Below are 229921 nucleotides of genomic sequence, written 5' to 3' on the forward strand. Positions count from 1 at the left end.
GCGTCTGGATCTCGCGCAGGAAGTCCTCGGCCGCGAACCGGCCCTCGCCCAGCTTCTCCGGCAGCGTGTTCGACGTCGCCGCGATGTGCACGCCGACGTCCATCAGCTCCTGCAGCAACCGCGTGACCAGGGTGGTGTCGCCCGGGTCGTCGAGCTCGAACTCGTCGATGGCCAGGAGCCGGTGCTCCGACAGCCGCCGCACGGCCTCGGCGAACCCCAGCGCCCCGACCAGGTGGGTCAGCTCGACGAACGTCCCGTACGCCTTGGGCGACGGCGCCGCGTGCCACGCCGAGGCCAGCAGGTGGGTCTTGCCGACGCCGAAGCCGCCGTCGAGGTAGAGCCCGCCGGCCGGTTCCGGCGCGCCGCCGCCGAAGAGCTTGAAGCGCTTCTTCTCCTTGCGCGCCCCCACTTTCGCGGCGAACGCCGAGCACGCCTCGACCGCGGCGGCCTGGCTGGGCTCGTCGGGGTTCGGGAGGTAGGTGCCGAACCGGACGGCGTCGAAGCGCGGCGGCGGCACCAGCGCGCCGATCAGCTCGTCGGCGGACAGCTCGGGACGACGTCCGGTGAGGTGCGCGGGCATGGTCGCAGAGCCTATCCGCCGCTGTCCCCCGTCCGGGGAGCCGTGTGCCCCGGTGGAGACGTGCTTCACGCCCGTGCTGGGATTGTCCGGTGCGGAGCGTGTGGCCCCTCTCCTCGGGCGAGCTGACCGGGGAAGACCTCGAAGAGATCTACGCCTGTCCGGCGACCCTCGACCGGCCGTGGGTGCAGGTCAACTTCGTCGCGTCCGCCGACGGCGCCGTCGAGGTGGACACCACGTCGGCCGGGCTGTCCCACGCCGCCGACCGGCGGATCTTCCTGCTCGGCCGCGACCTCGCCGACGTCGTGCTGGTCGGTGCCGGGACCGCCCGCGCGGAGGACTACCGCGGGGTCGTCGCGGGCCCGAAGCGCCTGGCCCGCCGCCGCCGCCTCGGCTTCACGGGTGTGCCGCCGATCGCGGTGGTGACCCGGAGCGCGGACCTCGACCCCGCGTCCCGGCTGTTCACCGAGACCGTCGTGCCCCCGATCGTCGTCACGACGGAGACGGCGGAGACCGGGCCGCTCGAAGCCGCCGGCGCAACGGTTCTGCGCGCGGGCACCGCCGACGTCGACCTGCCGCGCGCGCTCGACCTGCTGGCCGGGCTGGGGCTGCGCCGGATCGCGTGCGAAGGCGGCCCGCGGCTGTTCGCGCAGCTCATCGAGGCCGACCGCGTCGACCAGCTGTGCCTGACCGTCGCGCCGCTGCTCGTGGCCGGGACGGCGGACCGGATCGCCACCGGTCCCGCGGCCGTCCCCCGGCGGCTGGAGCTGGCGTCGATCCTGGTCGAGGACGGCTTCACGTTCCTGCGCTACCGCCGGGCCGCCGGGTGAGCGCCGACACCGACCTGGCCACCCGGGCCGCGGCCGGGGACGAAGCCGCGTTCGGCGCGCTCGTGCGGGAGCACACGCCCCGGATGTACCGGGTCGCGCTGCGCATCACCGGCAGCCCCGCCGAAGCCGAGGACGTCGTGCAGGAGTCGTGGCTCGCCGCGTGGCGCGCGCTCGGCACGTTCCGGCACGAGTCCGCGGTGTCGACCTGGCTCTACCGGGTGGTCACCAACAGCGCGCTCGCTCTGCTGCGCCGCCGCAAGCCCACGATCTCGCTGGACGAGCCGGCCGGCCAGTCCACTGTGGACACGGCCCGGCTCGCCGTCCCCGGTCCCGAGGGCAGGGTCGTGCGCGCGGAAGAGGTCGACGCGGTGCTGCGGGCGATCGGCAGGCTCGAGGTGTCGCAGCGGGTGCCGCTCGTGCTGCGCGAACTGGAGGGGCTGAGCTACGAAGAGGTCGCGGAAGTGCTCGACGTGAACGTCGGCGCCTTGCGCTCCCGGCTGCACCGGGCCAGGGTGGCGCTGCTCGCCGAGTTGAGGGAGCGGTGATGGCCGAGCAGACCGACCCCGAGCACGACCCGCGCTGGGACGCCGTGCGCGCCGCCGCCCGGCGCCGCGTGCCGACCCCGCCCGGCCTGGTCGAACGCGTGCTGCGGGCGGTAGCGCGCGGCCGCCGGACGGCCGTCGACGTACCCGGGGACGACGGCGGGCTCCGGATCACCGAACAGGCCGTCGTCCGGCTGGCCGGGACCATCGCGGCCGGCCGGGCCCCCGGCGGCGTGCGCGTCGCGGCCGTCGCCCTCGAGGACGACGTCGTGCAGGTGCTGGTGTCGGTGCGCTTCGGCGTCGTCGCCGACGGAGCCGCCGAGGCGCTGCGGCGGGAGCTCACCGCAGAGCTGTCCCGGCAGCTGGGCGTCACGACCGCGGTGAACGTGCACGTCGTGGACGTCCACGCGGACTGAGCATTCCCCCGTTCGGGGGACCTTGCGTGAGGGATCCGCGCTCCCGGGCATCGTAGGGACGAGAGACCGCCGCGAGAGGAGCCAGCACGCATGCACCCGGAACGGACCGAGAGCCCCGGCACGGTGACGCCGCTGAACGAGGAGGGCGCCGCCGGCCGCACCACGATCTCGTCGCTGGTCGTGCAGAAGGTGGCGGGACTCGCCGCCCGTGAGGTCGCCGGCGTGCACGCACTCGGCGGCGGCGGGGTGTCCCGCGCGATCGGCGCGCTGCGCGAGCGGATCCCCGGTTCCGGCACGGTGACCACGACGGGCGTGTCGGTCGAGGTCGGCGAGAAGCAGACCGCGATCGACCTCGACGTCGTCGTCGAGTACGGCGCCCGGATCACCGACGTCGCCCGCGCGGTGCGGCGCAACGTGATCACCGCGGTCGAGCAGATCACCGGGCTCGAGGTGATCGAGGTGAACATCGCGGTCAACGACATCCACCTGCCGGGCGACGAAGAGCCCGAGTCCACGCGGGTGGAGTGACCGCCCGCGGACCCTCGGACCCGGAAGGCCGCGCAGCCTTCCGGGCGTTCGTGCGCACCCACCACCCGGACGTTGGCGGCGACCCGGCCGAGTTCGCGGCGGGGCTCGCCCGCTTCCGCGAATCCGCGCCGGACGCCCGCTTCGACGCACCGGTCAGCTTCGTCCGCCGCCGCCGGGGTTTCGCGGCGCTGTTCACCCGCTTCCGCCGCCGCCCGCCCCGGGTGCGGTGACCGCCCCGCCGGGGCAAGCTTCTCGCATCGCCCGTCCAAGGAGGACATGTGAACGCAACGCAGACCGGGCTCCTGGCCGGGCTGGTCCTCGGCCTCGCCGCGACCCAGGGATTCACCGCGTTCCTGGTGACACTGGCCGTCGGGATCATCGGCCTGGTCGCCGGCCGGGTCCTCGACGGCGAACTCGACCTCGGCGAACTGTTCGGCAAGGGCCGCGACAAGTGAACCGCGCCCTCGACGTGCCGCGCGAGCTCGCCGAACCGGCCGAGCGCGGCACCCTCACCATCGGCCACGCGGTGGTGCGCAAGGTCGCCCAGCACGCCGCCGACCAGGTGCCGGGCACCGCGCGCGACGGCAAAAAGGGCGCGAAGGCCAAGGTCGGCGGCCTCGACAACGACGTCGACCTCGCGCTGGACCTCGCCCTGCGCTACCCGGGCGCGGTCCGCGCGGTCGTCGGCGACGTGCGCGAGAAAGTCACCGAAGAGGTCGAGCTGCTCACCGGCTACCACGTGCGGACGCTCGCCGTGACGGTCTCCGCGCTGCTGCCCGAAGCCGCGCCGAGGGTGCGGTAGCCGTGCGCCCGTTCGTCCGCGTCCTGGCGACGCTGCTCGGCCTGGCCTTCGCCGCCGCCGGCGCGCTGCTCGCCCTCGAAGTCGGCTGGCACTGGTGGCGCCCGGATTCGGCGCCGCTGCTGGTGCCGTGGCCGCGCTGGCAGGCCCAGCTCGCGGCGCTGGGCTGGGACGCCTACGCGGTCCGCGTCGGCGCCGGCGTGGTCGCCGCCGCGGGCCTGGTGCTCGTCGTCTGTGCGATGGCGGCCGGCAGCCGCGCGGTGCGGCTGACCGACCCGGCCGACGGGGTGAGCGTCTCGACGTCGCCGCGTTCGCTGGCCCGGCTGGTCGGGCTGACCGTGCGCGCGCAGGACAACGTCGCCGGCGCGTCGGTCACCGCGAGCGCGCGGCGGATCCGCGTCCGGGCGAAGAGCGTCCTGGAAGCCGAGGGCGAACTGCGGCCGCGGCTGCTCGAAACCGTCGCCGCCCTGCTCGACGACGTCCCGCTGGCGCGGCGGCCGAAGGTGACCGTCGTCGTCGACTCGCCGAAGGACCGCCGATGAGCAAGTCCATCGCCGCGAAGGCACTTTCCCGGTCCTACACGGGCGAACGCGTGCTGACGTTCCTCGTCGGGCTGCTCGCCCTGCTCGGCGGCGCGCTCGCGCTCGTCGTCGGCTTCGGGGTGCTCGGCGAGTACCGCGGCCGCCGTCCGCTGCTCGACCCGATGGCCGTCGAGTGGCTCGGGAGCCACGCGACCCCCGCGCGGATCGGCGCGATCGTGCTCGGCGTGCTGCTGTTCGTGCTCGGCCTGCGCTGGGCACTGCGCTCGCTGCGCCCGGAACCGCGGCCGGACCTGGACCTCGACCGCACCGAAGGCGCCGAGCTGGTGGTCACCGCGGCCGCGATCGCCGACGCCGTCCAGGCCGACGCGGAACGGCTCGGCGGCGTCAGCCGCGCCCGGGTCCGCGCCGTCGGCTCGCGCACCGCCCCGGCGTTGCGGATCACGCTGTGGCTGCACGAAGGCACCGACCTCAAGGGGGTCTGGGCGGACTTGGACACCCAGGTGCTGGCGCGGGCCCGCGACTCGCTCGGCCTCGACGTCCTGCCCACCGCCGTCCGGCTGGAGCTCGACACGGCCCCGGCGAAACGCGTGCGCTGAGCCGGGCTTTTCCGCAGAATGCGCAGCATGCCCCTACCGCTGCAGCCGCCGCTGAAGCCGATGCTCGCCAAGCCGTCGAAGGCCATCCCGGACTCCGGCGGCCTGCTGTTCGAGCCCAAGTGGGACGGCTTCCGCTGCCTCGTCTTCCGCGACGGCGACGAGCTGTACCTGCAGTCCCGCGCGGAAAAGCCGCTCAACCGGTACTTCCCCGAAGCGGTGGCCCGGCTGCTGGAGGTGCTGCCGCCGCGGGTCGTGCTGGACGGCGAGCTCGTCGTCGCGCGCAACGGGCGGCTCGACTTCGACGCCCTCACCGAGCGGATCCACCCGGCCGAAAGCCGCATCACGCTGCTGGCGGCCGAGCAGCCCGCCGAGTTCGTCGCCTTCGACGTCCTCGCCCTCGGCGACGACCTGCTGCTCGACGAGCCGACGTCGGTGCGGCGCGACCGGCTCGTGGAGCTGGCCGGCGAGAAGTTCCCGCTCACCCCGGCCACCACCGACCCGGCCACCGCGCGGCACTGGTTCGAGCTCTTCGAGGGCGCCGGCCTCGACGGCGTCATCGGCAAGCCCTTGGACGAGCCGTACACACCCGGCAAGCGCGTGATGCTCAAGTACAAGCACGTGCGCACCGCGGACTGCGTCTTGGCCGGGCTGCGCTGGCACGTCGACGGCGGCCCCGGCGAACTGGTCGGCTCGTTCCTGCTCGGCCTGCACGACGAGCACGGCGTGCTGCACCACGTCGGCACGGTCGGGTCGTTCCCGATGCCGCGCCGCCGCGAACTGGCCGAGGAGCTCGCGCCGCTGGTCACCGACGGCGAGGACCACCCGTGGGGCGGGCTCGCGAAGGGCGAGGGCCAGCGCATCCCGGGCGGGATCACGCGCTGGCGCGCCACCGAGCACGAGTGGGTGCCGCTGCGGCCCGAGCGCGTGGTCGAGGTCGCCTACGAGAACACCGAAGGCGGGATGCCGTCGCGGTTCCGGCACAACGCGCGGTTCAAGCGCTGGCGTCCGGACCGCGAAGCCGCGTCGTGCGACTACAGCCAGCTGGACGAGCCGGCCCGCTACGACCTCGACGCCGTGTTCCGCGGCCAGGTCGTGCGGACCCGCTAACCCTCGTCCCACACCGGCCGTGCGAAGCTCGGCTGGCCCCTGCCCTTGATCGTGCTCGACGTGAGGATCCCGCCCGTGCGCCGCCGCCGTTCCCGTGTCCTGGTCGCGCTGCTCGCCCTGGCCTCCGCCGCGGGGTGCGCCGCCGGGCCGTCGGTGCGCCCGGCGCTGGTCGAGAACGACGGGAAGACCACCGGCAGCACGCCGTCCGCGACGCCGCCGGTGCCGCTGCCGCCGCTGGCCGAACCGCAGTCGCCGACGCTGAAGTGGGCCGACTGCGACGACGACACCCGGCAGCGGATCGGCACCCCCGCCGTCCCGGACAGCCTGCACTTCACCTGCGCGCGCGTGACCGCCCCGCTGGACGCCCCCGGCGAGCCCCGCCGGTCGCTGGTGCGGCTGCTGGCGCTGAAGGTGGGCAGCGGGCCGGTGCCGCTGGTGGTGGTCAACGACGTCGACGGCGAGCCGGGCACGGTGTACGCGGCCCGGCTGGCGGCGACGCTGCCACCGGCGTTCCTGGAGAAGTTCTCGCTGGTGGGCGTGGACCGCCGCGGCACCGGGATGTCCGGCGCCGCCCAGTGCGTGCCGCCGGACATCCGCCACGACCTGATCGACGCGGACCCGGCCCAGGGCGGCCTGCAGGACGTCCTGGACGCGGCCCGCAAGGCCGGCCAGCAGTGCGCGATCGAGCTGGACGACTCCCAGACGGCGCTGGACAGCTGGCGCTCGGCGGGCGACCTCGACGAGGTCCGCAAGCAGCTGGGCATGGAGCGGCTGAACGCCCTCGGCCGCGGCGACGGCTCGAAGGTGCTGGCCGAGTACGCGGTCCGCTTCCCGGCCCAGGTCGGCCGCGTCGTCCTCGACGGCGTCCCCGACCCGGGCGCGGACACCGCGGCGGTCCTCGACGCGGTCGCCGCCGGCGCGCAGTCCACCTTGGACGCCTTCGGCACGGATTGCGCTTCGCGCGGTTGCGCTTTGGGTGACCCGAAGGCGGCGCTGGCCGCGTTGACCGACCAGCTGCGCGCGAACACGCCGTCGACCGACGAGGGCGTCCCGTTCGGCCCGGGCGTGGCGATGTACGCGGTGTATTCGGGGCTGTCGCAGCGTTCGCGCTGGCCGGAGCTGGCGGACGCGGTGGTGGCCGCGCGCGGCGGGAACATCGGCCCCCTGGCGGCGTTCGCGGCCCCGGTCCTGCACGACTCGCGCGCCCAGCCGTCGCGGATCGACGCGACGATCGCGACCCGCTGCAACGACAGCCAGTCCCGCCTGTCGGCCGACCAGCTCGACCAGGTGGTGGCCGGCATGCGAGCGAAGTACCCGCAGTTCGGCGCGGTGATCGCCCAGCAGCTGGCGTGGTGCGGCCCGTGGCCGGTGCGCACGGAGCCCCTGCCGGCCCCGGGCGCCCCGGGCGCCCCGCCGATCCTGGTCGCAGCCACGGCGGCCGACCCGGCAACGCCGGGAGTGGGCAGCACCCGCGCGGCGGACCAGATGCCCTCGGCGGTGACGATCACGTGGCAGGGCGCGGGCCACGGCGCGGTGGGCGCTTCGCCGTGCGTGACGGACGCGGCGCGGGCGTTCCTGGTGGACGGCAAGATCCCGGCGAACGGCACCCTCTGCCCCGCCTGACCCGCTGCTCGCCTCCGGGGGCCACTTCCGGGTTCCGGCGAAGGCGGGGTGGTCCGGTACCCCAGGCCGGTCCCGCGCCGCTCACGGTGCCGTGGTCCCGGCATCGCGGGGTCGGCGCGGCATCGCGGCTGCCGGGGTGACGTGAATGACTCATTCCTGTCGTCTGACGACAGGAATGAGTCATTCACGTCGTCCGGCGGCAGGCAGGACGGGCGGGTCAGGTCTCGCGGAGGGCGGCGTTGAGGCGGGCCGCCTCGCGGGTCAGGTGTTCGACCTCCGCCAGGTTCGTCGCCTTCCGGGCCGCCTCCGCGTACAGCTGCGCCGCCCTCGCCAAGTCGCCCTCGCGCTCGTGGAGGTACGCCGCCACCGCCGCGTACCTCGGGAGTCCCGCGTCCAGCTCCGCCAGTGCCGCCAGCCCGGCGCGCGGGCCGTCGGCCTCGCCCACCGCCACCGCGCGGTTGAGGCGGACGACCGGGCTCTTCGTCAGCGCGGCGAGCTCGTCGTACCACTCCACGATCTGCACCCAGTCGGTCTCGGCCGCCGCCGGGGCGTCCGCGTGCAGGGCCGCGATCGCCGCCTGGGCCTGGAACTCGCCCAGCTGATCCCGCGCCAGGGCGGTCTGCAGGATCGACACGCCTTCGGCGATCAGCTTCGTGTCCCACGTGGACCGGTCCTGCGCGGCCAGCGGGATCAGCTCGCCGTCCGGGCCGGTGCGGCCGGCTCGCCGGGCGTGGTGCAGCAGCATCAAGGCGAGCAGTCCCGCCACCTCCGGGTGATCGATCGCCGCCGCCAGGCGGCGGGTGAGGCGGATCGCCTCCGCCGCCAGGTCGACGTCGCCCGAGTAGCCCTCGTTGAACACCAGGTACAGCACGCGCAGCACCGTCGCGACGTCGCCGGGCTCGTCGAACCGCACGCCCGAGACCGTCTTCTTGGCCCGGCTGATGCGCTGGCCCATCGTCGCCTCGGGCACCAGGTACGCCTGCGCGATCTGGCGCGTGGTCAGCCCGCCCACCGCACGCAGGGTCAGCGCGACCGCGGACGACGGCGTCAGCGACGGGTGCGCGCACAGGAAGTACAGCTGCAGCGTGTCGTCGACCGCCGTCGCCGGGCCGGGGGCCACCTCGGCTTCGACGACGTCCTCACGACGGCGGCGGGCGGTGTCGGCCCTGGTCGCGTCCAGGAACTTGCGCCAGGCCACCGTGACCAGCCAGCCCTGCGGGTCGCGGGGCGGGTCGTCCGGCCAGGTGCGGAGTGCCTCGATCAGCGCGTCCTGGACGGCGTCCTCGGCCGCCGCGAAACCGGCGCCGCGGCGGACGAGGACCCCCAGGACGGCCGGGGTGAGGCTGCGGAGCAGGACCTCGTCCACCGTCACTCCGTGATGGTGGGCGGCACGGCGAGGAACGGGCGCAGCTCGAGCCACTCCTGGATCGGCTTCCCGCCCGGGCCGGGCGCGGCCGACAGCTCGCCGGCCAGCTCGAGCGCGCGCTCGTAGCTGTCGACGTCGATCACGACCCAGCCGGCGATGAGGTCCTTGGTCTCGGCGAACGGCCCGTCGGTGACCGGCGGGCGGCCCTCGCCGTCGTAGCGGACGAACGTGCCCTCCGGGGCGAGTGCCTGGGCGTCGGCGAGCTCGCCGGTCTCCTCGAGCTTCGCGTTGAAGTCCAGCATGTACTTGACGTGCGCGGTGATCTCGGCCGGCTGCCACTGGTCCATCGGGACGTCGCAGCCCGGGGCCGCCGGCGCGCCGCGGTAGTGCTTGAGCAGCAGGTACTTGGCCATCGTGGTGCTCCCTCGGTGGTGGGCGACCGGCGTTCCCGGTCGCGCTCACCCCGGGGACGAAGCCAAGTGCCGAGCTTCGACATCGCCGCCAGAAAATCTTACTGGCGGTACGACTCCACCTCGGAGACCGGGCGCGGCGTGGCCTCGTCCGGGTTCTCGTGGAACTCGGTCTTCGCGCGCCGCTGCCGGAGCAGGTCCCAGCACTGGTCGAGCTGCTGCTCGACCGCGGTGAGGCGCTCCTTGTCGCCGCCGCTCAGCCCCACGCCGACCGAGCGCGACCGGAGCTCGTGCTCCTCCGCGATCAGCTCGTCGATCCGGCCCAGGATTTCGCCGTCGGCCATCAGTGGTCCTCCTCTTCCGGGATGCTCAGGGGAGACGCTACCCCGGCCCCGGGAATTCCCGCCGCGGCCGGTTCGTTGACCTGGGCATGAGCACCGTTGAGCTGACCGCCGAGAACTTCGACCAGACGGTAACCGACAACGAATTCGTCCTGATCGACTTCTGGGCGAGCTGGTGCGGGCCGTGCCGCCAGTTCGCGCCGGTCTACGAGAAGGCCTCCGAGAAGCACGACGACATCGTGTTCGCGAGCGTCGACACCGAAGCGCAGCAGCAGCTCGCCGCCGCCTTCGACGTCCGCTCCATCCCGACGCTGGCCATCATCCGGGACAAGACCCTGATCTACGCCCAGCCCGGCGCGCTCCCCGAGCCCGCGCTGGAAGAGCTCATCAAGCAGGCCCGCGACGTCGACATGGACGAGGTCAAGCGCAAGGCCGCCGAAGCCGACGCCGAACAGGCCTGACCACCACCACATGACGGAGGCCGCCCCGCGGGGCGGCCTCCGTCATGTTCAGGACTTCGTCGCGAGCCCGCGCAGGAAGAACGCGAGGTTCGCCGGACGCTCGGCCAGGCGGCGCATGAAGTAGCCGTACCACTCGTCGCCGTAGGGCACGTAGACGCGCATGCGCGCGCCCGAAGCCGCGATCCGCGCCTGCTCCTCCGGCCGGATGCCGTAGAGCATCTGGAACTCGTGGTCGTCGGCCGTCCGGCCGTTCTCCTCGGCCAGCGCGGCGGCGATCTCGATCATCCGCGGGTCGTGCGAAGCCACCATCGGGTAGCCCTGCCCCGCCATCAGGACGCGCAGGCAGCGGACGTAGGACTTGTCCACCTCGGACTTCTCCTGGAACGCCACCGACTCCGGCTCGGCGTACGCGCCTTTGCACAGCCGCACGCGCGACCCCGGACCCGACAACGAACGGCAGTCCGCCTCGGTCCGGTGCAGGTAGGCCTGCAGCACCGCGCCGACCCACGGGAACTCGCCGCGCAGCTCGCGCAGGATGCCGAGCGTCGAGTCCGTGGTGGTGTGGTCCTCCATGTCCAGCGTCACGGTGGCGCCGACCGCCTCGGCCGCCGCGCAGATCTTCCGCGCGTTCTCCAAGGCGACGTCCTCGCCGTTCGACGGCAGGAATTGGCCCACCGCGGACAGCTTCACGGAGACGTCCGCCCCGGAAGCCAGGCCTTCCGCGGCGAGCGCGGTCAGCACGGCTTCGTAGGCCGCCACGGTCGACGCCGCCTGCGTGGCGTCGGTGGTGTCCTCGCCGAGGTGGTCGAGGGTGATCCGCCTGCCGTCGGCGGCCAGTTCCCTGGCCACGCGGACGGCGTGGGCGGTCTCGGACCCGGCGACGAACCGGCGCACCACGGATCGCGTGGCGGGCACGGCTTCGACGAGCCGCCGGATGCCCTTCGAGCGGGCGGCGGCGAGCAGCGGGGCACGCAGCATGACGAACTCCTCAGCCCTGGTGCGGGTAGCGGACGGTGGTCGGCGGGACGAACGTCTCCTTGATCGAGCGCGGGCTGGTCCAGCGCTGGAGGTTGAAGATCGACCCGGCTTTGTCGTTGGTGCCCGAGGCCCGCGCGCCGCCGAACGGCTGCTGGCCGACGACGGCACCGGTCGGCTTGTCGTTGACGTAGAAGTTGCCGGCGGCGAACCGCAGCGCCTCGGACGCCTTCGCCACGGCCGCGCGGTCGTCGGCGATGATCGCGCCGGTCAGCGCGTACGCGGCGGTCTCGTCGACGAGCTTCAGCACCGCGTCGAAGTCGCCGTCTTCGTAGACGTGGATCGACAGGATCGGCCCGAAGTACTCGGTCGAGAAGATCTCGTGCTTCGGGTTGTCCGACACGAGGATCGTGGGCTGCACGAAGTAGCCGACGCTGTCGTCGGCGGTGCCGCCGGTCAGCACCTCGACCGACGCGTCGTCCTTGACGCGGTCGAACAGCGCCGTGTGCTTGGCGAACGCGCGTGCGTCGATGACCGCGCCGCCGAAGTGCGACAGGTCGGTGACGTCGCCGTAGGTCAGCGCCTCGGTCTCCGCGACCAGGCCGTCCTTCACCCGGTTCCAGACACTGCGAGGGATGTACGCGCGCGAAGCGGCGGAGCACTTCTGGCCCTGGTACTCGAAGGCGCCGCGGACGAGCGCGGTGCGCAGGACGTCGACGTCGGCCGACGGGTGCGCGACGATGAAGTCCTTGCCGCCGGTCTCGCCGACCAGCCGCGGGTACGAGCGGTAGCCCGCGATGTTCGCGCCGACCGTGCCCCACAGGTGCTGGAACGTCGCGGTCGAGCCGGTGAAGTGGATGCCGGCCAGGTCGCGGTGGGTCAGGGCGACCTCGGAGACGGCCTTGCCGTCGCCGGGCAGCAGGTTGATGACGCCCGGCGGCATGCCGGCCTCTTCGAGCAGCCGCATGGTCAGGTGCGCGGCGAAGGACTGCGTCGGCGACGGCTTCCACAGCACCGTGTTGCCCATCAGCGCGGGCGCGGTCGGCAGGTTGCCGGCGATCGCGGTGAAGTTGAACGGCGTGATCGCGTAGACGAAGCCCTCCAGGGGGCGGTGCTCCATCCGGTTCCACACGCCCGGCGAGCTGACCGGCTGCTCGGTGAGCACGCGGCGGCCGAACTCGACGTTGAAGCGCCAGAAGTCGGCGAGCTCGCAGGCGGAGTCGATCTCGGCCTGGGTCGCGGTCTTGGACTGGCCGAGCATGGTGGCGGCGTTGAGCGTGGCGCGCCACTTGCCGGTGAGCAGGTCGGCGGCGCGCAGCAGGATCGCGGCGCGGTCGTCGTAGGACAGCGCGCGCCACTCCGGCGCGGCCTTCGCGGCCGCGGCGATGGCGTCGGTGGTGTCCTGCTGCGTCGCGCTGTGGATGGTGCCCAGCACGTGCTGGTGGTGGTGCGGCTGGACGACGTCGATCTTCTCGCCGCCGCCGGGGCGCTGCTCGCCACCGACGGTGACCGTGAGGTCGACGGGTTCCGCCTGGCCCAGCCGCTTGAGCGCACCCTCGAGTTCGGCGCGCTCAGCGCTGCCCGGCGCGTACGTCAGCACCGGCTCGTTCTTCGGGGCGGGGGTCTGGGTCACGGCGTCCACGGCGGCTCCTCTGCTGCTCCGGCTAGATGCCCCGAACGGTAACTCCGGACACTCCCCGACGGCTTGTCCGACCGGCTAAAATCGCCCGTATGATCTTGGCCGATCGGATAACTGCGCGGTGACCTCGCTGAGGCATGTGCTGGCGACGCTCGGCGAGCCGCTCGTCGAGGTCGTCGTGGCGCCGCACGGCCTGGGCGTGCCGGTCTCCGACGTCGTGATCCTCGACCCCGAAGACCCCTTGGAAGCCTCGCCGGGCGACCTGGTGCTGGTGATCGGCGCACGCGGCCGGGCGGCGGCGCCGGCGATCCGCGCGGCCGGGCGCGGCGGCGCGGCGGCGGTGGCGGTCAAGGGCGCGACGGGCGCGGACGTCGCCGCCGACGCGGGCGTCGCGTTGCTGACCGTCGGCGCCGAGGCCCGGTGGGAGCAGGTCGAGTCGCTGGCCCGCGGGGTCGTCGAGGCGGCCCGCGCGGGCGGCGAGGCGGCCAGCGGCGAGGTGCTCGGCGACCTGTTCGCCCTGGCCCAGACCATCGCGACGCTGACCGGCGGCCTGGTCAGCATCGAGGACACCGCGAACCGCGTGCTCGCCTATTCGCGGGCGGGTGACGAGGTCGACGAGCTGCGTCGGCTGTCGATCCTCGGCCGCGAAGGCCCGGAACGCTACTTGGCGATGCTCCGCGAATGGGGTGTCTACCAGCGGTTGCGTGCCGGTGAGGGGATCGTGCGCATCGACGAGCGCCCCGAGCTGGGCATCCGGCGGCGGATCGCGGCGGGCATCCACGCGGGCAAGCAGCCGCTCGGCACGATCTGGGTCCAGGAAGGCGCCCAGCCGCTCACCGAACGCGCCGAGACCGCGCTGCTCGGTGCGAGCCGGACCCTCGCCCCGCAGCTCATCCGGGCCCGCACGCTGCCCAGCCCCGAACTGCGGCTGCGCGAGGACCTCCTGGCCAGCCTGCTGGAAGGCCGGCTCGACGCGGAATCCGTGGCGGACGACATCGGCGCCGACCCCTCGCGCCCGGCCCAGGTGCTCGCGTTTTCGCTGGAACGCTCGGACAACCGGCAGCTGCGGCGCGCCGAGCTGGTGCACCTGATCGCCGTGCACACGGCGGCCTACCGGCGCAGCGCGCTGGTGAGCGTGATCGGCGGCCGCGTCTACGCGCTGCTGCCGGACCTGCCCGAGCACTCCGACGCGGCGGTGCTGGCCCTGGCGCGCGAGATCGCCGCCACCGCCCGGCGGCACCTCGACGTCCCGGTGCGGGTGGCGCTCGGCGGCGTCGTGCCGCGCCTGTCCGACGCGGCCGCGTCCCGGGGCGACGCCGACCGCGTCCTGGCGGCGATGGCCCGCGGGCGCTGGGCCGCCGACGTCGCCTCGCTGGCCGACGTCCGCGCCGAGGTGCTGCTGTCGGAGGTGCTGGCGTACCTCGGCGGGCAGCCGCGCATCCGCGACCCGCGCCTGACCGCGCTCACCGAGCACGACGCGGAGCACGGCGGCATCCTCGTCCCGGCCGTCCTGGCCTGGCTGGACGCGTTCGGCGACGTCCGGGCGGCGGCCCGGGTGCTGAACATCCACCCGAACACCGTGCGCTACCGCGTCCGCCGCGCGACCGAGGTGTCCGGCGTGGACTTCGACGACCCGGCCCAGCGCATCCTGACTCAGCTGCAGCTGCGGCTCTGACCCTGCTAGCTTCGCCGCCGTGGATCTCTTCTCGCGCACGTGGGCGGCGTTGCGCGCCGCGGTCGCTTCCCTGTCCGACGACGACTTCGCGAAGCCGTCCGGCTGCCGGGGCTGGCTGGTCCGGGACCTGGTCTGCCACCTGGTGATCGACGCGCAGGACGTGCTGATCACGCTGGTCACGCCGTCCTCGGCGGCACTTACGCACGACGCCGTCACCTACTGGGCTCTGTCGGACGCGCTGCCTTCGGGCGACGACCCGCTGGACGCGCTGATCGTCCGGCTGGCGGCGGCGTACGAAGACCCGGCGCTGCTCAAGTTCCACCTCGACGACGTCGGCGCGGCGGCCGGGCGCGCGGCGGACCTGGCGGACCCGGGCACGCGCGTGTCGACGCAGGACATGGTGCTGACGGCGGGCGACTACCTCTCGGCGTACGTGCTGGAGTGGACGCTGCACCACCTGGACCTGGTGACCCGCCTGCCCTCGGTGCCCGGGCCGCCGCCGGAGGGGCTCGCGGAAACGCGGTCGATGCTGGAGAAGATCGCCGGGACGGCGTTCCCGGCGTCGTTCTCGAACACCGACGTCTTGCTGGTGGCGACCGGGCGGCGGGCGCCCACGGAGGCCGAGCACGAGGCCTTGGGCGAGCTGGCCGCGCGGCTGCCGTTCGTGCTCGGGTGAGGCAGGGCGCCCTGCCTCACCCGGCTCAGATCACGCTCGCACCAGGCTGAACCGGCGGCGTTCCCCGTCGATGGCTTCGATGCGGACGCTCACCCGGCTACCCGGCTCGGGGGCCGCGTCGGTCACGAGAAGACCATGGTGGCCGTGGACGTCGACGAACGCGCCGAACGGGACCACCCGGGCCACGACGCCGTCGAGCACCCCGCCCTCGGCGTGGGCCGCGACGAGCTCTTTCCAGTCGGACATGCGATTTCACCTCCTTCCCGCGCACGTTCCGATCTCGGAAGACGTGCGGGAGGCGGCGGGCCACGGGCCCGCCCGGAGGTCAGGGTTCAGCCGGGAACCCCGTCTGCTCACGGCTCGAGGCCGACCCGGCAGTCACACCGGAAAGCGTATCGCCGTCGCGCGGAAATGCACCAGCCGTAATTCTCCGACGCGTTGTCCGGCTATCGGGAAATCAGCTCACACAAGCGCGGGAAGATCGGCCAAGCGGGCGAGAGAATCGAGCCGGGCGGATTGGTCGTAGGTGGCCGTGGTCACCAAAACCTCGTCGGCGCCGGCGGCCGCGATCACTGCGCCGAGGCGGTCCGCGACTTCGGTGGGCGTGCCGGAAATCTGGCTGTCCAGGGTCTCTTCGAGCCGGCGGCGCTCGCGGTCGGTCATCGGCAGCGCCAGGACCTCCGCCGGCGGCGACAGCGGCGGGAAGACGCCGTGGGAGCGCGAATACACCGTCGCCCAGGCCTCCGACACGAGCAGGCGGCGCGCGTCCGCCGCCGTGTCCGCCACGGCGATCGCCGACGACACCACGACGTACGGCTCACTCGCCCAGGCACCCGGCCGGAAGCCGTCGCGGTAGCGCGTCACGGCTTCGGCGAGCGCGCGTTCACCGCGGACGGGCGCGATCACCAGCGGCAGCCCGAACTCGGCGGCGAGGTCCGCGCCGGACCCGGTGGCCAGCAGGAACGGCGGCACGCGCAGGCCCTCGGCGGGGTAGGCGTGCGCGCCGGGGTGCTCACCGGCGAAGAAGCCGAGCAGCTCCCGCACCTGCGCGCCGAAGTCGTCCGCCGCTTCCTTGCCCTGGCCGAGCGCCTCGCGGACGCCGGCGGTGAAGCCGACCGACCGGCCCAGCCCCATGTCGATCCGCCCCGGGTACAGCGCTTCCAGCACGCCGAACTGCTCGGCTACAACCAGCGGCCGATGGTTCGGCAGCATGACGCCGCCGGTCCCGACGCGGATCCGGCCGGTCGCCCCGGCGACGGCGGCGGCGAGCACGGTCGGCGCGGACCCGGCGACCCCGGGCACGCCGTGGTGCTCGGACACCCAGAACCGGTGGTACCCCAGCCGTTCGACGCCGGCTGCGAAGGCGACGGTGTCCCGCAGCGCCCGCGCGGTGCCGCCGTCGCGCCGCACGGGCGAGCGATCGAGCACGGAGAACTTCACCCGAAGTGCAACGCTCGGCCGTGAACGGGATTCCCGTCAGGGGCGCCAGCGCTCGCTGTAGTCCGCGTGGTCGGCGTAGGGCAGGGCCAGCAGGCGCAGCGTGAGGCACCAGTTGGAGCCGGCCTCGTCGGCGGGCACGTGGCAGGTCTCACACCAGTATTCGCTGCCGTAGAGCGGAAAACCGGGGACCTTCTCCGACACCGTGGTGCGGTGGGCGAGCAGGATCCGCCGGGTCGCTTCGATCTCGTTGATCATCTGGTTGACCGCGTCGAGGTCGAGATCGCTCAGCCCGCGGATCTTCTGCTCCACGGCGACCTTGGTCTCGCCGCGGTTCATCGCGTCGCCGGACTTCGCCTTGTTGACGGCCTGCATGATCAACGCCTGCCGTGCGCCCACGCGCGCGGCGAGGAATGCGATCAGGTCGTCCACGAGGGCCTCCCTCCTCGAACCCGCCCCCCGGCCCTGCCCGGGGAGTCATCGATTCGGGACCGCACGTTACGCCAGCGGGGCCGGTGATCGTGATCTCGAAGAAGGCCGTGCACCATTTGTGACCCGAAAGGCGACAGCGGGCGCCCGCGTGATCACGCGGAGTCCCGCCGGGTATTTCACGCGGCTCGATTAAAGCTTTGACGACCGGTTGTGGCGTTCGTCGCAGCGGGATCAGTCCGAGCGGGCTTTGCTCGGCTGGACCCGCTTCGGCTCCCCCGGCATCTTCGGGTAGTCCGGCGGGTACGGCATGTCCCCCAGCCCTTCGTCCCGCAGGTCCCGCTCGTACCACTCCAGTACCGTCTCCAGGCCGAACGCCTCCGCGTCCATGCCCGCGTGCAGGTCGCCGTGCTCGGTGAGGAACGCCGGGATCGTCAGGACGTCGAAGTCGTCCGCGTCGACCTCGCCCAGCAGGTCCCAGGTCAGCGGGGTCGAGACCGTCGCGCGCGGGGTGCCGCGGACCGACCAGGCCGAGGCCACTGTGCGGTCGCGGGCCGCCTGGTTGTAGTCGAGGAACACGCGGCCGCCGCGCTCCTCCTTCCACCAGGCGATCGTCGCCTTCTCCGGGATGCGGCGCTCGACCTCGCGCCCGAGGGCGATCACGGCGTGACGGACCTCGACGAAGTCCCACTCCGGGCGGATCCGGACGAGGACGTGCACGCCGCGGCCGCCGGACGTCTTCGGGTAGCCGGTCAGTCCCGCGTCCGCCAGCACCTCGCGGACCACCCGCGCGACCTTGACGGCGTCGGCGAAACCGGCCCGGTCCGGCGGGTCGACGTCGATGCGCAGCTCGTCCGGGTGATCGACGTCGGCGCGGCGGACCGGCCACGGGTGGAAGTCGAACGTCCCCAGGTTGGCCGCCCAGGCGAACACCGCGGGCTCGGTCGGGCACACCTCGGCGGCCTTGCGCCCGGACGGGAAGGTGATCTCGGCGGTCTCGACCCACGCCGGCGCGCCTTTCGGCACGCGCTTGGCGTAGAACCACTCGCCCTCGACGCCGTCGACGTAGCGCTTCAGCGTGGTCGGCCGCTCGCCGATCGCGCGCAGCAGCGGCTCCCCGACGGTGATGTAGTGCTCGACGACCTGGCGCTTCGTGATGCCGCGCTGGGGGAAGTACACCTTGTCCGGGCTCGAGACCCGGACCGTCCGCCCGCCCACCTCGTACTCGACCGGATCTCCGTGCTTCGGCATGCGGCCACGCTAGCGGGGATCGCGCTCCCCGGCCCCCTGCGAAACGCCCCGCCCGGCACCCGGCGACGGCGGGGCGGTGGCGCGGTGGCGCGACGGCCGGTCGCCGATGGTCGCGAATGACTCATTCGGGACGTCGGAGGCCGCGAATGAGTCATTCGCGGCACCCGGCGACCCGCAAGCCGGGCGCCCCCCAGCCAAGCGACCCGCCAGCCGGGCGGGCCGCCAGCCGGGCGACCCGCCAGCCGAGCGGGCCGCCAGCCGGGCGACCCACCAGCCGGACGACCCACCAGCCGGACGACCCGCCAGCCGGACGACCCGCCAGCCGAGCGGGCCGCCAGCCGAGCGGGCCGCCAGCCGAGCGGGCCGGTGGGCGAGCGGGCCGGTGGCGAGCGGCCGGGCTCGGGCGAACCGGGCCCAGCCGCTCCCGGTCCGAGCGCCCCGGCCCGACGTCCTGAATGAGTCATTCAGGACCTCCGGTGCCCTGAATGACTCATTCAGGACACTCGGCGGACCGGGCGGCGAGCAAACGGGCGGCGAACGGCCGGACCGGGCCGAACCGGGTCCGGCCGCCCGAATCCAGGCCAGGTTGGTCCGGCCGCACCAAGCCCAAACCCACCGCCGCACGACATGAATGACTCATTCCTGTCGTCGGACGACAGGAATGAGTCATTCACTACGTGCGGACCGGGCCCCGAAGCCACGCCGGTAAACTCGGCCCGGTGTCCGGCCGCACCAAGCTGATCTGCGCGCTCGCCGTGCTCGCCGTCTTCGCGGGGGCCGCGGTGCTGCTGCCGATCCCCGGGCCGGCCGAGCTGCGGGCCTGGGCGGCCACCACCGGCGCCGCCACGCCGCTCGTGCTGCTCGTGGCCTACTCGCTGCTCACCGTGGCGCCGATCCCGCGGACCGTGTTCAACCTCGCCGCCGGGCTGCTCGTGGGCACCGCGGCCGGGATCGCGATCGGGCTGGTCGCCACCACCATCGCGGCCGCGCTGTCGTTCGGGCTGGCGCGGCTGCTCGGCCGTGACCTCGTCACCCGCCACCTGCACCGATCCGCCGTGCGAACCGTCAACGACCGGCTCTCCGACGGCGGTGTCCTCGCCATCACCTCGCTGCGGCTGATCCCGGTCGTCCCGTTCGCGCCGTTCAGCTACCTCTGCGGTGTGTCGTCCGTGCGGCCGCTGCCCTACCTGGCCGGTACGCTGCTGGGGAGCGTGCCCGGCACCGTCGCCGTGGTCGTCCTCGGCGACGCCCTGACCGGCGGCACGCCGCCGGCGCTACTCGTCTGTTACGGCGTGTTCGCGCTGGCCGGGGCGATCGGCCTCATCCGGGTCTTCCGGAAACGGGCCCCGGTGCCCGAACCCGAGCCCGCCGGACCGGCTGGCTGACGCGAAGAGCACCGGGCCGACCGCTACACTCGATCGGGTGCGCGAAGCGGAAACGCGCTGAGCAGGGTCACCACCACCGGGAATTTCGTCAGGAGCAGTCGCCATCGACACCGGTCAGCTGATCGCGGGGCACTACCGCCTCGTCGAGCACATTGGTAGCGGTGCCATGGGTGTCGTGTGGCGCGCCACCGACGTGCGCCTCGAGCGCACCGTCGCGATCAAGCAGATCCTCCCCCAGCCGGGCGTCTCCGAGACCGAGCGCGACAACATGCGCCAGCGCGCGATGCGCGAGGCCAAGAACGCCGCCCGGTTCCAGCACCCGAACGCGATCGTGGTGTTCGACATCGCCGAGCACAACGGCGACCCGTGCCTGGTGATGGAGTACCTCAACGGGCCCAGCCTCTCCACGATCCTGGCCGAGGAGGGCACGCTGCCGCTCGGCCGCATCGCCCGGATCGGCGAGCAGGTCGCGTCCGCGCTGGTCGCCGCGCACCGCGCCGGGATCGTGCACCGCGACGTCAAGCCCGGCAACATCCTGATCGACGAGACCGGCACCGCGAAGATCACCGACTTCGGCATCTCGCGCGCGGCCGGCGACATGACGCTCACCGCGACCGGCCTGATCGGCGGCACGCCCGCCTACCTGGCGCCCGAGCTGGCGCGCGGCGCCGACCCGGTCCCCAGCTCCGACGTCTTCGCCCTCGGCGCGACCCTCTACCAGGCGATCGAGGGCACCACGCCGTACGGCAACACCACCAACCAGCTCGCGCTGCTCTACGCGGCCGCGAACGGCCAGATCAACCCGCCGGTCCAGGCGGGCGCGGCCACCGCGCTGCTGATGAGCCTGCTGCGCAGCGAGCCGGGCGAACGGCCGTCGATGGCCGAGGCCCGCGAGCGGCTGGCCGCGCTGGCCCGGACCGAGCCCGGCGGCATGAGCGCGTCGCCGCCGCTGCTGTCGGGTGGCGGGGGCCGCAAGCCCGCCGCGCCCGCCGAGAGCGGCGACCGCCCGCCGTGGCAGCGGACCGACCAGCCCGCGCCGTCGTCGCCGCCGGTCGGCACGCCGATGCCCGCGGGCAAGGCGCCGTCGAGCCCGCCGCGCCCGACCGCGGCGTTCATGCCGATGCGGTCGCCGGCCGCGCCGCCGAACACCCCGCCCAGACCGATGCCCGCGGCCGCGCCGACGGCCAGGGCACCGCAGTACTCGTCGAGCCCCGCGAAACCGGACAACAAGCGCAAGTACGCCCTGTTCGCCGGGGCGGGCGCCGCGGTCGTCGTGGCCGCGGTGGTCCTGTTCCTCGTGCTGAACTCCGGCAGTGGCGGCTCCGGCGGCGACCAGACCGCCCAGTCGCCCGGCGCGCAGCCGACCACCGGCCAGAGCACGCAGAAGAGCGGCCAGAGCAGCGCGTCGAACGCGCCGGCCGGCCTCGGCAAGACCGTGCCCGAAGGCAAGATCACCGACTTCACGGGCGCCGGCAAGGCGCTCACCGGTTTCTACGACAACCCCGCGGGCGGCTGGTCGAAGCTGACCCCGGCCGCGCAGCAGGTCTACGGCAGCGAGCAGGCGTTCGCCGACTACTGGGCGAACAACAAGGTGAACACCTACGCGAGCGCCCGCGCCGACAGCGGCGGCTCGAACTCCGACGGTTCGATCACGATGAACCTGACGGTCAACGGCACGCGCAACGGCTACCGCATCGTCATGAGCGGCGGCCAGCTGCTGATCGACGCCGACACCCGCCTGGGCCCGCAGAGCTCCTCCGGCTACTGAGACTTAACGCGCCGCTGGTGGGCTGACGGGCGCCGATGGCTTACCGTGGTGGTATGGCCGAGAACGGAGCTTCGCTGCCGGGCCAGAATCCTCGCTTCCACGAGGACCTGGTCGGCCTGGACCCCTACGACCCCGAGGCGCGCGCGTTCGCCGAGCACCTCGACCGGATGGAACGCTCCGGTCCCAACTTCACCATCGAGGCGGCGCTGGACGGCGTGGCCGACTTCGCGGACTCCAGCAACCGCCTCGGCGGGCTGCGGTACTGGGTGTCGGCCCTGATCGTGGTGCTCATCGTGCTCGGCGTGATCGTGACCGCATGGGACATCGTGGTGCACGCCCTCGCGTGGCTCGCGGCGTAACGTGGATCGGGTGAAAGGTATGAAACCCGTTGTCGGCGCGACCCCTCGCGTCGTGAAGTCCGAGCAGGAATGGCGGCAGCAGCTCAACCCCGAGGAGTACGCCGTCCTCCGCCAGGCGGGGACCGAACGGCCGTTCACCGGCGAGTACACCGACACGAAGACGACCGGCGTGTACGAGTGCCGCGCGTGCGGTGCCGAGCTGTTCCGCAGCGACACGAAGTTCGAGAGCCACTGCGGCTGGCCGTCCTTCTTCGACCCGGCGGACTCCGACGCGGTACTGCTGCGTGAAGACCGCGCCATGGGCATGAAGCGGATCGAGGTGCTCTGCGGCTCCTGCCACAGCCACCTCGGGCACGTCTTCGAGGGCGAGGGCTACCCGACCCCGACCGACCAGCGCTACTGCATCAACTCGATTTCGCTGAAGCTGGTCCCCGAGGCGTAAAGCCGCTGTCCTAAATCCTCCTTAAGCGAGCAACCCACCGCCCTTCCTCGGACGTAGTCTCCGCACACGGACGAGGGAGGGCGGACTCATGACCGACACCTGGGGTATTCCCGGACCGGTGTTCGCAGGCCTGTACCTGGCCCTGCTGCTCCTCACGGCGCTGGTCGCCGTGGTGCGCACGGTGCTGCTGGCGCGGGGGCACGCCGGCGGGGCGCCGGAGCGGCCGGAAGAACTCGCACTGCTGACCGGCGGGCGGCTGCGCGCCGGCGAACTCGTCGTCGCGCGCTTGCTGGAGCAGCAGGTCATCCGGCTCGACGGCACCGGCCGGGTCTCGCGCGTCAAGGGCTCGGCGTCCGACGCGCTGGGCCGCGCGGCGCTGCTGAAGGTCGGCAAGCACGGCTCCTCGATCGACCGGGTGCGCGCGACCGTCGCCGAGCACGCGGCGATGGCGGAGCTGGAAACCGGGCTGGTCGGCCGGGGCCTGCTCGCCGACCCGCGGAAGGTGCGCGCGACCCGGGTGGCCACCGCGGTGGCGTACTGGGCGCTGGTGGTCTTCGGCGTGGTCCGGCTGATCGCCGGGGCGAGCACCGGGCACCCGGTGGGCTACCTGCTCGGCCTGCTCGCGCTGGGCGTCGTCCTGGCGATCGTCACGACGGTCAAGGCCCGGAACGTGCCGCCGGTCAAGGCCACCACGGCCGGCCGGGCGGCCGCGGAAGAAGCGCGCCGAGCCGGGACGCTCACCGCGGGACCGGCCGGCGCGGTCGCCGCGGGCGGGTTCGGCGACCACCCCGACAAGGACGTCCGGCTGGCCGTCAGCCGCGCCACGCAGCAGTCGACGGCCCGCGCCTACCGCCGTCCGCGCACCCGGTGGGCGAGCGCCGGGGGCGGCGCGGCCGTCGGGTACTACGGCGGCAGCTCGTGCGGCGGCGGGGGTGGCAGCTCCTGCGGTGGTGGCGGGGGCGGTTGCGGTGGTGGTGGCGGGGGCTGCGGCGGTTGAAACGCCGACGCGAGCCCGCGCGTCTCACAGCTACGGTAACCGCGACTCACTGAGGGGAGACGGGCGATGGACGACCCGTGGGGCATTTCCGGACCGGATTTCGTGGTCCTCTACATCGCGCTGCTGGGCGCGGTCCTGCTGATCAGGCGCGTGGTGTCCGGCGTCGCGAGCAGGCGCGCGCAGCGCGTGGACGACGGGCGGCCCGTCGCGCCGCCGACCGTCTACCAGCTGGCGTTCCTGGCCGGCGGCCCCGACCGGGCCGTCGACGCGGCGATCGCGGCGCTGGTGGACCGCGGGCAGCTGCGCGTCAACAGCTACAAGCAGGTCAGCCAGGCCGGGGCCCGGCCGTCGGAGCCGCTGGAGCAGGCGGTCTACGACGTGGCGCAGCTGAAGACGACGGCGGCGATCCGGGCGCGGGTCCGCGGCTCCGCGGTCATGCGGGCGCTGGAGACCGGCCTCGACCAGCAGGGCTTGCTGGCCTCGGCCGCGGCGGAGCGGCAGGCGCGGACGTTCGGGCTGTTCCTGCAGCTCGCCGTGCTGGCGCTCGGCCTGGTGCGGCTGGTCAACGGCCTCTCGCTCGGCCGCCCGGTCGGGGTGCTGGTGTTCCTGGTCCTCCTGGCGGCGGTGCTGGCGATCGTGGCCGCGGTCCGCCGGTCGAAGACGGGCGCCCGGCGGCCGTCGGCGGCGGGGCACCGGGTGCTCGGCCAGGCGCGCGCGGCGGCGTCCGGGCCGGTGCCGGCGGGCATGCTGGCGGGCGGCGCGCTGCTCGGCGGCGCCGCGGCGGCGGTCGCGCTGGGCGGCTGGGCGATGTACCCGGACGAGGAACTCAGCGCGGCGCTGACCCCGCCCATGGGTTCCGGTGGCGGCGGCTCTTCGGGCTCGTCGTGCAGCAGCGGCTCGTCCTGCTCGAGCTCGTCGTCGTGCAGCAGCGGGTCCTCGTGCGGTTCGTCGTGCGGCGGAGGGGGCTGCGGTGGGTGAGCTCGGCATCGGGATCGGCTGGCGGCACGAACTGGACCTGTCCATCGCCCGGCTCCCGGGCGTCGACTGGGTGGAGGTCGTCGCGGAGAACCTGCACGCCGACCACCTCCCGGAGACACTGGTGGCGCTGCGGCGGCGGGGCCTGCCGGTGCTGCCGCACGCCGTCTCGCTGTCGCTGGGCGGGGCCGAGCCCCTCGACACCGGCCGCGTCCAGCACCTGGCGGAGATCGCGCGAGCGGTGGACGCGCCGCTGGTCAGCGACCACGTGTGCTTCGTGCGCGCGGGCGGGCTCGACTCGGGGCACCTGATGCCGCTCCCCCGCACCCGAGAGGCGCTCGACGTCCTGGTGGCGAACGTCCGGCTGGCCCAGTCCATTGTGGACGTGCCGTTCGCGCTGGAGAACATCGCCGCGGTGCTGGACTGGCCGGACAACGAGCTGACGGAGGAGCAGTTCCTCACCGAGCTGACCGACCGGACCGGCTGCCGGCTGATCATCGACGTCGCGAACCTGTACGCCAACGCCCGCAACATCGGCACGGACCCGGTGGCCTTCCTGGACGGGATCCCGTGGGAGCGCCTGGCGTACGTCCACATGGCGGGCGGGGTGGAGCGCGACGGCGTCTACCACGACACGCACGCGCACCCGGTGCTGCCGGAGGTGCTCTCGCTGTTGACGGAACTGCGGAAGCGGACGGACCCGCCGGGCGTGCTGCTGGAGCGCGACGACGACTACCCGAGCGACGAGGAGCTGGCGTCCGAGCTGGCGTCGTTGCGGGCGGCGGTGACGGTGTGAGCCGGGAGGAGCTGGCTGAGCGGCAGGCGGAGTTGCTGCGGGCGTTGCTGGCTTCGGGCCCGGCGCCTTCCGGCTTCGACCCCGCGCGGTTGCGGGTCGAGGCTTCCGTGCTGCGGCGGAAGCACGGGCGGGTGCTGGCTGTGCAGCGGCCTGAGCTGGCTGAGGCGTTGGGTGAGCGGTACGGGGCGCTGTTCGCGGAGTTCGCGGCCGGGCGGCCGAAGCTCGCCGTGGAGCGGTCGGGGGCTTACGCGGACGAGTTCGTGACGTGGCTGATCGCGGGTGGGCACCTGCCGAAGCCCCGGCGAGGCTTGCGGGACCGGCTCCGGCGCCGCTGATCCACAACGCGGCCGGGCTGTGGACAACCTGGCGGAGCGGAGCTTTTCGTCGGGGGGCGCCGGTAGACTGGCAGCGGGGCCTGCCCCCAGGGACGGGCGGGGCCCTGAGTCAGGGCGTCCAGGTCGGTTTGTCGACTCCCGGCAGTCGCGTGCCGAAGTCCCAGTGTGGCTCCGCGCCCGGCAAGCCGCCCGCCATGCGGACCCGCGTCAGGCGGCCGTAGCCGCTGTCCGCGTCCTCCATCAGGTCGCTGTAGTCGACCTCGACGGCCGAAGGATCCTTGCGGCCCAGCGAATCCAGCCAGCGGCCGGTGCCCGCCAGCGACAGCCGCGCGCGCCACGTGCCGCCGTCGGTCAGCTGCCGGTGGACCGCCGTCATGATCGCCGCCGCCGCCAGCCAGCCCGTGGCGTGGTCCAAGGCCTGGACCGGCAGCGGGGAAGGCTCCTCCGCGTCGAAAGCCATGCCGTTCGACATCTGGACCAGGCTGTCGAAGCCGCGCCGGCGGGCCCACGGGCCTTCCCAGCCGTACGCGCTCAGGTCCGCCACCACCAGGCCCGGCCGCAGCTCGGCCAGCTCCGCGGGGCCGAAGCCGATCTTCTCCAGCGCGCCCGGGCGGAACGACTGGACCAGCACGTCCGCCCGGCTGATCAGCTTCTTCAGCCGCGCGCGGCCGCCCTCGGTGTCCAGTGCCACGAACGTCGAGCGCTTGCCCTGCCCGGTGTCGCGCACCAGTGCCTCGACGCGCGGCAGGTGCGCCGCCCCGACGTGCAGGACGTCGGCGCCGTGCGCGGCCAGGACGCGCCCGGCCACCGGCCCCGCGAGCACGTGCGTCAGCTCCAGCACCCGGACGCCGCCCATCGGACGGTCCGAATAGAACAACGTCCGTTTCGGCGCCGCGGCCACCGGTTCCAGTGAAACCAGCGGCAGCGAAGCCACCGCCGAACCCTGCGGGTGCGCTGCCCAGTCCTCCGGCGAGCGCAGCTCGGCGGCCGCTCCCCCGGCGGACACCACCGCGTGCTCGATCTCGCGCGCGGGCCGCCCGGCGACCGCCTTCGCGACCGCGGCGCGGGTGCCGGGCACGCCCAGTCCCCAGCACACCGCCGCTTCGTGGCGCGGGTAGTTGCAGTGCAGGCGGATCCAGCCGTCGGCCGCGCGGTAGTTGCCCGACAGCGGGGCCCAGACCGACTCCGCGCCGGCGCCGTCGACCCGCAGCAGCTGCTCGCTGTGGAACGCCGCCGCCGCGTGCCGCGTGTCCGCGGTGACGACGCCGGGCTCGATGCCGCGTTCCTTCAGCAGTTCGCCGGCCGCGAGCGTGGCCGCGGCCACCGAAGCCGTGGCGGCCGCCGCGACCCGGTACGGCCCGGGCAGCACGTCTTCGGCGCCGGTCAGTTCGAAGGGCCCCGGGGCCGTGTCGGTGAGGGCACGCCAGACGCCCTCGACTGCCTCGCGCACTACGGCAGGGCCGCGACGAGCTCGGCGGGTGGCACGCGCGTGCCGGTGTAGAACGGGATTTCCTCCCGCACGTGCAGCCGCGCTTCGGTGCCGCGCAGGTGCCGCATCAGGTCGACGATCCGGTGCAGCTCGTCGGCCTCGAAGGCGAGGATCCACTCGTAGTCGCCCAGCGCGAACGACGCGACGGTGTTGGCGCGCACGTCCGGGTAGTCGCGGGCTTCCTTGCCGTGGTCGGCCAGCATCTTGCGCCGGTCGGCGTCCGGGAGCAGGTACCACTCGTAGGAGCGGACGAACGGGTACACGCAGATGTACTTGCGCGCCTCTTCCCCGGCCAGGAACGCGGGGATGTGGCTCTTGTTGAACTCGGCGGGCCGGTGCAGCGCGGTCTGGCTCCAGACCGGCGTCGACGCGCGCCCGAGCGGCGTCCGGCGGAAGCCGGAGTACGCGGCCTGGACCTGCTCGATCTCCTCGGCGTGCCACCAGACCATGTAGTCGGCGTCGGCGCGCAGCGCGGACAGGTCGTAGACACCCCGGACCGTGACGCCCTTCGCCTCCAGGCCGTCGAGGTACTCGGCGGTCTCGCGGCCGGCGGTCCCGCGGTCCTCGCCCAGCCTGCCGGGCTCGATCCGGAAGACCGACCAGGTCGTGTAGCGGATGGTGTCGTTGAGCTCGTTGTAGTTGACCCGCGCCATGCGTCCATCCTGTCACCGCGCGGGGAACGTCGCCGCCACGGGTCGGGTGAGCGCACTCACTCCGCGAGGTGGGCCGCGATCCGCTGCGCGGCCGCCTCCGCCGTCGCCACGCACGCCGGCAGCCCGACGCCGTGCAGCGTCGCCCCGGCGACGGCCAGCCCCGGGACCGCCGCGATCGCCTTCTCGATCCGCTCGACCCGCTCGAGGTGCCCGGCGCCGTACTGCGGCAGCCCGCCGCCCCACCGCGTCACCAGCGTCTCGATCGGCGCGGCCGTCACGCCGGTCAGGCGCGCGAGGTCGTCACGGACCACGCGGACCAGCTCGACGTCGTCGGCCTGCAGTGCGCCCAGCTCGCCGAAGCGCCCGACCGAGCCGCGGACCAGCACCGGGCCGGTGCCGAAGTGACTCCACTTCCGCGAGGAGAACGTGAACGCCTTCGACGCGTACGGCTTGCCCGCGGCGTCGCGCTCGCCGTGGCCGATCAGGATCCCCGACGCGTCCGGCAGCGGGGTGCCGGGCGGCAGCGCCAGCGCGACCACGGCCATCGACGCCAGCTCGACCTCGCCGAACGCCGCCGAAGCCGCGGGGACGAGGTCGGTCAGCAGGCGGCGGGCCGAGGGCGCGGGCACCGCGAGGACGACCGCGTCGGCCTCCACGGTGTTGTCCGCGGGCGCGTGCGCGGTCGGCGCGGCGCCGATGCGCAGCCGCCAGCCCGCGCCGTGCCGTTCGATGTCGCAGACCGGCAGCCCGGTCCGCAGCTCGGCGCCGGCGGCCTCGGTGAGCCGGTCGATCACCGTGCCCAGCCCGCCCGGGACGGTGCCGAACACCGGCGCGGTGGACGGGTTCGCGGGCAGCTGCGCGGCCGCCGCGGCGGTCAGCGACCCCGCGCCCGCGGCCAGCGCGGAGGCCAGGCCCGGCATGGTCGCGCGCAGGCCGAGACCGTCCGCCCCGCCCGCGTAGACGCCGCCGAGCAGCGGGTCGACCAGGCGGTCGACCAGTTCGTCGCCGAAGCGCTCGCGCAGCAGCGGGCCCAGCGGCAGGTCGCCGCTCGGCAGCCGCAGCTCCGGCAGGGAGACCTCGGCCTCGACGGCTCGCCGTCCGGCTTCCGAAAGCACGCCGGCCACGGACTCCGCGGACGCCGGGACGCCCATCAGCGTGCCGGGCGGCATGCCCGTCACGCTGCCGCCGGCGTGGATCTTCGCGCGAGCCTTCGTCGGGTGGACGACGTCGAGGCCGAGTTCGCGGACCAGCGCGAGCATCTCGGGACGGCGGACGAGGAACGCTTCGGCGCCGACGTCGTAGGGGACGCCGGCGAGCTCGGCCGTGCGCAGCTTCCCGCCCGGCGTCTTCGTCTTCTCGAACACGACGATCTCGGCGTCCGCGCCGAGCAGCCGTCGCAGCCGGTACGCCGCCGTCAGCCCGGAGACGCCACCGCCGACGACCGCGACGCGCTTCACAGCTCGTGCACCAGCCCGACGACGCGGGTCAGCACTTCCGGGTCGACGCCCGGCAGCACGCCGTGGCCCAGGTTGAAGATGTGGCCGTCGGCCGCCTTGCCCTCTTCGACGATCCGGCGGACCTCGGCTTCGAGGACCGGCCAGGACGCGTGCAGCAGCGCCGGGTCGAGGTTGCCCTGCACGACCGCGTGGCCACCGAGACGGCGCACGGCCTCGTCGAGGGGGATGCGCCAGTCGACGCCGACGACGTCCGCGCCCGCGTCGCGCATGGCGGGCAGGAGCTCGCCGGTGCCGACGCCGAAGTGGATCCGCGGCACGCCGTACGCGGCGACGCCGTCGAGGACCTTCGCCGAGTGCGGCAGGACGAACTCGCGGTAGTCCCGCTCGGACAGCGCGCCCGCCCAGGAGTCGAACAGCTGGACCGCGTCGACGCCCGCGTCGAGCTGGGCGCGCAGGAACGTCAGCGCGATGTCGGCCAGGCGGCCGGCCAGCTCGTGCCAGACGTCCGGCGACGAGTGCATGAGCGCCTTGGTGTGCTCGTGGTTGCGGCTCGGGCCGCCCTCGATGAGGTAGCTGGCCAGCGTGAACGGCGCGCCGGCGAACCCGATCAGCGGGGTGCCGCCGAGCCGCTCGACGAGCAGCCGGACGCCGTCGGCGACCTTCTCCACGTGCTCGGGCTCCAGCTCGGGCAGCGCCTTCACGGCGGCGAGGTCGCGGATCGGGGACGCGACCACCGGGCCGGTGCCGGGCACGATGTCGATGTCGACGCCGGCGGCCTTCAGCGGCACCACGATGTCGCTGAAGAGGATCGCGGCGTCGACGCCGTGGCGGCGGACCGGCTGCAGCGTGATCTCGGCGAGCATTTCGGGGTCGAAGCAGGCGTCGAGCATCGGCACGCCCTCGCGCAGCGCGCGGTATTCGGGCAGCGAACGACCGGCCTGGCGCATGAACCAGACGGGCGTGCGGGCCGGGCGTTCGCCGCGCGCGGCGGCCAGGAACGGGGCTTCGGGCAGCTCGCGGCGGCCGGACGTGGCGGCCTGCTGCGGCAAGGGCGTGGTCGGAGACATCGCGGTCAATCGTGCCACGAGGCCCGTGGAGCCTTTCCCTCGGCGCGCCTGCGCCCGCAACGGGGCGTGCCCGCCCTAAAGTCGAAGCGTGACCGCGATGACGCCAGTGCCCGAGCTCTTCCGCGAAGCAGTCGCGGCGCTGCAGTCCGTCCGGCCCCGCCGGGAGGTGCTGCTGGAGCCGATGCGGGCCCCGCAGCGGCTCGCGCCGTGGTCGTACGCGGTCAGCTGCGAAGTGGCCGGTCCCGCCGACGTGCTGGCCTCGGGCCGGCTGGTCCTGCTGCACGACCCAGAGGGCCAGGAAGGCTGGGACGGCGTCCTGCGGCTGGTCATGTACGTGCGCGCGGAGCTGGACCGCGAACTGGCGACCGACCCGTTCCTGCCGGCGGTCGGCTGGTCGTGGCTGACCGACGCGCTGGAGGTGTCCGGCGCGAGCTGGACGGCGCTGGGCGGCACGGTGACGGAGACGTCGTCGGCCCGCTTCGGCGACATCTCCGGCCCGGCGCGCACGGACGATCTGGAGCTGCGGGCGTCGTGGACCCCGACCGACGCCGGGCTGCTGCCGCACGGGCAGGCGTTCTGCCAGGTGATGGCGAGCGTGGTCGGCCTGCCGCCGGTCGGCGTGACGCTCTTCGGCCAGCGCCAGAGCTCCTGACCCGCGCGGGCTGTCCTGAAGGGGACGTTGCTCTTATCTGACGTCATGAAGGGGACGTTCCTGGCGTGTGATGCCAGGAACGTCCCCTTCATGGCTCCTGACCCGCGGCGTTCGGGCGCGGTGGTCTCGACGAAGCCCGGGCCGGCGCGGCTGCTCGTCGCCCGGCGGGACCTGCCGGAGGTCTTGAATGAGTCATTCAAGACGCCGGAGGTCCTGAATGACTCATTCAAGACGTTCGACGGCAGCCGCCGGGGCTGGAGCGGGCAGCGCCAGAGCTCCTGACCCGCGGCGTTCGGGCGATCGTCGGCAACGAAACGGCAACGGCGCCCCGCCGCGCGCCGTCTCCCGGCGCACCCCTTGTACGGATGTGAGCAAAATTCACGTCCACTGAACGGCGTTCACGCCTCCGCGGCCCCCAGAAGGGTCACCGGACGCCCCGATCGGTGCCGACGATCAAGGACCCCTCGGCGCCACCCCGACGTCTCTGAGGGCGTTTCACGTCTCCTCGTTCGTGACTCCCCGCGGTCACGCACCGCAACAAGATCAACTCGGCCGTCCCGGGTCCGCCGGACCCCGGTGATCGACACGGACAGTCACGGTTCCCGGCGTCGGCAAGCCCCGCCGAAGCCGCTTCGCGAAGTTGATCATGCCCCGGCCGGGGCCACATTCCGGGCCCTGCCCGCACCCATCCGGACCCCCGTCACTAGGCGCACCGGCAGCTGCACGCCCCATCTGCACGACCATTTGGACGTCGGCAACTTCTTTGCATCGTGTTCGCTGGGCTATCCGTTAACAACCGGCCGTGTACTAGCCCGATCGTGTTACTCCGAACCCACTGAGTGACTGTTCGTTTGAGATAGATACCCATTCGATCCCCCCGCAACGGCCTCAAGGCGGCTACAGTGCCTTCGACGACACCACTTTCGGTCTAAAGCTGGCGCGGCTGAACGGCCGAAGGTCCCGGTGCCGGTCGGGGGGCACGACCGACTCCAGGGAGGTAGTGACGTGGCTACCGTCGGCATTTCTCAGGCCGTCCGATCCACGCCAGCCGGCGCGTTGCCGGCGAGCATGGTTCCGCACCCGCGGGAAGAGCTCTTTTCGGTATTGGTGGTCGACGACCACCCGCTGTTGAGGGAGGCAATCGCAGCAAGACTCGCACAGATGGGTGCGGGGACCGTCCACGAAGCCGCCACGGTGGCCGAGGCGAGGGCGCGAGCACAGGCCACTGGGCCTTGTGACCTGGCGATCCTCGATCTCGGACTGCCGGACGGCAGCGGCATCGAGCTGGTTACGGAACTCCGTAGCCACGGCTGGCCGCGCGTGGTCGTACTCGCATCCTCGGACGATCCGTACGCGGTCCGCTCGGCCTTCCAGGCCGGGGCCCAGGCGTACCTGCTGAAGTCCGCGTCACCGGTCGTCGTGACCGATGGCGTGCGGCGTGTGCTCGAGGGCGGCGTCTACGCCGACCCGAGCGTGGCTCCGGTGCTGGCCACCGGGACCCGCGTCGCGGGCACCGACAACACCCCGCGCGAGCTGTCCGCTCGCGAGGTGGAGGTGCTTCAGCTGGTCGCCGACGGGCAGTCCAACAAGGAGATCGGCGAGGAGCTTTCGCTCTCCGCCCTCACCGTCAAGTCCCACCTGTCCCGGATCGGGCGCAAGCTCGGCACGGGCGACCGGGCCCAGATGGTGGCGCTGGCCATGCGAGCCGGCGTGATCCGCTGACGCAAGCGAACAGCCCTGCGGGGCGGGCAGACCAGGCGCGGTATGCCCGTCCCGTAGGGTCGTCAACCATGGGAAGCGCAGAGGCCGAGGACACCGGGATGGAGATCGAGTCCACGGGCGGCCCTGTGCTGCTACGCGAACCCGCCGAGGGCACGCCCCCGGTGATCACCGAACCGTCCGCGCTGGCCGAGGCCTGCGCGCGACTCGCCGCGGGCACCGGCGCGGTCGCCGTCGACACCGAACGCGCGTCCGGCTACCGGTACTGGCCCAAGGCCTACCTCGTGCAGCTGCGCCGCGAGGGTTCCGGCACGGTGCTGATCGACCCGATCGCACTGGCCGACGACCTCCAGCCGCTGCGCGACGTCCTCAACGACCTGGAGTGGGTGCTGCACGCGGCCTCCCAGGACCTCCCCTGCCTCGCCGAGCTGGACCTGCACCCGGCGGCGCTGTTCGACACCGAGCTGGCCGGGCGGCTGGCGGGCTACGAACGCGTCGCGCTCGGGACGCTGGTCGAGCTGCTGCTCGGCTACACCCTCGAGAAGGGGCACAGCGCGGCGGACTGGTCGAAGCGGCCGCTGCCGGTCGACTGGCTCAACTACGCGGCTCTCGACGTCGAGCTGCTCATCCAGCTGCGCGAAAAGCTGGAGGCGGAGCTGGGCGCCCAGGGCAAGCTGGAGTGGGCTCGGCAGGAGTTCGAGAACGTCCGGACGGCGCCGCCGCCACCGCCGCGGGCCGAGCCGTGGCGCCGGACGTCCGGGGTCCACAAGATCCGCAACCCCCGGGGTCTCGCGGCGGTCCGCGAGCTGTGGCAGGCGCGTGACGAGCTCGCCCGCAAGCGCGACCGCGCGCCGAGCCGGATCCTGCCGGACACCGCGATCATCAACGCGGTGACGGCCGACCCGAAGACGGTCGAGGACCTCCAGGCGCTCCCGGTCTTCAGCGGCCGGGTCCAGCGCAAGTACACGGCGAGCTGGCTGCGCCACCTCCAGGCGGCCCGCGCGCTCCCGGCGTCGGAACTGCCGTCACCGTCCCAGCCGACGGACGGCCCGCCCCCGGTCAACCGCTGGGCGGACAAGGACCCGGACGCGGCGGCCAGGCTCTCGGCCGCCCGCGCGGCGCTGACGGCGATCGCGGAGGACCGCCGGCTCCCGGTGGAGAACCTGCTGCTGCCGGACCTGGTGCGCCGCACCTGCTGGCGCCCGCCGGCGGAGACGGACGAGGACTCGGTGGCGGAGGTCCTGCGGGCGGGCGGCGCCCGGCCGTGGCAGGTGGAGCTGACGGCGTCGGCGCTGAGCAAGGCCCTGCAGGCAACGGCTTCCTGACGCCGGCCCGAAGCGCCCCAATGTGGCCTTCGGTGCGTTGAATCAGCACTGCGGCGCGAAGCGCCTCCGTTGAGGGTGGCGGTGGGGGCATGGGAGGCGCAACCAATGTGGCCTTGGGGCGCTTGTCAGCCGGTCAGCGCTGCCAGCAGGGTGTGGGCCTCCGCCCGCAGGTCGTCTGACGGCTCCCCCACCCCCACCAGCCGCACCACGCCGTCCGCTCCTTCGCGGACGTGGGCCTCGACGTCCAGCTCCGGGTCGTCCCGCCGGACCACCGCGATGCTCTCCACCAGCCCGAACACCAGGTCCGTCCGGATCGCCACCGACTCCGGAGCCACCCCGGCGGCCGCCACCAAACGACCGTACGACGCCTTCAGGTCCGCGCGCTCCGCGCGGAAGCGGGCCAGGTTCGCCGAGCCCACCTCCGGCAGCAGGTACAACGCGCCGAGGTTGTGCCGCGCTCCGCCCAGCAGGCCGATGTCCGCGTACGCCAGTGCCCACAGGCGCACCGCCGCCGGGCCCGGGGCGGCCACCAGGCGGGCCGCCAGGTCCAGGGACGGGCGGACCGTCTCGGCGAGCAGGGCCGCGAGGATGTCTTCCTTCGCCGGGAAGTGGTAATAGAGCGACGCCTGCCGCAGGCCCGCGCGCTCCGCTATCGCGCGGGTCGTCGTCGCCGCGTAGCCGGCTCCAGTGAACAGCTCTCCTGCCGCGTCGAGCACCGCCTGGCGCGCGTCCGGCCGGTTCGCCGCCGCGCCACTCGCCCTCGGCCTGCCGACTCCCGCGCCTTTGACCACGGGCTGATCTTGCCAGGTCCGGCGCCCGGACACCCGTGGTTACCCCCGCATGTCGCTGTTGACGCCCGGACCGCGCCGCCGTTAACGCGCACCTAACGCGCCGGAGATCGAGCAGACCCGGCCGGGGCTTAATTTCTGTCAAACGATCGAAACGAGGAGATCGCATGCCACCCGACGAGCTCGCCTCCTTCGGCTACCGCCAGGAACTCCGCCGGTCGCTCGGCGGGTTTTCCGCCTTCGCCGCCGGTTTCTCGTTCGTCTCCATCCTCACCACCGTCTTCCAGCTCTTCGGGTTCGGCTACACCTTCGGCGGCCCGCTCTTCTTCTGGACGTGGCCGGTGGTCCTCGGCGGCCAGCTGCTCGTGGCGCTCACCTTCGCCGAACTCGCCGCGCGCTTCCCGCTCGCCGGATCCGTGTACCAGTGGGCGAAACAGCTCTCGAAGGGGTTCCTCGGCTGGCTCGCCGGCTGGATGATGCTGCTCGGCTGCGTCGTCGCCCTCGCCGCCGCGGCGATCGCGCTGCAGGTGGTGCTGCCGTCGGTGTGGGACGGCTTCCAGCTCGTCGGCGGCGACCCGTCGGTGACGTCGCCGTCGGGGGCGGCCAACGCCGTCGTCCTCGGCGCGCTCCTGCTCGTCTTCACCACGCTCGTCAACGCCGGCGGCGTCCGGCTGATGGCCCGGATCAACGACGTCGGCGTCGCGGCCGAACTCCTCGGCGTCGTCGTCCTCGTCCTCGGGCTGGGCCTGTTCGCCGTCCGCGGCCCGCAGGTGGTCGCGCACGACGCCCCCGGCACGAGCGCCGGGCTCGGCGGCGTGCTCGCTTCGGCGCTCATGGCCGCGTACGTGCTCTACGGCTTCGACACCGCCGCGTCGGTCGCCGAGGAGACGAAGGACGCGCGAAGGGCGGCACCGCGCGCGGTGCTGCGAGCCGTGCTCGTGTCCGGGATCGGCGGGCTCGCCGTGGTCCTCACGGCGCTGATGGCCGCGCCGAGCCTCACCGACGGGCAGCTCGCCGGCCACGGCCTGCCGTACGTGATCACCGCCGTCTTCGGCGACACCCTCGGCCGCGTCTTCCTCGCCGACGTCGCCATCGCCGTCGTCGTCTGCACCCTGACCATCCAGACCGGCACCGTCCGGCTGATCTTCGCGATGGCCCGCGACGGCGCGCTGCCCGGCTCGGCCCGACTTTCGTCGGTGAATCCGCGCACGGGCACGCCGGTCGCGCCCGCGCTCGTCTCGGGTGTCCTGGCGATCGCGCTCCTGCTGCTCAACGTCGGCAACCCGACGCTCTTCAGCACGATCACCGGGACGTCGGTGGTGGTCGTCTACCTGGCGTACCTGCTGGTCACCGGACCCTTGCTGGTGGCAAGGCTGCGCGGGCGGTTCCCCGCCGAACCCGGCCGGTTCTCGCTGGGCCGCTGGGGTGTCCCGCTGAACGGCGCGGCCGTGCTCTACGGCGTCGCCATGGTCGTGAACATCGGCTGGCCGCGCGCGGAGATCTACGACGTCGCCGGTTCGGGCGCCCCCTGGATGCTGCTGTTCCCGATAGAGTTCGTCGGCGGCGCACTGGTGATCGGCTGGCTCTGCTGGCTGCGGCTGCGCCCCGCTCCCGCCCTCGAACCCGCGATCTGAGAGGACGTCCATGAGCACCACCGCCACCACCTACGGCGCCCGGGACCACGCCCGGGCCCAGGCCGGCACCGTGGTCGAAACGATGCCGTCGATCCCGGCGAGCACCTGGGCGGCACCGCCGCCCGGTGTCGCCGCCGAGGCGCTGACCTGGGCCGAGACCGTCGCCGGGGGCGGGTACACGCACAAGGTGCTGGCCCGGGGCACGCGGCTGCGGCTGACCGACGTCGAGGGCGACGCCTGCGCGCACGTGCTGCTGTTCAACGCCGACGGGCCGTGGGAGCGGCTGAACGTCGCGGACACGGTGAAGGTGCAGTGGAACGCCTATCTCGGCGAGAAGGTGGCGCTGCTGTCCGACCAGGCCCGCGTGCTCGCCACGATCGTCGCGGATTCGAGCGGCCGCCACGACGCCCTGTGCGGAACGTCCACTGTGGACGGCAACACCGAGCGCTACGGCGACGGCGCCCCGCAGGGCCCCTCCCCCGCCGGCCTGCCGCTGTTCACCTTGGCCGCGGCGAAGAACGGGCTCGGCCCGCGTGATCTGCCGCCCAGCCTGTCGTTCTTCCAGGGCGTGCGGGTCCAGCCGGAAGGCGCCCTGGAGTTCACCGGCTCCGCGGGCGCCGGGAAGTCGCTCGACCTGCGGATCGAAATCCCGTCGATCGTGCTGATCGCCAACGTGCCGCACCCGGTCGACCCGCGCCCGGACTACACCGTGACGAACCTGGAAGTGCTCGCCTGGCGCGACGAGCCGTCCACCCCGGACAGTCCGGAATGGACGCACAGCCCGGAAGCGCAGCGCGCGTTCGAGAACACCGCCGACTACCTGACCGCACGGGGGATCGCATGAGTACGGCGTACCAGTCCCAGCTGGAGCTGACGTTCGACGTCGCCGCGCGGGCCCCGTTCTCGACCGTGCTGAAGCGCGGCAGCGAGCTGGCGATCATCGACCTCGGCGGCAACCAGGCCGTCGACTTCCTCTGCTACGACGCGAACGACACCGCGAAGCGCTACAGCGCCGCCGCGACGATCGCCGCGCAACGCACCATCTTCCTCACCACCGGCAGTGTCCTGCGCACCCAGGAGGGCGCGCCGCTGCTGACCGTCGTCGCCGACACCTGCGGGCGCCACGACACGCTCGGCGGCGCGTGCAGCAAGGAATCCAACAGCCTCCGCTACGGCCAGCACACCCGGTTCCAGCACGCCTGCGTCGAGAACTTCCTCAGCGAGGGCGCGAAGTGGGGGCTGGGCAAGCGCGATCTGGTCAGCAACGTCAACTGGTACATGAACGTTCCAGTCGAAGCGGACGGCACACTCGGGATCGTCGACGGCATTTCCGCGCCGGGCCTGGAAGTCCGGCTGCGCGCGGAGACCGACGTGCTCGTCCTCGTGTCGAACTGCCCGCAGATCAACAACCCCTGCAACGGGTTCGACCCGACGCCGGTGCGCATGGTCGTCACCGCCCCCGGGAGCGACGAGTGAGGCTGCTCGTCGCCAACCGCGGCGAGATCGCGGTCCGGATCCTGCGCAGCGCCGGGGAACTCGGCCTCGAAACCGTCGCGGTGTACTCCGACGCCGACCGCCTGGCGCCGCACGTGCGGCTGGCCGACCGGGCCGTGCGGCTGGGCCCGGCACCCGCGGCCGAGAGCTACCTGCGGGCCGGCGCGATCGTCCAGGCCGCGCTCGACACCAGCTGCGACGCGATCCACCCCGGCTACGGCTTCCTGTCCGAGGACGCGGCGTTCGCGCGAGCCTGCGAAGACGCCGGGATCGCGTTCGCCGGGCCGTCGCCGGAGCACCTGGAGGTGTTCGGCAGCAAGCACACCGCGCGCGAGGCGGCGATCGCGGCGGGCGTGCCGCTGCTGGCCGGCACCGGCCTGCTGTCCGATGTGGACGAAGCGCTCGCGCGGGCGGCGGACATCGGCTACCCGGTGATGCTCAAGGCGACCGGCGGCGGGGGCGGCATCGGCATGCGCGCCTGCGCGTCGCCGGACGAGCTGCGGGCCGCCTGGGACACCGTGCGCAGCGTCGCGGCGAAGAGCTTCGCCAGCTCCGGCGTCTTCCTGGAACGGCTGGTGACCCGCGCGCGGCACGTCGAGGTCCAGGTGTTCGGCGACGGCTTCGGCGAGGTCATGGCGCTCGGCACGCGGGACTGCTCGCTGCAGCGGCGCAACCAGAAGGTCGTCGAGGAGTGCCCGGCGCCGGATCTGCCCGACGCGGTCCGGAAGCAGCTCGTCGAGTCGGCCGTCGCGCTCTGCTCGTCGGTCCGGTACCGCTCGGCGGGCACGGTCGAGTACGTCTACGACCCCGGCCGCGGCGAAGCGGCGTTCCTCGAGGTCAACACGCGGCTGCAGGTCGAGCACCCGGTCACCGAGGCGGTGTACGGCGTCGACCTGGTCGCCTGGATGCTGCGGCTCGCCCAGGGCGACCGCGCGATGTTCCGCGCGACCCCGGTCGCGCGCGGCCACGCCGTCGAAGCCCGGGTGTACGCCGAAGACCCGAACGCCGGGCACCGGCCCAGCTCCGGCCTCGTCACGCGGGCGGAGTTCCCGGCCGGCACCCGGGTGGACACCTGGGTCGGCCCGGGCACCACCGTGACCACGCACTACGACCCGTTGCTGGCCAAGGTGATCTGCACCGGCACCGACCGCGCGGACGCGCTGGCGCACCTGCGGGACGCGCTCGCCGCGACCCGCGTCGACGGGGTCCGGACCAACCTCGGGCAGCTGCGGGCGGCGGCCGCCGACGCGGCCTTCGGCGCGGCCGCCCACGACACGTCCACTTTGGACGGTGTCGAGGACCCCGAGCCGCAGATCGACGTCGTGCGCGGCGGCACGATGACCACCGTGCAGGACTGGCCGGGCCGCACCGGGTTCTGGCACGTCGGGGTGCCGCCGAGCGGCCCGATGGACGACCTTTCGCTGCGGCTGGGCAACCTCGCCCTCGGCAACCCCGAGGGCGCGCCCGGCCTGGAGTGCACCGTGGACGGCGTCACGCTGCGGTTCTCCCACGCCACCAAGGTGTGCCTGACCGGCGCGCCGACGACGATCTTCGTCGACGGCGCCGAGGTGCCCTTGTGGACACCCGTCGAAGTCCCCGCCGGCGCCACCCTGGACGTCCGCGCGTGCTCGGCCGGGTTGCGCAGCTACGTGCTCGTGCGCGGCGGCATCGACGTCCCGGCGTTCCTCGGCAGCGCGGCGACGTTCACGCTGGGCAAGTTCGGCGGGCACGGCGGCCGCGCGCTGGCCGCGGGCGACGTCCTGCGTCCGGGCCCGGAACCCGCGGACCCCGTGGTGGGCCCGGTCGCCGACCGGCCGGACTTCAGCACCCACTGGACGATCGGCGCGCTCGAAGGACCGCACGCCGCACCGGAGTTCTTCACCCCGGACGACGTCGACACCTTCTACGCCACCGACTGGCAGGTGCACTTCAACTCCGCGCGCACCGGCGTCCGCCTGGTCGGGCCGCGGCCGGAGTGGGCGCGCCCGGACGGCGGCGAGGCGGGCCTGCACCCGTCGAACATCCACGACACGCCGTACGCGATCGGCGCCGTCGACTACACCGGCGACCTGCCGATCCTGCTCGGCCCGGACGGCCCCAGTCTCGGCGGGTTCGTCTGCCCGGCGACGGTCGCCACCGGCGAGCGGTGGAAGCTCGGGCAGCTGCGGCCGGGCGACACCGTGCGGTTCGTGCCGATCGGCACCGACCACGCGGCGGCGCTGCGCACCCGGCCCGCGACGGCGATCGAGCCGAGCCGCCCCGCGCGCGACGACGGCGGAGTCCTCTCGCGACTGTCCGCTTCGGACGGCGAGCCGCCGGTCACCTACCGCCGCAGCGGCGACGACAACTTGCTCGTCGAGTACGGCGAAATGAAGCTCGACCTGGCGTTGCGGATGCGGGTGCACGCACTCGCGGAACGGCTCGCGGCCGAAGGCGTGCCGGGGATCGTGGACCTGACCCCGGGCATCCGGTCGCTGCAGGTGCACGTCGATCCGGACGCGCTGCCGGTCGGCAAGGCGCTCGGCCTGGTGCGCGAGCTGGAACGCGACCTGCCGCCGACGCACGACCTCGTGGTGCCCAGCCGCCACGTCCGGCTGCCGCTTTCGTGGGACGACCCGGCGACGCGCGAGGCGATCGAGCGGTACATGACCGGCGTGCGCGACGACGCACCGTGGTGCCCGTGGAACATCGAGTTCATCCGGCGCGTCAACGGCTTGTCTACTGTGGACGACGTCTACCGGACGGTGTTCGACGCCGAGTACCTCGTGCTCGGGCTCGGCGACGTCTACCTCGGCGCGCCGGTCGCGACCCCGCTCGACCCACGCCACCGCCTGGTCACGACGAAGTACAACCCGGCGCGGACGTGGACGGCGGAGAACTCCGTCGGCATCGGCGGGGCGTACCTCTGCATCTACGGTATGGAAGGACCGGGCGGCTACCAGTTCGTCGGCCGGACCACGCAGGTGTGGAACAGCTGGCACGGCGGGGACCAGCCGTGGAACCTGCGGTTCTTCGACCGGATCTCCTGGTACCCGGTGTCGGCCGAGGAGCTCCTGGAGCTGCGCGCGCAGAGCTCTTCCGGGCAGCTGGCCCTCGACACGACCGAAGGCACCTTCGCGCTCGCCGACTACGAGAAGTTCCTGGCGGACAACGCCGGCAGCATCGCGGAGTTCCGGGCGACGCAGGCGGCCGCGTTCGAGGCGGAACGGCGGGCGTGGGCCGCAGCGGGCGAGTTCGACCCGAAACCGGAGCCGGTCACCCGGCCCCCGGCCCGGGTCGAGGCACCCCCGGGCGGGCACGTCGTGGAGGCACCGTTCGCGGCGACCGTGTGGCGGGTCGACGTCACGGCGGGCGAGCGCGTCGAGGACGCGCAGTCGCTGGTGACGCTGGAAGCGATGAAGACGGAGGCGCGGATCCCCGCGCCGGCGAGCGGCGAGGTGGTCGAAGTGCTCGTGTCCCCCGGCGACCAGGTGGCGCCCGGCACGCCGCTGGTGGTGCTCGGATGAGCCCCGTCGAGCGCGTACGAGCCGCGTACCGCCGGATCGAGCAGGTGGACCGGCCGGAGATCTGGATCGACCTCCGGCCCGAAGAAGAGGTGGTCGCCGAGGCGGCGGCGCTGGCGGACCGCGGTCTCCCGCTGGCCGGCAAGCTCGTCGCGGTCAAGGGCAACATCGACGTCGCGGGGCTGCCGACGACGGCGGGCTGCCCTGCTTACGCGTACAAACCGGAGGCCGACGCCCCCATGGTCGCGCGGCTGCGGGCGGCCGGGGCGCTGGTGCTCGGCACGACCAACCTGGACCAGTTCGCGACCGGGCTGGTCGGCACGCGCAGCCCGTACGGCGCGGTGCGCAACGCCGTCGACCCGGCATACGTCTCGGGCGGGTCGAGTTCGGGCTCGGCGGTCGCGGTCGCGCTCGGCATCGCCGATCTGGCGCTGGGCACCGACACCGCGGGCTCGGGCCGGGTACCGGCGGCGTTCAACGGGATCGTCGGGCTCAAGCCGACCCCGGGCCTGCTGCCGACCGAAGGCGTCGTGCCCGCGTGCGCGAGCATCGACTGCGTCTCGCTGTTCGCGCGGACGGTCGAAGAGGCGTCGTTCGCGCTGACCTGCCTGGCCGAGCCGGCCCAGGTCCACTCGGGACGGTTCCGCATCGGCGTGCCCGCGTACCTGGGCCCCCTCGCCGAGGGCTGGGCGGAAGCCTTCGCGGCCACCGTCGACGAGTACGCCGCGGCGGGCGCCGAAGTGACCACTGTGGACACTTCGGTGTTCCTCGAAGCGGCGGAACTGCTGTACGGCGGCGCGTTCGTGGCCGAGCGGTACACCGCGGTCGGCGAGTTCCTGGACGCGCACCCGGAGGCCGTCGACCCGGTGGTGCACGGCATCATCACCGCGGCCCGCGACCTCCCCGCGCACCGGCTGTTCGCGGACCAGGCGAAGCTGGCCGGGCTGCGGGCCAGTGCACTGGCCGCGCTGGCCGGCGTCGACGCGCTGCTGTTCCCGACGACGACCGAGCACCCCACGATCGCCGCGGTGGCCGCGGACCCGGTCGCGGTCAACGCGCGCCTGGGCCGGTTCACCAACTCCACCAACCTGTTCGGCCTGCCGGCACTGGCGGTCCCGGCCGGGACCGTGGCCGGGCGCCCGTTCGGCGTGATGCTGATCGGCGCCCCGCACGACGACCTGAAACTGGCGACCCTGGCGAGCCTGCGCGGCGAGCGGGTGCCGATCGTGGTGGTCGGCGCCCACCTGCGCGGCCAGCCGCTGAACCACGAACTGACTTCCCGCGGCGGGCGGTTCGTGGCCGCGGTTTCCACGTCGGAGTCGTACCGGCTGTACGCGCTGGACACGGTGCCGCCCAAGCCGGGCCTGGTCCGGGTCGCGGCCGGCGGCGTCGCGATCGCGGCGGAGGTGTGGGACCTGCCGGTGCGCGGGTTCGGCGAGTTCGTCTCGCGGATTCCCGCTCCGCTGGCGATCGGGAAGGTGGAGCTGGCCGACGGCACGCGGGCCCCCGGCTTCGTTTGCGAACCGGCGGCGATCGAGGGCACGGCGGACATTTCGGCGAAAGGTGGCTGGCTGGCCCACCTGGGCGGGTAACGATCAGCTGCCCGGCGCGGTAACGAGCCTTCAGCGACCGCACCGGGCCTGCCGATGTACCCGGTAACGACCTCCGGAGGCGGCCATGACCACGGCAACCCGATCCCCGCAGAGCACCCTCGTCCACTCCTACCTCTTCCTGCGGCGAGCGATCGGGCTCATCGGCCTGGCGCTGCCGTTCGTGCTCATCTTCGGCAAGCAGCTCGTCCAGGGTGGCGACCTCATCGGGTCGCTCAGCGGCTACTACTACAGCGACGTCCGCGACGTCTTCGTCGGCGCGATGTGCGCCGCCGGGGTGTTCCTGTTCGCCTACTACGGCCACGACTTCATCGACAACGTCGCCAGCACGGTGGCCGGGCTCGGCGCCATCGGGCTCGCGCTCTTCCCGACCACGCCGGACCACGACGTGTCGGGCTGGGACCGGACCGCGGGCGTGCTGCACCTGGTGTTCGCCGCGGTGTTCTTCCTCTCCCTCGCCTACTTCTGCCTGCGCCTGTTCCCCCACGACGGCGAGCAGCCGGCCGGCGTCGGCGTCGTCTACCGCGTCTGCGGCGTGGTGATCCTCGCGTCCCTGGTGCTCATCGTGGTGACGAGCCGGCTGCGGCTGGTGCCGGAGTGGCACCCGGCGCTGTGGCTGGAGAGCGCGGCGGTGTGGGCGTTCGGCGTCGCATGGCTCGTCAAGGGCGGGACGCTGACGCCCAAGAGTGTGCCGTAGCCCACTCGACCGGGCCACAGCACTGGTTACCGACGGGTAACAAGGGCTATCGTGCGGCTATCACCGTCTACCTCCAATGGAGCATTCGTGGCCGCACCAGCAACGCCGCTCGCGCCGAACGCGCGGGGCGTGCGCACCGTCGCCTTCGTCGAGGGGGTACGGACCCCCTTCGGCAAGGCCGGCGACAAGGGCATCTACGCCGGGACCCGGGCCGACGACCTCGTCGTCAACGCCATCCGCGAGCTGCTGCGGCGGCACCCCGAACTGCCGCCCGAGCGCGTCGACGAGGTGGCCATCGCCGCCACCACCCAGATCGGCGACCAGGGCCTGACCATCGGCCGCACCGCCGCGCTGCTGGCCGGGCTGCCGAAGTCGGTGCCCGGCTTCGCCATCGACCGCATGTGCGCCGGCGCGATGACCGCCGTCACCACCGCCGCGTCCGGGATCGGCTTCGGGGCCTACGACATCGCCATCGCCGGCGGCGTCGAGCACATGGGACGGCACCCGATGGGCGAGGGCGTCGACCCGAACCCGCGGATCATCGCCGACAAGCTCGTCGACCCGACCGCGCTCGTCATGGGCCAGACCGCCGAGAACCTGCACGACCGCTTCCCCGCGATCACCAAGCAGCGCACCGACGCCTACGCCGCGCGCAGCCAGGAGCGTTACGCCGAAGCCGTCAAGACCGGCAAGATCGGGCCCGAGCTGGTGCCCGTCGCCACCCGTTCGAAGGAGCTGGGCTGGGGTCTCGCCACCGAGGACGAGCCGCCCCGCCCGGGCACCACGCTGGAAACCCTCGCGAACCTGAAGACGCCGTTCCGCCCCCACGGCCGGATCACCGCGGGCAACGCGGCCGGCCTCAACGACGGCGCCACGGCGTCGCTCCTCGCCGACGAGGAAACGGCCCGCGAGCTGGGCCTGCCGGTCGCGATGCGGCTGGTCGGCTACTCCTTCGCCGGCGTCGAGCCGGAGGTCATGGGCATCGGCCCGGTGCCCGCCACCGAGAAGCTGTTCAAGCGCACCGGCCTGTCCATCGACGACATCGGCCTGTTCGAGATCAACGAAGCCTTCGCCGTGCAGGTGCTGGCCTTCCTCGACCACTTCGGCATCGACGACGAAGACCCGCGCGTGAACCAGTGGGGCGGCGCGATCGCGTGCGGCCACCCGCTGGCTTCCTCCGGTGTCCGGCTCATGACGCAGCTGGCGCGCCAGTTCGCGGAACGGCCCGACGTCCGGTACGGCATGACGACGATGTGCATCGGCATCGGCATGGGCGGCACCGTGATCTGGGAGAACCCGGCCTTCGAGGGGGCGAAGTAAATGACTTTCACCGCTGAAGAAGCGAAGGCCGCTTTCCCGGACGAGGTCGTCACGCACGCCGTGACGCGCCTGGTGAAGGTGCCCGGGCTCGAGAAGCCCGTCGCGCTGATCACGCTCGACAACGGCCACGACCACACCCGGCCCAACACGTTCGGCCCGCAGGGTCTCGTATCCCTGAACACCGCGCTGGACCAGGCTTTCGAGGCGGAGCCCGCCGCGATCGCCGTCACCGGCAAGCCGTTCATCTTCGCCGTCGGCGCGGACCTCTCGGGGGTCGAATCCGTGAGCGACCCGAAGCTGGCGCGCGAGATCGCCCAGACCGGGCACGACGTGTTCCGCCGCCTGACCGAAACCGAGATCCCGACGTTCGGGTTCATCAACGGCGCGGTCATGGGCGGCGGGCTCGAGCTGGCGCTGTCCTGCCACTACCGGACGCTGTCGGAGAACACCGCCGCCATCGCGTTCCCCGAGGTCTTCCTCGGCCTGTTCCCGGGCTGGGGCGGCACGCAGCTGCTGCCGAACCTGATCGGCGCGGACGCCGCCGTCACGGTGATCATCGAGAACGCCCTGGCGCAGAACAAGATGCTCACCGTCAAGCAGACGGCCGAGCTCGGCATCGTCGACGCGGTCTTCGGCTCGGCCGACTACCTCGAGCAGTCGCTGCTGTGGCTGGCCCGCGTCGTCAACGGCGAGATCACCCCGGAGCGCCGCGAGATCGACCGCGGTTCCGGCTGGGACGCCGCCATCGCCCGTGCGAAGTCCATTGTGGACGGCCGGACGCACGGCGCGTCGCCGGGCGCGACCAAGGCCGTCGAGCTGCTGGAGCTGGCCCGCGAGAACGACCTCGACCGCGGCTACGCGGCCGAAACCGACGGCCTCGCCGAGCTGCTCATGTCCGACGTCCTGCGGGCGGGGCTGTACTCGTTCAACCTGGTCAACAAGCGCGCCAAGCGCCCGGCGGGCGCGCCGGACAAGAACCTGGCCCGCAAGGTGAACAAGGTCGGCATCGTCGGCGCCGGCCTGATGGCCAGCCAGCTCGCGCTGCTGTTCGTGCGCCGTCTCAAGGTGCCGGTCGTGCTGACCGACGTCGACCAGGCCCGCGTCGACAAGGGCGTCGGGTACGTCCACGACGAGATCGACAAGCTCCTGGCCAAGAAGCGCGTCTCCCCGGACGGCGCCAACCGCCTCAAGGCGCTGGTCTCGGGCTCGCTCGACAAGGCCGCCTTCTCCGACGCCGACTTCGTCATCGAAGCCGTCTTCGAGGAGCTGGGCGTCAAGCAGCAGGTGTTCGCCGAGCTGGAGCAGCACGTCAAGCCCGAGGCGATCCTCGCGACGAACACCTCGTCGCTGTCGATCACCGCGATGGCGTCGAAGCTGCAGCACCCCGAGCGCGTCGTCGGCTTCCACTTCTTCAACCCGGTCGCCGTGCTGCCGCTGCTGGAGATCGTCCGCGGCGAGCAGACCGACGACGCGTCCCTGGCGACGGCGTTCTCGGTCGGCAAGCAGCTCAAGAAGTCCAGCGTGCTGGTGAAGGACGCTTCGGCGTTCGTCGTCAACCGGCTCCTGCTGCGTTTCCTCGGCGAGGTGCTGGTCACCGTCGACGAGGGCACGCCGTTCGAGGTCGCCGACTCCGCGCTCGAGCCGCTGGGCCTGCCGATGACGCCGCTGACGCTGATGCAGCTCGTCGGCCCGGCCATCGCGCTGCACGTCGGCGAGACGCTGCACGAGGCCTTCCCGGACCGGTTCACCGTGTCCGACAACCTCGCGAAGTTCGTCAAGGCGGGCAACAAGGGCGTCTGGGTCTGGGACGACCAGGGCACCCAGTCGGCCGACCCCGAGGTCGTTTCGCTGTGGACGCAGGGAGATTCTCCGTCCACTTCGGAGCAGGTGCGCGAGCGGGCGCTGTCGGCCATCGCGGAGGAGATCCGGATCATGCTCGACGAGGGCGTGGTCGCGGAGGCGCAGGACATCGACCTGTGCCTGATCCTGGGTGCGGGCTGGCCGTTCTGGAACGGCGGCATCACGCCGTACCTGGACCGCTCCGGCGTCTCCGAGCGCGTGAACGGCAAGCCGTTCCTCGCCCCGGGCGTGGCTTCGGTCCCGGCTTCCTAGTATTCGCCCTCACGAGGGCACTTCGGCGGCGGCGCGGTGAGTTTCAGCTGCGCCGCCGTCGCGTCGGAATCGATGACCGTCACGCGCTCGGCGGTCCGGAAGCGCGCGTGCAGCTCCTGCGCCCAGGCCTTCAGATCGGTGCCGGGCACGGCAAGCAGGGAAACCGACGGCGGGTCCACGAACAGCCGCCGCGCCTTCGGGTCGTCGCGGAGCGCGCGGACGGCCGGCTGCAGCTCGGCGTCGGAGGAGAAGACCACGACCACGGCCGCACACAGGGTGTGACCGGCCAGCGGCGCGGGGTTGGTGTCGACCGGCAGGTCGGGCGGCCGCTTCAGCTCCGCGACGCCGAACGCCAGCCCCGCCCCGGTGACCAGGGCCAGCGCGATCACCGGCACCAGCACACGGCCCAGCGGCTTTTCCTCCACACCCGAGATCACAGCACACGCCGGCCGCCGGAACACCGCCCGTTCACCCCGGCGGCGGGTCGTGGAGTCGTTCGAGCCGCAGTGGGTACACGAGCAAATCGCCTTCCGGAACGTGCCTCATCGGGCAGGCGAACTCGCTCGAGGACTTGTGGATGGACGCGGATCGGATTTTCGTGGACGGGTGGTGAACGGGAGAGTGCTGCTCGTACGGACGGTCATGGCCGGGTTGCGGTGGCTGCTGGGCCTGCCCGCGCCCGTGTTGCGGGTGCTCGCGGGCCGTCCGGTGGTGGTGGCCGGGCGGCGGCCGGTGCTCTCGGCCCAGGTGCTGATGCGGGTGTCGCGGTTCGCGCCGTTCGACGCGCCGCACCGCAACGGCAGCCTTTCGCGGGCCCGGGCCGAGCTGAACCTGGCGGGCGCGCTCGCCGGCGCGGGCATCTGCCCGGGCGTCCGGACGCGCGACTCGACGTGGCCGGGGCCCGGCGGGCCGCTGCCGCTGCGGTACTACGAACCGGCGGGGGTCCCGGCGCCCTCCCCGGCCCTCGTGTACTTCCACGGCGGCGGGTTCGTGCTCGGCAGCCTGGACACCCACGAAGGCGCGTGCCGGCTGCTGGCCGAGGAGGCCGGGGTCCGGGTGGTGTCGATCGGCTACCGGCTGGCGCCGGAACACCCGTTCCCGGCGGCGGCTTCCGACGCGGTGACGGCGTTCGCGTTCGTCCACGAACACGCGCCGGAGTTCGGCATCGACCCGGCGCGGCTCGCGGTGGGCGGCGACAGCAGCGGCGCCAACCTGGCGGCGGTGGTGGCCCACGCGGCCGCCCGCGGCGAGCTGCCCCGCCCGGCGTTCAGCCTCCTGCTCACCCCGGCGACGGACGCGCTCGGCGAGTCGCCGTCCCACCAGCAGTTCGGCTGGGGTTTCCGCCTCGACCGCGACGAATGGGCCTGGTACCGCGCGCAATACCTGCGCGACCCGGCTTCCTACACCGATCCCCGCGCCTCGGTCGCGTACGACGAGACCGTCGAGGGCCTCCCGCCGACGTACGTGGCGACGTGCGGCTTCGACCTGCTGCGCGACGAAGGCGAGACCTACGCGGCCAGGCTCGCTTCCGCGGGTGTCCCGCTGGTCCACCGCCGCCACGAAGGCCAGCTGCACGGCTTCGCGAACCGCGTCGGCATCGACCCGGACGCCCGCGCGGCCATGCTCCACGCGGCCGGAGTGCTACGCGCCGGTCTCGCCCTGGCCGGGTCGTGAGTGTTCAGGAGGGTTCTAACCCGACTAAACACTCACGAGGCTTGTTCACCGGACCGGCAGGTGCACCGTCACCGCCAGGCCGCCGCCGACGATCGGCTCCGCCGCCACCGTTCCGCCGTGCGCCGCGACCGCCGCCCGGACGATCGAGAGCCCCAGTCCCGCGCCGTGGCGGGCGGTGCGGGCGGTGCCCGCGCGGCGGAACGGCTCGAACAGCTCCGCCACCGTCGCCGGGTCCACCAGGCCGCCCGAAGACCGGACGCGCACCGTCGACCACCGCGGGCCCGGCTGGGTCGTGACCTCCAGCCAGCCGCCCTCGACGTTGTGGCGGACCGCGTTCTCCAGGAGGTTGCCCGCGATCCGCTCCAGCAGCGCCGGGTCGCCGAACGCCGGCGCCGGCACCACCGCGAACGTCGCGCGGATCCCGCGCTTCTCGGCTTCGAGCCGGACCGCGCGCCAGGCCCGGTCGACCACGAACGCCAGGTCGACCGGTTCGCGCACGCCGAGCCCGGCGCCGTCGGTGCGGGCCAGCAGCAGCAGCGAGTTCACCAGCTGCCCGGCCCGCTCGGTCGCGTCGCGGACCACCCCGCCCATCCGGCGCAGCTCGGCTTCGTCAGCGTCGTCGTCGGCCAGGGTGACGTCGAGTTCCGTGCGGATCACCGACAACGGCGTCCGCAGCTCGTGGCTCGCGTTCGCGACGAAGTGCCGCTGGGCGTCGAACGCGGCCTGGAGCCGGTCGAGCATGGCGTCGAACGTCTCCGCCAGCACGGCCAGCTCGTCACGCGGGCGCACCTCGCCGATCCGCTCCCCCAGCGACTCGACCGACAGCCGCCGCGCGGTGCCGGTGATCTCGCGCAGCGGGAGCAGCACGCGGGAGGTGAACGTCCAGGCGAGGATCGCCGCGGCCGCCACCACCAGCAGGAACGCGATCGAGCCGAACAGCAGCATCCGGTTGCGGGCGTGCACGCGCAGCTGCTCGGCGAGCGTCGAGGCGTCGACCCGGACGCCGTCGACGACCACCGTGCTGCCCGGCGGCATCTGCGGCACGGCGTCGAGCGAGTCCCGGACCAGCGTCCAGGCCAGCCAGAGCAGCAGCAGGCTGACGGCGGCGACCAGCACGGTCGCCAGCAGGGTGATCCGGGCGCGGAGGCTGCGGGTGCCCGGCAGGTTCACGCGCGTGGCGCGCCGGGCTCCGGCACCCGGTACCCGGAGCCGACGACGGTCTCGATGATCCCCGGCTCGCCGAGCTTCTTGCGCAACGTCATGACGGTGACCCGGACGGTCGTGGTGAACGGGTCGGCGTTCTCGTCCCACACCCGTTCGAGCAGTTCCTCGCTGCTGACCACCGAACCGGCGGCCGACAGCAGCACCTCGAGGACACCGAACTCCTTGCGCGTCAGCTCGACCGGCCCGCTCGCGCGCCGCACGGTCCGCTTGGCCGGGTCCAGCTCGACGTCCCCGGCGGTGAGCAGCGGCGGCGCGGCCGGCGTGGCGCGGCGGCCGAGCGCCCGGACGCGGGCGACCAGCTCGGGGAAGGCGAACGGCTTCGCGAGGTAGTCGTCGGCCCCGAGGGACAGCCCTTCGACGCGGTCCGACACCGAGCTGCTCGCGGTGAGCATCAGCACCCGGGTCAGCTCCCCGGACGCGACGATCTCGCGGCACAGCTCGTCCCCGGACATCCCGGGCAGGTCCCGGTCCAGCAACACGACGTCGTACCGCGTGACGGCGGCCTTCTCGTGGCCGTCGTCCCCGGTGAGCGCCACGTCCACGGCCATGCCTTCGCGGCGCAGGCCACGGGCGATCGCGTCGGCCAGGGGTTCTTCGTCTTCCACTACCAAAACTCGCACGAGACCACAATCCCATAACTTCCTGAGAGTGCCCTTTAAGGACTCGACGGCACCCACCGCAAGGCGAACCACAACCGCATCCGGACGTCCGGATCCGCCAGGTCCACGTCCAGGGCCTTCTCCACCTGGGCGATCCGGTGCCGGACGCTGTTGCGGTGCACGCCCAGCTCCGCCGCGGTCGGCTCCCAGCCGCCGTGGTGCGCCAGCCAGGTGCGCAGCGTCCGGACCAGCTCACGGTCCCCCGCTTCGTCGAGCGCGACCAGCGGTTCGAGGGCCTTCTCCGCGAAGCCCCGGGAAGCGTCCGGGGCCAGCAGTGCGTCGAAGTCCGAAGCACTGGCCACGACCGGGCGGCCCAGCGCCCGGGCCCGGGCCAGCAGCAGCTCGAGTTCCGGCTCCGAAAGCCGGTCGGCGGGCGCCGGCGAACCCACCGCCGTCAGCCAGCCGGCCGACCGCAGCTCCTCGAGCACCGCAGGCGACGGCGACGACCCCGCGATCGCCACGAACGAAGGTCCGGGCCGCACCGACACCAACGGTGTGTCGAGCCGCGCCCGCAACCAGTCCGGGCGCTGGGCCACCTCCCCCGGGCCACGGCGGTACGCCGTCCCCGCGACGAGCCGGACGACTTCCGCCCCGACCAGTGTCCGGGCCACGCCGCGGGGTGACGTCCGGCCCAGGAGCAGGCCGGTCGCCGCCGTGCCCAGCTCGGCCGCGTCCGAGCCGGCGCGCCCGACCAGGCCGAGCAGCGCCGCGCCGACGGCGAGGATCGCCCGGTCGGCGCCGTCGAAGCGCCGGGTCCGGCCGACGACCAGCAGGTGCGACGCCGTCGCCTGCGGGTAGACCGGCTGGACCACCACGAAGCTGTCCCCCACCTCGGTGGTCGCGCTGCGGATGCCGCTGCCCGCGCGCACGGTCGCCATCAGCTCCCGCACCTGCGGTGGCAGCGGCGCGGGCGCGTCGTGCGCCGAGGCGAGAGCGTCCCCTTCGCCGACCAGCGCGACCCACGACCCCAGCCGCGCCGCGAGCGACGACGTCAGCTCGCCCAGCCCGCCGCCCGCGGCGCGCGTCAGCGTCTCCCGCGCCGCGGTGATCCGCCGCTGCTCCCGCTGCGCGGCCTCGGTCAGCGCGACCGACACCGCCCGGTTGACGGCCAGGAACGGCGTCCGCGCCGGCACCACCAGCAACGGCAGCCCGTGCCGCGCGCAGGCCCGGCGCAGCGGTTCCGGCAGCGTCTCGTGCACCGACGGCGTCAGCCCGAACCCGAGCGCCGTCACGCCGGCGTCGCGCAGCCCGCGCACGTACCGGTCGATCCGCTCCGGCAGGTTCACCCCCGCGGTGAGGATCAGCTCGCCGCCCACCAGGTACGGCACCGGGTCCTGCAGCTCGCTCACGTGGGCCCAGCGCACGGGCAGGTCCAGCGCGCCCGGCCGCAGCGTCTCGCGGACGACCTCCAGCGCGAGCTCCCGGTTGCCGACCACGTCCCGTAACGGGACATTCACCTCGGAGGACAGTGGATCCAGGGTATGGGTCATTCCGTCTCCACGAAGTCGACTTGTGGACGAATCATCCCATGCCGGAGGGGGCGCGGCCGAATCTACGGTGACCCGAACACCACCAAGGCAAGGAGGACGCCGTGACCGGGGACTACGTGGTCATCGCCCTGTACATCGCGGGCATGCTCGGGGTCGGCTGGTACGGCCTCCGGCTCGCGAAGACGAAGTCCGACTACCTGGTCGCCGGGCGGCGGCTCGGCTGGTTCATGTACTCCGGCACGATGTCGGCCGTCGTCCTCGGCGGCGCGTCCACCGTCGGCGGCGTGAAGCTCGGCTACACCTACGGCATCTCCGGCATGTGGCTGGTCGTCAGCATCGGCGTCGGCATCCTCGTGCTGCACACGCTGTTCGCGCGCCGGCTGGTGAAGCTCAAGGTCTACACCGTCGGCGAGATGCTCGACCTGCGCTACGGCGGCCGCACGAGCGCGGTGTCCGGCGTGGTGATGTGGGGCTACACGCTGATGCTCACGGTCACCTCGACGCTGGCGTTCGCGACCATCTTCAAGGTGCTCTTCGACCTGCCGAACTGGGCGGGCATCGCGATCGGCGGCTCGATCGTCGTCCTGTACTCGGTGCTCGGCGGCATGTGGTCGATCACGCTCACCGACATCGCCCAGTTCGTCATCAAGACCATCGGCATCCTGGCGATCCTGCTGCCGGTCGCGATTTCTTCCGCGGGCGGCTTCTCCGGCATGAGCGAGAAGCTCGACGCGAGCTTCTTCAGCTTCACCTCGATCGGCACCGACACGATCATCACCTACTTCGTCATCTACACCTTCGGCCTGCTCATCGGCCAGGACATCTGGCAGCGCGTGTTCACCGCCCGCACGCCGGGGATCGCGACCTCCGGCGGCATCACCTCCGGCGTCTACTGCCTGGTCTACGGCCTGGCCGGCGCCCTGATCGGCACCGCGGCACACACGCTCTACCCGGACCTCGCCAGCGCGCAGGACGCCTTCGCGACGATCGTCGAGCGCCTGCTCCCGACCGGCGTCCGCGGCCTGGTGCTGGCGGCCGCGCTGTCGGCGATGATGTCGACCGCGAGCGGCGCGCTGATCGCGTGCTCCACCACCACGACGTCGGACCTGCTGACCAAGATCGGCCTCAAGAAGGGCGGCGAGGTCAGCCGCAACCGGATCGCCACGCTCGTGCTGGGCCTGCTGGCCATCGGCATCGCGATGGTCGTCGACGACGTCGTCAACGCCCTGACCATCGCCTACGACATCCTGGTCGGCGGCCTGCTGGTGGCAATCGTCGGCGCGCTGTTCTGGAAGCGCGGCACCCGCCAGGGCGCGTACGCGTCGATGGTGGCCGGCACGGTGTCGGTGGTCGCGTTCATGATCATCGACGGCGTCGACGCCAACACCCCGATCTACTGGGGCCTCGGCGCGAGCCTGGTGGTGTACCTGGCCGTCAGCTTCGCGACGCCCCGCACGGCCGACTCGATCCTCTCCGTCTGGACCCGCCGCCTCGCCGGCGACGACACGCACACCCCGACCCGCGAACAGGAGCCCAGCAGTGCCTAACACCGGACCCCTCGACTCGTCGCGCATCCCCCGGTTCGCCGGCTTCGCGACCTTCGCCCGGCTGCCGCGGATCGACCAGGTCGACCACGCCGACATCGCCGTGGTCGGGGTGCCCTTCGACTCCGGCGTGTCCTACCGGCCCGGTGCGCGGTTCGGCCCGGCGGCGGTGCGCGAGGCGAGCCGGCTGCTGCGGCCGTACCACCCGGAGCTGGACGTCTCGCCGTTCGCCGAGAAGCAGGTCGTCGACGCCGGGGACATCGCGGTCAACCCGTTCAACATCGGCGAAGCGATCGAGACGCTGCAGCAGGAAGCCGAAGCGCTGCAGGCGAACGGGACGCGGCTGGTGACCGTCGGCGGCGACCACACCATCGCGCTGCCGCTGCTGCGGGCCGCGGCGAAGCAGCACGGACCCGTTGCCCTGCTGCACTTCGACGCGCACCTCGACACCTGGGACACCTACTTCGGCGAGCCGTACACCCACGGCACCCCGTTCCGGCGGGCGTCGGAGGAAGGCATCCTCGACACCAGCGCGCTGTCGCACGTCGGCACGCGCGGGCCGCTGTACGGCAAGCGCGACCTCGAAGAGGACCGCCGGCTCGGCTTCGGCATCGTGACTTCCGGCGACGTCCTGCGCCGCGGCATCGACGAGACCGTCGACGCGCTGCGGCAGCGCATCGGCGACCGGCCGCTCTACGTGTCGGTCGACATCGACGTGCTCGACCCGGCCCACGCGCCCGGCACCGGCACCCCCGAGGCGGGCGGGATGACCAGCCGCGAGCTACTGGAAATCCTGCGCGGGCTGCGCGACCTGAACCTCGTCGGCGCGGACGTCGTCGAGCTCGCCCCGGCTTACGACCACGCCGAGATCACCGCCATCGCGGCCTCCCACGTCGCCTACGACCTGGTGAGCCTGCTGTCGCTGGGGAAGGGCGCATGACGCGCATCGGCGGCGACGTCGTCGTCGAAACCCTCCGCGCGCTGGGCGCCGACACGGTGTTCGGCCTGCCGGGCCAGCACGCGCTGGGCCTGTTCGAAGCGCTGCGGCGCGCGGACGACCTGCGCGTGATCAGCGGGCGCGTGGAGAACAACCTCGCCTTCGCCGCCGACGGGTTCGCCCGCGCACGGCTCGCGGCCCAGCCCGACGGCCCGGTGCCGGTGACGCCCATGATCGTCTCGACCGGCCCGGGCGCGCTGCTGACGCTGGCTTCCCTGCAGGAGTCGCGGGCGGCTTCGGTGCCGGTGCTCGGGATCTCCAGCCAGGTCCCGGTCGCCGGCCTCGGCGGCGGGCGGCACGGCTACCTGCACGAGCTGCCCGACCAGCAGGCGAGCTTCCGCGATGTCGTGAAGTCGGTGCACGTCGTGCGCCGCGCGAGCCAGATCCCGACGGCCTTGCGGGAGGCGTGGACGTCGGCGGCGACCGCGCCCTACGGCCCGGTGTGGGTCGAGATCCCCCAGGACGTGCTGCTCGGGCCGGCCGGCGTCCCGCCGATCACGTCGGTGTCGGCCGCTCCCCCGTTGCTGGAACCCCTGCCGGAGCTGGTCACCGCGGCCGCCGATCTCTTGGCGGCGGCGAAGAACCCGGTGATCCTGGCGGGCGGCGGCGCGCTGCGGTCCGGCGCGCACGCCGAGCTGACGGCGCTGGCCGAGGCCCTGCGCGCCCCGGTGATTTCGACGTTCGGCGGCAAGGGCGTCTTCGGCTGGGACCACGAGCTGTCCGGGCGGTCGTGGCTGGAGGACTGGCACACCACGGAGTTCCTCGCGGGGGCCGACGTGCTGCTCGTGCTCGGGTCCGGACTGGGCGAGCTGTCCAGCAACTACCGTGAGTTCGCCCCGCGCGGCCGGGTGATCCAGGTCGAGGCCGACCTGGGCAAGCTGGAGTCGAACTACCCCGGCCTGGGTATCCACGCCGACGTCAAGCTCACCCTGCAGGCGCTGCTGGAGTGGGTGCCGATGCGGGCGTCCGACGGCCGGGCGGAAGCCGCGGTCTCTTCGCTGCTTTCCCGCGTCGAGTCGCGATTGGACGGTCAGGACCTGGCCGTCGAGCGCAAGCTGATCGACGACATCCGCGCGGCGCTCCCCGAAGGCACGCAGACGTTCTGGGACATGACGATCGCCGCGTACTGGGCCTGGTCGGCGTGGAACCCCGAGGGCGCGCCGATCCACACCGCCCAGGGCGCGGGCGGGCTGGGCTACGGCCTCCCGGGCGCGCTCGGCGGCGCGGCGGCCGGCCGTCCGACGCTGGCCGTGTCCGGCGACGGCGGCGCGATGTACGGCGTCGCCGAGCTGGCCACCGCGGTGCAGCACGGCCTCGACGTCACGTGGCTGATCGTCGACGACGGCGGGTACGGCGTCCTGCGGGAGTACCTGACCGACGCTTTCGGGCACACCACGGCCACCGAGCTGGCCCGGCCCGACTTCGTGGCGCTGGCTTCGTCCTTCGGCGTGCCCGCGACGCTGTCCACTCCGGACACCGTGGGCGCCGACCTCGCCGCAGCACTGCGGACGCCCGGGCCGTCCGTCGTCGTCCTCCCCGCCCTGCTGAAGCTGTTCGCGCCGACCCACCTGGAGCAGGCATGACCCGTACCCTCGACCTGACCGACCCGGCGACCGGCGAGGTGTTCGGCACCAGCCCGGTCGCCTCGCAGTCCGATGTGGACACGGCGCTGGCGGGAGCCGCGCAAGCGTTTGCGGTGTGGCGTCGGAGCACTCCGGCGCAGCGTCAGCTCGCGCTGCTGAAGATCGCCGACGCCCTGGAGGCCCGGGCCGCGGAGTTCGCCGACCTGGAGGTGCGCGAGACCGGCAAGATCCGGTCGGTCGTCCTCGAGGAGGAGATCCCGGAGTGCGTGAGCGCGCTGCGGTTCTTCGCCGGCGCCGCGCGGCACCTGGAGGGCACCGCGGCCGGGGAGTACGCGCCCGGCCACACGTCGGTGATCCGCCGCGAGCCGGTCGGGGTCTGCGCGCAGATCGCGCCGTGGAACTACCCGCTGATGATGGCGGTCTGGAAGATCGCGCCGGCGCTGGCCGCGGGCAACACCGTGGTGCTCAAGCCGGCCGAGACGACGCCGTCGACCGCCGTGCTGCTGGCCCAGGTCGCGGCGGAGTTCCTGCCGTCGGGCGCGTTCACCGTGCTGACCGGCGACCGCGACACGGGCCGGGCTCTGGTTCGCCACCCGAGCACGGACCTGGTGTCGATCACCGGGTCGACGCGGGCGGGCATCGACGTCGCCACCGTCGCGGCCGCCGACCTCAAGCGCACGCACCTGGAGCTCGGCGGCAACGCGCCGCTGCTGATCTTCCCCGACGCTGACCTGGCCGCGACGGCCGAGGGCATCGTGGGCGCCGCGTTCTACAACGCGGGCCAGGACTGCACCGCGGGCAGCCGGGTGCTGGTGCACGAGTCGATCCACGACGACTTCGTCGCTTCGCTGGCGAAGGCCGCCGCGGCGCAGACGCCGGGCGTCGACTACGGGCCGCTGAACAGCGCGGCGCAGTTCTCGCGCGTCGAAGGCCTCATCTCGCGGCTCCCGGCGCACGCGCGGATCGAAACCGGCGGCACGCGGTTCGGCTCCCAGGGGTTCTACTTCTCCCCCACCGTGGTTTCCGGGCTGCGGCAGGACGACGAGATCGTCCAGGAGGAGATCTTCGGCCCGGTGATCACGGTCCAGTCCTTTTCGGACGAAGCCGCCGGGGTCGCGCTGGCCAACGGCGTCCCGTACGGGCTGGCGTCATCGGTGTGGACTCGCGATCTGGCGATCGCCGCGCGGGTGTCGGCCGAACTGGACTTCGGCTGCGTGTGGGTGAACACGCACGGCCCGCTGGTCGCGGAGATGCCGCACGGCGGGTTCGGCCACTCCGGCCACGGCAAGGACCTCTCGGCGTACGCCTTCGCCGAGTACACCCGCGTCAAGCACGTGATGACGAGGTTCGCATGAGCGCGCGCGTGACGGAGGTCGAGCACAACGGCATCGCGCCCATCCCGCCGGAGGAGCAGACGTCGCGCCCGCGTGACCTGTTCCGGATGGCGTTCGGCGGGGCGAACACGTTCGCCACGATCATCCTCGGCACGCTGCCGATCGCGTACGGCCTGAGCTTCCGCGACGCGGCCCTGGCGACGGCGCTCGGCGTCGTCGCGGGCGCGCTGGTGCTGGCGCCGATGGCGTTGTTCGGGCCGCGCACGCGCACGAACAACGCGGTGTCGTCCGGCGCGCACTTCGGCGTGGTCGGGCGGTGCGTCGGCTCGTTCCTGTCGCTGCTGACGGCGATCGCGTTCTTCGCGATCTCGGTCTGGGTCAGCGGCGACGCGGTGGCCGGCGCGGCCCAGCGGCTGTTCGGTTTCGACGGCGGCGCGGTGCTGCGCGGGATCGCGTACGGCGTGATCGCGCTCGCGACGCTCGTCGTGTGCATCTACGGCTACCGGTTCATGCTGCTGGTCAACCGGATCGCGGTGGTCCTCGGCACGGCGATCATGCTGCTGGGCATCCTGGCGTACGGCGGCTCGTTCGACCCGGGCTACGCGGGCACGGGGACGTACGCGCTGGGCACGTTCTGGCCGACGTTCACCCTCGCGGCCCTGACGGCGCTGGCCAACCCGATCTCGTTCGGCGCGTTCCTGGGCGACTGGGCGCGGTACATCCCTGCTGCGTTCAGCAAGCGTTCCCTGCTGGCGGCGCCGTTCCTGGCCCAGGTGGCGACGTTGCTCCCGTTCGGCTTCGGCATCGCGACGGCGACACTGGTCGCCGACCCGGCCGACTACATCACGGGCCTGACGGCGGTTTCCCCGCTGTGGTACGCGATCCCGCTGATCGTGGTCGCGCTGATCGGCGGCCTGTCGACGGGCACGACGTCGTTGTACGGCACGGGCCTGGACTTCAGCTCGATCTTCCCGCGGCTGTCGCGGGTCCAGGCGACGCTGCTGATCGGGACGCTGAGCGTGGCGTTCATCTTCGTCGGCAACTTCGTGCTGGACATGGTGTCGAGCATCAACGCGTTCGCGACGCTGATCGTGCTGTGCACGTCCCCGTGGATGGTGATCATGATGATCGGCTTCCTCCAGCGCCGCGGTTTCTACGACGTGGCGGACCTGCAGGTGTTCAACGAGGGCCGCCGAGGCGGCCGCTACTGGTTCGCGCGCGGGGTGAACTGGCGCGCGATGGCGGCGTGGATCCCGGCGACGACTCTGGGGTTGTTGTTCGCGAACACGCCGATGATCGCGGGGCCGTTTCGCGATGTGGCGGGAGGCGTGGACATCAGCCTGCTGGTGACGCTGCTGACCGCGGCGGTGGCGTACCCGGTGCTGGTGAAGCTGTTCCCGGAGCCGCCGGAGGTCTTCGCGCCGGCTCCCGCCGTGGTCCCTGCCGCTCTCGCCGCGAAAGCCTGACCCCCGCCCGTGGGGCGCCCCCCGTTTTCCACTTTACCGGTGGGCACCGACAGTTCCGGAACGCGAAAGCACGCCTGAGGCCGCCGCGTGTCACGGCTCCGGCAAGCCGCGGTGGTCCGGCACCGGTCCGGCCGCTCGCGATGCCCTGAAGGGGACTTTCCTGTCATGTGATGACAGGAAAGTCCCCTTCAGCACACCAGATGCCGGCAACGTCCCCTTCAGTACAGCGGGACCCGCGATTTGCCGGAGCCTGCCGTCGCACGCCCGGACCCGTGTAGTGAATGACTCATTCCTGTCGTCGGACGACAGGAATGAGTCATTCACTACATCGCGGACTGGCTCAGCTGCGGTTGGCGTCCTTGGGGGCCGGCTCCTCGGCCGAGCCCAGCCGGCCCGAAGCCCACTCCGTCACCCGGCGGGCCACGTCCTGGGCCGTCAGGCCGATGCGGGCCAGGACCTCGTCGCGGCTCCCCAGGTCGTGGAACGTCTGCGGGACCGCCAGGTCGCGCAGCGGGACGTCGCACTCGGCGTCGCGGAACATCGCCGCGCACGCCGAGCCGAAGCCGCCGTGGCGGCCGCTGTCCTCGACCGTCACCACCAGCTTGTGCTGCGACGCCAGCGCGACCAGTTCGGCCGGCACCGGCAGGACCCAGCGCGGGTCCACGACCGTCACGCCGATGCCCTGGTCGGCCAGCCGGTCCGCGGCCGCGAGCCCGAGCGTCGCGAACGCGCCGACCGTCACCAGCAGGACGTCCGCGCCCTCCTTCGGGCGGCGCAGCACGTCGACCGTGCCGATCCGCTCGACGGCGGCGACGTCGGTGCCGACCTTGCCCTTCGAGAACCGCAGCGCCGTCGGGCCGTCGGCCACGTCGACTGCTTCGTTCAGCTCCTCGCGCAGCGTCGCCGGGTCGCGCGGGGCCGCGACGCGCATGCCCGGGACCATGCCGAGCAGCGAGAGGTCCCACATGCCGTGGTGGCTCGGCCCGTCCGGCCCGGTGATGCCGGCGCGGTCGAGCACCAGCGTCACCGGCAGGCGGTGCAGCGCGACGTCCATCAGGACCTGGTCGAACGCGCGGTTGAGGAACGTCGAGTAGATCGCGACCACCGGGTGCCGCCCGCCCATCGCGAGCCCGGCCGCCGAGGTGACCGCGTGCTGCTCGGCAATCCCGACGTCGTACCAGCGGTCCGGGAAGGACTCGGCGAACTTGTCCAGCCCGGTCGAGCGCAGCATCGCCGCGGTGATCGCGACGACGTCCTCGCGCTCGGCGCCGATCTTCGCCAGCTCCTCGCCGAAGACGCCGGTCCAGCTCGGGCCCTTCACCGGCGGCAGGCCGGTCTCCGGGTCGATCGGGTCGGTCTGGTGCATCTGGTCGTGCTCGTTGTTGACCGCGGGCGCGTAGCCGTGGCCCTTCTCGGTCACCACGTGCACGATCACCGCGCCGCCGAACGCCTTCGCGCTGTGGAACGCCTTTTCCAGCGCCACCTGGTCGTGGCCGTCGACCGGGCCGAGGTACTTCAGGCCGAGGTCGGAGAACATCGCCTGCGGGCTCAGCGCATCCTTCAGCCCGGCCTTCGCGGCGTGCAGCGCGGCGTAGATCGGCTTACCGACGACCGGGGTGTGCTTGAGGATCTCGCGGCCGCCGTCGAGGAGCCGCTCGTAGCCGGGCTGCAGGCGCAGCGCGGCGAGGTGGTCGGCCAGGCCGCCGATGGTCGGCGAGTACGACCGGCCGTTGTCGTTGATCACGATGACGACCGGGCGGTCCCGGTGGGCGGCGATGTTGTTGAGCGCCTCCCAGCACATCCCGCCGGTGAGCGCGCCGTCGCCGACGACGGCGATCGCGTGCCGCCCGCCACCGTCCAGCGCGAACGCCTTCGCCAGGCCGTCCACATAGGACAGACCGGACGACGCGTGGCTGCTCTCCACCCAGTCGTGGTCACTCTCCGCGCGCGACGGGTAACCGGTGACGCCGCCGGTCTGGCGCAGCAGGTCGAACCCGGCGACGCGGCCGGTGACGATCTTGTGCACGTACGCCTGGTGACCGACGTCCCACACGATCGCGTCGCGCGGCGAGTCGAACACCCGGTGCAGCGCCAGCGTGAGCTCGACGACGCCGAGGTTCGGCCCCAGGTGCCCGCCCGCGCGGCGGACCTTGTCGACGAGGAAGTCCCGGATCTCGGCAGCCAGTTCGCCGAGGTCCTCGACACTCATGCGCTTCAGGTCCGCCGGTCCGCTGAGGGACTCCAGCATCGTCACTCGTCTCCACCTCGCTCGTCTTCGGACACCCCACGTTCCGGTCAGTCTACGGAGACCCGCCAGGGTGGTTCCGCCCGCCGCGTCCGGCATCACAGGCGGAGAGCGATCACGCGTCAGCACGCGGGGTGAACCTCGTCTCCCCGTCGTGCTGTGGCGGTCACGCGGCGTGGCCACGAGAATGGTGTCCATGGCGGACTTCTTCATCGGCGGCGACTGGGTGGACGCGGTGGACGGCGGGCGCCGCGAGATCCGCTGCCCGGCCGACGGTTCCCTGGTCGCGGCGGTCGCCGAGGGAACAGCCAAGGACACCGAGGCGGCCATCGCGGCGGCGCGGCGGGCGTTCGACACCGGCCCGTGGCCCGGCACGCCCGCGCACCTGCGCGGTGACCTGCTGCTGCGCACCGCGGACCTGCTCGACCGCGACGCGGAGGCGTTCGCGCGCGCCGAGTCGCTCGACACCGGCAAGCGCCTGGTCGAAAGCCGCTACGACATGGCCGACATCGCGGCCTGCCTGCGGTATTTCGGCAAGCTGGCGGCGCAGGACGCCGGGCGCGTCGTCGACACCGGCAACCCGGACGCGATCAGCCGGATCGTGCACGAGCCGGTCGGCGTCTGCGGGCTGATCACGCCGTGGAACTACCCGCTGTTGCAGACGGTGTGGAAGATCGCGCCGGCGCTGGCCGCGGGCAACACGTTCGTGCTCAAGCCCAGCGAGCTGACGCCGCACACGGCGATCCTGTTCCTGAAGCTGCTCACCGAGGCGGGCCTGCCGCCGGGCACGGGCAACCTGGTGCTCGGCGCGGGGGCCGAGGTGGGCGCGCCGCTGGCGGCGCACCCGGACGTCGACCTGGTGTCGTTCACCGGCGGGCTCGCGACCGGCAAGGTGATCGCCGCCTCGGCCGCGGCCACGGTCAAGAAAGTGGCCCTCGAGCTGGGCGGTAAGAATCCGAACGTGGTCTTCGCCGACGCCGATTTCGAGACGGCGGTCGACTACGCGCTGACCGCGGTGTTCCTGCACTCCGGCCAGGTCTGCTCGGCGGGCACTCGGCTGATCGTGCAGCGGGAGTGGCACGACGAGTTCGTCGACGAGCTGGTGCGCCGCGCCGAGCGGATCCGCCTGGGCGGCCCGTTCGACGACCGCGCGGAGACCGGCCCGCTGATTTCGGCGGCGCACCGGTCCAAGGTGGAGGCGTACGTGGCGGCGGCACTGGCCGAGGGAGCGGTGCTGCGCACGGGCGGCGCCCGTCCCGCCGACCCCGCGCTGGCGGACGGCTGCTACTATCTGCCGACGATCCTGGACGACGTCCGGCAGGGCTCGTCGGCGGTGACCGAGGAGTCGTTCGGGCCGGTGCTGACGGTGGAGACGTTCACCGACGAGGACGACGCGGTCCGCATCGCCAACGACACGCACTACGGCCTCGCGGGCGCGGTGTTCACCCAGGACGCTTCGCGCGCGCAGCGGGTGGCCGGGCGGCTGCGCCACGGGACGGTGTGGATCAACGACTTCCACCCGTACCTGCCGCAGGCCGAGTGGGGCGGCTTCAAGCAGTCCGGGTTCGGCCGCGAGCTGGGTCCGACGGGGCTGGCGGAGTACACCGAGGTCAAGCACGTCTACCAGAACCTGCGCCCGGGCCCGCAGCACTGGTTCGCGGGCTGAGTCCCCCGTTCGGGATCATTCGAACGGCCGAGCGTTTTATGCTGCGTGGTGTGACGCGTTGGCGCGGGCCGCGGGCCGTGCTGGTGGCGGTCGCCGGCCTCGGGGTGATCGCGGGCTTGACCCTGCGCACGGCGACGTTCCCGGCCGCGCTGCCCCCGGGCACCCCGGACCCGGAACTGGCCGTCGGCCTGCGCCTCGTCTGCGCGGCGGCGGTCCTGGTGGCGGGGACGCTGGCGTACCTGACGTTCGCCCGGCGGCAGGACGAGCCGCTGGCGATGGCGTGCCTGCCGGGCCTGGTGGTGACGGGGGTGGTGTTGCGCCACCTGGTGGTGACGCTCCCGGGAGTGACCCGCTTCCAGCCTGCGGCACGGGTGGTGCCTGGTGCCGGGGCGTGGGTGCTGCTGGCATCGGGGCTGGCGATGACGGCAACCGGCCTGGCGGCGGCATTCGCGGTGCGCCGGGCAGGGTGAGGCGGGACTCCGGCTGCCCTGACCGCACGCTGGCCGGCTCGCGATCGGGCTGCTCGCGGTCCGCGGGGCCGCTTGGAAGCAGCCAACCGCACTGACCCATGCCGAGCGGCCTCGCCCGAGCGGGCACGCGAGGCAGCCAGCCACGCCCGACCCGCACCGATGCGACAACCGGCCGCGCCCGGCCGCTCACTCAGACCTCGGTTGGCACCGAACCGGCCGCCCAGCTCAAGCCGAGCGGCCTCGCCCGAGCAGGCGCGCGAGGCGATCAGCCGCCCGGTGCCGGCGCCGACCGGCCCGAGCAGGCCGACCCGGCAGACGCCGGACACCACCGGGCTCACGCCGGGCAGCCGCCCTGAGCCCGCGGCAGCCGGCCACCCTGAGCCGGCGCCGGTACGACAAGCGACCGGCCAGCACAGCAGGCGCGCAGGACAGCCAGCCACGCCCGACCCGCGCTGATACGGCAGGCCTCCAGGCCGCCACCCAGCTCAAGCCGAGTGGCCTTGCCCCCACGCGGGACAGCCAGCCACGCTCGGCCAGCGCGGTAACCAGCCCACCCCAGCCCGCAGGCCGGGCCTCAGGCTCGTACCGACCTCCTCCCCAGGAACGCCGCCAGCCGGTCCGCCGCCGTTGCCTCCGCGGGGGCCTCCACCTCCGGGCCGAACGGTCCGCCCGGCTGGCGCGGCGTCGCCCCGAAGCGGGAGCGCCACTGCTCCAGCGCTCCCGCCGCCAAGTCCGGCAACAGATCCGTAGGCCCGCCACCAGCGTCCGCGATGTCCCACCCGTGCACCACGTACTCGTTCACCCGCATGTGCACCAGGAACACCCCCGGCACCTCACCCAGCGGAGTCGTCACCGTCCGCGTGAATAATCCCGGCGACATCAGCACCGACCGGGCACGCAAGACCGAAGCCGCGAACGCCTCGACCGGGGACTCACCCAGGTAGTCGCCCTCCGGGGCGGGTGGGCCCGCCCCGGCCCAGAACGCCACCTTCGCGTTCCCGTGCGCCAGGTGGTTCACGACCGCGCGCACGTCCCAGTCCGCGCACGCCGTCGGTGCGTGCCAGGCCTCGACCGCCGACACCAGGCCGGTCACGGTCGAAGCTGCCAGGTCGAAGTCCTCGAGTGGGGTCATGGCAGCAGTGTGACCGCCACCACCGACAAAAAACTCAGGACAGCAGCGCCACGCACTCCACGTGGTGCGTCATCGGGAACGCGTCGAACGCCCTCAGATCGGTCAGCGAATACCCGTGCGACGCGAAAGTCGCCAGGTCGCGGGCCAGTGCCGCCGGGTCGCAGGCCACGTACACGATGCGGTCCGGCGAGCCCGCGACGATCGACTCCACGACCGCCTTGCCCGCGCCCTTGCGGGGCGGGTCCAGGACCACGACGTCGACCGGCTTGGGCGCCGACGCCAGCACGTGCTCCACGCGCCCCGCCTGCCAGGACACCTGGGGCAGGTCCGCCAGGTTCCGCTCACCGTCCGAAACCGCGCGGCGGCCCGATTCGACCGCCAGCACGCGGCCCGACGGCCCGACCTGCGAAGCCAGCACCGACGCGAACAGCCCGACGCCGGCGTACAGGTCCCACGCCGACCCGCCGGCCGGGGCTTCCGCCCACTCCGCGACGACCGCCGCGAGCGTGGGGGCCGCCGCCGGGTGGACCTGCCAGAAGCCGTGGGCGTCGAGGCGCCAGTCGCGGCCCGCCGCGTGCTGGACCGCCACGCCGCCCGCCAGCTGGCGGGCGCGGACCTTGCCGCGGACCGTCGACAGCTCGCGGACGTGCCGCCCGCCGTCGCCGTCGCTGGTCACCTCCAGCTCGGCGCCCGGGCGCCAGCGGCGCGCCAGGACGTCGTCCAGCGCGCCCGGCACCGCGATCGGGCACTTCTCCAGCGGCACCACGCGGTGGCTGTGGTGGGCGCGCAGGCCCGCGCGCCCGTCCTGGCCGGCGACCAGCCGGACGCGGCTGCGCCAGTCCAGCGGCCCGCCCTCCAGCGCTTCCACGACGATCTCGCGCTCGATCCCCGCCAGCCGCTGCAGCTGCTCCGCGACCACGGCGGCCTTCAGCTCGCGCTGGTACGACGGCGTCGCGTGCTGCCAGTCGCACCCGCCGCAGCCGCCGGGCACTGCGAGCGGGCAGGGCGGCTCGACGCGTGCCTCGGCCGCCGACAGCACCTCCACCGCGTCGCCGCGGCAGAACGAACCGCCGTTGTCCTCGGTGACCTCGACGCGGACCCGCTCGCCCGGCAGCGCGTGCCGGACGAACACGACCCGGCCGTCGGCGCGCGCGACGCAGTGGCCGCCGTGCGCGACCGGTCCGACCTCGACCTCGAGCACGCGGCCCAGCCAGCTGGTCATTCGGCAGGCTCCTTCGGCTTCGGCGCGGCGGCCCGCTTCCCGTTGGGCGAAAAACCGCGCCGGACGTCGCCGGCCGCGGGCCGTTCGGTCCGGACGCGCGCGGCCGCCTTCGCCGAGGACTCCAGCTGCCACGGCACGCTCGCCACGATCACGCCGGACTGGAACAGCAGGCGGCCCTTGAGCCGCAGCGCGCTCTGGTTGTGCAGCACCTGTTCCCACCAGTGCCCGACCACGTACTCCGGGATGAACACGGTGACGACGTTGCGCGGGTTGTCGCCGCGCACGCGCTTCACGTAGTCGAGCACCGGCTTCGTGATTTCGCGGTAGGGCGACTCGACGACCTTCAGCGGCACCTTGAAGTTGTGCGCGTCCCACTCGGCGGTCAACCGGCGGGTGTCCGCGTCGTCCACGTTGACCGTCACGGCTTCGAGGACGTCCGGGCGCATCGCCTTGGCGTAGGCCAGCGCGCGCAGCGTCGGACGGTGCAATTTGGACACCAGCACGATGGCGTGGTTGCGCGACGGCAGCACCGTCGGGGTGTCGCCGAGGTCCTTCAGCTCGTCGGCGACGCGGTCGTAGTGCCGCCGGATCGCCGTCATCAGCACGAAGATCGCCACCATCGCCGCGATCGCGATCCACGCGCCGAGCAGGAACTTGGTGATGAGCACGATCACCAGCACCACGCCGGTCATCGTCAGGCCGACCGCGTTGACCGTCTGCGAGCGCCGCATCCGCCGCCGCACCGCCGGGTCGGTTTCCCTGGCCAGCAACCGGTTCCAGTGCCGGATCATGCCGGCCTGGCTCACCGTGAACGACACGAACACGCCCACGATGTAGAGCTGGATGAGCCGGGTGACCTCGGCGTCGAACGCGATGATCAGCACCAGCGCGAAGGCCGCCAGGAACAGGATGCCGTTGGAGAACGCCAGCCGGTCGCCGCGCGTGTGCAGCTGCCGCGGCAGGTAGCGGTCCTGCGCGAGGATCGAGCCCAGCACCGGGAAGCCGTTGAACGCGGTGTTCGCGGCCAGCAGCAGGATGATGCCGGTGGAGAAGGAGATGTAGTAGAACGCCGGCGGGAAGTCGGCGAACACCGCGTGCGCGATCTGCGCGACGATCGTCTTCTGCTCGTAGCCGGCGGGCGCGCCGGCGAGCTGCTCCGCCGGGTCTTCGGCGAACTTGACGTCGGTGATCGTGGCGAGCGTGATGATGCCGACCAGCATGGTGACCGCGAGCAGGCCCATCATCAGCAGCGTGGTCGCCGCGTTCTTCGACTTCGGCTTCTGGAACGCCGGGACGCCGTTGCTGATCGCCTCGACCCCGGTCAGCGCCGCCGCGCCGGAAGAAAACGCGCGCAGCACCAGGAACGCGTACGCGACGCCGGCGAAAGTTCCTTCGGCGTTCAGCGTGAACCCGGCGCTTTCGGCCTTCATCTCGGTGCCGGTGGCCGCCTGCACCAGGCCCCACACGACCATGACCAGAATGCCCGCGATGAACCCGTACGTCGGGATCGCGAAGGCCTTCCCCGACTCCCGGATGCCGCGCAGGTTCAGCGACGTCAGCACGACCACGATGACGATCGACGCGAGCACCTTGTGCTGCGCCACCCACGGGACGGCGGAGCCGATGTTGGCCACACCGGACGAAGTGGACACCGCGACGGTCAGCACGTAGTCCACGAGCAGCGCGCTGGCCACGGTGAGGCCGAACTTCCCGCCCAGGTTCGTGTTGGCGACCTCGTAGTCGCCGCCGCCGCTCGGGTAGGCGTGCACGTTCTGCCGGTAGGACGCGACGACGACCAGCATGACCAGCGCGACCATGATGCCGATCCACGGCGCCAGCGCGTACGCGGAGAGACCCGCGACGCTCAGCGTCAGGAAGATCTCTTCCGGCGCGTACGCCACGCTCGAGAGCGCGTCGGACGCGAAGATAGGCAGCGCGATGCGCTTCGGGAGGAGCGTGTGAGCGAGCCTGTCACTGCGGAACGGACGTCCGAGGACCAGGCGTTTCAGCACGGTCGGGAACTTCGACACCACGGAAGCGTAGCCGCCGGGGTGCACGGTAGGTTCGGCGCTGGCATGTCGGGGTAGGTACGGACGGGTCAACCCGCCGAAGAGGAGGCAGGGCGTGCACGTGGTGATCATGGGATGCGGCCGGGTCGGCGCGTCCCTGGCCGCTGCGCTGGAGCGGCTCGGCCACGAGGTGGCCGTCATCGACAAGAACCAGCAGGCGTTCCGCCGGCTCGGCAGCGACTTCCACGGCCAGCAGGTCGTCGGGGTCGGCTTCGACCGCAAGGTGCTCATCGAGGCGGGCATCGAGCGGGCCGGCGCGTTCGCCGCGGTCTCCAGCGGCGACAACTCGAACATCATTTCGGCGCGGGTCGCCCGCGAGAACTTCGGCATCGAGCACGTGGTGGCGCGGATCTACGACCACAAGCGCGCGGCGGTGTACGAGCGGCTGGGCATCCCGACGGTCGCGACCGTGCCGTGGACCACCGACCGGTTCCTGCGGACGCTGCTGCCGGACGGCGTGGCGTCGGCGTGGCGGGACCCGTCGGGCAACGTCGCGCTGCTGCAGCTGCCGCTGCACGAGGGCTGGGTCGGGCACTCCGTCCGGTCCCTGCAGGAGGCGACCGGCGCGCGCGTGGCGTTCATCATGCGCTTCGGCACCGCCGTGCTGCCGGACACCAAGACCGTGGTGCAGGACGGCGACGACGTCTGGGTCGCCGCGCGCTCGGGCACCGTCAGCGACGTGACCAGCGTGGCGCACCGCGAACCGGAGGACGAGGCATGAGGGTCGCGATTGCCGGCGCGGGCGCGGTCGGCCGCTCCATCGCCAACGAGCTGATCGACGGCAGGCACCAGGTGATGCTGATCGAGCGCGAAGCCGACCAGTTCGAGCCGCACAGCGTCGAGCAGGCGGACTGGGTGCTCGGCGACGCCTGCGAGGTGTCGATCCTCGAAGAGTCCGGGATCGAGCAGTGCGACGTCGTGATCGCCGCGACCGGCGACGACAAGGCGAACCTCGTGGTGTCGCTGCTGGCGAAGACCGAGTTCGCGGTGCGGCGCGTGGTGGCGCGGGTCAACAACCCGGCCAACGAGTGGCTGTTCACCGACGCCTGGGGCGTCGACGTCGCGGTCTCGACCCCGCGCATGCTCGCGGCGATGGTCGAGGAAGCGGTCAGCGTCGGCGACCTCGTGCGGCTGATGACGTTCCGGCAGAGCAACGCGAACCTCGTCGAGCTGACCCTGCCGGCGGAGACGCCGCTGGCCGGCAAGCCGGTGAGCGACCTGTCCATCCCGCGGGACGCCGCGCTGGTGACCATCCTGCGCGGCGACCGCGTGATCGTGCCGCAGCCGGAGGACCCGCTGGAGCCGGGCGACGAGCTGCTGTTCGTGGCGACCGCGGACGTGGAGCCGGAGATCCGGACGGCGCTGGGCTACTGACGACGCGAAGAAGGCCCCCGGCGAGCGTGCCGGGGGCCTTCTTCGTGAGATCAGGCTTCGGGAGCCGCGTACTTCTCGCGCAGCCGGGCTTCGACCTCGGCGTCGGTCTCGGGCTTCGGCTCGGTCTCGGCCAGCGCCTTCAGCCGCTTATCCGACCGCCGCACCGCCCACACGACCACCAGCAGGCCCAGCGCGTACAGCGGGTAGCCCATGGCGATCTTCGCGAAGGCCAGCCAGCCGGTGTAGTCCTCCTGGTACAGCCAGCGCTGGACCACGAACCGGGCGGCGAAGATCAGGGCCATCGCCAGCGTCGCGATGTCGTAGCCGTAGCGGGACGGCTTGTCCTTGCGCCAGGCGTGGCCGGTGCCGTTGAGCATGTTCCAGACGACGCCCGCGATCGGCCAGCGCACCACCACCGACAGCACGAAGACGCCGCAGTAGATCAGGCTCGCGTAGATCCCGAACAGGAAGAAGCCCTTCGCGGACCCCGTCCGGTAGGCGATGAACGCCGCGATCGCGACGCCGAAGAACCCCGAGATCGCCGGCTGCAGCGGTTCCTTGCGGACCAGCCGCAGCACCGTGATGGCCACCGCGCTGCCGATCGAGGTCCAGATGGCCGCGGTCAGGCCGAAGATCGCGTTCGCCAGCACGAAGACGATCACCGGCAGCGACGAGTAGATCAGGCCGGACACGCCGCCCATCTGCTCGAGCAGGGTCGGCTGCGGTTTCTCTTCCGCGTCGGTCTTCTTCTCGCTCGGGGCGGGTTCAGTCACGATGGGTGATCAACTCACTGGGCTCTGGAGCTCGTAATAGGGGTTGTACAGCACCTTCTGGCCGTCACGCTCGGCCATCCGACCACGCACCTTGATCGTCCGGCCAGGCTCGATGCCCGGGATCCGGCGGCGGCCGAGCCAGATTAGCGTCACGCCCTGTGTCCCGTCGAACAGCTCGGCCTCCAGGGTGGCGGCCTCGTTGGTCGGGCAGAGCTCCACGCTGCGGAGTCTCCCCATCACGGTGACCTCTTCGCCGGAACGGCAGTCACAGGCCCGCTGCGCCCCTTCGGCGCCCGACCTCATCGACATTTCGTCTGCGTCGAGATCCTCGACGTCGCTGGTCAGCTTGCGTACCAGCCGGCTGAAGTAGCCGCCGTCTTTGGCGGACATAGGTGCTCCTGTGCTCCGGGGCCCGGCGACAACCTGCTTGCGGCCCGTGCGAATCCAGCGTACTGCGGTCCCCGCCAGGGAAACGCCTTTGCGCAAAGATCGCAACGTGACGTCCGCGATCAGAGTTCCCGCCGCGGTGCTGCTGCCCGGCACCGGGTCGGACGAGGTGTTCGTCCGAGCCGTCTTCGAAGGGCCCCTGCGTGCCCTCGGTGTCCCGCTCATCGCGCCCCCGCCACCCCCGGGCGCGGCGCTGGCCGACGGCTACCTCGCGGTCCTGGACGCGCTGGCGGACGAACACGGCGAACTGCTCGTAGGCGGCATTTCGTTCGGCGCGCACCTGGCCGCCGAGTGGGCGGTGCGCAACTCAGGCCGTTGCGGGGGCCTGCTGGCCGCGCTCCCGGCCTGGAACGGCGTCCCCGGCCCAGCACCCGCGTCGCTGGCCGCGACGCTGTCGGCGGATCTGGTGGCCGGTTCGGGGGTCGGCGCCGCGCTGGCGCAGACCGACGGCAGCCCGGACTGGCTGCGGGCCGAACTGGACCGGGCGTGGCGCCGCCACGGCGACGGGCTGGCGGCCGGCCTGCGCGTGGCAGCCGGCCGTCCCTCGCCGACGCTGGACGAGCTCTCCCGGCTCGCCGTCCCGGCCGGCATCGGCACGTGCACCGACGACCCGATCCACCCGACGAAAGTCGCATCGGAGTGGGTGAGCGCACTCCCCCGGGCCGCGCTCGGCGAGACGACGCTCACGGCCCTGGGTGCCGACCGCGAATCCCTCGGCCGGGCGACCGTCCTCGCCTTCCTCCGGGCCCTCCGAAAGCCGTGAAGGCCCCCTTACCGGCCGTAAGAGCCGGTAAGGGGGCCTTCACGGCTTTTGCCTCAGCCCTCCTGCTGCTGGGCCGCGATGTGCTCGGCGACCGCCTCGGGCAGCGTGATGGTCAGCGGGGTGCGGACCGGCATCGGGGCGTCGCCGCGGTCGACGATCGTGCGCCGGACGATCTCGCGCAGCACCTCGACGGCGCCGGCGGCCTCCGACTGCGGCCCGGCGATCACGCCGCGCAGCATCCAGCGGGGCCGGTCGACGCCGACGAACCGGAGGGCGACGTCGCCGACGATGGCCGAGATCTCCAGGCCCCACACGCCGCGGCCGACGTTGACCTTGGCGCCGTCGGCCCGCAGCTGCTCGGCGAGCTCCGTGCTCACTTCGCGCCACAGCCCGCCGGAGCGCGGCGCGGCGTACGCGCTGACCGTGATCTGGCCCTGCTCGGTGACGACGTGCACGGCGCGCACGCCGCCCGTCTCCGGGTCCATTTCGACCTGGACCTGGGATCCGTCGGGCACCGGCACCTTCACCGAGCCGAGGTCGATCCGCGGGACGCCGTCGTCGTCGAAGTCCGCCACGTCGAACGGGCCGTCGGAAACGTCCGAAAGCTCCGAATCCTCGTCGTACGGCTCGTCCTCGATCGTGTCGTCGGCCTCGGGCGCGGCGTGCCTGCCCGCGGACCCGCCCTCGGTCCGCCGCTTGCGTCCGAAAATCCCCACTACTTCTCCGTCCCTTCCCCCGCGCCGGCGCTCGCGGCGAGCGCCGGTGCTCCCAGTGTGGCGTGTCCGCCGGTCGATCCGTAGCCGCCGGCACCCCGTTCGGTGGTGTCGAGTTCGGCGACTTCGACGAACTCGGCGTGCTCGACCCGCTGCACGACCAGCTGGGCGATGCGGTCGCCGCGCGTCAGCTTCACCGGGTGCACCGGGTCGTGGTTGATCAGGCAGACCTTGATCTCCCCGCGGTAGCCCGCGTCGATCGTGCCGGGGGTGTTCACCACCGAGAGGCCGACGCGGGCGGCCAGGCCCGACCGGGGGTGGACGAACCCCGCGTACCCGGGCGGCAGCGCGATCGCGACACCGGTGCCGACCACCCCGCGTTCGCCGGGTGCCAGGACGATATCCGAGGTGGTGACGAGATCGGCGCCCGCGTCGCCCGGCCGGGCGTAGGCGGGCAGCGGGACATCCGGGTCGAGCCGGGAGAGGAGTACCTGAACGCTGGACACGGGCGGCGAGATTACTCTCTACCCGTGGGTGAATCAGCGAAGACGGCCGCTAGCGCCGCGGTCCGGCACTCCGAGCGGCTGTACGTCCCGTGGTGGGGCTGGCCGCTGCCGGTGCTCGGCGCGGTCCTGCTCGCCGCCGAGATCGACCTGGGCTACCCGGGGATCCGGGCGTGGCTGCCGTACGTGATCGCGCTGCCGGTCGTGGTGGCGCTGCTGGTGTCGCTGGGCCGGTCGAAGGTCCGGATCACCGGCGGTGACGAGCCGGAGCTGTGGGTCGGCGACGCCCACCTGCCGCTGCGCTACGCCGGCGAGGTGGAGATCTTCGACAAGGAAGCCAAGCGCAAGGCGCTCGGGCGGGACGGCGACCCCGCGGCGTACGTGCTGCACCGCGGCTGGGTCGGCCCGGTCGTGCGGGTCCGCCTCACCGACGCGAGCGACCCGACGCCGTACTGGCTGTTCAGCACCCGGCACCCCGAGCGCGTCGCCGAGCTGCTCAAGGGCGCCTGACCGCCGGCTCCGCAGCCTCAAGACATGGGAAGGGGGGCCGGCCTGCCGGCCGGCCCCCTTGTCCCCAGCGCGCTTCGAGCCTCCCCCTCGGCTGCTCTTCGAACACTGCCCTCGAGGCTCTCCGTCGCGTCTGTTCGTCCCCTGTGTGTCCGAGAACCCCGCTTGTCAGGCGCAGTCGCGGCAGATCAGGCGTCCGCCGTTGTCCTCGGCCAGCCGGCTGCGGTGGTGCACCAGGAAGCACACGGAGCAGGTGAACTCGTCCGCCTGCTTCGGCACCACCTTCACGGTCATGTCCTCACCGGAAAGCCCGGAAAGGTCGGCACCCGGCAGCTCGAAGTTCTCGGCGGTCGCGTCCTCGTCGACGTCGACGACGCCGGACTGGTTCTCGTTGCGCCGGGCCTTGAGCTCCTCCAACGAGTCTTCGGCCAGCTCGTCGGCTTCGCTGCGGCGCGGAGCGTCGTAGTCGGTAGCCATCTTGTCCCTCACCCCTGCGATCAGCTTGTGTAGTCGTTTTCCCGGACCCCCGGGTCACCCGTGAGTCCGCCGTGCCGCTGGTCAACGTTCCAGGGCCCTCGTTTGTGCCCGACGGCCGAAGTGACCGAGGTCTCTTCTTTTCGCGCCTCTTCCTGCGGCCGGAGCCCGGGAAGGGTAGCTCACGCCCGCGACGGTTCTGCAACGAGTCAGACATTGCCGGGGATTCGTCACCCGACAGGGGGAACCCGCAGGTAAGACGCGTTGTCGTCCGTTCGGGTTGCCCGCGGGTGGAGAACTCCACACCCGGCCCGTGTCCGCTTGCCCCCGCCGTCCTCCGCGTGGTGCGATCGCCGCACGGGGATCGGGCGTTCCGGCGGGGTGACCCGGGCCGACGCGCGTCGGCCGCAGCGCCTAGGCTGATCGGCCACGACGGTGCCGGGTTCGCACGGTCGGTTTCGGTGTTGGGGAAGGGACGGGCAGGTGGCGTCGGGGAACGGCATCGGGGACCGTGGGGCGCGGCCGTATCGCAAGCACAAGCCGCTGCCGGCGCTGATCGTCATCGGCGTGCTCGCCCTCGGCGCGATCATCGTCTGGATCAACGCGGCGGTCGGCAAGGGCGACGTCGACGAAGCCGTGAAGTGCGACCCGCCCGCGAGCCCGCCGCCGGGTGTCACGTTCAGCACCGTCCCCCACGGCTCCCTCGACGACCGCGCGCCGATCCCGCCGGACAAGGTCGCGGTCAAGGTCCTCAACGCCTCGAGCACGCGCGGCCAGGGCGGCATCGCCACGACGGCGCTCAAGGAGCTCGGCTTCACCGGCACCGGCGAGCCGGCCAACGACCCCGCCTACGACGGCCGGGTGGCCAAGTGCCGCGGCCAGATCCGCTTCGGCGAGAACGGTGTCACGGCGGCGCGGACGCTGAGCCTGGTGGTGCCGTGCGCCGAGCTGGTGCAGGACAACCGCAAGGACGCGAGCGTCGACCTGGTGACGGGCAGCCTCTTCGGCGACATCCGCCCGCGCGCCGAGGCCCGCCAGATCCTCACCCAGCTCGCCGACTGGTCCCGCACCCACCAGGGCGGCGGCGGCAACGAGCAGTCCGCGGGCGCGAAGGCCCCGGTGATCGACCAGACCCTGCTGGCGTCGGCCCGCGACGTCGCCTGCTGACCGCTCTCAGCTCTTCGGTGCCGGGCGGCGAGCGGGGGTTCGTCGGCTCGATGGCCTCCGGACGGCCGCGGCGACGTCTTGAATGAGTCATTCAGGTCTTCGGAGGTCTTGAATGAGTCATTCAGGACTTTGCCGCCCTCCTGGCTCCGGTCGCCTGCTGACCTTCCTCGGGTCCCGCCCGGTGTCCGGCCCGTCCGCGCCCTCAGCTCTTCGGTGACGGCCGCCGGCTGCCGAGCGCAGGTCGGGCCCCGGAGCGGCTCGATGACCTCCCGGACGGCACCGGGTCCGACGCCACAACCCCCGCGCGTGGGGGCGCCCCCGATCTCCACGCTACCGGGAGGCACCGACAGTTCCGGCCGCCCAACGACAGGAATGAGTCATTCACGTCGCCGGACGACGTGAATGACTCATTCCTGTCATCCGGGCCGCAGCCAGCCAGCAGCTCGTGCAGCGGACCCCGCGATCGACGGCGCCGCCGCGAACGTCGCGTCCGCACCCAGCTCCGGCGCCGCGCCCGGCAGCGACACCTCCACCGCGACCAGCGGCGCAGGCCGCGCTCAGACCTCCGCCGCGCCGCAATCCGCCAGCAGCTCGCGCAACGGACCCGCGATCGACGGCGCCGCCGCGAACATCGCGTCCGCACCCAGCTCCAGCGCCGCACCCGGCAGCGACACCTCCGCGCCCGCCTCCGCCGCGATCAGGGCGCCCGCCGCCCAGTCCCAGCGGTGCAGGCCGTGCTCCACGTACGCGTCCAGCCAGCCCGCCGCCACCGCGCACAGGTCCAGGGACGCCGCGCCGTTGCGGCGGATGTCGCGCACCCGGCCCAGCAGCTCCGCCGCGAAGCGCGACTGCCGCGTCCGGCGCTCCGCCGCGTACGCGAAACCGGTACCGACCAGCGTCAGGTCCAACCGCGACGGGGCCGACACCGCCAGCCGGCGGCCGTCCAGGAACGCGCCGTGGCCGCGGGCCGCCGTCCAGACGCGGCCGCTCGCCGGCTCCACGACCGCGCCCGCCACCGATTCGCCGCCGACCTGCGCCGCCACCGACACCGCGAACCACGGCAGGCCGTAGAGGAAGTTGACCGTGCCGTCGATCGGGTCGACGACCCAGGTCACGCCGTCGCCCGCCGCGCCGCCGCCTTCCTCGCCGAGCACCGGCTCCCCCGGCCGCAGCGCCGCCAGCCGCGTGCGCACCAGCCGCTCCGAGTCGTGGTCCACCGCGGTCACCACGTCGGTGTCCCCGGACTTGGTGCCCACGGCCACCGAACGACCGTTCGCCATCCCTTCCCAGGCCTCGCGGACCAGCTCGGCGGCCTCCGTCGCGACCTGCTCCGCGACGCTTTTCAGCAACGACTCGTCAACTCCCACGTCCGCCATGTCACCACATCCGGTTAAAGTCTCCGAGGCAGGCTTCTGAATCGTGCGAGAAGGGACCACGTCCGTGGTGGAGGCGACCCGCCGAGGTTTCGGCATCGACATCGGCGGCAGCGGGATCAAGGGCGCCTTGGTCGACCTGGAAAAGGGCCAGCTCATCGGCGACCGGATCCGGATCGAGACCCCGAAGCCGTCCACGCCGTCGGCGGTGGCGGACGTCGTGCACGACATCGTCACGCAGGCGGGCTGGGACGGCCCGGTCGGCGTGACGCTGCCGGCCGTGGTCAAGAAGGGCGTCGCGCACACCGCGGCCAACATCGACAAGCAGTGGATCGGCACGGACGCCGACGCGCTGTTCGCCAAGCGGCTCGGCCGCGGGGTCGACCAGGTCGCGATGCTCAACGACGCCGACGCGGCGGGCATGGCGGAGATCCGCTTCGGCGACCCGGTCGCGCGCAAGGGCGTGACCGCGCTGCTGACGTTCGGCACCGGGATCGGCAGCGCCGTGTTCCAGGACGGCAAGCTCGTCCCGAACACCGAGTTCGGCCACCTGGAGATCGACGGCCACGACGCGGAGAAGCGCGCGGCGGCGTCGGTGAAGGACAACGAGGGGCTCTCCTACCCCGAATGGGCCAAGCGGGTGCACCGTTATCTGACCGTGCTGGAGAACCTGATCTGGCCGGATCTGTTCATCGTCGGCGGCGGGGTCAGCAAGAAGGCCGAGAAATGGGTGCCGCTGCTGGACATCCGGACTCCGGTGCTGGTCGCGACGCTGCAGAACAACGCCGGGATCGTCGGCGCCGCGGCCGCCGCGGCGGAGGGCATCGAGCACTGATCCGGTGCTCGCGGCGGGGCTGAGGGTGATCGCTTCGCACCGCATGCGCGTACCGTCGTTACAATGGAACACGGCCCACGGCTGCGGAGGCCAAAACCGCAGGCCGAGGCGTGATCCCCGAATGTGAGGCAGCAGTGGCCGCCAGGCCGTTGCTCGTCATGATCGACCGCTGCGAAAGGGCGTAAGTGGCAGCCGCAAGAACCGCAACCCGAGGCGGGACGAAGACAGCGACCGCAGCCGGCGAGCCGGCCGAAGAGGCAGCCACCGGGACGGCGAAGCCTGCGGCCCGCAAGACCACCACCGCCAAGAAGGCCCCGGCCAAAAAGGCTCCGGCCAAGAAGCCGGCGACCAAGGGCGCGAAGACCGAAGACGGCGACCCGGACGGTCCCGGCGAGATCGACGAAGCCGAACTCGACACGCCCGACCTGTCGGACCTGGAAGAGGTCGAGGTCGACGTCGTCGACGAGACCGTCAACGACGAGCCGGACGCCGCCTCGGCGGATGACGACGACGATGACGATGACGACGAGGAGACCCCGGCGCAGCGCCGTCGTGGTGCCGCCGCCGACAAGGCAGCGGCCGCGAAGAGCTCCGACAACCCGGACTTCGTCTGGGACGAGGAAGAGTCGGAGGCCCTGCGCCAGGCGCGCAAGGACGCCGAGCTCACCGCGTCGGCCGACTCCGTGCGTGCCTACCTCAAGCAGATCGGCAAGGTCGCGCTGCTGAACGCGGAGGAGGAGGTGGAGCTGGCCAAGCGGATCGAGGCCGGGCTCTACGCCGCCGAGCGCGTGCGCACCGCCGAGGAGGAGGGCGAGAAGCTCGTCACCCAGATGCGCCGCGATCTCAAGTGGATCGTGCGTGACGGCGAGCGCGCCAAGAACCACCTGCTGGAGGCGAACCTCCGGCTCGTGGTGTCGCTGGCCAAGCGCTACACCGGCCGCGGCATGGCGTTCCTGGACCTGATCCAGGAGGGCAACCTCGGCCTGATCCGCGCGGTGGAGAAGTTCGACTACACCAAGGGCTACAAGTTCTCGACGTACGCCACGTGGTGGATCCGCCAGGCGATCACCCGCGCGATGGCCGACCAGGCCCGCACCATCCGCATCCCGGTGCACATGGTGGAGGTCATCAACAAGCTCGGCCGCATACAGCGCGAACTCCTGCAGGACCTCGGCCGCGAGCCGACGCCCGAGGAGCTCGCCAAGGAAATGGACATCTCCCCGGAGAAGGTCCTGGAGATCCAGCAGTACGCGCGTGAGCCGATCTCGCTCGACCAGACGATCGGCGACGAGGGCGACTCGCAGCTCGGTGACTTCATCGAGGACTCCGAAGCGGTCGTCGCGGTGGACGCGGTGTCGTTCACGCTGCTGCAGGACCAGCTCCAGTCGGTGCTGCAGACGCTGTCCGAGCGCGAGGCGGGCGTGGTCCGCCTGCGCTTCGGCCTCACGGACGGCCAGCCGCGCACGCTCGACGAGATCGGCCAGGTGTACGGGGTGACCCGCGAGCGCATCCGGCAGATCGAGTCGAAGACGATGTCGAAGCTGCGCCACCCGTCGCGGTCCCAGGTCCTGCGGGACTACCTGGACTGAGTTTCCTTCGGTACCAACGGAAGAACCCCGTCACGGAAGTGGCGGGGTTCTTCCGCGTTCAGGGCACGGCCAGGCCGCGCTCCCGCAGCGACTCCTCCACCCGCAGCCGCTCGATCTCGCGGTCCATCCCCTCCGGCAGCTCAGCGAGCCGATGGGGGACGCCGACCTGGCGGCACGCCTGGGTCAGCAGCTCGTCGTACGCCTGACGCGTCCCCAGGCGCCGGGCCGCGGGGGTTCCGGACGGGTAATCGACGAGCAACCGATGCACCCGGCGCAAGTCCGCGGCGACGCGCTCGATCGGCGGTTCCGCCGGCTCCGGTGTGCGCCGCCGCGCGAGGATTCGCTGCAGCAGCCCCGGTACGCGCAGTGCGCACCAGAACAGCACCGTGGGTGCGGTGCACACCACGGCGAAGAGGATCAGGTTCGCGAGGACGCCGGAGCCGTCCATGCACCGATGGTAAGCCCGCGCGGGCGGCCCGGCGAAAAAGAACTTCCGCCGGGCCGAACCGTCAGTCGGATTCCTCCACCAGCCAGAGGACGCCCGCCGGGGGCAGCTGGAGCACCGCCGAGGCCGGCTGGCCGTGCCACGGGTCCTCCGTTGCCTCCACCGCGCCCAGGTTGCCCACCCCGGAGCCGCCGTACGCCTCCGCGTCGGTGTTGACCACCTCGCGCCACCGTCCGGCGGCCGGGAGGCCGACGCGGTAGTCGTGGTGCGGGGCGCCGGAGAAGTTCGCGATGCAGGCCAGCCGGGAGCCGTCGGTGCCGATCCGCAGGAAGCTCAGGACGTTGCCGCTCGAATCGTTCGCGTCGATCCAGGCGAAGCCGTCGGGTGAGGTGTCCTGGCTGAACAGCGCCGGCGACGAGCGGTACACCGCGTTCAGTGACCGCAGCAGGTCCTGGACGCCGCGGTGCAGCGGCTCGTCCAGCAGGTGCCAGTCGAGCGAACGCTGCTCCGACCACTCCCCCTCCTGGCCGAACTCGCCGCCCATGAACAGCAGCTGCTTGCCCGGGTGCGCCCACATGAACGCCAGCAGCGAGCGCAGCCCGGCCGCCTTGTTCCAGGCGTCGCCCGGCATGCGGCCCCACAGGGATCCCTTGCCGTGCACCACTTCGTCGTGCGACAGCGGCAGCACGAAGTTCTCGCTCCACGCGTACACGAGCGAGAACGTCATCTCGTTGTGGTGGTACGCGCGGTGGACCGGCTCGTGCGACAGGTACCGGAGCGTGTCGTGCATCCAGCCCATGTTCCACTTGAACCCGAAACCCAGGCCGCCCAGGTGCGTCGGGCGCGTGACGCCCGGCCACGCCGTCGACTCCTCGGCCACCATCACGATGCCCGGGTGTCGCTTGTAGACGGTCGCGTTCAGCTCCTGCAGGAACTTCACCGCGTCCAGGTTTTCGCGGCCGCCGTACTGGTTCGGCAGCCACTCCCCTTCGTTGCGGGAGTAGTCCAGGTACAGCATCGACGCCACCGCGTCGACGCGCAGGCCGTCGAGGTGGAACTCCTCGATCCAGTACAGCGCGTTCGCGACGAGGAAGTTGCGGACCTCGTTGCGGCCGAAGTCGAACACGAGCGTGCCCCAGTCGGGCTGCTCGCCGCGGCGCGGGTCCGCGTGCTCGTACAGCGCGGTGCCGTCGAACTTCGCCAGCGCCCAGCTGTCCTTCGGGAAGTGCGCGGGCACCCAGTCGACGAGCACGCCGATCCCCCGCTGGTGCAGGCGGTCGACGAAGTAGCGGAAGTCGTCCGGGGAACCGAAGCGGGACGTCGGCGCGTAGTACGACGTCACCTGGTAGCCCCACGAGCCGCCGAACGGGTGCTCCGACACCGGCAGCAGCTCCACGTGCGTGAAGCCGGTCTCGACGAGGTAGTCGCCGAGCTGGTCGGCCAGCTCCCGGTAGTCGAGGCCGGGCCGCCACGAGCCGAGGTGGACCTCGTAGACGCTCATCGGCGCCGCGGCCCACTCGGTCGCCTCGCGCTGGGCGACCCACACGTCGTCGTCCCACATGTGGCCGGAGGCCGTGACGACCGACGCCGTCGCGGGCGGCTGCTCCGTGGCGAACGCCATCGGGTCGGCCTTCTCGTGCCAGTTTCCGTCGGCGCCGAGGATCCGGAACTTGTAGCAGGTGCCCACGCCGACGCCGGGCACGAACAGCTCCCAGATCCCGGACGAGCCGAGCGAGCGCATCGGGTGCCCGCGCCCGTCCCAGCCGTTGAAGTCGCCGATCACGCGGATGCCGCGCGCGTTCGGCGCCCACACCGCGAACGACGTCCCCGCGACGACGCCGTTGGCCGTCTCGTACGACCGGACGTGCGCGCCGAGCGCCTCCCACAGCCGCTCGTGGCGGCCTTCGCCGATCAGGTGCAGGTCCAGCTCGCCCACCGTGGGCAACCAGCGGTACGGGTCGTCGGTGGTCGTCGTGTGCCCGTCGTACTCGACTTCCAGCCGGTAGTCGCCGGGGTGCTCCGGCACCGCGACGGCGAACAGGGCGTCGATCACCGGCTCCATCGGGTACCGGTGTTCGCCCGCCTGCAGCGTGACGGCCTTGGCGCCGGGCAGCAGCGCCCGCGCCACGAACCCCTTGCCCGCCGGGTGCACGCCGAGGACGGCGTGCGGGTCGTGGTGGGAACCGGCCAGCAGCCGGTCGATGTCGGCAGCCGGCGGGGCCGCGGCCGGGAGGCCTTCCGGAACGGCGTTCACGGTGTCATCCCTCTCCGCTCGTGATCCGGGCGATCGAAGCGAGCGGCACGCCGAGCCAGTCGGGCCGGTTCGCGTGCTCGTAACCCACTTCGTAGACCGCCTTGTCCAGTTCGAAGGCGCGCAGCAGCTCGCCTTGTTCGCGCGGGTCCGCCGCGACCGCGGCGTAGCCCTCGCAGAAGGCCGCCCGGTTGCGCTGGGACCACTCCAAGGCCCGCTCGGCCAGCGCCGGCTCGTCGGGCTGCCCGACCAGCAGCTGCTGGGCCGCGTAGTCGAACGACCTCAGCATGCCCGCCACGTCGCGCAACGGCGACCGCAGCGCGTGGCGTTCCTCCACCGGCGCCGCGGGCTCGCCCTCGAAGTCGATCAGCAGCCAGCCGCCGACGGTCCGCAGCACCTGGCCCAGGTGCAGGTCGCCGTGGATGTACTGCATGGTCACCGAGCCGGCGGGCAACGCCTCCAGCTTCTCGAACGCCGCCCGCAGCGCCGGGGCGTGCGCCGCCAGCTCCGGGACCCGGCCGGCGATCGTGTCGAGCCGGGCGGCCATCGCCTTCGTGGTGCGCTCCAGCTCGGCGGCGTCGACGCTCTCCGTGCCGAGGGCCTCGGCCAGGTCGGCGTGCACCTCGGCGACCGCGCGCCCGAGCCGCTCGGCCTCGCCGGCGAAGTCGCCGCCGACCTCCTCGGCGTGCAGCTCCGGCGCGGCCATCAGGTCGCGGACGCTGGTGGTGGCCATCGCCCAGCCGTCGACCGCGTCCGCGACGAACTGCTGGAGCATGCCCACCGTGGTCGGCTCGCCGTCGAGGTCACCGGTGATCGAGCCGAGCACCGGCGCGATGTGCTTGCTGTCGACGCCCTGCAGAGCGCGGTGCAGCAGCAGGTCCTTGTTCTTGCCCGGCGTCAGCTTCCGGAACAGTTTGAGGATGTACTGCCCGCTGTAGACCAGGGACGTGTTGCTCTGCTCCGAGGAGATCGGCCGCGCCCGCAGGCCGGTGTCCAGCTCGACGCCGGGCTCGTGCTCGAAGACGAGCGAGCCGACGGTGTCTTCCCGCGCCATCAGGTCCAGCAGCACGCCGGTGACGTCGAGGTCGCCGGACGCCTCGTAGGCGTTGAGGTCGCCGACCGCGCCGATCCAGCTGCCCGACGAGATCTCCGGCGGGTGCGTCCGCCGTCCGACGAGCAGCTGGTAGGGCTCGCGCCGGTCGCCCTGGGCGACCTCGACGACCACGTGCAGCAGCTGCGGATCGCCGGCGACCAGCTCGGTCACGCCGAGCGGCCGGACGCCGGTCACCGGCCGGTCCTTGCCGGCGAACCAGCGCTGCTCGGGCAGCCAGCGCTTCAGGTCCTCGGCCAGATCGTCGACCAGCTCACGCGGGTCGGACAAGGGACTCACCTCGTTTCGCCTTCGTCTCCCGGGCTCGTCAGCTGGAACCAGTAGAAGCCGTGCCCGGGCAGCGTCAGCAAGTACGACAGGTCCCCGATGCTGGGGAACTGCACACCGCCGGTGAGCTCCACCGGCGTGCACCCGCGGTGCGCGGACAGGTCCAGCTCCACCGGCTGCGGGAACCGGGACAGGTTGTTCACGCAGAGCACGACGTCTTCGCCGCCGTCCGGGCGCCGCCACTGGCGCTTGTAGGCCAGCACGCTCGGGTTGGACCCGCCGAGGTCGACGAACTCGCCTTCGGCGAAGGCGTGGTGCTCCTTGCGCACCTCGATCATCCGCCGGGTCCAGTTGAGCAGCGAAGACGCGTTGTTCGACTGCGCCTCGACGTTCAGGCCCTGGTAGCCGTACACCGGGTCCATGATCACCGGCAGGTAGATGCGGCCCGGGTCGCAGGAGGAGAACCCCGCGTTGCGGTCCGGGGTCCACTGCATGGGGGTGCGCACCGCGTCGCGATCGCCGAGCCAGATGTTGTCTCCCATGCCGATCTCGTCACCGTAGTACAGAACGGGCGAGCCCGGCAGGGACAGCAGCATCGCGGTGAAGAGCTCCTGCTGGTTCCGGTCGTTGTCCAGCAGCGGGGCCAGCCTCCGGCGGATGCCGATGTTGGCCTTCATGCGCGGGTCCTTGGCGTACTCCGCGTACATGTAGTCGCGCTCTTCGTCGGTGACCATCTCGAGGGTCAGCTCGTCGTGGTTGCGCAGGAAGATGCCCCACTGGGTGCCGCTGGGGATCTCCGGGGTCTGGGTGAGGATCTCCGAGATCGGGAACCGCGACTCGCGGCGCACGGCCATGAAGATCCGCGGCATCAGCGGGAAGTGGAACGCCATGTGGCACTCGTCGCCGCCGACCGCCGGGTCGCCGAAGTACTCGACGACGTCCGAGGGCCACTGGTTGGCCTCGGCCAGCAGGATCCGGCCCGGGTACTCGTCGTCGACGACCTTGCGGCAGCGCTTGAGGAACTCGTGCGTGCGCGGCAGGTTCTCGCAGTTGGTGCCCTCCTGCTCGAACAGGTACGGCACGGCGTCGAGGCGGAACCCGTCGATGCCGAGGTCGAGCCAGAACCGCAGGGTGTCGATCATCGCGTTCTGGACGTCGGGGTTCTCGAAGTTCAGGTCGGGCTGGTGGGAGAAGAACCGGTGCCAGTAGAACTGGCCGCGCACCGGGTCGTAGGTCCAGTTCGACGTCTCGGTGTCGACGAAGATGATCCGCGCGTCGGCGTAGCGCGAATCGTCGTCGCTCCACACGTAGTAGTCGCCGTACGGGCCGTCGGGTTCGTTGCGCGACTGCTGGAACCACGGGTGCGCGTCCGACGTGTGGTTGAGCACCAGGTCGGTGATCACCCGGATGCCGCGCCGGTGCGCCTCGTTCAGCAGGAAGACGAAGTCCTCGACGCTGCCGAACTCCGGCAGCACCGCCCGGAAGTCGCTGATGTCGTAGCCGCCGTCGCGCAACGGCGAGGCGTAGAACGGCGGCAGCCAGAGGCAGTCGATGCCGAGCCACGCCAGGTAGTCCAGCCGGCCGGCCAGGCCGCGCAGGTCGCCGGTGCCGTCGCCGTTCGAGTCGGCGAACGCGCGCACCAGCACCTCGTAGAACACCGCGCCCTTGAACCACTCCGGGTTGCTCGGCGCCTGCTGCGCCGAGCGGAAGTCGCCGGCCTGGGGCTCCACGAGCATGCCGTCGGCGGTCATCGCCTCACCGGTGTGCGGCACACCTTCCAGCCCGAGCGCCGCGTCGGGGCGGGCTTCCTCCGCCATGTGTTCCACCTCAGTCCCTCGATCCGTTCCTTCCCCGCTAACCGGCCAGCCGCCGCCGGACCGACACCACGTGCGCCACGGCCCGCCAGGGCTCGAGCCGCACGAAGTTCGCCGGCCCCCAGTCCCAGGTGTCGCCGGTGACCTCGTCGTGCGCGATCAGCCGCTCGTGCGCCTCGAACCCGAGCGCCGCCGTGTCGAGCCACAGCGTGCCCTCCTGCGGCCCGTACGGGTCGAGGGTCACGACGGTGACCACGGTGTCACCGGTGGCGGGGTCCTGTTTGGAGTACGCGAGCAGCGCGTCGTTGTCGACGTGGTGGAAGTGCAGCGTGCGCATCTGCTGCAGCGCGGGGTGCGCGCGGCGGACGGCGTTCAGCTTCGCGATCCACGGCTCCAGCGAGCGCCCCTCGGCGAGCGCGCGCTCGAAGTCGCGCGGCCGCAGCTGGTACTTCTCGGAGTCGAGGTACTCCTCGCTGCCGTCGCGGACCGGGACGTGCTCGAACAGCTCGTAGCCGGAGTAGACGCCCCACGTCGGCGAGAGCGTCGCGGCCAGCGCGGCCCGCAGCGCGAACATGCCGGGACCGCCGCGCTGCAGCGACTCGTGAAGGATGTCCGGGGTGTTGACGAACAGGTTCGGGCGGCCTTCGTTCCAGTGGTCGCGCAGGTCGACGGCGAAGTCGATCAGTTCCTGCTTGCCGGTCCGCCAGGTGAAGTAGGTGTAGCTCTGGGTGAAGCCGAGCCGGGCCAAGCCCCACAGCCGCGCCGGGCGGGTGAACGCCTCGGCCAGGAACAGCACGTCGGGGTGGGCGTCCTTGACCGACTGGATCAGCCAGGCCCAGAAGTCCGGCGGCTTGGTGTGCGGGTTGTCGACCCGGAAGATCTTGACCCCGTGGTCGATCCAGACCGTGATCACCCGGAGCATCTCTTCGTAGACGCCCTTGGGGTCGTTGTCGAAGTTGATCGGGTAGATGTCCTGGTACTTCTTCGGCGGGTTCTCCGCGTAGGCGATCGAGCCGTCCGGGCGGGTGGTGAAGAACTCGGGGTTCTTCAGGACCCACGGGTGGTCGGGCGCGGCCTGCAGCGCGAAGTCGAGCGCGACCTCCATGCCCAGCTCCTCGGAGCGGGCGACGAAGGCGTCGAAGTCGTCGAAGGTGCCGAGGTCGGGGTGGATCGAGTCGTGCCCGCCCTCGTCGGCGCCGATGGCCCACGGCGAGCCGACGTCTTCGGGCTTGGCGTCGAGGGTGTTGTTGGGGCCCTTGCGGTTCACCCGGCCGATCGGGTGGATCGGCGGCAGGTAGACGACGTCGAAGCCCATCTTCGCGACCCGGTCGAGCGCGGCCGACGCGGTGGCGAAGGTGCCGTGCACCGCCTTGCCCTCGGCGTCGAGCCCGCCGGTGGAGCGCGGGAAGAGCTCGTACCAGGAGCCGTACGCGGCGCGGCGCCGGTCGACCCACAGCTTGAGCGGCTTGCCCTTGGTGATCAGTTCGCGCACCGGGAATTCGCGCATGAGCTGGCGGATTTCGGGCGACAGCGCGGGCCCGACGCGCTCGGCGAGGCCGCGCGTCTCGTCGCGCAACGCGGCCACCGCGCCGGTCAGGAGCGCTTTCTCCGCGCGGCGGTCGGGACGGCGGGAGACGCGCTCCAGCAGCCGGGCGCCGTTTTCGAGGTCGTTGGCGAGGTCCTCGGGCCCCTGCCCGGCGGCGACCTTCACCTCGACGGTGTGCTCCCACGTCGCCCAGGGATCGCTCCAGGCGTCGATCCGGAAGGTCCACGCGCCGGTGACGTCGGGGACGATCACGGCGGCGAACTCGTCGGGGTGGTCGGGTCCCCGCGGCACCATCCGCGTCTGGCGCGTCAGGCGGTCGCCGGGACCACGCCACGCGACCGTCGCGGCGACGGCGTCGTGACCCTCCCGCCAGACGGTCGCGGTGACCGGGATGTGTTCCCCCACAACGGCTTTGGCCGGATACCGGCCGCAGCTCACGCTGGGGGAGACGTCGTCGATGCCGAGCCGGCCGGTCATGGGCAACGCCCCTCGGTGTGTCGGTTGGAAGCGCAGGCGTCGTCAGTCTGCCTGACTCGATCACGCACGATCGAGTCAGGGCTCCCTTGTTCTGTACCCACCCGGGTGCGACCGAAACGCTTTCCCCGCAACGAATTTCCGGCAGATGTCCGTCAGGTTAAGCGCGCGTCCGGCCCGGCCGCCGGCTCGCGCCGCTGAACACCCGTACCCGAATGGACGAAACGTCGCCCCGGTACGCGTCAGTAGGGTTCGGGCGCCGGGTCCGCCGCCAGCCGCGGGGCGCGCAGCAGAAGCAGCGACCGCGACTGCAGCGTCACCCGGCTCTTGGCCTCCAGCACGCCCGGGTTGGCCGGGCTGCCGTCCGCGGTGCTCGTGTCGAGCGTCGGCTTGAACGTCTCGCCGTACTCGCGGCCCGGCAGGACGACCTCGCCCGGCGCGTCGCCCGCGTGCAGCCACAGCAGCCACGAGTGGTCGGGCACCAGCGCGCCCTCGCGGTTGCGGGCCTGGCTGTTCGAGCCGTCGATCCACATGCCGAGCGTGTGGCGCTCCTCGAACCAGTCGTTCTCGCCGAACTCCTCGCCGTCCGGGCGGAACCAGACCAGGTCGGGCTTGCCGGTGGGGGTGGTCCGGCCTTCGAAGAACTCCGGCTGCCGCAGCGCCGGGCTGTTCGCGCGCAGCCGCACCACCCGGCGGGCGAACGTGAGCATGGTTTCGGCTTCGGGGTCGTCCGGCGTCCAGTCCAGCCAGGACGTTTCGTCGTCGAGGCAGTACGCGTTGTTGTTGCCGTGCTGGGTCCGCCAGAACTCGTCGCCCATGGTGAGCATCGGCGTGCCGGTGGACAGCAGCAGCGTGGCGAACATGTTCCGGGCTTGCCGGGCGCGCAGCGCGCGGATCGCCGGGTCGGTGGTCTCCCCCTCCACGCCGTGGTTCCACGAGCGGTTGTCGTTGGTCCCGTCGCGGTTGTCCTCGCCGTTGGCCTCGTTGTGCTTTTCGTTGTAGGACACCAGGTCCCGCAGCGTGAAGCCGTCGTGCGCGGTGACGAAGTTGATCGACTGCCACGGACGGCGCAGGTTGTGGTCGTAGAGGTCCGACGAACCGGACAGCCGGTAGGCGAGGTCGCGCACGCCGGTCGCGCCGCGCCAGAAGTCGCGGACCGTGTCGCGGTAGCGGCCGTTCCACTCGGCCCACTGGGCGCCGAAGCCGCCGACGCGGTAGCCCTCGCCGGTGGCGTCCCACGGCTCGGCGATCAGCTTGCACCGGGACAGCACCGGGTCGGTGGTGATCGCGGTGAGCAGCGTCGAGGCCGGGTCGAACGCGCCGCCGCGGGGCCGCCCGAGCGTACTGGCGAGGTCGAACCGGAAGCCGTCGACGCCCATCTCCTGCGTCCAGTAGCGCAGCGAGTCGGTCACCAGCCGCACGACGGTCGGCGAGCCCGCCTCCAGGGTGTTGCCGCAGCCGGTGATGTCGGCCATGTGCCCGCGGTCGGTGTGCAGGTAGTAGACCGGCGCGTTCAGCCCGCGGAAGCTCAGCGTCGGCCCGTCCGGCCCGCCTTCGCAGGTGTGGTTGAACACGACGTCGAGGATCACTTCGATGCCCGCCGCGTGCAGCGCGGCCACCATCAGCCGGAACTCCTCGACCTCGTGGCCCGGTTCGCTGGCGTACGCGGCGTGCGGCGCGAAGAAGCCGAGCGGCGAATAGCCCCAGTAGTTGTGCCGTCCGGCGCGCAGCAGCGACGGCTCGTCGAGGAACGAGTGCACCGGCAGCAGCTCCACCGACGTGACGCCGAGCCGGGTCAGGTACTCGATCGCGACCGGGTGGGCCAGGCCGAGGTAGGTGCCGCGCAGCGCTTCCGGGATGAACGGGTGCCGCTGGGTGAACCCCTTGACGTGCAGCTCGTAGACGACCGCCTCTTCGAACGGCACCTCCGGCTTGACCCCGGTGTCCGGCCCGCCCGGCGAGCTGACCACCGACAGCGGCACGCTGCCCAGTGAATCCACTGTGGACATCGAGCCGCGCTCCGGGTCGCCGGTGAAGCCCTGGGCCGCGGTCAGGTCGGTCAGCCCGCCGGTGATCTGCCGCGCGTACGGGTCCACCAGCAGCTTGTGCGGGTTGCAGCGCAGGCCGCGGGCGGGGTCGTACGGGCCGTGGACCCGGTAGCCGTAGCGCTGCCCCGGCGTCACCCCGGGCACCAGGCCGTGCCAGACGCCGAACGTGCGCTCGGTCAGCGCGATCCGGCGTTCCGACCCGTCGGCGTCGATCAGGCACAGCTCGACGGCGTCCGCGACGGCGGACGTGATCGCGAACCGCACGCCCCCCGCCTCGGGGTGGGCACCGAGCGGGAAGGGGCGACCGGCGAGGACGTGGTCGGCGGAGGGTCGTGTGGCCATTCCTGAATCGTCCCAGATACCGGTCGGTTCGCGCTGGATGTGCGATCCGGTTATCGGGTTTCGACCAGAACGAAACCGTCCGGCGGCAGCTGGGCGGCCCCGCCGTCGACGTCGGCGCCGCCCCAGGTGAGCAGGGCATCGGTGGCGCCGAGCGGCAGGGTGACCGGGCCGGGACCGAAGTTGACCGCCAGCCGGAGCGAGCCGCGGTGCAGGACGAGCCAGGACCCGTCCGGCGAGCTGTCGACGCGCAGCTCGGCGACCCCGGGGCCGGCCAGCTCGGGCCGTTCGCGGCGCAGCCGGATCAACGCGCGGTAGAGCTCCAGCACCTCGCGGTGACCGGGCTGCTCGACCTCGGCCCAGTCCAGCCGGGACCGGTCCACGGTGGCCGGGTCCATCGGGTCGGGCACGTCCGACTCGCCCCAGCCGTGCCGGGAGAACTCGCGGCGGCGGCCCGTGCGGACGGCGTCGGCCAGCTCGGGGTCCGGGAAGGAGGCGAAGAACTGCCACGGCGTGCTCGCCGCCCACTCCTCCCCCATGAACACCATCGGCGTGAACGGCGAGCAGAACAGGATCGCCGCGCCGCAGCCCAGCCGGCCCGGCGAAACCGTCGCCGACAGCCGGTCGCCGGTCGCGCGGTTGCCGATCTGGTCGTGGTTCTGCAGGTAGCCGAGGAAGCGGTGGCCGGGCACGGTCCGGGTGTCGACCGGACGGCCGTGGGTCCGCTCCCGGAAGGACGACCAGGTCCCCGCGTGGAAGAACACCTCGCGCAGCACCCGCTCGAGCGCGTCCGGCGCGGCGAAGTCGGTGTAGTACCCCGTCGTCTCGCCGGTCAGCTTGACGTGCAGGGCGTGGTGGAAGTCGTCCGACCACTGGGCGTGCAGGCCGTAGCCGCCGCGCTCGCGGGGCGTGACGAGCTTCGGGTCGTTGAGGTCGGACTCGGCGATCAGCGTCAGCGGCCGGTTCAGCGCCGCCGACAGCGCCTCGGTCTCGACCGCGAGCTGTTCGAGCAGGTGGACGGCCCGCCGGTCCAGCAGCGCGTGGACGGCGTCCAGGCGCAGCGCGTCGACGTGGAAGTCGCGGAACCAGCTCAGCGCGTTGTCCACGACGTACCGGCGGACCTCGTCGGAGCCGGGGCCGTCGAGGTTGAGGCCGGGGCCCCAGTCGTTCTGGCCGGCGAAGTACGGGCCGAACCGGTCGAGGTAGGCACCCGAAGGCCCGAGGTGGTTGTAGACGACGTCGAGCACGACCGCCAGGCCGCGCGCGTGGGCCGCGTCGACGAACCGCTTGAACCCGTCCGGGCCGCCGTAGGGCTCGTGGACCGCGCCCCAGAGGACGCCGTCGTAGCCCCAGCCCGCGGTGCCGTCGAAGGAGTTCACCGGCAGCAGCTCGACGTGCGTGATGCCGAGGTCGACGAGGTGGCCGAGCCGGTCGATCGCGGCGTCGAAGGTGCCGCCTTCGGTGAAGGTGCCGACGTGCAGTTCGTAGACGACGGCGCCGGGCAGCTGGCGGCCGTGCCAGGCGTCGTCGGTCCACTCGAACCCGGCGTGGTCGTAGACGCGCGACTCCCCGTGGACGCCGTGGGGCTGCCACCGCGACCGCGGGTCGGGCAGCCGCTGGTCGTCGTCGTCCAGGAGGAAGGCGTAGTTGATGCCTTCGGCGTCGGCGTGCCACCAGCCGCCGTCGGCCGCGGTCATCTCGTGCACGCCCGCGTCGACGCTCACCCGGACCCGGCGGGCCGCGGGGGCCCACACGCTGAACTTCATGCGTCTCCTCGCACCAGCAACGCGACGGGGTAGCGGTCGAACAGGGTGGCCAGGTCCGGCGTCGCGTCGCGGCCGGTGAGGACGTCGGTCCAGACGCCGTCCGGCAGCGGGAGCACGGTGTCGCGCCAGCCGCCCGCGGCTTCGAGGCCGACCGGCAGCCGGGTGACCGCGACGGCCAGATCGGGGCTGCGGGTGAACGCCAGGCAGTGCTCCGCCGCGACGCCCTCGGCACGCAGCGGCCGGTAGCCGTGGAACAGCGAGGGGTGCTCCTGGCGCAGCTTCAGCGCCTTGTGCACGACCAGCAGCTTCGCCGCGCCCGACGCGTCGATCTCCGGCAGCTCGCCGTCGGCGATCCGCGTGAGCAGCTCGCGGCGGACCGCGTAGTCGACCGGGCGGCGGTTGTCCGGGTCGACCAGCGAGAAGTCCCACAGTTCGGTGCCCTGGTAGACGTCCGGGACGCCGGGCGCGGTCAGCTGAACGAGCTTCTGGCCGAGCGAGTTGCTCCAGCCCGGCCGTTCGATCCGCGCGACGAACGCGGCGACGTCGGCGTCGTCCACGACGGCGTCGGGCCAGGCGGCGACGGCGGCCTCGAAGGCTTCGTCGTGCTCGGTCCAGCTGGTCCGGAGCTTGGCCTCCTTCGCCGCCTTGTCGAGGTAGTCCCGCAGCCGGCCCGGCTCGATCGGCCAGGTGGACACGAGCGTCTGCCAGGCGAGCAGGTTGAGCGACGGCTCGTCGATCCCGTGCTTCGCGGTCCACCGCCGGACCGCTTCGGCGAACTCGCCGGGCAGTTCGGCGAGCACGGCCATCCGGGCGCGGGTGTCCTCGGAGCGCTTGGTGTCGTGCGTGGTCAGCGTCGTCATCGCGGCCGGGTAACCGGCTTCGCGCTCGGCCGCCAGCCGGTGGAACTCCTCGACGTCCAGGCCGAAGCGGTCCGGGTTGCCGCCGACCTCGTTGAGCGCGGCGAAACGGGTGTAGCGGTAGAACGTCGTGTCCTCGGTGCCCTTGGCCACCACCATGCCGGACGTCTGCTGGAGCCGGGTGGCCAGCTCGCCGTCCGGCTCGGCGCGGACCTGCGCGTCGAGGGCTTCGAGCGCCTCGGCGAGGTCGGGCCGGGCCTGGCGCGCCCCGGCGATCGCGGCGGCCCAGTGCGCCGCGCCTTCGGGCAGGTAGGAGCGGTAGACCGGGAAGGCGATCATGGTCTCGGCCACCGCCTGCCGCGCGGTTCCGGCGTCGACGTCCCGCAGCAGCGCGGCGATCCGCCGGACCTCGGCGACCAGGATGCGGTCGGTGACCAGGCGCCGGGCCTCGGCCTCGACGCGGTGGTAGCCGGTCTTCACGCCCAGCTCGTTCGCGAGCTCGGTGAAGCCGGGCTCGCCGTCCGGGTCCACGAACACACCGGCGATCTCGCGCAGGGCGTCGTAGCCGGTGGTCCCGTCGACCGGCCAGCTCTGCGGCAGCGGCTCGCCCGGGTGCAGGATCTTCTCCGCCACGATCCACGCGCCCGGGGCGTTCTCGCGCAGCCGCCGGAAGTAGCCGCCGGGGTCGGCGAGGCCGTCCGGGTGGTCGACGCGCAGGCCCGTGACGTCGCCGGCGGCGACCCAGCGCAGCACCTCGCCGTGCGTCTCGGCGAACACCGTCGGGTCCTCGACGCGCACGGCGGCCAGGTTCGTGATGTCGAAGAACCGGCGGTAGGTCAGCTCCGCGTTGCCGCGGCGCCAGCCGATCAGGCGGTAGTGCTGGCGCTCGTGGACCTCTTGCGGCGTCCCGCCTTCGGTGCCGGGGGCGAGCGGGAAGCGGTGGTCGTAGTAGACGAGTTCGCCGCCGTCGACCGACAGGTCCGCGACGGCGTCGTCGTCGCCCAGCACCGGCAGCAGGATCGGGCCGCGGTCCCAGTCGACGTCGAAGTAGGCCGCGTACTGCGAGTCGCGACCGTGCCGGAGCACGTCCCACCAGAACCGGTTCGCCTTCGGGACCTCGACCGACATGTGGTTCGGCACGATGTCCACGACCAGGCCGAGCCCGGCCTCCTTCAGCTTCGCGCTCAGCTCGCGGCGGGCGTCCTCGCCGCCCAGCTCGGGCCGCGCGCGCGTCGGGTCGACGACGTCGTAGCCGTGCGTCGACCCGGGCGTCGCGTCCAGCACCGGCGACGCGTAGAGCGCGCCGATGCCGAGGTCGCGCAGGTAGCCGGCGAGGCCGGCCGCGTCGGCGAAGGTGAACTCCGGGCGCAGCTGCACCCGGTAGGTCGACTCCGGCACCGTCATTCGGATTCCGTCTCCGTCCGCTGCAGCACGATCAGGGACCGGGCGGGGAGGGTCAGCTGGCCGCCGCCTTCGATCGGTTCCGCGCCGGCGGGCTCCACCTCGCCGGTCGCGGTGTCGACGACGACGGTCCACTGCCTGCCGTACCCGTTGCCCGGGAGCTTGGCGTCGATGTCCTCGTAGTGGGCGTTGAAGGCGAGCAGGAACGAGTCGTCCTCGACCTTCATGCCGCGCTGGTCGAGGTCCGGGATCGCCTTGCCGTTGAGGAAGACGACGACCGCCTTGCCGAAGCCGTCGTCCCAGTTCTGCTCGGTCATCTCTTCGCCGGCCGGGGTGAACCAGGCGATGTCGCCGAGCTTGTCGCCCTTGCCGACCGGCCCGCCCTGGAAGAACCGGCGGCGGCGGAACACCGGGTGCTTGTGCCGGAACGCGCTCAGCCCGCCGGTGAACTTGACCAGGTCCGCGTTCTCCTTGGCCAGTTCCCAGTCCATCCAGGACAGTGCGGAGTCCTGGCAGTAGACGTTGTTGTTGCCCTGCTGGGTCCGGCCGAACTCGTCGCCGTGCAGGATCATCGGCACGCCCTGGGAGAGCAGTACCGTGGCCAGCATGTTGCGCTGCTGGCGGAGGCGCAGCTCGTTCACCTCGGGGTCGTCGGTTTCGCCCTCGACCCCGTGGTTCCACGACCGGTTGTCGTCGGCGCCGTCGCGGCCGTCCTCGCCGTTGGCCTCGTTGTGCTTTTCGTTGTAGGACACCAGGTCCCGCAGCGTGAAGCCGTCGTGCGCGGTGACGAAGTTGATCGACGCGAACGGGCGGCGGCCGTCGTCCTGGTAGAGGTCCGACGAGCCGGTGATGCGGGAGGCGAACTCGCCGAGCGTCGAGGGCTCGCCGCGCCAGAAGTCGCGGACGGTGTCGCGGTACTGCCCGTTCCACTCCGTCCACAACGGCGGGAAGTTGCCGACCTGGTACCCGCCGGGCCCGACGTCCCACGGCTCGGCGATCAGCTTCACCTGGCTGACGATCGGGTCCTGCTGCACGAGGTCGAAGAACGTGGACAGCCGGTCGACGTCGTAGAACTCGCGCGCCAGCGCGGAGGCGAGGTCGAAGCGGAAGCCGTCGACGTGCATCTCCGTCACCCAGTACCGCAGCGAGTCCATGATCAGCTGCAGGGTGTGCGGGTTGCGGACGTTGAGGGAGTTCCCGGTGCCGGTGTAGTCCATGTAGTACTCGGGCTCCCCCTCCACCAGCCGGTAGTAGGCCTCGTTGTCGATGCCCCGCATCGACAGCGTCGGCCCGAGGTGGTTTCCCTCGGCCGTGTGGTTGTAAACCACGTCCAGGATGACTTCGATGCCGGCCTCGTGGAAGGCCTTCACCATGCCCTTGAACTCCTGGACCTGCCCGCCCTCGCCGGGCATCGCCGCGTACGAGTCGTGCGGCGCGAAGTACCCGATCGTGTTGTAGCCCCAGTAGTTCGTGAGGCCCTTTTCCTCGAGGCCGTGGTCGGAGACGAACTGGTGCACCGGCAGCAGTTCCACCGCGGTGACGCCGAGCTTCTGCAGGTGCTCGACGACGGCGGGGTGCGCGAGCCCGGCGTACGTGCCCCGCAGCGCCTCGGGCACGAACGGGTGGTTCACGGTCATGCCCTTGACGTGGGCCTCGTAGATGACCGTCTCGTTGTACGGCCGCTTCGGCTGGCGGTCGTTGCCCCAGTCGAAGAACGGGTTCGCGACCAGCGAGTACGGCACCCGGCCCGCGGAGTCGGCGTCGTTGCGCTCCTCGGGGTTGTCGAACTGGTAGCCGAACAGCGACTCGTCCCACTTCACGCCGTGCGAGACGGCCTTCGCGTACGGGTCGATGAGCAGCTTGTTCGGGTTGCAGCGCAGGCCGCGCTTCGGGTCGTACGGGCCGTGCACCCGGAACCCGTACCGCTGCCCGGGCCCGACGTTGAGCAGGTAGCCGTGGTGGACGAAGCCGTCCACCTCTTCGAGCGCGTGGCGCGTCTCGTTGCCGTCGGCGTCGAACAGGCACAGTTCGACCCGCTCGGCCACCTCGGAGAACAGGGCGAAGTTCGTCCCCACTCCGTCGTAGGTGGCGCCGAGCGGGTAGGGCGTTCCTGGCCAGGGCCGCACTGAGGTCTCCTCGAGCTTGGGTCGTGCCGGTGTCGTCCGTGTCGACGGACGTGAGTCGTGCGCCGCGAAGAAGCCGTTACCCGGGCAACGGACGGGCCGCCGCGAGCGGTGCGACCGCCGCGCGGACCCCCTTCGCGGTGAAGAAGCCGTCGACGCTGACGGGGAGGCGGATCCGCCAGTTAGGGTACTGGTCGACCGTGCCGGGCAGATTCGGCTGCCGCACCTGGCCCGAGACGTCGGCCGGCGAGGTGAGAACCAGCCTCGAAGCGGCTTTCGCGAGCAGGGTGTGCAGCGCGACGACCGGATCGCCGTCCGGAATCCCTTCGCGCGCAACAAGATCCATGAGCGCCGCCCGTTCGGCCGCGGCGGCTTCTTCCTCGGCGTCGGCACCGCGGTCCAGCAGCCCCAGCTCGGCGCGCACGCGGACGTGCTCGCCGCGCAGCCAGCCCGAGACGGTCGGCAGGTCGTGCGTGGAGATGCTGGCCATCGCGTCCGGGTCCCAGCTCTCCGGGGGCGTGAACGGCTGGCCCGGCGCGTCCCAGTCGCGTTCGAACCACAGGACGGCGGAGCTGAGCATGCCCCGCTCGTGCATGGTTTCGGTGACGACCTCTTCGACGGTCCCGAGGTCCTCCCCCACGACGACCGCGCCGGCCCGGTGCGCCTCGAGCGCGAGCACCCCGGTCATCGCCTCGGCGTCGTAGTGCACGTAGGTGCCGCGGTGCGCGGGCTCGCCCGGCGGGATCCACCAGAGCCGCCACAGCCCGGCGATGTGGTCGACGCGGATGCCGTCGGCGTAGCGAAGGACCCCGCGGATGACGTCCCGGAAGGGCGCGTACCCGGCCTCGGCCAGCTTGTCGGGCCGCCACGGCGGCAGGTTCCAGTCCTGCCCCTGCTGGTTGAACGCGTCCGGCGGCGCGCCGACCCGCACGTCGGCGGCGAAGACGTCCCGCGCCGCCCAGGTGTCGGCGCCACCGGGGTGCACCCCGACCGGGAGGTCGTGGACGATTCCGACGGTCATCCCGGCGTCGCGGGCCGCGGTTCGCGCGGCCTCCAGCTGGACCCGGCAGAGGTGCTGCAGCCAGCTGTGGAAGGCGACGCGGTCCCGCAGCTCGTCACGGGCCTTCCCGACGTCGGCCCCGGCGGGGTCCCGCAGGCCTTCCGGCCAGTCCCGCCAGTCGGCGCCGTGCACTTCGGCGAGCGCGCAGAAGAGGCCGAATTCCCGCAGGTCCCCGTCTTCGGGTACGTCTTCGACGCGGTGCGGCCACAGCAGTTCGAGCGCGGCCCGCTTCGCCGTCCAGACGGCGTCGTAGTCGATCAGCTCCCCGTCCCGGTCGGGCGCCAGCGACTCGACCGCCGCCCGCGTCGCGGCATCGGCCCGCGCGAACGTCTCGGTGTCGGTGACCCGCAGGTAGACGGGGTTGGCGAACCGGCGGCTCGCGGGCGAATACGGCGACCGCTCGACGGGGTGCGCCGGGCTGATCGCCTGCACGGGGTTGACCAGCACGACCCCGGCGTCCAGCTCGGCCGCCGACCGCGCCGCGAAGGTGGCGAGGTCGGCGTAGTCCCCGATGCCCCACGACCCGGCGGAGTGCAGGGAGTAGAGCTGCAGCATCCACCCCCACGCGGGGGTCACGACGGGCAGCTTCGCGGGCACGACCGCGAGCACGACGTCCTGCTCGGCGGTGACCACCCGGTGCCAGCCGAGCGGCAGGTCACCGGGCAGCTCACCGCTCACCCGGCGGCGCGTCCCGTCCTCGAGCACGACCTCGGCGTCCCCGGGCAGCGCCCTGGTCGCACCCTCCTCGACCACGATGGTCGGCGGCAGCGCGGGGGTGTCGGCGACGGCGTCGGCGCTGGTCACGTCGACCCCGAACTGCCGGAGAACGGCGGCGACGACCTCGTCGTCCACGTCGACCCAGACCTGGTCGGCGTTCTCGTACCGGGTGGCGACGCCGTACCGGTCGGCTAGCTGGTGCAGGGCACTGCGGGCGGGGATCTCGTCGGGCACGGGACCAGCATTCCGGTGCGGAGCCTTTCCCGCCATCCGCGCGGGAAGACGTCACTCCGCGGCCGCGCTGCGGGAACCCCCGTGACCTTCTAACTTCTCCTCATGGGTGTGCGGAGAACGCTGAACGTGGACGAGGTGCTGGCCCGCCAGGACTCCGGAGAGCTCAAGCGGCGGCTGCGCGGGCGCGACCTGGTCGGGTTCGGCGTCGGGATCATCATCGGTACCGGCATCTTCACCCTCGCGGGTGTCGAGGCGAAGACGCACGCCGGGCCGTCCGTGACGCTGTCGTTCGTGCTGGGCGCGGTCGTCGCCGGGCTCGCGGCGCTGTGCTACGCCGAGCTCGCCTCGAGCGTCCCGACGGCGGGAAGCGCTTACACGTACGCCTTCGCCACCCTCGGGGAGGTGTTCGCCTGGATCATCGGCTGGGACCTGCTGCTGGAGTTCGCGCTCGGCGCCGCCGTGGTGTCGCGCGGCTGGTCGGGCTACCTGGCGAACCTGCTCGGGCTCTCGCCGGAGTGGTTCGGCGAAGACGCGAAGGTCAACGTCGGCGCGGTGCTCATCATCGCCGTGCTGACCGTCGTCGCCGTGCTGGGCATCAAGGAGTCCGCCTGGCTGACCAACTTGCTGGTGTGCGTGAAGGTCGCCGTCTGCGTGCTGGTGCTCGCGGTCGGCCTGTTCTTCGTCAAGGGCGCCAACCTGACGCCGTTCATTCCGCCGGCCCAGGCGCCCGCGGCCGGGACGACGGTGCTCGAGCAACCCATCGTCCAGGCCGCGCTGGGACTCGAGCAGTCGGTGTACGGCATCGCGGGCATGATCACCGCCGCCGCGGTCGTGTTCTTCGCCTACACCGGTTTCGAAGCCCTCGCGAACCTCGGCGAGGAGACGCTCAACCCGCGCAAGGACCTCCGCGTCGGCATCCTCGGCGCGCTCGCGGTGTGCGCGCTGCTCTACATCGGCGTGTCGATCGTGCTGACCGGCATGATCCCGTTCACCGACATCGACACGGGCGCGCCGCTGGCGGACGCGTTCGACCGGGTCGGCCAGCACTGGGTCGGCGCGCTGATCTCCCTCGGGGCGGTCACCGGCCTGACGTCGGTGATGATGGTCGAGCTGGTGACGATCGGGCGGATCGGCTTCGCGATGGGGCGCGACGGCCTGCTGCCGAAGGCGCTCGGCCAGGCGCACCCGCGCTGGGGCACCCCGCACCGGATGACGATCGGCGGCGCGGCGCTGATCGCCGTGCTGGCCGCGTTCATCCCGATCTCCGAGCTGGCCGACATGGTGAGCATCGGCGCGCTGTCGGCGATGATCATCGTGGCGGTGGCGGTCCCGGTGCTGCGGCGCCGCCGTCCCGACCTGGACCGGCCGTTCTCCGTGCCGTTCTCGCCGGTGGTCCCGGTCCTGGCCGCGCTGGCGTGCCTGTACCTGATGCTCAACCTCAACGTGCTGACGTGGATCCGGTTCGCGGCGTGGCTGGTGATCGGCCTGGTGATCTACTTCGCCTACGGCAGGCGGCACTCCCGCTTCGCGCCCGAGAACGCGGTCAGTCCCAAGGGGACGGACTGAGCCCGGCGACGCGGGCCGCTTCGCGGACGACGCCGGCCTGGTCGGCGTCGACGGCCACGAGGACGCCGAGTCCGCTCAGCGCCGCCGTCACCCATTCGACCGGCTGGTCGTGGATCCCGTTGTCGCCCAACGACGGGTAAGTGTCCACAACGGACACCAGGGTGCCTTCGGCGCCGATGCGGATCCCGGCCAAGAGCACGAAGTGGCCGCCGGGCGGGCGCCAGCGGGACGTCCAGAGGGGCGGGACGCCGGTGTCGAGGTAGTCGAGCAGCGCGCGTTCCGGGGTGTCGTGGGCGCCGAGCTCGGCGCCGTCGACCCGGGCGATCACCGCGACGCGCGGGACGTCCCACAGGCCGACCAGCAGGTCGAAGAGCGACTCGGTGGTCCACGACCCCGTGACCGGCACCGCCGTCAGTGCCCCGCGCGACAGCGAGCCGACGGCGGTGGCCAGCCCGGAAACCCTCGTCCCGGCGGCGGCCGGATCGTCGACGACCGGCAGCGGCACCCGGAACCCGGCGCGGCCGGCTTCGCCCCGCGGGCGCACGACCGGCCCGCGGACGGTGCCCGCGGCCGCCGCGACGGCGTCCTGGTCGGGCACGTCGAGCCCGGCCGCGCGCAGCGCCGCGAGGCCGCAGAACGCCGCGGCCAGGCCGTCCTTCTGCGGCAGCTCCGCCTGGGCCACCGCGGCCAGCCGCGCGCCGCCCGGCAGCCAGCGCACCCCGGACAGGTCGAGCTGCCCGCCGTCGATCCCCGAAGACATCGGTCCCCTCAGTGACTTCCCGGATTCCGTGGGGTCATCATCCCAGCCTTCAATAACGCCACAGGTGCGCGGCGACGATCTCGTCGGCCGTGCGTTCGGCCGCCCACGCCGCGTCGGACGCCCGGACGGCGCGGAAGGCGCCCAGCAGGTCGTCGCCGAGCACCCCGGCGATCCGCGGCGTGGCGAGCAGCGCGGCGTCCTGTTCGGCGGTGTCGGCCGGCAGCCGCCGCACCCCGCGCGTCTCCCGCTCCCCCGCCGTCCAGCCGCCCGGGTCTTCCCCGATCGGCTCGGACAGCGCGCAGGCGTCCTCGATGCCGGCCATCCCGGCGGCGAGCACGACCGCCAGCGCGAGATAGGGGTTGGCCGAGGCGTCGGACGTCTTGAGCTCGACGTTCGCGTGGCCGACGCCCAGCAGCGGCGAGCCGGGGACGTACCGCAGCGGCGCTTCGCGGTTTTCGACGCCCCAGAACGCGTACGCGCCCGCGAAGTAGCCGGGCCGCAGCCGCAGGGTGGACGGAACGCTCGGCGCGGTGACCGCGGTCAGCGCCGGCAGGTCGCGCAGCAGCCCGGCGAGGTAGCCGGCCCCGTCCCCGCCGAGGTCGTCGAGCAGGTTCCGCCCCTTGCGGTGCACCGAGGTGTGCAGGTGCCAGCCGTTCCCGGCCGCACCGAGCCCGACGAGCGGCGCGAAGCTGACGGCGAGCCCGTGCGCGTGTGCGGCGGCGTGAATGGTCTGCCTCGCCAGCAGCTGATCATCGGCGGCACCCACCGGATCGGTGGCGGCGAGCGACAGCTCGACCTGCGCAACGCCGTACTCGGCGTGCAACTGCCCGATGCGCAGCCCGTTGGCGGCGAAGTCGTGCAGCAGGGCGGCGACGAAGCCGTCGAGCCGGACCAGTGCGTGCGGGCTGTAGGCGGGCCCGGGGTGCCCGGGCGCGGTCACGATGTCGGCACTGCCCGCGGGAGCGACGGCGAATTCGAGCTCGTACCCGGCCCGGAACTCGAGCCCCCGCCGAGCCCCCTCGGCGACCTGGGCCTCGAGCACGGCCCGCTGGCAGTAGGGCCACGGCTCGCCATCCCGCGTGAGCTGCCGCACGGGCGCCCAGGCGAGCGCGGGCTGCCCGGCCAGCCGCCGCAGCCGCTCGACGACGGGCACGAGCCGGATGTCCCCGGACGGCGTGGCGAGCCCGGCGTGCCCGTAGGTGATGGCGTCGTGGCTGTCGAAGACGGCGAAGAGCGAGGTGGCCCCCACCCCCCGCACGGCAGCGTCGGCGAGCCCGGCGACGGGAACGATCCGCGAGCGCGGAATGCCGTTGTTGTCCGCCCAGGCGAGGTGAACACCCCCCACCCCGGCGGCAGCGAAGTCCTTCGCCGCCGCGGACGCCGCCTTGGTCATGGCCACCCGCTTCCTCCGGCCCCGGACGGACCCCACCCATCCCGGGGGACGAGCCCCGCTCCAGCGTATCGGGCGGGTCCGACGAAACGGCTTGGAAAGGGGGGCGCGGAGGCGAGTTGTCCACATCACGGGCGGGCTGTGGAGAACTCGGTGGGGCGGTTCCGCGGGTGCGGTCCGGCAGGCACGCTGTGGCGGGCGAGGTCTGGCGGGCACGGTCCCGCAGACACGGTCTGGCGCGTGCGGTCCCGCCGGCGCGATCTGGCGGCCCCAACGGCGCCGGAACGCTCCCGGAGGCGCGGTCCGGCAGGCACGCTGTGGCGGGCGAGGTCTGGCGGGCAGGCTCCCGCAGACACGGTCTGGCGCGTGCGGTCCCGCCGGCGCGATCTGGCGGCCCCAACGGCGCCGGAACGCTCCCGGAGGCGCGGTCCGGCAGGCAAAGGTCCGGCGAGCACACCCCCGCAGCCGCAGTCCTCCGGGCCCAGCGGCGCGCCGGCTCACTCCCGCAGACACGGTCGGGTGGCCCCAGCGGCGCCGGCAAGCTCCCGGACGAACAGTCTGGTGAGCACGCTCCCGCAGGCACGCTCTGACGTGCGAAGGACGGACGAAGGTCCGGCGAGCACACCCCCACGACCGCAGTCCGGCAGCGCCCCCGCAGACACGCCCCGGCGGGCGAAGACCGGCGGACACGGCCCCGCAGACACGCCCTGGCGGGCAAAGGTCCGGCGGGCACGTCCCCGAAAGCACGCCCCGGCGGGCCCAGCCACGCCGGCTTCGCCGACCTGCCGCAGGCGGGCGAAGCCGAGAGGAGCGACCCGACCTGCACCCCGAGGCTGCCTGGGACGGCCGCGACCGGCGAATCCACCCTGAGCCGCAAACCGGCGCCTTCAGCCCGCCCAAGCCCCGCTACAGCCCCGCCCAAGCCCTCCTGTGGCTCCACCCGGGCGGCCCGCCAAAGCCGCCCGACCAAATCAGCCCACTCCGGTCCTGCGGGAGCGGCCAGACCGACCGGCACCACCAAAGCGCAGCCCACCCGAGCAGCCCACTCCGGTCCTGCGGGAGCGGCCAGACCGACCGGCACCACCAAAGCGCAGCCCACCCGAGCAGCCCACTCCGGTCCCGCGGAAGCGGCCAGACCGACCGGCACCACCAAAGCGCAGCCCACCCGAGCAGCCCACTCCGGTCCCGCGGAAGCGGCCAGACCGAGCTGCTCCACCAGAACGGCTGCCCCCACCAGGCCTCACCCCGGCGGCTCCACCCCCGCCCCCCGCGTCACACCATCCCGGCTCCGCAGCGCCACCCCCGCGACCACCGCCAGCGTCCCCAGCGCCTCCGCCACCGAAGGCACCTGCCCCAGCAGCAAGAACCCCATCACGCCCGCCGTCACCGGGAGCAGTGCCAGCAACACCGCGAACCGTGCCTGGCCCAGCCGCCGCAACACCACCTGGTCCAGTGCGTACGGCACCACCGTCGACAGCACCCCGACCCCCACCCCCAGCACCACCCACCGTGGTGAAGACCACAGCTCCCCCGTACCCCACGCCAACGGGGACAGCACCACCGTCGCCGCCGCGAAGCCGATGGCCAGGCTGTCGATGCCGTCGCCGTCCACCGCCACCCGCTTGCCCAGCAGGATGTACGCCGCCCACGCCGCCGCGGCTGCCAGGGCGAACGCCACGCCCAGGAACGAGCCCGCGATGCGGACGTCCGCGATCGCCACCACTCCGCAGGCCACCAGGACCAGGGCCAGCACGTCGCGCACCGTTCGCGAACCGAGGGCCGCCACGAGTACCGGGCCGGCGAACTCCAGTGCCACCACCGTGCCCAGCGGGAGGCGGGCGATCGCCTCGTAGAAGAGCACGTTCATGCCCGCCGTCACCACGCCGAACACGATCGCCAGCCAGAGCCGTCGGCCGCGCCAGGCGGCTCGGGGTGGGCGGCGCCAGGCCAGGAGGACCACCGCCGCGCCGAGGCAGCGGAGCCAGGCCACGCCCGCCGGGGTCGCGTGGCCGAAAAGGTCGACCGCGACCGCCGCTCCGGCGTACATCGAAATTCCGCTGAGAACGAACAAGAGCGGAGCGGGGACCGCGGAAAGCCGTCGGGGGGTTGTCGCCGTACTCACGAGCCCATGGTGCCTGACCACGGAAAACGTAACTCTCCGGGTATTCGTCTCCTGCATTGCGGGATCCGGCTACGACATCCGGGGTAAATCGACGTGACTCAGGTCCCACCGGCGCGGGAACACTTGCGAGCCGCGAAACGTCTGCAAGAGTGGAAGCACGAACACCGCGGAGCCGGGAGCGATCGCAGCCCCCGGCATCAGTTCCGAAGTGGGCGTAGCTGGATCGATGGCATCGGGCGACCGATGCCGGGACGGAGGGAGACCCCCATGACAACGCCGACGCTCACCCGCCCCGAACTGACCGCCGCCGACCGCTGTGACCGGTGCGGAGCTGCAGCTCAGGTACGAGCCATTCTCTCCGGAGGTGGCGAACTGCTCTTCTGCGGGCACCACGCCCGCGAGCACGAGGCCAAGCTCAAGGAACTGTCCGCCGACATCCAGCGGTAACGACCCAGACGCGAAAGGCGGCCGGTGCGCACAGGCGCCGGCCGCCTTTCTGCATCTTGCAGAGTGCGTGGCCTTTATCACGGTACGGCCGCGAAAAGCCGTGATTCCGGACACGGAACCGGACAGGAAATCAGACAGAATCCAGCACGACTTCGAACGCCACTTCCGCGGCCCCCAGCAGCTTGACGTCGGCGCCCAGCGCCGAGCTGACGATCCGGGTGCCGCCGACCGCGCGGCTCACCAGGCTGCGCCGCCGCACCTCCGCGCCGACGTGCCGCAGCACCGCCTCCGGCAGCACCGTCAGCAGGTCGCCGAGGATCACCAGCTGCGGCCCGAGCAGGTTGACGACGTTGATCAGGCCCAGCGTCAGCCACTCGGCGAACTCCGCGAGCCGCGTCAGCGCCGCCTCCGGGTCGCGGCCGAGCTCGCGCAGCTCGAACAGGATCGCCCCGCGCGGGGTGTCCTCCGGCAGCCCGAGGGCCCGGCACAGCGCCGCCTCGCCGACCTCGGTCTCCCAGCAGCCGCTGCTGCCGCAGTAGCAGTCCCGCCCGCCCGGGCGGATCACCATGTGCCCGATCTCCCCGACGTACCCCGAGCCGCCGCGCAGCGCCGAGCCTTCGGCGATGACGCCGCCGCCGACCCCGACGTCCGCCGAGATGTACACGATGTCGGACGCCCCGCGGGCCGCGCCGCGCAGGTGCTCGGCCACCGCGCCGAACTCGGCGTCGTTGCCGACCAGGATCGGGATCTGCAGCACTCCGCCGAGCCGCTCGCCCAGTGCGACGTCGGTCCAGCGGAGGTTCGGAGCCTCGTGCACGTACCCGTCCGCGCGCCGGATGACGCCGGGCACCGACACCCCGGCCGCCACCGGGGTCACGTCGAGGTCGCCGGCCAGGATGGTCGTCGACTCGATGACGTGCGTGATGACCTCGTCGGGCTGGCCCATCCGGCCCCGCAGGTTCCAGCTGTTGCGGCCCAGGATCTGGCCGCCCAGCCCGACCAGGGCGATCGCGACGTGCTCGACCTGCAGGTCGACCGCGAGCACGACCGCCGCGTGCGGCTGGGGCAGGACCAGGAGCGAGGGGCGGCCCGCCCCTCGTCCCGGCCTCGGCACCTTCTCCTCGACGACGCCGGCTTCCGCCAGACCGTCGACGAGGGTCTTGATCGTGCTCCGGTTGAGCCCCAGCTCGGCGGCCAGGGTCGCCCGGGTGCTCGGCCCCCCGACGTGCAGCAGGCGGAGCAGGGTCGTGCGGTTGTGCCGGCGCACCTCGTCCGGACGCGCGACGGGTGAGCTGGACACAGGCTTGATCATCCCATGCTGGTTCAGCGAGTCGACGCAGCCGCGCGGCGCCGGGACAGCGCGTCCACCGTGGCGGCGAGCAGCAGCACGAGACCCGTGACGATGTTGACCACCGCGGCCGGCTGCTTGAGCAGGCCGAGACCGTTGATGACCACGGCGATCACCAGGCCACCGACGACGGCGTCGGCCACCCGGCCCTTGCCGCCGAACAGCGAGGTGCCGCCGATGACGGCCGCGCCGACCGAGTACAGCAGCGTGTTGAGGCCACCGGACTGCGGGCTGACCGAGCCGACCTTCGACGCGGCGACGATGCCGCCGATGGCCGCGACCGCCGAGCCGATGACGAACACGCTCGCGCGGATCTTCGGCACGTCGATACCGGCGCGGCGGGCCGCTTCCTTGTTGCCGCCGACCGCGTACACGTACCGGCCGTACTTGGTCCGGTTGAGCACGTAGGTCCCGGCCACCAGCAGCACCAGCATGATCGGGATGACGTACGGGATGCCCTGGATCGTCACGACGGCCTTGTTCGGCGAACGGTTGACCGTCAGCAGCCAGGTGCCCAGCGCCGACAGCACGACGAGCGCGCCGACCTTGACCAGCACCAGCGCCGTCGGCTGGACGACCAGGCCGCGCTGGAGCCGCCGGAAGTGGCTGAGCAGCGTGATCACCGCGAACCCGCCGGCGGCGATGATGAAGAAGATCCAGCTGCCGAGGACGTTGAGGTTGCCGTTGGCGATCTTGTACAGGACGTCGGAGTTGGTGATGCCGATCGTGCCGCCTTCACCGATGAACTGCAGCAGGACGCCCTGCCACACGATGAACAGCGCCAGCGTCACGACGAAGGACGGCATGCCGATCTTCGACACCAGGAAGCCGGTGATGCAGCCGATCGCGGTGCCGACGCAGATGGCCAGCAGGATCTCCAGCCAGGCGTTGGCGGGGACGCCGATCGCGACGATCAGCAGCCCGACCAGCGACAGCGCGGCGCCGCCCCAGATCCGCTGGTAGGCCGAGAGCAGCATGGCCGCGGCGAGGACCGCGATGAACGTGACGAACACGCCGGAGCCCAAGGTGCCCAGCAAGTTGCCCGCATGGACGTAGTGCAGGGCCATCACCGACGCGGCCGTACCGGAGGCCACACCGGCGGCGAGGTCGATCTCGCCGAGCAGCAGCACGAAGACGATGCCCATCGCGATGATGATCACGCCCGCACCCTGCGGGAACACGTTGGCGATGTTGGCCAGCGTGAAGAAGTTGTCCGACAGCGCGCTGAACAGGATCACCAGCACGAGCAGGCCGAACAGCGACGGCAGGGAGCCGAGCTCACCGGCCCGGAGGCGGGCGAAGTAGTCGCGCAGCGCTTCGCCGGTTGACATCGATGTCGTGTCGATGCCGAAGTCGGTGATCGCCGCGGTCGGGTTCTGGGTCTGCGCGAGCGCTTCCGAGGCCGGGGTGTCGACCTCGTGCTTCGCAGGGGTTTCAGTCATTTCCGGTTCTTTCTTCCCGCTCACAGGACCACGGCTTCGGGCCGGGCCAGGCCGAGGTCACCGGAGCGACCCGCGGTGATCAGTTCCACGATCTGGCCGTGGCTGACGTCCTTCGTGTGCACCTCGGCGACGAGCCGGCCGAGGTAGAGGACGGAGATGCGGTCGGCGACCTCGAACACGTCGGCCATGTTGTGGCTGATCAGCACGACGCCGAGACCCTGCTCGGCCAGGCGGCGGACGAGGTCCAGCACCTGCCGGGTCTGCGCGACGCCGAGGGCGGCGGTCGGCTCGTCCAGGACGACGACCTTGCTGTTCCACAGCACCGACTTCGCGATGGCGACGGTCTGGCGCTGACCACCGGACAGCGAGGAGACCGGCGTCCGGACCGACTTCACGGTCCGCACCGACAGGGAGGCCAGCGTCTCGCGCGCGGCCTTCTCCATGCTGGCTTCGTCCAGCTTCCAGCTGCTCCCGCGCTCGCGGCCGAGGAACATGTTCTGCACGATGTCGAGGTTGTCGGCGAGCGCGAGGTCCTGGTAGACGACCTCGATGCCGAGGTCGGCGGCGTCCTTCGGGCCCCGGATGTGGGCGTCCTGCCCGTTGAACCGCACGGCCCCCGAGTCGTACGGGTGGATGCCGGCGATGCACTTGACGAGGGTCGACTTGCCGGCGCCGTTGTCGCCGACCAGGGCGGTCACTTCGCCCGCACGCACGTCGAAGTCCACGTCGTGGAGGACGTGGACGGGGCCGAAGCTCTTGTTCAGGCCCTTGATCTCGAGGATGGGCTCACTCATGGCTGGCTTTTACTCCTGGGTGGGGACCGGGCCGGGACGCGCCGTCGGGGTGCGCGTCCCGGCCCGGCTGTTCGTGGTTAGAGCGGGTGGCTCAGGAGATGCCGAGCGAGGTGCACTTGGCGGCGAGGTCGCCACCGCAGATCTCGGCGGCCTTCACGTAGCCCTGGGTGACGACGGTCTTGACGTCCTTCTCCAGGATCGTCGTCGGGGTCAGCAGCACGGACTTGATGTCGCGGTTGTTCTTCGGGTCGTGCAGCTTCGCCGTGGCGATCGCGTCCGCACCGGCGGTGTCACCCTTGGCGAGGGCGGCGGCCAGCTTGGCGGTGGCCTCGGCCTCTTCCTTGATCGGCTTGAAGACCGTCATGTACTGGTCGCCGCGCATGACCGCCATCAGGCCGTCGGCGGTGGCGTCCTGGCCGGTGACCGGGACCTTGCCGTTGAGGCCGTTCTTCTTGAGGATGGTGATGACCGCGCCGGCCAGGCCGTCGTTCGCCGCGACGACGCCGTCGACCTTGCCGCCGTTGGCGGTGAAGATCTGCTCGAACGTCGTGCCGCCGAGCTGGTTGTCCCAGTCGTTGATCGGCTGCTTCTGGATGCGCTTCAGGGTGCCCGCCGAGAACAGCGGCTCGAGGACGGAGTCCTGGCCCTTGGTGAAGAGCGTGGCGTTGTTGTCGGTCGGGGCGCCCTCGATCTGGACGACACCCGCGCCGGCCTTGGCCTTCAGCGCGTCCGCCATGGCCTGGCCCTGCAGCTGGCCGACCTTCTCGTTGTCGAACGAGACGTAGTAGTCGGCGGAGCCGCCGAGGCTCGGGCGGTCGTAGTCGATGACCGGGATGCCCGCGGTCTTGGCCTTGGCCTCGACCGCCGCACCGACGGCCGGGTCACCGGGGGCGATGATCAGGACCTTGACGCCGGAGCTGATGAAGCCGTCGGCCAGGGTGGCGAACTTCTGGTTGTCACCCTGGGCGTTCTGGACGTCGACCTCGAAGCCCTGAGCGGTCAGCGCGGCCGTCAGCATCGGCTTGTCGAAGGCCTCCCAGCGCGCCGAGGTGGCGGTCTCGGGGAGGATGACACCGACCTTGCCGCCGGCGCCGCCACCGGCGGCGGGCGCGGAGGACGAGGCGGAGTTGCTCCCCGTGCCCCCGCTGTTCGAACTGTTGGCACCGCACGCGGAGAGCACCAGGCCGGCGCTCACCGTGACGGCGAGGAGGGTAAGGGTTCTGCTGCGCATCCTCGTTCCTTCCGGATCCAAGCATTGAGACGAGCGGCCGTCGACGGTTGACTGTCTCGGGCCTTGCGGGGCGGTGATCCGGAGAGGCCCGGCGCACCGACGCGCATATGTTGTGGGCGACAACATATGCCGCTGAGCGGCTGCGGGGAAGATAGCTGGATCGATTAAATGACACCAATTGGACACGGTTCGGCAACACGAGCTGAACCTCGCCCGGAAAGAGTAGATCCGCTGACCATGTGATCGCCAGCACTCACTCAGTGTTACATCCAGGTTTCTTGACGGCGTGAAGGTACTCCTTCAGGGTGCACCTCGCGCAACCCGTGGCGAACCCACGCGACCGGGCGGTGATTGGTCGCCGACTTGCCGACTTCCGGGTAAACCGTGCCCGGAGGACCACCGTCCGGCGGACGCACGGGCAGGTGGCCGGTAACCAAATCGGCACAGAGCGTCACGTATCGGCTGGTACTGACCAGAAACGGACGGTGACGGCCGAGTTCAGCCGCCCGGGCGACGCCGGACGGCTCCCGCGAGCCCGGAGCTACCAGGACCGCAGGGTGACGATCCGCTCCTCGAGCTGCTCGACGGTCGCCATCGCGGTCACCGGGCCGCCGCACACCCGGCGCAGCTCGTTGTGGATCGAGCCGTGCGGCTTCTTGGTCCGGTGGTGGTACATCCCCACCAGCGCGTTCAGCTCCTTGCGCAACGCGCCGAGCCGCTCGCTCACCGACTGGGGGCGCGCCGCCGGCGGGGGCGCCTCCTCCTTGGCCGGCTTGCGGCGCTTCTCGTCGGCGATCTGCTCTTCCTGCCGCTTCCGCAGCAGCGCGCGGACCTGGTCGGGCTCCAGCAGGCCCGGCAGCCCCAGGTACTCCTGCTCCTCGTCCGAGCCGGAGAACACCGCCGTGCCGAACGAGTTGCCGTCGTAGATGACCTGGTCGAGCTCGGCCGAGGCACCCAGCGAGGTGAACGCCTTCTCCTCTTCGCCCGGCTCGTCCTCGGTGCGGTTGGCCTGGGCGAGGAGCTCGTCCTCCCAGCCCTCCGCCTCGCGGTGCGGCTTGCCCAGCACGTGGTCGCGCTGTGCCTCCAGCTCGCTGGCCAGCTCCAGCAGCACCGGCACCGACGGCAGGAACACGCTCGCCGTCTCGCCCTTCTTCCTGGCCCGCACGTACCGGCCGATGGCCTGGGCGAAGAACAGCGGGGTCGACGCGCTCGTGGCGTACACGCCCACGGCCAGGCGCGGGACGTCGACGCCTTCGGAGACCATCCGGACCGCGATGATCCAGCGTTCGTTCGTCTCCGAGAACTCCTTGATCCGGCCCGACGCCTTCGGGTCGTCGGAGAGCACGAGCGTCGGCGGCTCGCCGGAGATGCGCTCCAGGATCTTCGCGTACGCCCGCGCCGTCTCCTGGTCGGTGGCGATCACCAGGCCGCCCGCGTCCGGCACGTGCTGGCGGACCTGCGACAACCGCGTGTCGGCGGCCTGCAGCACCGCCGGGATCCACTCGCCGGCCGGGTCGAGCGCCGTGCGCCACGCCCGGGCGTTCTGCTCCGCGGTCAGCGGCTCGCCGAGCCGCGCGGTGAACTCCTCCCCCGCGCTCGTGCGCCAGGAGGCTTCGCCCGAGTAGGCGAGGAAGACGACCGGCCGGACCACGCCGTCGGCCAGCGCGTCCGCGTAGCCGTACGAATGGTCGGCCTTGCTGCGCTGGAACCCGCCCGCGTCCGGCTCGTAGGTGACGAACGGGATGGCCGAGTCGTCGGACCGGAACGGCGTCCCGGTCAGCGAGAGGCGCCGCACGGCCGGGGTGAAGGCCTCGCGGATCGCGTCACCCCAGGACTTCGCGTCGCCGCCGTGGTGGATCTCGTCGAGGATCACCAGCGTCTTGCGGTTCTCCGTGCGCACGCGGTGCAGCGTCGGGTGTGCCGCGACCTGCGCGTACGTCAGCGCGACGCCGTTGTAGTCCGACGACGTGACGCCGGTGGTGTTGCGGAAGTTCGAGTCGATGGCGATCCCGGCCGCCGCGGCCGAGGCCGCCCACTGGTGCTTGAGGTGCTCGGTCGGGGTCACGATGGTGACCGCCTCGATCGTGCGGTCGCTCAGCAGCTCCGCGGCGATCCGCAGGCCGAACACGGTCTTGCCGGCGCCCGGCGTCGCCACCGCGAGGAAGTCCTTGGGCTTCTGCGTCAGGTACTTCGTCAGCGCCCGCCGCTGCCACGCCCGCAGCGGGCGCGCGGTCGAGTCCTTCTCCGCGGGAGGCGCCCCGAGCTGCGTCTCCGTCATGCCGGTCCCCCCTCGCTCAAGTGCTGTGACGTGCGCTGTGACGTGGAAAAACCCTCACTGTGGTACCGACTTCGGTGTCGATGACTGCGGTGAGGGCACTGGAGCGAGTCTACCGGCCGGGTCCGACAGTTCCGGGCACCGGCACGGGTGATGTCCGCCGACACGCCCGGGTGCAGGGGTGGTGACGAGCCAAATCAGCGGCGATGGACCATGCTGGACACGTCATGGGTGAGGTGCAGCCGTCCGGAGCGACGAAGGTGGCCCGCAAGGGGCCGTGGCGCCTCCTCACGCGCACGCTCGCCAAAGCCTGGGAAGGCAACATCTTCTCCGAGGCCGCCGAAGCGGCCTTCTGGCAGACGCTGTCGCTCCCGCCGCTGCTCCTCGGGCTGCTCGGCAGCCTGGGCTTCGTCGGCGAGTGGTTCGGCCAGGACGTCGTGGCCGCCGTGCACGACCGGATCATCGGCTTCTGCCGGACCGTCTTCAGCGCCAACGCCGTCCACGACATCATCGAACCGACCGTGAACAGCATCCTCACCGTCGGCAAGGGCGAGATCGTCTCGGTGGGCTTCCTGATCTCGCTCTGGGCGGGTTCGTCGGCGATGTCGTCGTTCGTGGACGCGATCACCGTCGCGCACGACCAGTACGGCGTCCGCAACGACGTCTGGCAGCGGATCTTCGCGCTCCTGCTCTACCTGTGCGGCCTGGTGGTCCTGGTGGTCGGGCTGCCGCTGCTGGCGATCGGCCCCGACCTGCTGCCGGAGTTCTTCCCGGCGGACTGGCGCCCGACCGTGACGTCGTGGGTGAGCGCGCTGTACTTCCCGACCCTCGGCGCGATGATCACCCTGGCGCTGACCACGCTGTACAAGCTCGCGCTGCCGCGGAAGCTGCCGTGGCACCGCGGGCTGCCCGGCGCGGTGCTCGCCATGGTCGTGTTCCTGCTCTCGTCGGTCGGCCTGCGCGTCTACCTGAACTGGATCACCAAGACCGGCTACACCTACGGCGCGCTGGCCGCGCCGATCGCGTTCCTGCTGCTGATGTTCTTCATCGGGCTGGCCGTGGTCGGCGGGGCGTACTTCAACAGCGCGATCCAGGAGCTGTGGCCGGCGAAGGCGACCCGGCGGCAGCGGCGCAAGTGGCGGCGGCTGGAGATGGAGCGCGCGTCCGAGCGGCTGCGCTCCGAAGAGGGCCGCAAGCTGTGGGAGCGCACGACCACGCCGCTGAAGCGCCCGCGCCCCGAAGACGTCTCCGAGAACGGCGACGCACCGTCCGAAGAGGACACGCCGTCACCGAGCGCACCGGAACCGGCACCCAGCGCTCCTCAGGGTCGCGTGTCCTCCCAGGGGACGACCCGGAATCCACCCCCAGACTGAGTCGCTCCTCAGGTCGGACATGGGACGCTCTCCCGGTCGCTGACGCCGGCATCGATCGCCGCGTCGTTCCCGAGGGGGTTCCCACAGTCATGTCCGTGCTGGCCAGATTGAGCCTGCGCAACCGAAGCCTGATCGGCCTGCTCGCGCTCGTCGTCGTCGGGTTCGGGGCGTTCGCGCTGCCGCAGATCAAGCAGCAGCTGTTCCCGTCCCTGCAGTTCCCGCAGGCCCAGATCGTCACCGCGTACTCGGGCGCATCGCCGGACGCGGTCGACCGGCAGGTCACCGAACCGCTGGAAGGCGCGCTGCAGGGCCTGAAGGGCCTCGAGGAGATCAACTCCACTTCGTCGGACGGCGTTTCGCGCGTGGTCGCGCAGTTCGCGTTCGGCACGGACATCGACGCCGCGGTCCAGCAGATCCAGCAGGTGGTGAACCAGGTCCGGCCGCGGCTGCCGCAGAACTCCGAGCCCGCCGTGTCCGCCGGCAGCACCGACGACCTGCCGGTGGTGCTGGTCGCCGCGGGCACGGCCGGTGACCCGCAGGCGCTCGCGCCCGCGCTGACCGACCAGGTCGCGCCGGAGCTGCGGAAGATCGACGGCGTCCGCACGGTGACCGTCACGGGTGTGCAGCAGCCGCGCGTCACGATCACCCTCGACTACGCGAAGCTGGCCGCCGCGGGCGTCGACCCGGCGTCGATCGCCACCACGTTGCAGACGGCGGGCGCCGCGGTCCCGGCGGGCTCGCTGACCGAAGGCGGCAAGACGCTGAGCGTCCAGGTCGGCGGCGGGCAGACCACTGTGGACTCGCTCCGCAACCTCTACCTGACACCGAGTGCCGCCTCGTCGTCGCGGGCGGGCACCCCGCCGCGCGGCCCGGTGAAGCTGGGTGACGTCGCCGACGTGCAGGCCGGCTTCGCGCCGCCGACGTCGATCACGCGCACCAACGGCAAGCCGAGCCTCGGCCTCTCGATCACCATGGTGGACAACGGGAACGCCGTCGCGATCTCCGACGCCGTGCGCGACAAGCTGCCGGAGCTGGCGAAGAAGACCGGCGCCGAGATGAACGTCGTGTTCGACCAGGGCACCCCGGTGAAGGACGCGATCAGCGGCCTGACCACCGAAGGCCTGCTGGGCCTGGCGTTCGCCGTCGTCGTCATCCTGCTGTTCCTGCTGTCGGTGCGCTCGACGCTGGTGACCGCGGTGTCGATCCCGCTGTCGGTGGTGGTCGCGCTGCTGGCGCTGTGGACCGGCGACCTGTCGCTCAACCTGCTCACCCTCGGCGCGCTGACCATCGCGATCGGCCGGGTGGTCGACGACTCGATCGTCGTGCTGGAGAACATCAAGCGGCATCTGGCTTACGGCGAGGAAAAGCAGCGTGCGGTCCTCGACGGCGTGCGCGAGGTGGCCGGCGCGGTGACGTCGTCCACGCTGACGACCGTCGCGGTGTTCCTGCCGATCGCGTTCGTGGGCGGGTTCGTCGGGGAGCTGTTCTCGCCGTTCGCGATCACGGTGACGGTGGCGCTGCTGGCCTCGCTGCTCGTGTCGCTGACCGTGGTCCCGGTGCTGGCGTACTGGTTCCTGAAGCAGCCCGCGATCCCGGCGGACGCCGTCGAAGCCGAGCGGGCGCGCGAAGCGGCCGTCGAGAAGGAGCGCCGCGGCCTCCTGCAGCGGGCGTACCTGCCGGTGATCCGGTTCGCGACCAAGCGGCGGCTGACCGTGGTGCTGCTGGCGCTGCTGATCTTCGCCGGCACGGTCGGGCTCGCGACGCGGCTCAACACCAACTTCCTCGACCAGTCCGGCGGCACCACGCTGAACATGACGCAGAAGCTGCCCGCGGGCACCAGCGTCGAGGCCAAGGAAAAGGCCGCCACGGCCGTCGAGCAGGCGCTGGCCGCCGAGAAATCCGTGCAGACCTACCAGGTCAGCGTCGGCGGGGGCGGCGCGTTCGGCTTCGGCGGCGGGACGAACACGAGCATCTCGGTCACGGTCGCGAAGGACACCGACCTCGACGCGCTGTCGGACCGGCTGCGCGCGAAGCTGGCGTCCCGGCCGGAGCTGGGCGAGATCAAGATCGGCGCGGACGCGTCCGGCTTCAACTCCGACCAGGTCTCGGTGACGGTGACCGCGCCGTCGGAGGCCGCGCTCAAGCCGGCGTCCGACCAGGTCGTGCAGGCGCTGGGCGGGGTGTCCGGGCTGACCGAGGTGACCAGTGACCTGTCCGTCGGCTCGCCGCGGGTGCAGGTCGAGGTGGACGACGCCGCGGCCGCCGCGCGCGGGCTGTCGGCGAGCACCATCGGCCAGGTCGCCAACCAGGCGATCGCCGGCCGCACGGTGACGCAGCTGCCGGTCGGCGGGCAGCGCACGGACGTCGTGCTGCGGGCCGGCACCGCGCCGGCGACGGTCGAGCAGGTGAAGGGCCTCCAGATCCCGGGCCCCACCGGCGTCGTCCGGCTCGACGAGGTCGCGAAGGTGTCCACTGTGGACGGCCCGGCGTCGGTGCACCGCACCGGCGGCGACCTCTCGACCACGGTCACCGCCAAGAACACCGGCGACAACCTGAGCAAGACGACCGCGGACATCCAGTCCAAGCTGGACGGCCTGACCTTCACCGGCGGCGCGTCGTACTCGCTCGGCGGCGTGAGCCAGGACCAGCAGGAGGCGTTCTCGAACCTGTTCCTGGCACTGCTGGCGGCGATCGCGATCGTGTTCCTGATCATGGTGGCGACGTTCCGCAGCCTGATCCAGCCGCTGATCCTGCTGGTGTCGATCCCGTTCGCGGCGACCGGCGCGATCGGCCTGCTCCTGGCGACCGGCACCGCGCTCGGCCTCCCAGCCCTGATCGGCATGCTGATGCTGGTGGGCATCGTGGTGACGAACGCGATCGTCCTGATCGACCTGATCAACCAGTACCGAGCGGAGGGAATGAGCGTCGCGGACGCGGTCACCGAGGGCGGCCGTCGCCGGCTGCGCCCGATCCTGATGACCGCGGCGGCGACGATCTTCGCACTGGTCCCGATGGCACTGGGCATCACCGGCCAGGGCGGCTTCATCGGCCAGCCACTGGCGATCGTGGTGATCGGCGGCCTGGTCAGCTCGACGCTGCTGACCCTGGTGCTGGTCCCGACCCTCTACACGATGGTCGAGACCCGCAAGGAGCGGCGCCGCGCCCGCCGCGAAGCCCGCCGCACCCCGGCGAAGGCCCCGGAGTCGGAGTCCCTGAACCCCGCCCCGACCGCCTGACCCCAAGCGCAACTTTCCCTACGAAAGCTCCGCGCTCCGGACGAGCCGAAGGCCGCACTTTCACGTGAAAGTGCGGCCTTCGGCGTTTTCACTGCTTGAAGCGGTAGGTCATGCTGTCGAACAGGATGCAGATGCTCGGTGACATCACGATCACCCGCAGCGTGTTGTCCCGCTCGTCGAAGTCGATGCCCTCCACCTCGAAGTTCCCCGAGCAGCCGCTCCGCAACGGCAGCTGCCCCAGCGAAGTCACGTGGCCGGCGACGTCCGAACCGGACAGCGGGCCCGCCAGATCGACCTGGAGCAACGGCTTGGTGGTCCCGAAGAGGCTGCCGTCCGGGTCGTCCGACGCGCACAGCAGGCGGGTCGACGTCTGGAAGTCGCAGCCCTGGACGTCGCGGACCGGGTGGTCGAGGCGGATCGTGCCGGCCATCGGCAGGTTCTGCGCCGGGTTCGTGGCCACCGTGCCCGGCATCGGGTGGACCAGGAGGCGGTCCATCGTGCCCCACTCCCCCGCCACCAGCCAGCGGGCGTCCGGGGAGACCGCGGCGAACGAGTTGTTGTTCGCTTCCCACGACTCGAGGTTGTGCTTGTAGTTCGCCCAGGAACCGTCCGGGGACTGGACGCGGAAGAGCTTCGCGCCCCGGTCGTCGCGCTGGTAGGGCTCGACGTACCAGCCCTGGGCCGAACCCGGGTCGCCGACGTGGCTCCAGCCCTGGGAGTTCAGGTCCGCCGGGATGGTGCCGATCCCGGTGTAGCGGATGGTGGTGCCCGACGGGCGCACGATGGTCGCGAGGCCCTGGCTTTCGTCGAGGGCTCTGGCCTGGTCGCGGCCGACCTCCGTCCAGCCGGTGACGGCCTGGGCCAGTGCGGGCGAGACCACGGCCAGCAGGACGGCGAGGGTGAGCACGATCCCGGTTCTGCGCATGTGCGACTCCGGTGGGTGAGGGGACCTGGCCCCCCGGATCTACCAGGCCACCGGCACCCGGCACACCCGCCGAATGAAGGTTTTTCACGTTTGTTCGACGACTTGTCCGTTTCCGGACAGCCCGAAGACCCGGCGGGACCACCCGCCGGGGTCAAGCCGGGGTCACTCCCCCGGGCGCAGCCCGTCGAAGATCTCCTTGCAGGCCGGGCAGACCGGCGAGCCGGGCTTCGGCGACTTCGTGACCGGGAAGACCTCGCCGCAGAGCGCCACCACGTGATTGCCCATGACCGCGCTCTCCGCGATCTTGTTCTTCTTCACGTAGTGGAACATCTTCGGCGTGTCGTCGTCGGTGGTGTCCGTGCCCTCGGGCGTGGTTTCCGGCTTCGTCAGCGTCTCGGTGCTCACCCGTCCATTGTGCCCGAGTCCTCGTCCGGAAGGTCTTCGGCCTGGCAGGATCCACCGCATGTTCCAGAAGGTGCTCGCGACGTTCGGCTCCGGCGGGGCGCGGATCGACGCCCGGCTGCTCGAGGCGGCCGCCGCCCCCGGCCGTCCCCTGCACGGCGAGGTCCTGCTGCTCGGCGGCGAAGTCGACCAGGAGATCAAGGGCCTCTCGGTGACGCTGCTGGCGCGCGTCCAGGTCCCCGGCGAGGACAAGACCGAAGACCTCCCCTTCGGCACGCAACAGCTGGTCGGCCGCGAGACCATCCGCGCCGGCCAGCAGGTCCGGGTGCCGTTCGAGGTGCCGCTGCCCTGGGAGACGCCGGTGACCAGCGTCTACGCCAAGCCGCTGCCCGGGATGGCCGTCGGCGTGCGGGCCGAGCTCGACCTGGCCGCCGCGGTGAGCGACCCGTTCGACGCCGACGCCGTCGCGATCGAGCCGCTCCCGGCCCAGAAGCGGGTCCTCGACGCGCTCAGCCGGACCGGCTTCACCTTCCGCGAGGCGATCCTCGAGCAGGGCCGCATCGACGGCGCCGCGCAGCAGCTGCCGTTCTTCCAGGAGATCCGCTTCGCGCCTTCGCCGCGTTTCGCGAGCATCTTCTCGCAGGTCGCGGTCACCTTCCTGACCTCGGCCGAACGCACCGACGTCGTGCTGGAAGTCACCAAGCGGGTCCGGGTGAGCAAGACCGGCGGCTTCGGCGGGCGCGGGCAGGACTTCCTCGGGAAGTTCACCATGAAGCCGGACGTCAACTGGGAGAAGCAGCTCGAGGACTGGCTCGACCAGGTGGCCCGTCCCCGCGGGATCTTCGACTGATGGAGTGGGACGACGCCGTCGCGGCGCTGGGCGGCCCGCCCGGCGCCCGGCCCCGGCTCGAAGCGCGCTACGGCGAGCCCCACCGCCGCTACCACACGCTGGAGCACGCGGCCGCCGTCGTCCGCGACTCCGCCTGGCTGGCCGGCGAGGTCGAGGACACCGAGCGCGCGGTGCTCGCCGTCGCCGCCTGGGCCCACGACGTCGTGTACGACGCGAAGCCTGGCGAAGACGAGCGCGCCAGCGCGGCTTGGGCCCGCGAAGCGCTCGACGGGGCCGCCGAAGCTCACCTCGAGCGGGTCGAAGACCTGATCCTCACCACGATCACGCACGCCGCGCCGCCGGACGACCACCTCGCCACCGCGCTGCTCGACGCCGACCTGGCCATCCTCGGCGCAGCACCGGATCGGTACGCGGCCTACGCCGAGGGCGTGCGCCAGGAGTACGCGAAGTACCCCGACGACGTCTGGCGCGAGGGCCGGATCGCGGTGCTGGAAGGGATGCTCGCGCGGGAGCTGTACCGCAGCGGAACCGCGCGGGCACGCTGGGCGACCGCCGCGGAAACGAACCTCACGGCCGAGCTGACCCACTGGCGCCGGTACCGACCCGATCACCGATGATGGTCCCTCGTGACCACCCCACTCCACCTGCACGAAGAGATCGCCTCGGCGCTGCGTGACGGGCACCCCGTCGTCGCGCTGGAGAGCACCATTCTGTCCCACGGCCTGCCCCCGGGCCGCAACCTCGACGTCGCCCGCCGCCTCGAGCGCGTGGTGCGCGACGGCGGGGCCGTCCCCGCCACCATCGCGGTGCTCGACGGCCGGGTCGTCGTCGGCCTCTCCCCCGCCGAGCTCGAGCGCGTCTGCGCGCCGGACGCCGGGCTGGACAAGCTGTCGCTGCGCGACCTCGGCCCCGCCGTCGGGCTCGGCCGCTCGGGCGCGACGACCGTGGCGAGCACGTCGGCGCTGGCCGCCGCCGCGGGGATCGGGGTGTTCGCCACCGGCGGGCTCGGCGGCGTGCACGTCGGCGCCGCGCAGTCGTGGGACGTCTCGGCCGACCTCGGCGTGCTGGCGAAGGTGCCGACCGTGGTCGTCTGCTCCGGCGTGAAGTCGGTGCTCGACATCCCGGCCACGCTCGAGGTGCTGGAGACGAACTCGGTGCCGGTGCTGGGGTACCGCACCGACGACTTCCCGGCGTTCTACCTGCGCTCGTCCGGGCACGCCGTCGGCTGGCGCGTCGACGACCCGAAGCAGGCCGCCGCCGTGATCGCCGCGCACCGCTCGTTCGCGGATTCCGGCGTGCTGCTGGCGAACCCGATCCCGGAAGCGTCCGAAATGGACAAAGCGCTGCACGACCGGCTGCTCGCCGAAGGCCTCGCGCTGGTCGCGGAGCGGGGGGTGCACGGCGCCGACGTCACGCCGGTGCTGCTGGAGCACTTCCACACCGCCAGCGACGGCGTGAGCATCGACGCGAACGAGGCTCTGGTGCTCAACAACGCGAAGCTGGCCACCGAGGTCGCGGTGGCGCTGGCATGAACGGGATCGTGGTGGTCGGGGACGCGGCGCTCGACGTGATCGCCCGGCACGACAAGCCGTTGCCGCACGGCGGCGACGCCCGCGCGAAGATCCGGTTCACCGGCGGCGGCTCGGGCGCCAACACGGCGCTGTGGCTGCGGCACCTCGGCGCGGAGACGACGTTGCTCGCGCGGATCGGCGACGACCCGGGCGGCCGGCTGATCCGTGCCGAGCTGGAGGCGGCGGGTGTGCGGTGCGCGTTCGCCGTCGACCCCGAGGCGCCGACGTGCTGCGTCGTGGTGATGGTCGACGGCAGCGGGCAGCGGAGCATGCTGGCCGACCGCGGCGCGAACCAGCGCTTCGCCCCCGAAGACGTCACGCCCGGGTCGCTGGCGGGCGCGAGCCACCTGCACCTGTCCGGGTACGTGCTGCTGGACCCGCCGTCGCGGGCCGCCGGCCTCGCCGCGCTGGCCGCCGCTCGCGAAGCCGGGTTGACCACTTCGGTCGACCCGCAGGCGGCCGCGCACATCACCGACCCGGCCGCGTTCCTCGACGACGTCCGCGGCGTCGACCTGCTGATGCCGAACACCGAGGAGCTGGTCGCGCTGACCGGTTCGGCGGACCCGGCGGCGGCGAAGGAACTGCTCGACGCGGTCGGCGCGGTGGTCGTGACGGCGGGTCTGGAGGGCGCCAGCTGGGTCGACGCGGGCGGCGTGACGAGCGTGCCGGCGGTCGAGGCCGAGTGCATCGACTCGACCGGCGCGGGCGACGCCTTCGACGCGGGCGTGCTCACCGGCTGGCTGGCCGGCGAGTCCACTGTGGACGTCCTGCGCCACGGCACCCGGCTGGGCGCGCTCGCCGTCGGGAAGGTGGGCCCGCAGCCGTCGTGAGTGTTTAGGCGGGTTAGAACCCTCCTTAACACTCACGAGCCGGGGCGGGGGTCAGCCATCGATGACGCGGTGGCTCGTGCCTTCGATCGCCTTCGCCTCGCGCTCGTACCGGTTGACGTCCTCGGCCTTGCGGGGCGGGCGGTCGTTGGCGATGAGCACCGCGATCCACGGCAGCGGGACCGAGATCGCGAGGAACCCCAGCGCCAGCCACCACGTGTGGTAGGTCAGCCCGGCGAGGATCAAGCACGGGATCCGGCACGCCATCATGATCACGTACTTGCGCTTGCGCGCCGCGAGCTGCTCTTCGTACGACCGCGCCGCCCCGGTGATCAGCACCGGGTCGGGGCCGCTGGCGGGCGTGGTCACTGCACCACCTCCGCGACCATCGTCCCACTTGCGCGGGTCATCCGACACCTGGGTGGGACAACCGGCTCAGCGCGGCGACGACCAGGGTCTCGATGCCGGTGCGCAGCGTCGGGTGCAGCACCGGGGCGAACCGCGGCGAGTGGTTGGACGGGACGTCGCGCTCGAAGCGGCCCTCGGTCATCGCCGTGATCACCGTCTCCGGGTCGAAGCCGCCGACCAGCCAGAACACCGAGGGCGCACCGGCCGCGCGGCCGAACTCGCTGAAGTCCTCGCTGCCGGTGACCAGCGGTGCCGGCAGCACCGCCTCCGCGCCGAAGCGGGCGCGGAAGACCTCGGTGAGGGCCTCGTTGGCCGCCTCGTCGTTCTCGGTGATCGGGTACGCGCCGGACCGCTCGATGTCCGGCGGCTTCGGCGCGCCCGCCGTGGCCGCTTCGCCGTTGACGATCCGCTCGACCGCGGCCAGCACCCGCTCGCGGACGGCCTGGTCGAACGACCGGACGTTGACCTCCAGCACGGCGTCGTCGGCGATCACGTTGCTCGCGGTGCCCACGTGCAGCGAGCCGACGGTGACGACGGCGGAGTCGGTCGCGGCGATCTCCCGGGACACGATCGTCTGCAGCTTGAGCACCACCGACGCGGCCAGCACGGCCGGGTCGACGGTCGTTTCCGGGCGTGAGCCGTGCCCGCCGCGGCCGTGCAGGGTGATGCGCAGCGTGTCGGTCGCGGCCATGATCACCCCGGGCCGGGTGAGCACCCAGCCGGCCGGACCGGGCACCAGGTGCTGGCCGAACACGACGTCCGGCTTCCCGGCGATGTCGAACAGGCCGTCGCGCACCATCGCCGACGCGCCGCCCGCGCTCTCCTCGCCCGGCTGGAACACCACGAGCAGCGTGCCCGACCACGTGTCGCGCCCCTTGGCGAGCAGCGCGGCGGCCCCGGAGAGCCAGGTCGCGTGCATGTCGTGCCCGCAGGCGTGCATGACCGGCACGTCGGCGCCGTGCTCATCCGTGCCGCGGGCGGTGCTCGCGTAGGACAGCCCCGTCTTCTCCTCGACCGGCAGCGCGTCGATGTCGGCCCGCAGCTGCACCGTCGGGCCCTCGCCGTTGCGCAGCACGCCCAGTACGCCGGTCCCGGCGATGCCGGTGTGCACCTCGTAGCCGTCGCGCTCCAGCCGCCGGGCCAGCTCGGCCGCGGTCCGGGTCTCGGCGAAGGAGAGCTCCGGGTGGCGGTGCAGGTCGATGTACAGCGCTTCGAGCTCGGGCAGCGCCGCGTCGAGCGGGGCGAGGACGTGTTCAAGGGTCACGGGGGCCATCGTGGCAGCATTACCCACCGTGAGCACGCGAAGCGTACTGCCCGACCTGTCCGACGACGTCTGCGCGCGGCTGCGCGAAGCCTTCCGCCGCACCTCCTACGACGCCGACGGCGTGGTGGCCGCCCTCGGCGGGGCCGCGCACGCCGCGCTGGGCCGCGGCGAGCCGGTGCCCGCGGAGCGCGCCAGCCGCGACGCCGGCGACCTCGGCACGCTGATCCGGCTGTTCCTGCTCGGCGGCACCGAGCCGGAGACCGCGGTCAAGGCCGCGTTCGCGCCGCTCGCCCCGGAAGACGCCGTCGCCGCGGGGCTGCTGACCAACGGTGGCGACGGGTACCGCGCCGCGCTCGACGTCCGCCCGCACGGCGACGAAGAGGGCTCCTGGTGGGTGGTCTCCGACCTCGACGCCGACGTCCTCGGCCGCACCGTGCCCGAGGACCACGTGCTCGGCGTCGGCCACGCGTCGCTGTCGCTGATCCGCGCGACCAGCCGGAACCCGGTCGGCACCCTGCTCGACCTCGGCACCGGAAACGGCGTGCAGGCACTGCACGCGACCCGGCACGCGCAGCGCGTCACCGCGACGGACGTCTCCGAGCGGGCGCTGGCGCTGGCCGCGGCGACGTTCCGGCTGAACGAGCTGGACGTCGAACTGCTGCGCGGCGAGTGGTTCGCGCCGGTCGCGCGGCGGAAGTTCGACCAGGTCGTCTGCAATCCGCCGTTCGTGGTCGGCCCGGCGCGGGTGGACTACACCTACCGCGACTCCGGGCTGGCGGGCGACGACGCGAGCGCGCTGGTCGTGCGGCAGCTGCCGGGCTTCCTCAACGACGGTGGCGTCGGCCACCTGCTGGCTTCGTGGCTGCACACCGGGAAAGAGGACTGGGCCGACCGGGTGAGCCGCTGGCTGCCCGCCGAGACCGACGCCTGGTTCGTGCAGCGCGACGTGGCCGACCCGGCGCTCTACGTCGGCACCTGGCTGCGGGACGCCGGTCTCGACCCGCGCTCGCCGGAAGGCCGGGCGAAGGCGGCGGCGTGGCTCGACTGGTTCGCGGCGAACGACGTCCGCGGCATCGGGTTCGGCTTCGTCACGCTGCGCCGGGCGGCCGGCGTGCGCACCCCCACCGTGGTCTGCGAAGACCTGCGGCAGGCCTACGACGACCCGCTGGGACCGGAGGCGGCGGGCTGGCTGGACCGGGTGGAATGGCTGCGCGAATCGGGGGATTCATTACTAGATGTCCGTTTTGTGGTGCCCGACACGGTTTTGCTGGAAAGCGTCGAAGAACCCGGCGACGAAGGCTGGGCGACGTCGATCCGGCGCCTCCACCGCACCGACGGGCCGGGCTGGCAGCACGAGGTCGACGAACTGGCGACGCGGCTGCTGGCGGGCTGCCGCGGGATGCTGCCGCTGGAGGATCTGATCGAGCTCCTCGCGGCCGCGCAAGGGCTCGAGGCTTCGGAGCTCGCGGCCGCCGCGCTGCCCGTCGTCCGCGAACTCGTGCGCCACGGGATGCTCGTCCCGGCGGGCGGGTGAGGGCCGTCGCGGCCCGCGTCACGCGGGCGGACGTCACCGTCGGCGGCGAGGTCGTCGGCGCCATCGACGAGCCGGGTTTGCTGGTGCTGCTGGGAATCCACGCCGGCGACGACGTGGCGAAGGCCGCCGCGATGGCCCGTAAATTGCACGAGCTGCGCGTACTTCGTGACGAGGAATCATGCGCCACGGCGAATGCGCCACTGCTCGTGGTGAGCCAGTTCACCCTCTACGGCGACACGAAGAAAGGGCGGCGGCCGTCGTGGACGCAGGCCGCGCGCCCGGAGGTGGCCGAGCCGTTGGTGGACGCCGTCGTGGCCGAGCTGCGCGGCCGCGGCGCCACCGTCGCGACCGGTCGTTTCGGGGCGATGATGGCGGTGTCGAGCGTCAACGACGGTCCGTTCACCGTTCTCGTAGAGGTCTAGACCATCGCGCCAGGGTTCAGATCCTGACGTGATTCACATGGGATTCTCAGGTTTCCCGGTCACGGAACGTTCTCAGCAAAAGCTCAGCAATGGTCGAGCAACCGGAGCCCGCCGGCAGCCGTCTCCTTTTCAGCGAGCCGGGAACGTTTTGGATACCCGGAGCGTTGTGCCAGATGTCCAGCCAAGCCGGCCGGACCGGCGTACCGGGATCCACAGGCCCCGGTCCGCGGGAACGAACCGGCGGGACCACCGCAGCAGCACGTTCAGCCCGTGACCGGGGAGGCAGAATGTCAGTCCAGACTCTCGAACGCGAAGCGCGCGGGATTCGCGAGCGCATCCCGGCTCAGGTGTCCGAGGAGCCGGTGAACGCGGGGGCGTTCGCCGACGGCGACCTCGACGCCCCGAGCCCCGCCGCCGACCTCGTCCGCGTCTACCTCAACGGCATCGGCAAGACGGCCCTGCTCAGCGCGGCCGACGAGGTCGAGCTGGCCAAGCGCATCGAGGCGGGTGTCTTCGCCCAGCACATGCTGGACACCGCGGAGAGCCTCACCGCGAAGCGCCGCACCGAACTGGCGGCCCTGGTCCGCGACGGCCACGTGGCGAAGAACCACCTGCTGGAGGCCAACCTCCGCCTGGTGGTCTCGCTGGCCAAGCGCTACACCGGCCGGGGGATGCCGCTGCTCGACCTGATCCAGGAGGGGAACCTGGGTCTGATCCGCGCGGTCGAGAAGTTCGACTACTCCAAGGGGTTCAAGTTCTCGACGTACGCCACCTGGTGGATCCGCCAGGCCATCACCAGGGGGATGGCCGACCAGGGACGCACCATCCGGCTGCCGGTCCACCTGGTGGAACAGGTGAACAAGCTGGCCCGCATCAAGCGCGACCTGCACCAGCAGCTCGGGCGCGACGCGACCCACGAGGAGCTGGCGGCCGAGTCGGGCATCCCGGCGCACAAGATCTCGGACCTGCTCGACCACTCGCGTGACCCGGTAAGCCTGGACATGCCGGTCGGCACCGAGGAAGACGCCCCGCTGGGCGACTTCATCGAGGACTCCGAGGCAACGGACGCCGAGAGTGCCGTGATCTCGAGCCTGCTGCAGGACGACCTGCGCCGGGTCCTCTCGACCCTGGACGACCGCGAACAGCAGGTCATCCGCCTCCGCTACGGCCTCGACGACGGCCAGCCCCGCACCCTCGACCAGATCGGCAAGCACTTCGGGCTCTCCCGCGAGCGCGTCCGCCAGATCGAGCGCGAGGTCATGTCGAAGCTGCGCCAGGGCGAGCGCGCGGACCGTCTCCGCGCCTACGCGAGCTGACCGAACCGTCCGAAGAGGCGGGCGCACCGCACGGTGCGCCCGCCTCTTTTTTCGTCTCCGCCCGAGCCGACGACCAGGCATTCCGCCGAGTGCGAAAATTTTCCACGAAAACCGGGTTTTGCCCCCGCCAGGCCTGGGTAGCAACCTTCCGCCGGCACCCGTTCGGCCGCGTTGACTTATGACCTCGCTCACGTCACATTCGTCAAGCGGCCCACACAGGTAGCGGCATCGGCCTCGCAACCGGATGTGCACGCATCCGGGAGCTTCCCCCGGGAGGTCGGGTCCGTCGGGGTGGACCCGGCCTCCCGACCAACTCCCCCACGCACGCCACGACGGCCGCGGCGCAGGCGGCGGCGCGACGCACGCGGCTGCGGCACGGCACGGGCGGCTGCGCGGGGCGGCGGCGCAGGCGGCGGCGGCACGGCACGGCACGGGCGGCGGCGCGGGGCCGCGGCGCAGGCGGCGGCGCGGCGCAGGCGGCGGCGCGGCGCAGGCGGGCCGACGGCGACGCGGCACCGGCAGCTCACCACGGCCCCGGCACCCAGCCAAGCCAGCCTCCCCCGCAACCCCGATCCGAAGCCAGAACACGGCCGGCAGCACCGGGTCAAGGCACGCTTTCCCGCCTTGACGCGGTGCTGCCGGCCGTAGTCACAATCAGGCTTCGGGGTTGCGGCCACCGAGCAAGGGGGCGCGAGAACACCGAGCAAGAGGGCCGCGAGACACCAGGCCCAAGGTCGTCGGAACACCCAGGCCCCCCAACGCAGAACCGCGTGGGGTGGCCCACAGTGACCGCATGCCTCTTCGGCGTGCCCACCCCCTCCGCATAAGCTGACCGGATCCCGGAGCTGGCAAAGGAGCCTGGCAGTGCCGTCCACCACGTTTCAGCACACCGAAGTCCTCCCGCTGGGCAAGGACACCACCACCGAATACCGGCTGGTCACCGACCAGGGCGTCGAAACCGTCGAAGCCGCCGGGCGGACCTTCCTGAAGATCGAGCCCGAAGCGCTCACCACCCTCGCGCGCACCGCCATCACCGACATCCAGCACCTGTTGCGCACGTCACACCTCAAGCAGCTGCGGGCCATCGTCGACGACCCCGAGGCCTCCGGCAACGACCGGTTCGTCGCCATGGACCTGCTGCGCAACGCCGCCATCTCGGCCGGCGGGGTGCTGCCCATGTGCCAGGACACCGGGACCGCCATCGTCGTCGGCAAGCGCGGTGAGGGCGTCCTGACCGGCGGGGACGACGAGCGCGCGCTCTCGCAGGGCATCTTCGACGCCTACCAGCAGCTGAACCTGCGGTATTCGCAGATGGCGCCGGTCAACTTCTGGGACGAGCGCAACACGGGCACCAACCTCCCCGCCCAGATCGAGCTCTACCACAAGGAGGGGGACCCGACCTACGAGTTCCTCTTCATGGCCAAGGGCGGCGGCAGCGCCAACAAGACCTTCCTGTACCAGGAAACCAAGGCCGTCCTGAACCCGAAGCGGCTCGCCCGGTTCCTGGACGAGAAGCTGCGCAGCCTCGGCACCGCGGCCTGCCCGCCGTACCACCTCGCGATCGTCGTCGGCGGCATGTCGGCCGAGTTCAACCTCAAGGTCGCGAAGCTCGCCTCCGCGCGCTACCTCGACAACCTGCCGACCGAGGGCTCCGAGCTGGGGCACGCCTTCCGTGACCCGAGCCTGGAGCAGCAGGTCCTCGAGATGACCCGGCAGTTCGGCATCGGCGCGCAGTTCGGCGGCAAGTACTTCTGCCACGACGTCCGCGTCGTCCGGCTCCCCCGCCACGGCGCCAGCTGCCCCGTCGGCATCGCCGTGAGCTGCTCCGCCGACCGGCAGGCCAAGGCCAAGATCACCGCCGACGGCGTGTTCATCGAACAGCTCGAGCGCGACCCGGCGCAGTTCCTCCCCGAGGTCACCGAAGAGGACCTCTCCGACGACGTCGTGAGCGTCGACCTCAACCGGCCGATGGCCGAGATCCGCGCGCAGCTTTCCCAGCTGCCGGTCAAGACGCGGCTTTCGCTCACCGGGCCACTCGTCGTCGCGCGCGACATCGCGCACGCCAAGATCGCCGAGCGCCTCGACGCCGGTGAGGGGATGCCGGACTACCTGAAGAACCACCCGGTCTACTACGCCGGTCCGGCGAAGACGCCCGAGGGCTACGCGTCCGGCTCGTTCGGGCCCACCACGGCCGGGCGGATGGACTCCTACGTCGAGCAGTTCCAGGCCGCCGGCGGCTCGCTCGTCATGCTGGCCAAGGGAAACCGCTCGAAGCAGGTCACCAGCGCGTGCCAGGCGCACGGCGGGTTCTACCTCGGCTCGATCGGCGGCCCGGCCGCGCGGCTCGCGCAGGACTGCATCAAGAAGGTCGACGTCCTCGAGTACGCCGAGCTCGGCATGGAAGCCGTGTGGAAGATCGAGGTCGAGGACTTCCCGGCGTTCATCGTCATCGACGACAAGGGCAACGACTTCTTCGCCAGCACCGGCGACCCGGTGCTGCAGATCAGCTTCCGTTAGCACACAAGGGAAGGGGACACCGGCCCGCCGCCGGTGCCCCCTTCCTTCCCTGCTCCCTCAGCCGACGCGCTCGATCCGCGCCCGCCGGATGAGGAACTTTCCGGGCTCCCGAACCTGTTCGAAGGCCGCGTTGTTGAGCAGCGTGCAGCTGCCCGACACCGACGTCACCGCCACCGTCGTGGACTTCGAGTTGTCCAGGTTCGTCACCTTCAGCTTCGTCCCCGCCGGGAACTGGTTGCTCGACGCGGCCGGGGCGCCGCCTTCACCCGAGAGCGTCACGGTCGACCCCGCGCACACGACGTCGCCGACGGCGCCGGTGTCCACTCCGGACTGGTTCTGCTGCTGGGCCGGAGCTTGCTGGGCCGGGGCCTGCGCGGCCGGCGCCTGGGCCGGGGCCTGCGCGGCTTGACCGTTGTTCGCCGCGACGTTCGCCGTGCAGCCCGCGACTCCCCGCCGCTGCTGGATCAGGTCGACCACCGCCTGGCGGTTGGCGATGCGCGCGGACGACTGCGCGTCCGGGTTCGCCTGCTGGCCCGCGATGAAGTTCAGGTTGTTCTGCAGTGCGGTGTCGAGTCCTGCGCAGTTCTCCTTGGGAGCTTCGGCCGCGTTGCTCGCCGGGCTGCTCAGCGCGATCGCGGTCGCGGTGATGCCGGAAACACCCAGCAACGCGGCCAGCCCGATGGTCGCCTGCTTGCGGTGCCGACCACTACTCAACCGGGGCATGCGCCCCTCCTCTCTGATCACCACCTCACCCTGGGACACGGCTCGACCACGAAGGCGGTTCACCGCTTCCGCGAAATTTTCGACAGCTTCGACGGCGGAGCTCAGCCGACCGGCACGGCGTGGTCCGAACCATTGACGCGCGCCGCCGTGGCCAGCGCCCAGCGTCCGGTGGTGATCAGGCCCAGCGCGAACACGATGGCCCCGCAGACGGCGATGATCACCCACGCCGTGCGGTCCGCCGCGGGCGAAGCGGCCGCGACGACCGCGCCGATCACCGCCACGCCCAGGGAGGCCCCGACCTGGCGGCTCGTCGACGCCACCGCCGCCGCGAGACCCGCGCGTTCACGAGGCATTCCGGACACTGCGGCGTTGGTGATCGGCGCGTTGAGCATCCCGAACCCGGCACCGAAGCACACGTAACCCAGGAGCAGCACCGGAATCGGCGTCGCCGGGCCGATGCCGGCGAGCACGACGCCGGACACGGCGATCCCGGCGCCGGCGACCAGCAGCGGCAGCCGCGGCCCGCGGGCGGCGACCACCCGGCCGGACAGCGGCGCGCACACCGCCGTCACCGCCGCCATCGGCAGCGTCAGCAATCCCGCGTGCAGCGCGGAAAACCCGCGGGTGTCCTGGAGGTACAGGGTGTTGAGGAACAGGAAGCCGGACAGCGCCGCGAAGCCGGTGACGGCGGTGAGCGTCGCGCCGGAGAACGGCACGCTGCGGAAGAACCTCAGTTCCAGCAACGGATCCGTGCGCCGCCGCTCATAGGGCAGCAGGACGGCCAGCGCGAGGGCGGCCAGGACGAAGCAGCCGACGATCTCCGGCGACGTCCAGCCGGCGCCACGCCCTTCGATGATCGCGTAGGTGAGCGAGGCCAACAGGACGATCACCAGCAGCTGCCCGACGGGGTCGAGGCGGCGCGGGTGCGGCGAACGGGATTCGGGGACGAACAGGGCCGTCAGGACGATCGCGGCGATGCCGACCGGGACGTTGATCCAGAAGATCGAGCGCCAGCCCGCCCAGCCGACGAGCGCGCCGCCGACGACCGGCCCGACCGCCATGCTCAGCCCGACCACCCCGGCCCACACGCCGATCGCGCGGGCGCGCTCGCGGGGGTCGGTGAAGACGTTGGTGACGATGGACAGCGCGACCGGGTTCAGCATCGACCCGCCGATGGCCTGCAGCGCGCGGAAGGCGATCAGCGTCCCGACGTTGGGGGCGAGGCCGCACAGCAGCGAGCCGAGGCTGAACAGCGCGAGCCCGGTCTGGAACGTCCGGCGCCGCCCGATCCGGTCGGCGGTCGAGCCGGAGAGCATGAGCAGGCTCGCCAGGACGAGCGTGTAGGCGTCGATCGTCCACTGCAGACTCGAGACGGACGCGCCCAGCTCGTGGCGGATCGAGGGCAGGGCGAGGTTCACGATCGTGTTGTCGAGCCCGACGATGAACAGGCTCATGCAGCAGACGGCCAGGACGACCCGAGGCCGGACGGGCTGGGGCACCGCACCCTCGCAAAGTAGTTGCACGGACAATATTAAGCACTGTACAACTAATTGGGTGCGGCCCTCGTCAGGCCGGGAAGAGCTCCGTGAGCCGGGCGAGGCTCTTCTCGATGCCCTCGGCGTTCTTGCGGGGGAACGGGCTGAGCGTGATGGCCAGCGGGAACTTCGCCGTCGACCAGTCGAACGTCTCGGTGACTTCGGTGCGGCCGCCGTCGAGGGGTTCCAGGCGCCAGCGCCAGCGGTGGCCGTTGAAGTGGCGCCAGGCGATCAGGCGGTCCTCTTCGAACTCGACCACGGTGTTGAGGATCTTGTAGGACGGGCCCAGCTTCATGTCCATGCCGAACGTGGCGCCGAGTGACAGCCGGTCCGGACCGCCCGGCTGGGCGGCCCGGACCGTGCCGGATCCGTCGATGAGCGGGTGCTGGGCCGGATCGGCCAGCAACCCGAAGATCTTCTCCGGGGTCGTGGCGACGATCGCGGTGCGTGAGACCTGGCGGCTTCCCATCACCCGAGCCTAAGCCAGCGTGATCACTTCGGCGGCGTGGTCTTGAGCACCACCGTGCGCTGGTCGAGCGGCGCGGCCAGCGCGACCGAGATCACCGGGTACCGGATGTCCATGGTGCACATCTGCCCGGTCTGGGCCTTGGTCTCGCTCAGGTTGACGACGACGTGGTCGCCGCCCTGCTCGGTCGCCTCGCCGAGGGCGTGCCCGCAGCCGCCCTCCTGGGCGCGGATGTTGAGCACGGTCCCGCCGTTGGCGGTCCACACCTCGTGCGGGAACCCACTGGGCAACGCACTCGCATCGATCTTGGCCGGCGGCACCGGCGTACTCCCTTCGGGCACGGTGAGCCGCGGCTTCCCCGGCGGGTTCGCCGAGGGCGAGGCCGGCAGCACCGACTCACTCGGCGACGTCGAAACGCTCCCGGTCGGCGCGGCGGAGTCACCCCCGGCAGCGGGCTGGCTGGTGGGCATGTCCTGGCCGGCGCAGGCCGTTGCCATCAGCAGGAACGCGCCTGTCCCGACCACCTTCGCTAAGTACCTCATGCCCCCGAAGACGGAACGGGCGAGGCGCGGGGTTGCATCGAAGATCGATCCGGTCCGGTCCGGCCCACGGCGAGCGCCCCAATGTGGCGTTGGTTGCGTCCAACGCACCGAACGCCACATTGGGTGCGCTGGACGCACCGAACGCCACATTGGGGCGCTCGGACAGGAGCCGGACGTGGCCGGGACGGAGCCGGCGAGCCCTGCACGGCCGGGCCCTGTGCCAGGGCGAAGGCGGGATCGGCTTCGGCCCGGCCAGGCGCGGCCCACCTGGCACGCCCGGCACAGCCGGGGGCCAACCCGGCACGTCTGCCGCAGCCGACCCGGCACACCCGCCGCAGCCGGAGCCCACCCGGCACGCCCGGCGCCAACCTGGCCCGCCCGGCGCAGCTGGCGCCAACCTGGCACGCCCGGCACAACCGGAGCCGACCCGTCACACCCGGCACAGGCGCGGCCGCGGCGGGCGCAGCCGGGGCTGTGCCTCGGGTCGCAGCGCGATCCGAGCCGGACCGGCGCGGCCGGCAGGCGGGCCTGGCCGGAGCCGGAGCCGGAGCCGCACTTTCACGTGGAAGTGCCGCCCAGCGGTACCCGGGCGTGGCCTGGCCCCGATGAAAGCCGCACTTTCACGTGAAAGTGCGGCGCAGCGATACCCGGGCGTGGTCTGGGAGGGTGACCCCGGGCTTCCCGAGGACCACCCTCCCAGCGTTTCGGGCGGGGTCAGCCCTGGCGGAGGACCACCGTGCGGGTGCCCAGGGGCTCGGTCAGGGCCAGCGGGACCGTGATCTCCCGGATGTAGTCCGGGCACATCTGCCCCTTCTTCCCCGCGCTGACCGCGATCAGCACCACCACCTGCTGCGGCGTCTGCTCCCCCACCCGCGCCGAGACGCGGCGGCAGCCGCCCTCCTCGGCCTGCAGGATCAGCGTCTTGCCGTCGAGGCTGCGGGTGAGGCTGCGCGGGTAACCCTCGGGCAGGGAACGCGCGTCGACCTGGGATTCGGCGATCACGTCGTCGCCCGGGGCGATGCCCTGCGTGGGGCGGCCGACCGTGTGGGACGGCGGCGGGGCGACCGGCGGCACCGAGGACGACGACGTGGTCGTCGGCGTCTCCGGGCCGGTGCTGCCCGGCGCCGCCCCGGTGTCCGAACGAGCCCCGCACGCCGTCAGCGTGAGCAGCAGCAGGACCGTACCCAGCAGTGTGCGCATACCTCCCGGACGGAACGGCCGCCGAAACGGTTGCACCAACCGGCCCTGGGGTGGAACGCGGCACTCAGTCCGTGCGGCCCAGGCGGGTCGTGAAGCTCAGCCGGTCACCCCGGTACAGCGACCGCACCCGCTCGAACGGGACCCCGTCCGAGCCCCACGAAACGCGGTGCGTCAGCAGCATCGGCAGGGCCGGGTTGGTCCCGATCAGCAGGGCTTCGCGCGGGGTCGCCAGCACCGTCTCGACCCGCTCCTCGGCCCCGTCGAACACCACGCCGAGCCGCTCGCTCAAGCACGCGTACAGCGACTGGGACGGGTCGAACACGTCCAGCAGGTCCGGGAACCGCTCGACGAGGAGATATGTCGACTCCAGGCCGACGCGCTCCTCGTCGGCCAGCAGCACCCGCTCGAGGTGGAAGACCTCGGCGTCCGACGTGACGTGGAGGTCGGCGGCCAGCGCGCTGCCCGCGAGCCGCCGTTCCAGCGTGATCACGGTGCGGCCCGGGCGGATGCCCTGGCGGCGCAGGCCCTCGGTGTAGCTGACCAGGGCCAGCGGCTGGACGAGTTTCGGGCCGGCGACGTACGTGCCGCTCCCCTGGCGGCGGCTGAGCTTGCCCTCCAGCACCAGTTCGCTCACCGCCTGCCGTACGGTCGCCCTCGACACTTCGAACCGTTCGCACAATTCCCGTTCCGTGGGCAGTACCGCGCCTTCGCCGAGTTCCGCGATCACCGCCAGCAGTTCGACCTTGACCGCGTAGTAACGCGGGACGCGGCCGTGTTCGGGAATCCCGTCGAGCACGGGACCGTCGGCGGACAGGCGGTAATGGCGTGAAGGGGCGGGCACGGAATCGACCCTATTCGGTTCGCCCCGCACCGTGGTTCGCTGTGGCGCGCAACACGGCCCGAACCAGGAGGATCACCCGGATGCGTCCGACCCAGCTGGCCCGCCGCCTCGGCCTGGCCGACGCCGTTTTCCTGGGCCTCGGCTCGATGATCGGCGCCGGCGTGTTCGCCGCGTTCGCCCCGGCGGCGCGGGCCGCGGGGAGCGGGCTGCTGCTCGCGCTCGTCGTCGCGGCCGTCGTCGCCTACTGCAATGCGATGTCTTCGGCGCGGCTCGCCGCGATTCACCCCGAATCCGGCGGGACCTACGTTTACGGGCGGGAAAGGCTCGGTGAATTCTGGGGGTACCTCGCCGGCTGGGGATTCATCAGCGGGAAAACGGCCAGTTGCGCCGCGATGACGTTGACCGTCGTCGCGTACGCCGCGCCGGGGCTCGGACAGCCGTGGCGGAGCCTGCTCGCCGTCGCGGTGGTCGCCGCGCTCACCGCCGTCAACTTGTTCGGCGTGCACCGCTCGGCGCTGGCGACCCGGGTGATCGTGTCCGGCACGCTGCTCGTGCTCACCGCCGCGGGCGTGGCGATGGCCGCCGGGCCGTCCGCGGGCGGGCCGCTCTTCGCGTGGCCCGGGGGCGGCGGGGTGCTCGAAGCGGCCGGGCTGCTCTTCTTCGCGTTCGCCGGGTACGCGCGGCTCGCGACGCTCGGCGAGGAAGTCCGCGACCCGGCCCGGACCATCCCCCGCGCCATCCCGCTCGCCCTCGGCATCACCCTCGTCGTCTACGCCGCGCTGGCGGTGCTGCTGCTCGTCCGGCTCGGCCCGGCCGCGCTCGCCGCGAGCCCGGACCCGATCGCCGCGGCCGTTCCCGGGTGGCTCGCCCCGGTCGTGCGGATCGGCGCCGCCGTGGCCGCGCTCGGCTCGCTGCTCGCGCTCATCCTCGGCGTCTCGCGCACGACGCTCGCGATGAGCCGCGACGGGCACCTCCCCCGGTTCCTCGCCGCCGTGCACCCCCGCCACCAGGTGCCGCAGCGGGCCGAACTCGCCGTCGGGCTGGTCGTCGCCGTGCTCGCCGCGTCGATCGACCTGCGGGCCGCGATCGGCTTTTCGTCCTTCGCGGTCTTGCTGTACTACGCGATCGCCAACGCCGCCGCGATCACGCTGGGCGGAGTGGCCCGTGTGGTCGCCGTCGTCGGCCTGGCCGGCTGCGTGGTGCTGGCGTTCAGCCTGCCGCCGGCGTCCGTGCTGGCCGGCTGCGGTGTGCTGGTACTGGGCGCAACGGCCTACGGCGTTCGCCGGATCCGGCGGTGAGAAATCACCCAACCGCCCGAAAGATCCGAAGAAAGTTGGTTGTCCCGGTCTGCGACCACCTGGTGTAGTCATGGAGCCGCTCACGGCAACAGCTTCCACAGTGGACACTGGAAGGACTGATCCCCTTGGCTCGCAAGCGCTGGTTCACCCTGCTCAGAAACGTCACCACCGCGGTGGCCGCCGTGGCCGCGGCCGCGTCGTTCGCGACCCCGGCGATCGCGGCCCAGCCGCCGTCCACCGACGTCGTCGGCGGCACCCGGGCCGCCCAGGGCGAGTTCCCGTTCATGGTCCGGCTTTCCATGGGCTGCGGCGGGGCGCTCTACACCAACCAGATCGTGCTGACCGCCGCCCACTGCGTCAGCCGGACCGGGGCCAACACCTCGATCACGGCGACCGTCGGCGTCGTCGACCTGCAGAGCACCAGCGCCAAGAAGATCAAGTCCACCTACGTCTACCAGTCGCCGACGTACGGCACTTCGACCGGCGGCGACTGGGCGCTGATCAAGCTCGCGAGCCCGGTCACCGGCCTCTCGACGCTGCCGATCGCGACGACGTCGACGTACAACACCGGCACGTTCACCGTGGCCGGCTGGGGCGCGGCGACCGAGGGTGGCGCGCAGCAGCGGTACCTGCTCAAGGCGACCGTCCCGTTCGTCTCCGACAGCACCTGCCAGGCCCAGGGCGGCAGCTACCCCGACCTGATCCCGAGCGCGGAGATCTGCGCGGGCAACCTGAGCGCCGGCGGGGTCGACACCTGCCAGGGCGACTCGGGCGGCCCGATGTTCCGCCGGGACAGCAGCAACGCCTGGATCCAGGTCGGCATCGTCTCCTGGGGTGACGGCTGCGCCCGGCCGCACGCCCCCGGCGTCTACACCGAGGTGAGCACGTTCGCGTCGAAGATCGCCGCGGCCGCCGCTTCGCTCTAGCCCGAAAGCCGTGAAGGCCTCCTTACCGGCCCTAAGAGCCGGCAAGGAGGCCTTCACGGCTTTTCAGCGGGTCTTGTCCAACCGGGACAGTGCTTCTTCGTAGCCCGAAACCAGGTCCGCGACGACGTCGGCGACCGGGCGGACCGCGTTCATCCGGCCGACGATCTGCCCGACCGGCATCGACACCACGCTCGGGTCGCCCGCCGCGTGGATCCGGTTGTGGGCGTGGGAAACCAGCAGGTTCTGCAGCGGCATCGGCAACGGCTCGGGCGCGTCCGCCGCGGCCCACGCCTCGGTCCAGCGGGTCTTGAGCAGCCGCGCGGGTTTGCCGGTGTAGATCCGCGTCCGCACGGTGTCCGCCGAGGACGCCGCGACCAGCGCCTGCTGCATCGCCGCCGACTCGCCCATCGTCTGCAGGTACTCCTGCGTGGCCAGCCACATCGAGCCCATCCAGACACCGGACGCGCCGAGCGCGAGCGCCGCGGCCATCTGGCGGCCGGACCCGATCCCGCCGGCCGCGAGCACCGGCACGTCGACGGCGTCGACGATTTCCGGTACCAGCACCATGGACGCGATTTCCCCGGTGTGCCCGCCGGCTTCGTAGCCCTGGGCCACCACGAAGTCGACGCCGTTCTCGACGTGCCGGACCGCGTGCTCGGCCTTGCCGGCCAGCGCCGCCACCGGCACCCCGCGGTCGTGGCACTGGCCGATCACGTCGGCCGGCGGCGAGCCGAGCGCGTTCGCGATCAGCTTGATCGGGTGGTTGAGCGCGACCTCGACGTGCGAGCGGGCGACCGAGTGCAGCCAGCCGAGCACGCCCGCGCGCTCGTCGGTGTCGTCCGGCAGCGGCGGCACCGAGAGCTCCTTCAGAACGCGGTCGACGAACTGGCGGTGGCCGTCCGGGATCATCTTGGCCAGGTCGACCTGGGTGCCTTCGGCGGGCACCTTCGCCGGCATCACGATGTCGACGCCGTAGGGCTTCCCGCCGGTGTTCTCGTCCATCCAGGTCAGCACCCGGTCGAGCTCGGCGGCGTCGTTGAACCGGACGCAGCCGAGCACGCCGAGCCCGCCGGCGCGGCTGAGCGCCGCGGCGACGTGCTCCGACGGGGTGAACCCGATGATCGGCAGGTCGATGCCGAGCCGGTCGCACAGGGGTGTCCGCACTTCTGGTGTCCTCCTCAGACGGGCTGGGCCGTCGCCGGTTCGTGCTCGGCGGCGTAGCGCTGGGCCCACGGGTAGTCCGGCTTGCCGCTGGGCGAGCGGCCGATCTCGGCGGCCAGCCAGATCGTGCGCGGCACCTTGTACCCGGCGATCTCGCCGCGGACGTGCTCCTCCAGGGAGGTCAGGTCCGGCGCCGCGCCCTCCCGCAGCTGGACGACGGCGGCGACGCGCTGGCCGAGCCGGTCGTCCGGGACGCCGATGACCAGGGCGTCGAAGACGTCGGGGTGCGACTTCAGCGCCCCCTCGACCTCCTCGGGGTAGACCTTCTCGCCGCCGGTGTTGACGCACTGGGAGCCGCGGCCGAGCAGGGTGACCGTGCCGTCCTCTTCGTAGCGGGCGTAGTCGCCCGGGACGACGTACCGGACGCCGCCGACCTCGACGAAGATCTTCTTGCTCTTCTCGGGATCGCCGTAGTAGCCGAGCGGGACGTGCCCGCGGCGGGCGATCAGGCCGACCGCGCCGGGTGCCGGCTCGACGAGCTTGCCGTCGTCGTCGACCAGGATCGCGTCCTTGCCGAAGCTGACGCGCGGGCCGGCGCTGTGGTCGGAGTCCTTGCCGACCATGCCGATCCCGGTGAAGCCGCTTTCCGACGAGCCGATGGCGTCGGTGATCACGGCGTTCGGGACCAGTTCGACGAACTCCTGCTTCACCGACTGCGAGAACAGCGCGGCGTGGCTCGACACGGCGACGAGCGAAGAAGCGTCGTAATCGCCCTCGCGGTAGGCCTCGATCAGCGGCCGGGCCATCGCGTCACCGACGATCGTGAGGACCTGGACCTTGTTGTCCTGCACGGCTTTCCAGATCTCGTGGGCGTCGAAGCGCGGCACGAACACGACCGGGCTGCCGGTGAACAGCGCCCCGAACGCGGCCCATTGCGCGGCGCCGTGGATCAGCGGCGCGGCGGGCAGCCGGGTCAGGCTCCCGGCCTTGCCCTGCTCGGCGAGCGTCCACTCGTCGGGGATGTACTCGCCGGTGACGAAGTTGATGCCGCCGCCGAGCGCGCGCCAGACGTCCTCCTGCCGCCAGAGCACGCCCTTCGGGTAGCCCGTGGTGCCGCCGGTGTAGAGGATGTAGAGGTCGTCGTTGCTCCGCTCCTCGAAGTCGCGCTCCGGGCTTTGTGCCGCGAGCGCGGCCTCGTAATCGACGCCGCCGTAGCTCCCGTAATCGCCGTCCGTGCCGTCGTCGATGACGACAACGTGTTTCAGTTTGGGCGTCTCGGGCAGGACGGCGGCAACTTTGCCGGAGTAGCTTCTCTCGTGCACGAGCGCGACGAGCTCGGCGTCGGTGAAGAGGTAGACGAGCTCGCCGTGCACGTAGCGGTAGTTGACGTTGACGGCGATCGCGCGCAGCTTGTACGCCGCGATCATCGCCTCCAAGGCCTCGATCGAGTTGCGGGAATAGACCCCGATGTGGGACCCGCGTCCCACGCCGTGCGCGGCGAGGTGGTGGGCGAGCCGGTTGGCCCGCGCCTCCAGTTCGGCGAAGGTGACTCGCCGGTCGCCGCACACGACCGCGACGCGCTCCGGCACGGCGTCGACGGCGTGCTCCAGAAGATCCGCGATGTTGAGTGCCACGCCCTCAAAGTAGAACATGTTATCGTTCTGGGCAATGGCACTGCTCCTTCAGGAGGTCTTCCGTGGGTGAACCGCACGCGCTGGTGTCGCAAGAGGGGCAGACCCTCGTCGTCACGATGAACCGGCCCGAGGCGCGCAACGCGATCACCGGCGAGATGATGTCGATCATGGCCGAGGCCTGGGACCGGGTCGATTCGGACGACTCGATCCGCAGCTGCGTCCTGACCGGCGCCGGCGGCGCGTTCTGCGCGGGCGCGGACCTGAAGTCGATGTCCCGGAACTCCCCCTCGGAGTCGTTCGCGTCGGGCAAGTTCGACCCTTCGCGGATCCCCGGCCTCCTGAAGGGCCGCCGCCTGACCAAGCCGCTGATCGCGGCGGTCGAGGGCCCGGCGATCGCGGGCGGCACGGAGATCCTCCAGGGCACGGACATCCGGGTGGCGGGCGAGTCGGCCCGATTCGGGGTGTCGGAGGCCCGCTGGGGCCTGTTCCCGATGGGCGGCTCGGCGGTGCGCCTGCCGCGCCAGATCCCGTACACGATCGCGGCGGACATCCTGCTGACCGGACGTCATCTTTCCGCTTCGGAAGCCCTGGCGATCGGGCTGATCGGCCACGTCGTGCCGGACGGCTCCGCGCTCTCGAAGGCCCTGGAGCTGGCGTCGCTGGTGAACGCGAACGGACCGGTCGCGGTGCGCGCGATCCTGCGGACGATCCGCGACACCGAGGGGCTCCACGAGGAGGAGGCCTTCAAGCTCGACTCGCAGTACGGCATCGAGGTCTTCGCGTCGGAGGACGCCAAGGAGGGGCCGCGGGCGTTCAGCGAGAAGCGCAAGCCCGAGTTCCGCGGCCACTGACCGAGAACGCGTTCCACCCATTTCAGACCACCGCGTGGAGGAACCTTGTCGGTAGAACAAGAACATGTTTCACTCATGGACGTGACCGAGACACCACTGGCGGCACCCCTCAACGTCGGTTTCGACTACACGCGCTCCACCGGGCCCGTCCTCGGCCGGTTCGTCAACGGGCTGCGTGAGCGCCGCATCGAAGGCATCCGGGGCAGCGACGGCCGCGTGCACGTTCCGCCCGTCGAGTACGACCCCGTGACCGCCGAGCAGCTCGGCGAGTTCGTGCCGGTCGGCGAGGAAGGCACCGTCGTCTCCTGGTCGTGGTGCCCCGAGCCGCTCGACGGGCAGCCGCTGAGCCGGCCGTTCGCCTGGGCGCTGGTCAAGTTGGACGGGGCCGACACCGCCCTGCTGCACGCCGTGGACGCCGGGTCGCCGGAGAACATCCACAGTGGACAGCGGGTGCGGGTGCGCTGGGCCGAAGACACCGTCGGGCACATCCGGGACATCGCCTACTTCCTGCCGGTGGACGCCGCGGACACCGCGCCGACCGAGGCCGCTCCCCCGGTCGCCGAGCGCGAGGAGGGCGCGCCGGTCAGCGTCGTCATCACGCCGGTGCACCTGAAGTACATGCACTCCGCGTCGCCCGAGGAAAGCCGGTACCTGCGCGGGCTCGCCGAGGGCAAGCTGATCGGCCAGCGCTGCCCCGCCTGCGAAAAGGTCTACATCCCGCCGCGCGGCGCCTGCCCGACCGACGGCGTGCCGACCACCGAAGAGGTCGAGCTCCCCGACACCGGCATCGTGACGACGTTCTGCATCGTCAACGTCCCGTTCCTCGGCCAGCGGCTCAAGCCGCCCTACGTCGCCGCGTACATCCTGCTCGACGGCGCGGACATCGCGTTCCTGCACCTCGTGCTGGGCTGCGACGCGCAGGACGTCAAGATGGGGATGCGCGTGCGGGCGTCCTGGAAGCCCCGCGACGAGTGGTGGACGTCGCTGGAGAACATCAGCCACTTCGAGCCGACCGGCGAGCCGGACGCGGCCTACGAATCCTTCGCCCACCACCTGTGAGGTCCTGATGCCAGACGTCGCCATCGCGGGCTTCGCCAAGGCCCCCAACGTCCGGGAGACGCCAGGGACCACCAACGGCGTCGAAATGCTCGTCCCCATCTTCGCCGAGGTCTTCGAGAAGACCGGGTTGTCCAAACAGGACATCGGGTTCTGGTGCTCCGGTTCGTCGGACTACCTGGCCGGGCGCGCGTTCTCGTTCATCGCCGCGGTCGACGCGATCGGCGCGTTCCCGCCGATCCACGAGTCCCACGTCGAAATGGACGCCGCCTGGGCGCTCTACGAAGCCTGGCTGAAGATCAGGATGGGCGAGGTCGAGACCGCGCTCGTCTACGGCTTCGGCAAGTCCAGCGCCGGCCAGTTGCGCCGGGTGCTCGCCCTGCAGCTCGACCCCTACGTCGTCACGCCGCTGTGGCCGGACTCGGTCTCGATCGCCGGGATCCAGGCGCGGCTGGGTCTGGAGGCCGGACTGTGGTCCGAAAAGGACCTCGCCGAGGTGGCTGCCCGCGGTACCGGCAAGGACGTGGGCGAACTCCTGGACGCGCCCTACCTCGCGGATCCGTTGCGCCGGCACGACATCGCGCCGGTCACCGACGGCGCGGCCGTGGTCATCCTGTCCACTGTGGAACGGGCGCGGGACATCGTCGACCACCCCGCCGTGATCAGCGGCATCGAGCACCGGGTGGACTCCCCCGTGCTCGGCGCCCGCGACCTGACGCGCTCGCCGTCCACCGAAGCGGCGGCGAAGGCCCTCGACCTCGACGGCGCCGACCTCGCCGAGCTGCACGCGCCGTTCACGCACCAGGAGCTGATCCTGCGGGCCGCGCTCGGGCTCGGCGACGGCGTCGAGGTCAACCCGTCCGGGGGCGCGCTGGCCGCGAACCCGATGTTCTCCGCCGGGCTCGCCCGCATCGGCGAGGCCGCCGCCCGGATCCACCGCGGCGAATCCCGCAAGGCCGTGGCCCACGCGACGAGCGGACCAGCCCTGCAACAGAACCTGGTGACCGTGCTGGAGGCCCGATGACCAAGCAGCTCACCGCCGTGCTCGGCACCGGCCAGACGCACCACCGCGCCAAGCGGCAGGACGTCTCGATGCCGGGCCTGCTGCGCGAGGCGATCGACCGCGCGATGACCGACGCCCAGGTGGAGTGGGCCGACATCGACGCCGTCGTGCTCGGCAAGGCCCCGGACCTGTTCGAGGGCGTGATGATGCCCGAGCTGTTCCTGGCGGATTCGCTGGGGGCGACCGGGAAACCGCTGCTGCGCGTGCACACCGCCGGGTCGGTGGGCGGATCGACGGCGCTGGTCGCGGCCTCGCTGATCCAGGCCGGCGTGCACCGCCGGGTGCTGACCGTGGCGTACGAGAAGCAGTCCGAGTCGAACGCGATGTGGGGCCTGTCGATCCTGCCGCCGTTCCAGATGCCGGTCGGCGCGGGCGCGGGCGGCTACTTCGCGCCGCACGTGCGCTCCTACATCCGGCGCTCGGGCGCGCCCGAGCACGTCGGCGCGATCGTCGCGGCGAAGGACCGGCGCAACGGGGCGTTGAACCCGTTCGCGCACCTGCGGCAGCCGGACATCACCGTCGAATCGGTGCGGGCGTCGCAGATGCTGTGGGACCCGATCCGCTACGACGAGACGTGCCCGTCGTCCGACGGCGCCTGCGCGATGGTGCTCGGCGACGAGGCCGCCGGGGACGCGGTCGAAGGCGGGGCCGCGTGGCTGCACGCGACGGCGATGCGCACCGAGCCGACCACGTTCGCCGGCCGCGACCAGGTGAACCCCCAGGCCGGGCGGGACGCGGCGGCCGCGCTGTGGGCCGAGGCCGGCATCACCGACCCGATGTCCGAAGTGGACGTCGCCGAGATCTACGTGCCGTTCTCCTGGTTCGAGCCGATGTGGCTGGAGAACCTGGGGTTCGCGCCCGAAGGCGAAGGCTGGAAGGTGACGGAGAAGGGCGAGACGGCGATCGGCGGCCGGCTGCCGGTCAACCCGTCCGGCGGGGTGCTGTCGTCCAACCCGATCGGCGCGTCCGGCATGCTCCGGTTCTCCGAAGCGGCGAAGCAGGTCATGGGCCGCGCCGGCGACTACCAGGTGGACGGCGCCCGCCGCGCCCTCGGCCACGCCTACGGCGGCGGCTCCCAGTACTTCTCGATGTGGCTGGTCGGCTCCGAAAAGCCCACGGCGTAGCTTTCATAGGGAAAGTTCCGCTTTGCCGCGCAAAGTGGAACTTTCCCTATGAAAGTGGCGGGGTCAGCGGCGGGAGCGGCGCCAGCGGAGTGCGAGCAGGGTGCCGGCGACGCCGGTGAGCACGCCGACCGTGGCCGGCACCGCGATCGGCGGGTCCACCACGACCACCGGGTTCAGTACCACCGGCGCGGGCGGCTGGACCGGCTTCGGCGGCGCGTCGGAGCCGGTCGCCGTCCACGCCGTCACGTACACCAGCAGCCTCGCCACCAGCGAGATGAAGAAGATGAGGCCGATCACCGAGCCGAACGCGATGCCGGTCGGCGAGTCGCCGATCAGCCGGAGGTAGAAGCCGCCGGCCAGCTTGAGCGCCTCGAACCCGACGGCCAGCGCGATCGCGCCGCGCACCGCGCTGCGCACGCCCACCTTCTGCCGCGGCAGCCGCGTGAGCACCCACAGGAACACCAGCCAGTCGGCGGCCAGCGACAGCGGCACCGAGGACGCGGACACGAGCTGGTGCCCCCAGCTCGTGTCGTCCAGGCCCGCCAGCCGCAGCAGGTAGCTGCCGAGCGCGGTGCCGGAGAGGGTGAGCGTGAAGGACACCAGCAGCGCCGCGCTCAGGCCGGCCAGCGCGAGCAGGTCGACGACGATGAGCCGCAGCAACGGCTGGTCGGAGCGGTTCTGCCCCCACAGCGCGGTCAGCGAGTCCCGCAGCGCGTTCATCCAGTTCCAGCCCGAGTAGAGGCCGATCACCAGGCCGAAGGCGCCGACGCTCGTCCGCTGCTCGACGAACCCGGTGAGCAGGTCGGTGGCCTTGTCGCCGAGCCCGCCGGGCAGCGTCGAGACGATCGCGTGGACCATCGTGTCGAGCAGGTGCGGCTGGCTGGCCAGCACGAACCCGGCGACCGACGAGGCGACCATCAGCAGCGGCACGAGCGACAGCAGGCTGAAGTAGGTGATCGAGGCGACGTAGTGGTAGCCGCCGCACTCGATGTAGCGGTTGGTCGCGCGGGCGATGTGGTCCAGCCACCGGTACCGGGCGCGCGCCCGGGCCCAGGGACTCGGGGTCTTGGGCGAACTGTTCACTGACACTGTCTACCCAGCCGGGGGCCTCCTCGCGCGGGCAACACGCGGATTCGCCACCCGAGTGGCTCAGCCGAGGGCGACCAGGTCGGTCCACCGGTCCTCGGGCAGCGCCGCGTCCGTCGTCGCGAACACCGTGCTGCCCAGGAAGTCCAGTTCGCAGCCGAGGGTGGCGAGGAAGGACGTGTCCGCGGCGTCGCGGCCGGTGGAGATGCGGAGCATGGTCTGGCGCGGCGCGAGGTGGGTGGCGTCGAAGACGTACCAGCGCCCGGCGATGCCCGCCTCGAAGACGGCGTGGAAGTCCATCGGCGAAAGTCCGGGCGCGTAGACGCCGACGTAGCGCGCGGGGATGTCGAGGACCCGGCACAGCGAGATGCAGACGTGCGCGAAGTCGCGGCAGACGCCGGCGCCGGCCAGCAGGGTGTCGATCGCGTCGTCGGTCGGCCGGCCCGAGCCGACCACATAGGACAGTCGCTCGTGGACGAACCGGACGATCGCGTCGACCTGCTTCTTGGTGCTCTTCAAGGCGAACAGCTCCGGCGGCACCAGCCCGGCGATCCGGTCGGACGGGCAGTACCGGCTCGGCCGGGTGAACACGGCGGCGTCGGCGAGCGTGACGCGCTCGGGTTCGGACTCCCCCAGCACGCGCTCGGCGTGGTAGGCGACCCGGTGCTCCCCGACGGGCAGCTCGAACACCTCGGCCCGGGTCCCGTGCTCGAACTCGACGGGCTCACCATCCCCGTGCCAGGACACGGTCAGCTCATCGGTGTCGGCCCGCGCCGCGGCGACCGAGATCGCCGCGGGCCCGGGTTCGGTGACGCGGAAGGAGAATTCGACGTCGACGGTCGCTCGCGGGGCCATCGGGTCATGATGCCACCGTTTGGCACGATGGCCGGGTGAGCGACGTCGTGGTGTTCCACTCCGTACTGGGGCTGCGGCCCGTCGAACTCGGCTTCGCCGCGCGGCTGCGGGCGGCCGGGCACCACGTCACCACCCCGGACCTCTACGCCGGCCGCACCGCCTCGACGCTGGACGCCGGCTTCGCGCTGATGGCCGCCATCGGCTGGGAGACGATCACCCGCCGGGCCCGCGACGCGGTGCGCGACCTCCCCGGGGAGACCGTGCTGGCGGGCGTGTCGATGGGGGCCGGCGTGGTCCAGAGCGTGCTGCCGCACCGGCCGGGCACCGCCGGGGTCCTGCTGCTGCACGCGGTGGGCGCGCTGCCCGCCGGAACCCGCGCCGGCCTGCCCGCCGAAGTGCACGTCGCCGACCCGGACCCGATCGCGCCGCCGGCGCAGGTGGCGGCGTGGCTCGCGGCCGCGACGCGGCTCGGCGCCGAGGCCCGGGTGTTCACCTACCCGGGCGTCAGCCACTTCTACACCGACGCGGACGGCCCCGGCTTCGACCCGGCCGCGGCCGCGCTCACCTGGGAGCGCGGCCTCGACTTCGTCAGGCGTAGCGCACCGGGTAGTGCTTGATCCCGTTGAGCCAGCTCGACCGCAACCGCACCGGGGGCGCCGCCTCCGTGATGCCCGGCAGCACGTCGGCGATCGCGTTGAAGATCAGGTCGATCTCCAGGCGGGCCAGGTTCGCGCCGATGCAGTAGTGCGAACCCGTGCCGCCGAAGCCGACGTGCGGGTTGTCTTCGCGGAGGATGTCGAACTTCTCCGGGTCGTCGAAGACCTCGTGGTCGAAGTTGGCCGAGCTGTAGAACATGCCGACGCGGTCGCCCTGGCGGATCTGCGCGCCGCCGAGCTCGGTGTCGCGCGTGGCGGTGCGCTGGAAGGCGACCACCGGGGTGGCCCAGCGGACGATCTCGTCCGGCGCCGTCTTCGGCCGCTGCTCCTTGAACAGCTCCCACTGGTCCGGGTGGTCCAGGAGCGCCTTCATGCCGTGGGTGATGGCGTTGCGCGTCGTCTCGTTGCCGGCCACGGCGAGCAGGATGACGAAGAAGCCGAACTCGTCCGAGCCGAGCGCTTCGCCGTCGACGTCGGCCTGGATCAGCTTCGTGACGATGTCGTCCATCGGGCACTTGCGGCGGTCCTCGGCCATGTTCCACGCGTAGCCGATGAGCTGCGTGGACGCCTCCAGCGGCGCGACCTCGTACTCCGGGTCGTCGTAGGCGACCATCTGGTTGGACCAGTCGAAGATCTTGAGCCGGTCCTCCTGCGGGATGCCGATCAGCTCGGCGATGGCCTGCAGGGGCAGCTCGCACGCGACGTCGGTGACGAAGTCGCCGGTCCCCTTCTTGCGGGCCTCGTGGGCGATCCGTTCCGCGCGGTCGCGCAGGGTGTCCTCGAGCTTCGAGATCGAGCGCGGGGTGAAGCCCTTCGACACGATCCGCCGCAGCTTGGTGTGCTGCGGCGCGTCCATGTTGAGCAGCACCAGGCGGTTGGCGTCGAGGTTGTCCTCGGTCATGTTCTCGTCGAAGCGGATGATGGCGGTCTTTTCCCGCGACGAGTACAGCGTGCTGTCTCGGGAGACCTCCTTGACGTCCGCGTGGCGCGAGACGACCCAGTAGCCGTCGTCGCGGAAGCCCGCGGTGTTGTGCTTCTGGGGGTTCCACCACACCGGTGCCGTCCGCCGCAGCTCGGCGAACTCGTCCACCGGTAGTCGTTGCGCCAGGAGATCGGGATCGGTGAAGTCGAACCCTGCCGGGATGAGCGGAGCGGCCACGTTGCCTCCCACGGTTCGGCTTGGAACACGTTCTAGGTTGGATTGAAGCATACGGTGTTAACCAACGGAAGAGCGTTCAGTGAAACCTGTTAACTTGACCGATGACGGCAGGTGAGCGCACGCTCACCTCGCGAAGATCAAGATGACGCCACGCCTGGGGTGACTTGCAGAAAACAATAACTTGTTCTACTTTTTGGATCAGTGGACAGTGTTTCCCGACGAAAGGGACGACATGGGCGTGCCGGTCATCGCCGAAGCCGTGCGGACCCCCATCGGCAAGCGCGGCGGGCTGCTGGCCGGCCTGCACGCGGCCGAACTGCTCGGTGCCGCGCAGCTCGCACTGATCGACCGGGCCGGGATCGACCCGGCACTGGTCGAGCAGCTGATCGGCGGCTGCGTCACGCAGGCGGGCGAGCAGTCGAACAACGTCACGCGCACGGCGTGGCTGCACGCGGGCCTGCCCGAGACGACGGGCGCGACGACGATCGACGCCCAGTGCGGCTCCGCGCAGCAGGCCACCCACCTGGTCGCCGGCCTGATCGCGGCGGGCGCCATCGAGCTCGGCGTCGCCTGCGGGGTCGAGGCGATGAGCCGCGTCCCGCTGGGCGCCAACCGTGCCGGCGCGTCCCCGCGGCCGTCGTCGTGGACGATCGACCTGCCCGACCAGTACGGCGCGGCCGAGCGCATCGCGGTCCGGCGCGGGCTCACGCGCGAAGACGTCGACGCGTTCGGCGCGGCTTCTCAGCAGAAGGCGGCGGCCGCGTGGGCGGCCGGGCACTTCGACCGCGAGGTCGTGCCGGTGAAGGCGCCGGTCCTGTCCCCCGAAGGGTCTCCCACCGGCGAAACCCGCCTGGTCGCACGTGACCAGGGTCTGCGCGAAACGACCGTCGAGGGCCTGGCGCGCCTGAAGCCGGTGGTCGAGGACGGCATCCACACGGCGGGTACGTCCTCCCAGATCTCCGACGGCGCGGCGGCCCTCCTCCTGGTCGACGCGGACCGGGCGGCGGAGCTGGGCCTGCGCCCGCGGGCCCGCATCCTCGCGCAGGCCCTGGTCGGCGCCGAGCCGTACTACCACCTGGACGGCCCCATCCGCGCGACCGAACGGGTGCTGTCGCGGACCGGCATGACGGTGGGTGACGTCGACCTGTTCGAGGTGAACGAGGCGTTCGCATCGGTGGCGTTGTCGTGGCAGCAGGTCGCCGGACCGGACCCCGAGCGGGTCAACGTGAACGGCGGCGCGATCGCGCTCGGCCACCCGGTGGGCAGCACGGGCGCGCGCCTGCTGACGACGGCGTTGCACGAGCTGGAGCGCCGCGACGCGTCGACCGCGCTGGTGACGATGTGCGCGGGCGGCGCCCTCGCGACGGCGACGATCATCGAGCGGATCTAGCCCCCGGCGTTCCGTCATACCGCGCACAATGGCTTGCGCCGCTTGTGCTTCACTTCGATGCATGATCTCGGAGAGCCGCTGCCCGGTTCAGGACGGGGAGCTCCTCGTCCGCCGCGGCGGCGAGGGCCCGGCGCTGCTGCTGATCCCCGGCGGTACCGGGGCGGGTGACTCCTACCGGGCGCTGGCGAAGCAGCTCTACGCGGATTACACGGTGATCACCTACGACCGGCGCGGGCACTTCGGCAGCACGGACACCACCACCGGCCCGGTCCCGGTGTCGCTGCAGGCCGACGACGCGCTCGCGGTGCTCGGCCACGCGACCGACGGCCCGGCGCTGGTGTTCGGCACGAGCGCGGGCGCGCTGATCGGCCTCGACCTGGTCGCCCGCCACCCGGAGCGGGTGAGCGCCCTCGTCGCGCACGAACCCCCGGCGGTGCACCTGATGCCGGACGCGGGCGGCTGGCTCGAAGCGGCCGCGGAACAGGTCCGCCTGGCCCGCTCCGGCGAGCTGATGACCGCCGTGACGCGCTTCGCCGACGCGATCGCCGGCGCGGCGCTGCCCGACCTGCCGAACATCCGGCTGCCGCACGAGGCCGACTGGATCCGCCTGTTCGACCGCGAGCTGACGGAGTTCTTCGACTACCTGCCGGACCTGCGCGCCCTGCGCCGCGCGAGCACGGAGATCTTCCCGGTGGCGGGCGAAGGCAGCCGGGGCCGCTACCACTACCAGCCGGCGAAGATCCTGGCGCTGGAACTGGGTTTGCCGTTCACGGAGGTCCCCGGCGCGCACCTGGCGCCGCAGCGGAACCCGGCGAAGTTCGCGGCCGCGTTGCGGGACCTGCTCAGCCCGGAGCTCTGACGGCGCGGTGTGGGCACTGGACGAGCTGGCCCTCCTGGACGACGCCCGGGAGCTGGAGATCGCCGTCGGCTCGCGGCGGTGGACGCCGATCTGGGTCGTGTGCGCCGAGGGCAACGTCTACGTGCGGAGCTGGTACCGGCGGGACACCGGCTGGTTCGGCGACGCGCTGCGCTCGCGCCGGGCCCGGATCCGCGTGCCCGGCCTGGCCGCCGAGGTGACCGTCGAAGACCTCGGTGCCGCGCCGGAGATCACCGCGGCGGTCGACGCGGCCTACCGCGCCAAGTACCCCGGCGGCGGCACCGATGCCATGGTGACCCCCGAAGCCGCCGCGACCACCCTCCGGCTCGACCCGCGTTGACGGCGTCAGACCACCCGCACGCCGTCCTTCCAGACCTCGCGGATGTTCGACGCCAGCGCCGGGAAGTCGTACGGGTCGCCCGACACCACCACCACGTCCGCGCGCAACCCCGGCTCGAGGCGGCCCAGTTCGCCGTCCAGGCCCATCAGGCGGGCCGCTGACGACGTCGTCGCCTCCAGGACGTCCGGTGGGGTCATGCCGCACGCTGCCATCAGGGCCAGTTCCTCGAGGTTCGTGCCGTGCGGGCCCACGCCGCTGTCGGTGCCCATCGCGATGCGTACGCCCGCCGCGTACGCGCGGCGGACCGAGTCGCGGTGCACCTCCACCACTTCGCGGGCCTTGGCGACCACCGCCGACGGGAGGTCGACGCCGGCGTCGGCCGCGCGGACCACGTTGACCGGGGCGATCAGGGTCGGGACCAGCCAGGTGCCGTGGCCGAGCATCAGCTCGATCGCCTCGTCGTCGAGGTAGATGCCGTGCTCGATGGAGCGGACGCCGGCGCGGACCGCGTTCTTGATGCCCGCCGCGCCCTGGGCGTGGGCCATCACCGGGCGGCCCTGCATCGACGCCTCGGCGACCAGGACGTCCAGCTCCTCCGGGGTGAACTGCGAGTGCCGCGGGTCGTCGCGCGGCGACAGCACGCCGCCGGTCGTGCACACCTTGAGGACGTCGGCGCCCGCACGCAGGAGCGTCCGGGCCACCCGGCGCATCTCGTCGGGGCCGTCGACCGTGGCGTCCGGGCGGCCCGGGTGCGGCACCAGCAGCGGCACGCACAGCCCGGACGGGTTCCAGCTGTCGCCGTGGCCGCCGGTCTGGCTGATCAGCCCGATCGAGATCTGCAGCCGCGGCCCGGGGATCAGCCCGTCGTCGACCGCCTGCTTGATGCCGAGGTCCGCGCCCGAGGCGTCCCGGACCGTCGTGATGCCCAGCCCGAGCGTCGCCCACAGGTTCCGCGCGGCTTCGTAGAACTGATACGAGAACGGCTTCTGCACGCGGGCCAGCAGCCCGAGGTCCGACACGGTCACGTGCACGTGGCAGTCGAACAGCCCGGGCAGCAGCACCGCGCCCGTGCAGTCGACGCCTTCGTCGCCGTCCAGATCCGTGCCGACGTCGACGATCCGGCCGTGTTCGACCACGACGTCCGCCGCCGCGGGCTCGGCGCCCGTGCCGTCGAAGACCGAACCACCGGTGAACACCGTGCGCGTCACGCCGCCTCCACGAGAGATGTCTGCCGCCGCGCCACGAGCGCGGCCACTGCGAGGACGACGACGTTGACGCCGAGCCCGACCAGGCCCACGTTGACGGTGCCGACCAAATGAGTGTCCACAAAGGTCAGCCAGATCACCACGAGCTCGCCGGCGATCAGCCCGGCGAACACCGGGCCCTTGCCGACCGGTACGCGCCGCAGGAACCCGAGCAGGTTGGCCGGGGCCAGCTGGACCGAGCCCGAATAGGTGAGCAGCAGCAGGTTGGCCAGCAGATCCGGCCGGAAGATGCCGAGCACGAGGGCAAGGGTACTCGCGAGCACAACCGTGCCGTGGTTGATCCAGAACTGCTTGCGGCCGCTCGAGACACGGACTATGTTGCGCGCCACCAGCGACGAGATGCCGATCAGGATCCCGGCGGCCGGGACCATCGCGGTGGCCGTCGCGGCGACCACGATGACGCCGGTGACCCAAGGCGGCAGCGCGTCCTTCGAGAGCGTCAGCAATACGCCGTTCGGATCACTGCCCTTGGGCACCACGATGATCGCGGCGAACCCCACGATCATCGGCAGCAGCAGGCACAGCTCGTACACCGGCATCCAGGTGTAGTTGCGCCGCAGCACCTTCGGGTCGCGCGCGGACATCAGCGCCGGCCACGAGTGCGGCAGCGTCATCAGCCCGACGCCGATCGCGCTGACCAGCATGCTCGTCACGAACCAGACGTGGTCGTTCGCTCCACTGTGGACGATCAGCTTCTCCGGGTGCAGCTGCTCGATCTTGTGGAACACGCCGCTGATCCCGCCGGCGAAGTGCGTCGGCACGGCGATGATCAGCACCACCAGCGCGACCAGCATGATCCCGTCCTTGAAGTAGGACGTCGCCGCGACGCCGCGCAGCCCGGCCCACAGCACGAACGCGACCACCAGCACGCTGCCCGCGACCATGCTCAGCGTCCCGGACGCGGTGTCGCCGGTCACCAGCCGGACGATCAGGCCGAGCCCGGTGATCTGCAGCTGCAGGTACGGCAGCACGAACACGACGCCCAGCACCGCCGACAGCGTCCCCAGCGCCCGGCTGGAGTAGCGGTCCTCCAGGAAGTCGCCCTGGGTGAGGTAACCGCGCTCTTTGCCCAGCGTCCACAGGCGTTTCGCGAGGAAGAACAGCACGACGTAGGCGATCGGCACGTACGGCAGCGCGTACATCGCCGCGACGCCGCCGGAGAACGCCAGGCCCGCCATGCCGAGGAAGGTGAAGGTGGTGAAAACCTCGCCCGCCTGCAGGAACCACATGGTGAGCGCGCCGAAGCGGCGCCCGCCGACGGTCCATTCGGCGAGGTCGGCGACCGGCTTGCGGCGGCCGACGAAGCCGAGGACGCCGATCAGCACGATGCCCACCAGCGTGAAGGTGAGGATCACGAGTCTTCCTCCCGGTCGCGCAGCAGGCGTTCGGACAGCAGCAAGGCCGGGGTGAACATGAGGCACCAGAACGCGCCCCACACGACCATCCGCGGCAGCCCGAGCCACAGCCCGGTGGTGTTGACGAACGGCAGGAACGGCATCAGGACCAGCGCGACGACCGGGAGCAGCGGGGGCCAGTGGTAGCTGCGCACGAACGTCACCCGGCCAGGAGCCCGAGGCGGCGGACGGCGAGTTCGGCCAGCAGCGCGGCGCCGTCGCCGAGCACGCCGTCGTCGAAGCGGGCGCGCGGCGAATGGTTGTCCGGCGCGGATTCCGGGTCGCCCGGGCAGGCGCCGAGGAAGAGGTACGCGCCCGGAACGCGTTCGAGCACCCGGGAGAAGTCCTCCGAACCGGTGATCGGATCGGCCATCTCGGTGAACCGCTCTTCGCCGAAGACGTCACGGATGGTGTCGGCGACGAAGTCGTACGCGGCGGCGTCGTTGACCGTCGCGGGGTACTCCGGTTCGTAGGTGACTTCGATGTCGAGGCCGTGCGCCTGGGCGATGCCGCGGCAGACCTGGACCGCGCGCTCCCCCACCCGCGCCGCGACCTCCGGCGAGAACGACCGCAGCGTGGCTTCGAACGCCGCGTCGTCCGGGATGATGTTGCGCCGGGTGCCGGCGTGGAACGTCCCGACCGTGACGACGACCGGGTCGAAGACGTCGAAGGAGCGCGTGACCATCGTCTGCAGCGCGGTCACCATCTCGCAGGCGGCCGGGATCGGGTCGCGGGCGTCGTGCGGGGACGAGCCGTGGCCGCCGTCGCCGAGCACGCGCACCGCGAGGGCGCCCGACGCCGCCATCAGCGTGCCCGGGCGGGCGACGAAGTGGCCCTTCGCGTAGCTCGCGGCCGAGACGTGCAGGCCGTACGCGGCGTCGGCGTGCTTGCCGGACGCGGTCAGCACGCCCTCCTCGATCATGTGGCCGGCGCCGTCCCAGCCTTCTTCGCCGGGCTGGAACATGAAGACGACGTCGCCGGGCAGGTCGTCCTTGCGGGCGGCGAGCAGCCGGGCCGCGCCGACCAGACCCGCGGTGTGCAGGTCGTGGCCGCAGGCGTGCATGGCGCCGTCGAGGGTCGAGCTGAACTCCTCGCCGCTGGCCTCGGTGACCGGGAGCGCGTCCATGTCGCCGCGCAGAAGCACCGTTCCGCCGGGCTTGCCGCCGCGGAGGACGGCGGTGATCGACGACAGGTTCTTGCCGAGGCTGACTTCGAGGGGCAGGCCGTCCAGCGCCGCGAGCACCCGTTCCTGGGTGCGGGGCAGGTGGAGGCCGATCTCGGGGATGCGGTGCAGGTCGCGGCGGAGGGCGACCAGATCGTCGAGCAGGGCGGCGGCGTCCGAGCGCAGGGTCATCCGCAGATCATGCAAGTGTCGAGCACAATGGCCGGGGAAAAACACCGGAACCACCGATGCGGGGCCCGATGAGCGAAGAATCCGCCATGTTGGCCGAGCAGGACCTCAAACTGGTCGACGCGCTCCAGGCCGCGCCGCGGGCGTCCTGGTCGACGCTCGGCCAGGCGCTCGGCCTGGGTGCGGTGACCGCCGCCCGGCGCTGGGACGCCCTCGTCGACCGCGGCGACGCGTGGCTGACCGCGTACGTCGGCGGCGAACTGACCGCGCAGCTGTCGCTGGCGTTCGTAGAGATCGACTGCGAGCCCGGGGCCGTGCTGTCGGTGGCGTCCGCGCTGGCTGCGGACCCGCGCGTGGCCACTGTCGAGTACCTGGCCGGGCCGTGCGACCTGCTCGCGCACGTCGTCGCGCCGACGGTGCGCGAGCTGGGCGCGCACGTGCCCGCGGTGCCCGGCGTGGTGCGGACGCGGACGGTGCTGTCCCCGCGGATGTTCACCGAAGGCAGCCGCTGGCGGGTGCGGGCGATTTCGCCGGGCCAGCGCGAGGCCCTTTCGGCGAAGCCGGCTCGCCACCGCGCGCCCTTGCGCTTCGGCGACACGGACCGGGCGCTGATCCTGGCGCTGGGCGCGGACGCCCGCGCGTCGGCGGCGTCGCTGGCGGCTTCGCTGGGCGTCGGGGCCACGACCGTCCGGCGGCGGCTGGACACGCTGCTCGGGCGCGGCGCGATCCGCATCCGCTGCGAGATCGCCCGGTCGGCCTCACCGGCGCCGGTGACGGTGACGCTGTGGCTGCGGGTCCCGCCGGACAAGCTGGAGACGACGGCGCGGTCCTTGGCGATGCTGCCGGAGGTCCGCATGTGCGCGGCGCTGACCGGGGCGGCGAACCTGATGCTGGTGCTGTGGCTGCCGTCCCACCACGACACGGTGGCGGTGGAGGCGCTCCTGGCGGCGAAGCTGCCGTGGCTGGAGATCACCGGCCGGGCGGTGACGCTGCGGAGCGTGAAGCTGATGGGCCGCCTGCTCGACGCGTCGGGCCGCGGAACGGGGCGGGTGCCGCTGGACTTCTGGGCCGCGGCCCCCGTGCCGGAGCACGGGGACCGCAGCGGGGACCGGCCCGGAGGATGAGGGGGGTGAGGTGGAGGGAAGCATCCACCGGACCGGGCTTCGGGGAGCTGCTCGGGAGCGGCTCGATCGCGGCTGGGCGAACGGTTCGGAGGGCGGGAAACCGGCCGGGTGAGCCGAGGGGCGGCTACCGGCCGGTGGGGATCGCGGGGCCAGAGTGGATTCGCGTGCCGGGGCCGGGTCCTGTGAGCCGGAGCGGGCTCACTTGCCGGGGGCGGAACTTGCGAGCCGGAGCAGATTCGCTTGCCGGGGGCGGATCTTGTGAGCCGGAGCGGAATCGCTCGCCACGGCGGATCTTGCGAGCCGGGGGCGGATTCGCTTGCCGGGAGGCGGGCTGCTGCCAACCGGAGCGGACTCGCTCGCCAGGGCGGAACTTGCGAGTCGGGCGCGGATTCAGTTGTCGGGAGCCAACTCCTGCCAGCCGGAGCGGAATCACGTGCTGCTGGCGGACCTTGCGAGCCGGAGCCAACACGCCTGCCGGGAGCCGGCTCCTGCCAACCGGAGCGGACTCAGGGCTGCGGGCAGTCCTGCGAATCGGAGCGGATTCGCGTGCCGGAGCCGGTTTCTCAGTTACCCGGTCCCCTACCTCGCGGGCGGGGGTGAGCTGTGGGGCGGAGTCCCGGCGCCGGTGGACGTGGGGGTGAGGTGGAGGGAAGACGTCCACCGGGCCGGAACTCGCGGGGGCGGGAGCGACTCCCGCCGGTTCCTCCTTCGCTGACCCGGCTGAGCCGGATCGGGGTGGGGGTGGGGATTCCCGGCCCGGTGGACTGGGGGGGGTGAGGTGGAGGGAAGACGTCCACCGGACCGGGGTTCGGGGCGCGGGACCCGGGGGGCCCGCGGTTCTTCGGGGGTGGTGCCACCGCCCCGGCGGACCGAAAGGGGGGTGAGGTGGAGGGAAGGGTCCGCCGGGCCGGGGTTCAGGGGGACGGCCGAAGGTCACCGTCGCGAGTGGACTCCCGTCGGACCGCGCTCACCGGAGGCGGTGAGCACCACGCCGGTGAGCGCGGTTCGTCGGGATTCCCCTGCTATTCGGCGCAGGCCTTGCCGGAGTTGATGCAGTTGACCAGGCGGCCCATGATCTGCCTGCTCATCACGTTCGCGAAGTCGTCGTGGTCGGACCGCGGGTTGTGCTTCTCCTGGGCGAACGCGTCCACTTTGTACTGACCGTTCTGCTGCACGTCCTGCGGGACGTCGTAGACGAGCGTCACCTGCAGCTGGGGCACGTTCTTGAACCCCTTGGGGCACTTGCCCTGCTGGTCGGCGAACACGATGTGCGTGCGGTGGTTCGCGCTGTCGGTGTTCTTGCCGTCCCAGCAGTTCGGGAAGTTGTGGATGCGCTCGACCTTGCTGCCCTGCGGGCAGATCGGGTACAGGTCGGTCAGCCGGTCTTCGAACCCGGTGCAGGTCCAGCTGGGCCGGGCGTTCGCCGGGCCGTTGGTGCTCTGCTTGGCGTCACCGTAGAGGACGCGCAGGCCGAGCGGCATCGCGGTGACCTGCTGGGCGCCGCCGCCGATGAACTTCAGGGTCGCGGACTCCGGCTCGATGATCTCGCCGTCGTTGTCGCCGACCTCTTCGTTCTCGCCCTGGGGACCACCCAGCTCCTCGGCCGGCGGTGCCGCGGCGGTGCTGCTCTGGTCGCCGTTCTGACCGTTCTGGCCGCCGTTGTTCTGGCCGTTCTGGTCCTGGTTGCGCGGACGGCGCTGGCGATCCTGCTGCCCGTCGCGGTTCTGGTCCTGACCGTCCTGCTGCTGGGCGTTCTGGCCGTCGTTGCGCCCGGCGCTCGTCCGGCCACCGCCGCGGCCGTCGCGCTCGCGCTGGTCCTGCTCCTGCGCGGCCTGCGCGTCCTGCCCGCTCTGGTCTTCCTGGACGTCGCCGGTCTTGCCCTGCTGCTTCTGCTGCGCCTGCTCGTTTTCGCTCTCGTTGGCCGCGTCGTCTTCGCGGTCGATGCGGATGACCGGCCAGAAGTAGGCGGACTTGTCACCGTTCTTGCAGGTGGTGTCGCCGGCGAGCAGGCTCTTCAGGTTCGAATCGGCGTCGGTGGTCACGTTGCCGACGTAGTCGTGCAGGTGCTGCGCGCCGTTCTTGATCCCGGGCTGCGCGATGAAGTTGTCCGGGTTGTGGTGCGCGCCGTCCGCGTTCGTTCCACAGTCGACGGTGAAGGAACCCTGGGCGCCCTTCTTCTTCAAGGCCGCGTTGACGTTGTTGCCCGCGGGAACCTTGTTGATGTCGATGAAGAACGACGGATCCGCGGGGTCCGCACTGGCCTCGCCCGTGCGGCCCGCGCTGACCGCGACGGCGAGTGCGCCGACGGCGATCGCCAGGCCGATCGCACCCATCGCGATCTTGGTTCGGCGGGCAACGCGGTGCTTGCCCGTCACGGGGGACCGAGAATTCCGGGCCATAGACTAGTTCACCTCGTTCGTTTTTCCGGGCGCGCCGAACAGCGCCGCAGCCCGGGCAAGAACTACCGTTGATTTGAGGTCGAGATCGCGCGGAACCGGGGGGTCGGGTTGGGCGGTTCCGCCGCGTCGGGATGCATCGGGGGATGCATTGGGGGATACGGACCCCAGCGCCCCGAGGTTCAAAAGCGACCGGTCCGTTATCTGTTCGTTATCAAGCAGAACGCAACCGGGCAGCATTCATCCAGGTCATCGCGTTATCGGGAGAAAAGATTCAGCGCTGCACGGAAACGAGGACCGAGCCGTCGTCACCGCGGACTTCGAAGCGGCCGATCTGGTCCATCGCCAGTGAAATGGTTCCCTGCAGCCGCAACGGCTCCGGCGAACCCGGGATGCCGAACCCCTTGGGCGGCACCGACCAGCTGGACACCACGCTCTCGTCGCCCGCCTTGGAGATCGCGACCAGCCGGCACTTCACCGGCCCCACGATCCCGCGCAGCTCGAGTTCGACGCGGCTGCCCCACTCCACCGGCGAGACCGTCACGAGCGCGTTGACCGCGGAGCCGCCGCTGCCGCGCCCGTAGGTCTGGCTGCTGCCCGGCTGGGCGGGCGGCACGCTCGTCGCCAGGACGCCCGTCTCCGGCGGCGCCTGCTTCGTGCTCGGCGCGGACAGCGACGCGGGCGGGACGGCGTCGGCGGGCCGGACCGCCAGCGTCACGAGCGGGCCGGCCACGACGAGGGCGGCGGCCGCGGCGCCGGCCAGGAGGCCGAGGCGCTTGCGGCGGCGGCGCTTCACCGTGGCCTCTTCCATGAGGCCGCGCAGCACGCGCGGCCCGGGCGCGAGGGTGCGGGGGCCGGGCGCGGGCATCGGGGGTTCCGGCCAGCTGCGCTTGACGAGGTCGAGGACGTCCGGCAGCTGGTAGAGCTCGATCAGGTCGAGCTGGCAGTGCGGGCAGTTCATCAGGTGGGCTTCGAACTGGGTGTTTTCGGCCTCGCTGAGGACGCCGAGCACGTACGCGGCGACATCGGTGTGTGCGGACGCGGCCACCCTCAGTTCACCCCCGCTCACGCAGGGCCCGGCGCAGGGCGCGGACGGCGTGGTGGATGCGGGACTTGACGGTGCCGGGCGGGACGCCGAGGGTCGCCGCCACCTCGTTCACGGTCCGATCGCGCAGGTAGGTCTGCTGGATGGCCTCGCGCTGCTCGGGCGAAAGACCCTGCAGCGCCTCGTAAACGATCATCGCGGCGAGCGTCCGGTCCGACTCGTCGGACACCGCGATCGCGTCGGATTCGATCTCTTCGAGCTCCTGGGGCCGCGCACTGCGGCTGCGCCAGCCGTCGATGACGATCCGCCGGGCGACCGTGAACAACCAGGCGCGCAGCATCTCCGGCCGGCGGTCGAGCTTGTCCGCGTTCCGCCACGCCTTGATCAGGGTCTCCTGCACGACGTCTTCGGCCCACTGCCGGTCGTGGCCGGTCAGCCGCAGCGCGAACGCCATGAGGGACCCGCCGAACTCCTGGTAAAGCGCCTTCGCCAGATCATCGGAGGCGTCGTTGAGCTCACCAGCGACTTCCGGATCTTGAGCGGGTCTCAGCGCTCGGGTGTGCCGTCCCACGCGGGACATCCTGGTGCTCCGGACGGCCCAAGTCCAGTACCGAATGGTCCCGAAACTTTTTTGAACCGTTTCCGGACCGTGTCCGTATCCCCTACCGAAGACCCCGACAAGGCGTTGTCCCCCGCAACGCTCCGCATCCACCCCGGACCACATGTCCACTGTGGATCCTTCGCGCGCTTTTCCGTTGCACCTCAAGGTACAGCGCGTAGTCATGCCCTCCGGAGGAGCAGTGATCCGCATTCCCCGAACGGCGGTCCCCGCCGCCGTGTGCCTCACCGCACTCGCCCTGCTCACCGCCTGCACGGCCGGCGCCGCCACCACCTCGGCCGGCGGGTACGCCGGCGGCGGCGCCGGGATGCAGATGCCCGGTATGCAGGCCCCGATGACCATCGCGATGCCGCAGCCCATCACCGCCACCCCGAACGACCCGGCGAAGAGCCAGCTCAGGGCCGCGAAGACGTTCGACCTCGGCCTGATGCTCGTCGACGGCACCGGCTACACCATCTACCGCTACGACCGCGACACGACGAACCCCTCGCGCTCGAACTGCGTAGGCGCCTGCGCGGCGAAGTGGATCCCGGTCAAGGCCGGTGGCACCCTCGCCCCGATCGACGTCGACCAGTCCCTGATCGGCCAGATCACCCGCGACGACGGCACCCAGCAGCTCACCCTGGCCGGCTGGCCGCTGTACCACTTCGCCGGCGACAGCGAACCGGCCGACACGTCCGGCCAGGGCGCCGACCAGGCCTGGTACCCGATCGCGCCGGACGGCACCAAGATCACGCTGACCCAGGACGAGTGGAGGCAAAATGCTTTCGGTGTCTGAGTTCGCCGGACCGGACTTCGGCCCGCCGTCGGCCACCGAGCGTTCCCGCCCGCTGGTCCGCGTCCTGTTCGTGCTGGTCGCGGTGCTGACGCTGCTCGCGTCGGTGGCCGTCACCTCGACCGCCCAGACCACCTCGGTGTCCGACACCGACGCGGTGCTGCTGACCAAGGTGCGCCAGGCCGGTCTCTGGGAAATGCCCTCCGGCATGATGGCGATGCAGAAGGGCAGCCCGATCGTCCAGGCGGTCGGCTTCGCGATCATGATGGACCACGGCCGGCTCGACGTCGCCACGCGCGCGTTGTCGGCGAAGCTGAACTCGCCGGTCCCCGACCAGCCCTCCGCGGAACAGCTCGGCTGGCTCGCCGAGCAGATGAACGCCTCGCCCGGCCCGGAGTTCGACCGCATCTTCGCCAACCGGCTGCGCGCGGCGCACGGCCAGGTGTTCGCGGTCCTCGCGCAGCTGCGCGCCGGCACCCGCAACGACGACGTGCGCGCGTTCGCGACCGTCGGCAACCAGGCCGTCATGCGGCACATGACGATGCTCGAGAGCACCGGGATGGTCGACTACACCGCGCTGCCCACCCCGGCCGTCTCCACCACCGCGGCGCCGGTCGGCCAGCCGCTCGGCCTCGACACGTCCCAGATCGCCGTGGTGGGAGCCCTGTTCCTGCTGGTCGGCGGCGGCCTGTTCTACGTGCTGCGGCAGATCAAGGGCAATCGCGGCCGGGCCAGGGCGTCGCGCCGGCCGGCCACCGTGAGAACCGGGGGCAGCCATGGTTGAGACCTGGCACGAAGCGACGATCTTCGTCACGCAGCAGTTCCAGCCGAAGACGGACCCGGCGGCCCGCGGGCTCGCGGCTTTCGCCGCACGGGCGTCCTACGCCGCGATGATGCTGACGCTCACCTGGGGCGTGCTCACCGCCACCGGCTGGGTGCGGTCGGTCACCGGCCGCAAGGCGCTGCGCAGCTCGCACATGGTGCTGGCGACCGGGACGCTGATCTTCGGCGGCATCCACGCGCTCGGCTTCTTCTACCTGACGATCGAGCCCTACTCCCTGCAGTACCTCTTCCTCCCGTTCCTCGCGGGCCAGGAAGGCAGGCACATCGCCGGCATCGTCGGCTTCGAGATCATGCTCGCCATCGCGCTCACCGCGGGCCTGCAGCGGTTCACCTCCTACCGCCGCTGGCTGTGGCTGCACCGCTGCGCGTACCCGGCGGTGGCGCTCACGGCGCTGCACGCCTGGTTCGGCTCGATCGCCAACGGCCACCTCGCCGTCGTCTGGCTGGGCGGCATCACGCTGCTCATCCCGGCGGTCACGGTGTCGCTGCTGCGGTTCATGCCCGCGCGCACCCTCGAACGCATCGGACTCGTGGAAGAGCAGGTGGCCTGACATGCCCTTCCGTCTGCCCGGAAGCGGGCCCCGGATCAGCGTCGACAACGACCGGTGCGAGCTCTACGGCATCTGCGCCATGGAGGCGCCGGACGTGTTCGACCTCGGCCAGGACGGCCGCCTGCGCTTCCACACGCGGCTGCTCGACGAAACCACCATGGAACAGGCGAAGATGGCCGCCCGCTGCTGCCCGATGCAGGCGGTCGTGATGAGAGGGGACCTCGATGGCTGACGGCGACCGGATCGTCATCGTGGGTGCGGGCGTCGCCGGGCTGCGGGCCGCGGAACGCCTGCGCGAGCAGAACTTCGACGGCGAGATCGTCCTGATCGGCGACGAAGCACGGCGGCCCTACCACCGGCCGATGGTCTCCAAGGCACTGGTGATGGGGACCGAACGGCCCAGCGACGTGGGCCTTTCGCACTACCTGCCCGACCTCGACGTGCACTGGCGGCTCGGCGCGCGCGTGACGCACCTGGACACCACCGAGCGGGTCGTGCACCTGCCCGGCGGCGAATCCCTCTGGTACGACGGCCTGATCGCCGCGACCGGCGTCTACCCGCGGCACCTGCCCGGGTCGCCGCGGCACGACCCGCGCGTGCGGATCCTGCGCACGGTCGAGGATTCGATGGCCGTGCGGCGCTGCCTCAACGCCAGCAAGAAGCCCGCCGTCGTGATCGGCGCCGGCCTGATCGGCAACGAGTTCGCCGCGAGCATGCGGCACATCGGCCGGGACGTCACCCTGGTCGGGCACGCGAAGGCGCCCCTGCACCGCTTCGGCGACCGCGTCTCCAGCGGCATCGTCGAGGCGCACCACGAGCACCGCGCGAACCTGGCGATGAAGAGCGAAGTCCGGCACTGGATCAGCACGAAGGACACCGTCGGGCTGCACCTGACGAACAACCAGCTGCTGGTCGCCAGCGTCGTCGTGCTCGCGATCGGCAGCGTCCCGTCGGTCGACTGGATGCGCGGCTCCGGCCTCGACATCAGCGACGGCGTGCTCTGCGACTCGAAGCTGTTCGCCGAAGGCGCCTCCGACGTCGTCATCGCCGGCGACATCGCGCGCTGGCCGAACCTGCGCTTCGACGAGACCCCGCGGCGGGTCGAGCACTGGATCAACGCGGTCGAGTCGGCCCGGCACGCGGCGGACAACCTGCTGCTGGGGCACTCGAGCGCGAAGCCGTTCACCCCGCTCCCCCGCGCCTGGTCGACGTTGTACGACACCCGCCTGCAGATGTGCGGGATGCCGTCGCTGGCCGAGGACACGGTCACGCTGGCCGACGGCATCACCGGCTTCATCCGCGACGGCAGGCTCGTCGGCATCTCCGCGTGGGACAAGCCCCGGGCGATGCTCGACTGGATGGCCGAGCTCGACCGGCGGCTGCCCGCGCCCGACTACGTGCCGGAGCCGGAACCCGCGCCCGTCGCGGAGGTCCCGGTCGTCGAGCCTTCGGTCGCCGCGCTGGCGGCCGAGGTGCCGCCGGAGTTCGACAGCGGCTTCGACCACCAGGCCTTCGAGCGCGAGTTCGAGAGCGAGTTCGCCAACGACATCCCCACGACGGCGTTCCCCGCACAGGCCCTGCCGGCCCCGCCGACCACGGCGTTCGCCGCGCAGCCCGGCGCGGCGCTGCCGACGATGGCCATCCCGATGGGGAGGTAGTGAAGCCGGGGCGGGGCTGCGCGCGGCGGCCCCCGTCCCCTTTGCCGGTCACCACGCCCCCTCCGCGGCTGGGCGGTGTGGTGACCGGCCCCAACGTCCCCCTGCCCGTCTCGCGTTGAGTTGACGCCAGCGCCCGGCGGGCCAGGAGAGGGCCATCCCGAGGGAACCCGACGCCCCCGGGGTGGTCTTCTTCCGGCGCACCGGGCGGGGGCCCGGGGGTCGAAAGGCCGTACCGGGATTTCCTGGCACGGCAACGGAACCGTGGGGGCCTTCGCGGCGGAAGGGTATGCCGCCGCGGAGGTCGTCACGGCTCCGGTCGGGGTTGCACCGGTGCACGGCCGTCCCGGGAGAACGGGAACTCCCGGGACGGCCTCCGCCGCCAGGCTTCGCCGGCGACGAGCGCACCCAGGACGAGGACGACGATCCCGGCCACGCGCAGCCCCGCGTCCGTGCCCTCGACGAACGCCGTGACGACGTCCCGCGCGTGCACCGTCCTGGCCAGCGCTTCGGCCACCGTGTGGGATCCGCGGGCGTCCGGGGGCAGCGCGGCCGCGAACTCCGCCGTCATGACCGTGCCGATGACGGCGACACCGAGCGCGCTCCCGAACTCGCGGGTGGTGGCCTGCAGCCCGGTGCCGACGCCGGCCTGGGCGGGCGGCAGCGAACCCGCGATCACGCCGGACAGCGTCGGCAGCGCGAGCGTCACGCCGATCCCGGTCACCACGAGCCAGGCCGCGTACCCCGCGTACGGCGTCTCGGCGTCGCTCGTGGACAGCCCGAGCAGGCCGCCGCCGACGAACGCGAAGGCGAGCGCGACCGTGGCGTCGAGGCCGATGCGGCGGGTCAGAAGCCCCACGTGCCGTCCGCCGAGGATGATCGGGATCGTCAGCGGGACGATCCCCAGCCCGGTCCCCAGCACGCCGAACCCCTTGGCGTACTGGAGGAACGACGCGTTGACGTAGAACAGCGCGAACATGCCGAAGAAGACCGTGGTCATGCCGAGGCAGGCGCTGCGCAGGCCCGCGATCCGGAACAGCCGGGGATCGAGCAGCGGGTGCCCGGCCTTCAGCTCGCGGAGCGTCCACGCCGTGAACAGCACCGCGGCGGCGGCGAAGCCGGTCACGACGACCGCGCTCCCCCAGCCCGCCTCCGGGCCCTGGACGATCCCGACGAGCAGTGCGACCGACGCGCCGACGAGCAGCAGCGCCGTCAGCGGGTCGAGCGGACGGTCGTGGCGCGAGGAGACCGGCGCCTTGCGGGCCACCAGCGCGACCGCGACCAGGGCGACCGGGACGGCGGCGGCGAACAGCCAGCGCCACGAGCCGCCGGACAGGACCAGCCCGCCACCGACGTTGCCCGCGACGCCGCCGATGCCGGTCATCGACGCCCAGGTGGCGATCGTGGCGGCCGTGCGGTCCGCGGGCCCGGCGTGCAGCAGCACGGCGAGCGAGTTGGGCAGCACGGCGGCGGCCCCGACGCCGGTGAGCGCCCGGCCCGCCAGCAGGACGGCGACGTCCGGGGCCACCGCCGACAGCAGCGCGCCCGCCGCGAAGAGGACGAGACCGGCCAGCAGCACGCCCTTGCGGCCGAACCGGTCGCCCGCGGCCCCGCCGGGGATGACGAGACAGGCGAACACGACGACGTAGGTGTCGACGATCCAGACCAGCGACGACGCGGACGGGTGCAGCGCGCTCGCGGCGAGCATCGGGACGGCGAGGTTGACCGCCGCGACCATCCCGACGACGAGCACGACGCACGCGCACATCAGGGCGACCAGTTTCTTGAACTCCATGCGGCCGACGCTAAGGAAGCCGTGGGGTGCCGTGCCACGCAACTTCGTCAAGGCAGATTTGCGTACAGTGCAACTCGTGGACCTGAACCTCCTGCGCGTGTTCGACGCGCTGCTGCGGGACGGGAGCGTCACGGCCGCCGCCGAGCGCCTGAACCTGTCGATCCCGGCGACGAGCCGCGCGCTGGGCCGCCTGCGGCGGGCGATGAACGACCCGATCCTGGTGCGCGCCGGCCGGGGCATGGCCCCGACGCCGTTCGCGCTGCGCACCGCCCCACGCGTCCGGTCCCTGCTGGAAGAGGCGTCGGCGCTCATCAGCACCGAGGTGGCGATCGCGGACCTCGAGCGCACGTTCACGATCCGCATCAACGACGGCGTGGCGGCCACCCTGGCCACGGCGGCGGCCGAAGCGACGGCGGCGGCCGCCCCCGGCGTCACGCTGCGCTTCGTCGCGGAGGGGTCGGAGAGCGCGGAGGCACTGCGCGACGGCTCGATCGACCTGGACATCGGCGTGGGCGAGCACGCGGCGCCGGACATCCACAGCGCGGTGCTGTACCGCGAACGCCTGGTCGCGGCGGTGCGCGCGGACAGCCCGCTGGGCAAGCACCGCCGTCCGACGCTGGCCCAGCTGTGCCGCCACCCGCACGTCTCGGCGTCCCGCCGCGGCCGCGCCCGCGGCCCCCTGGACGACGTCCTGGCGGCCGCGGGCCTGCACCGCCGGGTGGCCGCGGTCGTGCCGACGTCCGCGGTGGCCGCGCTGGTGGTCTCGTCCAGCGACTACGTGGGCCTGCTGCCCCAGCGCCTGGCCGAGCAGCACGGCCCGGCACTGGGCCTGCGCTGGTTCCCGGTCCCGGCGGAGCTCCCGGAGGTGGAGGTCCGCCTGTCGTGGCACGCCCGGCTCGACGCGGACCCGCCGCAACGCTGGCTACGGGAGACGATCACCACCGCCCTCCGCTGACGCCCCGCCCCGGTCGCGGCCCAGCCGACCTGAAGGGGACGTTGCCGGCATCTGATGCGCTGAAGGGGACTTTGCTGTCATCACATGACAGCAAAGTCCCCTTCAGGACAGCGGGACCGGCCTGGGGTACCGGACCGCCCCCCCCCCCCGGGACGTAGTGAATGACTCATTCCTGTCGTCCGGTGACAGGAATGAGTCATTCACGTCATCGGCCCGGCGCGCGGGTCCGGTGTGGCACGATTCTCCTGTGACCAGCACCGCCGCCTCGGCGCAGTACCTGCGCGACCTCGCGCTGCTCCGGCGCGTCCGGGATCGGATCGACCGCGAGTACGCGCAGCCGCTCGATGTCGAGGCGCTCGCGAGCGGGGTGAACATGTCGGCCGGGCACCTCAGCCGGCAGTTCCGGAAAGCCTACGGAGAGTCACCGTACTCGTACCTCATGACGCGGCGGATCGAACGGGCGATGGCGCTGCTGCGCACGGGCGAGCTGAGCGTCACCGAGGTCTGCTTCACCGTCGGCTTCTCGTCGCTCGGCACCTTCAGCACCCGGTTCGCCGAGCTGGTGGGCATGCCCCCGAGCGTCTACCGGGAGCAGCAGGCCGAGGCCACGGTCGGGATGCCGGCGTGCGTCGCCAAACAGGTCACCAGACCGATCAGGAATCGAGAAGCGCGCCCGCAGGCGCACACATAGTGTGACGGCCATGGACGTCACCATTCACTCGAGCTTCCTCCCCCACACCGACCCGGAAGCCTCGCTCGCCTTCTACCGCGACCTGCTCGGCTTCGAGGTCCGCCAGAACGTCAAGTTCGGCGGGCAGCAGTGGATCACCGTCGGCCCGCCGAACCAGCCGGACACCGCCATCGTGCTGACGCCGGTGGGCGTGACGCCCGGAACCACCGACGACGAGCGCCGCATGATCGCCGAGATGATGGCCAAGGGCACCTACGCCGGGGTCAACCTGGCGACCAAGGACCTCGACGCCCTGTTCGCGAAGCTCCAGGCGGGCGGCGGCGAAGTCGTCCAGGAGCCGATCGACCAGCCCTACGGCGTGCGCGACTGCTCCTTCCGCGACCCCGCCGGCAACCTGCTGCGCATCGAGGAGCTGCGCTGACCACGACCGCGCCCGGCGACCGCGAGGTGCTGCGCGACCGGCGGATCGCCGCCCTGCTCCTGGGGGACCTCCTGGCCAACGTCGGCACGGGCATGCTGCGGGTCGCCATGCCGGTGCAGACGCTGTCCCCGCACGGCGGCGTGCCGAAGGCGATCTCCATCGGGCTCGTCGAGACGGCGCCGCTCGGCCTGGCCCTCGGCGGGCCGCCGATCGAGCCGGCCGGCCGCACACCGGAAAGGGAACCGACATGTGCCTGAGCTTCACCGCCGCCGCACGAAAGCACTTCGGCGAATTGGCGCTGCTGCGCCGCGTCCGCGATCGCATCGACCGCGAATGCGCGCGACCGCTCGACATCGAAGCGCTGGCGCGCGCCGCGGACCTGTCCGTCGCGCAATTCGTCCGCCGGTTCCAGGACGCTTACGGCCTTTCCCCGCACGAATACCGGCGGGCCACCGAAGCGGTCCGGAATCGAGAAGCACGGGCCGCCGGTCCGAAAGTAGCGTGATTCCCATCGAAGAACGTCGCAGGATCCCGACCGAAGCTGGAGCACCCCGATGAGCAAGCCGACGAGGAAGAGCGCGGCGCCCACCGCCGACAGCCACGACCTGATCCGCGTCCACGGCGCCCGCGTGAACAACCTCAAGAACGTCAGCGTCGAGCTGCCGAAGCGGCGGCTGACCGTGTTCACCGGGGTTTCCGGCTCCGGCAAGAGCTCCCTGGTGTTCAGCACGATCGCCGCCGAGTCGCAGCGGCTGATCAACGAGACCTACAGCACGTTCGTGCAGGGGTTCATGCCGACGCTGGCCCGGCCCGACGTCGACGTGCTCGACGGGATCACCACCGCGATCATCGTCGACCAGGAGCGGATGGGCGCGAACCCGCACTCCACCGTCGGCACCGCGACCGACGCGAACGCGATGCTGCGCATCCTGTTCAGCAGGCTCGGGACGCCGCACATCGGTTCGCCGCAGGCGTTTTCGTTCAACGTCGCCTCGATCAGCGGCGCCGGCGCGGTCACCATCGAGAAGGCCGGGCGGCAGATCAAGGAGCGCCGCAGCTTCAGCATCACCGGCGGCATGTGCCCGCGCTGCGAAGGCCGCGGGAAGGTCAACGACATCGACCTGACCGCGCTCTACGACGAGACCAAGTCGCTCAACGAAGGCGCGATCACCATCCCGGGCTACAGCATGGAGGGCTGGTTCGGCCGCATCTTCCGCGGCTCCGGCTTCTTCGACCCGGACAAGCCGATCAAGAAGTTCACCAAGAAGCAGCTGAACGACCTGGTGTACAAGGAACCGACCAAGATCAAGGTCGACGGCATCAACCTCACCTACTCCGGCTTGGTGCCGGCGATCCAGAAGTCCATGCTGTCCAAGGACGTCGACTCGATGCAGCCGCACATCCGCGCGTTCGTCGAGCGGGCGGTGACGTTCCAGAGCTGCCCGGACTGCGACGGCACGCGGCTGTCGGCCGAGGCCCGGTCGTCGAAGATCGACGGGATCAGCATCGCCGACGCGTGCGAAATGCAGATCAGCGACCTCGCCGCGTGGGTCGGGAAGCTGTCGGAGCCCTCGGTCGCGCCGCTGCTGGACGCGCTGAAGCACACGCTGGACTCGTTCGTCGAGATCGGCCTCGGCTACCTCTCGCTGGACCGTCCATCCGGGACGCTGTCCGGCGGGGAAGCCCAGCGCACCAAGATGATCCGCCACCTCGGGTCGTCGCTGACCGACGTCACCTACGTCTTCGACGAGCCGACGATCGGGCTGCACCCGCACGACATCCGGCGCATGAACGACCTGCTGCTGCAGTTGCGGGACAAGGGCAACACGGTACTGGTGGTCGAGCACAAGCCGGAGGCGATCGCGATCGCCGACCACGTCGTCGATCTGGGGCCGCGGGCCGGTTCCGCGGGCGGCGAGGTCGTCTTCGAGGGCACTGTGGACGGTCTGCGCAAGAGCAAGACGCTGACCGGGCGGCACCTGGACGACCGGGCGTCGCTGAAGCCGTCGGTGCGCACGCCGTCCGGTTTCCTCGAGGTGCGCGGGGCTTCGACGCACAACCTCCAGGACGTCGACGTCGACATCCCGCTCGGGGTGCTGGTCGTCGTGACCGGGGTGGCGGGCTCGGGCAAGAGCTCCCTGATCCACGGCTCGGTGTCCGGCGGCGAAGGCGTGGTGACGGTGGACCAGACCGGCATCCGCGGTTCGCGCCGCAGCAACCCGGCGACCTACACCGGTTTGCTGGAGCCGATCCGCAAGGCATTCGCCAAGGCCAACGGCGTGAAGCCGGCGTTGTTCAGCGCCAACTCCGAGGGCGCCTGCCCCAACTGCAACGGCGCCGGCGTCATCTACACCGACCTCGGCATCATGGCCGGCACGGCCACCCCGTGCGAGGTGTGCGACGGCAAGCGCTTCTCGGCCGAGGTGCTGGAATACACCTTCGGCGGCCGCGACATCAGCGAGGTGCTCGGCATGTCCGTCGCCGAGGCGCTGGAGTTCTTCGCCGACGGCGACGCGAAAACCCCGGCGGCGCACAAGATCCTGACCCACCTGTCCGACGTCGGCCTCGGCTACCTGACGCTGGGCCAGCCCCTGACGACCCTGTCCGGCGGCGAGCGCCAGCGCATCAAGCTGGCGACGCACATGGCGGAGCAGGGCGGGGTGTACGTCCTCGACGAGCCGACGGCGGGCCTGCACCTGGCCGACGTCGAGCAGCTGCTCGGCCTGCTGGACCGGCTGGTGGACGCGGGCAAGTCGGTGATCGTGATCGAGCACCACCAGGCGGTGATGGCCCACGCGGACTGGATCGTCGACCTCGGCCCGGGCGCCGGCCACGACGGCGGCAAGATCGTGTTCGAGGGCACACCGGCGCAGCTGGTGAAGGCGCGGAAGAAGACCCTGACCGGCGAGCACCTGGCGGAGTACGTGGGCTGACCGAAGCGCCCCAATGTGGCGTTCGGTGCGTCCAGCGCACCCAATGTGGCGTTCGGTGCGTTGAACGCAACCAACGCCACATTGGGGCGCTCGTATACCAGCGCGGCCGGTAGGGCTGGCCCCCCGAACGTGCCGGAGGCGCGCAGGATTCCGCGCGGGACCGCCGCGGCGAAGACTCTCCCTGGTGACCACCACTGAGAACCTCGTCGGCAGCGACTTCGCCCGGCTGAGCCGCCGCATCTCCGCCGCCGGGCTGATGGCACGCCGTCCCGGCTACTACGCCGCCCGGATCACGATCGTCGCCGTCCTCTTCGCCGCCGGGTGGGTGGCCTTCGCGCTGCTCGGGAACTCGTGGTGGCAGCTCGCCGTCGCCGCTTTCCAGGCCTTCGTGTTCGGGCAGATCGCCCTGCTGTCCCACGACCTCGCGCACAAGCAGGTGTTCCGGCGGCGCCGTCCCACCGAGATCGCCGGGCTGCTCGCCGGGGACCTCGGCGTCGGGATGAGCTACGGCTGGTGGATGGACAAGCACACCCGCCACCACGCCAACCCGAACCACGAGGAACTCGACCCCGACGTCGACCCGGACATCCTGGTGTGGTCGAAGGACCAGGCGCGCGCGAGCCGCGGGGTGCCGCGGTTCATCGGGCGGTACCAGGCGTTCCTGTTCTTCCCGTTGCTCACCCTCGAAGGGCTGAACCTGCACTGGTCGGGGATCCGCGCCGTGCGCAAACCGGGGCTGCGCCACCGCAAGACCGAAGCCGCGCTGCTCGCCGCGCACCACATCCTCTACTTCGGCGCGCTGTTCACCGTGCTCTCCCCGGGGATGGCGGTGCTCTTCTTCGCCGTCCACCAAGGATTGTGGGGTGTCTACATGGGATCGATCTTCGCGCCGAACCACAAGGGCATGCCGACGCTGACCGGGCCCGCCGAGCTCGACTTCCTCCGCAAGCAGGTGCTGACGTCCCGCAACGTCCGCGGCGGCCTGGTCACCGACGTCGCCCTCGGCGGCCTCAACTACCAGATCGAGCACCACCTGTTCCCGAGCATGCCGTCGCCGCACCTGCGGCGGGCGCAGCCGATCGTCCAGGCCTACTGCGCCGAGCTCGGCGTCCCCTACCTGCAGACGAGCCTGGCCGAGTCCTACCGGCAGGCGCTCACCCACCTGCATGAAGCTGGGGCGCCTCTCAGGAACCGTTCGTAGACTCGGCACCATGAGGAAGACGATCGCGGGGCTGCGTGACCTGCCGGCGGCGTTCGGCGCGAAGGCGGCCGGCGCACGAGCCGAGCGGATGCGCGCTTCGCCGCAGTTCGACGGGAAGGTGTTCCGCAACACCGCTCCGCGCCTACCGATGACCGCGGCGGCGATGCGCACCATCTTCCGCGAGATGTTCTTCGGCGAACACCGCGAACTCCGCAAACCGGGCGGAGCGGTGCCCCTGGTCGCGGCCGAGCCGGTCGAATCGGCCGACGGCGTGCACCTGACCTGGTACGGCCACGCGTCCACGCTGGTCGAGCTCGACGGCGCCCGCGTGCTGCTGGACCCGGTGTGGAGCGAGCGGGTGTCCCCCGCGGCGTTCGCCGGCCCGCGGCGGCTGCACGAGCCGCCGGTACCGCTGTCGGGCCTCGGCCGGATCGACGCGGTGGTCATTTCGCACGACCACTACGACCACCTCGACCTGGCGACCATCCGCTCGCTGGTGGCCACGTCGGACGCGCCGTTCCTGGTACCGCTCGGCGTGGGCGCGCACCTCGAACGCTGGCGCGTCCCGGCGGCCCGGATCATCGAGCTCGACTGGCGCGAAGAGGCCACGGTGGCGGGCGTCCGGTTCGTGGCGACGCCGGCCCAGCACTTCTCCGGCCGCGGCCTCTCGAACGACAGCACCCTGTGGACGTCGTGGGCGCTGCTCGGCCCGGCACACCGGGTGTTCTACAGCGGCGACACCGGGTACTTCGACGGTTTCGCCGCGATCGGCGAGGAGCACGGCCCGTTCGACGCGGCACTGATCCAGGTCGGCGCGTACGCCCCGACCTGGCCGGACATCCACATGACCCCGGAGGAAGGCGTCGCGGCGGGGATCGACGTCCGGGCGAAGCTGCTGGTCCCGGTGCACTGGGCGACGTTCCAGCTGGCGATGCACCCGTGGGGCGAGCCGGCCGACCGCGTGTGGCGCGAGGCCAAGGCGGCCGACCTCGAGCTGGCGATCCCCCGCCCGGGCGAGCGCATCGACGTCACCGCGCCGCCGCCGGTCGACGGCTGGTGGCAGTCGCTGTGAAGCTCAAGCTGGACCTGCACGACATCTACAACCGCGGCGGCGAGATCGACCGGGCGCTGCGGGCGATCATCGACGAGGCCGTCGCCAAGAAAGCGCCGCTGGTCGAGATCATCCCCGGCAAGGGGTCGGGTCAGCTGAAGAAGCACGTCCTGCGGTTCCTCGAGCGCAAGGACGTCAAGGCGCTCTACCACCGGGTCGAGAAGGACAAGGACAACTTCGGGCGGGTGTTCGTGCACTTCCGCTGGAAGTGATCAGAACCGGCTGTCGTGGCGGGCTTCGGCCCACTCGCGGTCCCACGCCGCCGCGTGGAGGCGGCCGAGGACGAACCGGGCGGCGCCGTACAGGCCGGCCAGGGATCCGGTGATCACGACCCAGAGCAGGATCGCCGCGAACACGCCGTCGGCCGCCGAGGTGGCCGGGGACAGCGGCTCGGCCGTCAGCTCGCCGCGCTGGTCGAGCCACACGGACACGCGGCTGCCCGCCGGGCTGCCCGCGTCGGCGAGGACGTCGCCGGTGTGGCGGGCGCCGCGGGCGTCGAACCAGGCCGCCTGGACCGTCGTCTGGTCGGCCGGGGCGCCGGCGCCGTCGGTGCTGTAGGTCTGGCTGGGCGCCGCGGCGAGGGACACCGCCGTGGCCGGGTGGCGGGTCGTGCGCTCCTGCTCGGCGCGGGTGGTCTGCGCCGCGTAGGTCTCGGAGCCGAAAGCCGCCGCGAACGGCACGGCCAGCAACGCGCCGGCGATCACCAAGAGCAGCAAGAGGGACTCGAAGCGGTCGCCCGTGCGCGCCAGCGGGTTGCGCCCGGGGTGCAACCGGCGCCGGAACCGGGTGATCCGTCCGCTGCGCATGCGCGACTCACTCCTCCCAGAAAAACGTCATCTCGATAACAGTGTGCGCGCAGGGGCTCGACTTTCTCTCGTAAATGGGATGCGGCCCACCTGTGAACCGGTGCACAACCACCCGGTCGCGCTAACTCGCCGCGATCGCCGACCACAGCGCGTGAGCGATTTCCGGTCCGGTGACGTCGGTGTGGGCGCGGACGAACCGGTCTGCGCGGAGGTTGTGCGGCACCCCCGGCCGCCAGCGGTAGGTCCCGGTGACCGGCAGCAGCTCCGCGGCGACGGCTTCCGCGGTCCGCTGCGCGCCGTTGCGGCCCATGCCGCCGTACGGGCTCGGCGCGTCCCCGGCGAGGGACGCCGTCTGGCCCGCGATCCGGGAGGCGATGGCGTAGGCGACGCCGACCGCGAGGTCGTTGGCGGTGTGCGTGACGAGGATCGGGCCGGTCACCACCCGCTCGTCCAGGACCCCGCGGAACGCGCCCGGCGCCCCGCCGCCCCAGTCCGCCGCGAAGCCGTGGTGCGAGAACGCCGCCTGCAGCAGGGTCAGCGTCGCCACCGAGCCGGCGGGCCGTGCGGCGGCAGCCGCGGTCACCAGCCGGCCGCCGAAGCTGTGGCCGACGAGGTGGATCTTCGGCCCGGCGAGCGTGGCCAGCAGCGGCGCGAGCCCGTGTTCGCCCACGGTCCCGGCGCGGGCCTTCATCTCGTAGTAGGCGAGGAAGTCGAGCAGGTGCACCGCCGCGTCCGTGCCGAGGCGGTCCATGACCGTGCCGCCGGGGAGGGTGAACAGCTGCGTCGACGCGTCTTCGCGGTCGTCCGCCCCACGGGCGGCCACGGAGAGCAGCGCGGCGGCGAACGCCGTGCGCGCGGTCGCGCGGGACGCCAGCGCGGGCACCAGCCCGGCCGCCGCGTCGATGGTGAGCCGCTGGTCCGGCACGAGATCGCGCAGCAGGTCGAGGCGCTCGTCCAGCCCGGCGCCGACCTCGACCCCGGCGATCTTCCGCGACGGCCACAACACACAGGCGAACGCGATCCGCCGCCCGGGCACGCCGCCGCCCACCGACCGCATCGACCCGGCGAGCGCGGAGTAGAGCAGGCGCGCGACGAGGTGGCCGTTGTTCCAGCCGTGGCAGAGGACGACGAGGTCGGTGACCGCCGGATCGGCCGCGAGCGCCCGCACGGCGCCGTCCCCATCGCCGACGACGGCACCCGCCCGGTCGAACTCGACCTCGGCGGCCGGGAATCCGCACAGCTGCACGGCGTCCTCCTAGGGCGACGACTCCCGGGGAAGTCGCACACACCCGGGCGCCCGTTACTCGCCGCCGCTCGTCCATTCGCGGCCCGGCAGCCCCGCGCGGGGTCTCGCCGAGCTGAAGGGGACGTTGCTGTCATCTGATGCACTGAAGGGGACGTTCCTGTCATCACATGCCAGCAAAGTCCCCGTCAGGCAGCGGGAGAGCAGAGCCAGTCGTCGGGGCGCGGGGAGGCAACCTCGCCCGGCCCGAGCCCGGGATGCCGGCAGCGCCTCCCGGCGCCGCCCCGCCCAGGCCGACGATCCCCCACGGCCGCCCGTCCGTTCGCGCCTCCCACCGCCCTGAAGGGGGCCCTGCTGTCATCACACGCACTGAAGGGGACCTTCCTGTCATCACATGCCAGGAACGTCCCCTTCAGGAAGCCGGGATCAGAGCCAGTCGTCGGGCCGCGGCCACGGCATCAGGGCCGCCAGTGCGTCGCGGGCTGGTTCCGTCACCGCGTAGCGGCCGCGATGGAACAGCAGGGGGCGGGCGTCCGACGGCGTGCCCAGCGCGGTGACCCGGCCGATCACGACGTAGTGGTCGCCTGCCTCGTGCACGGCTTCCAGTGCGCAGTCGATCCACGTCAAAGCGCCGTCGAGCAGGGGCGCGCCCGACGGGGCCGGGGTCCAGGCGACCCGGGCGAACTTGTCCTCGCCTCGGGCGCCGAACACCGCGCTGATCTCCTGCTGGTCCTCGGCCAGCACGTTGACCGCGAAGCGCCCCGCCGCCGCCAGCACCGGCCAGGTCCGGGACGTGCGTGCCGGGCAGAACAGCACCAGTGGCGGGTCCAGCGACAGGGCCGCGAACGACTGGCAGGCGAAGCCGGCGAGGGTGTCGCCGTCGCGGCCGGTGACCACCGTGACGCCGGTGCAGAAGTGCCCGAGGACGCTGCGGAAGCCGGCCTGGTCGACCGCCACCGCGGTCATGCGCCCGGGGGCCGCGCGCCGACCGAGAAGTCGTGGCCCCACAACGAAACCGCGGTGCTCTCGCGGGCGATCCAGTTGTCGTCGTCGACCTGGCGGCCCTCGCAGCCGAACTCGACGTCGAAGCCGCCGGGGGTCTTCATGTAGAACGACAGCATCAGGTCGTTGACGTGCCGGCCGAGCGTGGCCGACAGCGGGACCTTGCGCCGGATCGCGCGGTCGAGGCACAGGCCGACGTCGTCGGTGTTCTCCACCTCCACCATCAGGTGCACGATCCCGCTCGGCGTCGGCATCGGCAGGAACGCCAGGCTGTGGTGGCGCGGGTTGCAGCCGAAGAACCGCAGCCACGCCGGCGGCCCGTCGGCCGGCCGCCCGACCAGTTGCGGCGGCAGGCGCATCGAGTCGCGCAGCCGGAAGCCCAGGACATCGCGGTAGAACCGCAGCGACGCCTCGTCGTCCTTTGTGGACAAAACGACGTGGCCGAGGCCCTGTTCGCCGGTGACGAACTTGTGGCCGTACGGGCTGACCACGCGCCGGTGCTGCAAAGCGACGCCGTGGAACACTTCCTGCGTGTTGCCGGACGGGTCGTCGAAGCTGATCAGCTCGTCGACGCGGCGGTCGGCCAGCTCGTCCGGCGTGCCCTCCTTGTAGGGCACCGACGCACTGTCCAAACGCGACCGCAGCTCGGCCAGTTCCCCCGCGTGCGCGACCTCCCACCCCGTGACCGCGAGCCGGTCCGCGGAGCCGGGTGAGATGACCAGCCGCGCCGGGAAGTCGTCCATGCGCAGGTAAAGCGCGTCCGGGTCGGTGCCGCTGCCTTCGACCATGCCGAGCACCTTGAGCCCGTACTCGCGCCACGCGGCCATGTCGGTGGCTTCGACGCGCAGGTAGCCCAGTGACCGGATACCCATCAGGAACTCCCGAGGAAGTCGAGGGCCAGCCGGTTGAACTCGTCGAACTTCTCCAGCTGAGCCCAGTGCCCGCAGCCGCCGAACACGTGCAGCTGCGCGCGCGGAATCGTCTTCAAGGCCACCAAAGCGCCGTCCAGGGGGTTGACGCGGTCTTCGCGGCCCCAGATCAGGAGCACGCGCTGACGCAGGCGATGGGCTTCGCGCCAGAGCATGCCTTCTTCGTAGGTGTCGGGCTGCGCGAACGACATCCCCATCGCGCGCATGGCGGCGAGCGACTCGGGGGTGTTCGCCGCGGCGAAGCGGTCGTCGATCAGCTCGTCGGTGATCAGCGCCTGGTCGTGGACCATGATGCGCAGGAAGGCTTCCATGCGTTCGCGCGACGGCTTGGCCGCGAACCGCCCGAGGTTCTTGACGCCCTCGGTCGGGTCCGGCGCGAAGAGGTTGACGCTCAGCCCGCCCGGCCCCATCAGCACCAGCCGCCCGGCGCGCTTCCCGTGGTTCAGCGCGAACCGGACCGCCGCGCCGCCGCCGAGGGAGTTGCCGACGAAGTGCGCGCGTTCGATGCCGAGCGCGTCCATCAGCCCGGCGACGGCGTCCGCGCTGTGCCGGAAGTACTGCGGGTGCTCGGTCGGCTTGTCCGACCGCCCGAAGCCGGGCTGGTCGACGGCGATCGTCCGGTAGTGCTTGGCGAACTCCGGCAGGTTGCGCCCGAAGTTGCTCCACGCCGACGCGCCGGGCCCGCCGCCGTGCAGCAGGATGACCGTCTCGGCGTGTTCCGCGCCTGCCTCGTGGTAGTGGAGGCGAAGGCCGCCCGCCTCGGCGTACTTCCCTTCCGGAGCGGCCATCAGTACATCGCGTTCTCGACGGGGAGCCCGAAGGCGCCGGTGCCGAACATGACGTACGCGCGCTCGGCGTCGTTCGCCGCGTGCACCCGGCCGGCGTGCGCGTCGCGCCAGAAGCGCTGGATCGGCGTGCCGCGCTGGATCGCGCGGCCGCCGGAGTTCTCGAAGAGCCGGTCGATCGCGGCGATCGCGCGTTCGGTGCCGCGGACCTGGTCACGCCGGACGCGCAGCCGCAAGTCCGAAGGCAGCCGCTCTTCGCGCTTCGCGAGTTCGTACAGCTCTTCGATGTTTCGGGTCAGCTGCAGCCACGCGGCATCGATTTCGCTGGCGGCTTCGGCGATCCGCACCTTGGCGAACGGGTCCTCTTTGGACTGTTCACCGGCGTACGCGGCCCGCACGCGCTTGCGCTGGTGCTCGACGTGGGCGTCGTAGGCGCCTTGCGCCATACCGATGATCGGCGCGGTGATCGTGGACGGGTGCACCGAACCGTAGGGCAGCCGGTACAGCGGCCCGGGGTTGATCGCCTGGCCGGGCACCTTGCACTTCGACGTCGCGATGAAGCTGAGCGCCCGGTGCCGCGGGACGAAGACGTCCTCGACGACGATGTCGTTCGACCCGGTGCCGCGCAGGCCCACGGTGTCCCAGACGTCCACGATGGTGTAGTCCGCGATGGGCAGCAGGTACGTGCAGAAGTCGACCGGCTTCCCGTCCTTGAACGCGGGCCCGCCGAGCAGCACCCACGTGCAGTGCCCGGAACCGGAGGAAAAGCTCCAGCGGCCGGAGAGCCGGTAGCCGCCGTCGACGACCTCGGCCTTGCCCATCGGCGCGTACGACGACGAGATCCGCACGTCCTCGTCCGCGCCCCAGACCTCTTGCTGGGCCTGCTGGTCGAACAGCGCCACGTGCCACGGGTGGACGCCGAGGATGGAGGCGACCCAGCCGGTGGACCCGCACGCGCTCGCGATCAGCTTGACCGCGGTGTAGAAGCTCACCGGGTCGGTTTCGAGTCCCCCGAAGGACTTCGGCTGCAGCATCTTGAAGAACCCGGTCTCCTGCAGGGCCTTGACGGACTCCTCGGGGACGTTCCGCGCGTCCTCGGTGTCCTGGGCCCGTTCCCGCAGGACCGGCAGGAGGTCCCGGACCCCGGCGATCACCTGCTCGTTCATGCGCAGTCCTCTCTCGCGTTCACTGCGCCCAAGACTAGAACACGTTCTCGTTTTTGTCGAGAACACCCTGGGCCAGTGCGCTGTTGATCCCCGCCCTGCGGCCGGAAAACACGCAGTCGGCCAGGGACAGACCGCTCACGTAGGACCTGGAACAGATTCCCACGGCGGTGCGGCCGGCGGCGTACAGACCCGGGATCGCCGCGCCCGCCGCGCCGCGCACCGCGCCGGTGTCCTCGTCGACGACCAGGCCGCCGAGGGTCAGCATCGGCGTCGGGTAGCCGAGGTTCGGCCGCACCGAGATGTCGATGAGCGAGTACGGCGGGGTGTCCAGGCGCCGCGTGAACTCGGCCGGCTTGCCCATCGGGTCACGGTCGCCGTGGTAGGCCTCGACGCTCGCGCGCAGCCCCTGCGGATCGACGCCGGCCTTGCGCGCCACCTCTTCCACCGTCGCGCCGGTCACGCGGCCACGCCGCAGCAGGTACCGCAGCTGAAGACCCTGGAACCACTGGCTTTGCGCCTTCGTGTCCCGCCGCGCCTCGGCCACGATCGGCGCGTCGACCAGCAGCCAGCCCCGCCCCCCGTGTTCCTCGATGAGCTTCTCGCCGACCGCGGCGCCGTACCGGGACTCGTCGATGACCCGGCCACCCGCGGCGTCGACGACGATCCCGCCGAGGAACGCGCTGGGCGGCGTGATGAACCGCCACGCGGAGATGCGGCCGAGCTCGCCGGTCACGCCCCCGGCCTCGGCGCCGAGGCGGATGCCCGAGCCGTCGTCGGCGGACGTGCCGAGCGGCAGGCCGCCGCGGTAGCGCGGCGCGTGCTCGCGCACCAGCTCGCGGTTCGCGATGAATCCTCCCGCGGCGAGCACGACCCCGCGCCGGGCGGAAATCCGCAGCTCACGGCCGTGCGCGCGTTCGATCTGTTCGACCCGCCGGTGCAGCGACTTGCGCAGAGACGGCATATAGATGCCGGGCTTCGCGGCGTACCGCGCGAGCCGCCGATGCCGCGCCCGGGCGCTGGCGGGCGCGTCGCGCAGGGTCTCGGTGACGAGCCCGGTGACCCGGCCGTCCACGCTGATCAAGCTGCGGGCCCGGGTCTGGGTCAGCACCCGGATCCCCCGCTCGCGCACGGCCTCCCCGAGGCGGGCCATCAGCAGCTTTCCCGAGGTCCCGGGCCCCTTGACGCGGTGCCCGCGCGGGGCCGGTTTCGCCGCGTCGCGGAAGCCGCCGGCGGCTTCGCTGCCGGAGTAGTACAGGTAGTGGGCGTCGCTCGGGTAGGACGTCTTGTACGGGCAGAGGCTGCCTTCGAACGGCACGCCGTTGCCCTCCAGCCAGGTGATCATCTCGCGGCTGCCCGCACAGAACCGCCGCAGCGTCTCCTCGGCGACGACGTCCCCGGTCTCGAGCCGCAGGTAGGCGTACATCGCGTCGACGGAGTCGTCGACACCCGCGTCGAGCTGCTGGGCGGTGCCACCGCCCGCGTAGACCACGCCTCCGCTGACCGCGCTGGCCCCACCGCCGTCGAACCGTTCGACGATGATGACGTCGGCGCCCGCGTCGGCCGCTTCGAGGGCGGCGCAGGCGCCGGCCGCCCCGAACCCCACGATGACCACGTCCGCGACGAGTTCGTCCATGGTCACCACCCTAGAACTGGAACACGTTCTCGTCTATGGTTGCCGAAGCGGCTCCCAACTGGGTAATCATTTCGTGCAACACGTTGCAAGTGAGGTGGCATGACGGAGCAGTTCGACGTTGTCGTGGTCGGCAGTGGCGCCGCCGGGATGACCGCCGCGCTGGCCGCGGCGAAAGCCGGTCTGAGCGTCGTCGTCCTCGAAAAAGCGGCCTGCTTCGGCGGCTCGACCGCCCGTTCCGGCGGCGGGGTCTGGCTGCCGGGCAACCACGCGCTGCGTGCCGCGGGGATCGACGAACCCCCCGAACGGGCGCGCGAGTACCTGGCCTCGATCGTCGGCGACGTCGTCCCGGCCGTCCGGCGCGACACGTTCCTCGACCACGGGCCCGAGGTGCTGAAGTTCGTGTGCGACCACACGCCGCTGAAGTTCCGGTGGGTCCGCGACTACAGCGATTACCACCCCGAAGCCCCCGGCGGGCGGCCCGGCGGGCGCTCGGTCGAGCCGATGGCCTTCGACGGCACCCTGCTCGGCGCCGAGCTGGCCCACCTCGAACCGCCGTACAGCGCTCCTCCGCTCGGCGTGCCGATCACCCAGGCCGATTACCGCTGGCTGAGCCTCCTCGCGCGGCACCCGCGCGGGAGCGTCCGGCTGCTGTCGCTGGGCCGGCAGTGGATCGCCGGGAAGCTCCGCGGGCAACGGCTGCTGAGCATGGGGCAAGCGCTTGCGGCCGGCCTGCGGGTGGGCCTGACCAATGCGGGCGTCGACGTCCGGCTCAACACGCCCTTGGTCGACCTGCGCGTCGAAGACGACCGCGTCACCGGCGTCGTCACCCCGGACGGCGTCGTCGGGGCCCGGCGCGGGGTGATCCTCGCCAGCGGCGGGTTCGAGCAGAACCTCGAAATGCGCGAGAAGTACCAGCGCGCGCCGATCGGCATCGACTGGACCGTCGGCGCGGCCGCCAACACCGGTGACGGCATCACCGCCGGCATCCAGCTCGGCGCCGCGCTCGACCTGATGGACGACGCCTGGTGGGGGCCGACACTACCGCTCACCGGCGGCCCGTGGTTCGCGCTGGCCGAGCGGTCGCGGCCGCGCAGCATCATGGTCGACGCGCGCGGCGAGCGGTTCGTCAACGAGTCGGCGCCCTACGTCGAGGCCGTGCACGCGATGTACGGCGAAGGCGATGGGCCCGGCGAGCACATCCCGACCTGGCTGGTGTTCGACCAGCGCTACAAGGACCGGTACATGTTCACCGGCGTCGGGCCGCGCCAGCCGCTGCCGGGCCGCTGGTTCAAGGCCGGCATCGCGGTCAAGTCCGGCTCCTTGCGGGGCCTGGCCGCGAAGATGGACGTCCCGCCGGACGGCCTCGAAGCCACGGTGACCCGCTTCAACGGCTTCGCCCGCACCGGCGTCGACGAAGACTTCCGGCGCGGGGTCAGCAAGTACGACCACTACTACGGCGATCCGCGCAACAAACCCAACCCCAGCCTCGGCCCGCTCGACAAAGCGCCGTACTACGCGGTCAAGATCGTGCCGGGCGACCTGGGCACCAAGGGCGGGCTGCGCACCGACGAACAGGCACGCGTGCTGCGCGAGGACGGCTCGGTGGTGCCCGGGCTGTCCGCCGCGGGCAACGTCAGCGCGGCCGTGATGGGGCGGACCTACGCCGGGCCGGGCGCGACCATCGGGCCGGCCATGGTGTTCGGCTACCTTGCGGCGACGCGGCTGGCGAACGAAGATCAGGGCACCACGGGAGGCGAGCGATGACGCAGGAGTCCGTACGCACGATCTACGCCGGTGAGCCGCCGACCCGGTTCGCCCGCGGCTGGCACTGCCTCGGCCTGGCCGAGCGGTTCCGCGACGGGAAACCCCACGCGGTCACGGCGTTCGGCACGAAGCTCGTCGTGTTCGCCGACTCCCACGGGGAGCTGAACGTCCTCGACGGCTACTGCCGGCACATGGGCGGCGACCTCACCCAGGGCAGCGTCAAGGGCGACGAGGTCGCGTGCCCGTTCCACGACTGGCGCTGGAACGGCAAGGGCAAGTGCGTCTCGATCCCCTACGCCAAGCGGGTTCCGCTGCGCGCGCGGACGCGGTCGTGGACGGCGTCCGTGCAGAACGGCCAGCTCATGGTGTGGCACGACCCGGAGGGCAACCCGCCGCCGGAAGAGCTGGCCATCCCGGAGATCGAAGCCGCGGACAGTCCCGAGTGGAGCAACTGGACGTGGGACTCGATCTTCATCGACGGCTCCAACTGCCGCGAGATCATCGACAACGTCGTGGACATGGCGCATTTTTTCTATATTCATTATGCCTACCCGACGTACTTCAAGAACGTCTTCGAAGGCCACATCGCCACGCAGTACCTCAACACCAAGGGCCGCCCGGACATGGGCATGGCTTCGAACTACGGCGGCGAGGACAACCTGCTGCGCTCGGAGGCGTCGTACTTCGGGCCGTCCTACATGATCAACAAGCTGGTGAACTCGTTCCAGGGCTACGAAATCGAGAGCGTGCTCATCAACTGCCACTACCCCGTCACGCCGACGTCGTTCGTGCTGCAGTACGGCATGAAGGTCAAGAAGCAGCACGGGCTCACCGACGAGCACGCGGACAAGATCGCGGCGAAGCTGGCCAAGGGCATCGGCGCCGGATTCCTGCAGGACGTCGAGATCTGGAAGCACAAGACGCAGATCGACAACCCGCTGCTGTGCGAAGAGGACGGTCCGGTCTACCAGCTTCGCCGCTGGTACCAGCAGTTCTACGTCGACGCGGCCGACGTCACCGAAGACATGACCCGGCGCTTCGAGTTCGAAGTGGACACTTCGAAGGCGAACGAGGCGTGGGCGGCCGAGGTGGCGGAGAACCTGGCGCGCCAGAGGACCGAGGCGGAAGTGTGACGACCGCCGAGCAGACCGAGTTCCTCTCGGGCGGGCTGCGGCCCCACGAATGCCGCAGCTGCGGGACGTGCGTGCTGGTGAAGAAGAACAGCATCCAGCACACGAGCATCCAGTGGACGTCCCGGCCCGCCGAGACGTGCCCGGTGTTTGCCGACGCGGACGGCCCGTCGGCGTTGCTCGACACCTGCCCGAAACTGGCCGACAGCATCGGCGACGCCGTGCGCGACGGCACGCTGGCGGTGGCCGATGGCTGAGCGGGTCTACACGCTGACCGTCGCCGACGTCGTCGTGGAGACGCCGGACGCGCGGTCGGTGGTCTTCGAGATCCCGCCCGAGCACGCCGCGGCGTTTTCCTACACGGCCGGGCAGTTCCTGACGCTGAAGATCCCCAGCGACCGGACCGGTTCGGTGGCGCGGTGCTACTCGCTGTCGAGCGCGCCGCACGAGAACCGCGTGCAGGTGACGGTCAAGCGCACCGACGGCGGGTACGGGTCGGGCTGGGTCTGTTCCGCGCTGGAACCCGGGATGCGGGTCGACGTACTGGCGCCGGCCGGCGTGTTCTGCCCGGCGTCGGTCGACGAGGACTTCCTGCTTTTCGCCGGCGGGAGCGGGATCACGCCGGTGATGGCGATCCTGAAAACGGCGCTGGAGACCGGGTCCGGGCGGGTCGTGCTGGTCTACGCGAACCGGGACGAGCATTCGGTGATCTTCGCGGGCGAACTGGCGTCGCTGGCGAAGCGCCACGGCGACCGGCTGGTCGTCGTGCACTGGCTGGAGAGCGTCCAGGGCCTGCCGGACGTCTCGCAGCTGCGCGGGCTGGCGTCGGCGTACACGTCCCACGAGGCTTTCGTGTGCGGGCCGGCGCCGTTCATGGCGGCCGTGCGCGAGGCGCTCGGGCAGCTCGGGGTGCCCCGGGACCGGGTGCACGTAGAGAAGTTCACGTCGCTGACGGGGAACCCGTTCGAAGACGTCGTCGTGGAGGAGGCCCCGGAGTCGGACGCGGCACCGGCGTCGCTGACGGTTTCGCTGGACGGTTCGACGCGGACGATGTCCTGGCCGCGGCAGCGCAAGCTCCTCGATCGGCTGCTGGACGAAGGCATGGACGCGCCCTACTCGTGCCGCGAGGGACAATGCAGTGCGTGCGCGTGCCGGGTCGTCTCGGGCGAGGTGAAGATGCTGCACAACGAGGTCCTCGACGCCGAGGACATGGCGGACGGCATCGTGCTGGCCTGCCAGTCGCTCCCGGTCACCGACGACGTCTCGATCAGCTACGAATAGGAGCCCGCGTGCCCATCAACCCCGACGTCGCGATCGGCGCCGAGATCGGCGAGGTGAGCTTCGCCTGGACGTCGTCGGACGTGCTGCTGTACCACCTGGCGCTGGGCGCGGGACCGGACGAACTGCGCTACACCTACGAGCGGGACCTGGTCGTGCTGCCGACGTTCGCGACGGTCGCGGCCAACCTGCGCGTGTTCGACCCGCCGGCGGTGTCGTTCCCCGGCGTGGAGATCGATCTGGCGAAGGTGCTGCACGGCAAGCAGGAGATCACCCTGCACGGGCCGATCCCGGCGTCCGGGAAAGCCGTGGCCCGCTCGCGGGTCGCGGACGTCTACGACAAGGGCAAGGCGGCGGTGGTCGTCCAGGAGGTCGCGGTGACCTCGTCCGACGGGAATCCGTTGTGGACGGCCCGGTCGAGCATCTTCGCCCGCGGTGAGGGCGGGTTCGGCGGCTCGCGGGGCCCGTCGGACCGCGTCGAATGGCCTACGCGTTCACCCGATGTCGTGCTGGAGACGCCGACGCTGCCGCAGCAGGCGCTGCTGTACCGGCTGTGCGGCGACCGCAACCCGCTGCACGCGGACCCCGAGTTCGCCCGGGCGGCGGGCTTCGACCGGCCGATCCTGCACGGGCTGTGCACGTACGGGATCGTCGCGCGGGTGCTGGTCGACGAGTTCCTGGACGGCGACCCGGCCCGCGTGGCGTCGTTCGCGGCGAAGTTCGCCGGGGTGGTCTTCCCCGGCGAGACGCTGCGGATCCGGGTCTGGCGCGAGGACGGCCGCCTGCTGGTGACGACGTCGGCGGCCGACCGCGACGACGCCCCGGTGCTGGCGGACACGGTGCTGTCCACGCTCTGAACCCCCGCCCGCGCGCCCGCTACCGTGGAGGGGAGCGACTCGGGAGGACGGAACGCGATGCCGGAATACTTCGTGGTGCGGGGAACGGTCGAATCGGGCGACAAGCGCGGCCGTGAGCTGGGCTTTCCCACGGCCAACATCGCCCTGCGCGACCAGGACGGCTCCCTCGGCGACGGCGTCTGGGCAGGCTGGGCCGGCCGCGCCGACGGCACCCGCATCCCAGCCGCGATCTCGGTCGGCCGCCGCCCGACGTACTACGGCGCGGACGGCTACCGCCTGCTGGAGGCCCACCTGCTGGACTTCACCGGCGACCTCTACGACGAGACGCTGGTCGTCTGGCTCGGCTCGCACCTGCGCGACCAGGAGAAGTACTCCTCCGCGGAGGACCTGATCACGGCGTTGAAGAACGACATCGCGACGGCGACCCAGTGGACCCTGGAGCACCCGGCCGCGGGGCTGCCCGAACCGGGCGAAAGCCCCCTCGGTGAGGTCCGCCGCCTCACGACCTGAGCGGGCCGGCCTGGTGACGTGAATGACTCATTCCTGTCGTCTGACGACAGGAATGAGTCATTCACTACGTTCGGGCGGGGCACGGGCGGCGCGGGGCGCGGGCGGCGCAAGGCGAGCGGGCAGCGCAAGACGCGGGCCGCGGGCCGCGGGCCGCGGGTAGTGCAAGGCGCGGGCCGCGGGCAGCGCGGGGCCCGAGGGCACGGGGCACGGGCAGCGCGGGGGCCCGGGGCCCCGGGACGCGAGCGGCGCAAGGCGAGCGGGCAGCGCAAGACGCGGGCCGCGGGCAGCGCGAGGCCCGGGGCGCGGGCAGCGCGGGGCGCAGGCAGCGCAAGGCGAGCGGGCAGCTGCAAGAGGCGGGCCGCGGGCAGCGCGAGGAGCGGGGCCCGGGCAGCGGGGCGCAGGCAGCGCGAGGCGCGGGCGACGCCAGGCGCAGGGCGCGAGGCGCAGGGCGCGAGGCGCAGGCAGCGCAAGGCGAGCGGGCAGCTGCAAGAGGCGGGCCGGGGGGCAGCGCGAGGAGCGGGGCCCAGGCAGCGCGGGGCGCAGGCAGCGCGAGGTGCGGGCGACGCCAGGCGCAGGGCGCGAGGCGTCAGAGAGCCGCGGCGAGGAGCAGGTAGCCCATGCCGGCGCCCATCGCCGCTCGGCAAAGCGCACGGGAGGCCTGGCCCGCGCCGGCCGTCAGTGCCGTGCCGCGGAGCACGATGACCCCCGTGCGGGTCGCGTCGGCCACGAAGTAGGCCGCCGCCGCCACCGCCAGCAGCGGCAGGGCCAGCCGGGCGTCCATTGTGGACATCGTCAGCCACGGGCCGTGCGTGCCCGTGTGGGGCATCGCCGTGACCATGTAGAACATCGCCGCCGCCGACAACGCGTGGTGCGCGCCCGAGCGGCCGCGCCACCAGGCGACCGTGAACCAGCCCGCGGTCAGCACCAGCACCGCCTGCCAGCCCGCCGCCGGGATGGGGCCGCCGACCGGGGAGACCATCGCCACCATCGCGACCACCAGCAGCAGCTCCGCCAGGTCGCCGTGGCGGACGCCGTGGCCCAGCCGTGCGTAGTCGAGGCGGACCAGCCGCAGCACGCACGGCAGAGCCAGCGCCGCGAACACCGCCGTGAGCGCCCAGTCGACCACCATCGCAGCCGGCCTCACTCTCCGTCGTGGGTGGTGCTTCCACCGTGACACCCACGACGGCCGCGCACCAGCCGTCAATGAGGTGACGCCTCAGTCACCCGTCAGGATGAGTCCGCTGGTCGGCACGCCCGTCCCCGCCGTGACCAGCACGCGGGAAACGTCCGCGACCTGGTTGGCCGCCGTGCCGCGCAGCTGCCGGACGCCTTCCGCGATGCCGTTCATGCCGTGGATGTAGGCCTCGCCGAGCTGGCCGCCGTGCGGGTTGAGCGGCAGCGAGCCGTCGAGTTCCAGTGCGCCGCCGGCGATGAAGTCCTTCGCTTCGCCGCGCCCGCAGAAGCCCAGCTCCTCCAGTTGCATCAGGACGTACGGCGTGAAGTGGTCGTACAGCACCGCGACGTCCACATCGGACGGTCCGAGCCCGGACTGGCCCCACAGCTGCCGCCCGACGACACCCATCTCGGGCAGCGCGGCCAGGTCGTCGCGGTAGTAGCTGGTCATCACGTACTGGTCCGGCCCGCTCCCCTGGGCCGCCGCGGCGATCACCGCCGGCACCTGAGCGAGATCCCGCGCCCGTTCGACGCTGGTCACGACCAGGGCGACCCCGCCGTCGCTCTCCTGGCAGCAGTCGAGCAGGTGCAGCGGCTCGGCCACCCAGCGCGACGCCTGGTGCTGCTCGAGCGTGATCGGCCGTTCGTGGAACCACGCGTTCGGGTTGGTCGCCGCGTGCTTGCGGTCGAGCACCGCGACCCGGCCGAAGTCTTCGCTGGTCGCGCCGTAGTCGTGCAGGTAGCGCCGGGCGACCATGGCCACCGTCGCGGCCGGGGTCGCGATGCCCATCGGGTAGTGGAACGCGTTGTCCACGCCGGACGAGTTGACCTGCCCGGCCGCGGCCGAGGAGACCTGGCCGAACCGCATCCCCGAGCGCTCGTTGAACGCCCGGTACGCGACGACGACGTCCGCGACCCCGGTCGCCACCGCCATCGCGGCCTGCTGGACGGTCGCCGCCGCGGCGCCACCGCCGTAGTGGATGCGGCTGAAGAACTTCAGCTCGGGGATCCCGAGTTCGCGGGCGACCGCGATTTCCGCGTTGCCGTCCATGGTGAACGACACCAGCCCGTCCACATCGGACGGTGACAGCCCGGCGTCGGCGAGCGCGTGGGAGATGCATTCGGCCGCCAGCCGCAGTTCGCTGCGCCCGGAGTCCTTCGAGAACTCCGTCGCGCCGATCCCGGCGATGGCCGCCTTGCCCGAGAGCGTCACGGCAGGGTCACCTCCACGGTGCCGGCGACGTGCTCGCCGAGTGAGTCCACTCCGGACACCGAGACGACGACGTCGTGGCCGTCGGCGGACACCACCCGGCCGGTGAACGTCAAGGTGTCGTAGGCGTAGCACGGCACGCCGAGCCGGATCTTGACCGACCGGATGAGGGCTTCCGGCCCGGCCCAGTCCGAGACGAACCGCTGCACCAGGCCGGTGTCGGTGAGGATGTTGAGGAAGATGTCCTTCGAGCCGCGCGCCACCGCCGAATCCCGGTCGTGGTGCACGTCCTGGAAGTCGCGGGTGGCCAGCGCGGTGCTGACGACGAACGTCGGTGTCGCCTCGATCGTCAGCGGCGGCAGCTCCGTTCCTTCGGCGACGGTCATCGGGCCACCTTCCACGCGGGCAGGGTCAGGTCTTCGTCGACCCGGACGAACGCCGCCACCACCGGCAGTCCGATGTGGACTTCGTCCGGCGCGGCGTCGAGCAGCTCCGCCATCACCCGGACCCCTTCTTCCAGTTCGACCAGCGCCACGACGAACGGGAGGTCCTTGCCCGGCACCGGCGGGTGGTGGTGCACGACGTAGGAGAACACCGTCCCGCGGCCGCTCGCGACGACGTAGTCCGGCTTGGCGTCCAGCGAACCGTCCGGCGGCATCGGGCCGGGCGGGTGCCGCAGGGTCTCGCCCCAGCGCTGGATGCGCAGCTCGCCTTCGCGAAGGCCGTCCCAGAAGAACTCCGTGTCTTTGCTGATCACCGGCCGCAGCACCGGCGCCGCGGGCGGCTTCGGCGCGGGCGGCCGGAACTTGAGCACGCGGAACATCATTTCCGCGACGGCTTCGCCTTCGACGTACCACCGCACGCGCGTGGTGACGAACCAGCCCTCCCCCAGCGCGGTCCTCTTGGGGCCCACGACGCTCTCGAGCGCCGTCCGCGCCTCGACCTGTTCGCCGGGTCGCAGGTAGCGGTGGTAGGTCTGCTCCGAGTTCGTCGCCACGACGGAGGTGAACCCGGCTTCGTCCAGGAGTTCCATCATCAGGCCGAGCGGGTCATCACTCCCCCGCGGGACGTTCAGGCCGCCCATCGTCCACACCTGCGCCATCGCCGGCGGCGCGACCAGTCCCTTGTGGACGCTCGCGGCGGCGAACTCCGGATCGGTGTAGACGGGGTTGGTGTCCCCGATCGCCTCGACCCAGTTGTTGACCATGGCCTGGTTGACGGGATCGCGAGCCAGGCGCGGCGCGCACTCCCCGCGCGCGGCGATCTCCCTGGCCGTCTCTTCGATGGTCATCGCGGCACCCTCGGCAGGCCCAGGCCGATCGACGCGATCAGCTCCCGTTGGATTTCGCTGACGCCGCCGCCGAACGTCAGCACGATGTTGCGCTTCGCCGAGACGTCCAGCCACTCCGCCAGCTCGGCGGTGTCCGGGTCGGCCGGATCGCCGTGGCGGGCGACGAGTTCTTCGAGGTTCCGGCCGATCCGCTGGATCACCTCGGAGCTGAACACCTTGGTCGCCGACGCGTCCCCGACGCCGACCGGCGCGCTCGCCGAGGACACCGCGACCTGCCAGTTCAGCAGCTCGTTCACCCGCGTCACGGCCATCGCCTCGGCCAGCACGGCCCGCACGTCGGCGAGGTCGAGCAGGCCGTGGGCGGCGGCCCAGACGCGCACGCGGTCGTACATCCCGCCGATCCGCCCGGCCGGGCCGAGCATCACGCGCTCGTGGTTCAGCTGCGTGGTGATCAGCCGCCAGCCCTCGTTCTCCTTGCCCACCAAACGGTTCACCGGCACGCGAACGTCCGAATAGTACGTCGCGTTGACGTGGTGGGCGCCGTCGCAGGTGATGATGGGCGTCCACGAATAGCCGGGGTCACTGGTGTCCATGATCAGGATCGAGATGCCCTTGTGCCGCGGCGCGTCCGGCGCGGTCCGCACGGCGAGCCAGATGTAGTCCGCGTCGTGCCCGCCGGTGGTGAAGATCTTCTGGCCGTTGACGACGTACTCGTCGCCGTCCCGCACCGCCGTCGTCCGCAGCGCCGCGAGGTCGGTGCCCGCCTCCGGCTCGGTGTAGCCGATCGCGAAGTGGATCTCGCCGGCCAGGATCTTCGGCAGGAAGAAGGACTTCTGCTCGTCGGTGCCGAACTGCTGCAGCGTCGGCCCGACGGTCTGCAGCGTCACCGACGGCAGCTGGACGTCGGCGCGCGCGGCCTCGTCGACGAACAGGTGCTGCTCGATCTCGCCGAAGCCCTGCCCGCCGAATTCCGCCGGCCAGCCGACGCCGAGCCGCCCGTCGCGGCCCATCCGGCGGACGATCTCGCGGAACACCGGGCCGTGCCGCTCCCGCCGCATTTCCCGGCGTTCTTCGGGGCTGATCAGCCCGGCGAAGTACGCCCGGAGCTCCGCGCGCAGGTCCTTCTGCGCCGCGGTCAGTTCGACGTGCATCCGCTTCACCCCGCCACTCGTTCGCCCAGCCTGCCGAGCCGGTGCGCGGCGCCGCCGAGCGCCCGGCCGAGATCCTTGACCGCCGACGAATACCGGTGCAGCGGGTACGTTTCGTCGACGCCGACGCCGCCGTGCAGGTGGTGGCAGGTCGCGAGCGCCTTCGGGGCTTCCACGGCGAGCCAGTAGGCGGCGACGTCCAGTTCGGCGTCCGCGTCGAGGCCGGCCGCCAGCCGCCACACCGCGGACGTCACGGCCAGGTGCACGGTCCGCGCGGCGACGTAGACGTCGGCGATCTGGCCGGCGACCGCCTGGAACGTCGCGAGGGGACGGCCGAACTGGGTGCGTTCGCCGACGTGCTTCACGGTGAGCGCGAGGGCCCCGGCCAGCAGGCCGTCGCCGAGCGCGAGCGCGCCGGCCAGCGCGAACCGGTGCAGCGCCGCGACCGCGCCCCGGTCGAAGAGGAGGTCGGTCTCTTCGACGGCGACGTCGTCGAGCCGCACGGTGCACTCCGGCGTCCCGGCCGAGTTCCGCGCCGGGACGAGCGTGACGCCGTCGGCGCGGGGGTCGACCAGGTAGACGGCGGTGCCGTGCGCGGTGGTCACCGGCGTGAGGATCCGGGTGGCTTCGGCGGCGTACGGGACCGCGGTCTTCACGCCGCTGAGCAGCCACTTCCCGTTCGACGCGCGCGCGGCCGCGGCGGGCTCGGCGGTCAGCGGCGCGGACGGCTCGTGCAGCGCCGCGGTGAGCAGCGCTTCCCCGGCCGCGACCGGCGGCAGGAACTCCGCGCGCTGGGCGGGCGTGCCGAGCGTCTCGACCGGCAGGACGCCCAGTGCCAGCGCGGCGTAGGCGGGCACCGGCGCGGCGGCCCGGCCGACCTCGGTCAGGACCTGCGCGACCTCGGTGACGCCCAGGCCGTCGCCCTCGAGGTCCGGGGGCAGCGCGAGCGCCAGCAGGCCCGCGTCGGCGAGAGCGCGCCACGGATCATCTCCCGCGCCCAGCACTTTCGCGGCGAGCGCGGCGATCTCGCTCTGCGTGTCGTCAAGGGTGAAGTCCACGCCCGACCTCCGGCTCGGCGCAATACTGGAACATGTTCTAGTCTTAACCGGAAAGGACCGGCGCGGCAACCCCTGGAGGTGCGGTGGCATGGCGGCGACGCGGCGGCTGCTCACCGTGCCACCGACGGCCGGCGTCCCCGACCCGGTTCCCCTCGACCTGCCCGGCCGCGGGCGGACGGTGGTCACCGACGTCGGCCCGCGCGACGCGCCCGCACTCCTCCTGCTGCATTCCGTGGCCTGCACCGGCTTGCTGACCTGGTACCCGGCCTTGGCCGGGCTGGCGCGGGACCACCGCGTCGTCGTGTTCGACCAGCGGTGGCACGGCCGCGGCATCCGCTCACCGGAGTTCCGGCTCGCCGACTGCGCCGGGGACGTGCCCGCGGTCGCGGACGCCTTGGGCATCGACAGATTCGCGCTCGCGGGGTACTCGATGGGCGGGATGGTCGCGCAGCTGACCGCCCGCGCCGAGCCAGAACGTGTTACCGGTTTGGTGCTGTGTTCGACCGCGAGCACCTTCCGGCGCGGGCTGCGACAGCGCGTGGCGCTCGACGTCTTCGGCCGGACGCTGCGGCAGCTGCGCGAGCGCGTGAAGCTGACGCCCGCGCCCGCGGCCCCGCCGCGGCGCGTCGAGGACCACCGGTGGGGGCTGCGGGAGTTCCGGTCGACGCGGCCGTGGGAGATCGCGGTCGCCGTCGACGAGATCGGCCGGTTCGACGCGACGCCGTGGCTCCACACGTTGCGGCTGCCGGCGGCGGTCATCGTGACCTCGCGCGACCGCTTCATCGCCCCCGACCACCAGCGCTCCCTGGCCCGCCGCATCCCGGGCGCGGCGACCTACGAGGTCGACGCCGGGCACGCGACCTGCGTCCTGGCCGCCGGCCGGTGGGTGCCCGCCCTGCTCGCCGCCGTCCACTCCCTTTAGGAAGGAACCCACGATGGGACGCTTCAGCCTGCCGGAGCAGAAACCCGACGGCCTGGACTCGCCGGTGACCGCGAAGGTCATGAAGTACGGCGCGAAGGCGCAGGTCGCGGTCTTCCGGCTGACCGGCGGCCGGATCGGCAGCACCTGGCGGGTCGGGGCCGGGTTCCGCAAGCCGGTGCCGACGCTGCTGCTGGAGCACCGCGGGCGCAAGTCCGGGCGCCGGTTCACCACGCCGCTGCTCTACCTGCGCTCCGGCGAGGACGTCGTCATCGTCGCGTCCCAGGGCGGGCTGCCGCGCCACCCGCAGTGGTACTTCAACCTGGTGGCGGACCCCGAGACCCGCATCCACCTGAAGGGCCGCCGGGACGTCCCGGTGACCGCTCGCGTCGCGGACGGGGCGGAGCGCGCCGCGCTGTGGCCGCGGCTGGTCGAGCTGTACGCGGACTTCGCGAAGTACCAGGCGTGGACCGACCGGGAGATCCCGGTCGTGGTGCTCAGCCCGCGGCCTTGAGCAGCTGGCCGAGGGCTTCCGGGAGCGCGTCGGCCAGCGGCCAGAGATCCTTGACCAGCTCGCGCGCGCCCAGCAGGCCGACGTGCACCTTGCCGGCGTTGGACAGCACGGTGACGTTCAGTCCCGCGCCGTGGAAGACCGGGCCGAGCGGGTAGAGGCCGGTGATGCGCGCGCCGAGGAAGTACAGCGGCATCGGCGGGCCGGGCACGTTGGAGACGACCAGGTTGTGCACCACCGGGTGCTTCTCCGCCAGGCGCAGCGCCGAATACGCGCGCACGGCGAGGCCGAACGCCGTCGCGGCCGAGAACTGCGCCCAGTCCTGCAGCATGTCGGCGTCGATGTCGTGGTGGTGGTCCTTCGAGAGCCGGTTGGCCTCGGCGAGGAAGAACACCCGCGCGGCCGGGTCGGGCAGGTGCGTCGGGAGCGAGGCGAAGAACGCCGACACCTTGTTGCTGCCGTGCTCGCGCTCGGTCCGGTCGTGCACCGAGACCGGGACGGTCGCCACCAGCGGGTCGGCCGGCAGTTCGCCGCGTGCTTCGAGGAACTCCCGCAGCGCCCCGGCGACGAGCGCGAGCACGACGTCGTTCACCGTGACCCCGAAGGCGTTCTTGACGTCCTTGACCGCGTCGAGGTCCAGCTGGGCGAACGCGACGCTGCGGTGCCCGGTGATCGTGCCGTTCAGCGACGTCCGCGGCGCGGTGAACGGGATCGGCATCCCCTTGCCCTGCAACGCTTTCCCGAGCCACCGCGGCACGAGTTCCAGCAGGTCGGGCAGCAGGCGGACGACTTCGGCCGGCCGTCGCACGACGTTCCCGACGCCTTCGCGCAGCAGGTCCAGCGGCGAGGGCGCGGCCGGGTTGGCGGGCTGCTCGACCACCGGCGCCGGCGCGTCGGGCTCCAGCCCGGCGAGGTGGGTGATCAGGCTGGCGCCGCTCACCCCGTCGACGCTCGCGTGGTGCATCTTCAGCAGCACGGCGATCTGGCCGTCGGCCAGGCCTTCGATGACGTAGAGCTGCCACAGCGGCTGCGCGCGGTCGAGCTGCTGGCCGGCGATGTGCGCGCACAGCTCGGCCAGCTCGCCGCGGTCGCCGGGGGCAGGCACGCCGATGCGGTGCACGTGGTGGTCGAGGTCGAAGTCGTCGTCCTCGATCCAGACGGGGTGACTCAGGTTCCAGAGTGGATTGTGCAGTTTGCGGCGGAACGCCGGGATCAGCGCGACGCGTTCTTCGAGCTTTTCCTTGAGCTTGGCGAAGGTGTAGCCACCGGGGACGGTCGAGCCGTCGAGGGTCAGCAGCCCGCAGACGTGCAGGACCTGGGACGGCGTCTCGAGGTACAGGAAGCTCGCGTCGAGGCCGCTCAGTCTCTGCATGGCGCCAGGGTAAGCCACTTCCGGTGAGCGGCGCGTCACCCTACTCACCGGTATCATCGCGCTGGTGCAGCCGAACTTCCTGATCCGCCGCGCGATCCAGCTCGGTCTCACGGCGAACGCGCTCCGCCCGCTGCGGGCCCGGTCGACGACGATCCCGGTGTTCTTCGCCGGCTGGCTGACCGGTGAGCTGGCGCCCCAGCTCCTGGCGCTGACCGCGGCCGACACCGCGGTCCACCTGGCCCGCCACGGCGTCCGCGACCGCTCGACGCAGGCCGGCCTGGCGCTGGCCGCGGCGTCGGCCGCCGGCCTGGGCGCGCTGATCCGCACCGGCCACGGCGCCCGCGAGGAGATCGAGCAGGCGCTGACGTCGGCGCTGGGCGAGGACTACGCGTCCGAGCTGGGCCGCTCCGACCTCGGCCTGCCGTGGAGCGAGCTGGCGCTGCCGTTCCGGATGGGCGCCCCGGACGTCCGGGTGGACCGCGACATCGCCTACGCCCCGGGCGGCAAGCGGTTCCTGCTCGACGTGTACCGGCCGGCTACCCCGGTGTCCGGCGCACCCGTGCTGCTGCAGGTCCACGGCGGCGCGTGGGTGATCGGCAACAAGGAGGAGCAGGGCCGCCCGCTGATGCGCTACCTGGCGCGCCGCGGCTGGGTGTGCGTGGCGATCAACTACCCGCTGTCCCCCACCCACCGCTGGCCGGCGCACATCGTGGCGGCGAAGCAGTCGCTGGCGTGGATCCGTTCTTCGATCGCGGAGTATGGCGGCGACCCCGGCTTCGTCGCGGTGACCGGCGGCTCGGCGGGCGGGCACCTGGCGGCGCTGCTGGCGCTGTCGCAGAACGACCCGGCGCTGCAGCCGGAGTTCGAGGACGTGGACACGAGCGTCCAGGCCTGCGTCCCGCACTACGGCGTGTACGACATCGCGGCGACCACCGGCTCCCGGGCGAGCCAGTACCGCCTGGAGAGCCTGCTCGCGCGGCGGGTGTTCGCGGCCGACCGCGACCCGGTCGGCCACCTGGACGACTACATCGCGGCCTCCCCGATGGACCGCGTGAGTTCGGACGCCCCGCCGTTCTTCGTGATCCACGGCCGCGACGACTCCCTGGTCCCGGTGCACGAGGCTCGCGAATTCGTCCGGCGGCTGCGGGAGAAGTCCCGGCAGCCGGTGGCTTACGCGGAACTGGCGGGGGCGCAGCACGCGTTCGACGTGTTCACGTCGGTGCGGAGCGCGCACGTGGTCCGTGGGGTCGGGCGGTTCCTGGACCACACTTACCAGGCGTGGAAGGCGGCGAACCGGTAGCCGAAACGACGTGAATGACTCATTCCTGTCGTCTGACGACAGGAATGAGTCATTCACGTCATCCGAGCCGGGCCGGCTGCCGGTCAGTAGGCCAGGTCCACGGGGCTGGCCGAGGGCGGGCCGTCGAGGCGCCAGTCCGTTCCGGTGCGGGTGAAGCGGTACCAGCGGGCGTCACGGCCGTAGCGCAGCTGCAAGCCGCCTTGGGTGAGGCGGTTGCGCCAGATCTTCGGCGTGCCCGGGAGGCCCGCTTCGGCGAGGATCGCCTGGGCCTCGGCGAGGAGACCGGGGCCGGGCTGCCAGGTGTCGCGCAGGGCCGCCAGGCCGCCGCGGCCGGCTTCGCGCCACGCTTCCGCCCAGCGGGTCAGGTCCCGGGGTGGCACGCCGGCCGCTGTCGCGAGGGTCATGATCTCCGGCGTGGTGCGGGTGGCCGCTCGGCGGGCCAGGTCCTCCTCGAACGTCAGCTCGGCCGCCGTCACGCCGCCGGCCAGGAGGTCGCGGGCCAAGGCGGCCGCGTCCGCCGCGAGGGTCGACAGCGCGGCCGCCGTCCAGCCCGTGGCCGGTGGCGGGTCGAGGTCCAGGACCGCTGGGGATCCCGCCGTGCGCGGGGGCGGGGGCAAGGCCGGGATCGGGCCCGGACGCCGGGCGTAGGCGGCTCGCGGGGTCAAGCCCTCGTCCACCGCTTTCGGCAGCTTCGGTTCGTCCATGCGGGCCGGCGACCGGCGGGCGCGCAGCTCGGACAGGACGTCGGCCCGCGGGCGGCCGCGCAGCAGGAACAGCGTGAACGGGTCGCGGTCCACTTCGTCGGCGACCAGGTAGTACACGGCGGCGACGTGCTTGCACGGGTTCGCCGAGTCCGGGCACGAGCACCGCGGCCGCAGGTCGCCCGGGCCCGGCAGGAGGTCGGCGCCCGCCTCGCGGGCCTGCTCGGCGAGCGCGCCCGGCAGTTCGCCGTCGAGCAGCGCCGCGGCGTGCCCGAGCTGCGTGCCGACGACGCCGAGCAGGGTGTCCCACTCGCCGTCGGTGAAGGTCCGCATGGTGATCGTCACCTTGTACGGCTCGGGCCGGCTGCCGCGCACCCGAGCCGTCATCGCACCGGCCCCGAAGTGCAGCTCGCTGACCGTGCCCTTGCGCGCGTACGTGCGGCCGCGGGGCAGCCGGTTCGGGTCGAGTTTCGCGCGCTGCTCCAGCGCGTCGACCCAGGCGCGGCCCCACCAGGTGGTGCCGAAGTTCCGCCGCGGTGGCATCACCCGCTCCCGAGCCGGACCAGGTCGGCGAGGGCGTCGTCGGACAGTTCGGTGATCCAGTCCTCCCCCGCGCCGACGATCGACTCGGCCAGCCCGCGCTTCTTTTCGAGCACCTCGGCGATCCGCTCTTCGAGGGTGCCTTCGGCGATCAGCCGGTGCACCTGGACGGGCCGGTCCTGCCCGATCCGGTAGGCGCGGTCGGTGGCCTGGTCTTCGACCGCGGGGTTCCACCAGCGGTCGTAGTGGATGACGTGGGTGGCGCGGGTGAGGTTGAGCCCGACGCCGCCGGCCTTCAGCGAGAGCAGGAACACCGGGATCTCGCCGGCCTGGAACCGGTCGACCATGTCCTGCCGCTTCGACGGCGAGCTGTCCCCCGAGAGGACTTCGGTGGGCAGGCCGCGTTCCTTGAGGCGCCGTTCGAGCAGCCGGCAGAGCTGGACGTACTGGCTGAAGACGAGGACGCTCTCGCCTTCGTCGAGGATGACGTCCAGGAGTTCTTCGAAGGCCCCGAGCTTCCCGGACCGGCCGGCGAGCGCGCCGTGCGGTTCTTTGAGGAACTGCGCCGGGTGGTTGCAGATCTGCTTGAGCTCGGTCAGCAGCTGCAGCACCTGCCCCCGCCGCTTGATGCCCTGCGACTCCCGGATTTCGGCGAGGTTCTCCCGCACGACGGCCTCGTACAGGGTGGTCTGCTCGGCGGTGAGCGGGACGAACCGATCGGTCTCGGTCTTGGGCGGCAGCTCCGGCGCGATGTCCGGATCGGACTTGCGCCGCCGGAGCAGGAACGGCCGCACGGTGGCGGCGAGCCGCTCGGTGACTTCCTTGTCCCGGTCGCGTTCGATCGGCCTCGCGACGGTGCGGCGGAACCGGTCGAGCGGGCCGAGCAGGCCGGGCGTGGTCCAATCCACAATGGACCACAGCTCGGTGAGCCGGTTTTCGACCGGGGTGCCGGTGAGGGCGACCTTGGCTCGGGCGGGGACCTTGCGGAGTTCCTTGGCCGTGGCGGAGAGCGGGTTCTTGACGTGCTGGGCCTCGTCGGCGGCGACCAGGCCCCAGTCCACTTCGGACAGGGTTTCGCGGTCGCGGCGGAGGACACCGTAGGTGGCGAGGACGACTTCGTCGGGGGCGAGGTCGTCGAGGTGGCGGCTGCCGCCGTGGAACCGGCGGACGGGGATTTCAGGGGCGAAGCGGGCGAACTCGCGCTCCCAGTTGCCGAGGAGGGAGGTGGGGCAGAGGACGAGGGTGGGACCACCGGTGGATTCGGCGGCCGGCGACTCGGCAGGGGTCGGCGAGGAATCGGCGGCGACGGGCGGGGCCTCGACGCCGGCGGGCCGGGACGCCGGGCCGGCGGGCGCGGGCTCTGAACCGGCGCGCGTGGGTCCGGCACCAGCGGGCGCGGGCCCTGCGCCGACGGGCGCTGGCCCGCTGCCCGTCGGCTGGGCGCCGCCTGCGGCGGGCGCCGGTCCGCTGCCGGGGGCGGCGAGCGCGGGCTCGGCAGCGGGCCGGGCCTGCGCGACCGTGGGCCGGGGCTCGGCGACAGGGCCGGCGTCCGCGCCACTGGATACGAGCGCGGTCGCCGTGGGCCGGGGCTCAGCCGCGAGCGGGGCGACGGGCGACGTGAGCTGGGCGCCGGGTGGCGTGAGCCGGGTACCGAGTTCCGGGGCAACTTCGCCGCCGGAAGCGGCAGGCCGGCGGGCGAGGGCGCGCCGGTGCAAGTGGAGGGCGATCAGCTGGATCGTCTTGCCCAGGCCCATGTCGTCCGCCAAACACGCGCCCAGCCCCAGGCCGGTCATCGTGGCCAGCCAGGACAAGCCTGCCTGCTGGTACGGCCGGAGCGTGGCCTGCAAGCCCGGTGGCGACGCCACCTCGGACCCCGCTCGCTCGCGGATGCGGGAAGCCAGGCCGCCCAGGACCGGTGGGGCTGCGAACTCCACTCGCTCGCCGTCCAGTTCCAGCTCGCCCGTCAGGGCCGCCGCCAGGGCTTCGCCTGCCTCCAGTTTGCGGGTGCGCCCGCGGACACGGGCCAGCAGTTGCGGGTCCACCCGCACCCACTGGCCGCGCAGGCGGACCAGGGGGCGCTTCGCCTCGGCCAGTGCCGCGACCTCCGCCTCCGTCAGCTGCTCGCCGCCCAGGCTGAGCTGCCAGCGGAACTCCAGGAGGCTGCGCAGCGCGAACTCCGGTCCCGCCACGCTCGCGGGTGCCTGGGTCGCGCTCGCCTTCGCCTTCACCTCGCCCGCGAACAGGCCCTTCGACCAGAGCACCTCGATGCCCGCTCCGCCCAGCTCGCGGGAGCCGTCGGCGAGCAGGTCGACGACCTCGTCATCCGACAGGACCAGCGACGCCGGGGCGGCCTCGGTCAGCACGCGGCCCAGGGGCGCCCAGGCTCGGGCTCCCCGCCGCAGGCCGAGCAGGAGCTGGGTCTCCACCTGGTCGCCGAGGCGGTTCAGGACCGCGTCCGGGGCGTCCCAGAGCGTCGCCGCCTCCACCACCAGGCTGGGCTCCGCCATGCTGCGGACCGCCAGCACCCCCGCGAACGTGTCGTCGTCCAGTCCTTCGACGCGCAGCAGCACCTGCACGCCCCGCGGCTCGCGGGCCTCCAGCTCGGCCAGCCAGGCGGCGCCGTCCGGGCCGAGCAGGGCCGGTTCGCGGGACGCGAACGCCGGGTCGCCGGCGCCGACCGGGGCGGCCGGGCTGCGGACCAGCAGGTCGGCCGTCGCGTCCCAGAGTGCGCGGACCAGGGAGTCCGGCGAGTGCAGCCGGATGCGTTTCAGCCCGGTCAGCGGCAGCGCGTACGCCTCCGGTGGCAGGGCGCCGGCGAGCCCGCGCAGCAGCTCCTCGTCCGCCGCGTCGAGCGGGCCGATCCGCCACGCCGCCGCGCCGGCCGGGGACACCGCCGGCCGCAGCCGCCCCCGCGCCACCAGGTTCACCCCCGCGTTGACCGCGGCCGACCACGCCGCGAGGGCCGGGCTGGCCTCCTCCCCCACCGACAGCAGCCGGGGCAGCGCGCGTTCGAGGGGCACCAGCTCCGCGTCGACCTTCGTCCGCGCGAACTTGGCGCCCCGGGGCAGGACGAGCTCGATCGTGGTCCCGCCGGCCACGTCGTCGCCCCACAAGGCCAGCACGCCTTCCCGCGGGGGATCCGCGGGGAGGTAGGTGGCCTGGGTGTCTGCGCTGAACTCCACGACCGCAACGCTAGAACACGCCACCGACAGTTTCGGCCCGGGCGGCACGAACGGTCCTTTCGCGCCGCCCCGGCGATCAGCGCGGCAAGCCCAGAAGCCGTTCGGCCGTCAGCGAAAGCAGCACCTGGGTGGTCCCGCCCGCGATCGACAGGCACCGCGTCAGCAGGTACTCGCGCTGCGCCGCGCCGTCCGCGAGAAGCGCACCGGTCCCGGCCGCTTCGACGGCGAACGCGGCCACGTCCTGCCGGTGCCGCACCCCGAGCAGCTTCCGCACGCTCGACTCCGCGCCGGGATCCTGCCCCTCGAGCCGCCGCAACGCCGCCCGCAGGTCCAGCACCGAGCCCGCGACCCCGTCGGCCACCAGGGCACCGAGCCGGTCCAGCTCGACGTCGCCGAGCGCCGATGCATCCATTGTGGACACCAGCGTCTGCACGCTTTCCCCGACCGCGGAACCACTCCCGATGGCCACCCGCTCATTCGCCAGCGTCGTGCGCGCCAGCCGCCAGCCGCCGCCCGGCGGGCCGACCACGTCCGCGTCCGGGACGAACACGTCGTCCAGGAACACCTCGTTGAACACGGCGTCGCCGGTGATCTCGCGCAGCGGGCGCGTGGTGATGCCCTCGGCGCGCATGTCGACCAGGAAGTACGTGATGCCCTTGTGCTTGGGCGCGGCCGGGTCGGTGCGGGCCAGGCAGATGCCCCAGTCGGCTTCGTGGGCGAGCGACGTCCACACCTTCTGGCCGGACAGCCGCCAGCCGCCGTCGACGCGCCGCGCGGCCGTCCGCAGCGCGGCCAGGTCGGAGCCGGCGCCGGGCTCGCTGAACAGCTGGCACCACGTCAGTTCACCCCGGAGGGTGGGCCGGGCGAACCGGTCGCGCTGCTCGTCGCTGCCGTGTTCGAGGATCGTCGGCACCGCCCACGCGCCGATCACCAGGTCGGGACGGCGGACGCCGGCCTCGGCGAGCGCGCCGTCGATCCGCAGCTGCTCCGCGGCGCCGGCACCCCGGCCGTAGGGCGCGGGCCAGTGCGGGGTCAGCAACCCGGCGTCGGCCAGCGCGGCCCGCTGCCCGGCCTCGGGCAGCGCCGCGATCCGCGCGACCTCTTCGCGCAGTGCGGGATCGTCGCCGACGTCGACGTTCAGGGTGCGCTCGGCCCCTTCGAGCGCCAGCGACGCCGCCCGCCGCCGCCACGTCCCCGTGCCGCCGAGCCACTGCCGCAGGGCGATCGCGCGGCGCAGGTACAGGTGCGCGTCGTGCTCCCAGGTGAACCCGATGCCGCCGAGGATCTGGACGCAGTCCTCGGCGTTGGCGACGGCCGCGTCGAGGGCGACGACGGCCGCGCTCGCCACCGACAGCGGGTGCTGCCCGGACGCCGCGTCCCAGGCCAGCGCTTCGGCCGCTTCGGCGCGGCAGAGCATCTGGGCGCAGAGGTGCTTGATCGCCTGGAACGCGCCGATCGGCTTGCCGAACTGCTCGCGGACCTTGGCGTACTCGACGGCGACGGTCAGGCACCGCCGCGCCACCCCGGCCGCCTCGGCCGCGGCCAGCGTCGCCGCGAGGGGAGCGACCGGCGGCAGGGTCAGGACGTCGGCGCGGACACCGGCGAAGCGCACGCGCGCCAGCGGACGCGAGAAGTCGAACGCGTCCAGGGGTTCGACCGTGACACCCGGCGTGCCCGGCGCGAGCAGCACGTGACCCTCGCCGGACGGCACCAGGAGCCACGTTTCGGCGTCCACCCCGGGCACCGGGCCGGTGACGCCGTCGTCGAGCGAAGGCGCGTCCAGCAGCACCGCGAGCGTCGCTTCCCCCTCGGCCAGCGCCGGGAGCAGCTCTTTCGCGGCGGGTATTCCGGCGAGCAGAAGGCCGCCGAGCGCGGTGCCGAGCAGCGGCCCCGGCACCAGTTCTTCGGCCGCGGCGGCGAGGCCGGCGGCGAGATCGGCGATACTGCCGTCGGCACCGCCCGCCTCCGCGGGCAGCGCGACGCCGAGGAGGCCGAGCCCGGCGAATCCAGCGGGTATCCCGGTTTCGGCCGCGCGCACCGCCGCTCGCGGGTGGTGCGCCGCGGACCAGGCGTGGATCGCCTCGGCCAGCGCGGCCTGTTCGTCGGTGAGCGCGACCGGCATCGGGCCTCCTCGCGAAACGGGACACTACTCGCGAGTGTAGAACGTGTTACAGTTTTTCGGCCAGTGGGTCGATTGTTGAACGTTTCGCCAGGACAGGTACCCTATGTGATGAACTGGAACAAGTTCCGACGGACAGGGGAACTCGGATGCCCGGCAAGACCAAGGCGCGCGGCAACGGCCTGAGCGCGATCGGCGCCGACGAGCTCGGCTCGGCCGCGCAGCGCGACCGCCGTCGCCGGATCATCGACGCGACCCTCGCCCTGGCCTCGAAGGGCGGCTACGACGCCGTCCAGATGCGGGCCGTCGCCGAGAAGGCCGACGTCGCGCTCGGCACGCTGTACCGGTACTTCCCGTCGAAGATCCACCTGCTCGTGTCCGGGCTGGCGCGCGAATTCGAGCGCGCGCAGGAGAAGCTCGAGCGCCAGGCCATCCCGGGCGAGACGCCCGCCGAGCGGCTGATGTTCGTGCTCGGCCGCAACACCCGCCTGATGCAGCGCGACCCGCACCTGACCGAAGCCATGGTGCGGGCCTTCATGTTCGCCGACACCTCCGCGGCCGCCGAGGTCGAGCAGGTCGGGCTGCTCATGGAGAACATGTTCGCCAAGGCGATGGGCATCGACGAGCCCACCGAGGCCGACCGCGACATCTTCCACGTCGTCGCCGACGTCTGGATGGCGAACCTGGTGGCCTGGGTGACCCGCCGCGCCTCCGCGGCCGACGTCGCGAACCGCCTCGAACTGTCGGTCCACCTGCTGCTGGACAAGTAGCCGCGCCTCAGCGGTGCGCGGCGGCCACCTCCGCCAGCTCGTCGAGCGCCTTGAGCGTCTCCGCTTCCGGCAGCGTGTCCAGCAGGAACGTGTACCGCTCGACGCCGGCCTCGCGGAAGCCGTCGATCACCTTCGGGATCGTCGGGCCGCCGAAGACCGCGAACTGGACGTCTTCGCGGCCCTGCTCGGCCAGCCAGCGGCGGACGCGCTGGGCTTCCTGGTACTTCGTGTAGCCCCGGAGCAGCCAGCCGTCGCCGTACTTGGCGAGGCGGTTCAGCGCCGCTTCGCTCTCACCGCCGATGTAGATCGGGACGTGCGGCTTCTGCACCGGCTTCGGCCAGCTGAAGATCGGGTCGAAGTCGACGTGCTCGCCGTGGAACTCGGCCTCGTCCTTCGTCCAGATCTCCTTGAGCGCGGCCAGCTGCTCGTCGATGAGCGCGCCGCGCGTCTTCGGATCGGTGCCGTGGTTGCGCATCTCCTCGCGGTTCCAGCCGACCCCGACGCCGAACAGCGCGCGCCCCTCGGAGATCAGGTCCAGCGACGCGACCTCCTTGGCGGTGTGGATCAGGTCGCGCTGGATCAGCAGCGCGATCCCGGTGCCGAGCAGCAGCTCCGACGTGGCGGTGGCCGCGGCGGTGAGCGCCAGGAAGGGGTCGAGCGTGCGGTAGTACACGCGCGGCAGGTCTCCCCCGCCCGGGTAAGGGGTTTCCCGGCTCACCGGGATGTGCGAGTGCTCGGCCAGGAACAGCGAGTCGAAGCCGCGTTCCTCCAAAGCCGCACCCAGAACGTCCGGGCGGATGCCCTCGTCGGTCACGAACGTCGAGATCCCGAATTTCATGCTCCAGGAGTACCACTGCCTTGACAGGGGGTGCACGATGGAGTCATCTCATCATACGTTGAATAAGGGGGCGGTCATGGACGTACAGGACGTCGACTTCGAAGAGCTCTACCAGGGTGCCACGCCGATGGGCCGCAAGATGCCGTGGGACATCGGCGCGCCGCAGCCCGTGGTCGTCGCGCTGGCCGACGCCGGCGAGTTCGGCGGCGACGTGCTCGACATCGGCTGCGGCCTCGGCGACAACTCCGCGTTCCTCGCCTCGCGAGGCCTGCGCGTGACCGGGCTGGACGGCGCCCCGTCGGCGATCGAGCAGGCCCGCGCCCGCGCCGCCGAGAAGGGGCTCGACATCGAGTTCGCCGTCGCCGACGCGACGAAGCTCGAAGGGTACGAAGGCCGCTTCGACACGGTCCTCGACAGCGCGCTGTACCACTGCCTGGACGAGGACCAGCGCAGGGCGTACCTCGCGGCGCTGACCCGCGCGACCCGCCCGGGCGCGCGCCTGCACCTGTTCTGCTTCTCGCCGTCGGTCCCGGACTCGTTCCCGGCGCCGTACCTGATCAGCGAAGCCAACCTGCGGGAGACGGTCGGGAAGGACTGGACCATCGAGGTTCTCGAGCCGACGCTCTACACGACGTCGATGACGGCGGAGGAGCTGCGGCAGAGCGTCCGGGTGGTGCTGGACGCGGACCCGGAAGGCTTGACGAAGATGGAGACCGACGCGAACGGGCGCGTGCTGGTCCCGGTCTGGCAGCTGAAGGCGGTACGCCGTTAGAGCGTGGTGGCGGAAGCGCCCCAAGGTGGCCTTGGTTGCGTCAGACGCACCCAAGGCGGCCTTCGGTGCGTCTGACGCACCGAAGGCCACATTGGGGCGCTCTGGCCGGGCGCGCGCGACTAGACGTTCCGCCGGTACTGGCCCCCGACCTCGAAGAACGCCTCCGTGATCTGACCCAGCGAACACACCCGCGCCGCGTCCATCAGGACGCCGAACAGGTTGCCGCCGCGGGTGGCTGCTTCGCGCAGGGCCTTCAGGGCCTGCTGGGCTTCCTCGTGGTGGCGGTGCTGGAAGTCCGACAGGCGGGCGAGCTGCGACTTCTTCTCGTCCTCCGTCGCCCTCGCCAGTTCGACCTCGATGTCGTCCTCGCCCGCGTTCGGGTTGCGGAACGTGTTGACGCCGATGATCGGCAACGAACCGTCGTGCTTCTTGCGCTCGTACAGGATCGACTCGTCCTGGATCTTGCCGCGCTGGTAGCCGGTCTCCATCGCGCCGAGGACGCCGCCGCGCTCGGAGATGCGGTCGAACTCCGCCAGGACCGCTTCCTCGACCAGGTCCGTCAGCTCGTCGATGACGAACGAGCCCTGCAGCGGGTTCTCGTTCTTCGACAGGCCCCATTCCTTGTTGATGATCATCTGGATGGCCATCGCGCGACGGACCGAGGACTCCGACGGCGTCGTGATCGCCTCGTCGAACGCGTTGGTGTGCAACGAGTTCGCGTTGTCGTACAGCGCGCACAGGGCCTGCAGCGTGGTGCGGATGTCGTTGAAGCTCATCTCCTGCGCGTGCAGCGAGCGCCCGGACGTCTGGACGTGGTACTTGAGCTTCTGGGACCGCTCGTTCGCGCCGTAGCGGTCGCGCATCGCCACCGCCCAGATCCGGCGCGCCACCCGGCCGAGGACCGAGTACTCCGCGTCCATGCCGTTGGAGAAGAAGAACGACAGGTTCGGCGCGAAGCAGTCGACGTCCATGCCGCGGGCGAGGTACGACTCGACGTAGGTGAAGCCGTTGGCCAGTGTGAAGGCCAGCTGCGAGATCGGGTTCGCGCCGGCCTCGGCGATGTGGTAGCCGGAGATCGAGACCGAGTAGAAGTTCCGCAGGTGGTGCTCGATGAACCACTCCTGGATGTCGGCCATCATCCGGAGGCTGAACTCGGTGGAGAAGATGCAGGTGTTCTGGCCCTGGTCCTCCTTGAGGATGTCGGCCTGCACCGTGCCGCGCACGTTCTGGAGCGTCCACGCGCGCAGCTCGGCGGCCTCGGCGTCGGACGGGTCGCGGCCGTGCTCGGCCCGGAACGCGTCGACCTTCTGGTCGATCGCGGTGTTGAGGAAGAAGGCCAGGATCGTCGGCGCCGGGCCGTTGATCGTCATCGACACCGATGTGTTCGGCGCGGTCAGGTCGAAGCCGTCGTAGAGGACCTTCATGTCCTCGACCGTCGCGATGGACACACCGGACGTGCCGACCTTGCCGTAGATGTCGGGGCGCGTGTCGGGGTCGTGGCCGTACAGGGTCACGGAGTCGAACGCCGTCGAGAGCCGCTTCGCCTCGGAGTCGGCCGAGAGCAGCTTGAACCGGCGGTTGGTGCGGAACGCGTCGCCCTCGCCGGCGAACATCCGCGCCGGGTCCTCGCCTTCGCGCTTGAACGGGAAAACGCCCGCGGTGTAGGGGAAGTACCCCGGCAGGTGCTCGCGGCGCAGGAACGACAGCAGCTCGCCGTCCTCGGTGTACCGCGGCAGCGCGACGCGCGGGATCCGGTTGCCGGACAACGTGTCCCGCCACAGCTGCGTGCGCAGCTCCTTGTCGCGGATCTTCACGACGAGCTCGTCCTGGCGGTATTCCTCGGCCAGCTCGCGGAAGCGCTCGAGGAGCTTTGTCGATTCGCCGTCCACATCGGACTCGGCCGCGGCGAGCAGCCCGTCCAGCGCGTCGGTCGACGCGTCCACCTTGGACAGTTCGGTCTTGGTCAGCGCCAGCGCGTTCCGTTTGCGGACCGCGGCGACCTGCTGCTCGGTCTTCGCGTGGTAACCGCGCACCGAGTCGGCGATCTCGGCCAGGTAGCGCGCGCGGTTGCCGGGGATGATCGTCGAGGCGTCCGTGGACACCTTGCCCTCGACGCGCGGCAGCGTGCCCGCCGAGACGCTCAGCCCGCGCTCGCCCAGCATGCCACGCAGGTGCTGGTACAGCGCCGTGACGCCGTCGTCGTTGAACTTCGCCGCGCTCGTGCCGTACACCGGCATGTCCTCGGGACCTTCAGAGAAGGCCTCGCGGTTGCGCACCAGCTGGCGCGCGACGTCGCGGCGGGCGTCCTCGGCGCCGCGGCGCTCGAACTTGTTGATCGCGACGACGTCGGCGAAGTCGAGCATGTCGATCTTCTCCAGCTGCGACGCGGCGCCGAACTCCGGCGTCATCACGTACAGCGAGTTGTCCACGAAGTCGACGATGCCGGCGTCGCCCTGGCCGATGCCCGGCGTCTCGACGATCACCAGGTCGAACCCGGCGGCCTTGCAGGCCAGGATCGATTCGCGCAGCCCGGCCGGGATCTCCCCCGACGTCGTGCGCGTGGCCAGCGAGCGGAAGAACACCGGAGAGCCGTCGAGGCAGTTCATCCGGATGCGGTCGCCGAGCAGCGCGCCGCCGCCCTTGCGCCGCGACGGGTCGACCGCGAGCACCGCGATCCGCAGCTTGTCCTCCTGGTCGAGGCGGAAGCGGCGGACCAGCTCGTCGGTGAGCGACGACTTGCCCGAGCCGCCGGTGCCGGTGATGCCCAGGACCGGCACGGTCCGGCCGGCCGCGGCCTCGGTGATGCCGTCGAGCAGCTCGCCGGGCAGCCGCCCGGCCGCCAGCTGGGTGATGACCCGCGAGAGCGCGGGGACGTCCCCGGAGAGCACCTTGTCCAGCGCCGGGCCCTCGGCCGCGAGGTCGGTGTCGCAGGCCTCGATCATCGAGTTGATCATGCCCGGCAGGCCCATCTCGTAGCCGTCTTCCGGCGAGAAGATGCGGGCGACGCCGCGCGAGTGCAGCAGGTCGATCTCCTCGCGCACGATCACCCCGCCCCCGCCGCCGAAGACCTTGATGTGGCCGGCGCCGCGCTCGCGCAGCAGCTCGACCAGGTACGAGAAGTACTCGACGTGCCCGCCCTGGTAGGCGGAGATCGCCACGCCCTGGACGTCTTCGGCGATGGCGGCGGTGGCCACCTCGTCGACCGAACGGTTGTGGCCGAGGTGGACGACCTCCGCGCCCTGCGACTGCAGGATCCGCCGCATGATGTTGATCGACGCGTCGTGGCCGTCGAAGAGACTCGACGCCGTGACGAACCGGACGGGGTGCGCGGGGCGGTACAGCTCACTGCTCATCCCCTAAAAATACTTTGACTTCCTACTGTTGGAAACCCGAGGACCAGTGACACGGCTCTCAGCGCCCTTCACGGCAACCTTGACAGTGCGCAGCTCGGGTCTATATTTAACGGAGTCGTTAATTAACAAGGTGCTGAAATGACCATTCCGGTAGACCACCTGAGCCGCACGTTCGCGGCCCTCGCCGACCCGACCCGGCGTGCCATCCTCGCCCGGCTGTCGGCGGGCGAAGCGACGGTGAACGAGCTCGCCGAGCCGTTCCCGATGAGCCTGCCCGCCGTTTCGCGACACCTCAAGGTGCTGGAGCAGGCCGGGCTCATCACCCGCGGCCGCACCCGCCAGTGGCGGCCCTGCCGGCTGGCGGCGCAACCCCTGGAAGACGTGGCCGACTGGGTGGCGCGCTACCGCCCGTTCTGGGACGACGGGTTCGACCGCCTCGAAGAGCACCTGCGGACGCTGCGGACCGGGAGCGAGGATGCCTGAGCTCACCATCACCCGGGTCTTCGACGCGCCCCGCGAGCTCGTCTTCGCCGCGTGGACCGATCCCGACCAGCTGGCGAGCTGGCTCGGACCGCACGGCTACACCGGCTCCGCGGTCACCCTGGCGACGCGGCCGGGTGGCGCCTGGCGGGCGTGCATCCGTTCCCCCGAGGGCGACGAGCACTGGATGCACGGCACCTACCGCGAGATCACCGCCCCCGAGCGGCTCGTGTTCACGTTCACCTGGGACACCGAGGGCGATCTGCGCGCCGAGACCCTCGTGACGATCGACTTCGCCGATCTGGACGGCAAGACGGAGATGACCTTCGTCCAGACCGGCTTCCCGGCCGTCGCCGACCGCGACGGCCACCACGGCGGCTGGACCTCCAGCTTCGACGACCTGGCCGGCTTCATCCACCACCGAGGAGAGGAAGACCGATGACCGCGACCCAGCACGCCCTGCCCGAGATCGTCTCGCCGGAGGAATGGCAGGCCGCGCGCGACGCACTGCTCGTCAAGGAGAAGGAGCACATGAAGGCGGCCGACCACCTCGCCGCCGAACGCCGGCGGCTGCCGATGGTGCCGTTCACGAAGCCGTACGTCTTCGAGTCGGCCGAAGGCAAGAAGAGCCTGCTGGACCTGTTCGACGGACGGCCGCAGCTGATCGTCTACCACTTCATGCTGCACCCGGGCGACGAAGCGGGCTGCCCCGGCTGCTCGCTCCTCGTCGACAACATGCCGCACCTGGCCCACCTGCACGACCGGGACGTCACGCTCCAGGTCGTCGCGCCGGCGACGCTCGCCGAAATCGAGCGGTACAAGGGCCGGATGGGCTGGGACGTGCCGTTCGTGTCCGCGCACGGCAGCGACTTCACCGAGGACTGCGGCGTCGGCATGGGCTTCGGGATCAGCGTGTTCCTGCGCAACGGCGACGACGTCTATCGGACGTACTTCACCAGCAACCGCGGCGGCGAGATGTTCCTCGCCTCGCACCGGTACCTCGACGTCACGCCGTGGGGCCGCCAGGAGGCGTGGGAAGAGGAGAGCCGGGGCGACGACGGTCCCGGCGCCTGGTGGCGCCGCCACGACGAGTACTGACCGTCGCTGAAGGCCACCACCACGGCACCGGCTGCCCTGGTGGTGGCCTTCCGCCTTTTCGTCAGCGGGCGTTGGCCGCCCGGAGCGCGATCCACTGCCGCATGGCGTACTCGACCAGCGTGATGAGCGTCTGCTTGGTCGACTCGCGGTCGCGCGCGTCGCAGCGGACGATCGGGATGTTCGGGTCGATCGACAGCGCCTCGCGGACGTCGTTGATGTCGTGCTCCAGCACGCCGTCGAACGTGTTGACGCCGACGATGTACGGCAGTCCCCGGTCCTCGAAGAAGTCGATCGGGGCGAACGAGTCCGCCAGCCGGCGCGTGTCGGCGAGCACCACCGCGCCGATCGCGCCGCGGACGAGGTCGTCCCACATGAACCAGAACCGCTGCTGACCGGGCGTGCCGAAGAGGTAGAGGATCAGGTCCGCGTCCAGGGACACGCGGCCGAAGTCCATCGCCACCGTCGTCGTCGACTTGCCCGGCGTGTGGTCGAGGTTGTCGACGCCGACGCTGGCGTCGGTCATCATCGCCTCGGTGGTCAGCGGCACGATCTCCGACACCGACCCGACGAAGGTCGTCTTCCCCGCACCGAACCCACCAGCCACCACGATCTTGGCGGATGTCATGGTCGGGGGCGCGGTGTCCCGCGGTGCCTTATAGCCGACGGAGTCCACTCAAAACCCTTTCCATCAACACCAGATGTGCCTCGGCGCCGTCATTGCCCGTAATCGTCTTGTGCACCGTGACCAGCCCTGCGTCGGCCGCGTCGCTGATCAGCACCCGGGCCACGCCAAGAGGCACCCGCAAGGCCGACACGATCTCGGCGACCGAACGGGGGGTCCGGCACTCTTCCATGATCGAAATGCACTCGATCTGCTCCGCGGCCACTTCGGGGAAGCCACCGGTGGCAGCGTAGTCCTTCGCGGAGATCAGTGTCTCCAGCTCCAGGGCATAGTTGGCCCGGGTGCGGCCGCCCGTCAGCGCGTAGGGCCGGACGATGGCCGTCAGCTCCTCGGGCGCGGGCGGCTGTTCGAACACCGCGGGCATCACGAACTCGCCACTGGGCGGCCCCGGGTCGAACAATCCACCAGGTCGCGGGCTGTCCCCGTCGGTACTGCCGGGTGGAGAGACTAAAGAGGTCACACGATCTCCTTGGTCGGCCGACGGCGCGGGCGCCGGCGGTTCCGCGGCCGCGTGCGCACCGGCGGCCGGGGGTGGCGGGGACTCCTTGCTCTTCTTGCGCTTCCGGCGGGCACGGCCGGAATCCAGGGTGAACCCGTTGAGGACGTCGGCGAACGTGCCGTCGTCCCCACGCCCGGCGGGCCGCTGGCCCTCGGGTGGTTCGCCGTTGAATCCGGACCCCGTGCTCATCGCGCCATCATCCCACCGGTTCACCGATCAGCGACCCACCGGAGCCCTGAAGCTGGGCGCGCAGCTCCGGCGTGAGGATCTGACCGACGCGGTCGACGAGCATCGTCATCTCGTAGGCGACCTGCCCGATGTCGCAGTTGGGGGCGGCGAGGACGGCGAGGCAGGACCCGTCGCTGATCGACATCAGCACCATGATCCCGAGCTCCATCTCGACGACGGTCTCGTTGACCGCGCCGGCCTCGAAGCAGCGGGCGGCGCCCTGGGTGAGGCTGACCAGGCCCGAAGCGACCGCGGCGAGCTGGTCGGCCCGGTCGAGCGGAAGCCGGTTCGACGCGGTCAGCAGCAAGCCGTCCGCCGAGACGACCACGGCGTGGGCCACGCCGGGCACCCGCTCCGCGAAGTCGTTCACCAGCCAGCCGAACTGGTTCTGCGTCGGCTGGGCGCTACTCGGCGAGTTCATTCACCCTCCAGTGTCTCGTGGTTGGTCTCGGCCGCCTGCGCGGTGCGGTGGCGTCCACGCTCGATGCCCTGCTGGAAGCTCCGCAGGCGGCCGCGCACGTCGTGCGCATCCCGTTGTGGTCGGGGGGCCGTGGCCCCGGTGGGCGGTCCGGCGCTGCCCGGAAGCAGCTGCTCCCCGCGACGGCGACGGGGCAATCCTGCCGAAGTGAAAGTGGCGGGTGCCGACTGGGACACCGCTTGCACCGCCCGCCACCCGTCATCGGTCCCGAAGTTCCACTCGGTGGTGGCCTCGACGGCGGAGGTTTCTTCCCGCGGGGCCGGGGTTTCGGGGGCGTCCGGTGCGGCGCCGCGGCGCGAGGGCAGCGACGACGGAGGGGCGCCCGGCCGGCCGTTGGCGGGCGGCTGCCCGTTGGCGGGCGGCTGCCCGTTCGGCTGGGCCTGACCCGGCTGCGGAAGCCCGCTGGACGGCGGCGCGGCCGGGGACGGCTGTGGCAGCCCGTTCGGCTGGGCGGGACCGCCCGGGTTGGCCTGGCCCGGGTGGGCGAGACCGTTCGGCGGCACCTGACCCGGCTGGGCGGAACCGCCCGGCGGGAACTGACCTGACTGCGTGGGACCGCCCGGCTGGGCGAGACCGCCCGGCTGGGCGGGACCGCCCGGCTGGGCCTGGCCCGGCTGGGCAAGGCCGTTCGGCGGGACCTGACCCGGCTGCGCCGGACCGCCTGACTGGGCGGGACCACCCGGGTTGGCCTGGCCCGGGTGGGCAAGGCCGTTCGGCGGGACCTGACCCGGCTGCGCGGGACCGCTCGACTGGGCGGGACCGCCCGGCTGGGCCTGACCTGGCTGGGCAAGGCCGTTCGGCGGCACCTGACCCGGCTGCGCGGGACCGCCCGGGTTGGCCTGGCCTGGGTGGGCAAGGCCGTTCGGCGGGACCTGACCCGGCTGCGCGGGACCGCTCGGCTGAGCCTGGCCCGGTTGGGTGGGGCCGCCGGGGTTGGCCTGGCCAGGTTGGACGAAACCGTTCGACGGGACCTCGCCCGACTGCGCGGGACCGCCCGGCTGAGCCGAGCCCGGGTGGGCGAGACCGTTCGGCGCCGCGGGGGAATGGCGGCGGGGTTGGGGCAGCGGGTTCGGCTGGGGGCGGCTCGTCGGCCCGGTGTTCGGCTGGGCCGGGGTGGCGCCCTGCGGTGCGGTCGCCTCCTGGCGCGAGGCGCCCGCCTGGGGCGAACCCGCGGACTGAGTCGCTTCCGGGCCCGCGCTCGCCGTTGCGGCCGATGCGCCCGGGGCCGGCTGCGGGGTGCCCGGCTCGTCGGCGCTCGCTTGGTGCGCGGCCGGAGCACCCGCCGCCTGGTGCGCGGCCGGAGTACCCGGCGCTTGCTGGGGCGGGGCCGGGGTGCCGGTCGTGGGCTGGACCGCCTCGGTCTGGGCCGGCTGGGGCTTGGACTGGCGGGCCTGCTGGCGGCCTCGGGTCACGCCCTGCTGGAAGCTGCTCAGCCTTCCCCGCACGTCCGCCGGGTCGCGGACCGGGAGGTCCGGGCGGGCCGGGGCCGGGGTGGGGGCGGCCGGGGCCGCGCTGCCCGGCATCAGCTGCTCGCCGCGGCGGCGGCGGGGCAGGCCCGCCTCCGTGAACGCCGTCGGGGCCGCCTGGGACCGGGCCTGGACCGTGCGGAAGTTCTCGTCGCTCGCGAAGTCCCAGCTGCGGTGCTCCTGCGGTTCGGCTTCCGCCGGCTCCGGCTCCTCCTCGGCGGTGACCGGGGCGGCAGCGGCCGGCGCGGCAGGCGTGGCCGGCTTGTCCTCGCGGAACCACGCCGACAGCATCTCGTCGAAGATCGGCGTCGTTTCCGAGCGGTCCGGCGCGGGGTCGGGGGCCGGCGGGGCGGGGGGCGTCGTGGTCGCCTGCTGCCACCAGTCGCTCAGGGTCGTCTCGTTGGCGGAGAACAGGTCCTTGCCCGCCGGGAGCTCGTCCGGCTTCGGCGGCTGCGCGGGCATCGGCAGCACCGCGGGCAGCGTCGGGCGCGGGGGCGGCGGGGCGTCCTCGTCCTTCGGGATCGGCGCGAACAACGCCGTCCCGGAGATCTCCAGGTCGGACGGCGGGCGCGTGGCCGGGCCGCCGGCGCTCAGGCCCGCGAGGTCGCTCGCGGACGGCCAGCGCTCCTCCCCCATCGGCGGCTGCTGCGGGACCAGCGGGCGCGGGCGGGAGTGGCCGTTGACCTGACGGCGGGGCAGCTGGTTGCCGGCCGCAGGGCTGGCCGGGTGCTGCTGCAGCGCGCCGATCGGGCCGGTCGCCGGGCCGTCGGTCACCGGCATCACCAGGTCCGCCGGGACGACGACCGTGGCGCGGACGCCGACGATGTCCTTGCCGCCGTGCAGCGAGACCCCGATGCGGTGCCTGCTGGCCAGCCGGCCGACGACGAACAGGCCCATCCGGCGCGAGGTGGCGAGGTCGACCGACCCCGCCTCGGTCAGCCGGGTGTTCGCCTCGGCGACCTCGGCCTCGTTCATGCCGATGCCCTTGTCGAGGATGTCGATGTTGAGCGAGCCGTCCTCGCCCAGCCGCGACGCCACCGTCACCGACGTCTCCGGCGCGGAGAACGCCGTGGCGTTGTCCAGCAGCTCGGCGACCAGGCGCATCAGGTCGCTCGCCGCGTAGCCGACGATCCGCGCCGGGGGCGGCGGCTGGACCTGGACCCGCTGGTACTGCTCGATCTCCGACACCGCGGCGCGGAGCATGTCCGTCGTGCCGACCGGCTTCCCCGACCGCCGGCCCGGCTCGGCACCCGAAAGCACCATCAGGTTCTCGTTGTTGCGCCGCATCCGGGTGGCGAGGTGGTCGAGCTGGAACAGCGTCGCCAGCTGGTCGGCGTCCTCCTCGTCCCGCTCGAGCTGCTCGATCAGCTGCAGCTGCCGCTGGACGAGGCTCTGGCTGCGCCGCGAAAGGTTGACGAAGACGCTGCCGTAGCCGGTGCGCATCGCCGCCTGCTCGGTCGCCAGCCGCAGCGCCTGGTGGTGCACCTTGTCGAACGCGCGCGCCACCTCGCCGACCTCGTCGTCGGTCTGCACCGGGACCGGGCGGACGTCGGTGCCCTGCGCGCGGCCCTCCTGGATGTTGCGGACCGCCTCCGGCAGCGCGGTCTCGGCGACGTCGAGGGCGCTGCGGCGCAGCACCTTCAGCGAGCGCAGCAGCTGGCGGGTGATGAGGAAGACGACCGCGACGGCGAGCACCATCGCGCCGAACAGCAGCACGGCCAGCAGGCCGGCGCCGCTGCTGGAGTCGTCGACCAGCTCCTGCGACGTCGCCGACGCCGACGCGCCGAGCCGGTCGGCGACCTGCGCGATCTGCGTGCGCATCGCGGCGGAGGCGGCGTTCCAGTCCTGGGCCGACAGCGTGCGGAACGCGTCGTCGACCGCGCCGCTCGGCGCGTTCAGCACCGACTCGACCATGCGGGCCCGGCTCTGCGCCTGCGCGCCTTCGGCGATGGCCGCGAAGTCGCGCTGCAGCGTGTCGCCCGCCGCGGACCGGAAGTCGACGAGCCGGTCGCCGAGGCGCAGCTCGGCGGCGCGGAGGGTGGCCAGCTCGCTCGGCGACAGCCCGGCACGGGCGATGCCGAAGGAAACCAGTGACTGGCTGACCGACACCTGCTCGCCCGCGACGAGGAGCTCGTGCAGCCCGGCGGGGGTGCCGCCGAGCGTGCCGTCGCCGGCGCCCGCGGTGGCCGCGGTGTCGAGGGCGACCAGCGGCTTGGCGAGGTCGGAGAACGCCGTGATGGCCTGGCCGGGGTCGAGCTGGCCGCCGTCGACCTGGCGGCGCAGGAAGCCGAGGTTGCCGAGCTGCGAGGTGGCGGCGCCCGCGGCACCGGCCACGCCGGGCTCGATCGCGGCCGCGCGGGCCTGCGCGGCGGTGAACGGGGCGACCGCCGCGTCCGTGGCCGTGCGGGCCTTCACGAGTTCGGGCGTGCCGCCGACGGTGCCCTCGGTCAGCATCGCCGCGGTGACCGTGCGCTCCTGCTGCAGGGCGCCGGTGAGCGCGCGCACCTGGCCGCCGAGCGCGACGAGCCGGTCGAGCCGCTGGTAGTCGTCCGAGCGGCCGACCTGGCCCGCGATCGTCGTGATGCCGAGCACCAGCGCGAGGACGATGGGCACGACGGTGACGGCCGAAAGCTTGACGGGGAGGCTCCAGTCGCGCCAGTGCACGAGTGCGTGCCACGCCGCCTTCCCCTTCGACCGCCGGGGTGCTCGGCCGAGCAGCTCCCCCACGGGCACCTGACCTTCTCCTGCAACGGTCACGTGAGTGACTCCCTGTCCGGCGTCATGGATCCGCGTCGGCGACGCGGCGTGCCGGCTCGTGGCGGGCGCCCGGACGGCCACGCCGCCCGCACCCTGCCGCTTCGCCGTCGCCCTCGCTCGCCCCCGGCAGCCCCGCCGTCCGCGCGCCCGTCCCCGGGCAGGCACCGCCCCGACGTCCCGTGCAAGGGACTGTGCACGTGCACGGCGCAACTTGCGTTCTGCACGGTTGTCGAGATCAACTTTATCGGGGCCAATCGATCGCTGCGGTCAGCTGGGCCAAAGAATCGTACCCCCGATGCCCGGCCGGTCAATTTCGTCGTCCACTCGGGCGCTGACCTGCAGAAAGTGGATTCCCGGCCGCGAACCGCGCGAGACATTCCCCTTCGCGGCCCCCGAAGAGGGAATTCCGGTTACCGGACACGCCTCACCCAGGCATCCGGCCGTCACCCGATTAGCCCAAGCAGGGCAACAGCGTACCTCAGTCGATCTACACTCTGTACCCCCAACGGGTGGGTCAAGTCTCAAGATGTGCCCGATCTTGTGGCGTTGCGCGGCGACGTCCCTCGACCTGGTGATTTCTTTCGAGAACCCGCGCCGACCTGTGGATCTTCGCCGCCACGCCGCCGCGGGAGGACCCTCTTCGGCGCTACGGAACCGTACTTCGACCACCCAGAGTGACACGAGGTCACCCGCGCCTGGCATGATTACTTCGTTCGCCGCAGCGTAGGCCGAACGCGACAACGTCGTGTCACAATTTTTCTCATCATTCCGGGTGATCTGCCCGTGATCTCCCCACCAAAAGCGCATTCGATGCTTTCGACAAGAAAACGAATACCGCGTGTTCCGGGGGTCCGAACCACCCGGCCGCCCTCGGACTCCGCCAGACGGCCTAGTTACGATGTGCGCCTCGCAGACCGCAAGGGCGGCCGGCGCCCGCCGCGGGCACCGGGTCCCGCCGCCACGCCAGGCTCTCTGCCGGAGGCACCCATGTACGACGTCGCGCGACCAGCGACGGGCAACGCCCTCGAGGAGACCGGCCGGATGCCGGCCCTCTTCACCGGGGAGCGCCCGACCGGCGCCCCGCAGCGGCGGCCCGCCGCCCCCACCGGCCCGGACTACGCCGGGATCCAGGCCAGCCGCGAGTTCGTCGCGCTGCGCCGCCGGTTCCGCGGGTTCGTCTTCCCGATGAGCCTCGCCTTCTTCGCCTGGTACATGACGTACGTGCTGCTGGCCGCCTACGCGCACGACTTCATGAGCACCAAGGTGTTCGGCCAGGTCAACGTCGGCATCGTGCTCGGCATCGGCCAGTTCGCCAGCACCGCGCTGGTCACCTGGCTCTACCTCCGCTACGCGCGCCGCCACGTCGACCCGCGCGTGGCCGAACTGCGCGCCCGCGAGGGCGTGGCGGAAGGGACGAGCCGGTGACCGCCCTCGCCGCGGGCGGGGTGCCCGCCAGCGACCCGCTCGTCAACACGGTCGTGTTCGCCCTCTTCGTGGCCATCACGCTGTACGTCGTCTACCGGGCCAGCAGCCGCAACTCGTCGACCGCGGACTACTACGCCGCGGGCAGCGCCTTCACCGGCCGCCAGAACGGCATCGCCCTCTCCGGCGACTTCCTCTCGGCGGCGTCCTTCCTCGGGATCGCCGGCGCCATCGCGATCCACGGCTACGACGGCTTCCTCTACTCGATCGGCTTCCTCGTCGCGTGGCTGGTCGACCTGCTCCTGATCGCCGAACTGCTGCGCAACACCGGCCGCTTCACGATGGGCGACGTGCTCAGCTTCCGGATGAAGCAGCGCCCGGTCCGCGCGGCGGCGGCGACGTCGACGCTGGTCATCTCCTTCTTCTACATGCTCGCGCAGATGGCGGGCGCCGGTGGCCTGGTGGCACTGCTGCTGAACGTGCACTCCAAGCTCGGCCAGGCGCTGGTGATCGGCGTCGTCGGCCTGGTCATGGTGCTGTACGTGCTGGTCGGCGGGATGAAGGGCACCACGTGGGTGCAGATCATCAAGGCGACGATCCTGCTGCTGTGCGGCGCGCTGCTCACGGTGTTCCTGTTCGGCAAGTTCGGCTTCTCGTTCTCGAACCTGCTCTCCTCGGCGGCGGAAAACAGCCCGCTCGGCGACAAGCTCCTCGAGCCGGGCGGCTCGTACGGCAAGAACGGCACCACCAAGCTGGACTTCGTGTCGCTGGCGCTGGCGCTGGTGCTCGGCGCGGCGGCGCTGCCGCACGTGCTGATGCGCTTCTACACGGTGCCGAACTCCCGTGAGGCGCGGCGAAGCGTCGTCTGGGCGACGGCGTGCATGTTCCTCTTCTACCTGTGCACGCTGGTGATCGGCTTCGGCGCGGCCGCGCTGGTCGGCGCGGACGAGATCAAGGCCGCGCCCGGCGGCGAGAACTCGGCGGCGCCGCTGCTGGCGCTGCACGTCGGCGGCACGCTGCTGCTGGGCATCATCGCCGCGGTGGCCTTCGCGACGATCCTCGCGGTCGTGGCCGGGCTGACGATCACCGCGTCGGCCTCGTTCGCCCACGACGTCTACGCGAACATCTTCAAGCGGGGCAAGGCGGAGCCCGCCGACGAGGTCCGGGTGGCGCGGCTGACCGCGATCGTCGTCGGCGCGATGGCGATCATCGGCGGCGTGCTGGCGAACGGGCAGAACATCGCGTTCCTGGTCGCGCTGGCGTTCGCGGTGGCGGCGTCGGCGAACCTCTCGACGCTGCTCTACTCCTTGTTCTGGAAGCGGTTCAACACCACCGGCACGCTGTGGGGCATCTACGGCGGCCTGATCGCGTGCCTGCTGCTGGTGCTGTTCTCGCCGGTCGTCTCCGGTTCGCCGGATTCGATCTTCAAGGGCATCGACTTCGCCTGGTTCCCGCTGAAGAACCCGGGCCTGGTCTCGATCCCGTTCTCGTTCCTGTGCGGGTTCGTCGGCACGCTGGTCGGCAAGCCGAAGGCGGACGAGGCGAAGCAGGCCGAGATGGAAGTCCGGTCCCTCACCGGGATCGGCAGCTGACGGCCTGGACGGCCTGCGTCACGCGCGCAGGCCGTCCAGGATCACGGTCAGCACCCGCTTCCCCTCCTCCGGGCTGCAGTTGCGCACCGCCATCCCGGCGCCGTGGCCCAGCCGCAGCACGTCGACGCCCTGGATGTCCGCGCGGATCAGCCCCGCGTCCTGGGCGGCGCCGACCAGGACGCCGGTGGCTTCGCGCAGCCGCTTCTGGCAGTACTGGAAGGTCTCCGAGCCGGAGTCGATCGACTCCTTGAGGAACGTGGCCAGCTTGTGCCGCTCGACGACCCAGGTGACCTGGGCGGTCAGCCAGGCTTCCAGCGCTTCCCACGGCGGCAGCTCGTCCCGCAGCGCGAACGCGCGGTCGGCGAGCACTTCGATCTCGTCGCGGTAGACCGCCTCGAACAGCTTCTCGCGCGTCGGGAAGTGCCGGTAGAGCGTCCCCGCCCCGACCCCCGCCTTCTTCGCGATGTCGTCCAGCGGCACGTCGGCCCCGTGCGCGGTGAAGAGCTCCTTCGCCGTCGCGACGATGCGCTCGTAGTTGCGCCGCGCGTCCGCCCGCATCGGACGCGCCGTGTCCCCGCCCGGCATCCCGGCCTCCTCACCACGTAACCGGAGAGATTCTCCGAATTCGCTTGCGCATCCGGAGACGCTCTCCATATTATCGCTTCAGACCCCAAGTGGAGAAGCTCTCCACTTACCTTCGTGCTCCTTGGGGGAGTATCCCTTGTCGCAGCAAACGCTCCATCGTGCGGTCGAGCCTGCCCCGGCCCACCGCAGCGGGCTGGTCCTCGCGATCATCCTGACCTGTCAGCTCATGCTCATCCTCGACGCGACCGTGATGAACGTCGCCCTCCCGCGCATCCAGGCCGACCTGGGGTTCTCCCCCACCGGCCTGTCCTGGGTGATGACCGCCTACAGCCTCGTCTTCGGCGGTTTGCTGCTGCTCGGCGGCCGGGCGGGTGACCTGTTCGGCCGGCGCCGGATGTTCGTCGCGGGCACCGCGCTGTTCACCCTCGCCTCGCTGGCCGGCGGCCTCGCCGACTCGGCTGCGCTGCTCATCGCCGCCCGCGTCCTGCAGGGCGTCGGCGCCGCCATGGCCGGCCCGAGCACCCTGGCCCTGGTCACCACGACGTTCACCGAGGCCAAGGCCCGCGTGCGGGCGCTGGCGCTGTTCTCCGCGATGTCCAGCGGCGGCTTCGCGATCGGCCTGATCGTCGGCGGCCTGCTCACCGAGTGGATCTCGTGGCGCGCCGCGCTGTTCATCAACGTCCCGTTCGGGCTGGCGATCGTGCTCCTCGCCCCGCGGTTCGTCCCCGAGCCGCCGCGGCGACGGGCCCACCTCGACCTGCCCGGCGCGATCACCGGCACCTTCGGCGTCGGCGCGCTCGTGTTCGCCTTCACGCACGCCGCGTCCGACGGCTGGGGCAGCCCGGTGACCCTCGGCTCGCTCGCCGGCGGCCTGGCGCTGCTCACGGCGTTCGTCGTGATCGAAGCCCGGACCGCGCTGCCGCTGGTCCCGCTGCGCCTGTTCGCCGACCGCAACCGCAGCGCGGCCTACGTCAACTTCTTCCTCGGCCCCATGGCGATGATGTCGATGTTCTTCTTCCTCACCCAGTTCATGCAGGACATCCGGCACTACGCCGCGCTGGCCACCGGGTTCGCCTTCCTGCCCATGGCGGCGCTGATCTTCACCATGAGCCGGCTCGTGCCGCGGTTGCTGCCCCGCTACGGGCCGAAGCCGCTGGCGATCACCGGGTCGCTGCTGATGGTGGCGGGCGTCGCCTGGCTCGCCACGCTCACCACGAGCAGCGCGTACTTCCCGGCGTTGCTGGGACCGCTGCTGCTCATGGGGCTCGGCGGCGGGCTGGCGTTCGCGCCGCTCAACGTGATCGTGATGGCCACCGTGCCCAGCGAGGACGCGGGCGCCGCGGGCGGCGTGCTGCAGACGATGCAGCAGGTCGGCAGCACGCTCGGGCTGGCCGTGCTGATCACCGTGTTCGGCTCGGTGACCCGTTCGGCGGGCTCGACCGGCGCCCAGCTGACGGTCGACGGGATGACCGCCGCGTTCGGGACGGCCGCGGTGTTCGCGGCCTGCACGTTCCTGGTGGCGCTGACGTTCCGCCGCCAGGGCGCGGCTACAGCTTCTGCCCGGCCTTGACCTTGTGCGTCACCCGGCGCTCGACGAGGAACGAGACGAACGGGACGCAGCCGGCCAGCAGCACGAGCACGGTGCCCTTGATCGACCAGCGGGCCTTGATCGCCAGGTCGATGGTCAGCACCAGGTAGATCATGTAGAGGACGCCGTGGATCGGCGAGTACACCGCGGACGGCGTCGGGTTGTCGAAGCCGTAGCGCAGCACCATCACGAAGCACAGGCCGAGCAGGCCGACGCCGGTGACGTAGGCGGCGGTCCGGAACCGGACCAGGGGGCCGGCGAGCGGCACCGCTGTCCGGGCGCCTTCGGTGCTGGTGGTCATCGGGTCGTCCTCACTCTGCGGCCTGCTGGTCGCGGGCGTTCAGTTCACGCAGGTAACGGTTGTACGAGGCCAGCTCCTCGTCTTCGTCCGTGGGTCGCACGTCGGGACGGGGACGGGGAGCGGGCACTTCGGCGACGGGCTGTTCCCCGGGCTTCGCGTCCGCGGTGCCGTCGGCTTCGGCCTTCAGGCGGAGTTTGCGGATGCGCCAGAACATGAAGGCGGGGAAGAGCCCGAACAGCGGCCACTGCAGGACGTAGCCGAGGTTCTGGAAGGTGCCGTTCGCCGAGGTGAAGCGGTCCCACTGCCACCAGGCGAGCCCGCAGCAGACGAGCAGGCTCACCAGGCACGTCGCGGCGATCGCGATCCGGCGCCCCCAGGGGGACACGGCCGGCGGGTGGGGATCTGGCACGGTTCGACGCTAGCACTGGACGGCCAAGCGGCGACGGCCGACCGCGACCCGGGTGGCCCGGCTCTCAGCGGCCTTGGATGAGGTTGGGGCGCCGGTCGCGGGCTTGGAGTGCCGCGTCGGGGGTGCCAAGTGCCGCGAATGACTCATTCGGGACGTCGGAGGTCCCGAATGAGTCATTCGCGACCTCGCGGGCCTCCGGAGCGGCGCGGGACCGTCCGCGATCCAGCGCCGGTGGTGGTCGCAAGAGAGCGGTGCAGGCGAGTTCGCGGCCGAACGGGCCGCCGGTGGGCCCCGATGCCGGAAGGCTCGCGGGCGAAGGAGCCCGGGCCGCTGGGCCACGATCCCGCGAAGTCACGGCCGAACGAGCCCGCCGGTAGGGCTACGGTGCCGGGACGCTCGCGCGGACGAAAAGCCCGACGGTCGGGACCACAGCGCCGGCGAGGTCGCACCGAGCGGCGCCGACCGCGGTACCGGGCCGCGGCGCTCAACCCTGCTTGCGGACCGACTGGGCGCCCTTCGCGTAGCCGTCCGCCAAGCCGAACACCTTCTGCGCGTACTCCGTCGAATTGTTGTACGACAGGATCCCGGCCCACCACCCGTCCGGGCTGGCCATGTCGCGGCCGCCCGCGCACAGGTACCGCGCCGCCGCCAAAGCCGCGTCGTCGATCTGCTGGGGGTCGCCGAGGCCGTCGCCGTTGCCGTCCGACGCCCACTTGCGCCAGGTGCTCGGGATGAACTGCATCGGGCCGACCGCGCGGTCGACGCCGGTGTCGCCGTCGTAGCGGCCGCCGTCGGTGTCGCCGATCGCCTGGACGCCGGCCGAGCCATCGAGGGGGACGCCGATGATCGGCTTGGACGGGCGGCCGTCCGCGCCGAGGATCGCGCCCGCGTACTGGCCGTGGTTCGACTCGATGCGGCCGATGCCGGCGAGCGTGGCCCACGAGATCTTGCACTTCGGCTGGTCGGCGCGCATCGCCAGCTCGGCGTTGCCGTACGCGGACAGCGCGCGGGCCGGGACGCCGGTCACCGCGGCGACCTGGTTCGCCCATTGCGACAGCGTTGCCGGGCCCGTGCTGCGGGCCTGCTGGGGAGACGTCTGCTGCTCGGCCCCGCCCGCCACGGCGCCGCCGGCCGGGGCGACCGACCCCGGGCGGACGTCGGCCGCCTTGACCTGCAGGGCGGGGATTTCGGTGGTGAGCGGGCTCGCCTCGGGCGTCGCCGCGCGGGTGACCAGCCAGATGCCGCCGCCGGCCACGGCCAGCACGGCGAGGACCACGATCAGCCGGGTGAGCACTGCGACGCTCTGGGAGCGTGGCGCCGGTGCCGGTGCGGCGGGGGCGGCTTCCTCGACGCTCGCGTCGATCGGGTCGTCCTCGTTCTTTCCGGTCCTGGTGCGCACGTAACTCCGGTCCTCCAGCGTGGTGTCGACGAAGTGTCAACGAGCCCGCGCAGGTTAGCGTTACGCGGGTCGCCGAAATCCTCTTCCCACGCCGGTTCACCCGGCCGTGTGAAAAACGTCAGGCGGACTTCTGCTGCCGCGCGAGGCGCGCGACACACCAGGCCGGGGCGCTGCCGCGGCGGAGGTGCTGCAGGACGGTCATCGGCCCGAGCCGGCGGCTCAGGTCGGACGGCGCGAGACCGGCCGCCCGGTAGTCGAGGGCTCGCTGGTCGAGCGGGCTGATGCCGGCGTCCCACCACTCTTCGGCCTCGGCGACGCCGCCGACCATCTGCCACCAGCCCGCGGCGGCGGTGAGGAGCTCTTCCGGGACGTCCGGCAGGCGGCTGCGCATCGCGGCGAGGTAGCCGGGATCGGCCGACTCGACGGGCACGAACCGGGACTGCCCGGTCCGGGCACGCTGGCCGGGGATGCCCGGAGCCTGCGGTGGCGCGTCGGCCAGCCACGCGGACGCGATGCGGTCGACCTCCTGCTCTTCGGGGGTCTGCTCGCGCTCGGCGGCCCATTGCCGGATCAGCGCGTCCACTCCGGGATCTCCGGTCATCCCTGCCTCCTTGTAGGTCCCCGACGGACAGGACCTGACGCCTGTCCCACGCGGTGGTGCCGCACGCACCAACCTGCACCTTGCTGAGTGGAAACTGCCTGCGTACCGGGGTTCTCCGGGGGGATGGCGAACCACCCGATCACGCAATGTGAGCACCGTAGGGCCGGGGTGGTCCCCTTCGCCAGACCCCCGGTGCCACGAATTCGCCGACCTGCGCGTTTTCAGCCGCAATCCACCCGGATGGTCGAGTGCTGGAGTCCGAAATCCGAGATTGGTGACGCTCGGTGATTTACCGTCCGCTAACACGGACGGTAGCCACCGGCGCCGCCCGATGCGGTGCCGGTGCGCGAGTCGGCGAAGATCAGGAGAAGAGCGTCCGGAAGAACGTGACGATCGCTTCGGCGCCGTCCTTGAGCCAGCCGAGCACGCGGTGCACGAAGTCTGCGGACTGCGTGGGCTGGGTGATCAGGAAGAACAGCACGATCGCCACCACCCCGACGATCAGGACCTTCTTCATCCCGCCCGACATGCGCTTCCTCCCGGCTCGCCGTCCCCGTCCCGGGAGTGGCCACCCCAATACTCTAGGGAAGGCGTGCCCGGAAGACACGCTGATCACCCTCGAGGAGCGCCGATGCCCCGGAACGTGCTGGTCGAGCAGGACGGCCCCGTGACCACGATCACCATCGACCGGCCGGCGGCGCGCAACGCCGTCGACGGGCCGACCGCGGCCGAACTGGCCGACGCCTTCCGCGCGTTCGACGCCGACCCCGACGCGGCGGTCGCGGTGCTGACCGGGTCCGGCGGCGCGTTCTGCGCGGGCGCCGACCTCAAGGCCATCGGCACCGGACGGGTGAACCGCACCCACCCGGACGGGGACGGGCCGATGGGCCCGACCCGGATGGCGCTCGGCAAGCCGGTGATCGCGGCGGTGCACGGGCCCGCCGTCGCGGGCGGGCTGGAACTGGCGCTGTGGTGCGACCTGCGGGTCGCCGACGCGACGGCGGTGTTCGGCGTGTACTGCCGCCGCTGGGGCGTCCCGCTGATCGACGGCGGGACGGTGCGCCTGCCGCGCCTGATCGGCCAGTCGCGGGCGATGGACCTGATCCTGACCGGACGGCCGGTGGAGGCGGACGAGGCGTTCTCGATCGGCTTGGCCAACCGCCTGGTCCCGGCCGGCGAGGCGGTCTCGGCGGCGCGGGAGCTGGCCCGTCAGCTCGCGGCGTTCCCGCAGGCCTGCCTGCGCGGCGACCGGCTCTCGGCGCTGGCGCAGTGGGGACAGTCCGAAGAGGACGCGCTGGCGGCGGAGTTCCGGGCCGCGATGGGCACGGGGGTGCTGGCGGCGGAGGCGGTCGACGGCGCGGCCCGGTTCGCCGGCGGCGAGGGCCGGCACGGCAGCTTCGGCTGACGCTCCAGGAAGGGGACGTTCAGGGCATCTCGTGCCGGCAAAGTCCCCTTCAGCGCGTCACGTGGCAAGCCTGAGCTCACTGTGCGCGACGCCGCGTCACCTGAGCGGGCGGATCCCGTGCCGGCGCGCCGGTTCCGGTCAAGCGGCCGATAAGGTCGCCGGATGGACGACGACGTCGCCAGAGTCGTGCTCCGGCCAGTGGCCGAAGCCGATCTCGAGCTGCTCGACCAGCTGACCAACGATCCCACCGCCGCGGGCGAGCACCAGTGGTTCGGCTGGCACGACCCCGGCTACCTGCGCCGCCGGTGGCACGAAACCGGGATGCTCACCGCCGACAGCGGCATGCTCGTACCCGCGCTCGGCGGCCGCGTGCTCGGGCTCGTTTCGTGGCACCGCAGCCGGACCGGGCCGGCGTCGTACTGCTGGAACGTCGGTCTCGTGCTGGCGCCCGAAGCCCGCGGCCACGGCTACGGCACCGAGGCCCAGCGGCTGCTCGCCGAATACCTCTTCGCGCACACGCAGCTGAACCGCGTCGAAGCGACGACCGAGGTCGGCAACCGCGCCGAACAGCGCTCGCTCGAGAAAGCCGGCTTCACCCGCGAAGGCGTCCTCCGCGGCTACGACTTCCGGAACGGCGAGTGGCGCGACCACGTCATCTACTCGGTCGTGCGCTCCGACTTCTCGCGGAACTAGGCGATCGCGCCCGCCGAACGCAGGGCGCCGAGGTCCGTGACGCCCAGTTCGGCGAGCACGGCTTCGGTGTCGGATCCCTTGACGCGCGGGGCTTCCGGGGTTTCCGGCGGCGTCCGGTCGAACCGCGGCGCCGGGGCCGGCTGCACCATGCCGCCGATCTCGACGAACGTGCCCCGCGCCGCGTTGTGCGGGTGCGCCGCCGCTTCGCCCGGCGCCAGCACCGGCGTCAGGCACGCGTCGGTGCCTTCGGCGCGCGCGACGAGGTCGTCGCGCGTGTACTTGCCGATCGCCGTCGCGAGGATCTCGCGCAGGCGCGGCCACTGCGTCTTGTCGACGTGCAGCGGCAGCGATTCCGGGTCCAGCTCGAGGACCTTGACCAGATCGCCCCAGAACCGCATCTCGATCGCGCCGACGGCGACGTACTTGCCGTCCGCGGTCTCGTAGGTGTCGTAGAACGGGGCGCCGCCGTCGAGCATGTTGTCCCCGCGGCCGCCGCCCCACAGCCCGGCCGCGGCCATGCCGTGCAGGCTGGTGGTGAGCAGCGCGGCGCCGTCGACCATCGACGCGTCGACGACCTGCCCGCGCCCGGAGGTGTTCCGTTCGTAGAGCGCGGCCAGGATGCCCATGGCCAGCAGCAGCCCGCCGCCGCCGAAGTCGCCGACGAGGTTGAGCGGAGGCACCGGCCGCTCGCCCGCGCGCCCGATCGGTTCGAGCGCGCCGGCGATGCCGATGTAGTTGATGTCGTGGCCGGCCGCCGTGGCCAGCGGCCCGTCCTGGCCCCAGCCGGTCATCCGGCCGTAGACCAGCCGCGGGTTGCGGGCGTGCACGACATCCGGGCCGAGCCCGATCCGCTCGGCGACGCCGGGGCGGAAGGGCTCGATGAGGACGTCGGCGGTGTCGCACAGCTTCAGCACCAGCTCGACGCCTTCGGGCGTCTTGGTGTTGATGCCGACCGTGCGGCGGCCGCGAGCCAGCGGGTCGGTCGGGAGGCCGAGCACGTCCTCCCCCGGCGTCGCGCGGTCGACGCGGACGACGTCGGCGCCGAGGTCACCGAGGATCATCGCGGCGAAGGGCCCCGGCGCGAGACCGGCGAGCTCCACCACCTTCAGGCCGCTGAGCGGACCTGCCTTCATGTTCGGTCCTTTCACAGCGAGCGGGAGATGATTTCCTTCATGATCTCGCTGGTGCCGCCGAAGATCCGGGAGATCCGGACGTCGGCCCAGGCACGCGCGATCGGGTACTCGGTCATGTAACCGTAGCCGCCGAAGAGCTGCACGCAGTCGTCGATGACCTTGTTGACCCGCTCGGTGGTCCACAGCTTCGCCATCGCCGCGCCCTGGACGTCGAGCTCGCCCTTGAGGTGCCGTTCGATGCACTGGTCGAGGAACGCGCGCGAGACGGCGGCCTCGGTGGCGGCCTCGGCGAGGGTGAACTTGGTGTTCTGGAAGTTGAAGATCGGCCGGCCGAACGCCGTGCGCTCCTTGGTGTACTCGAGCGTGAGATCCACCGCGGCCTCCAGCCCGGCCACCGCGGTGACGGCGATGATCAGCCGTTCCTGGGGCAGCTGCAGCATCAGCTGGAAGAAGCCCTGGCCCTCGGCGTCGCCGAGGAGGTTGGCGACCGGCACGCGGACGTCGTCGAAGAACAGCTCGGCGGTGTCCTGCCCCTTGAGCCCGACCTTGTCGAGGACGCGGCCGCGGCGGAAGCCCGGCGTGCCGGTCTCGACCACGACCAGCGAGACGCCCTGCGCGCCGGCGTCCGGGTCGGTCTTGACCGCGACGACGACGAGGTCGGCGTGGAAACCGTTGGTGATGAACGTCTTGGCGCCGTTGATGACGTAGTGGTCGCCGTCGCGGACCGCGCGGGTCTTGATGCCCTGCAGGTCGGAGCCGGTGCCCGGCTCGGTCATCGCGATCGCGCCGACCATCTCGCCACTGGCCATCTTCGGCAGCCACTCGCGCTTCTTCTCTTCGGAAGCGTAGGCGCTCAGGTAGTGCGCGACGATTCCGTTGTGGACGGTCACGCCCCACGCGCTGTCCCCGGAGCGGGCCTGCTCTTCGTAGAGGACGGCTTCGTGCGCGAAGGTGCCGCCACCCCCGCCGTACTCCTCGGGGATGGACAGGCAGAGCAGCCCGACCTCGCCCGCCTTGTTCCACAGCTCGCGGTCGACCTTCTTCTCGGCCGCCCAGCGCTCCTGGTGCGGCACGAGCTCCTTCTGCATGAACGACCGCGAGAGTTCGCGGAGGTCTTCGAGCTCGGTCGTGCTCCAGGAGCTCTTCGGCAGTTGCAGCGGCACGGGACACCCTCCTGCTGGAAAACATGACGATCAGCATGTAAGTTCTCTGCGGAATGTACATCCGTACCGGCCTGTAGGTAAAGCAGGGAGGCCGAAGTGCCCTCGACGGCGCACCGGACCCAGGCGCAGCGGCGCGAACAGACTCGCACCGCGCTGCTCGACGCGACCATCGACTGCCTGGTGGACGTCGGCTACGCGCGCACGTCGGTCCAGGAGATCTGCGCCCGCGCGGGCGTTTCGAAGGGCGCGGTGCAGCACCACTTCACCGCGAAGGCCGAGCTGATGGCGGCCGCGGTGGAGCACCTGACGACGAAGCTGCGCCGCCGGCTCGCGGCCTCGCTGGACGAGCTGCCCGGCGGCGGCACCGGCGTCGCCGCGGCGATCGACCTGCTGTGGACCGGCTACTCGGGCACGCTCTCGACCGCCGTCACCGAGCTGTGGGTCGCCGCCCGCACCGACCCCGAGCTGCGCGCGGCCATCCGCCCGGTCGACCGCGCGCTCGGGCGCGCCACGCTGGAGCACGTCACCCAGGTCGCCGGCGAACTCCCGCCCGAGCGCGCCGAAATGCTGTTCTGGCTCACCGTCAACCTCACGCGCGGGCTGGCGCTGGACGCCGAACTCGGCGGCGACCCGGACCGGCGCCGCCAGCTCCTCGAGGAGTGGAAGCGCATCGCCGTCCTGCTCTACCAGGACGCCGCCGCTGCTCCGAGCTGACGAACCCCTTATCCGCGGCGCCGGAATCGTGGTCCAATCCCCCGGACAGAGGGGAGCCACCATGACCGCCGCTCCGCAGCCGTACCCCTACGGTCCGCCGCCCGCCCGGCCCCCCGCCGATCCGGGCGGGTTCTCCCGGCTGCTCGCCGGGATGTTCGGCGCCGTGGCCGCGGCCCTGGTGGTGGCCGGGTCGTTCCTGCCGCAGACGTCGTTCGAGCAGGTCGTCGACGGCAAGAGCGAGAGCAGCCAGACGATCAGCGCATGGTCGCGGTCGTTCTCCGTCGAACCCGGCGAGGAAGCCAAGAAGTTCTACGAGAACACCCACGTCGCGCGCTACGGGATCCCGCTCACCGCCGGCGCCGTGGTGCTGCTGGCCGGGGCCGGGCTGGCCTTCGCGGGACGGCGCCGCTCGGCGGGCGCGGGCGTCCGCGACGGCGCCCGGACGGCGCTGGTGGCCGGCGGCGCCGGGGTGGCCGCGGCGGTGTGGATGCTCGGCATGGACGTCTCGGCGACGTTGAGCTACGAGTCCGGCGAGGGCACGATCCAGTCGCACTACGCGACCGGCACGGGGTTCTGGCTGCTGCTCGGCGGCGGGGCGGTCGCGCTGGTGGCGCTGGTGTTCGCGGTGCTGGCCGGACGGCGGGCCCCCGCCGCGGCCGGTCCCGGCGGGCCGCCGGGGCCGTACCCGCAGCAGCAGTCGCGGCCGTATCCGGTGCCGCCGCAGCAGTACCCCGGCGCGCCGCAGTTCCCGAGGCAGGCTTACGGCGGCCAGGGTTACGGGACACCACCGTCCCAGCCCTTCCCGGCGCAGCCCCAGGCCGGGCCGTACGGCGCACCGCAGTCCCAGCCCTTCCCGGCGCAACCCCAGGCCGGACCGCAGTCCCAGCCCTTCCCCGCGCAGCAGCCGCCCACCCCGGCGCACGGCACACCGCAACCGCAGCAGCCCTTCGGCGCCCAGCCCTACGGCGGCGCGCCCGCACAGCCGGCTCCCGACCGGACCGACGACGAGCCCGTGTCCGGCGACCTGTCGTCGCGGCTCGACGACGCCTACGGCGGCGCCACCCAGGCCCACCCGCCGCCGAAGCAGGAGCCGACCGAGCCGACCTACCAGCTCCCGCCGCTGAACCCGCCCAATACATGAAAGATATTCACATCAGACTGGACATCTGACGTACCGACGGTATGGTGTACTCGTCGGTAACCCCTGCGCGGCGTCGCGCGGACTCCGGACGCCGCGGAACGGAGACGTCATGACCAGCACGACCCCCGCGAACACGGTCGAAGAAACCCCGCTGCCCCCGACCGTCGGCGGCGTCGCCGGGGCGCCCGGCTCGGCTCGGGCGGCCCAGCTCGTCGCCCGCGTGGCCGGCGGGGCGGACTCGGCGCCGGTCCGGATGCGCGCGCCCTTCACCGGGCAGCCGATCGCGACCCTGCCGCAGGCCACCGACGCCGACGTCCGCTCGGTGTTCGGCCACGCGCGCACGGCCCAGCGCGCGTGGGCGGAGCACTCCCCCGCCGAACGCGCCCGCGTGCTCACCCGCCTGCACGACCTGGTGCTGGCCCGCCAGGACGAGGTGCTCGACCTGGTCCAGGTCGAAGCGGGCAAGGCCCGGCTCGACGCGTTCGACGAAGTCAGCGCGACCGCACTGGTGGCGGCCTACTACGGCAAGCACGCGGCCAAGATCCTGGCCCCGCGGCGCGTCGCGGGTGTCATCCCCGGTCTGACCCGCGCCGGGGAGATCCGGCACCCCAAGGGCGTCGTCGGGATCATCTCGCCGTGGAACTACCCCCTCGCCCTGACCGCGATGGACGTCCTGCCTGCCCTGGCCGCGGGCAACGCCGTCGTGCAGAAGCCGGACAACCAGACCGCGCTCTCGGCGCTGTGGCTGCACGAGCTCGCCGAAGAGGCGGGGCTCCCCGCCGGGACCTGGCAGATCGTGCTCGGCCGCGGCTCGAAGATCGGCACCGCGCTGGTCGAGGAGTCGGACTACCTGTGCTTCACCGGCTCCACGCCGACCGGCAAGGAACTGGCCGGGCAGGTGGCCAAGCGGCTGACGTCGTACTCGCTGGAGCTCGGCGGCAAGAACCCGATGATCGTGCTGCCCGACGCCGACGTCGCGAAGGCCGCGACCGGCGCGGTGACGGCGTGCTTCTCCTCGGCGGGCCAGCTGTGCGTGTCGGTCGAGCGGATCTACGTCCACGAGGACATCCGCGACGAGTTCACCCGCGCGTTCGTGGCGAAGACCGCGGCCTTGAAGCTCGGCGGCGCGCTCGACTACCAGGCCCAGATGGGCTCGCTGACGTCGGAAGACCAGCTCGCGACGGTGTCGGCGCACGTCGAAGACGCGCGCGAGAAGGGCGCTTCGGTGCTCACCGGCGGCCGCGCCCGGCCCGACCTCGGCCCGCTGTTCTACGAGCCGACGGTGCTCTCCGGTGTCACCCCGGGCATGCTGCCGTTCGCGGACGAGACCTTCGGGCCGGTCGTCTCGATCTACGGCTACACCGACGTCACCGAGGCGATCGACCAGGCCAACGACACGCCGTTCGGGCTCAACGCCAGCGTCTGGTCCCGCAACGGCCGCGCGGGCTGGGAGGTCGGCGCCCGGCTGAAGGCGGGCACGGTCAACGTCAACGAGGGCTACGCGGCGACGTTCGGCAGCGTCGGCGTGCCGATGGGCGGCATGAAGGACTCGGGCGTCGGGCGCCGCAACGGCGCCGAAGGACTCCTGAAGTACACCGAGTCCCAGTCGATCGCGCTGCAGCGCGGGCTGGCGCTGCGGCCGCCGCGCGCGGTGCCGGGTTCGCTGTGGTCGCGCGGGATGACGTTCGGCCTCAAGGCCCTGCGCCGCCTCCCCCGCTGAGGCCCCTCACGCGTGTTCGGAGGCCGGGGCGGTCAGCAGGCCCCGGTCGTAGGCGATCGCCACGGCCTCCGCACGACGGCTCGCGCCCAGCTTCGCCATCACCCGGGACAGGTGCACGCTCACCGTCTTCTCGCTGATGTAGAGCTCCTCCCCCACCTGCCGGTTGGTGCGGCCCAGCGCGACGCGCTCGAGGACGTCCCGCTCGCGGTCGGTCAGCGGGTCGGTGACCGTGCGGGCCGGCGCGGCCGGTTCGACCCCGGCCAGCTCGACCCGGGCGCGGTGCGCCAGGTCCCGGACGGCGTCGCGCAGCGGGATCGCCCCCAGCCGGACGGCGACCGCGTGGGCCGCTTCGAGCGCCTCACCCGCGCCGGCGTCGCCGGCCAGCAGCGCTTCGGCCTCGTGCCAGCGGCAAATCGCCTGCTCGTAGACGGCGCCGTAGCCGAACGCCTCCGCCGCGACCGCCCACTTCGCCGCGTCGCCCCGGCCGGTCAGGCAGGACGCCGCCGCTTCGAGCCGGGCCAGCCACGCCCGGCCTTCCGGCCCGAGCTCGCCCGACCGCGGCTGCCCGACGACCGAGCACATGCGGCCGTGGGCCAGCATCCGTTCACCCGCCGCCACCGCCGCGTCCGCCGTCGCCGCGTCCCCGCGGACCCGGGCGTCGGCGGCCAGCGCGGCCGCGGCGGAGACGCCGAGCGCGGCCACCCGGATGCCGGCCAGCAGGCCGGGTTCGATCCGTTCCAGCCAGCCGATGAGGTCTTCGGCCCGGCGCACCGCTTCGGCGTGCTCGCCCCGCCAGTTCGCCAGCTCGATCCCGGCGCCACCCACCGACAGCGGGATCTGCATGTCCGCCGTCCAGTGCTGCCGCTGCCCGGCGACGAGCTTCGCGGCTTCGTCGAACCGGCCCCGGCCGACGAGGAACAGCGACCAGATGGCCAGGATCCGCGCGGCGACCGCGCTGGACACCCCGCGCCCGGCCCGCCCGGCGCTCTCGTCCGGCCAGTCGCCCATCAGGTAGCGCAGCATCAGCTGCCGCGCCCGCAGCTCCAGGCCGTAGACGCTCCAGCTCAGCCCGGCTTCCTCGGCGCGCGCGACGCCGCGGGCCGCGTGGGCCAGCGCCTCGGCGAACTCGCCCTGGTCGTCGTGGCTCAGCGCCAGGAAGTAGGTCGCGCGGATCTCGGTGTTCAGCGCCCCGGCGTCGCGCGCCTTGCGTTCGGCCTGCCGCAGCCGCTCGCGGGCCTCGGCGGCGTCGCCCGCGGAATCGGCCAGCGTGCCCAAGGTGACCAGGGCCGACGCCTCCGCGCCCGCCGCGCCGGCCGCCTGCGCGTCGGCGACCGCGCTCAGCGCGCTGTCCAGCGCCTCCTCGGGCTTGTCGAGGATCCGCAGGAACCCGGCCCGGCTGGCCAGCACCCACGCCCGCGTCCCGCTCGGCCCGCCGTCCTTCACCAGGTCCCAGGCGCGGTCGATGGCGGCCGTCGCCTCGTCGAGCGTGCCCTCCAGGGCCAGCAGCGCCTCGGCCAGCCGCCGCCACGTCTTCGC

The 229921-nt window shown here is 72.1% G+C and carries 210 protein-coding genes (2 of these 210 running past the window's edge); 108 read left to right on the forward strand and 102 right to left on the reverse strand.

Annotated features, from left to right (window positions below; translation table 11 throughout):
- Positions 1-580, reverse strand: partial view of a cell division protein ZapE gene (gene zapE, locus SD460_RS36580; protein WP_290057411.1) — the 5' portion only. 437 nt of this gene lie to the left of the window's left edge; only the first 580 of its 1017 coding nucleotides appear in the window; the start codon lies at positions 578-580; the stop codon falls past the left edge of the window.
- Between the two features lie 89 nt (positions 581-669).
- Between zapE and SD460_RS36585 the strand changes: the two genes are divergently transcribed.
- The 11 genes from SD460_RS36585 to SD460_RS36635 all read left to right on the forward strand — a co-directional run bounded on the left by SD460_RS36585 (position 670) and on the right by SD460_RS36635 (position 7560).
- Positions 670-1407, forward strand: a complete 738-nt coding sequence (locus tag SD460_RS36585) for a pyrimidine reductase family protein (RefSeq protein ID WP_290057412.1) — start codon at positions 670-672, stop codon at positions 1405-1407.
- Positions 1404-1952 (forward strand): RNA polymerase sigma factor, encoded by a 549-nt coding sequence (locus SD460_RS36590; protein WP_290057413.1) that lies wholly within the window; start codon positions 1404-1406, stop codon positions 1950-1952. Before SD460_RS36585 ends, SD460_RS36590 begins: the two co-directional genes overlap by 4 nt.
- Positions 1952-2365 (forward strand): hypothetical protein, encoded by a 414-nt coding sequence (locus SD460_RS36595; protein ID WP_318307383.1) that lies wholly within the window; start codon positions 1952-1954, stop codon positions 2363-2365. The genes SD460_RS36590 and SD460_RS36595 overlap by 1 nt, the downstream gene beginning before the upstream one ends.
- A 90-nt stretch (positions 2366-2455) precedes the next feature.
- On the forward strand, positions 2456-2893 hold the full coding sequence (locus tag SD460_RS36600; RefSeq protein ID WP_125315829.1) for an Asp23/Gls24 family envelope stress response protein: 438 nt from the start codon (positions 2456-2458) through the stop codon (positions 2891-2893).
- A complete protein-coding gene (locus SD460_RS36605) occupies positions 2890-3123 on the forward strand; it encodes a hypothetical protein (RefSeq protein WP_290057415.1) in 234 nt (77 codons plus the stop codon). The genes SD460_RS36600 and SD460_RS36605 overlap by 4 nt, the downstream gene beginning before the upstream one ends.
- Positions 3124-3171: 48 nt before the next feature.
- The gene (locus SD460_RS36610; protein ID WP_086865721.1) at positions 3172-3348 is read left to right on the forward strand and encodes a hypothetical protein; all 177 of its coding nucleotides are present in this window, start codon (positions 3172-3174) and stop codon (positions 3346-3348) included.
- Positions 3345-3695 carry an Asp23/Gls24 family envelope stress response protein gene (locus SD460_RS36615; RefSeq protein WP_290057416.1) on the forward strand — a complete coding sequence of 117 codons (351 nt, stop codon included), beginning with the start codon at positions 3345-3347 and terminating at the stop codon, positions 3693-3695. The genes SD460_RS36610 and SD460_RS36615 overlap by 4 nt, the downstream gene beginning before the upstream one ends.
- Positions 3696-3697: 2 nt before the next feature.
- A complete protein-coding gene (locus SD460_RS36620; protein WP_290057417.1) occupies positions 3698-4234 on the forward strand; it encodes a DUF6286 domain-containing protein in 537 nt (178 codons plus the stop codon).
- Complete coding sequence (locus SD460_RS36625) at positions 4231-4830, forward strand: alkaline shock response membrane anchor protein AmaP (protein ID WP_290057418.1); 600 nt, start codon at positions 4231-4233, stop codon at positions 4828-4830. Before SD460_RS36620 ends, SD460_RS36625 begins: the two co-directional genes overlap by 4 nt.
- Before the next feature lie 27 nt (positions 4831-4857).
- A complete protein-coding gene (locus SD460_RS36630; protein ID WP_290057419.1) occupies positions 4858-5937 on the forward strand; it encodes an ATP-dependent DNA ligase in 1080 nt (359 codons plus the stop codon).
- 75 nt (positions 5938-6012) lie between these two features.
- Positions 6013-7560, forward strand: a complete 1548-nt coding sequence (locus SD460_RS36635) for an alpha/beta hydrolase (RefSeq protein WP_290057427.1) — start codon at positions 6013-6015, stop codon at positions 7558-7560.
- A gap of 217 nt (positions 7561-7777) precedes the next feature.
- Here SD460_RS36635 and SD460_RS36640 read toward each other — a convergent pair whose 3' ends face one another.
- The 3 genes from SD460_RS36640 to SD460_RS36650 form a co-directional block, all read right to left on the reverse strand.
- Positions 7778-8926: an RNA polymerase sigma factor gene (locus SD460_RS36640; RefSeq protein WP_318307683.1), complete on the reverse strand. Its 1149-nt coding sequence runs from the start codon at positions 8924-8926 to the stop codon at positions 7778-7780.
- A gap of 2 nt (positions 8927-8928) precedes the next feature.
- The gene (locus SD460_RS36645; RefSeq protein ID WP_318307384.1) at positions 8929-9339 is read right to left on the reverse strand and encodes a YciI family protein; all 411 of its coding nucleotides are present in this window, start codon (positions 9337-9339) and stop codon (positions 8929-8931) included.
- Positions 9340-9437: 98 nt separating this feature from the next.
- Complete coding sequence (locus SD460_RS36650; protein ID WP_290057421.1) at positions 9438-9680, reverse strand: DUF2630 family protein; 243 nt, start codon at positions 9678-9680, stop codon at positions 9438-9440.
- An 86-nt stretch (positions 9681-9766) separates the two neighbouring features.
- Between SD460_RS36650 and trxA the strand changes: the two genes are divergently transcribed.
- Positions 9767-10138, forward strand: a complete 372-nt coding sequence (trxA, locus tag SD460_RS36655) for a thioredoxin (protein ID WP_290057422.1) — start codon at positions 9767-9769, stop codon at positions 10136-10138.
- 48 nt (positions 10139-10186) lie between these two features.
- On the opposite strand, the gene SD460_RS36660 is transcribed toward trxA, so the two are convergent.
- Both SD460_RS36660 and pruA read right to left on the reverse strand, forming a co-directional pair.
- Entirely contained in the window at positions 10187-11116 is a 930-nt protein-coding gene (locus SD460_RS36660; RefSeq protein WP_290057423.1) for a proline dehydrogenase family protein, read from the reverse strand.
- Positions 11117-11126: 10 nt separating this feature from the next.
- Positions 11127-12755, reverse strand: a complete 1629-nt coding sequence (pruA, locus tag SD460_RS36665) for an L-glutamate gamma-semialdehyde dehydrogenase (RefSeq protein ID WP_290057424.1) — start codon at positions 12753-12755, stop codon at positions 11127-11129.
- Positions 12756-12873: 118 nt separating this feature from the next.
- Here pruA and SD460_RS36670 point away from each other — a divergent pair, with 118 nt between their 5' ends.
- Positions 12874-14427 (forward strand): PucR family transcriptional regulator, encoded by a 1554-nt coding sequence (locus SD460_RS36670; protein ID WP_318307385.1) that lies wholly within the window; start codon positions 12874-12876, stop codon positions 14425-14427.
- A 19-nt stretch (positions 14428-14446) separates the two neighbouring features.
- On the forward strand, positions 14447-15103 hold the full coding sequence (locus SD460_RS36675) for a maleylpyruvate isomerase N-terminal domain-containing protein (protein ID WP_290062810.1): 657 nt from the start codon (positions 14447-14449) through the stop codon (positions 15101-15103).
- 30 nt (positions 15104-15133) lie between these two features.
- Here the strand turns inward: SD460_RS36675 and SD460_RS36680 are convergent, their stop codons facing one another.
- From SD460_RS36680 to SD460_RS36695, 4 genes are all read right to left on the reverse strand, one after another.
- Positions 15134-15349 (reverse strand): S1 RNA-binding domain-containing protein, encoded by a 216-nt coding sequence (locus tag SD460_RS36680; protein ID WP_290062809.1) that lies wholly within the window; start codon positions 15347-15349, stop codon positions 15134-15136.
- A gap of 216 nt (positions 15350-15565) precedes the next feature.
- Positions 15566-16531, reverse strand: a complete 966-nt coding sequence (locus SD460_RS36685; protein ID WP_290062808.1) for an LLM class flavin-dependent oxidoreductase — start codon at positions 16529-16531, stop codon at positions 15566-15568.
- A 48-nt stretch (positions 16532-16579) separates the two neighbouring features.
- Positions 16580-16972, reverse strand: coding sequence for a DUF6221 family protein (locus SD460_RS36690; protein WP_290062807.1), 393 nt, complete (start codon positions 16970-16972; stop codon positions 16580-16582).
- Positions 16973-17203: 231 nt separating this feature from the next.
- A complete protein-coding gene (locus tag SD460_RS36695) occupies positions 17204-18220 on the reverse strand; it encodes a DNA polymerase domain-containing protein (RefSeq protein ID WP_290062806.1) in 1017 nt (338 codons plus the stop codon).
- Positions 18221-18939: 719 nt separating this feature from the next.
- Between SD460_RS36695 and SD460_RS36700 the strand changes: the two genes are divergently transcribed.
- From SD460_RS36700 to SD460_RS36735, 8 genes are all read left to right on the forward strand, one after another.
- Positions 18940-19605, forward strand: a complete 666-nt coding sequence (locus SD460_RS36700; protein ID WP_290063161.1) for a TVP38/TMEM64 family protein — start codon at positions 18940-18942, stop codon at positions 19603-19605.
- A 166-nt stretch (positions 19606-19771) separates the two neighbouring features.
- Positions 19772-21373 carry a serine/threonine-protein kinase gene (locus SD460_RS36705; RefSeq protein ID WP_438860862.1) on the forward strand — a complete coding sequence of 534 codons (1602 nt, stop codon included), beginning with the start codon at positions 19772-19774 and terminating at the stop codon, positions 21371-21373.
- Between the two features lie 53 nt (positions 21374-21426).
- Positions 21427-21732 (forward strand): aminotransferase class IV, encoded by a 306-nt coding sequence (locus SD460_RS36710; protein WP_192782430.1) that lies wholly within the window; start codon positions 21427-21429, stop codon positions 21730-21732.
- A 19-nt stretch (positions 21733-21751) separates the two neighbouring features.
- Positions 21752-22174 carry a peptide-methionine (R)-S-oxide reductase MsrB gene (msrB, locus tag SD460_RS36715; RefSeq protein WP_290062967.1) on the forward strand — a complete coding sequence of 141 codons (423 nt, stop codon included), beginning with the start codon at positions 21752-21754 and terminating at the stop codon, positions 22172-22174.
- A gap of 88 nt (positions 22175-22262) precedes the next feature.
- Complete coding sequence (locus SD460_RS36720) at positions 22263-23171, forward strand: TIGR04222 domain-containing membrane protein (RefSeq protein WP_290062968.1); 909 nt, start codon at positions 22263-22265, stop codon at positions 23169-23171.
- A 66-nt stretch (positions 23172-23237) separates the two neighbouring features.
- Entirely contained in the window at positions 23238-24149 is a 912-nt protein-coding gene (locus SD460_RS36725; RefSeq protein WP_318307386.1) for a TIGR04222 domain-containing membrane protein, read from the forward strand.
- On the forward strand, positions 24142-24942 hold the full coding sequence (locus tag SD460_RS36730; protein WP_290058803.1) for an MbnB/TglH/ChrH family RiPP precursor modification enzyme: 801 nt from the start codon (positions 24142-24144) through the stop codon (positions 24940-24942). The genes SD460_RS36725 and SD460_RS36730 overlap by 8 nt, the downstream gene beginning before the upstream one ends.
- Positions 24939-25277, forward strand: a complete 339-nt coding sequence (locus SD460_RS36735) for an SCO6045 C-terminal-like domain-containing protein (RefSeq protein ID WP_290058804.1) — start codon at positions 24939-24941, stop codon at positions 25275-25277. Before SD460_RS36730 ends, SD460_RS36735 begins: the two co-directional genes overlap by 4 nt.
- A 109-nt stretch (positions 25278-25386) precedes the next feature.
- On the opposite strand, the gene SD460_RS36740 is transcribed toward SD460_RS36735, so the two are convergent.
- From SD460_RS36740 to hemE, 4 genes are read right to left on the reverse strand one after another with little or no spacing between them, the layout of a single operon-like run.
- Complete coding sequence (locus SD460_RS36740) at positions 25387-26727, reverse strand: CoA transferase (RefSeq protein WP_290058805.1); 1341 nt, start codon at positions 26725-26727, stop codon at positions 25387-25389.
- A complete protein-coding gene (gene hemQ, locus SD460_RS36745; protein ID WP_290058806.1) occupies positions 26727-27419 on the reverse strand; it encodes a hydrogen peroxide-dependent heme synthase in 693 nt (230 codons plus the stop codon). The genes SD460_RS36740 and hemQ overlap by 1 nt, the downstream gene beginning before the upstream one ends.
- A gap of 56 nt (positions 27420-27475) precedes the next feature.
- Positions 27476-28876 (reverse strand): protoporphyrinogen oxidase, encoded by a 1401-nt coding sequence (hemG, locus tag SD460_RS36750; protein ID WP_318307387.1) that lies wholly within the window; start codon positions 28874-28876, stop codon positions 27476-27478.
- Positions 28873-29943 (reverse strand): uroporphyrinogen decarboxylase, encoded by a 1071-nt coding sequence (gene hemE / locus SD460_RS36755; protein WP_290057496.1) that lies wholly within the window; start codon positions 29941-29943, stop codon positions 28873-28875. Before hemE ends, hemG begins: the two co-directional genes overlap by 4 nt.
- Before the next feature lie 88 nt (positions 29944-30031).
- Between hemE and SD460_RS36760 the strand changes: the two genes are divergently transcribed.
- The 4 genes from SD460_RS36760 to SD460_RS36775 all read left to right on the forward strand — a co-directional run bounded on the left by SD460_RS36760 (position 30032) and on the right by SD460_RS36775 (position 33639).
- Complete coding sequence (locus SD460_RS36760; RefSeq protein ID WP_290057495.1) at positions 30032-30595, forward strand: DUF3000 domain-containing protein; 564 nt, start codon at positions 30032-30034, stop codon at positions 30593-30595.
- A 45-nt stretch (positions 30596-30640) separates the two neighbouring features.
- Positions 30641-30877: a hypothetical protein gene (locus tag SD460_RS36765; protein ID WP_318307388.1), complete on the forward strand. Its 237-nt coding sequence runs from the start codon at positions 30641-30643 to the stop codon at positions 30875-30877.
- A gap of 723 nt (positions 30878-31600) precedes the next feature.
- Entirely contained in the window at positions 31601-32317 is a 717-nt protein-coding gene (locus SD460_RS36770; protein ID WP_033261886.1) for a response regulator, read from the forward strand.
- A 98-nt stretch (positions 32318-32415) separates the two neighbouring features.
- Positions 32416-33639, forward strand: coding sequence for an HRDC domain-containing protein (locus tag SD460_RS36775; RefSeq protein WP_438860639.1), 1224 nt, complete (start codon positions 32416-32418; stop codon positions 33637-33639).
- Positions 33640-33764: 125 nt separating this feature from the next.
- On the opposite strand, the gene SD460_RS36780 is transcribed toward SD460_RS36775, so the two are convergent.
- On the reverse strand, positions 33765-34430 hold the full coding sequence (locus tag SD460_RS36780; RefSeq protein ID WP_290057491.1) for a TetR/AcrR family transcriptional regulator: 666 nt from the start codon (positions 34428-34430) through the stop codon (positions 33765-33767).
- A 164-nt stretch (positions 34431-34594) separates the two neighbouring features.
- Between SD460_RS36780 and SD460_RS36785 the strand changes: the two genes are divergently transcribed.
- The 8 genes from SD460_RS36785 (at position 34595) to SD460_RS36820 (ending at position 46797) form a co-directional block, all read left to right on the forward strand.
- Positions 34595-36061, forward strand: coding sequence for an amino acid permease (locus SD460_RS36785; protein ID WP_290057490.1), 1467 nt, complete (start codon positions 34595-34597; stop codon positions 36059-36061).
- 10 nt (positions 36062-36071) lie between these two features.
- A complete protein-coding gene (locus tag SD460_RS36790; protein WP_290057489.1) occupies positions 36072-36905 on the forward strand; it encodes an urea amidolyase associated protein UAAP1 in 834 nt (277 codons plus the stop codon).
- Positions 36902-37537, forward strand: coding sequence for an urea amidolyase associated protein UAAP2 (locus tag SD460_RS36795; RefSeq protein ID WP_290057488.1), 636 nt, complete (start codon positions 36902-36904; stop codon positions 37535-37537). The genes SD460_RS36790 and SD460_RS36795 overlap by 4 nt, the downstream gene beginning before the upstream one ends.
- The gene (gene uca, locus SD460_RS36800; RefSeq protein ID WP_318307389.1) at positions 37534-41061 is read left to right on the forward strand and encodes an urea carboxylase; all 3528 of its coding nucleotides are present in this window, start codon (positions 37534-37536) and stop codon (positions 41059-41061) included. Before SD460_RS36795 ends, uca begins: the two co-directional genes overlap by 4 nt.
- Positions 41058-42650, forward strand: coding sequence for an allophanate hydrolase (locus tag SD460_RS36805; RefSeq protein WP_290057486.1), 1593 nt, complete (start codon positions 41058-41060; stop codon positions 42648-42650). The genes uca and SD460_RS36805 overlap by 4 nt, the downstream gene beginning before the upstream one ends.
- 85 nt (positions 42651-42735) lie before the next feature.
- On the forward strand, positions 42736-43365 hold the full coding sequence (locus SD460_RS36810) for a DUF998 domain-containing protein (protein WP_290057485.1): 630 nt from the start codon (positions 42736-42738) through the stop codon (positions 43363-43365).
- Between the two features lie 129 nt (positions 43366-43494).
- The gene (locus SD460_RS36815; RefSeq protein ID WP_290057498.1) at positions 43495-44685 is read left to right on the forward strand and encodes a thiolase family protein; all 1191 of its coding nucleotides are present in this window, start codon (positions 43495-43497) and stop codon (positions 44683-44685) included.
- Complete coding sequence (locus SD460_RS36820) at positions 44686-46797, forward strand: 3-hydroxyacyl-CoA dehydrogenase NAD-binding domain-containing protein (RefSeq protein WP_290057484.1); 2112 nt, start codon at positions 44686-44688, stop codon at positions 46795-46797.
- On the opposite strand, the gene SD460_RS36825 is transcribed toward SD460_RS36820, so the two are convergent.
- Positions 46794-47222 (reverse strand): hypothetical protein, encoded by a 429-nt coding sequence (locus tag SD460_RS36825; RefSeq protein WP_290057483.1) that lies wholly within the window; start codon positions 47220-47222, stop codon positions 46794-46796. The two genes, SD460_RS36820 and SD460_RS36825, sit on opposite strands and share 4 nt — an antisense overlap.
- Positions 47223-47403: 181 nt before the next feature.
- Here SD460_RS36825 and SD460_RS36830 point away from each other — a divergent pair, with 181 nt between their 5' ends.
- Positions 47404-48471 (forward strand): alpha/beta hydrolase, encoded by a 1068-nt coding sequence (locus SD460_RS36830; protein WP_290057482.1) that lies wholly within the window; start codon positions 47404-47406, stop codon positions 48469-48471.
- A 45-nt stretch (positions 48472-48516) separates the two neighbouring features.
- Here SD460_RS36830 and SD460_RS36835 read toward each other — a convergent pair whose 3' ends face one another.
- Genes SD460_RS36835 through SD460_RS36845 form a run of 3 tightly spaced genes read right to left on the reverse strand, consistent with a single transcriptional unit; the run spans position 48517 to position 51811 of the window.
- On the reverse strand, positions 48517-49641 hold the full coding sequence (locus SD460_RS36835; protein WP_318307390.1) for a sensor histidine kinase: 1125 nt from the start codon (positions 49639-49641) through the stop codon (positions 48517-48519).
- Positions 49638-50315 (reverse strand): response regulator transcription factor, encoded by a 678-nt coding sequence (locus tag SD460_RS36840; protein WP_163046732.1) that lies wholly within the window; start codon positions 50313-50315, stop codon positions 49638-49640. The genes SD460_RS36835 and SD460_RS36840 overlap by 4 nt, the downstream gene beginning before the upstream one ends.
- A 35-nt stretch (positions 50316-50350) precedes the next feature.
- Entirely contained in the window at positions 50351-51811 is a 1461-nt protein-coding gene (locus SD460_RS36845; RefSeq protein ID WP_318307391.1) for a PucR family transcriptional regulator, read from the reverse strand.
- Positions 51812-51945: 134 nt separating this feature from the next.
- On the opposite strand from SD460_RS36845, the gene SD460_RS36850 reads away from it, so the two are divergent.
- From SD460_RS36850 to SD460_RS36870, 5 genes are read left to right on the forward strand one after another with little or no spacing between them, the layout of a single operon-like run.
- Positions 51946-53391: a sodium:solute symporter family protein gene (locus SD460_RS36850; RefSeq protein WP_318307392.1), complete on the forward strand. Its 1446-nt coding sequence runs from the start codon at positions 51946-51948 to the stop codon at positions 53389-53391.
- Entirely contained in the window at positions 53384-54328 is a 945-nt protein-coding gene (speB, locus tag SD460_RS36855) for an agmatinase (protein WP_290057478.1), read from the forward strand. The genes SD460_RS36850 and speB overlap by 8 nt, the downstream gene beginning before the upstream one ends.
- Positions 54325-55968 (forward strand): thiamine pyrophosphate-binding protein, encoded by a 1644-nt coding sequence (locus tag SD460_RS36860; RefSeq protein WP_318307393.1) that lies wholly within the window; start codon positions 54325-54327, stop codon positions 55966-55968. Before speB ends, SD460_RS36860 begins: the two co-directional genes overlap by 4 nt.
- Positions 55965-57323 carry an aminobutyraldehyde dehydrogenase gene (locus SD460_RS36865; protein WP_290057476.1) on the forward strand — a complete coding sequence of 453 codons (1359 nt, stop codon included), beginning with the start codon at positions 55965-55967 and terminating at the stop codon, positions 57321-57323. The genes SD460_RS36860 and SD460_RS36865 overlap by 4 nt, the downstream gene beginning before the upstream one ends.
- On the forward strand, positions 57320-58768 hold the full coding sequence (locus SD460_RS36870; protein WP_290057475.1) for a purine-cytosine permease family protein: 1449 nt from the start codon (positions 57320-57322) through the stop codon (positions 58766-58768). Before SD460_RS36865 ends, SD460_RS36870 begins: the two co-directional genes overlap by 4 nt.
- Before the next feature lie 340 nt (positions 58769-59108).
- On the opposite strand, the gene dxs is transcribed toward SD460_RS36870, so the two are convergent.
- Positions 59109-61022, reverse strand: a complete 1914-nt coding sequence (dxs, locus tag SD460_RS36875) for a 1-deoxy-D-xylulose-5-phosphate synthase (RefSeq protein ID WP_318307394.1) — start codon at positions 61020-61022, stop codon at positions 59109-59111.
- A gap of 187 nt (positions 61023-61209) precedes the next feature.
- Between dxs and SD460_RS36880 the strand changes: the two genes are divergently transcribed.
- Both SD460_RS36880 and SD460_RS36885 read left to right on the forward strand, forming a co-directional pair.
- Positions 61210-62679 (forward strand): aldehyde dehydrogenase family protein, encoded by a 1470-nt coding sequence (locus SD460_RS36880; RefSeq protein ID WP_290049674.1) that lies wholly within the window; start codon positions 61210-61212, stop codon positions 62677-62679.
- Positions 62680-62729: 50 nt separating this feature from the next.
- Entirely contained in the window at positions 62730-63149 is a 420-nt protein-coding gene (locus tag SD460_RS36885; RefSeq protein WP_290049675.1) for a hypothetical protein, read from the forward strand.
- A 574-nt stretch (positions 63150-63723) separates the two neighbouring features.
- On the opposite strand, the gene SD460_RS36890 is transcribed toward SD460_RS36885, so the two are convergent.
- From SD460_RS36890 to SD460_RS36900, 3 genes are read right to left on the reverse strand one after another with little or no spacing between them, the layout of a single operon-like run.
- On the reverse strand, positions 63724-64281 hold the full coding sequence (locus SD460_RS36890; protein WP_290049677.1) for a TIGR03086 family metal-binding protein: 558 nt from the start codon (positions 64279-64281) through the stop codon (positions 63724-63726).
- Positions 64282-64315: 34 nt separating this feature from the next.
- Positions 64316-65503: a class I SAM-dependent RNA methyltransferase gene (locus SD460_RS36895; protein ID WP_318307395.1), complete on the reverse strand. Its 1188-nt coding sequence runs from the start codon at positions 65501-65503 to the stop codon at positions 64316-64318.
- Positions 65500-67533 (reverse strand): APC family permease, encoded by a 2034-nt coding sequence (locus tag SD460_RS36900; protein ID WP_290057593.1) that lies wholly within the window; start codon positions 67531-67533, stop codon positions 65500-65502. Before SD460_RS36900 ends, SD460_RS36895 begins: the two co-directional genes overlap by 4 nt.
- Positions 67534-67627: 94 nt before the next feature.
- On the opposite strand from SD460_RS36900, the gene SD460_RS36905 reads away from it, so the two are divergent.
- On the forward strand, positions 67628-68293 hold the full coding sequence (locus tag SD460_RS36905; protein WP_438860640.1) for a potassium channel family protein: 666 nt from the start codon (positions 67628-67630) through the stop codon (positions 68291-68293).
- Positions 68290-68946 (forward strand): potassium channel family protein, encoded by a 657-nt coding sequence (locus tag SD460_RS36910; protein ID WP_290057592.1) that lies wholly within the window; start codon positions 68290-68292, stop codon positions 68944-68946. The genes SD460_RS36905 and SD460_RS36910 overlap by 4 nt, the downstream gene beginning before the upstream one ends.
- A gap of 50 nt (positions 68947-68996) precedes the next feature.
- On the opposite strand, the gene SD460_RS36915 is transcribed toward SD460_RS36910, so the two are convergent.
- Both SD460_RS36915 and SD460_RS36920 read right to left on the reverse strand, forming a co-directional pair.
- On the reverse strand, positions 68997-69719 hold the full coding sequence (locus tag SD460_RS36915; RefSeq protein WP_290057591.1) for a DUF3159 domain-containing protein: 723 nt from the start codon (positions 69717-69719) through the stop codon (positions 68997-68999).
- 9 nt (positions 69720-69728) lie between these two features.
- Positions 69729-70109: an OB-fold nucleic acid binding domain-containing protein gene (locus SD460_RS36920; protein WP_003074944.1), complete on the reverse strand. Its 381-nt coding sequence runs from the start codon at positions 70107-70109 to the stop codon at positions 69729-69731.
- Between the two features lie 136 nt (positions 70110-70245).
- On the opposite strand from SD460_RS36920, the gene SD460_RS36925 reads away from it, so the two are divergent.
- On the forward strand, positions 70246-70929 hold the full coding sequence (locus SD460_RS36925) for an alpha/beta hydrolase (protein ID WP_290057595.1): 684 nt from the start codon (positions 70246-70248) through the stop codon (positions 70927-70929).
- A gap of 53 nt (positions 70930-70982) precedes the next feature.
- On the opposite strand, the gene SD460_RS36930 is transcribed toward SD460_RS36925, so the two are convergent.
- Positions 70983-71645 (reverse strand): DUF3710 domain-containing protein, encoded by a 663-nt coding sequence (locus tag SD460_RS36930; RefSeq protein ID WP_290057590.1) that lies wholly within the window; start codon positions 71643-71645, stop codon positions 70983-70985.
- Complete coding sequence (gene dut, locus SD460_RS36935; RefSeq protein ID WP_290057589.1) at positions 71645-72148, reverse strand: dUTP diphosphatase; 504 nt, start codon at positions 72146-72148, stop codon at positions 71645-71647. Before dut ends, SD460_RS36930 begins: the two co-directional genes overlap by 1 nt.
- A 24-nt stretch (positions 72149-72172) precedes the next feature.
- Between dut and SD460_RS36940 the strand changes: the two genes are divergently transcribed.
- A complete protein-coding gene (locus SD460_RS36940) occupies positions 72173-72655 on the forward strand; it encodes a DUF3093 domain-containing protein (RefSeq protein WP_290057588.1) in 483 nt (160 codons plus the stop codon).
- Between the two features lie 165 nt (positions 72656-72820).
- Here the strand turns inward: SD460_RS36940 and SD460_RS36945 are convergent, their stop codons facing one another.
- The gene (locus tag SD460_RS36945) at positions 72821-73129 is read right to left on the reverse strand and encodes a DUF4193 domain-containing protein (RefSeq protein WP_013224476.1); all 309 of its coding nucleotides are present in this window, start codon (positions 73127-73129) and stop codon (positions 72821-72823) included.
- A gap of 480 nt (positions 73130-73609) precedes the next feature.
- Between SD460_RS36945 and cei the strand changes: the two genes are divergently transcribed.
- Positions 73610-74293: an envelope integrity protein Cei gene (gene cei / locus SD460_RS36950; RefSeq protein WP_290057587.1), complete on the forward strand. Its 684-nt coding sequence runs from the start codon at positions 73610-73612 to the stop codon at positions 74291-74293.
- A gap of 557 nt (positions 74294-74850) precedes the next feature.
- Here the strand turns inward: cei and SD460_RS36955 are convergent.
- Positions 74851-75669, reverse strand: a complete 819-nt coding sequence (locus SD460_RS36955) for an inositol monophosphatase family protein (protein WP_290057586.1) — start codon at positions 75667-75669, stop codon at positions 74851-74853.
- Between the two features lie 64 nt (positions 75670-75733).
- Here SD460_RS36955 and ppgK point away from each other — a divergent pair, with 64 nt between their 5' ends.
- On the forward strand, positions 75734-76501 hold the full coding sequence (ppgK, locus tag SD460_RS36960; protein WP_438860641.1) for a polyphosphate--glucose phosphotransferase: 768 nt from the start codon (positions 75734-75736) through the stop codon (positions 76499-76501).
- A gap of 185 nt (positions 76502-76686) precedes the next feature.
- The gene (locus SD460_RS36965) at positions 76687-78090 is read left to right on the forward strand and encodes an RNA polymerase sigma factor (protein WP_318307396.1); all 1404 of its coding nucleotides are present in this window, start codon (positions 76687-76689) and stop codon (positions 78088-78090) included.
- A 58-nt stretch (positions 78091-78148) separates the two neighbouring features.
- Here SD460_RS36965 and SD460_RS36970 read toward each other — a convergent pair whose 3' ends face one another.
- The 10 genes from SD460_RS36970 to malQ all read right to left on the reverse strand — a co-directional run bounded on the left by SD460_RS36970 (position 78149) and on the right by malQ (position 96543).
- Positions 78149-78538 (reverse strand): hypothetical protein, encoded by a 390-nt coding sequence (locus SD460_RS36970; RefSeq protein ID WP_290057584.1) that lies wholly within the window; start codon positions 78536-78538, stop codon positions 78149-78151.
- A 61-nt stretch (positions 78539-78599) separates the two neighbouring features.
- A complete protein-coding gene (glgB, locus tag SD460_RS36975; protein WP_318307397.1) occupies positions 78600-80789 on the reverse strand; it encodes a 1,4-alpha-glucan branching protein GlgB in 2190 nt (729 codons plus the stop codon).
- A 4-nt stretch (positions 80790-80793) separates the two neighbouring features.
- Positions 80794-82167 (reverse strand): maltokinase N-terminal cap-like domain-containing protein, encoded by a 1374-nt coding sequence (locus tag SD460_RS36980; RefSeq protein ID WP_318307398.1) that lies wholly within the window; start codon positions 82165-82167, stop codon positions 80794-80796.
- A gap of 5 nt (positions 82168-82172) precedes the next feature.
- Entirely contained in the window at positions 82173-83981 is a 1809-nt protein-coding gene (gene treS / locus SD460_RS36985; protein ID WP_290057581.1) for a maltose alpha-D-glucosyltransferase, read from the reverse strand.
- Between the two features lie 37 nt (positions 83982-84018).
- Complete coding sequence (locus SD460_RS36990) at positions 84019-86001, reverse strand: maltotransferase domain-containing protein (protein WP_290057580.1); 1983 nt, start codon at positions 85999-86001, stop codon at positions 84019-84021.
- 239 nt (positions 86002-86240) lie between these two features.
- On the reverse strand, positions 86241-88388 hold the full coding sequence (gene glgX / locus SD460_RS36995; protein WP_318307399.1) for a glycogen debranching protein GlgX: 2148 nt from the start codon (positions 88386-88388) through the stop codon (positions 86241-86243).
- Between the two features lie 50 nt (positions 88389-88438).
- Positions 88439-90151 carry a malto-oligosyltrehalose trehalohydrolase gene (gene treZ, locus SD460_RS37000; protein ID WP_290057578.1) on the reverse strand — a complete coding sequence of 571 codons (1713 nt, stop codon included), beginning with the start codon at positions 90149-90151 and terminating at the stop codon, positions 88439-88441.
- Positions 90148-92412: a malto-oligosyltrehalose synthase gene (gene treY / locus SD460_RS37005; protein ID WP_290057577.1), complete on the reverse strand. Its 2265-nt coding sequence runs from the start codon at positions 92410-92412 to the stop codon at positions 90148-90150. The genes treZ and treY overlap by 4 nt, the downstream gene beginning before the upstream one ends.
- The gene (glgX, locus tag SD460_RS37010; protein ID WP_318307400.1) at positions 92409-94535 is read right to left on the reverse strand and encodes a glycogen debranching protein GlgX; all 2127 of its coding nucleotides are present in this window, start codon (positions 94533-94535) and stop codon (positions 92409-92411) included. Before glgX (SD460_RS37010) ends, treY begins: the two co-directional genes overlap by 4 nt.
- 76 nt (positions 94536-94611) lie before the next feature.
- On the reverse strand, positions 94612-96543 hold the full coding sequence (gene malQ, locus SD460_RS37015; RefSeq protein ID WP_290062695.1) for a 4-alpha-glucanotransferase: 1932 nt from the start codon (positions 96541-96543) through the stop codon (positions 94612-94614).
- A 126-nt stretch (positions 96544-96669) separates the two neighbouring features.
- Here malQ and SD460_RS37020 point away from each other — a divergent pair, with 126 nt between their 5' ends.
- Positions 96670-98109: an amino acid permease gene (locus SD460_RS37020; protein ID WP_290062696.1), complete on the forward strand. Its 1440-nt coding sequence runs from the start codon at positions 96670-96672 to the stop codon at positions 98107-98109.
- On the opposite strand, the gene SD460_RS37025 is transcribed toward SD460_RS37020, so the two are convergent.
- The 3 genes from SD460_RS37025 to SD460_RS37035 all read right to left on the reverse strand — a co-directional run bounded on the left by SD460_RS37025 (position 98087) and on the right by SD460_RS37035 (position 102306).
- Positions 98087-98869, reverse strand: a complete 783-nt coding sequence (locus SD460_RS37025; RefSeq protein ID WP_318307401.1) for a DUF6885 family protein — start codon at positions 98867-98869, stop codon at positions 98087-98089. The two genes, SD460_RS37020 and SD460_RS37025, sit on opposite strands and share 23 nt — an antisense overlap.
- A 49-nt stretch (positions 98870-98918) precedes the next feature.
- Positions 98919-100262: a type I glutamate--ammonia ligase gene (locus SD460_RS37030; protein WP_290058007.1), complete on the reverse strand. Its 1344-nt coding sequence runs from the start codon at positions 100260-100262 to the stop codon at positions 98919-98921.
- Between the two features lie 1237 nt (positions 100263-101499).
- Positions 101500-102306 carry an EamA family transporter gene (locus SD460_RS37035; protein WP_318307402.1) on the reverse strand — a complete coding sequence of 269 codons (807 nt, stop codon included), beginning with the start codon at positions 102304-102306 and terminating at the stop codon, positions 101500-101502.
- Positions 102307-102648: 342 nt separating this feature from the next.
- Between SD460_RS37035 and SD460_RS37040 the strand changes: the two genes are divergently transcribed.
- Positions 102649-102828: a DUF7455 domain-containing protein gene (locus SD460_RS37040; RefSeq protein WP_125315752.1), complete on the forward strand. Its 180-nt coding sequence runs from the start codon at positions 102649-102651 to the stop codon at positions 102826-102828.
- A gap of 130 nt (positions 102829-102958) precedes the next feature.
- Here SD460_RS37040 and SD460_RS37045 read toward each other — a convergent pair whose 3' ends face one another.
- The 5 genes from SD460_RS37045 to SD460_RS37065 form a co-directional block, all read right to left on the reverse strand.
- On the reverse strand, positions 102959-104140 hold the full coding sequence (locus SD460_RS37045; protein ID WP_318307403.1) for an ROK family protein: 1182 nt from the start codon (positions 104138-104140) through the stop codon (positions 102959-102961).
- Between the two features lie 11 nt (positions 104141-104151).
- Complete coding sequence (locus SD460_RS37050; protein ID WP_290058004.1) at positions 104152-105618, reverse strand: sugar ABC transporter permease; 1467 nt, start codon at positions 105616-105618, stop codon at positions 104152-104154.
- A 20-nt stretch (positions 105619-105638) separates the two neighbouring features.
- Positions 105639-106412, reverse strand: coding sequence for an ATP-binding cassette domain-containing protein (locus SD460_RS37055; RefSeq protein ID WP_086862680.1), 774 nt, complete (start codon positions 106410-106412; stop codon positions 105639-105641).
- Between the two features lie 91 nt (positions 106413-106503).
- Positions 106504-107643, reverse strand: a complete 1140-nt coding sequence (locus SD460_RS37060; RefSeq protein WP_290058003.1) for a sugar ABC transporter substrate-binding protein — start codon at positions 107641-107643, stop codon at positions 106504-106506.
- A gap of 541 nt (positions 107644-108184) precedes the next feature.
- Positions 108185-109921, reverse strand: a complete 1737-nt coding sequence (locus tag SD460_RS37065) for a DEAD/DEAH box helicase (protein WP_290058002.1) — start codon at positions 109919-109921, stop codon at positions 108185-108187.
- A 224-nt stretch (positions 109922-110145) separates the two neighbouring features.
- Between SD460_RS37065 and SD460_RS37070 the strand changes: the two genes are divergently transcribed.
- Positions 110146-111291, forward strand: coding sequence for a YihY/virulence factor BrkB family protein (locus tag SD460_RS37070; RefSeq protein ID WP_290058001.1), 1146 nt, complete (start codon positions 110146-110148; stop codon positions 111289-111291).
- 89 nt (positions 111292-111380) lie between these two features.
- Positions 111381-114527, forward strand: a complete 3147-nt coding sequence (locus tag SD460_RS37075) for an efflux RND transporter permease subunit (RefSeq protein ID WP_290058000.1) — start codon at positions 111381-111383, stop codon at positions 114525-114527.
- Between the two features lie 88 nt (positions 114528-114615).
- Here the strand turns inward: SD460_RS37075 and SD460_RS37080 are convergent, their stop codons facing one another.
- Positions 114616-115452, reverse strand: a complete 837-nt coding sequence (locus tag SD460_RS37080) for a hypothetical protein (RefSeq protein WP_290057999.1) — start codon at positions 115450-115452, stop codon at positions 114616-114618.
- 162 nt (positions 115453-115614) lie between these two features.
- The gene (locus SD460_RS37085) at positions 115615-115857 is read right to left on the reverse strand and encodes a DUF3039 domain-containing protein (RefSeq protein WP_167379801.1); all 243 of its coding nucleotides are present in this window, start codon (positions 115855-115857) and stop codon (positions 115615-115617) included.
- A 58-nt stretch (positions 115858-115915) separates the two neighbouring features.
- Between SD460_RS37085 and SD460_RS37090 the strand changes: the two genes are divergently transcribed.
- The 4 genes from SD460_RS37090 to SD460_RS37105 are packed head-to-tail and all read left to right on the forward strand — an operon-like array spanning position 115916 to position 119105.
- Positions 115916-116704, forward strand: coding sequence for a sporulation protein (locus SD460_RS37090; RefSeq protein ID WP_290057998.1), 789 nt, complete (start codon positions 115916-115918; stop codon positions 116702-116704).
- The gene (locus SD460_RS37095) at positions 116704-117321 is read left to right on the forward strand and encodes an HD domain-containing protein (RefSeq protein ID WP_290057997.1); all 618 of its coding nucleotides are present in this window, start codon (positions 116704-116706) and stop codon (positions 117319-117321) included. The genes SD460_RS37090 and SD460_RS37095 overlap by 1 nt, the downstream gene beginning before the upstream one ends.
- Positions 117322-117330: 9 nt before the next feature.
- The gene (locus tag SD460_RS37100) at positions 117331-118236 is read left to right on the forward strand and encodes a pseudouridine-5'-phosphate glycosidase (protein WP_290057996.1); all 906 of its coding nucleotides are present in this window, start codon (positions 117331-117333) and stop codon (positions 118234-118236) included.
- Positions 118233-119105 (forward strand): carbohydrate kinase family protein, encoded by an 873-nt coding sequence (locus SD460_RS37105; RefSeq protein ID WP_318307404.1) that lies wholly within the window; start codon positions 118233-118235, stop codon positions 119103-119105. The genes SD460_RS37100 and SD460_RS37105 overlap by 4 nt, the downstream gene beginning before the upstream one ends.
- Positions 119106-119156: 51 nt before the next feature.
- Here the strand turns inward: SD460_RS37105 and SD460_RS37110 are convergent, their stop codons facing one another.
- Together SD460_RS37110 and SD460_RS37115 are read right to left on the reverse strand one after the other, a co-directional pair.
- A complete protein-coding gene (locus SD460_RS37110) occupies positions 119157-119471 on the reverse strand; it encodes a DUF3099 domain-containing protein (protein ID WP_290057994.1) in 315 nt (104 codons plus the stop codon).
- Positions 119472-119508: 37 nt separating this feature from the next.
- Entirely contained in the window at positions 119509-120774 is a 1266-nt protein-coding gene (locus SD460_RS37115; RefSeq protein WP_290057993.1) for an amidohydrolase, read from the reverse strand.
- A gap of 28 nt (positions 120775-120802) precedes the next feature.
- Here SD460_RS37115 and SD460_RS37120 point away from each other — a divergent pair, with 28 nt between their 5' ends.
- The 4 genes from SD460_RS37120 to SD460_RS37135 all read left to right on the forward strand — a co-directional run bounded on the left by SD460_RS37120 (position 120803) and on the right by SD460_RS37135 (position 126563).
- Positions 120803-122308, forward strand: coding sequence for a N5-glutamine methyltransferase family protein (locus tag SD460_RS37120; RefSeq protein ID WP_290057992.1), 1506 nt, complete (start codon positions 120803-120805; stop codon positions 122306-122308).
- Positions 122305-122730 (forward strand): D-aminoacyl-tRNA deacylase, encoded by a 426-nt coding sequence (gene dtd, locus SD460_RS37125; RefSeq protein ID WP_318307405.1) that lies wholly within the window; start codon positions 122305-122307, stop codon positions 122728-122730. The genes SD460_RS37120 and dtd overlap by 4 nt, the downstream gene beginning before the upstream one ends.
- Before the next feature lie 287 nt (positions 122731-123017).
- Positions 123018-124046, forward strand: a complete 1029-nt coding sequence (locus tag SD460_RS37130; protein WP_290057990.1) for a sigma-70 family RNA polymerase sigma factor — start codon at positions 123018-123020, stop codon at positions 124044-124046.
- Between the two features lie 864 nt (positions 124047-124910).
- Positions 124911-126563, forward strand: a complete 1653-nt coding sequence (locus tag SD460_RS37135) for a fumarate hydratase (protein ID WP_290062603.1) — start codon at positions 124911-124913, stop codon at positions 126561-126563.
- Positions 126564-126620: 57 nt separating this feature from the next.
- Here SD460_RS37135 and SD460_RS37140 read toward each other — a convergent pair whose 3' ends face one another.
- The 6 genes from SD460_RS37140 to SD460_RS37165 all read right to left on the reverse strand — a co-directional run bounded on the left by SD460_RS37140 (position 126621) and on the right by SD460_RS37165 (position 131870).
- The gene (locus SD460_RS37140) at positions 126621-127286 is read right to left on the reverse strand and encodes an SCO2207 family protein (RefSeq protein ID WP_290062604.1); all 666 of its coding nucleotides are present in this window, start codon (positions 127284-127286) and stop codon (positions 126621-126623) included.
- 101 nt (positions 127287-127387) lie between these two features.
- A complete protein-coding gene (locus SD460_RS37145) occupies positions 127388-128785 on the reverse strand; it encodes an MFS transporter (protein WP_290062605.1) in 1398 nt (465 codons plus the stop codon).
- 67 nt (positions 128786-128852) lie between these two features.
- Positions 128853-129290: an SRPBCC family protein gene (locus SD460_RS37150; protein WP_290062606.1), complete on the reverse strand. Its 438-nt coding sequence runs from the start codon at positions 129288-129290 to the stop codon at positions 128853-128855.
- A 23-nt stretch (positions 129291-129313) separates the two neighbouring features.
- Complete coding sequence (locus SD460_RS37155) at positions 129314-129829, reverse strand: hypothetical protein (protein WP_290062607.1); 516 nt, start codon at positions 129827-129829, stop codon at positions 129314-129316.
- Between the two features lie 714 nt (positions 129830-130543).
- Positions 130544-131029, reverse strand: a complete 486-nt coding sequence (locus SD460_RS37160; RefSeq protein WP_318307406.1) for a hypothetical protein — start codon at positions 131027-131029, stop codon at positions 130544-130546.
- A 64-nt stretch (positions 131030-131093) separates the two neighbouring features.
- Positions 131094-131870 (reverse strand): GntR family transcriptional regulator, encoded by a 777-nt coding sequence (locus tag SD460_RS37165; protein WP_290058346.1) that lies wholly within the window; start codon positions 131868-131870, stop codon positions 131094-131096.
- Positions 131871-131950: 80 nt separating this feature from the next.
- Here SD460_RS37165 and SD460_RS37170 point away from each other — a divergent pair, with 80 nt between their 5' ends.
- Complete coding sequence (locus tag SD460_RS37170; RefSeq protein WP_290058347.1) at positions 131951-133168, forward strand: APC family permease; 1218 nt, start codon at positions 131951-131953, stop codon at positions 133166-133168.
- A gap of 125 nt (positions 133169-133293) precedes the next feature.
- The gene (locus SD460_RS37175; protein WP_290058348.1) at positions 133294-134094 is read left to right on the forward strand and encodes a S1 family peptidase; all 801 of its coding nucleotides are present in this window, start codon (positions 133294-133296) and stop codon (positions 134092-134094) included.
- Positions 134095-134157: 63 nt separating this feature from the next.
- Here the strand turns inward: SD460_RS37175 and SD460_RS37180 are convergent, their stop codons facing one another.
- Together SD460_RS37180 and SD460_RS37185 are read right to left on the reverse strand one after the other, a co-directional pair.
- Entirely contained in the window at positions 134158-135258 is a 1101-nt protein-coding gene (locus tag SD460_RS37180; protein WP_318307407.1) for an NAD(P)H-dependent flavin oxidoreductase, read from the reverse strand.
- Between the two features lie 14 nt (positions 135259-135272).
- Positions 135273-136889 carry an acyl-CoA synthetase gene (locus SD460_RS37185; RefSeq protein ID WP_290058350.1) on the reverse strand — a complete coding sequence of 539 codons (1617 nt, stop codon included), beginning with the start codon at positions 136887-136889 and terminating at the stop codon, positions 135273-135275.
- A 62-nt stretch (positions 136890-136951) separates the two neighbouring features.
- Between SD460_RS37185 and SD460_RS37190 the strand changes: the two genes are divergently transcribed.
- From SD460_RS37190 to SD460_RS37205, 4 genes are all read left to right on the forward strand, one after another.
- The gene (locus SD460_RS37190; protein WP_290058351.1) at positions 136952-137740 is read left to right on the forward strand and encodes a crotonase/enoyl-CoA hydratase family protein; all 789 of its coding nucleotides are present in this window, start codon (positions 136952-136954) and stop codon (positions 137738-137740) included.
- A gap of 75 nt (positions 137741-137815) precedes the next feature.
- Entirely contained in the window at positions 137816-138799 is a 984-nt protein-coding gene (locus tag SD460_RS37195; protein ID WP_290058352.1) for a Zn-ribbon domain-containing OB-fold protein, read from the forward strand.
- A 7-nt stretch (positions 138800-138806) separates the two neighbouring features.
- Positions 138807-139820, forward strand: a complete 1014-nt coding sequence (locus tag SD460_RS37200) for a thiolase family protein (RefSeq protein WP_318307408.1) — start codon at positions 138807-138809, stop codon at positions 139818-139820.
- The gene (locus tag SD460_RS37205; RefSeq protein ID WP_290058354.1) at positions 139817-140983 is read left to right on the forward strand and encodes a thiolase family protein; all 1167 of its coding nucleotides are present in this window, start codon (positions 139817-139819) and stop codon (positions 140981-140983) included. Before SD460_RS37200 ends, SD460_RS37205 begins: the two co-directional genes overlap by 4 nt.
- A 63-nt stretch (positions 140984-141046) precedes the next feature.
- Here the strand turns inward: SD460_RS37205 and SD460_RS37210 are convergent, their stop codons facing one another.
- Both SD460_RS37210 and SD460_RS37215 read right to left on the reverse strand, forming a co-directional pair.
- Entirely contained in the window at positions 141047-142066 is a 1020-nt protein-coding gene (locus tag SD460_RS37210; protein WP_290058355.1) for a YhjD/YihY/BrkB family envelope integrity protein, read from the reverse strand.
- 66 nt (positions 142067-142132) lie between these two features.
- The gene (locus tag SD460_RS37215) at positions 142133-142924 is read right to left on the reverse strand and encodes a transglutaminase-like domain-containing protein (protein ID WP_290058356.1); all 792 of its coding nucleotides are present in this window, start codon (positions 142922-142924) and stop codon (positions 142133-142135) included.
- Positions 142925-142959: 35 nt separating this feature from the next.
- Between SD460_RS37215 and SD460_RS37220 the strand changes: the two genes are divergently transcribed.
- On the forward strand, positions 142960-143541 hold the full coding sequence (locus tag SD460_RS37220; RefSeq protein WP_290058357.1) for a dienelactone hydrolase family protein: 582 nt from the start codon (positions 142960-142962) through the stop codon (positions 143539-143541).
- Here the strand turns inward: SD460_RS37220 and SD460_RS37225 are convergent.
- Positions 143513-144739 (reverse strand): cytochrome P450, encoded by a 1227-nt coding sequence (locus SD460_RS37225; protein ID WP_290058358.1) that lies wholly within the window; start codon positions 144737-144739, stop codon positions 143513-143515. The two genes, SD460_RS37220 and SD460_RS37225, sit on opposite strands and share 29 nt — an antisense overlap.
- Positions 144740-144971: 232 nt before the next feature.
- On the opposite strand from SD460_RS37225, the gene SD460_RS37230 reads away from it, so the two are divergent.
- The 3 genes from SD460_RS37230 to SD460_RS37240 all read left to right on the forward strand — a co-directional run bounded on the left by SD460_RS37230 (position 144972) and on the right by SD460_RS37240 (position 147346).
- Positions 144972-146129 carry a steroid 3-ketoacyl-CoA thiolase gene (locus tag SD460_RS37230; RefSeq protein WP_318307409.1) on the forward strand — a complete coding sequence of 386 codons (1158 nt, stop codon included), beginning with the start codon at positions 144972-144974 and terminating at the stop codon, positions 146127-146129.
- A gap of 61 nt (positions 146130-146190) precedes the next feature.
- Positions 146191-146988, forward strand: coding sequence for an alpha/beta hydrolase (locus SD460_RS37235; RefSeq protein WP_290058360.1), 798 nt, complete (start codon positions 146191-146193; stop codon positions 146986-146988).
- A 7-nt stretch (positions 146989-146995) separates the two neighbouring features.
- Entirely contained in the window at positions 146996-147346 is a 351-nt protein-coding gene (locus tag SD460_RS37240) for a DUF2255 family protein (RefSeq protein ID WP_290058361.1), read from the forward strand.
- A gap of 5 nt (positions 147347-147351) precedes the next feature.
- On the opposite strand, the gene SD460_RS37245 is transcribed toward SD460_RS37240, so the two are convergent.
- From SD460_RS37245 to SD460_RS37260, 4 genes are read right to left on the reverse strand one after another with little or no spacing between them, the layout of a single operon-like run.
- Complete coding sequence (locus SD460_RS37245; protein WP_290058362.1) at positions 147352-148554, reverse strand: metal-dependent hydrolase family protein; 1203 nt, start codon at positions 148552-148554, stop codon at positions 147352-147354.
- The gene (locus tag SD460_RS37250) at positions 148551-149966 is read right to left on the reverse strand and encodes a sodium:solute symporter family protein (protein ID WP_290058363.1); all 1416 of its coding nucleotides are present in this window, start codon (positions 149964-149966) and stop codon (positions 148551-148553) included. The genes SD460_RS37245 and SD460_RS37250 overlap by 4 nt, the downstream gene beginning before the upstream one ends.
- On the reverse strand, positions 149963-150169 hold the full coding sequence (locus tag SD460_RS37255) for a hypothetical protein (protein WP_290058364.1): 207 nt from the start codon (positions 150167-150169) through the stop codon (positions 149963-149965). Before SD460_RS37255 ends, SD460_RS37250 begins: the two co-directional genes overlap by 4 nt.
- Entirely contained in the window at positions 150166-151359 is a 1194-nt protein-coding gene (locus tag SD460_RS37260) for a M20 metallopeptidase family protein (RefSeq protein ID WP_290058365.1), read from the reverse strand. The genes SD460_RS37255 and SD460_RS37260 overlap by 4 nt, the downstream gene beginning before the upstream one ends.
- Positions 151360-151445: 86 nt before the next feature.
- Here SD460_RS37260 and SD460_RS37265 point away from each other — a divergent pair, with 86 nt between their 5' ends.
- Positions 151446-152480 carry an Lrp/AsnC family transcriptional regulator gene (locus SD460_RS37265; protein ID WP_318307410.1) on the forward strand — a complete coding sequence of 345 codons (1035 nt, stop codon included), beginning with the start codon at positions 151446-151448 and terminating at the stop codon, positions 152478-152480.
- A gap of 1022 nt (positions 152481-153502) precedes the next feature.
- Here the strand turns inward: SD460_RS37265 and SD460_RS37270 are convergent.
- From SD460_RS37270 to SD460_RS37280, 3 genes are all read right to left on the reverse strand, one after another.
- Positions 153503-154879 (reverse strand): DUF1996 domain-containing protein, encoded by a 1377-nt coding sequence (locus tag SD460_RS37270; protein ID WP_290063084.1) that lies wholly within the window; start codon positions 154877-154879, stop codon positions 153503-153505.
- Positions 154880-155150: 271 nt separating this feature from the next.
- Positions 155151-155924 carry a zf-HC2 domain-containing protein gene (locus SD460_RS37275; RefSeq protein WP_318307411.1) on the reverse strand — a complete coding sequence of 258 codons (774 nt, stop codon included), beginning with the start codon at positions 155922-155924 and terminating at the stop codon, positions 155151-155153.
- Between the two features lie 7 nt (positions 155925-155931).
- On the reverse strand, positions 155932-156492 hold the full coding sequence (locus SD460_RS37280) for a sigma-70 family RNA polymerase sigma factor (protein ID WP_290061517.1): 561 nt from the start codon (positions 156490-156492) through the stop codon (positions 155932-155934).
- Positions 156493-156721: 229 nt separating this feature from the next.
- Between SD460_RS37280 and SD460_RS37285 the strand changes: the two genes are divergently transcribed.
- Genes SD460_RS37285 through SD460_RS37305 form a run of 5 tightly spaced genes read left to right on the forward strand, consistent with a single transcriptional unit; the run spans position 156722 to position 160367 of the window.
- Positions 156722-157318, forward strand: a complete 597-nt coding sequence (locus tag SD460_RS37285; protein WP_290061519.1) for a hypothetical protein — start codon at positions 156722-156724, stop codon at positions 157316-157318.
- A complete protein-coding gene (locus tag SD460_RS37290; protein WP_290061521.1) occupies positions 157302-158099 on the forward strand; it encodes a DUF4142 domain-containing protein in 798 nt (265 codons plus the stop codon). Before SD460_RS37285 ends, SD460_RS37290 begins: the two co-directional genes overlap by 17 nt.
- Positions 158092-158709 carry a ferric reductase-like transmembrane domain-containing protein gene (locus SD460_RS37295; RefSeq protein WP_290061522.1) on the forward strand — a complete coding sequence of 206 codons (618 nt, stop codon included), beginning with the start codon at positions 158092-158094 and terminating at the stop codon, positions 158707-158709. Before SD460_RS37290 ends, SD460_RS37295 begins: the two co-directional genes overlap by 8 nt.
- Position 158710: 1 nt before the next feature.
- Entirely contained in the window at positions 158711-158941 is a 231-nt protein-coding gene (locus SD460_RS37300; RefSeq protein ID WP_086865695.1) for a ferredoxin, read from the forward strand.
- Positions 158934-160367 (forward strand): FAD-dependent oxidoreductase, encoded by a 1434-nt coding sequence (locus tag SD460_RS37305; RefSeq protein ID WP_318307412.1) that lies wholly within the window; start codon positions 158934-158936, stop codon positions 160365-160367. The genes SD460_RS37300 and SD460_RS37305 overlap by 8 nt, the downstream gene beginning before the upstream one ends.
- 304 nt (positions 160368-160671) lie before the next feature.
- Here SD460_RS37305 and SD460_RS37310 read toward each other — a convergent pair whose 3' ends face one another.
- The gene (locus tag SD460_RS37310) at positions 160672-162159 is read right to left on the reverse strand and encodes an MFS transporter (protein ID WP_290061524.1); all 1488 of its coding nucleotides are present in this window, start codon (positions 162157-162159) and stop codon (positions 160672-160674) included.
- 67 nt (positions 162160-162226) lie between these two features.
- On the opposite strand from SD460_RS37310, the gene SD460_RS37315 reads away from it, so the two are divergent.
- From SD460_RS37315 to SD460_RS37355, 9 genes are all read left to right on the forward strand, one after another.
- Positions 162227-163114: a LysR family transcriptional regulator gene (locus SD460_RS37315; protein ID WP_318307413.1), complete on the forward strand. Its 888-nt coding sequence runs from the start codon at positions 162227-162229 to the stop codon at positions 163112-163114.
- A gap of 247 nt (positions 163115-163361) precedes the next feature.
- Positions 163362-163805, forward strand: coding sequence for a helix-turn-helix transcriptional regulator (locus SD460_RS37320; RefSeq protein ID WP_290061527.1), 444 nt, complete (start codon positions 163362-163364; stop codon positions 163803-163805).
- 10 nt (positions 163806-163815) lie between these two features.
- Positions 163816-164226: a VOC family protein gene (locus SD460_RS37325; protein ID WP_290061528.1), complete on the forward strand. Its 411-nt coding sequence runs from the start codon at positions 163816-163818 to the stop codon at positions 164224-164226.
- Between the two features lie 26 nt (positions 164227-164252).
- Positions 164253-164483, forward strand: coding sequence for a hypothetical protein (locus SD460_RS37330; RefSeq protein ID WP_290061529.1), 231 nt, complete (start codon positions 164253-164255; stop codon positions 164481-164483).
- On the forward strand, positions 164474-164731 hold the full coding sequence (locus SD460_RS37335; protein ID WP_290061531.1) for an AraC family transcriptional regulator: 258 nt from the start codon (positions 164474-164476) through the stop codon (positions 164729-164731). Before SD460_RS37330 ends, SD460_RS37335 begins: the two co-directional genes overlap by 10 nt.
- 49 nt (positions 164732-164780) lie before the next feature.
- Complete coding sequence (locus SD460_RS37340) at positions 164781-167159, forward strand: ATP-binding cassette domain-containing protein (RefSeq protein ID WP_290061532.1); 2379 nt, start codon at positions 164781-164783, stop codon at positions 167157-167159.
- Between the two features lie 184 nt (positions 167160-167343).
- Positions 167344-168360 (forward strand): fatty acid desaturase family protein, encoded by a 1017-nt coding sequence (locus tag SD460_RS37345; protein ID WP_290060412.1) that lies wholly within the window; start codon positions 167344-167346, stop codon positions 168358-168360.
- A gap of 10 nt (positions 168361-168370) precedes the next feature.
- Complete coding sequence (locus SD460_RS37350; protein WP_318307414.1) at positions 168371-169432, forward strand: MBL fold metallo-hydrolase; 1062 nt, start codon at positions 168371-168373, stop codon at positions 169430-169432.
- A complete protein-coding gene (locus SD460_RS37355; protein ID WP_003092780.1) occupies positions 169429-169683 on the forward strand; it encodes a Smr/MutS family protein in 255 nt (84 codons plus the stop codon). The genes SD460_RS37350 and SD460_RS37355 overlap by 4 nt, the downstream gene beginning before the upstream one ends.
- On the opposite strand, the gene SD460_RS37360 is transcribed toward SD460_RS37355, so the two are convergent.
- From SD460_RS37360 to SD460_RS37390, 7 genes are all read right to left on the reverse strand, one after another.
- Positions 169684-170277: an Rv1733c family protein gene (locus tag SD460_RS37360; RefSeq protein ID WP_290060415.1), complete on the reverse strand. Its 594-nt coding sequence runs from the start codon at positions 170275-170277 to the stop codon at positions 169684-169686.
- Positions 170278-170398: 121 nt separating this feature from the next.
- Positions 170399-171523: an alpha/beta fold hydrolase gene (locus SD460_RS37365; RefSeq protein ID WP_290060416.1), complete on the reverse strand. Its 1125-nt coding sequence runs from the start codon at positions 171521-171523 to the stop codon at positions 170399-170401.
- A 423-nt stretch (positions 171524-171946) separates the two neighbouring features.
- Positions 171947-172486: a 3-hydroxy-9,10-secoandrosta-1,3,5(10)-triene-9,17-dione monooxygenase reductase subunit gene (gene hsaB / locus SD460_RS37370; protein WP_290060417.1), complete on the reverse strand. Its 540-nt coding sequence runs from the start codon at positions 172484-172486 to the stop codon at positions 171947-171949.
- Positions 172483-173394, reverse strand: a complete 912-nt coding sequence (gene hsaC / locus SD460_RS37375) for an iron-dependent extradiol dioxygenase HsaC (protein WP_290060418.1) — start codon at positions 173392-173394, stop codon at positions 172483-172485. The genes hsaB and hsaC overlap by 4 nt, the downstream gene beginning before the upstream one ends.
- Positions 173394-174239 (reverse strand): 4,5:9,10-diseco-3-hydroxy-5,9,17-trioxoandrosta-1(10),2-diene-4-oate hydrolase, encoded by an 846-nt coding sequence (gene hsaD, locus SD460_RS37380; protein ID WP_290060419.1) that lies wholly within the window; start codon positions 174237-174239, stop codon positions 173394-173396. The genes hsaC and hsaD overlap by 1 nt, the downstream gene beginning before the upstream one ends.
- On the reverse strand, positions 174239-175402 hold the full coding sequence (gene hsaA / locus SD460_RS37385; RefSeq protein WP_290060420.1) for a 3-hydroxy-9,10-secoandrosta-1,3,5(10)-triene-9,17-dione monooxygenase oxygenase subunit: 1164 nt from the start codon (positions 175400-175402) through the stop codon (positions 174239-174241). The genes hsaD and hsaA overlap by 1 nt, the downstream gene beginning before the upstream one ends.
- Positions 175403-175436: 34 nt before the next feature.
- Positions 175437-177035 (reverse strand): FAD-binding protein, encoded by a 1599-nt coding sequence (locus SD460_RS37390; RefSeq protein ID WP_318307415.1) that lies wholly within the window; start codon positions 177033-177035, stop codon positions 175437-175439.
- A gap of 99 nt (positions 177036-177134) precedes the next feature.
- Here SD460_RS37390 and kstD point away from each other — a divergent pair, with 99 nt between their 5' ends.
- The 6 genes from kstD to SD460_RS37420 are packed head-to-tail and all read left to right on the forward strand — an operon-like array spanning position 177135 to position 182574.
- Positions 177135-178799: a 3-oxosteroid 1-dehydrogenase gene (gene kstD / locus SD460_RS37395; RefSeq protein ID WP_318307416.1), complete on the forward strand. Its 1665-nt coding sequence runs from the start codon at positions 177135-177137 to the stop codon at positions 178797-178799.
- Positions 178796-179932 (forward strand): 3-ketosteroid-9-alpha-monooxygenase, oxygenase component, encoded by a 1137-nt coding sequence (locus tag SD460_RS37400; protein WP_290060423.1) that lies wholly within the window; start codon positions 178796-178798, stop codon positions 179930-179932. The genes kstD and SD460_RS37400 overlap by 4 nt, the downstream gene beginning before the upstream one ends.
- Positions 179929-180186 (forward strand): hypothetical protein, encoded by a 258-nt coding sequence (locus tag SD460_RS37405; protein WP_290060424.1) that lies wholly within the window; start codon positions 179929-179931, stop codon positions 180184-180186. The genes SD460_RS37400 and SD460_RS37405 overlap by 4 nt, the downstream gene beginning before the upstream one ends.
- Positions 180179-181210: a ferredoxin--NADP reductase gene (locus tag SD460_RS37410; protein WP_290060425.1), complete on the forward strand. Its 1032-nt coding sequence runs from the start codon at positions 180179-180181 to the stop codon at positions 181208-181210. Before SD460_RS37405 ends, SD460_RS37410 begins: the two co-directional genes overlap by 8 nt.
- Before the next feature lie 8 nt (positions 181211-181218).
- Entirely contained in the window at positions 181219-182064 is an 846-nt protein-coding gene (chsH3, locus tag SD460_RS37415) for an enoyl-CoA hydratase ChsH3 (RefSeq protein ID WP_290060426.1), read from the forward strand.
- Between the two features lie 57 nt (positions 182065-182121).
- Positions 182122-182574, forward strand: a complete 453-nt coding sequence (locus SD460_RS37420; protein WP_290060427.1) for a riboflavin kinase — start codon at positions 182122-182124, stop codon at positions 182572-182574.
- 586 nt (positions 182575-183160) lie between these two features.
- On the opposite strand, the gene SD460_RS37425 is transcribed toward SD460_RS37420, so the two are convergent.
- From SD460_RS37425 to SD460_RS37450, 6 genes are all read right to left on the reverse strand, one after another.
- Positions 183161-183703 (reverse strand): DUF5134 domain-containing protein, encoded by a 543-nt coding sequence (locus tag SD460_RS37425; protein ID WP_318307417.1) that lies wholly within the window; start codon positions 183701-183703, stop codon positions 183161-183163.
- Between the two features lie 87 nt (positions 183704-183790).
- A complete protein-coding gene (locus tag SD460_RS37430) occupies positions 183791-184960 on the reverse strand; it encodes a lipid-transfer protein (protein ID WP_290062072.1) in 1170 nt (389 codons plus the stop codon).
- On the reverse strand, positions 184957-185343 hold the full coding sequence (locus SD460_RS37435) for a hotdog family protein (RefSeq protein ID WP_290062071.1): 387 nt from the start codon (positions 185341-185343) through the stop codon (positions 184957-184959). The genes SD460_RS37430 and SD460_RS37435 overlap by 4 nt, the downstream gene beginning before the upstream one ends.
- Complete coding sequence (locus SD460_RS37440; protein ID WP_290062070.1) at positions 185340-186248, reverse strand: bifunctional MaoC family dehydratase N-terminal/OB-fold nucleic acid binding domain-containing protein; 909 nt, start codon at positions 186246-186248, stop codon at positions 185340-185342. The genes SD460_RS37435 and SD460_RS37440 overlap by 4 nt, the downstream gene beginning before the upstream one ends.
- Positions 186245-187399, reverse strand: a complete 1155-nt coding sequence (locus tag SD460_RS37445; RefSeq protein ID WP_290062069.1) for an acyl-CoA dehydrogenase family protein — start codon at positions 187397-187399, stop codon at positions 186245-186247. Before SD460_RS37445 ends, SD460_RS37440 begins: the two co-directional genes overlap by 4 nt.
- Before the next feature lie 5 nt (positions 187400-187404).
- Positions 187405-188454: an acyl-CoA dehydrogenase family protein gene (locus SD460_RS37450; RefSeq protein ID WP_318307418.1), complete on the reverse strand. Its 1050-nt coding sequence runs from the start codon at positions 188452-188454 to the stop codon at positions 187405-187407.
- A gap of 88 nt (positions 188455-188542) precedes the next feature.
- Between SD460_RS37450 and SD460_RS37455 the strand changes: the two genes are divergently transcribed.
- Together SD460_RS37455 and SD460_RS37460 are read left to right on the forward strand one after the other, a co-directional pair.
- Positions 188543-189376 carry an alpha/beta fold hydrolase gene (locus SD460_RS37455; RefSeq protein ID WP_290062067.1) on the forward strand — a complete coding sequence of 278 codons (834 nt, stop codon included), beginning with the start codon at positions 188543-188545 and terminating at the stop codon, positions 189374-189376.
- A 13-nt stretch (positions 189377-189389) separates the two neighbouring features.
- A complete protein-coding gene (locus SD460_RS37460; RefSeq protein ID WP_290062066.1) occupies positions 189390-189887 on the forward strand; it encodes a nitroreductase family deazaflavin-dependent oxidoreductase in 498 nt (165 codons plus the stop codon).
- Here SD460_RS37460 and SD460_RS37465 read toward each other — a convergent pair.
- Positions 189871-191256 carry a WS/DGAT/MGAT family O-acyltransferase gene (locus SD460_RS37465; protein WP_290062065.1) on the reverse strand — a complete coding sequence of 462 codons (1386 nt, stop codon included), beginning with the start codon at positions 191254-191256 and terminating at the stop codon, positions 189871-189873. The two genes, SD460_RS37460 and SD460_RS37465, sit on opposite strands and share 17 nt — an antisense overlap.
- A gap of 64 nt (positions 191257-191320) precedes the next feature.
- Here SD460_RS37465 and SD460_RS37470 point away from each other — a divergent pair, with 64 nt between their 5' ends.
- The gene (locus tag SD460_RS37470; protein WP_318307419.1) at positions 191321-192556 is read left to right on the forward strand and encodes an alpha/beta hydrolase; all 1236 of its coding nucleotides are present in this window, start codon (positions 191321-191323) and stop codon (positions 192554-192556) included.
- Positions 192557-192639: 83 nt separating this feature from the next.
- Here SD460_RS37470 and SD460_RS37475 read toward each other — a convergent pair whose 3' ends face one another.
- The 3 genes from SD460_RS37475 to SD460_RS37485 all read right to left on the reverse strand — a co-directional run bounded on the left by SD460_RS37475 (position 192640) and on the right by SD460_RS37485 (position 199101).
- Positions 192640-193800, reverse strand: coding sequence for an SWIM zinc finger family protein (locus SD460_RS37475; protein ID WP_318307420.1), 1161 nt, complete (start codon positions 193798-193800; stop codon positions 192640-192642).
- A complete protein-coding gene (locus SD460_RS37480; protein ID WP_318307421.1) occupies positions 193800-196979 on the reverse strand; it encodes a DEAD/DEAH box helicase in 3180 nt (1059 codons plus the stop codon). The genes SD460_RS37475 and SD460_RS37480 overlap by 1 nt, the downstream gene beginning before the upstream one ends.
- Positions 196980-197055: 76 nt before the next feature.
- Positions 197056-199101, reverse strand: coding sequence for an acyl-CoA dehydrogenase family protein (locus SD460_RS37485; RefSeq protein ID WP_318307422.1), 2046 nt, complete (start codon positions 199099-199101; stop codon positions 197056-197058).
- A 146-nt stretch (positions 199102-199247) separates the two neighbouring features.
- Between SD460_RS37485 and kstR the strand changes: the two genes are divergently transcribed.
- On the forward strand, positions 199248-199868 hold the full coding sequence (gene kstR / locus SD460_RS37490) for a cholesterol catabolism transcriptional regulator KstR (protein WP_125315661.1): 621 nt from the start codon (positions 199248-199250) through the stop codon (positions 199866-199868).
- 7 nt (positions 199869-199875) lie between these two features.
- Here the strand turns inward: kstR and SD460_RS37495 are convergent, their stop codons facing one another.
- Positions 199876-200706 (reverse strand): LLM class F420-dependent oxidoreductase, encoded by an 831-nt coding sequence (locus SD460_RS37495; RefSeq protein WP_290057023.1) that lies wholly within the window; start codon positions 200704-200706, stop codon positions 199876-199878.
- A 76-nt stretch (positions 200707-200782) separates the two neighbouring features.
- On the opposite strand from SD460_RS37495, the gene SD460_RS37500 reads away from it, so the two are divergent.
- Positions 200783-201478, forward strand: coding sequence for a class I SAM-dependent methyltransferase (locus tag SD460_RS37500; protein ID WP_290057021.1), 696 nt, complete (start codon positions 200783-200785; stop codon positions 201476-201478).
- 119 nt (positions 201479-201597) lie between these two features.
- On the opposite strand, the gene icmF is transcribed toward SD460_RS37500, so the two are convergent.
- Positions 201598-204831 (reverse strand): fused isobutyryl-CoA mutase/GTPase IcmF, encoded by a 3234-nt coding sequence (icmF, locus tag SD460_RS37505; RefSeq protein ID WP_290057020.1) that lies wholly within the window; start codon positions 204829-204831, stop codon positions 201598-201600.
- 138 nt (positions 204832-204969) lie between these two features.
- Between icmF and SD460_RS37510 the strand changes: the two genes are divergently transcribed.
- The 3 genes from SD460_RS37510 to SD460_RS37520 are packed head-to-tail and all read left to right on the forward strand — an operon-like array spanning position 204970 to position 206409.
- On the forward strand, positions 204970-205314 hold the full coding sequence (locus tag SD460_RS37510) for an ArsR/SmtB family transcription factor (RefSeq protein WP_290057018.1): 345 nt from the start codon (positions 204970-204972) through the stop codon (positions 205312-205314).
- The gene (locus SD460_RS37515) at positions 205307-205753 is read left to right on the forward strand and encodes an SRPBCC family protein (protein WP_290057017.1); all 447 of its coding nucleotides are present in this window, start codon (positions 205307-205309) and stop codon (positions 205751-205753) included. The genes SD460_RS37510 and SD460_RS37515 overlap by 8 nt, the downstream gene beginning before the upstream one ends.
- On the forward strand, positions 205750-206409 hold the full coding sequence (locus SD460_RS37520) for a DUF899 domain-containing protein (RefSeq protein ID WP_290057015.1): 660 nt from the start codon (positions 205750-205752) through the stop codon (positions 206407-206409). The genes SD460_RS37515 and SD460_RS37520 overlap by 4 nt, the downstream gene beginning before the upstream one ends.
- 61 nt (positions 206410-206470) lie before the next feature.
- Here the strand turns inward: SD460_RS37520 and SD460_RS37525 are convergent, their stop codons facing one another.
- The 4 genes from SD460_RS37525 to SD460_RS37540 are packed head-to-tail and all read right to left on the reverse strand — an operon-like array spanning position 206471 to position 212495.
- The gene (locus SD460_RS37525; RefSeq protein WP_163046663.1) at positions 206471-207082 is read right to left on the reverse strand and encodes a GTP-binding protein; all 612 of its coding nucleotides are present in this window, start codon (positions 207080-207082) and stop codon (positions 206471-206473) included.
- Complete coding sequence (locus SD460_RS37530) at positions 207063-207779, reverse strand: DUF742 domain-containing protein (RefSeq protein ID WP_290057014.1); 717 nt, start codon at positions 207777-207779, stop codon at positions 207063-207065. The genes SD460_RS37525 and SD460_RS37530 overlap by 20 nt, the downstream gene beginning before the upstream one ends.
- Positions 207780-207786: 7 nt before the next feature.
- Complete coding sequence (locus SD460_RS37535; RefSeq protein ID WP_086861520.1) at positions 207787-208239, reverse strand: roadblock/LC7 domain-containing protein; 453 nt, start codon at positions 208237-208239, stop codon at positions 207787-207789.
- Positions 208236-212495: a nitrate- and nitrite sensing domain-containing protein gene (locus SD460_RS37540; protein WP_318307685.1), complete on the reverse strand. Its 4260-nt coding sequence runs from the start codon at positions 212493-212495 to the stop codon at positions 208236-208238. Before SD460_RS37540 ends, SD460_RS37535 begins: the two co-directional genes overlap by 4 nt.
- A gap of 1011 nt (positions 212496-213506) precedes the next feature.
- Between SD460_RS37540 and SD460_RS37545 the strand changes: the two genes are divergently transcribed.
- Positions 213507-213944, forward strand: coding sequence for a DUF485 domain-containing protein (locus SD460_RS37545; protein ID WP_290057012.1), 438 nt, complete (start codon positions 213507-213509; stop codon positions 213942-213944).
- Positions 213941-215533 (forward strand): monocarboxylic acid transporter, encoded by a 1593-nt coding sequence (locus SD460_RS37550; RefSeq protein WP_290057010.1) that lies wholly within the window; start codon positions 213941-213943, stop codon positions 215531-215533. The genes SD460_RS37545 and SD460_RS37550 overlap by 4 nt, the downstream gene beginning before the upstream one ends.
- 18 nt (positions 215534-215551) lie before the next feature.
- On the opposite strand, the gene SD460_RS37555 is transcribed toward SD460_RS37550, so the two are convergent.
- Entirely contained in the window at positions 215552-216118 is a 567-nt protein-coding gene (locus SD460_RS37555) for a TetR/AcrR family transcriptional regulator (RefSeq protein WP_290057008.1), read from the reverse strand.
- 136 nt (positions 216119-216254) lie between these two features.
- Here SD460_RS37555 and SD460_RS37560 point away from each other — a divergent pair, with 136 nt between their 5' ends.
- Complete coding sequence (locus tag SD460_RS37560; protein ID WP_290057006.1) at positions 216255-217688, forward strand: MFS transporter; 1434 nt, start codon at positions 216255-216257, stop codon at positions 217686-217688.
- On the opposite strand, the gene SD460_RS37565 is transcribed toward SD460_RS37560, so the two are convergent.
- The 5 genes from SD460_RS37565 to SD460_RS37585 form a co-directional block, all read right to left on the reverse strand.
- Entirely contained in the window at positions 217666-218007 is a 342-nt protein-coding gene (locus tag SD460_RS37565; protein WP_086857625.1) for a DUF3817 domain-containing protein, read from the reverse strand. The genes SD460_RS37560 and SD460_RS37565 overlap by 23 nt on opposite strands.
- A 10-nt stretch (positions 218008-218017) precedes the next feature.
- The gene (locus SD460_RS37570; protein WP_290057005.1) at positions 218018-218416 is read right to left on the reverse strand and encodes a hypothetical protein; all 399 of its coding nucleotides are present in this window, start codon (positions 218414-218416) and stop codon (positions 218018-218020) included.
- A 484-nt stretch (positions 218417-218900) separates the two neighbouring features.
- Positions 218901-219815: a lytic transglycosylase domain-containing protein gene (locus SD460_RS37575; RefSeq protein ID WP_290057003.1), complete on the reverse strand. Its 915-nt coding sequence runs from the start codon at positions 219813-219815 to the stop codon at positions 218901-218903.
- Positions 219816-219933: 118 nt separating this feature from the next.
- Positions 219934-220416: a helix-turn-helix transcriptional regulator gene (locus tag SD460_RS37580; protein ID WP_290057001.1), complete on the reverse strand. Its 483-nt coding sequence runs from the start codon at positions 220414-220416 to the stop codon at positions 219934-219936.
- 361 nt (positions 220417-220777) lie between these two features.
- Complete coding sequence (locus SD460_RS37585) at positions 220778-220945, reverse strand: hypothetical protein (RefSeq protein WP_166641399.1); 168 nt, start codon at positions 220943-220945, stop codon at positions 220778-220780.
- A gap of 102 nt (positions 220946-221047) precedes the next feature.
- On the opposite strand from SD460_RS37585, the gene SD460_RS37590 reads away from it, so the two are divergent.
- Both SD460_RS37590 and SD460_RS37595 read left to right on the forward strand, forming a co-directional pair.
- Positions 221048-221821 carry a crotonase/enoyl-CoA hydratase family protein gene (locus SD460_RS37590; protein ID WP_290057000.1) on the forward strand — a complete coding sequence of 258 codons (774 nt, stop codon included), beginning with the start codon at positions 221048-221050 and terminating at the stop codon, positions 221819-221821.
- Between the two features lie 162 nt (positions 221822-221983).
- A complete protein-coding gene (locus SD460_RS37595) occupies positions 221984-222514 on the forward strand; it encodes a GNAT family N-acetyltransferase (RefSeq protein ID WP_290056999.1) in 531 nt (176 codons plus the stop codon).
- Here SD460_RS37595 and SD460_RS37600 read toward each other — a convergent pair.
- Positions 222511-223647, reverse strand: a complete 1137-nt coding sequence (locus SD460_RS37600) for a CaiB/BaiF CoA transferase family protein (RefSeq protein ID WP_290056998.1) — start codon at positions 223645-223647, stop codon at positions 222511-222513. The genes SD460_RS37595 and SD460_RS37600 overlap by 4 nt on opposite strands.
- A gap of 11 nt (positions 223648-223658) precedes the next feature.
- Complete coding sequence (locus tag SD460_RS37605; RefSeq protein WP_290056996.1) at positions 223659-224810, reverse strand: acyl-CoA dehydrogenase family protein; 1152 nt, start codon at positions 224808-224810, stop codon at positions 223659-223661.
- Between the two features lie 96 nt (positions 224811-224906).
- Here SD460_RS37605 and SD460_RS37610 point away from each other — a divergent pair, with 96 nt between their 5' ends.
- The 3 genes from SD460_RS37610 to SD460_RS37620 all read left to right on the forward strand — a co-directional run bounded on the left by SD460_RS37610 (position 224907) and on the right by SD460_RS37620 (position 228385).
- Positions 224907-225524, forward strand: coding sequence for a TetR/AcrR family transcriptional regulator (locus SD460_RS37610; protein WP_318307423.1), 618 nt, complete (start codon positions 224907-224909; stop codon positions 225522-225524).
- Positions 225525-225585: 61 nt separating this feature from the next.
- Complete coding sequence (locus tag SD460_RS37615) at positions 225586-226665, forward strand: hypothetical protein (protein WP_318307424.1); 1080 nt, start codon at positions 225586-225588, stop codon at positions 226663-226665.
- A 109-nt stretch (positions 226666-226774) separates the two neighbouring features.
- Entirely contained in the window at positions 226775-228385 is a 1611-nt protein-coding gene (locus tag SD460_RS37620) for a succinic semialdehyde dehydrogenase (protein WP_290056991.1), read from the forward strand.
- Positions 228386-228391: 6 nt separating this feature from the next.
- Here SD460_RS37620 and SD460_RS37625 read toward each other — a convergent pair whose 3' ends face one another.
- Positions 228392-229921, reverse strand: partial view of a helix-turn-helix transcriptional regulator gene (locus SD460_RS37625; protein WP_318307425.1) — the 3' portion only. 1494 nt of this gene lie beyond the right edge of the window; 1530 of the gene's 3024 nt are visible here — the last part of the coding sequence; its start codon lies beyond the right edge, outside the window; it ends in the stop codon at positions 228392-228394.

Source organism: Amycolatopsis solani, assembly GCF_033441515.1.
In the GTDB taxonomy this organism is placed as follows: domain Bacteria; phylum Actinomycetota; class Actinomycetes; order Mycobacteriales; family Pseudonocardiaceae; genus Amycolatopsis; species Amycolatopsis solani.

Excerpts from the sequence above, each read along its gene's own strand:
- SD460_RS37050 (WP_290058004.1), bottom strand. The coding sequence starts at position 105,618 with ATGACTGAAACCCCTGCGAAGCACGAGGTCGACACCCCGGCCTCGGAA.
- SD460_RS37335 (WP_290061531.1), top strand. The coding sequence starts at position 164,474 with ATGTGCCTGAGCTTCACCGCCGCCGCACGAAAGCACTTCGGCGAATTG.
- SD460_RS37500 (WP_290057021.1), top strand. The coding sequence starts at position 200,783 with ATGGACGTACAGGACGTCGACTTCGAAGAGCTCTACCAGGGTGCCACG.
- SD460_RS36895 (WP_318307395.1), bottom strand. The coding sequence starts at position 65,503 with ATGACCAGCTGGCTGGGCCGCGTGCTCGAGGTCGAGGTCGGACCGGTC.
- SD460_RS37230 (WP_318307409.1), top strand. The coding sequence starts at position 144,972 with ATGGGCGTGCCGGTCATCGCCGAAGCCGTGCGGACCCCCATCGGCAAG.
- SD460_RS36945 (WP_013224476.1), bottom strand. The coding sequence starts at position 73,129 with ATGGCTACCGACTACGACGCTCCGCGCCGCAGCGAAGCCGACGAGCTG.
- hsaC (WP_290060418.1), bottom strand. The coding sequence starts at position 173,394 with ATGGGTATCCGGTCACTGGGCTACCTGCGCGTCGAAGCCACCGACATG.
- SD460_RS37070 (WP_290058001.1), top strand. The coding sequence starts at position 110,146 with ATGGGTGAGGTGCAGCCGTCCGGAGCGACGAAGGTGGCCCGCAAGGGG.
- SD460_RS36820 (WP_290057484.1), top strand. The coding sequence starts at position 44,686 with ATGACTTTCACCGCTGAAGAAGCGAAGGCCGCTTTCCCGGACGAGGTC.
- SD460_RS37105 (WP_318307404.1), top strand. The coding sequence starts at position 118,233 with ATGAACGGGATCGTGGTGGTCGGGGACGCGGCGCTCGACGTGATCGCC.
- SD460_RS37035 (WP_318307402.1), bottom strand. The coding sequence starts at position 102,306 with ATGTACGCCGGAGCGGCGGTCGCGGTCGACCTTTTCGGCCACGCGACC.
- SD460_RS36680 (WP_290062809.1), bottom strand. The coding sequence starts at position 15,349 with ATGTCCGACTGGAAAGAGCTCGTCGCGGCCCACGCCGAGGGCGGGGTG.
- SD460_RS37485 (WP_318307422.1), bottom strand. The coding sequence starts at position 199,101 with ATGCCGGTCGCGCTCACCGACGAACAGGCCGCGCTGGCCGAGGCGATC.
- SD460_RS36955 (WP_290057586.1), bottom strand. The coding sequence starts at position 75,669 with ATGGCGGACGTGGGAGTTGACGAGTCGTTGCTGAAAAGCGTCGCGGAG.
- SD460_RS37400 (WP_290060423.1), top strand. The coding sequence starts at position 178,796 with ATGACGCAGGAGTCCGTACGCACGATCTACGCCGGTGAGCCGCCGACC.
- SD460_RS37510 (WP_290057018.1), top strand. The coding sequence starts at position 204,970 with ATGACCATTCCGGTAGACCACCTGAGCCGCACGTTCGCGGCCCTCGCC.
- SD460_RS36990 (WP_290057580.1), bottom strand. The coding sequence starts at position 86,001 with ATGACCGGCCGGCTCGGCATCGACGACGTCTCCCCCAGCGTGAGCTGC.
- SD460_RS37565 (WP_086857625.1), bottom strand. The coding sequence starts at position 218,007 with ATGACCACCAGCACCGAAGGCGCCCGGACAGCGGTGCCGCTCGCCGGC.
- SD460_RS37435 (WP_290062071.1), bottom strand. The coding sequence starts at position 185,343 with ATGACCGTCGCCGAAGGAACGGAGCTGCCGCCGCTGACGATCGAGGCG.
- SD460_RS37580 (WP_290057001.1), bottom strand. The coding sequence starts at position 220,416 with ATGACCGGAGATCCCGGAGTGGACGCGCTGATCCGGCAATGGGCCGCC.
- SD460_RS37140 (WP_290062604.1), bottom strand. The coding sequence starts at position 127,286 with ATGCCCCGGTTGAGTAGTGGTCGGCACCGCAAGCAGGCGACCATCGGG.
- SD460_RS37215 (WP_290058356.1), bottom strand. The coding sequence starts at position 142,924 with ATGGCCCCGCGAGCGACCGTCGACGTCGAATTCTCCTTCCGCGTCACC.
- SD460_RS37205 (WP_290058354.1), top strand. The coding sequence starts at position 139,817 with ATGACCAAGCAGCTCACCGCCGTGCTCGGCACCGGCCAGACGCACCAC.
- SD460_RS37025 (WP_318307401.1), bottom strand. The coding sequence starts at position 98,869 with ATGTCTTCGGGGATCGACGGCGGGCAGCTCGACCTGTCCGGGGTGCGC.
- SD460_RS37520 (WP_290057015.1), top strand. The coding sequence starts at position 205,750 with ATGACCGCGACCCAGCACGCCCTGCCCGAGATCGTCTCGCCGGAGGAA.
- SD460_RS36795 (WP_290057488.1), top strand. The coding sequence starts at position 36,902 with ATGAGTACGGCGTACCAGTCCCAGCTGGAGCTGACGTTCGACGTCGCC.
- SD460_RS37495 (WP_290057023.1), bottom strand. The coding sequence starts at position 200,706 with ATGAAATTCGGGATCTCGACGTTCGTGACCGACGAGGGCATCCGCCCG.
- SD460_RS37155 (WP_290062607.1), bottom strand. The coding sequence starts at position 129,829 with ATGAGGTACTTAGCGAAGGTGGTCGGGACAGGCGCGTTCCTGCTGATG.
- SD460_RS37265 (WP_318307410.1), top strand. The coding sequence starts at position 151,446 with ATGTTGGCCGAGCAGGACCTCAAACTGGTCGACGCGCTCCAGGCCGCG.
- SD460_RS37515 (WP_290057017.1), top strand. The coding sequence starts at position 205,307 with ATGCCTGAGCTCACCATCACCCGGGTCTTCGACGCGCCCCGCGAGCTC.
- SD460_RS36720 (WP_290062968.1), top strand. The coding sequence starts at position 22,263 with ATGACCGACACCTGGGGTATTCCCGGACCGGTGTTCGCAGGCCTGTAC.
- SD460_RS37030 (WP_290058007.1), bottom strand. The coding sequence starts at position 100,262 with ATGACCAAGGCGGCGTCCGCGGCGGCGAAGGACTTCGCTGCCGCCGGG.
- SD460_RS37270 (WP_290063084.1), bottom strand. The coding sequence starts at position 154,879 with ATGGCCCGGAATTCTCGGTCCCCCGTGACGGGCAAGCACCGCGTTGCC.
- SD460_RS36765 (WP_318307388.1), top strand. The coding sequence starts at position 30,641 with ATGAAGGGGACGTTCCTGGCGTGTGATGCCAGGAACGTCCCCTTCATG.
- SD460_RS37170 (WP_290058347.1), top strand. The coding sequence starts at position 131,951 with ATGCGTCCGACCCAGCTGGCCCGCCGCCTCGGCCTGGCCGACGCCGTT.
- SD460_RS37160 (WP_318307406.1), bottom strand. The coding sequence starts at position 131,029 with ATGCGCACACTGCTGGGTACGGTCCTGCTGCTGCTCACGCTGACGGCG.
- SD460_RS37455 (WP_290062067.1), top strand. The coding sequence starts at position 188,543 with ATGGCGGCGACGCGGCGGCTGCTCACCGTGCCACCGACGGCCGGCGTC.
- SD460_RS36920 (WP_003074944.1), bottom strand. The coding sequence starts at position 70,109 with ATGTCCGCCAAAGACGGCGGCTACTTCAGCCGGCTGGTACGCAAGCTG.
- SD460_RS37260 (WP_290058365.1), bottom strand. The coding sequence starts at position 151,359 with ATGACCCTGCGCTCGGACGCCGCCGCCCTGCTCGACGATCTGGTCGCC.
- SD460_RS37440 (WP_290062070.1), bottom strand. The coding sequence starts at position 186,248 with ATGACCATCGAAGAGACGGCCAGGGAGATCGCCGCGCGCGGGGAGTGC.
- SD460_RS37390 (WP_318307415.1), bottom strand. The coding sequence starts at position 177,035 with ATGGACGAACTCGTCGCGGACGTGGTCATCGTGGGGTTCGGGGCGGCC.
- SD460_RS37340 (WP_290061532.1), top strand. The coding sequence starts at position 164,781 with ATGAGCAAGCCGACGAGGAAGAGCGCGGCGCCCACCGCCGACAGCCAC.
- SD460_RS37095 (WP_290057997.1), top strand. The coding sequence starts at position 116,704 with ATGGAGTGGGACGACGCCGTCGCGGCGCTGGGCGGCCCGCCCGGCGCC.
- SD460_RS37410 (WP_290060425.1), top strand. The coding sequence starts at position 180,179 with ATGGCTGAGCGGGTCTACACGCTGACCGTCGCCGACGTCGTCGTGGAG.
- SD460_RS36600 (WP_125315829.1), top strand. The coding sequence starts at position 2,456 with ATGCACCCGGAACGGACCGAGAGCCCCGGCACGGTGACGCCGCTGAAC.
- SD460_RS37235 (WP_290058360.1), top strand. The coding sequence starts at position 146,191 with ATGATCTCGGAGAGCCGCTGCCCGGTTCAGGACGGGGAGCTCCTCGTC.
- trxA (WP_290057422.1), top strand. The coding sequence starts at position 9,767 with ATGAGCACCGTTGAGCTGACCGCCGAGAACTTCGACCAGACGGTAACC.
- SD460_RS36805 (WP_290057486.1), top strand. The coding sequence starts at position 41,058 with ATGAGCCCCGTCGAGCGCGTACGAGCCGCGTACCGCCGGATCGAGCAG.
- SD460_RS36790 (WP_290057489.1), top strand. The coding sequence starts at position 36,072 with ATGAGCACCACCGCCACCACCTACGGCGCCCGGGACCACGCCCGGGCC.
- glgX (WP_318307399.1), bottom strand. The coding sequence starts at position 88,388 with ATGGCCACACGACCCTCCGCCGACCACGTCCTCGCCGGTCGCCCCTTC.
- SD460_RS37545 (WP_290057012.1), top strand. The coding sequence starts at position 213,507 with ATGTACGACGTCGCGCGACCAGCGACGGGCAACGCCCTCGAGGAGACC.
- SD460_RS36725 (WP_318307386.1), top strand. The coding sequence starts at position 23,238 with ATGGACGACCCGTGGGGCATTTCCGGACCGGATTTCGTGGTCCTCTAC.
- SD460_RS37350 (WP_318307414.1), top strand. The coding sequence starts at position 168,371 with ATGAGGAAGACGATCGCGGGGCTGCGTGACCTGCCGGCGGCGTTCGGC.
- SD460_RS37200 (WP_318307408.1), top strand. The coding sequence starts at position 138,807 with ATGCCAGACGTCGCCATCGCGGGCTTCGCCAAGGCCCCCAACGTCCGG.
- SD460_RS37590 (WP_290057000.1), top strand. The coding sequence starts at position 221,048 with ATGCCCCGGAACGTGCTGGTCGAGCAGGACGGCCCCGTGACCACGATC.
- SD460_RS37310 (WP_290061524.1), bottom strand. The coding sequence starts at position 162,159 with ATGGAGTTCAAGAAACTGGTCGCCCTGATGTGCGCGTGCGTCGTGCTC.
- hsaB (WP_290060417.1), bottom strand. The coding sequence starts at position 172,486 with ATGACCGCGGTGGCGGTCGACCAGGCCGGCTTCCGCAGCGTCCTCGGG.
- SD460_RS36785 (WP_290057490.1), top strand. The coding sequence starts at position 34,595 with ATGCCACCCGACGAGCTCGCCTCCTTCGGCTACCGCCAGGAACTCCGC.
- SD460_RS37305 (WP_318307412.1), top strand. The coding sequence starts at position 158,934 with ATGGCTGACGGCGACCGGATCGTCATCGTGGGTGCGGGCGTCGCCGGG.
- SD460_RS36775 (WP_438860639.1), top strand. The coding sequence starts at position 32,416 with ATGGAGATCGAGTCCACGGGCGGCCCTGTGCTGCTACGCGAACCCGCC.
- SD460_RS37360 (WP_290060415.1), bottom strand. The coding sequence starts at position 170,277 with ATGCGCAGCGGACGGATCACCCGGTTCCGGCGCCGGTTGCACCCCGGG.
- SD460_RS37040 (WP_125315752.1), top strand. The coding sequence starts at position 102,649 with ATGACAACGCCGACGCTCACCCGCCCCGAACTGACCGCCGCCGACCGC.
- msrB (WP_290062967.1), top strand. The coding sequence starts at position 21,752 with ATGAAACCCGTTGTCGGCGCGACCCCTCGCGTCGTGAAGTCCGAGCAG.
- SD460_RS36865 (WP_290057476.1), top strand. The coding sequence starts at position 55,965 with ATGACCCGTACCCTCGACCTGACCGACCCGGCGACCGGCGAGGTGTTC.
- SD460_RS36910 (WP_290057592.1), top strand. The coding sequence starts at position 68,290 with ATGAGGGTCGCGATTGCCGGCGCGGGCGCGGTCGGCCGCTCCATCGCC.
- SD460_RS37620 (WP_290056991.1), top strand. The coding sequence starts at position 226,775 with ATGACCAGCACGACCCCCGCGAACACGGTCGAAGAAACCCCGCTGCCC.
- SD460_RS37535 (WP_086861520.1), bottom strand. The coding sequence starts at position 208,239 with ATGAACTCGCCGAGTAGCGCCCAGCCGACGCAGAACCAGTTCGGCTGG.
- treY (WP_290057577.1), bottom strand. The coding sequence starts at position 92,412 with ATGACGGTGCCGGAGTCGACCTACCGGGTGCAGCTGCGCCCGGAGTTC.
- SD460_RS37465 (WP_290062065.1), bottom strand. The coding sequence starts at position 191,256 with ATGCAGAGACTGAGCGGCCTCGACGCGAGCTTCCTGTACCTCGAGACG.
- SD460_RS36660 (WP_290057423.1), bottom strand. The coding sequence starts at position 11,116 with ATGCTGCGTGCCCCGCTGCTCGCCGCCGCCCGCTCGAAGGGCATCCGG.
- SD460_RS37300 (WP_086865695.1), top strand. The coding sequence starts at position 158,711 with ATGCCCTTCCGTCTGCCCGGAAGCGGGCCCCGGATCAGCGTCGACAAC.
- SD460_RS36890 (WP_290049677.1), bottom strand. The coding sequence starts at position 64,281 with ATGACCCCACTCGAGGACTTCGACCTGGCAGCTTCGACCGTGACCGGC.
- SD460_RS36695 (WP_290062806.1), bottom strand. The coding sequence starts at position 18,220 with ATGCCGAAGCACGGAGATCCGGTCGAGTACGAGGTGGGCGGGCGGACG.
- treS (WP_290057581.1), bottom strand. The coding sequence starts at position 83,981 with ATGGCGGAGGAAGCCCGCCCCGACGCGGCGCTCGGGCTGGAAGGTGTG.
- SD460_RS37195 (WP_290058352.1), top strand. The coding sequence starts at position 137,816 with ATGGACGTGACCGAGACACCACTGGCGGCACCCCTCAACGTCGGTTTC.
- hsaD (WP_290060419.1), bottom strand. The coding sequence starts at position 174,239 with ATGGCCGCTCCGGAAGGGAAGTACGCCGAGGCGGGCGGCCTTCGCCTC.
- SD460_RS36880 (WP_290049674.1), top strand. The coding sequence starts at position 61,210 with ATGGCGGACTTCTTCATCGGCGGCGACTGGGTGGACGCGGTGGACGGC.
- SD460_RS37600 (WP_290056998.1), bottom strand. The coding sequence starts at position 223,647 with ATGAAGGCAGGTCCGCTCAGCGGCCTGAAGGTGGTGGAGCTCGCCGGT.
- SD460_RS36810 (WP_290057485.1), top strand. The coding sequence starts at position 42,736 with ATGACCACGGCAACCCGATCCCCGCAGAGCACCCTCGTCCACTCCTAC.
- SD460_RS37555 (WP_290057008.1), bottom strand. The coding sequence starts at position 216,118 with ATGCCGGGCGGGGACACGGCGCGTCCGATGCGGGCGGACGCGCGGCGC.
- hsaA (WP_290060420.1), bottom strand. The coding sequence starts at position 175,402 with ATGAACGAGCAGGTGATCGCCGGGGTCCGGGACCTCCTGCCGGTCCTG.
- SD460_RS37585 (WP_166641399.1), bottom strand. The coding sequence starts at position 220,945 with ATGTCGGGCGGGATGAAGAAGGTCCTGATCGTCGGGGTGGTGGCGATC.
- SD460_RS37425 (WP_318307417.1), bottom strand. The coding sequence starts at position 183,703 with ATGGTGGTCGACTGGGCGCTCACGGCGGTGTTCGCGGCGCTGGCTCTG.
- SD460_RS36710 (WP_192782430.1), top strand. The coding sequence starts at position 21,427 with ATGGCCGAGAACGGAGCTTCGCTGCCGGGCCAGAATCCTCGCTTCCAC.
- SD460_RS36645 (WP_318307384.1), bottom strand. The coding sequence starts at position 9,339 with ATGGCCAAGTACCTGCTGCTCAAGCACTACCGCGGCGCGCCGGCGGCC.
- SD460_RS36595 (WP_318307383.1), top strand. The coding sequence starts at position 1,952 with ATGGCCGAGCAGACCGACCCCGAGCACGACCCGCGCTGGGACGCCGTG.
- SD460_RS37595 (WP_290056999.1), top strand. The coding sequence starts at position 221,984 with ATGGACGACGACGTCGCCAGAGTCGTGCTCCGGCCAGTGGCCGAAGCC.
- SD460_RS37420 (WP_290060427.1), top strand. The coding sequence starts at position 182,122 with ATGCCGGAATACTTCGTGGTGCGGGGAACGGTCGAATCGGGCGACAAG.
- SD460_RS37290 (WP_290061521.1), top strand. The coding sequence starts at position 157,302 with ATGCTTTCGGTGTCTGAGTTCGCCGGACCGGACTTCGGCCCGCCGTCG.
- kstR (WP_125315661.1), top strand. The coding sequence starts at position 199,248 with ATGCCCGGCAAGACCAAGGCGCGCGGCAACGGCCTGAGCGCGATCGGC.
- SD460_RS36650 (WP_290057421.1), bottom strand. The coding sequence starts at position 9,680 with ATGGCCGACGGCGAAATCCTGGGCCGGATCGACGAGCTGATCGCGGAG.
- SD460_RS37445 (WP_290062069.1), bottom strand. The coding sequence starts at position 187,399 with ATGCACGTCGAACTGACCGCGGCGCAGAAGGACCTGCGCGCGGAGCTC.
- SD460_RS37130 (WP_290057990.1), top strand. The coding sequence starts at position 123,018 with ATGTCAGTCCAGACTCTCGAACGCGAAGCGCGCGGGATTCGCGAGCGC.
- SD460_RS37325 (WP_290061528.1), top strand. The coding sequence starts at position 163,816 with ATGGACGTCACCATTCACTCGAGCTTCCTCCCCCACACCGACCCGGAA.
- icmF (WP_290057020.1), bottom strand. The coding sequence starts at position 204,831 with ATGAGCAGTGAGCTGTACCGCCCCGCGCACCCCGTCCGGTTCGTCACG.
- SD460_RS37295 (WP_290061522.1), top strand. The coding sequence starts at position 158,092 with ATGGTTGAGACCTGGCACGAAGCGACGATCTTCGTCACGCAGCAGTTC.
- SD460_RS37060 (WP_290058003.1), bottom strand. The coding sequence starts at position 107,643 with ATGCGCAGCAGAACCCTTACCCTCCTCGCCGTCACGGTGAGCGCCGGC.
- SD460_RS36970 (WP_290057584.1), bottom strand. The coding sequence starts at position 78,538 with ATGGACGGCTCCGGCGTCCTCGCGAACCTGATCCTCTTCGCCGTGGTG.
- SD460_RS37075 (WP_290058000.1), top strand. The coding sequence starts at position 111,381 with ATGTCCGTGCTGGCCAGATTGAGCCTGCGCAACCGAAGCCTGATCGGC.
- kstD (WP_318307416.1), top strand. The coding sequence starts at position 177,135 with ATGACGGAGCAGTTCGACGTTGTCGTGGTCGGCAGTGGCGCCGCCGGG.
- hemE (WP_290057496.1), bottom strand. The coding sequence starts at position 29,943 with ATGTCTCCGACCACGCCCTTGCCGCAGCAGGCCGCCACGTCCGGCCGC.
- SD460_RS36870 (WP_290057475.1), top strand. The coding sequence starts at position 57,320 with ATGAGCGCGCGCGTGACGGAGGTCGAGCACAACGGCATCGCGCCCATC.
- SD460_RS37045 (WP_318307403.1), bottom strand. The coding sequence starts at position 104,140 with ATGATCAAGCCTGTGTCCAGCTCACCCGTCGCGCGTCCGGACGAGGTG.
- treZ (WP_290057578.1), bottom strand. The coding sequence starts at position 90,151 with ATGAAGTTCAGCGTGTGGGCCCCCGCGGCCCGCCGGGTCCGGGTGAGC.
- SD460_RS37460 (WP_290062066.1), top strand. The coding sequence starts at position 189,390 with ATGGGACGCTTCAGCCTGCCGGAGCAGAAACCCGACGGCCTGGACTCG.
- SD460_RS37065 (WP_290058002.1), bottom strand. The coding sequence starts at position 109,921 with ATGACGGAGACGCAGCTCGGGGCGCCTCCCGCGGAGAAGGACTCGACC.
- SD460_RS37615 (WP_318307424.1), top strand. The coding sequence starts at position 225,586 with ATGACCGCCGCTCCGCAGCCGTACCCCTACGGTCCGCCGCCCGCCCGG.
- SD460_RS36630 (WP_290057419.1), top strand. The coding sequence starts at position 4,858 with ATGCCCCTACCGCTGCAGCCGCCGCTGAAGCCGATGCTCGCCAAGCCG.
- SD460_RS37090 (WP_290057998.1), top strand. The coding sequence starts at position 115,916 with ATGTTCCAGAAGGTGCTCGCGACGTTCGGCTCCGGCGGGGCGCGGATC.
- hemQ (WP_290058806.1), bottom strand. The coding sequence starts at position 27,419 with ATGGCGCGGGTCAACTACAACGAGCTCAACGACACCATCCGCTACACG.
- SD460_RS37080 (WP_290057999.1), bottom strand. The coding sequence starts at position 115,452 with ATGCGCAGAACCGGGATCGTGCTCACCCTCGCCGTCCTGCTGGCCGTG.
- SD460_RS37475 (WP_318307420.1), bottom strand. The coding sequence starts at position 193,800 with ATGCCACCGCGGCGGAACTTCGGCACCACCTGGTGGGGCCGCGCCTGG.
- SD460_RS37150 (WP_290062606.1), bottom strand. The coding sequence starts at position 129,290 with ATGGGAAGCCGCCAGGTCTCACGCACCGCGATCGTCGCCACGACCCCG.
- SD460_RS36705 (WP_438860862.1), top strand. The coding sequence starts at position 19,772 with ATGGGTGTCGTGTGGCGCGCCACCGACGTGCGCCTCGAGCGCACCGTC.
- SD460_RS36625 (WP_290057418.1), top strand. The coding sequence starts at position 4,231 with ATGAGCAAGTCCATCGCCGCGAAGGCACTTTCCCGGTCCTACACGGGC.
- SD460_RS36860 (WP_318307393.1), top strand. The coding sequence starts at position 54,325 with ATGACGCGCATCGGCGGCGACGTCGTCGTCGAAACCCTCCGCGCGCTG.
- SD460_RS37530 (WP_290057014.1), bottom strand. The coding sequence starts at position 207,779 with ATGAGCACGGGGTCCGGATTCAACGGCGAACCACCCGAGGGCCAGCGG.
- SD460_RS37055 (WP_086862680.1), bottom strand. The coding sequence starts at position 106,412 with ATGAGTGAGCCCATCCTCGAGATCAAGGGCCTGAACAAGAGCTTCGGC.